The organism is Lysobacter enzymogenes (genome assembly GCF_023617245.1).
GTDB classification, from domain to species: Bacteria; Pseudomonadota; Gammaproteobacteria; order Xanthomonadales; family Xanthomonadaceae; genus Lysobacter; species Lysobacter yananisis.
Genome location: NZ_CP067396.1, coordinates 6,027,351 through 6,206,196, shown reverse-complemented (window position 1 = coordinate 6,206,196; position 178,846 = coordinate 6,027,351). Strand labels below are relative to the sequence as shown.

Sequence of the window (178,846 nt, the reverse complement as noted above, 5' to 3'; positions counted from 1 at the left end):
CTGTAGCGTGTCTTCTTTATGCGTGATGCGGTCGGCCGCGGCGGCGGATCGGCCGGCGACGGACGAAAGCGGCCCAACGCACGATGCGGACATCGCGACGCAGGAAGCCGGGGGGGCGGTCAGACTACCACCGCGACCGGGTTCGGAACAGGACTAATCCACAGGTTCATGCACAGCCCGTGCACAGGCTGTCCCCTGCCGCTTTGGCGGCGCGCGTCGCGGATCGGCAATGCCAAGCGGAACAAAGGCTTGACCCTGACTTGGTTGCGCCGCTAGAATCGGCGGTCCACTTTCGTCGTTACCTTTGCGAGCCTGTCATGGCCACCAAGCGCACCTACCAGCCCAGCAACCTCAAGCGCAAGCGCGACCACGGTTTCCGTGCCCGCATGGCGACCGCCGACGGCCGCAAGATCCTCGCCCGTCGTCGCGCCAAGGGCCGCAAGCGCCTGACCGCCTAAGCGTCGCCGGCCGCTGCGTCGCGATCGTTCCCGGCTCCGGCCCGGATGATCCCGCACCGCGCGGCCGCCCGCCTGCAATGAATTCGTCCCGCTTCCCGCGCACCGCGCGGGTACGCGCGCGTTCCGATTTCGACCGCATCTTCAAGCATGGACGGCGCGTGGCGCTGCCCGTGCTTGCGCTGCATTTCCAGGCCGATGCGGACGTCCCGGCGCGGCTGGGACTGGCGGTCTCGCGCAAGGTCGATCCCAACGCGGTCGGCCGCAACCGCATCAAGCGTGTTTTCCGCGACGCCTTTCGCCACCTGCGCGCCGAACTGGCGCCGGGCGACTATGTGCTGGTCGCGCGTCCCGGCGCGTCCAAGCTGTCCGGCGAGGAACTCCGCGCCGCGTTCCACAGTCTGCTCAAGCGCGCCGGCGCCCGGAGCGCGCTCGCATTGCCCGAGACTGCGGCCCCCGGCACAATGCCGGCCGCTTCCCCTTCTCACCCCACGCCGGACCCCGGTCCCGGCTGAGCCCGCCTGCTGCCCATGAACCAGACCCGTGCTTTCCTGATCCTCGCCTGGCTGATGGTGGCGACCTTGCTGTGGATGGAGTGGGGCAAGGAGAAGTCGGCGCCGCCGGTCGCGCCGCCGAGCGCGGTCGCGCCGGCCAGCAGCGTGCCCAGCGTCGCCGGCCTGAGCGCCACGCCGGGCGTGCCCGCCGCGCCGACCGCCGCTCCGTCCGCGCCCGCCGCTTCGCCCGGCGTCGCTGCGGCCGCGCCGAGCGACGCGCCGGTGGTGGTCAGCACCGACGTGTTCAAGGTGATCCTCAACGGCGGCGAGATCAGCGAGGCCGACCTGCTGCGCTACCCGGTCGGCACCGAGCCCAACAGCCCGCCGATGCGGCTGCTGGCCCACGACTCGACGCTGTACTTCGTCGCCCAGAGCGGCTGGGTCAACCAGGCCAAGATCGCCCCGACCCACGATGCCGGCTTCCGCTACGCCGGCGATTCGCGCGAGCTCAAGCTCGGCGACGGCGCCAAGGACATCGCGGTGCCGTTCGTGTGGACCGGCGCCGACGGCGTCACCATCACCCGCACCTACACCTTCCGCCGCGGCGACTACGTCATCAAGGTCCGCGACGAGGTCGCCAACGCCAGCGCCGCGCCGTGGCAGGGCTACATCTACCGCCAGCTCAGCCGCGTGCCGCGCGAACTGGCGCGCAAGGGGCCCTTCAGCCCCGAGCAGTACAGCTTCCAGGGCGCGGCGTGGTACAGCCCGACCGACAAGTACGAGAAGCGCAAGTACGACAAGTTCGCCGCCGACGGCAACCTCAACAAGCAGGTCACCGGCGGCTGGATCGCGATGCTGCAGCATCACTTCTTCGCCGCCTGGATTCCGGGCGACAAGGACCAGGGCCAGTTCCAACTCGACCAGCTCAACGCCGGCGGCGCGCCGCAGTACGTCATCCGCGACGTCGGCCCGGGCTTCACCGTGGCGCCCGGCCAGAAGGTCAGCACCGAAGCGCGTCTGTGGGTCGGCCCGAAGCTGGTCAAGGCGATCGAAGCGCAGGGCGTGCAGGGCCTGGACCGCGCGGTCGACTTCAGCAGCTACTCGATCTTCGCCACCCTCGCCAACGGCCTGTTCTGGCTGCTCGACAAGCTGCACGGCCTGTTCGGCAACTGGGGCTGGGCGATCATCGGCTTGGTGGTGCTGCTGAAGCTGGCGCTGTATCCGCTGTCGGCGGCGCAGTACAAGTCGCAGGCGAAGATGCGCAAGTTCCAGCCGCGCGTCGCCCAGCTCAAGGAGCGCTACGGCGACGACAAGCAGAAGTTCCAGATGGCGCTGATGGAGCTGTACAAGAAGGAGAAGATCAACCCGGTCGGCGGCTGTCTGCCGGTGTTGCCGAGCATCATCATCTTCATGACGCTGTACTGGATGCTGGCCGAATCGGTCGAGCTGCGCCACGCGCCGTGGACGCTGTGGATCCACGACCTGACTTCGCGCGATCCGTTCTTCGTGCTGCCGCTGTTCAACATCGCGATCATGTGGGCGACGCAGAAGCTGACCCCGATGACCGGCATGGACCCGACCCAGCAGAAGATGATGCAGTTCATGCCGCTGGTGTTCGGCGTGATCCTGGCGTTCCTGCCGGCCGGCCTGGTGCTGTACCAAGTCGCCAACGGCGGCCTGGGCCTGCTGCAGCAGTGGATCACCACCAAGCGCTACGCCGAGGAGAACGCGGCCGGCGGCGCTGGCGGCAAGGATAAGGACAAGTAACCGTTCGGCCTGGCCGGATCGGTTCCGCGAAGCCCGCCGCAAGGCGGGCTTTTGCGTTCTTGGGGATAAGTCGCGGGCTGCGCCGCAAGGACGGCCAGCCTCGTGTGGGAGGAACTTCAGCCGCGACGCCTTTGTTCCAGATCGCCGCGACCTGAGCCGAAGGCGTCGGGGCTGAAGCCCCTCCCACAACAGCCCGCGCCGATACCCGAGTTATCCCCAACCCGGGCCAGCCACTATCATTCGCCCATGACCGCCCCCGCCTTCGCCCGCGACACCATCGCCGCCATCGCCACCGCGCCCGGCGCCGGCGGCGTCGGCATCGTGCGCCTGTCCGGCGCGAACGCGCGCGCGATCGCCGAAACCATGAGCGGCCGCGCGCTGCAGCCGCGCCACGCGCACTACGTGCGCTTCACCGACGCCGCCGGCGACACCCTCGACGACGGCATCGCGCTCTACTTCGCCGCGCCGGCCAGCTACACCGGCGAGGACGTGGCCGAATTGCAGGCGCACGGCGGCCCCGCCTTGCTGGAAGAACTGCTCGCGCGCGCCTGCGCGCTCGGCGCGCGCCGCGCGCGGCCGGGCGAGTTCAGCGAACGCGCTTTTCTCGAAGGCCGGCTCGATCTCGCCCAGGCCGAGGCCGTCGCCGACCTGATCGCCGCCGCCGACGCGCGCGCCGCCCGCGCCGCGCGTCGCGCGCTCGACGGCGAATTCTCGCGCCGGGTCGAAGCGCTCGCCGGCGATCTGCTGGCGGTGCGCGTGCACGTGGAAGCGGCGATCGACTTCGCCGACGAACCCATCGACACGCTCGGCGGCGGCGCGCTGCGCCAGCGCTTGGACGCGGCCGCCACCGCGCTGGACGAATTGCTCGCCGCGGCCGAACGCGGCCGGCGCCTGCGCGACGGCCTGCATGCGGTGATCGTCGGCCCGCCGAATGCCGGCAAGAGCTCGCTGTTGAACGCGCTGGCCGGCAGCGAACGCGCGATCGTCACCGACATCGCCGGCACCACCCGCGACCTGCTGCACGAAACCATCAAGCTCGACGGCGTCGAACTGACCCTGGTCGACACCGCCGGCCTGCGCGACGGCGGCGACGCGATCGAGCGCGAAGGCATGCGCCGCGCGCGCGGCGAACTCGACCGCGCCGACCTCGCCATCGTCGTACTCGACGCGCGCGACCCGCACGGCGGCCTGGCCGCGGTCGCCGACGCGATCGCGCCGGTGCCGGCGCGCTTGTTCGTCTACAACAAGATCGACCTGCTCGAATCGGACTACGACTCGCCGGGCCCGGCCGACGTCGGCGGCGAGGACCGCGTGTTCGTATCGGCGCAGACCGGCGCGGGACTCGACGCGCTGCACGCGCGTTTGCGCGCGCTGGCGCAGGGCGACGCGGGCGAAGCGATGGAAGGCGCGTTCACGGCGCGGGCGCGGCATGTCGACGCGCTGATACGCGCCGGTGCGGAATTGGACGAGGCGCGCGTGCAGTTGGACCACGAGATGCTCGATCTTGCCGCGGAGTCTTTACGGCAGGCGCACGAGGCGCTGGGCGAGATTACCGGGCGGGTGCGGGCGGACGATTTGCTGGGGCATATTTTTTCGAGCTTCTGTATCGGGAAGTGAGGTGGGCCCGCGCGTTGTTCGATAGCGGGCGTTGTGAGCGACCTGGCCGTAGGAGCGCTGCTAGCGGTGAAGCTATCGTTGCAGTGGCATCGTAGGCGTGGTGTCGCGGTCGCGACTTGCGTCGCTCCTACAGTCGCTGCGTTGAAGTCGCGCAGGGTTGTGGATAAACGAGCGTTACGATCCGAATTGCACGGTCGCGATGGTCTTGGCGACCTACCTGTAGGAGCGGCGCGAGCCGCGACCGCGTTGTTGCAGTGGCATCGTAGGCGCGGTGTCTCGGTCGCGACTTGCGTCGCTCCTACAGTCGCTGCGTTGAAGTCGCGCAGAGTTGTGGATAAACGAGCGTTACGATCCGAATTGCACGTTCGCGATGGTCTTGGCGACCTACCTGTAGGAGCGGCGCGAGCCGCGACCGCGTTGTTGCAGTGGCATCGTAGGCGCGGTGTCGCGGTCGCGACTCGCGTCGCTCCTACAGTCGCTGCGTTGTGACTACGCCGCGCGCGGGTAGTCCGTGTAGCCTTCGGCCCCACCGCCGAAGTACCGCGAACGATCGCCTTCGCTCGACGGCACGTCGTGCTGCAACCGATACGGCAAATCCGGATTGGCGATGAACGGCCGGCCGAAGCCGATCAGGTCGGCCCAGCCGCGCGCCAATGCGTCCTCGGCGCGCGCCTTGGTGTATTTGCCCGAGTAGATCAGCGTGCCGCGATAGATCATGCGCAAGGCCTCGCGGAACGCGTCGGGCATGCCGGGGGCGTCGTCCCAGTCGGCTTCGGCGATGTGCAGGTAGGCGATGCCGATGTCGTCGAGGAGTTTGGCGGCGGCCAGGTAGGTCGCTTGCGGGGTGTCGTCGACCGCGCCTTGCAGCGTGGTCAGCGGGGCCAGGCGCACGCCGACGCGGTCGGCGCCGATGGCGTCGCTCACCGCCTGGGCGACTTCGCGCAGGAAGCGCAGGCGGTTGGGCAGCGATCCGCCGTATTCGTCGTCGCGCGCGTTGGCTTGCGAGTCGATGAACTGGTTGATCAGGTAGCCGTTGGCGCCGTGCAGTTCGATGCCGTCGAAGCCGGCGGCGATGGCGTTGCGCGCGGCTTGGGCGTAGTCGGCGACGATGCCGGGAATCTCGTCCAGGCGCAGCGCGCGCGGCGCGGAGTGCTGGACCATTTCGCCGACGCCCGCTTCGGGGCCGCGGCCTTCGGGGTCGACGAACACCTTGACGCCTTGCGCGATCAACGCCGACGACGACACCGGCGCGGCGCCGCCTTCCTGCAGGGCGACGTGGGAGACGCGGCCGACATGCCAGAGCTGGGCGAAGATGCGGCCGCCCGCGGCGTGCACGGTGTCGGCGACGCGGCGCCAGCCGGCGACTTGTTCGGGCGTGTGGATGCCGGGCGTCCAGGCGTAGCCCTGGCCCTGGCGGCTGATCTGGGTGCCTTCGCTGACGATCAGGCCGGCGCCGGCGCGCTGGGCGTAGTACTGCGCCATCAGTTCGGTGGCGACTTCGCCGCGGCCGGCGCGCGAGCGGGTCATCGGCGGCATGACGATGCGGTTGGGAACGTCGAGGGCGCCGATGCGGTGCGGGGTGAACAACATGGGGAATCTCGCGGGAGTTGGGGACGATGTGGGGCGCGGCGTGCGCGCGGGGTAGGCGTCGCGGCGCCGATGCTGTGTTGCGTGGGCGAGGTTGCGGGGCGAACGTGCGCGATGGCGGTCGCGACTTGCGTCGCTCCTACGGGGAGATCGCGTAGCGGCTGCGGCTCGCGCAGGAGCGACGCGAGTCGCGACCGCGAACACTCAACGACCGCGCAACTGCCTCAATCCCACGCCGGCGCCAACCCCGCCGGATCGGTCAACCGCTCGCCGCGATCCAGCGCCGCGATGCGGCGCAGGTCCTCATCGTCCAGGCGCAACGACATCGCCAGCAGGTTGCCGGCGAGGTTCTCGCGCTTGGTCGACGACGGAATCACCGCATAGCCCGACTGCATCGCCCAGGCCAGCGCCACCTGCGCCGGCGTGGCGCGATGCTTGCCGGCGATATCCACAAGCGCTGGATCGTTCAACACCTTGCCGTAGGCCAGGGTCATGTACGAGGTCAGCCCGATCCCCGCCTCGCGCGCGAACTGCGCGAGCTTGCGGTTCTGCAGGTACGGATGCAGCTCGACCTGGTTGGTGGCGATCTCATCGCTGCCGACCGCGGCGATCGCGCGCTGCATCAGGTCGATGTTGAAGTTGGACACGCCGATCGCGCGGGTCAGGCCTTCGCGCTTGGCCTGCAGCAGCGCGGCCATGAATTCGTCCACGGCCACCGCGTCGTTCGGCGAGGGCCAGTGGATCAGGGTCAGGTCGACGTAGTCGCTGCGCAGCTTGGCCAGACTCTCGCGCAGGCTGGGGATAAGCCGCTCGCGCGCGAGGTTGTCGATCCAGATCTTGGTGGTGAGGTACACCTCGCCACGCGCCACGCCGCTGTCGGCGAGCGCTTGGCCGACCTGCGCTTCGTTGCCGTAGATCTGCGCGGTGTCGATGGCGCGGTAGCCCAGTTCCAGGCCGGTGCGGACGGAATCGACGACGGTCTGGCCCTGGAGGCGGAAGGTGCCGAGGCCGAAAGCGGGAACGCTCATGTGGATATCTCCGGAAAGAAAGCGGGGGAAAGATTCAGTGCGCGGCGACGGCGAGCCCGTCGGCGCGGTCGGCGACGCCGTCGCGGCGGTCGAGGCGGCCGCTCAGCGCGGTCAGGCCGAACGCGGCGAACACCACCAGCGCGGCGATCCACGGGGTGTGGGCGAGGCCGAGGTGGGCGACGACCTGTCCACCGGCCCAGGCGCCGCCGGCGACGCCGAGGTTGAACGCGGCGATGTTGAAACCGGCGGCGGTGTCGACCGCTTGCGGCGCGTAGCGCTGCGCCTGCTTGACCACGTACACCTGCAGGCCGGGCACGTTGCCGAACGCGACCGCGCCCCAGGCCAGCGCCGTGAGCACCACCAGCCACGGGCTGTGCGCGGTGAAGGTCAGCGCCAACAGCACCGCGGCGAGCAGCGCGAAGATGGTCTTGAGCGCCTTGACCGGGCCGTGGCGGTCGGCGAGGCGGCCGCCCCAGACGTTGCCGACCGCGACCGACACGCCATAGGCCAACAGCACCGCGCCGACCAGGTTCGGGCCGAGTCCGGCGATGTCCTGCAGGATCGGGGCGAGGAAGGTGAAGGCGATCAGCGAGCCGCCGTAGCCGACCGCGGTCATCGCGTAGACCAGCAGCAGGCGCGGCTGCAGCAGCAGCGCGGCCTGCTGGCGCAGCGGCGCCGGCGCGGCGTGGGCGATCCGCCGCGGCACGAACAGCGCGCTGCCGGCCAGCGCGATCAGGCCGAAGCCGGCGACGGCGAGGAAGGTCGAACGCCAGCCGAAGTGCTGGCCGAGGAAGGTGCCCAGCGGGATGCCGGTGACGAAGGCCACGGTCATGCCGCTGAACATGGTGGCGATGGCGCTGGCGGCCTTCTCCTTCGGCACCAGGCTGGTGGCGATGATCGAGCCGACCGAGAAGAACACGCCGTGGGCCAGGCCGGTCAGCACGCGCGCGACGACCAGGGTGGCGTAGCCGGGCGCCAGCCAGGCGACCACGTTGCCGACGGTGAACAAGGCCATCAGCCCGACCAGCAGCGCCTTGCGCGGCACCCGCCCGGTCAGCGCGGTCAGCAGCGGCGCGCCGAGCGCGACGGCCAGCGCGTACAGGCTGACCAGCAGGCCGGCCGAGGGCAGATCGACGCGCAGGTCGGCGGCGAGGGTCGGAATCAGGCCGACGATGACGAACTCGGTGGTGCCGATGGCGAAGGCGCCGAGGGTCAGGGCCAACAGGGCGAGGGGCATGGCGGGCATCCAGGGGCCGAAGGATTCGGCGGTTCGGGATGCGCAGTGTCGGCGGACGGCCTTTGCGGAAAAATACGGGTTCTATCGAATTACATTTGACTGAAAATCAAATATCACAGCAGCGCGGGCTGTGGATAAGAGCGGTACAAGATCCGCACAACCTCCGGGAAAACCAGGCTGCGCAAGGCGATAGAGGCAATTCGGTTTATCCACAACAGGCTTATCCACAGCGGGTCTGTCCACAGCTGGCCCATCCACAGCTGGCCCATCCACAGCCCGCGATGCCACCGCCGCGAACACCGGCGCGGTCCCGAAGCTGTGGATAAACCCCGCCTGTGGATAACGCTCAGCGATTGGCGCCGAACACCGCCAGCAGGACCAGCAGCGCGATCGCCGCGGCCGCCACGGCAAAAGCGATCTTGATCCAGCTGTACGGCCGCTCGCCGGCCAGCGCGCCGGTGTAGCCGTTGGCCAGCACCTGATAGCTGCGCGAGCCGTAGGTGTAGCTGACCAGCCACACCGGCACCAGCACGTGCTTGAAGGTGCGCCGGCTCAGGGTCGCGTCGACTTGCAGGTTGCGCTGGGTGTCGCCCGGCACTTCCGCCGAACAGGCGTCGCGGGTGCGCGCGCGCATCTGCGCCTCGCCGCGCTGGGCGGCCTGGCGCAGGTCCACCTGGTAACGCTCCACGGTCCAGCCGCGCACGAACTCGGGCGAGTACGGCTTGAGGTCGCTGGCGGTGGGGAAGTCGCCGATCTTCTGCAGCAGGTCCGCGTGCACGCCGACCGTGCCCGGCACCAGTTCGTCGTTGAAGAACAGCTGCAACGCGCCCGAGGCCGGTTCCCAGCGGATCTTCTGCACCTCGCGGGTCTTGCGCTGGCCGTTCTCGGTGTAGCTCTCGGTGACGTAGTAGTAATGACCGGCCTCGGCGCTCCAGCGCGCGGACACGTCGGCGTCGAAGGTCCAGTACGGCAGGTACACGCCCTTGAGCGTGTCGGTCAGCGCCGCGGTCTTGAGTCGGTTCGGCGCGAACCAGCGGCTGCCGTACCACTTGCGGATCGCGTCGCGCACCTGGCCGTCGCTGACCTTGAACGGCAGCAGGCTTTCCGGGGTGATCGCATCGCCGAGCGACTCGTGGTCGATGATCGAGGGCGAGCCGCAGAACTCGCAGCGGTCGGCGACCTTGCCGTCGACGAACACCGAGATCGCGTGGCAGCTCTGGCACTGCACCTCGCGCCGCTGCGCGCCGTAGCCGCGCTGCTCGGGCGGGGTCGCGGCCATGCTGCGCAGCAGGTCGAGCGCGTGTCCGTTTTGCGAGCCCTTGAGTTCGACGCCGCCGCCGTCCGCGCCGCTGGCCTTGACGCTCCAACTGCTGGCGTTGGCCGGCGCGCCGCCGGGCGTGCGCGCCAGCCGCTCGATGGTGGCGTGGATCGCGGCGAGGTCCGGGTCCTGCGCGCCGGACCCGGTCGCGGCCGGCGCGTTCGCGCCCGGCGACTCGGGCGGCAGCCGCGCCAGCGCCTGTTCCAGATCGTGCTCGACGATCTGCGCGCTGCCGTCGCCGGCGCCCTGCGGCGCCGGCGCCAGCGGCACCACGGTGCCGCAGTACGGACAGGCCAGCGCCTGCTTGGCCGCATTCCATTGCAGATCCCCGCCGCACTCCGGGCAGGGATGTTTTCCGACGGTGGCCTTGTCCATCAGCCGCGCAGGAATTCTTCGAGCGCGCTCTTGGCGATGCGGGTGGCGTTGCCGATCTTGCGCGCCTTGAGGTCGCCGGCGGCGATCGCCGCCATCACGTCCTCGACCGACACGCCGAGCGCGGCGGCGGCCTGTTCGGGCGTCAGCACTTCGAGCCCGGCGGCGGCGGGGGCGGCGTCGGCGGGCGCCGCGGCCTGCGCCGGCGCCGCGCCCGGCGCGCCCTGCATGCCGCGCATCATTTCCTGGGCGATGCCAAAGCCGACCGCCATCTGCGCCGGCACCGCGGCCGAGGCGTCGCCGCCCTGGCCCATCGCGCTGCCCATCTGGAACTTGACGTAGTCGTTGAGGTTGCCGACCGCGCTCATGCTCGAGCGCGCGTCGATGGCCTTCTCCACCTCCGGCGGCACCGACACGTTCTCCAGCACGAACGAGGTGATCTCGATGCCGTACTTGGAGGTCATCGCCGGGTTGATCACCGGCAGCAGCGCGTCGCCGAGTTCGCTGTAGCGCGAGGCCACGTCCAGCGCCGGCACCTTGGCGGTGGCCAGGGCCTCGGTGAACACGCTGACGATGCGCGAACGCATGGTGTCGGCGAATTCGTCGAGGCGGAAATTCTGGTCGGTGCCGGCCACTTCCCGGAGGAACTTCGGCGGATCGACGATGCGGAAGTCGTAGGTGCCGAACGCGCGCAGGCGGACCACGCCGAAGTCGGCGTCGCGCATCATCACCGGGTTGGCGGTGCCCCACTTGTTGCCGGTGAACAACCGGGTGTTGAGGAAGTAGACGTCGCACTTGAACGGCGAATCGAAGCCGTACTTCCAGCCCAGGATGGTCGACAGGACCGGGATGTTCTCGGTCTTGAGGGTGTGCTTGCCGGGACCGAACAGGTCGGCGTACTGGCCGGCGGCGACGAACTGGACCTGCTGCGACTCGCGCACGATCAGCTGGGCGCCGTTCTTGATCTCCTTGTCGTCGTCCGGATAGCGGTAGGAGAGGGTGTCGCGCGAGTCATCGGTCCACTCGATGATCTCCAGCAGTTCGCCCTTGATGAAACCCAGAATGCTCATGGTGCCGCTCCCGCTTCCTGCCAGTGGTGCGGCCGATTCTAAGACAGCCGGTTCGCGCGCCGCATGCCGGCGCGCAGGCCGGCGTGGAACCGCGGGCGGCGCGACGGCGTCGGCGGCCGGCGGCCCGGCCCACAGGCGGCCGGCGCCGCGCCGAGAGCGCCCGGTTGCGCGGCCGGGCCGGGCTCGATGCAGCGTCGGAGCACATCGATTCCACGCCCGCGCGCCGACCTGCCGCGCTGCGTCCATCCGTAACCGCACGGGGCACCGCCGCGACGGTGCCGGCAAGCGCGAGAACTGTGGCGCCGGTCGCGTGCGCCGCCGCGAACCGACACACCCGGTATCGGTGCGCCCCGCGATGGATGGCACACTCGGCCCCTGACGCCCATCGCGGGGGCCGCGGCAACCTGAATGCTTGACAAACGCGGCTCGCTGGCGCGTTCTATCCGGCGTGCGCCCGGCCCCGTATCGGACGGGGACTCGCGTACTTCAGGGGAGCTTTTATCGATGATCGCCAATAACGACCGGCACTACAGCCGGCTGTCCGCTGTGAAGCAGGTGTCCGCCGTGTTCGCGCTCGGATGCGCGCTGGCGGCCTGCGGTAAGAAGGAAGACGCCGCCCCGGCCGCGCCGGAGCAGGCCGCGCCGAACGCCGCCGCACCGGCGGCGAGCGCGAACAACGCCGTCTCGGCCAAGGTCTCGGCCCTGTCGGTGGAGCAACTGCGCGAAGCCGCGCGCAAGGCGTACGCGGAGAACCGCCTGTACGCACCGGTCGAAGACAATGCGGTGGAGTACTACCTGGCCCTGCGCGAGAAGGCGCCGGCCGATGCGGTGGCCTCCAGCGCGCTGACCGACCTGCTGCCGATGACGGTGATCGCCACCGAGCAAAGCATCGGCCGCGAGGATTTCAGCGAAGCCCAGCGCCTGTCGGCGCTGATCGAACGCGCCGACCCGCAGCACCCGGCCCTGGCCCGGCTCAAGGCCTCCATCGGCGCCGCCCAGCAGGCGGTGACCAAGCGCGCCGAACAGGAAAAGCTCACCGCCGAGGAGCAGGCGCGCAAGCAGGCCGAGCTGGAGAAGCAGCGCCTGGCCCAGCAGCAGCAACAGCAGCAACAGGCCGCGCAGCAGCTGGCCACGCAGCAGGCGGCCGAACGCCAGGCCGCGACCCAGCGCGCGGCCGAACAACGCGCCGCCGAACAGCGTGCGGCCGAGCGCGCCGCCGCGCCGGCCGCCGCGCCGGAACGTCCGGCCCCGGCGCCGGCCGCGCCGAGCGCACCGGCCGCCGCGCCGAGCGAACTGCGCGCGGTTTCGACCCCGGCCCCGCGCTACCCGCCCGACGCGTTGCGCGCGGGCACTTCCGGCGAGGTCCAGGTCGAGTTCACCGTCGGCACCGACGGCTCGGTCACCGCCGCGCGCGTGGTCCGCGCCAACCCGCCGCGGGTGTTCGACCGCGAAGCGGTCAACGCGGTGCGCAAGTGGCGCTTCCAGCCGGTCGCCGCGCCGGTCACCACGCGCCGCACGATCGGGTTCAATCCGGGCGGTTGATCGCGGCGGACGCGACCGAAACGAAAAAGCCCGGCTCGCGCCGGGCTTTTTCTTTCTTGCGGGAAGGCCTGCAGTTTTGTGGGAGGGCCTTCAGGCCCGACGCTTTTGTTTCAGGTCGCGGCGATCGGATCGAAGAGCGTCGGGCCTGAAGGCCCTCCCACAGGAAGCCTGCAGAGCGGGCCTGAGCAGGCCTGCACGGCAGACCTGCACGGCAGGCGCGCGCCGGATCAGCCCGAAATCGCCAGCCGCTCGTTGTGATAGCGCCGCACCGCCGCGATCCACAGCAGCGCCGCCAGGCCGAAGCCGCAGGCCAGGTACATCGCCCAGGTCTGGCCGCTGATGGCTTCGCCGCGGATCACCTTGAGCAGCAGCTGGTTCTGCGCCAGGAACGGGACCGCGAACTGCCACAGCTGGGTCTTGAGCGGATTGACCATCAGCACGAAGGTCGGCAGCAGCGGCAGCAGCATCAGCCAGGTCACGTGGCTCTGCGCTTCCTTCAGGCTCTTGGCCGCGGCCGACAGATACGTCAGCAGCGCGGTGCCGATGAACGACATCGGCAGCAGGATCAGCAGCATCTTGCCGATCGAGTACAGGCTGACGTCGAGCATGCGCCCGATCCCGCTGCTCATCTGCGCGCTGAGCTTGAACGCCAGCAGGGTCAGCAGCAGCGAGAACAATCCCAGCACGCAGGCCGCGGCGATCTTGCCGCTGACGATCGCCGAGCGCGGCGCCGGCGTGGCCAGCAACGGTTCCAGCGATTGCCGCTCGCGCTCGCCGGCGGTGGCGTCGATGATCAGGAACGCGCCGCCGGCGAAGGAGGTCATGATCAGCAGGTACGGCAGCAGCGCCGACAGCACCAGGCCGCGCTTGGCCTCGGCGGTGGCGACGTCGCGGTCGGCGACGTTGACCGGCTGGACCACGTTGGCCGAGATCCCGCGCGCCAGCAGCCGCAGCGCGCCGACCTGGCGGCTGTAGCCCTCCAGTGCCGCGTGCAGGCGCCGCGCCGGGATGTCGGCGTCGCGGCGGGTGCTGTCCTGGACGATCTCCACCAGCGCCGGCTGCCCGGCCTTCCAGTCCTTGGCGAAATCGGCCGCGACGATCAGGCCGACGTCGTGGTCCTGGTTGCGCACCGCCGCGTCCAGGTCCTTGGGCGCGGGCACCGCGACGATGTTCTGGGTGGCCAGGAACTTGACCAGGTTCGGCGCGTGCTCGGCGCCGCGCACCGGTACCTTGAGCGCGCTGTCGAGCTGGGTCCGCGCGCGGTTCTCGGCCAGCGAGCCCATGCCGAGCATCAGCAGCGGATACAGCAGCGGACCCATCAGCAGGGTGATGGCGAGGGTGCGGCGGTCGCGCGAGATGTCGCGCAGTTCCTTGCGCACGACCGACCAGAAAGCGGCGAAGGCGTGGGTGTTCATGCGTGCAGGCCCTCGTCGCTGCCGATCGCCTTGACGAAGGCGTCTTCCAGATTGTCCTCGCCGGTCTGGGCGCGCAGTTCGTCGGCGGTGCCGGCGGCGACGACCTGGCCCTTGGCGATGATCACGATGCGGTCGCACAGCGCGGCGACCTCTTGCATGATGTGGCTGGAGAAGATCACGCAGCGTCCTTCTTCGCGCAGTCCGCGCAGGAATCCGCGCATCGCGCGGGTGGTCATCACGTCCAGGCCGTTGGTGGGTTCGTCCAGGATCACGTTGCGCGGGTCGTGCACCAGCGCGCGGGCGATCGCGGTCTTGGTGCGCTGGCCTTGCGAGAAGCCCTCGGTCTGGCGGTCGAGGATGTCGCCCATGTCCAGCGCCCTGGCCAACGCCAGCGTGCGCTGTTCGATCTGGGCGCGGCCCAGGCCGTGCAGTTCGCCGAAGTAGGCGATGTTCTCGCGCGCGGTCAGGCGCTTGTACACCCCGCGCGCGTCGGGCAGCACGCCGAGCGCGCGGCGCACCGCGGCCGGGTCCTGGGCCGCGTCGACGCCGTCCACGCGCACCTCGCCGCGGTCGGGCCGCATCAGCGTGTAGAGCATGCGCAAGGTGGTGGTCTTGCCGGCGCCGTTGGGCCCGAGCAAGCCGGTGATCTGGCCGTCGCGCGCTTCGAAGTCGACGCCTTGCACCGCGGCGACGGTGCCGGTCTTGGTCTTGAAGGATTTATGCAGGTCGTGGGCGATGATCATGTCTGTGTCCGGGAATCGAGAATGGGGACGCGCGGTCGGCGCGCGGTCGCGCCGCGGAACCGGGAGGGGGGACGGTCGATCCGATCCCGCGTCCGGCCGCCGGCGGTTACGGTTCCCACCCGTTGAACGAAACGAACGGCGGCACATAGCCCAGCGCGTCCAGGCAGCGCGCGTCGAGCTTCTTGGCGTCGGCGCTTTCCAGGAACTGGCCGAGCAGCTTGGGCGCGCAGCCGATGCGCAAGGTGCTGTGGCCCTGGCCGCGCAGGATCAGGTGGCGGCCGTTGGGCAAGTGCTTGAGCACCTGGTCGCCGTAGCGCGGCGGCGTCACCGGGTCGAGTTCGCCCGACAGCAGCAGCACCGGCACGTCCGAGCGCAGCGGTTCGTGGAAGTGCTTCGGCCGCGCGCCGGTCGGCCAGACCTTGCACTGGGCGGTCAGCGCGTCGGTCATCGCCGCGCCGAGCACGGTGTCCTTGTCGGCCGGGTCGGCGACGAACAGGTCGGCGTCCTCGGCGCAGGTCACCGACAGCTGCATGCCGTAGTTGATCTCCTCGCTGAGCTGGCCGCCGATCATCTTCGACAACGCCAGCAGCGGCGCGTAGCGGCCCTGGTCGGCCTCCGACAGCACCAGCGGCAGCAGCGAGGCGGCCTCGGGCTGGTAGGAGAACATGCGCGTGAGCATCGCCACGTGGCCGGCGGTGACGCGTTCGCGGCCGGGCTCGCCGGTGGACGGATCGCGGTAGTCGACCTCGACCGGATCGGCCTGCAGCCGCGCCATCAGCTGGCGCAGCTGCTCGCGCGGCGCGGCGCCGAAGCGGCTGCGGCAGGCCGGCGTCTGCTGGCACAGCTTGAACTGCTGGGCCAGCGCGGCGTCGAGGTTGCGCGCGTGCTCGGTGCCGAGCACCAGCTCGTTGGGGACTACGCCGTCGAGGACCACCGCGCGGGTGTGCTGGGGATAGCGCCCGGCGTACTGCTGGGCGACGCGGGTGCCGTAGGAGACGCCGACCAGATCGATCTTGGCCGCGCCGATCGCCGCGCGCACCGCGTCGAGGTCGGCGACGGCGTCGGTGGTGGTGAAGCGGCGGGCGTCGACCTTGAGGTTCTGCGCGCAGCGGCGCACCGCGGCGAGCGAGTCGGCCATGACCGCGGCCTCGTCGCGCTCGCCGGCGTCGTCGGGCACCGCGTCGGCGCAGGTCAGCGGCGAGGACTTGCCGGTGCCGCGCTGGTCGATCAGCACGATGCTGCGGCGCTTGCGCACGTCGCGGAAGGCCGCGTCGACCGCGGGCCAGCTCGCCACCGCGGCCTGGCCGGGGCCGCCGGCGAGGAAGAACACCGGGTCGTCGTCGACCGCCGCGTTGTCGGTCGGCGGCAGCCAGGCCAGGTTGAGTTCGATCGTCTTGCCCTTGGGCTCGGCGTGGTTCTCCGGCACCTTGAAGCGCGCGCACTGGGCGGCGATGGTGCCGCTGGCGAACGGCGAGGCCAGGGTGCAGGGTTCGAACGCGATCGCGCCGTAGCGGCGCTTGGGCGCGCTGCCGTCGCCGGCCTCGCCGCCGGCGGCGCGGTCGCAACCGGCCAGGACGCCGGCGGCCGCGAGCGCGGCGATCAACGCGAAGGCCGCGCGCAGCGGCCGGGGGTGCTTGCAAACGATGGGCATGTTCCGTGGTCTCGTCGCCAGGGCGGTGTGCGCCTGCAAGAATGACAGACCACGGTTGAGGGAAGAATGTGACCGCTCGGGGTGGTTTTTTTTCGGCGATGGTTTTCGCCGTGGGCAGGCGCGGCGGGCGGAGCCGAACGCATCGGGCCTGAAGGCCCTCCCACAAGCGCTTCGGACCTGCCTGGCCCGGGCTGTTGCGGGAGGGCCTTCAGGCCCGATGCGTTCCTCTCGGCCGGGACGCCCCGGCCGCAGCGATCACTTGGACGAGACGTACTTCTCCCGCCGGATCTGCGGCACCGGCAGCCCATAGCCCTTGAGCGCCTCGAAACAGGCGTCGACCATGTTCGGGTTGCCGCACAGGTAGGCGATGTCGCCGGCGCCGTCCGGCGCGAATTCGTCGATGAACTGCTGGACGTAGCCGTGGCGCACGTCCGGGTGCGGCTGCGCCGGCAGCTCGCGCGAGAAGCACGGCACGAAGCGGAATCCCGGCACCCGCTCGGCGAACGCGCGGAACTCGTCGCCGTACAGCAGCTCGGCCGGAGTGCGCGCGCCGAACAGCAGCACCGCCTCGATGCCGCGCTCGCGGATCTGCTGTTCCAGCTGCGGCAGCATCGCCCGGTACGGGGTCACGCCGGTGCCGGTGGCGATCAGCAGGTAGCGGCGGTTGGCGTCGGCCGGCATCAGGCAGAAGCGGCCGAACGGGCCGCTGGCCTGGACCGTGTCGCCGTCGGCCAGGCCTTCGAACAGCGCGGTCGCGGCGCCGCCGGGGACGTAGCTGACCGCGATCTCCACCGCCTCGCCGGGACCCAGCGCGTGGTCGTGGATGGTCGCCAGCGAATAGCTGCGCTTGGTCGTGGTGCCGTCGGCGTACTGGAAATGGATCTGGATGAACTGACCGGGGATGTAGTCCAGCGGCTCGCCGTCGTCGCGCTGGAACACATAGTGGCCGACGGTCGGCGCGAGCATGCGGCGCGAGACGAGCTTGAGCGGGAATTGCTTCATTGCGACGGGTTTCTCGATGGGCCCCCGGCCGGAGCCGGACGGGCGCGGAAAGGGGCCCGGCCGCGGCATCGCGCGCGCCAAGCGACCGTCTGCGCAAAATGCCGGCCGGACCGGCGCCTGGACGCCGCGCAAACCCGGGATTCGCAACAGTCTGTGGCCGCAGTGCGGCCACGCGGCCGCCTATACTAAGCCATTCGCCGCGAGGCCCGCGGCCAGCGACCGAGACCCTCCCGCAATGACCCAGCCAACGGCCCTCGCCACGGGCCCTCGTCCGGCCACGTCCGGCACCGCCACGGTCGGCACCCCCGCGCGCGCCGACGCCGTCCCCGCCCTGCGCGTGCGCGACCTGCGCAAGACCTACGACAACAAGGTCGAGGCGCTCAAGGGCGTGTCCCTGGACGTCGCCGAGGGCGATTTCTTCGCCCTGCTCGGCCCCAACGGCGCCGGCAAGTCCACCCTGATCGGCATCGTCAGTTCGCTGGTCAACCTCAGCGACGGCTCGGTGGAGATCTTCGGCACCGACCTGCAGCGCCGCCGCGACCAGGCCATGCGCCTGATCGGCCTGGTGCCGCAGGAGATCAACTTCAACATGTTCGAGAAGCCGCTCGACATCCTGGTCAACTACGCCGGCTTCTACGGCGTGCCGCGCGAGCAGGCGCTGGCGCGCGCCGAAGAGGAGCTCAAGCGCGCGCAGCTGTGGGACAAGGCCGACAAGATGAGCCGCACGCTGTCGGGCGGCATGAAGCGCCGGCTGATGATCGCGCGGGCGATGATGACCCGGCCGCGCCTGCTGATCCTCGACGAGCCCACCGCCGGCGTCGACATCGAGATCCGCCGCGGCATGTGGAAGACCCTGCGCGAGATCAACGCCGCCGGCACCACCATCATCCTCACCACCCATTACCTGGAAGAAGCCGAGAGCCTGTGCCGCAACCTGGCGATCATCGACCAGGGCCGGATCGTGCAGCAGGGCCCGATGAAGGCGCTGCTGGCGATGCTCGACGTGGAAGGCTTCCTGCTCGACATCGACGGCACGCTGCCGGCCGCGCTGCCGTACATCGAAGGCGCGGCCCTGGCCGCCGCCGACGACCACACCCTGGACCTGGAAATGCCGCGCGCGATGGACCTCAACCGGGTCTTCGCCGCGCTCGGCGAGGCCGGCATCCGCGTGCGTTCGATGCGCACCAAGTCCAACCGCCTGGAAGAGCTGTTCGTGCGCATGATCGCCCAGCCTTCCGCCGCCGGGAGCGCCGCATGAGCACCGACATCCAGCCGGCCGATCGCGCCGAGATTTCGCCCGCGCGCCGCAACCTGACCGCGCTGGGCACCATCGTGCGCCGCGAGGTGACCCGCATCCTGCGCATCTGGGGCCAGACCCTGGTGCCGCCGGCGATCACCATGACCCTGTACTTCCTGATCTTCGGCGGCCTGATCGGCTCGCGCATCGGCGACATGGGCGGCTACAGCTACATGGAGTTCATCGTCCCGGGCCTGGTGATGATGAGCGTGATCCAGAACAGCTACGGCAACATCTCCTCGAGCTTCTTCGGCGCCAAGTTCGGCCGCCACGTCGAGGAGCTGCTGGTCAGCCCGATGCCGAACTGGGTGATCCTGTGGGGCTACGTCGCCGGCGCGGTGCTGCGCGGGCTGATGGTCGGCGCGATCGTGCTGCTGATCGCGATGTGCTTCACCAAGGTGCGCATCCCGCACCCGCTGGTGACCTTCACCACGGTGCTGCTGGGCGCGACGATCTTCTCGCTGGCCGGCTTCATCAACGCGGTGTACGCGAAGAAGTTCGACGACGTGGCGATCGTGCCGACCTTCATCCTGACCCCGCTGACCTACCTGGGCGGCGTGTTCTATTCGGTCAAGCTGCTGCCGCCGTGGGCCGAGGCCGCGACCCACGCCAACCCGATTTTCTACATGGTCAACGCGTTCCGCTACGGCCTGCTGGGCAGCAGCGACGTACCGCCGTGGGTCGCGTACGCGCTGATGCTGGCGTTCGTGGCGGCGTTGTCGTCGCTGGGCCTGTGGCTGCTCAAGCGCGGGGTCGGCCTGCGCAGCTGAGGCCGGCGAGTGCGTTCGCGCCGTTGGGCGCGTGTCCGACTGTAGGAGCGGCGCAAGCCGCGACCGCGCCACCGCAAACACAATGAAAGTTTCGTCGTAGTTGCGTTGTCGCGGTCGCGGCTCGCGCCGCTCCTACAGTCGGATACGCAACCCCACAACCGTCATTCCGGCGAAAGCCGGAACCCATGTTGACGTTGCTGCTGTTTTCGCCGTTATCGATGTGTCGCGCGACGACAAGCCACCATCAAAAGCTTTCGTCCGCAAGCGGCCGAGCTACTTTCTTTTGTCAGCGCGACAAAAGAAAGTAGCGGCGGAGTCAATGTCCAAGTGCATCACCCTGCGCCCGCGGGTTTTTGAGTTCCTCGTAGAGCACCTCGACGGGCGAGCGCCTGCCCAGGCTACGACGGGGGCGGTTGTTCATTTCCCACGCCACCTCCTTGAGGCGCTGCGCAGAATGCACTGACAGATCGGTGCCCTTGGGAAAGTATTGCCGCAACAAGCCGTTGGTGTTTTCGCAGGTTCCGCGTTGCCACGGGCTATGGGGGTCGGCGAAGTAGATCGCTAAACCGGTGCGTTCGCTCAACTGCCGATGCGATGCCATTTCCTTGCCCTGGTCGTAGGTCAAGGTCTTCTTCAAACTTTCCGGCACGCCTTCGAACGCCGAGCTGAAGGCCTCCAGCACCGTGTGCGCGGTCGCGTCGGCGAGCTTGACCAGCTTGACGTACAAGGTGCGGCGGCAGACCAATACCCCAATCGCCGAGCGATTGTGCGCGCCCACGATCAGGTCGCCCTCCCAATGCCCCGGCATCAGGCGCTCATGCGCGGCCGGCGGCCGCAGGCGGATGTTGGGTAGATCCGGCAGATGGCCGCGGGCGTCGCTTCCCTGGCGCGTGCGGCGGCCGGACTTGCGCCCCTGCCGCAGCAGACGGGTCACCTGGCGGCGCAATTCGCCGCGCGGCATCGCATAAATCGCGGTATAGATCGTTTCGTGCGACACGCGCAGCCAGGGCCGGTCCGGGTACAGATCCCGCAGTTTGTCGGCAATCTGTTGCGGCGACCAGCACCGTTCCAGCCAATAGCGCACGCGTCGCCACAGCAAGGTGTCGCGTCGCAGCTTGCGGCGCACCCGCGCCCGTCGCCGCAGTCGCTGGGCCCGCCGGCCCGCCCGGGTCGCATCGTAGCCAGGATCGAAACGGGGGCGTCCGCGCAGCGGCGGCCCCGAATGGGACCGAAACCCATTACGGCGCAACTCGCGAGCGATGGTGCTTTGCGCCCGACCCAACGTCTGGGCGATTTGCCGTCCGCTCGCCCCTTGGGCGATCAAGACCATGATGGCCCCGCGCTCTTCTGCGCTCAGATGTGAATACTGCTGGCCCATTCACAGTGCCTCACTGAGGTGATGCACTTGAGGTTAGAGACCAGCAGCCAAAGAAAAACGCTTGTTTTAAGTCAAAAGCCACTAGGTCCAGCACCTTGCGCGGGGCCGCGCCATAAGGGACATCCTGTCCCATGGCGCGCGCGCGCATCCATGCGCGCGCCCTCCGGGGCTGCGGGACATGGGCTTTGCTTGGGGTTGCGTCCAAGCCAAGAGCAGCAACAGCAACAACACCAACAGCAACAGCAACAACCGCCGACGCTATCGCCCCGAAAGATTCCGCCCTATCGCTCCCTCACCGATCCAACGCCACAACGAAAACCCACACGCAACCTCCGCCGCGTCGCTACCGCGAACTGAACCGACCTCCCTCTCGTTGACCCCTCCTGCACCCGGCAGGCGTTACAACGAGCCCGCCCGCACCGGGCGTAATCGCCATACCCAAGGAGCCGCCATGCGCCTGATGCCCCTCGCCGCGATCGCTTCGATCGCCTTCCTCGCCGCGTGCACCGCGCCCGACCAGAACAAGGACGCCGCCGCGCCGCCGCCGGCCGAGGTCGCGCCGGCGGCCGGCGCCGATGCGGGCGCGCCGCCCGCGACCGGTCCGGCCGCGCCACCGTCGGCGAAGATCGGCGCCGACCAGGTCGGCAAGCTCAGCCCGGTGCCCGCGTTCAAGGGCTTCGGCGAGCACTGGAGCATCGATATCCAGTCCACCGGCGAGATGAACCACAAGGTCGATCTGACCTGGGGCAGCGGCGGCGAGAAGGCCAGCGGCACGGCGCGCTACAACGGCCAGCCGGCCGACGCGCCGAGCACGCTGATCGTGCTCAGCGGCGAATTGAACACCAAGGACGGCGCCAAGCCGATGACCATCGAGATCAGCCGCAAGGAATGCATCGACGACGGCGACAACAAGCACATGCAGTCGGTCGCCGTGCATGTCGATGGCATGGACAAGTTCGACGGCGGTTGCGGCGATCTGGCCGTGTACTGATCGCGCCGGCGCCCGCCGCGCAGACGCAACGGCCCGCATCCGCGGGCCGTTGCGTTTCTAGCGGTCGTCCGTCCGCGCCGCCGCGCCGAGCCGGCGCCGCACCAGCAGCCACGACAGCGCCGGCGCCAGCAGCAACACCACCAGCACCACGATCACCCGCGCCGGCAGGTTCCAATGTTCGCCGCCGAACATCGCCGGCAGCGAACCCAGCACGATCAACACCGGCGTCAGCAACGCCGATACCAACGCCGGCATCGTGCCGGCGCCGCGGCGCATCGGCGCGATCAGCGCGACCAGGCCGTGCACCGCGCCGACGCCGAGCGCGACCACGCTCATGCCCACGCGCTGTTCGCTGTCGCCGAGCGCGGTGAAGGCCGCGGCCAGGGTCTGCACCAACAAGGCCACGCCGGCGCCCAGGCACAGCGCGGTCAGCGCGCCGAGGACGCGGCGCTGGCGCGGGCTCCATTGCACCGGCGTCGCGCCGCGGCCGCCCAGGCGCCAGGCCAGCGGCAGCGCGACCAGCGCGACCAGCAGCGATTTCAGCGCGCCCAAGCCGTCGGTCCAGGCGAGCAGCGCGCGCGCGTCCGCGCGTCGCGACAGCGAGGCCAGCCACGGCATTTCCAGCATCGACCACGCCAGCCCGAGGCCGAACAGCAGCACCAGCGCGGCCAGCACGCAGGCCCACGGGCGCGCCGGCACGCCACGGCGATCGGTCAGCGCGCAGGCGACGACGACGACGAAGCCGACCGGCAGCCCGATCGAGCCGAGCCATTGCGCCGGATCGAAGCGCGCGCCGTGCAGCGCCGGCAGCGAACGCATCGCGATCGCGGTGAACGCGGCCGTCAGCGCCAGCATCAGGACGGCCAGGGCCAGCGGGACGAAGGCGGGCGAGCGGTTCTCGGCGAGGGCTGCGGACATGGACGTCGTCGGTGGTCGGAAAGGGGACGCGACAGGGTAGCCGCTTGCCCCGGGTCCGCGGTCGACGGCTGCCGCGGAACGAGGCGACGGCGAGCGCGCCGCTCGCGCCCGGTGGGCCGGCGGTCGACCGGATTGGCTCCAATAGAATCAGATAAGGAAGAATTCGTTGGTACCAATGCCTTGCCAGGTTTTGCGCAAATATCGACCGGGTTCGAGCAGGGGGCAACCCGTCGTCGCCATGGCCACGCGCGCGGCGAGCAGACCTCGGCCAACCTGTTCAACACCTACGACATCCTCGGCCGCCGCTACAACCTGTCGTTCGAGTGGAAGTTCTGAGCGGGCGCGACCGCGACAGCAGGTCCGCATAGAAAACCGGCGACATCGTGAGCCGGCCCGATCTCCGACGGGCCGGCTCTTTTTTGCCTGCGTCGCGGCTTCACGCCGGCAGCCGCTTCACGCCGGCCGCGGCGGCGCGTTGAGCATGACGACGGTGGCGCGTCGCTGCCGATACAGGAGTCGTCCATGCGTACTTTCTTCGCCGCGGCCTGCGCGCTGGTCCTGGCCGGGTACGGCGCCGCCGCGCACGCGCAGCAAACCACCTTTCCCGCGCCGAAGTTCCGCGGCGGCAACACCGACTGGCAGGTGGTGCTGAGCACGCGGCAGACGGACCTGTCGGTGGTCTACCGGCTGCGCGTGCCGCAAGCCGCCGATCCGCTGAGCAGCGGCCTGCGCCATGGCGGCGCCGCGGCCGGTGGGTACGAACTGACCGGCACGATCGGGGTGGAAAAGACTTCGGTGACGGTGAAGATCGCGCCGGTGCCGCTGGGCGGCGTATGCAAGATCGACAACGGCCTGATGGGCGACGCCTACGGCCGCTTCGCCTACTCGATCGACGTGATCCCGGAGAAATCCAAGCCGCTGTCGACCAAGGCCGACCACAAGCCCTGGCCGGCGAAGTGGTCCGGCTGCGGCAACTTCACCCTGGACTGAGCGCGCGCGTCGCGGTCAGCGCGGCGGCAGGCGGAAGAACGCGGTCGCCGTCGCGGTGCTGTGGGCGGCGGCGGTCGCAGCGTCCTCGCCGCGGTCGCGCGCCAGCTCCTCGACGATGTGGGCCAGGTACATCGGTTCGTTGCGCCGGTGCGACGGCGCCGGCTTGACCGTGCGCGGCAGCAGGTAAGGCGCGTCGGTCTCGATCATCAGCCGCTGCGCCGGAATGTGCTTGACCAGCTCGCGCAGGTGCAGGCCGCGGCGTTCGTCGCACAGCCAGCCGGTGATGCCGATGTACCAATCGCGGTCGAGGTAGGCGAACAGCTCCTCGCGCGTGCCGGTGAAGCAGTGCACCACCGCCGGGCCGATCTTGCCGTCGAAGTTCTTCATCATCGCGACGAAGTCCTCGTGCGCGTCGCGCTGGTGCAGGAACAGCGGCTTGCCGGTGTCGGCCGCGGTCTGCAGCTGCATCTCGAACGCGCGCCGCTGCGCCGGGCGCGGCGAGAAGTCGCGGAAGTAGTCCAGGCCGCATTCGCCGACCGCGACGACTTCGTCGTGGGCCAGCAGCGCGCGCATTTCCGCGTCGCATTCGGCGGTGTACTCGCTGGCATGGTGCGGATGCACGCCGGCGGTGGCGAACAGCTCGCCCGGATGCCGCCGCGCCAGTTCCAGCGCCTTCGGCGAATGCTCGCGGCTGGCGCCGGTGATCACCATGCGGCTCACGCCGGCCTCGCGCGCGCGCTGCAGCACCGCGTCGCGGTCGTGGTCGAAGCTGTCGTGGGTGAGGTTGGCGCCGATGTCGATCAGTTGCATGGGGCACAGCGGAAGCGGGGCAGCGCGCAGTGTAGAGGCTCGCCGCGGCCGGCCCAACCCGCGCGCGGCCGCGGGGTTCGGCCGGCGTGTCCGTTCCGCCCGGCCAGCGTTCGCGACGGGGGCGTCGGGGCGGGCGACGCCCACGCCATGCGCACGATCCGCGCGATCGTCGCGACATCGCTCGTCGTCGCGCGCCCGAGCCGATGGCGAAGACGAAAACGCCGACCGCACCCAACGCCGCGCGCCGCGGTCGGGGCCGGAAGCATGGCGCCCGCGGCGGCTACGGCAACCCCCGGTCCGCGCCGCGCCGCCGGCCGCGCCATTCCGGCCGCCGCCGCCGGTCCGTATCCTTGCGCGGGTGAACACGCCCGCCTTCCCCATCGATCCGCTGTTGCCGCAGATCCGCGCCAGCCTCGCCGCCCATCCGCGCCTGGTGCTGGAAGCGCCGCCCGGCGCCGGCAAGACCACCCAGGTGCCGCCGGCGCTGCTCGACGCGCCGTGGCTGGACGGGCGCCGGATCGTGATGCTGGAACCGCGCCGCGTGGCCGCGCGCGCCGCTGCCCACTTCATGGCGCGCCAGCGCGGCGAGGCCGCCGGCGACACCGTCGGCTATCGCATCCGCTTCGAGAACAAGGTCGGCCCGCGCACCCGCATCGAGGTGGTCACCGAAGGCATCCTGACCCGGATGATCCAGGACGACCCCACGCTGGAAGGCGTCGGCGCGCTGCTGTTCGACGAATTCCACGAACGCCACCTCGCCGCCGACCTCGGCCTGGCGCTGGCGCTGGACGTGCAGTCCTCGCTGCGCGAAGACCTGCGCATCGTGGTGATGTCGGCCACCCTCGACGGCGAGCGGCTGGCGCAGTTCCTCGACGCGCCGCGGCTGAGCAGCGCCGGGCGCAGCCATCCGGTGCAGATCGGGCACTACCCGGCGCGGCGCGAGGAGACGCTCGAACACCAGCTCAGGCGCGCGGTCGAGCACGCGCTGGCCACGCACCCCGGCGACGTGCTCGCGTTCCTGCCCGGCCAGCGCGAGATCGCCCGCGCCGACGCCGCGCTGGCCGCCAGCGCGGCCGCGCGCGGCGTCGACGTGCTGGCCCTGCACGGCGAACTGCCGGTGGAGCAACAGAGCCGCGTGCTGCAGCCCGACCCCGACGGCCGCCGCCGGGTGGTGCTGGCGACCAACGTCGCCGAATCCAGCGTGACCCTGCCCGGCGTGCGCGTGGTGATCGACTCGGGCCTGGCGCGCGAGCCGCGCTACGACCCCAACAGCGGCTTCGCCCGCCTCGACGTGGTCGCCATCGCCCAGGCCTCGGCCGACCAGCGCGCCGGCCGCGCCGGTCGCGTCGCCGACGGCTGGGCGTATCGGCTGTGGCCGCAATCGCAGCGGCTGGAGCCGCAGCGGCGGCCGGAGATGGCGCAGGTGGAACTGGCCGGCCTGGCGCTGGAACTGGCCGCCTGGGGCGACGCCGGTCTGCGCTTCCTCGACCCGCCGCCGCCCGGCGCGATGGGCGCGGCGCGCGAACTGCTGCTGCGCCTGGGCGCGCTGGAACCCGGCGCCGGCGCGCAACCGGCGATCACCGCGTTCGGCCGGCGCATGCTCGCGCTGGGCACGCATCCGCGGCTGGCGGCGATGCTGTTGGCGCCGCGCGACGCCGGCGAGCGCGCCCTGGCCTGCGACCTGGCCGCGTTGCTGGAGGCGCGCGACCCGCTGCGCAGCGGCGGCGACGCGCTGCACGCGCGCTGGCAGGCGTTGGCCGCGTTCCGCGCCGGCCGCGCGCCGGCCGAGGCTTCGCGCTCGGCGCTGGCCGCGCTCGACCAGGCCAGCAAGCAATGGCGCCGGCGCCTGCGCGTGGACGCGTCGCCGCCGGCCTCGGCGCCGGCGCATCGGCTCGGCGACCTGCTGTTGCACGCGTTTCCCGACCGCATTGCGCGCCAGCATCCCGCCGACCCCTACCGTTACCAACTCGCCAACGGCCGCAGCGCCAAGCTGTTCGACGACAGCGCCGTCTACGGCGAGCCGTGGCTGGCGATCAGCGAACTGCGCGACGACCCGCGCGACGCGCGCATCCTGCGCGCCGCGCCGCTCGACCCGGCGCGGCTGGAACGCGAATTCCCGCAGCGCTTCGTCAGCGAAGACCGGGTGGTGTGGGACGCCGGCGCGCGCGCGATCGCGGCGGTGCGCGAGCGCCGCTTCGACCGCATCGTGATCGACAGCCGCGCGCTGGCGCGGCCCGACCCGGCGCGCTACGCCGACGCCTTGGTCGACGCGGTGCGCCAGCTCGGCCTGGACGCGTTGCCGTGGACGCCGGGCCTGCGCCAGTGGCGCGCGCGCGTGCGCTGCCTGCGCGAGTGGATGCCCGAGCTCGCGCAGGGCGAGACGCCGCTGCCGGACTTGTCCGACGCGGCCTTGCTGGAACGCCTGGACGCATGGCTCAAGCCCGCGCTCAGCGGCAAGAGCCGGCTCGACGCGCTCGACGAAGCGGCCTTCGGCGACGCGCTGCGTTCGCTGTGCGATTGGTCGTGGCGGCAGAAACTCGACGCGCTCGCGCCGACCCGCATCGTGGTGCCCTCGGGCATGGAACGGGCGATCGAGTACGGCTACGACGACCACGCCGACGACGGCCGCGGCGCCGCGCAGGCGCCGGTGCTGGCGGTGAAACTGCAGGAGCTGTTCGGCCTCGCCGACACACCGCGCATCGGCGACGGCCGCGTGCCGCTGACCCTGCACCTGCTCTCGCCCGCCGGCCGGCCCTTGCAGGTGACCCAGGACCTGCGCGGCTTCTGGGAGCGCACCTACCCGGAAGTGAAGAAGGAAATGAAAGGCCGCTATCCCAAACACCCGTGGCCCGACGATCCGTGGACGGCGAAAGCCACGCACCGGGCCAAGCCGCGCGGCACCTGATGCGTGCCAAGCGGTTGGCATCAAGCGATCCGTGCCAGTGATTCGTACCAAGTGGTTCGCGCCAAGTAATCCGTACCCGGCCGTAGCCGCGCCGGCGCTCGCTGGCGGCGGCGCAAGCCGTCAGCGCGCCGAGCCCACCACGACGCCGTCGCGTCGTCGTATCCTCTACCCGCGTATTCAGCCCGCAGCCATGCCGTGTCGCCTGCGCTCACAGAATTTCAACGGTGGCGCACCGACACTGGAACCCGCTTTTCTTCCTGTTCCCTCTCATCCAGGACCGATACGATGAGCAAGTTCGATTCTCTGCCCGACCGCGCACTGGAACTGGTGCACGCGATCAGCGCCAACCTCAAGGAAGCCGCGCCCAAGGCGGGCCAATGGCTCGACACCGGCGCCAAGTTCGGCGTGGTCAAGGCCGGCGCGCGCACCGCCGGCGGCTTCATCCGCCGTAACCCCGTGGTCGCTGTGGCCGCAGTCGCCGGCGCCGGCCTGCTGTGGTACGCCGCGGCCCGCCGCAAGGCGCGCCAACAGGCCGAAGGCGAGCCGATCGAAGGCTCCGCGCGCCGCATCGATGCGCGTCGCGCGGCGCCGGGCGCAGGCCGTCGGCGCAGCACCCGCAACACCGCAGAGGACACCGCGGGCGAGTAAGCCGCGGTTGCTGTCGCAACGCGCAGCGCGCCGGGACACGGTGCGCTGAGTCGAAGAAGCCGGCGCGCGAGCGTCGGCTTTTTTGTTTCGGTGGGGCACGAGTGGTGGATGTGTTCTGGATCGTTGCGGGCACGGCGGTGGTTTGCGCCGTAGCCAAGTGTCGCGGTCGCGGCTCGCGCCGCTCCTACAGGGGCTTCGGCGGCTTGCGATGCAGTCCGCTCCTCTCGTCATTCCGGCGAAAGCCGGAATCCATGTTGCCGTTGCTGTTGTCTTTCGCTTGGACGCAACCCCAAGCAAAGCACACGTCCCGCAGCCCCGGAGGGCGTGCGCATGGATGCGCACGCGCGCCATGGGGCAGGATGCCCCTTATGGCGCGGCCCCGCGCCACTTTCGAGCCATAGTGGCTCTTGATCCGAAAAAACAAGGCCTTTTCTTTGGTTACTTTCTTTGTGGCTTCAGACAAAGAAAGTGACCCGGCCGCTTGCGGACGGAAGCTCTTGATCTTCGCTTGTCGTCACAAGTACGCACACGCAAAGACGAACCCTACCGCGGTACGCCCCCTGTAGGAGCGGCTCAAGCCGCGACCGCCCCATCGCGCCTGCAGCGAAAGTTTCGTCGTAGTTGCATTGTCGCGATCGCGGCTCGCGCCGCTCCTACAGTCGGGTACGCAACTCCAATGTCGTCATTCCGGCGAAAGCCGGAACCCATTTTGATTTTGCTGCTGCTTCCGCCGTTATCGATGTGTCGCGCGACGACAAGCCACCATCCAAAGCTTTCGTCCGCAAGCGGCCGAGCTACTTTCTTTTGTCAGCGCGACAAAAGAAAGTAGCGGCGGAGTCAAGTTCCAAGTGCATCACCCTGCACCTGTAGGGTTTTGAGCTCTTCATACAGCACCTCAACCGGTGAGCGCACACCCAGGCTGCGACGGGGGCGGTTGTTCATTTCCCACGCCACCTCCTTGAGCCGCTGCGCAGAATGCACCGACAAATCGGTTCCCTTGGGGAAGTATTGCCGCAACAAACCGTTGGTGTTTTCGCAAATGCCGCGTTGCCAAGGACTATGCGGGTCGGCGAAATAGATCGATAAACCGGTGCGTTCGCTCAACTGCCGATGCAACGCCATTTCCTTGCCCTGGTCGTAGGTCAAGGTCTGGCGCAGCTGCGGCGTCACGCCCTCGAACGCCGAGCCGAAGGCCTCCAGCACCGTGCGCGCGGTCGCGTCTTCGAGCTTGACCAGCTTGACGTACAAGGTGCGGCGGCAGACCAACACGCCGATCGCCGAGCGGTTGTGCGCGCCGACGATCAGATCGCCCTCCCAATGCCCCGGCATCAAGCGCTCATGCGCCGCCGGCGGCCGCAGGCGGATGTTGGGCAGATCCGGCAAATGCCCGCGGGCATCGCCTCCCTGACGCGTGCGGCGGCCGGATTTGCGCCCTTGCCGCAACAGCCGGGTCACCTGGCGGCGCAGTTCGCCGCGCGGCATCGCGTAGATCGCGGTATAGATCGTTTCGTGCGACACGTGCAGCCAGGGCCGGTCGGGATACAGATCTCGCAGTTTGTCGGCAATCTGTTGCGGCGACCAGCACCGCTCCAGCCAGTAGCGAACGCGCCGCCACAGCGGAGTATCGCGTTGCAGCTTGCGGCGCACCCGTGCTCGCCGACGCAATCGTTGCGCCCGTCGGCCCGCCCGGGTTGCGTCGTAGCCCGGTTCCAGGCGAGGGCGCCCTCTCAGCGGCGCCGCCAAATCGGACCGGTATCCGTTGCGGCGCAGTTCGCGAGCGATGGTGCTTTGCGCGCGGCCCAGCACCTGAGCGATCCGGCGGCCGCTCGCCCCTTGGGCGATCAGGACCATGATGGCGCCACGCTCTTCGGCGCTCAGATGTGAATATGCCTGGCCCATTCGCAGTGCCTCATTGGGGTGATGCACTTGAGGTTAGAGACCGCCAGCCAAAGAAAAACGCTTGTTTAAGGTCACAAGCCACTAGGTCCAGCACCCGGCGCGGGGATGCGCCGTAAGGGGCCTCCTGCCCCTACGGCGCACGCGCGCATCCATGCGCGCGCCCTCCGGGTCTGCGGGGCATCGGTCCTCGCGCGAGGTGCAGATAAAGCAACGACAAGAACAACGACTAAATGGATTCCGGTGTCGCCGGAATGTCGATCGCAGATGCGTGGCTTCGGATGGACGTAGGGCCTAATGCGCCGACGAAAATCCGCGCCCGTCCGATCAGGCTTCCGGCAACTCGATGATGAATCGCGAGCCGCCGTGCTTGCGTTCCTCGTACCACAGCTGCCCGCCGGCGTTGACCACGATCTGCTTGGCCAGCGACAGGCCCAGTCCGCTCGACAGGCCGTCGTCGATGTCGGCCTCGTGCAGGCGCACGAACGGTTTGAACAACTCGCGTTGGCGCGCCACCGGAATGCCCGGGCCGCGGTCGGCGACGATCAGTTGCCAGAACCCGGGCGCGCTGTTGCGCGCGGCCAGGGTCAGGTCGCTGCCGGGCGCGTATTTCATCGCGTTGGTGACCAGATTCTCGCTGACCTGGCGCAGCACCCGCGGGTCCATCGCGACCTGCGCCGCGCCGTTCGCCGGCGGCTGCACCTGCACGCGGATGCCGCGCGCGTCCAGTTGCATTTCGTAGCGACGCACCAGCCAGTCCAGGGTTTCGGCGAGGTCGGCGCGGATGCCTTCTTCCTGTTCGGCGCGCTCGCGGTGGCCGGCCTGGCTTTCCAGGTAGTGGCGGATGTAGCCCAGCGCGTCGTCGGCGCTCTCGTGGATCATCTGCAGGTAGCGCGGCACGCGCTCGGGCTTGCAGCCGTTGTTGATCAGCAGGTCGCTGGCGAACAGCACGCTGGTCAGCGGGTTCTTGAGGTCGTGCGCGACCAGGTTGACCAGTTCCTCGCGCTCGCGCGCGACCCGTTCCAGGCGGTCGCGGGTCAGCTTGAGGCCGACGTGGGCGTTGACCCGCGCCAGCAGCTCTTCGGGCAGGAACGGCTTGGTGACGTAGTCGACCACGCCGGCGTCGAAGGCGCGCAGCAGCAGGTCGCGGTCGTGGGCGGCGGTGACGAACACCACCGGCACGCGCAGCGGCGAGTCGGCGCGCAGCGCGGCCATGACTTCGAAGCCGTCCATGCCCGGCATCATCACGTCGAGCAGGATCAGGTCGGGCGGGGACTGCGCGTAGAGCTCCAGGGCTTCGTCGCCGGTCGAAGCGGCGACCACTTCGTAGCCCTGTCGGGACAGCAGGGCGGTCACCACGCGCAGATTGGCGGCCTGGTCGTCGACGACCAGGATGCGACCGGTGGATGTCGCGGGAGTGCTCACGTCCTGTAAATCTCCTGGAGCCGTGGGATCGCTATGCGATTCACACGAATTTCGCATAAGTGAATCGAATGGAAATCGTGTGGCAAGTTAACAGAAACCTTCACACAAAGGCGGAACCGGCGCCGGGATTGATGAATGATTCACGCCTATGCGGCGACTGGCCGCAGTCAGCAACGCGGCGTTGCGAATTCGGTTGCGATGGCGCCGTTTGTGGCGGCGCATCATGAACATCCGCGCATTAAGGAAATCGCAATGAACCTGCGTCCGCTCGGCCGTTCTTCCCTGTCCGTGGCTCCGTTGGCCTTCGGCGGCAACGTGTTCGGCTGGAGCGCCGACGAGGCCGCCAGTTTCGCGTTGCTGGACGCCTTCACCGAGGCCGGATTCGCGCTGGTGGATACCGCCGATGTGTATTCGGCCTGGGTGCCGGGAAACCAGGGCGGCGAATCCGAACGCATCATCGGCCGCTGGCTGGCCCAGGGCGGCGGCCGCCGCGAGCGCGTGGTCATCGCCACCAAGGTCGCCAAATGGGCGCCGCGGCGCGGTCTGGCGCCGGCCAACATCCAGGCCGCGGTGGAGGACTCGCTGCGCCGGCTCGGCACCGAGGTCGTGGATCTGTACCAGGCCCATGAAGACGATGCGTCGGTGCCGCTGGAAGACACCCTGGGCGCGTTCGCCCGCCTCATCGAACAGGGCAAGGTGCGCGCGATCGGCGCGTCCAACTATTCGGCCGCGCGCCTGGCGCAGGCGCTGGACCTGTCCGAACGGCTGGACCTGCCGCGCTACGAGACCCTGCAGCCGCAGTACAACCTGTACGACCGGGCAGGGTTCGAGGCCGAACTGGAACCGCTGGCGCGCGCGCGCGGCGTCGGCGTGATCGGTTACTACTCGCTGGCCAGCGGTTTCCTGACCGGCAAGTACCGCAGCCGCGCCGACCTGGGCAAGAGCCGGGCGCGCGCGGGCGCGGTGGAGAAGTACCTCGACGCGCGCGGGCTGCGGATCCTGGCCGCGCTCGACGAGGTGGCCGCGGGCCACGGCGCGACCCCGGCGCAGGTGGCGCTGGCGTGGCTGATCGCGCGGCCGTCGGTGACCGCGCCGATCGCCAGCGCGACCAGCGTGGCGCAGTTGCAGGAGCTGCTGGCGGCGGCGCGGCTGTCGTTGCGGGCGGACGAGATCGCGGCGCTGGACGCGGCCAGCGCCGGCGGCTGAGGCGGCGCCGCCGCGCGACCGACCTGCGCCCATCGCCTGCCGCCTTCGCCCCCACCACCGCCGAGCCCACCGTGTCCCACGCCACCGCTTCCGCCCGCCGCACCGGCGTCGCCCTCGCCGCCGCCGGCGCGGTGCTGTTCTCGGCCAAGGCCATCCTGGCCAAGCTGCAGTACCGCTTCGGCGTCGACTCGGTGCAGGTGCTGACCCTGCGCATGACCTTCTCGCTGCCGCTGTTCGCCGCGTTGGCGGTGCGCGAGCAGCGCCGCGCGCGCGCCCGCGACGCGCTGCCGACCCGGCGCGACTGGGGCCTGATCGTGGTCCTGGGCGTGCTCGGCTATTACCTGTCGAGCCTGCTCGACTTCTGGGGCCTGGAGTACGTGCCGGTCTCGCTGGAGCGGCTGATCCTGTTCCTCAACCCGACCATCGTGCTGCTGATCGGCCTGTTCGCGTTCGGGCGCCGGGTCGCCGCGCGCGAGTGGATCGCGCTGGCGGTCAGCTACGCCGGGGTGGTGTTGGTGATGGTCGAGAACCTGCGCGTGGAAGGCGAGCATGTCTTGCTCGGCAGCGCGCTGGTGCTCGGCGCGGCGGTCAGCTACGCGCTGTACCTGGCGTTGTCGGGCGAACTGGTCAAGCGCCTGGGATCGCTGCAGTTGGTGGCCTGGGCGATGATCGTGTCGACCGCCGCGGTGACGATCCACTACCTGATCGCGCGCGATCCGGCGGCCTTGTTCGGCCTGCCCTGGCAGGTCTACGCCCTGGCCGTCGCCAACGCGGTGCTGTGCACCTTCCTGCCGGTGACCTTCACCATGGCCGCGGTCGGGCGCCTGGGTGCCGGCACCGCGGCGCAGTTCTCGGTGATCGGGCCGGTGTCGCTGGTGTTCCTCGGCGCCTGGGTGCTCGGCGAGAAGATCACCGCGATCCAGCTGATCGGCACGGCGGTGGTGCTGGGCGGGGTGTTGCTGCTGAGCCGGCCGGGGGCGAACTCGGTGCCGGTGCAGGCGCCGCCGCAGAAGCCGCCGGCCTGAGCGCTGCGCCAGAACGCGAACAGGCGCCCGTGGGCGCCTGTTCGCATCGCGCCGCGGTGGCGATGGCTCAGTGGGTGGCCAGCAGCGGCGCGCGGATCGCTTCCTCGAACACCGCGCCGGACAGGCACAGGTTGTTCTGCAGCGCCGACAGGTCGGACTGGCGGCGCAGCAGGTCGCCGTAGGTGCGCGGCGTGCCGCTGACCGGATCGGGCATGGTGAAGTTGCTCGGCGCGGCGAGGGTGCCGTTGCCGACCAGGAACCGCGACAGCACCGCCTGCGCGCCGGAATTGCGCGTCGACACGTGCATGAAGCTGGTGTCCTGGGTCTCGCGGCCGTGGCAGGCGTCGCAGGTGTTGAGCGAGAATGTATTGCGCAGGTTGTTGCCCACGCCGGGCGCGTTCCAGGCCTGCTGCGGGCTGATGTTGCGCACCGAACCGGTCGCCATCGGCTGGCCCAGGTAGCTCAGCGGGATGTCGTAGGTGCCGGCGACGATCGCCGCGGCGTTGGCGTTGATGTAGTTGCCCAGCAGCGCGGTGTTGTTGAGCGAGTGGTGCGGGGTCAGCTTGGCCAGGGTCATCGCCAGCTGGCCGCCGCCGCGCGGCAGGCGGAACTCTTCCAGCATCCACGGGTTCTGCAGGAATTCGTTGCTGCGCACCTGGTTGATCGCGCTGCGGTTGGGCTTGGACGGCGCCGCGTTGGCGGCGGTGAAGCCGTCGGTGAGCGCCTGCAGCGCGCTGTTGTAGGCCGGCGAGCCAAGGCTCATCGAACCCAGCGCGCCCCAACGGCGGGCCAGCGAGCGCACCGCGGGACAGCCGCGCGCCTGCTGGGCGTATTCGGCGATCACCAGCCCCGGCAGGGTGGTGCAGGTGCCGTTGGCGTTGCGCCGGACCATGCCGAAGATGAAACGGCCCTCGCCGGCGTCGCCGCCGCCGTAGCCGCCGTTGCTGCGCAGGTCCATGCGGTTGACGATCGCGATCAGCCGGAACGGCGACTTGTTGAGGTCGAGTTCGCCGGTGCTGGCCACGGTCGGCCACAGCGCCAGGATCTGCGAGTTGATCTGCGGGCGCGCCGGCACCGGGAAGGTGTTGATGACGCCGCCGGCGCTCCAGTTGGTCAGCCAGTTCTTGACGAAGGTCGACGGCGAAATGCCGCTGACCGGCTGGTTGGCCATGTTGGTCATCAGGGTCTTGAAGGTCCACGCACCGTTGGGGTTGCCGGCGCCGGTGCACACGTCGAAGGTACGGGTCGGGTCCTCGACCACGCGCGGATCGGTGATCAGCAGCGAGCGCTCCGGCCGCACCGGCGCGGACGGGCCGAACACCACCGGGAAGGGGATGCGGATCGGCTGCAGGGTCGCGATCTGCTCGCGCAGCTTGGCCGGATCCAGGAACGCCACCGGCGCTTCGCCGAAGAACTCGCGGCCGGTGAAGGACGGCACGGTCAGCTGCTGCCCCGCCTGCCTCTGGCGTTCGGTCTGCTCATCGACGAAGCCGTCGAAGTCGAACGGGATCGCGGCGCGGTAGAGCTGCGGGTCCTTGTCGTCGCGCTGCAGGGTCACCGTTTTGTCGCCGACGTTGAACGGGATCTGCGCCGGCAGGTCTTGATCGCGGGCGTATTGCAGCTGCAACACGGCATCGCCGGCGGAGGACTGCGGGGTCGGGGTGATCACGATGTCCTCGACCACCGGCGGGGCCAGTTCGAACGGCGTCGGCGCTTCGGCCTTGGGGATCGCGCTGCCGGCCGCGGGCGGGTAGAGCAGGTAGACCGCGCCGGCGGCGAGGGCCAGGCCGGCGCCGAGGGTCAGGGAACGCAGGGTGGACATGGGTCGGGCTCCTCCGGTGAGCAGACCGCGAGTGGCGTAGCGCCAGGCGCGTAGCTGTCGCCGACGCTAAGGCCGCGCGCGCGGCCGGCGCCAGCGGCGCGACGGGATCAAACCGGGTCGGTTTCTCAGCGGCGCCGGCGAGATGCGAACGCGGTCGCGTCCGCGATGCGAGCGCTGCCGCATTCGACGGTGAGCGAAGGTGAACGATGCGGGCGGCGGCGGGAGGTGTCCGCCGCGGATGCGGTTGCTGCGACGCTGCGGTTGGCGGCGCGGTCGCCGGCGCGAGCCGGGCGGTCGGCATTGGCAACGGTCGCTGGAGACGGCGCCTCCGGGGTCGTCGCGAGGCCGGCCGTACCGGCCGCGCCGGCCGCATCGGCGCGATGCGGCGCCGGTGCGGTGGATTCGCGCCTCGGACCGGATATGACCTTCGAGTCTCGCCAGCGCGCGAGCGATCCGCGAAAATGCGCGCCCCCACTGCGCCCGGAATGCCGCGCATGCAACGACTCCTGCTGCTGATCGTCGTGGTCGCGGCCGCGGCCTTCGCCTATCTGCATTGGTTCGCCGCGCCGGCGCCGCGCTACAGCCTCGCCGCGATCGAGCAGCAGCCGGTGCCGCGCGCGGAGTTCTTCGCCCTGTGGCGCGAAGTGGCCGATGGCCTGTGCGCGCCCGGCAAGAGCGGCAGCGAGCGGGTCGGCGTGCAGGCCTGCCGCGAGCACGTGGAGCGCGCCCATGAGCGCTGCCTCGCTGCGGCCGGCGCGCCGGCGACGATCGCGGGCCGGGCCGAATCGCGGCGCTGGGCCCGTCCCTACCTGGACTGCGTGCTGCCGGCGCCGAGCGTGTGCGGCGGCGTGCAAGTGCGCAGCGACGAGGACGCGCGGCGCCACTGCCCGCCTTGAGCGCGGCGCCCGGCTAGAGCGCGCGCCACTGTCCCGGCGCGAGCCCGTCGAGCCGGTGCGGACCGATCGCGACCCGGATCAAGCGCAGCGTCGGCAGTCCGACCGCCGCGGTCATGCGCCGCACCTGGCGGTTGCGGCCTTCGCCGATGCTCAATTCCAGCCACGCATCGGGCACGGTCTTGCGGAAGCGTACCGGCGGATCGCGCGGCCACAGCCAATCCGGCGCCGCCACCGCGCGCGCCTGCGCCGGCAGGGTCGGCCCGTCGTTCAATTCCACCCCGTCGCGCAGACGCCGCAACTGCGCCTCGTCCGGCGCGCCCTCGACCTGGACCAGATAGGTCTTGGCCTGCTTGTGGCGCGGATCGGTGAGGCGATGGGCGAGCGCGCCGTCGTCGGTGAGCAGCAACAGCCCTTCGCTGTCGTGGTCCAGGCGTCCGGCCGCATAGACCCCGGCCGGCAGCCCGAACCCGGCCAGGGTCGGCTTGGGCGGCTGGCTGCGGTCGGTGAACTGCGAGAGCGCGCCGTAGGGTTTGTTGAGGGCGATGAGCATCGGAGTCGGGCGGACGGTGGGTGGTGCGCAGGCTATTTTGCGCTTGAGTGAGGTCTTGAGGGACAGGGCCTGGGTGGGGCGGTCTTCGATTGCGCAGGCGATGGTCTTGCCGGCAGCGCGAGCGCGGTGGCGATTGCTGTTGCTGTTGTCGTTGCTGCTTTGTCTCCACCTCGAACGAGGCCGATGTTTCGCAGACCCGGAGGGCGCGCGCATGGATGCGCGCGTGCGCCGTAGGGGCAGGATGCCCCTTACGGCGCATCCCCGCGCAAGGTGCTGGACTTAGTGGCTTGTGACCTAAAACAAGCGTTTTTCTTTGGCTACTTTCTTTTGTCGCGCTGACAAAAGAAAGTAGCTCGGCCGCTTGCGGACGAAAGCTTTGGATGGTGGCTTGTCGTCACGCGACACATCGGCAACGGCGAAAGCAGCAGTAAAGTCAAAATGGGTTCCGGCTTTCGCCGGAATGACGGTTGTGGGGTTGCGTATCCGACTGTAGGATCGGCGCGAGCTGCGACCGCGACAACGCAACTACGACGGAACTTCCGCAATCGCTGCGATGGCGCGGTCGCGGCTTGCGCCGCTCCTACAGGGGGCGTGCCGCGGTGGGGTTCGTCTTTGCGTGTGCGTACTTGTGACGACAAGCGAAGATCAACAGCTTCCGTCCGCAAGCGGCCGGGTCACTTTCTTTGTCTTAAGCCACAAAGAAAGTAACCAAAGAAAAGGCCTTGTTTTTTCGGATCAAGAGCCACTATGGCTCGCAGCGGCGCGGGGCCGCGCCATAAGGGGCATCCTGCCCCATGGCGCGCGCGCGCATCCATGCGCGCGCCCTCCGGGGCTGCGGAATATGGGCTTTACTTGGGGTTGCGTCCAAGCAAACCGCAACGGCAACGGCAAAATGGATTCCGGCTTTCGCCGGAATGACGGTAGGCGGGATTCGTTGTAGGCGGGTGCTGCGGTGGCAGCTCACGCAGCACCGGCCGCTGGATACGAAACAGGCCGAAGCCTTGTAGGAGCGACGCGAGTCGCGACCGCGCACTCGCAGCTACGGTGAAGGCCCAGCCACCTCATCGCTATGCGACATCGTGCGTACCACAGCCCGCCGATCAGCCGCCGACTGCCCATAAAAAAACCCGCGGCGGCCGCCAGGCCGCCGCGGGCTTGCGTGGCTCAGCGCGGCTTGCGGAAACGCAAGGTCATGCGGTCGCTCTCGCCGATCGCCTTGTACTTGGCGCCGTCCGCGGCCTCGTGCTGGTTGCTCGGCGGCAGGGTCCACACGCCGTTGGGGTAGTCCTTGGTGTCGCGCGGGTTGGCGTTGACCTCGCTCTTGCCCTCGAGCCGGAACCCGGCCGCCTCGGCGAGCGCGATCACCTGGGCCTGGCCGACGTAGCCGGACTTGTCCTCGGCCGGCACGTCGCCCTTGGCGCGGTGCTCGACCACGCCGAGGGTGCCGCCGGGCTTGAGCACGTCGTAGAAGCCCTTGAACATCACCTCGGCCTGGCCGGCCGAACGCCAGTTGTGGACGTTGCGGAAGGTCAGCACCACGTCGGCCGAGGCCGGCGCGCCGAAGGCCGGCTTGAACGGGTCGTAGGCGGCGATGACGGCGCCGCCGTACTGCGCCGGGGCGGCGGCGAACTTCTTCTCCAGGCCGCTCTTGGCCTTGGCGAAGTAGGCGCGCGAGCTGTCCTTGGTCTGGCTGTCGGGATCGACCACGGCGGCCACGTAGCGGCCCTTCTCGCGCAGGTACGGGGCCAGGATCTCCGAGTACCAGCCGCCGCCCGGGGTGATCTCGACCACGGTCTGGTCGGGGCGCACGCCGAAGAACTGCAGGGTCTCCAGCGGATGGCGGTAGCCGTCGCGGGCGACGTTGGCCGGATCGCGCCAGCTGCCGGCGACGACGTTCTTGAGCGGGCCGCCGGCGCCGGTGGCCGGCGCGGGCTTGCGCGCGGCCGGCTTGGCCGCGTCCTTGGCCGCTTCGGCGGGCTTGTCGGCGATGCGCTCGGCGGCGGCCTGCTCGGCCGGCGGTCGCGCGACTTTTTCCGCCGTCCTTTCCACCGTCGGCTTGGCGGCCGCCGGCGGTTCCGCCGGCGGCGCGGCGGCGGGCGTTTCGGTTCCCGTGGCCGGCACCGCCGGCGTTGCGGGGGCTGCAGGCGCAGCGGGCGTCGCCGCGACCGGCGCCTGCGCCGCGTTCTGCGCGGCCGGCTCTGCCGGGGTCTGCGCGGCCGGCGCCTGCGCGGCCTGCTCCACGGTCTTCGCGGTCGCCGCGTCGGTGGCGGCCTGGGTTTCCTGAGCATGCGCCGCTGCGCAGGCGCCGGCGGGCAACAGCGCGGCGAGCAACAGGCGGGCAAGGCGTTGACGTTCCATGCAACGGACTCCAGTGGCGTTCAGAAACCCGCAGCCTACCGCAAAGCGTTCGGCGGCCGCTGTAGCGCATCTGTGCGCCCGTCGCCGACCGACGCGCCGCGGCGCGTGCGCGGCCACGTTCGCGCGCTGCCTCGCGCGGCCGCTCAGCGCGGCTTCGCGCGCGGTTTTTTCGGTGGTCGCGCGGGCGCCGCGGACACCGCGGCGGGTTCGCGCGCGGCCAGGTCCGCATCCATCTGCTCGACGTACTGGCGCGCCTGTTCATGCAGCCAGCTGCGGAAGGATTCGAGCCCGGCGTGGTCGACCGAGCGTTGCGGATACACCAGGTAATGGCCCCAGTCGATCTTCAGCCGGCCCTGGCTCAGTGGCACCAGCTGGCCGTTGCGGATCAGCAGCCGGGTGCGCGCCAGCCGCCCCAGCGCCACGCCCAGGCCTTCGACCGCGGCGCGGTGCATGGTCTCGGAGTCGTCGAAGTGGGCGACGAAGCGCGCCGGCGGCTGGCCGCCGTAGCGGTCGAACCAGCCCTGCCAGTACGTGGACAGGTCGCCGAGCAAGGGCCAGCGGTGCAGGTCTTCCTGCGCCGGCAGGCCGCCCATGCGCGCGACCAGCTCCGGGCTGGCCACCGGCACCAGGGTCTCGTCGAACAGGTGTTCGATCACCAGCCCCGGCCAGCGGCCGTAGCCGCCGCGCATGGCCGCGTCGATGCCCGGTTCGCGGTCGAAATCGACCAGCGCCGAGGACGAGAACAGGTTGAGTTCGAGCTGTGGGTACTGGGCGACGAAGCTGCCCAGCCGCGGCACCAGCCAGGACGAGGCCATCGACGCCATCAGGCTCAGGGTCAGCACTTCGTCGCGGCGCGGGCTGTACGGGCGCAGGGCGTGGTCGAGCGCGTCCAGGTGCGGCGCCACCACCGACAGCAGGCGCTCGCCGTCGGCGGTCAGGCGCACCCCGCGCGGGCCGCGCTCGAACAGGCGCCGGCCCAGGCGCTCTTCCAGCGTGCGGATCTGGTGGCTCAGCGCGCTGACGGTGAGGTGCATCTGCTCGGCCGCGCGGGTGAGGTTGCTCAGGCGCGCGGCGGTGGCGAAACCCAGCAGGGCGTGCAACGGCGGACGGTTCATCGCGGCGGTCCCGGAAGACGGATCAGCGTTCGATCCAGCTCAAGTCTGGCTTGCAAACGTATCGCTTTTTGGGCTTCCGTGGCGAGCGTAATTTGAACCTCGCCCGCAGCGCGCCGGCGATTTCCCCGCCTCGGCCGCGCCGCCCCACTGGAGATCCGGCCATGAATATCTACAAGAACCTGATGTTCCTGCACGGCCATTTCGTCGATCCGCGCGATGCCGACGACGACGAGCATCCGGCCGCGCCGGCGCCGGCGCAGCGGCCGGCGGCCTACGTTCCCGCCTCGCGCCCGGCTCAAGCCGCACCGCGCGCCGACTGGCGCCGCTGGTGGCTGCGGCTGTGGCCGGCGCAGAGCGCGCGGGTCGAGGCCGGTTGCGACGGCGCGCGCTGCGCCTGAATCGCGATGGTGCCGGGTCGGCGCCGGGCCAACCCCCGGCCCCGGCCGCCGCTCACGGCAGCCGCCGCGCCGACGGATACGGCGCCACGTCGTTGATCCGCCCGGCCGCGAGCCCGGCCTGCACCTGCCGCCACCACTCGACCTGAAAGATCTCGCCGTGGGCGTGCATCAGCGCGCCGAGCAGCGGCGGCGACAGGCCGAGGAAGCGCGGGAACTGCTCAGGGAAGACGTCGTTGCCGTGGGCGTAGAACCACGCGCCCGATTCCATCTCTTCCTCGTGGTTGCGCGGCGCCGGCACCTCGCGGAAACGGCAGTCGCTGACCAGGCACAGTTCGTCGTAGTCGTAGAAGATCGCCCGGCCGTGGCGCGACACGCCGAAATTCTTCAGCAGCAGGTCGCCGGGGAAGATGTTGCTCAGGGCGAGGTCGCGGATCGCCTGGCCGTAGTCGATCGCCGCCGCGCGCGCGGCCTCGGGCGTCTGCTCGCGCAGGTACAGGTTGAGCGGGCGCAGGCGGCGTTCGACATAGCACAGGTGCAGGACCAGGTCGTCGCCGTCCTCGGTGATGCTGCCGGCGCAGGTCGTCATCAGCTCGTCGAGCAGGTCCGGGGCGAAGCGCGCGCGCGGGAAGCGCAGGAACCGGAACGGCTGCGCGTCGACCAGGCGGCCGACGCGGTCGTGGTGGAACACCAGCGAATACTTCGCCTCCACCTCTTCGCGCGCGACTTCCTTCGGGTACGCGAAACGGTCGCGTATCAGCTTGAACACCAGCGGATAGCTGGGCAGGGTGAATACCGCCATGACCATGCCGCGCTCGCCTTCGGCGCGGATCAAGCGCTCGCCCGGCTGCGCGGCGAACTGGCGGAAGAAGGTGCGGTAGCGCTCGGTCTTGCCCTGCTTGGCGCGGCCGAGCACGGTGTAGAGCTCGTCGATCGGCTTGCCCGGCAGCAGCGTGCGCAGGAACACCACCGCGTCGCCGACGGTCGGCAGGTCGGCGTGGAAATAGCTGCGCGAATAGCTGAAAAGCTGCACCACCTCGGCGCGCAGGGTCAGCACCGCATCGACCCGCAGCGCGCCGCCGTCGTTGACCAGGGCGATCACGCACGGCGAGAAACTGCGTTCGCCGAACACCCGCCCGACCAGGTAGGCGCGGCGCTCGCGGTAGAACACCGTGTCCAGCAGCTCGACCGCGCGCACCGGTTGCGGGCCCCAATGCTGCAAGTCCTCCTGCAGCCGCACCGCGATCCCGGCCGCGCAGCGGGTGCGGTGGGCGTAGGGCACGGCGAAGGGGTAGTCGTCGAGCACGCGCATGAAGGTCTCGACCAGGCGCTCGCCCGACACCGCATAGCTGTGCCGCGCCACCGGATGGGTGATCGCGTCGGTCGGTTCGATGTCCAGCGCCACGAATTCCAGCGCCGGGTCGACGCCGCGGGTCTTGAAGAAACGCCGCGTCAGGGTGTTGAAGAAGGTCTTGTACAACTCGCCGTCGAGCAGCGGCGCGACGATGCCGGCATAGGCCTCGCGCACGCTCGCCCACAGCGCGCGTTCGCGCGCTCGCTCGCCGAGCCGGGTTTCCAGCGCGCGTCCGGCCTCGCCCACGCACAGGTCGTACAGCGCGATGCGATCGACCGCGTCCTCGCGTGCGCCGCTCCAGTCGCAGCGTTCGAAGCGGCCTTGCGCGCGCCGGGTGATCGCGGCGAAGCGCGCGTGGTAGTCGGCGAACGCGTCGCGGATCTGGCTGGCGACGGCGACCGCTTCGGCGAGAGCGTCGGGGGCGGCGGACATGGCCGCAGTGTACGGCCGCGCGCGAGCGGCTGTGGCATGCTCGCGGCCCGACTTCGCTTACCGATGAAACCATCATGAAAACCCGGACATGGACGCCCGCGCTCGCGATCGCGTTCGCCGCCGCCGCGCTGCTGGCCGCGCCGGCGCCCGCCGCCGTCGCCGCCACCCAGGACGACGGCACCACCCTGACCCTGTACACCGGCCGCGTCGGCACGCGCGCGGTGACGATGTACCTGCAGGACGAGCCGGCGCCGTGCGGCGGCATCCTGCGCACGATCAGCGCGGTCTACCGCTACGACGGCGTGTCCAAGTGGCTGGCGCTGGACGCCAACAGCGACCGCAAGGGCCACCTGGCGCTGGTCGAATCCAGCCTCGGCAGCGGCATCAGCGGCGCGCTGATGCTGGTGCGCGACGGCGCCGGGCTCAAGGGCAAGTGGATCAGCCCCGACGGCGAGCGGGTGCTGCCGGTGCGGTTCGACCCGGCGCCGGCCTTGGCCCGCAAGCGCAAGGAAATGGCGGAGACCCTGGAGAAGGTGCACTACGAGAACGACGACTGCTGAGCCGGCGTCGCCTGCCGCGGCCCAGGGGCCACGCGGCGGCGACGCCCCGTTCGCGACCGTCATTCCTACTGTCATTACCGGCAAAATCCGATGCACTTCTCGAAAACATCGGAGTACCATCCGCCGCGACGGTGCAGGGATGCCTCTACGCGCCGATCGGACCGGCCCGCTGAGGGGGCTGTCCAGGCGGCGCCGCCGCCGGACCGCATCGCGCCGGAACCGCTCGCCGCTCGCGTCTTGCGCTCGAACCGGGGCCTGGGGCCCCGTGCCTTTCCTGACGAGAGCGACACATCCATGGTTCAAAAGATCATCATCGGCGTGCTGGCCGCGGCCTTGATCGCGGTCTGTTCGATCTGGGGCTACAGCACCTGGCAAAAGCAACAGGCCGCCGCGCCCGCGCCGGTCGCCGCGCCGGTCGCCGCCGTGGTCGAGCCGGCCAAGCCGGTCGACGCCGCGCTGCCGGCCGAAACCGCGCCGGTCGCCGCCGAAGCGGCGGCGACGGAGAAGGCCGACGGCACCCACTTCACCTATAAGTACGTCTCCCCGCGCAGTCCGCAGCTGCTGTCGATCTACAACATGGCCAGCGAGATCGACGTGCTGCGCAACCTGCCCGAGGTCAACCAGCTCGACGGCTGGCTGACCCTGCCGCGGCCGATCAACTTCATCACCGCCGAGTGCGGCACCATCAACGCCTTCTACGCCCGCGACAAGGGCGACGTGGTGCTGTGCTACGAGATGCTCGACATGCTGGTGCGGCAGGGCGCGGCGATCGCCCAGGCCAACGGCGGCAGCACCCGCGACCAGCTCAAGTACCTGATGGCGAACCTGCGCTTCCTGATGCTGCACGAGACCGGCCACGCCCTGGTCGACATGCTCGACCTGCCGCAGACCGGCCGCGAGGAAGACGCGGTCGACCAGCTCGCCACGACCTTGATGCTGTCCTTCGTCAGCGCCGACGAGTCCGAGGGCGACATCGCCCAGAACCTGCAGCTGGCCTCGAACTTCTTCCTGCTGACCGACAGCGGCAACCACGACATGGCGACCTACGCCGACGAGCACTCGGTCGGCGCGCAGCGCTTCTTCAACCTGCAGTGCATGATCTACGGCCACGACCCGGGCAAGTACCTGCGCATCGTCACCAGCGGCCGCCTGCCCGAAGCCCGCGCGCTGCGCTGCGAGGACGAGAGCAAGCAGATCACCCGCAACTGGATGCGCCTGATCGAGCCGAACATCGCGCCCAAGCACCGCATGACCCGCGAGGAAGAGCAGGCCAAGATCGACCAGATCAAGCAGAAGCAGGTCGAGAACGCGCCGGCGCCGTACGTGCGCTGATCGCCGCCGCGGTGGCAAAAAAGGGCGCCTCAGGGCGCCCTTTTTCGTATGCGGCCGCAGCCCCTGTAGGAGCGGCGCGAGCCGCGACCGCGAATCCGCAGCCACGAAGAAAGCGCCCTGCGAGCGAAACAACGCCCGACAAGCGGGCTGCGCCGTGGTTGCGGATTCGCGGTCGCGGCTTGCGCCGTTCCTACAGGCGGCGCGAGCCGCTACGGGCCTTCGTTGCCGTCCGGCATCAGCAGCACCAGCGGCTCGCAAGCTTTGTCGGTGCAGCCCCAGCGCCGCGCCGTGTCGCCGTCGATCCAGGTCGCGGTGGCGGCGGCGTTGATCTCGAAATCCCACTCGCGGCCCTGCGCGCGCAGGCGGCCCTTGATCGAGCACGGCAGCCAGTAGAACGCGTCGTGGGTGCCATCGGGGTACTCGCGGCTGGCGCGGAAGAACTTCGTCGCCTGCTTGGCATCGAGCGTCCACTTCGCGCAGGCCGCGCGCACGGCTTCGTCCTTGCCGGCCGGGTCGTACGCGGCCGGGTCGATGCGGGTCACCACGATCGCGTCGGCGGCCTCAGCGGCGCGGCGCGGCGGACTGCACGCCGCCATCGACAGCAGGAGCGTTGGCAGCAGCAGGCACGTACAGGTCCGCGCCCTCGCCCAGGGTCTTGTACGAGATCGCATCGTGCTTGTAGACGTCTTTGTCATCGAGTCCGTACTCCTTCTGCAGCGCGCCGACCAACTTGTTGATCGAGGCGGTCTGCGCGGCCGTGGGCGCGTCCCAGGTCTTGGTCTTGGCGTTGTAGCTGCCGACCACCTCGATGCCGACGCTGTCGTCGTTCATCGGGAAACGGTCGGGATAGGCCTTGGCCTTCTCGTGGTCGTGGACGGCCTTGGGATTCCAGCCGGTCTTGTCGAACCAGGCCTGTTCCTGCGCCGAGCAGTTGCCTTCCTCGACGCAGCGGCCCTTGATCTTGCCGACATGATAGGTCTTCTGGTTGAGGCTGGCGGTCTGGTAGATCGTGCCGTCCTTGTCGATCAGGAAGTGGGTGCCGGTGCCGCTCTTGAACGCGTCCAGCGCGCTCTTCGCGGTCGCCGATTCGGTGCGGTGCATGACGATGCCGTGGTGCGCGTCGATCGCGCCTTTTTCCAGCGCCGCGATCGGCTGGCGCTTGATCGCCGGGTCTTCGAGGTAGCCGTCCTTGTCGACCCGGCCGGCATGAACATAGCCGGCCAGCGTCTGCGCGGCATCGACCTCGCGCAGCGACAGCGGCACGCCGACGCGCTGCGCCGCCGGCGAGGACGGATCGCCGCGCAGCGCGAACAACGACGGCACCGTCGCATCGGCGCTGCCGGCGACCACGCGGTCGAAGCCGCCCATCTGCGGATGCTGCTTGAGTTCGGCGTACAGGCCGGCGGCGAGATTGCGCGCCTGCGCGTCGCTCCACGGACCGGCGGCCTTGACCGCGTCGTAGGTCCGCTGGAACTGCGCATGGTCCGGATGCGCGGCGTCGTAGGGAAAGCTTGGCGTGCCCATGGGAATCCTTCCTGTGGTCGGCCGATCGCGGGGATCGTGGCGCCTCACGCTGCCACGCGCGCGCGCGCCGGGCAAGCCGCGGGCGCGGGATTGCGTACGCCCGCGCAGCCGCGAAGGCGCAGGCGTTGGCGATTTCGCCGCGGGATGCGTCGATCCGATCGCGCCGCGACCCGTTCACGCGCCGGTCGCCGCGCGCGTCGCCGTTCGTCGGCGGCGCGCCGCGGTCAGCGCCGCGGCTTGGGGAAATCCTCGGCCTTGCGCTCGAACGCGTCGCGCGGCAAGCCGGCGTAGCAGACGAATGCGGCCACCGCCTGCTCGACGCCGTGGACCTCGAAGGCGAGGCCGGCGTCGCGGCCGGACAGGCGCGAGAGCAACGAGTCGCGGTGCAGGCGGTCGCTGCGGAACGCGAACTCGTCCTGGCCGCGCGGGTGGGCTTCGAGGAAATCGCGCCGGTCGCGGTACAGGCCGATGGCGTAGGCGCGGCGGGGGATCGCGGCCTGCGCCTGGGTCAACAATTCGCCCAGGCGTGCGGTCGGCACCGGGCCGAGTTCCTCGACGGCGCCATCGTCGTAGATGCGGTAGCCGCGCAGCTCGCTCGCCATGTCCGTCGTCCGCGGGGACCTGCCGCGATGCTAGCGCAACCGGCCGCGGCCGGTAGGCCGGCCGTCGTCCGCCGAGGGTTGCGCAATCGCAACAACGCCCGGTAGGCGCCGCGCACGCTGCGAGCGCGAAGCCGCGGGAACGGCGAATCGTTCGTTTGTCGCGGATCGGGATCGGCGAGCGACGCGGTGGAGTTCGGCGGGCGACGTCAGCGCGGTTTCGCGGTCGCGGCTTGCGCCGCTCCTACAGGGAGCGATCGCGGCATTCGCAAAAAAACACGGGGCGCCGAAGCGCCCGTGTTCATCAACGTGCAACCGCGTCGCGTCAGAGATGCTTGATGATCTCGTCGGCGAACTCCGAGCACTTGACCTCGGTCGCGCCGTCCATCAGGCGGGCGAAATCGTAGGTCACGCGCTTGGACGCGATGGCCTTGTCCATCGCCGCGATGATCGCGTCGGCGGCTTCGGTCCAGCCCAGGTAGCGCAGCATCATCTCGCCCGACAGGATCACCGAGCCCGGGTTGACCTTGTCGAGGTCGGCGTACTTCGGCGCGGTGCCGTGGGTCGCCTCGAACACGGCGTGGCCGGTCACGTAGTTGATGTTGGCGCCCGGCGCGATGCCGATGCCGCCGACCTGCGCGGCGAGCGCGTCGGAGAGGTAGTCGCCGTTGAGGTTCAGCGTCGCCGACACGTCGTATTCCTTCGGACGCAGCAGGATCTGCTGCAGGAAGGCGTCGGCGATCGCGTCCTTGATCACCAGGCCCGCGCCCGGCTTGCCTTCCGGAATCACGTGCCACGGGCCGCCGTCGAGCTCGACCGCGCCGAAGGCTTCGCGCGCGATCTGGTAACCCCAGTCGCGGAAGCCGCCTTCGGTGTACTTCATGATGTTGCCCTTGTGGACCAGGGTCACCGACTTACGCTTGTTCTCGATCGCGTATTCGATGGCCGCGTGGACCAGGCGGGTGGTGCCGAGGAAGGAGACGGGCTTGATGCCGATGCCCACGTCGACGCCGAGCTCGCGCTTGGGCGCGCCGACCGCGACCAGCTCGTCTTGCCAGGCGTCGATCTTGGCCTGGGTGCCGAAGCGGATCTTGTCGAAGGCCTGCGGGAACTCGGCCTGCAGGAAGTCGAGCACCTTCTTGGCGTCGGCGCTGCCGCCGGCCCATTCGATGCCGGCGTAGATGTCCTCGGTGTTCTCGCGGAAGATCACCATGTCGACGTCGCCCGGCTTCTTGACCGGCGAGGGCACGCCTTCGAACCAGCGCACCGGGCGCAGGCAGACGTACAGGTCGAGCATCTGGCGCAGGGCCACGTTGAGCGAACGGATGCCGCCGCCGACCGGCGTGGTCAGCGGGCCCTTGATGCTCACCAGGTAATCGCGGCAGGCCTGCACGGTGCCGTCGGGCAGCCAGGTGCCGTAGGTGTTGTTGGCCTTCTCGCCGGCATAGACCTCCAGCCACTCGATCTTCTTCTGGCCGCCGTAGGCCTTGGCGACCGCGGCATCGAGCACGCGCACCGAGGCGCGCCAGATGTCGGGGCCGGTGCCGTCGCCTTCGATGAACGGGATGATCGGGCGGTCCGGCACGTTCAGGCCGGTCGGGGTCTTGGTGATCTTGGCGCCGCCGGAGGGCGGCGTCGCTACGAACTCAGTCATTACGATCTCCAGTGGGGCCGCCCGTGCGCGTGCGCATGGACGGAGCAGGGTTCCTGCGGCCCGCGGGGTGGCGCGACGGGCCGGCCGGCCATTGTCGCGGTTCGGGGGAAGGGAGGCAAAGTGCGGGGCAAGTCGCTGTGTTGCAGGCAGGCGACGGTCGCAACCGGGACTTGCTATGGTGCCGCGTCCGGCTCGGTGCCGCCTGGCGCGGCCGGCGGCCCGCAGCGAGCCAAGGCAGGCGAGGCGGTGCGATGAACGTGGAAGCTTCCAGCAAGACCCCGATCGTGCGCGCCGGCATGGAGCGGATTTCGCGCGACTTCAGCGAAGGCTTGGCCGGGCTCGGCTATGCGCGCACCCGCAGCAAGTTCTGGACGCGTCGCTACGAACACCACCTGGAGTTCATCCACCTGTTCCGCTCGGGCAGCAGTTACGGCGCGCCGTACAACGCGTCGATCAGCTTGCGCGTGCACCTGGGCATCGCGGTGCTCGACGACGAGCGCGAGCCGACCTGGCTCAACGGCCCGAACAGCAGCGACCTGGCGCTGTTCCATGCCGACCGCTTCCATCTGCGTTTCAACGCCGCCTCCGGCAGCACCTACGAGCGCTGCCTGGAGGACTTGTTGCGCTTCGCCACGACCCGCGCCGAGCCCTGGTTCTCGACATGGCGCGAGCCGACCGCCCTGCTCGACGAAGAGCGGTCGCCATTGGACGGCGAAGCGCGCGCGGCGCTGGCCCGCGCCTTGCGCGGCGAGGCGTCGTCGGAGCGGGTCGCGCTTACGTTGAAGCGCTTCGGCGTGCCGGTTCCGGGCGCCCGAACCAAGCGGCCGCGCGCGGCCGAAGCGGCGTCATGACCCACGTGCGCGCGGAAGACGCGGCATGAGCGTGCAACGCATCGACGGCGACCGCTGGGATTGGGTCGAGCCGTTCTGGTTGTGCGTGCTGCCGTGGACCAGCCATGAGTTCGAGCGACACTGGGCGGTGGGGACGTTCGCCGAGTATCAGGACGACGGCCTGGGCGTGTGCCGCGCCGCGATGCTGCGGATCGGCGCGACCGCGTACCTGGCCCAGGCGCATCCGCACGGGCCCGCGGGCTGCGAGCGGGTGGTGCTGTCGGCGGCCGCGGACTCGGCGGACTCGCGGCGGGATCTCGACAATGCCTTGGCCCACCTGGGCCTGCGCGAAAGCGATCTGGGCGCGGTGCGGGCCGGGCTCGGGCCGGCGCGGTGGCGGTTGTCGCGGCTGGACGACAACGGCCGCGAGTACGAGCTGGCGCGCTGCCAGACGCGCAGTTGCGCCGATCACCTGTGCCGGACCTACACCGCCAAGGACCACACGCGGCTTTATCGCGTCCGCGGGCCGACCGACGAGACTGCGGCGGCCTCGGGCTAGGAGTGAAATCCGCCGCGGTCCGGACCGGGCGTCGACTCCGCCGCCCAATCGCCCGGCGTCAACGGCGCCATCCCATGCAGCGCCCGCGCCTTGTCGCACTGCGCGCTCGGCGCGCCGTCCTGCCACGCCGGCCTGACCTCGCGACAGGGCGAGGGCCGCAGCGGATAGATGCCGCAGTGGGCGTCGCGCGCGACCTGGCCGCGCAGTTGCCCGCAGCGCACCGGCGCGCCGCCGTAGGTGCCGCGCATGACCACGCGGTGCGGGTCGAGGGGTTCGGTCAGCGTCGCCGGGGTGAGCCCGCCGGGGTGCGCGTCGGTCTCGCTCCAGTGGAAGGCGACGCGGAAGCTGGCGCAGCAGGCGCCGCAGCGCAGGCACGGGTGGGTGGCGTCGGACATGGCCGGCGGGGCGTGTGGGGACGGCGCCGACGGGCGCCGAAGCGGCGCGATTGTCGCACCCGGGCGCGCGGCGCGACAGCGCCGTCCGGGCGGCGGCGGAGGCGGCGCTAGACGTTGAAGCCGGTCAGGCAGACGCACAGCGCGACCGCGACCAGCAAGGCCGCGACCAATCGGACAACGAGTAGCTGAAACCGAACTGCGATTCGCGCACGGCGCGCGTCCCCGAACGCGGCATCGCGATGCGGGATACGTCCGCGACGGCGCCGGTTCAGCGCCGCCGCGACACGGCGGGGCTCAGGCCCCGCAGCACTTCTTGTACTTCTTGCCGCTGCCGCAGGGGCAGGGTTCGTTGCGGTCCGGGGTCTCGGCGCGGCGCAGCGGTTCGCGCGGGGTCAGCGCCTCGACCCGGTGGTGCTGCAGGTCGGCGAGCATGCCGGGCAGGCCGGCGACGATCTCCAGGCGCTCGCGGTAGCTCAGCTGCGCCGGCGGCGCGGCCGGGTCCTCGCCGAGCACCTCGCCGCTGGCGAGGCGGTCGAACAGGACGAAGATCTCGTCGATCCAGTCGTTCTCGTCCAGCCACGTCTCCCAGGTCGCCTCGTGCAGCTCGACCCCGCGGAAGAAGCCCAGCGCCCAGTCGCGGCCGACGTCGAGCTCGTCGGGCTGCTCGGTGTCGGGTTCCTCGGGCAGCCACAGCAGCGGGGCGAGGTGGTCGGGCAGGTCGTCGTCGCCGTGGCGCACGCGCGCGGACACCATGTTCCAGTGGCCGATCAGCAGCGCCTGGACCTGGTCGGCCTCGGCCTGGTCGTTCCAGCGCGGCTCCTTGCCGCCCCAGACCGCCGGCTGCCAGTCGGCCGGGGCCGGCTGGCCGGGACCGACCGCCAGGGCCGAGAGGTAGCCGTCCAGCGCTTCGAGGTTGAAACCCTTGTACGGCACGGCGCGCTGGTCGAGCAGGTCGGCCAGGCGTTCGATCTGGTCGTCGTCGAGATAGGCGGGGGCTTTCATGGGCGGCGCTCGTGGGGCATGCGGGGCGTGCATGGTAGTCGCAAGCGCGTAGCCGCGGCGAAAATACCGGCATGACCGCCCGCCTCGCCCCGCCCGCCGCCTGCCCCTGCGACCCCTCGCGCCGCTACGCCGCCTGCTGCGGGCCGCTGCACGCCGGCCAGGCCGCGGCCACCGCCGCGGCGCTGATGCGCTCGCGCTACAGCGCTTATGTCCTGGGCGACCTGGAGTACCTGCGCGCGAGCTGGGCGGCGCGGACCTGCCCGGACGCGCTCGAGTTCGACCCGGCGGTGCGCTGGCTCGGGCTGGAACTGAAGCGCCAGCGCGAGGACGGCGACGCGGCGGTGGTGGAGTTCGTGGCGCGTTACCGCGTCGGCGGCGGCAGCGCGGTGCGGCTGCACGAAGTGAGCCGGTTCGAACGGGCCGAGGGGCGCTGGGTGTACGTGGACGGCGAATTCCCGCGCGGTTGATGCCGCGAAACCGCGTTGTAGGAGCGGCGCGAGCCGCGACCGCGATAGCGCGGCTACGGCGATATTCCGGATGCCTGCGTATCCGCACGTGTGGCCGCTCGGGATAGCCGCTAGCGTCGTCGTTGCGGGTTCGCGGTCGCGGCTTGCGCCGCTCCTACAGGAGGCGGCCGCGACATCGCGAGTGCGGCGAAATCCCTATGCATCCGTGTCCGCGCGTGTGTTTGCGCGGGGCGGTTGGTTGCGTCGTGGTTGCGAGGGCGCGGTCGCGGCTTGCGCCGCTCCTACAAGGGGCATCGTGGGGTTCGGGCAAAAAAAGGGCGCGGCCGTGAGGCCGCGCCCGGGCTTGCCCGCCCTTCAGGCGGAGAGGCTTACTTCTTGACCTCGAATTCCTTGCTCTGGACGACGTTGCCGTCCTGGGTGATCTCGACCTTGTACTTGCCTTCCGGGAAACCCTTCGGGCTGTTGATGCTGAACTCGGTCACGCCGCCGTTGGTGGCGTTGATCTCCGTGGGCTGGTCTTCCTTGACGGTCTGGCCGTCCTGGAAGGTCCACTTGGCGCCGATCTTGGTCGCCACGGTGGCGGACGGATCGGAGGTGTTGGTGGTGACCGAGGCGTGGACGGTGTCCTTCGGCTTGAACGTGGTCGCCGCGGCGGTGACCTTCTTGTCGGCGCCGACGGCGCTGCCGAGGTCGACGCTGGCGACCGTCGCGGTCGCGGCGACCGGCGCCGGAGCGGGTTCCGGAGCGGGCGCCGGAGCCGGGGTTTCGGCGGCCGGCGGCGGGGTCGGCGCGGGCTCTTCCTTCTTCTTGCAGCCCGCCAGCGCCAGCGAGGCGACCAGGGCGGCGGCGACGGCGTACGTAGTGCGATTGCGGATCAGCATGGTGGATCTCCTTGGAAAGACGTTGAAAGCGGAAAGCGTTGCGGCGCGCATTCGCGCCTCGTCGCGGACGGTGCAGGTCAGTCGTTGACGGCCGGAATCTTCAGGACCTGGCCGGGCTGGATCTTGTCGGGATCGTCGAGCTGATCGCGATTGGCCTCGAAGATCGCGTTCCACTTGCTCGCCTTGCCGTACAGCTCTTTGGCGATGTGCGACAGCGTGTCGCCCTTCTGGACCGTGTAGGTCTGCTGGCCACCGCCGGTGATCTCGTCGGTCGAGCTCACGCCGCTCTGGACGTCGCTGAAATCGGCTTTCTCTTTGATTTCGTCGGTGCTCGACACACCGCTTTGCACATCGGAAAAATCGGCTTTCTTGTCCGGGGTAGTCATGGGTAAAGGGCTCCTGCCGTGTTGGCGGAGGCACCATGACATGGCGCTTGTTAAAAAGACATAGCGCCCGCGTGAACTTTGATGATGAAACTGAATGGGGATATGACGCGGACGGCGTCCACCTCGCGCGGGCCTGCGCAGTCGTAATGCCCGCAGGCACCGGCCGTGTGCCGGGCCGGTGCCGGGAGCGTCAGCGCGGCCGTGCGACCGCTGCCCGAATCGCCGCGCCGACTGTCGCGCGGACTGTCGAGTAAATCACTGCCGCTCGTCGCGCCCCGCGGCCGGCGCCGCCAGGCCCGGGCTGCCGCGCCAGGGATTGATGTCCAGGCCGCCGCGGCGGGTGTAGCGCGCTTCCACCGACAGCCACTGCGGCTGGGCGATGCGGGTCAGGTCGGCGTGGATGCGCTCGACGCATTGCTCGTGGAACTCGGCGTGGTCGCGGAACGAGACCAGGTAACGCAGCAGACCGGCCCGGTCCAGGCGCGGGCCGCGATACGCGATGACCACGCGCGCCCAATCCGGCTGGCCGGTCACCGGGCAGTTCGACTTCAGCAGCGCCGAGTTCAGTGTTTCCTCGACGATTTCGCCGGCGTCGGCGGACAGATGCGCGGCATTCGGCGGACCGTAGTCGTCGATGGCCACGTCGAGGCCGTCGATGGATTCGGCCGTGCCGTCGCCGTCGATGGGCGGCAAGCCGAAGACCACGGCGACCGGCGCGCCGGCGGCCGCGCTCAAGTCGGCGGCGATGGTGTCGAGCACCGCCTGGGCGCTGTCGAAACGGCTGGAATTGAAGGAATTCAGGTAGAGCTTGAGCGACTTGGACTCGATCAGGTGCGGCGAGGTGGCCGGCACCGACACGGTCGCGGTGGCGACCCGCGGCTTGCCGCGGCCGTCCAGCCAGCTCAGTTCGTAGGCATGCCAGCGGTCGTGGCCGACGAACGGCGGGGCGGCGTCGTCGATGCCGATGTGCTCGCGGCCGAGCGCGCGGGCGATGGGGAACAGCAGCGAGGCGTCGTACGCGCGCGGGTAGTCGACGTGGCGGCCGAGGGGGAGTTCGTGGGCGGTCATGGCGGCATTTTAGCCGCTGGGGCGGGGTTCGCCCGGGTTCCGGGCTTGCCCCGGACGCCGATTGGCGCGGTCGCGGCTCGCGCCGCTCCTACAGGGAGCCCATGTAGGAGCGGCGCGAGCCGCGACCGCGAAAATTCAACTGCGCCGCAACAGCGACCGCGACCGCGCGACCGCGGCCCCGCGCCCCGTGCTCACCCCGCCTTCGGCGCGTTCAGATAATCCAGCGTCACCTGCAGCATCGCCCGCAGCCCCAGGTCCAGCGAGCTCTCGTCGAGCTTGAACTTCGGCGAGTGGTTGCTCGGCGCGGTCGCCGGGTCCACGCCCTTCTCGGTCGAACCGACGAAGAAGAACATCGCCGGCACCTGCTTGGCGTAGTAGGAGAAATCCTCCGCGCCCATCACCAGCGGCATCTCGACCACGTTGGCCTCGCCGGCCACCGCCTTCAGGCTCGGCAGCATGCGCGCGGTCAGCGCCGGATCGTTGTAGGTCACCGGGTTGCCGTCCTGGTCGGGCACCAGCGCTTCGGCGTGGGCGCCGTGCGCGGCGCTGACGTGTTCGGCGACGTTCTTGAGGTCGGCGAAGATCGCCTGGCGCATGCCGTCGTCGAAGGTGCGGATGGTGCCGATCATCTCCACGTCGTCGGGAATGATGTTGTAGCGGATGCCGCCCTTGATCGCGCCGAAGGTCACCACCGCCGGCAGCTTGGCGATGTTGGTGCGGCGGCTGACGATGGTCTGGGCGCTGCCGATGACGTCGGCGGCGGCGACGATGGGGTCCACGCCCATCCACGGCGTCGAGCCGTGGCTCTGGCGGCCCTTGATCTTGATGGTGAAGCGGTCCGACGCCGCCATCAGCGGGCCGCCGCGCACGCCGAGCTGGCCGGCGTTCAAGGTCGAGAACACGTGCAGGCCGAACACCGCCTCGGGCTGGAAGTCCTTGAACAGGCCTTCCTTGAGCATTAGCGAGGCGCCGCCTTCCTCGTTCGCCGGCGCGCCTTCCTCGGCCGGCTGGAACACCAGCATCACCTGGCCGGGCAGGTCTTTCTTCATCGCCACCAGCGCGTCGGCGATGCCGAGCAGGATGCCGGTGTGGGCGTCGTGGCCGCAGGCGTGCATGACCCCGACGGTCTCGCCGCGGAAGCTCGCGGTGGCCTTGGACGCGAACGGCAGGTCGACCTGCTCGGTCACCGGCAGCGCGTCCATGTCGGCGCGCAGGGCGATCTTCGGGCCGGGTTTGCCGCCTTCGACGATCGCGACCACGCCGTGCTTGGCGATGCCGGTGCGCGGCTTGAGCCCGAGCTTGCGCAAGTGCTCGGCGACCTTGGCCGCGGTGCGTTCCTCGCGGTTGGACAGCTCCGGGTTCTGGTGGAAGTCGCGGCGCCAGGCGATCACGTCGGCCTTGACCTTGGCCGCCGCGGCGGCGACCTCGGGACGCTGCGCCGCTTGCGAGGAGGCCGCCTGCGAAGAAGCCGCCTGCGAAGAAGCCGCTTGCGCGGACGCGGCCAGCGGCAAAGCGGCCAGCGCGGAACAGGTCAGGGCGCAGCTCAGCGCGACGGACAGCGGACGCTTCATCGACGGACTCCGGCGGGAAAGTCCCGATGCTAGCCGATGCGGCGGACCCGGGCTGCGCGACGTTGGTCGCGAGAACTCACCGCGCCGTCCTCACAATTCGATCAGGCCCGGCGCGGGATCCAGCGGCGAGCCGAATCCGAGCGCGGCATACGCCTGTTCGGTGTAGCGCTGGCGCCGCGTCGGCCGGCCCAGGCGCCAGCGCAGCTGCAAGGCCGCCACCGGCAGCCAGATCGCCGCGTCGATCAGCGCCACCAGCGCCGCGACGTCGGCGAGCGTTCGCTGCCACGGCGTCGCAGAGCCGATGGCGAAGGTGAAACCGGGGATCGCCGCGCACGCCAGCAACGACAGGCCGAGCGTCCACCACAGCGCCGCGCGCAGCATGCGCGGGGTGTAGCCGACCGGGGCGATGTCCAGCATCAGCCAGCGGAACGCGCTGTGACAGGCATACGCCGCGCCGCGATCATGGTTGCGCAGGGCCACCACCGCGCCGGCCTCGGCCTGCCGCGCGTCGTCGCGCGCATCGGGGCGGTAGCGCTGCGCGAGCAGCTCGACCCGGTCGCCCTCGGCCAGCGGCGGCCCCGCCGGCCCGTCCGGCGCCAGCGGCACGTACAGCGCCACGCGCCGGCGGTCGAGGTCGAAGCGATAGACCGCGAATTCGACCCGCGCGCCGTGGCGGCCGCCGCGGCTGAGAGTCTGCACCGTGCGTTGCAGTCGCCGCACCGCGCCGCTCAGGCGCAGCGCAGCGGCCGCGCCGCGGTCCTGGTCGGATGCGGGTTCGTCCACGCCTCAGGACCCGTGCAGGTAATCCAGCGCCACCTGCAGCATCGTCTTGGTGCCGACTTCCAGCGCGCCTTCGTCGAGCATGAAGTTCGGCGAGTGGTTGATCGGCGCCTTGGCCGCGTCGCTGCCCTGGGCGGTGGAGCCGACGAAGAAATAGAAGCCCGGCACGGTGTTGGCGAATTGGGAGAAGTCTTCGGCCACGGTCACCAGCCCGGATTCGCTCACGTTGGCCTCGCCGGCCGCGCGCCGCAGCGACGGCAAAACGCGGCGGGTCAGGGCGGCGTCGTTGATCGTGGCCGGGGCGTTGTTGACCACCGCCAGCTCGGCGCTGGCGCCGGCGGCATGGGCGTAGTCGTCGGCGGTGCGGCGCAGGCGCGCGATCACGTCTTCGCGCACGGCCGGGTCGAACGTGCGCAGGGTGCCGACCAACTTGGCTTCGTCGGGAATGATGTTGAAACGCACGCCGCTGTTGAACTGGCCGGCGGTCAGCACCACCGGGGTCGCGGCGATGTTGACCTGGCGCGCGATCATGCTCTGGCTGGCGAGCAGGATCTGCGCGCCGACGGTGATCGGATCGACGCCGTCCCACGGCCGCGAGCCGTGGGTCTGCTTGCCGCGCACGGTCAGGCTCCATTCGTCGGCGCTGGCCAGCATCGGGCCGCTGCGGTAGCCGACCTGGCCGACGTTGAGCCCGGCCCACACGTGCAGGCCGAACACCGCGTCGGGTTTGAAGTCCTTGAACACGCCCTCGGCGAGCATGAGCTTGGCGCCGAAGGGTTCGCCGGCGGTCGGCGGGCCTTCCTCGGCCGGCTGGAACACGAACATCACCTCGCCCGGCAGCCGTTCCTTCTGCGCCGCCAGCGCGGTGGCCACGCCGAGCAGGATCGCCACGTGCGCGTCGTGGCCGCAGGCGTGCATCACCCCGACCGGCTGGCCGCGGTAATCGGCGGTAACTTTGGAAGCGAACGCCAGGCCGGCCGGCTCGGTCACCGGCAGCGCGTCCATGTCGGCGCGGATGGCGATGCGCGGGCCGGGCAGGCCGCCCTTGAGCACGGCGACCACGCCGGTGTGGGCGATGCCGGTGCGCGGCTGCAGGCCGAGTTTGCGCAACTGGTCGGCGACCAGCTTGGCGGTGCGCACCTCGTGCTGGCCCAGTTCGGGATGCTGATGGATGTCGCGGCGCCAGGCCACGACCTGGGTCTGCACCGAACGCGCGGCCTGCGCGACCGCGGCGGGGGCGGCGGCTTGCTGGGCGAAGGCCGGGGCGGCGATCAGGCCGAGCGCCAGTGCGGCGAGCGCCGTCGGGCGGAAGCGAGGGGACATCGCGAAACTCCAGTGCGGTAGGAAGGCGGGCGGGCGGCGCGCCGCTGTGGTGGGAGGGCCTTCAGGCCCAATGCTGTCCGGTCCGGTCGCGGCGACCAGACACCAGAGCATCGGGCCTGAAGGCCCTCCCACCACAGCAAGCCGCCGCCGCGATAACGCCCGATGCTAAGGCCGAAGCCGCGGCCGGCGATACCCGCGCCGTTCGCGTGCGCGCGCTCGCCGCGCCGGACATCGGCCGGCCAGGGATTCGCCAACCGCCCCGTGATCGCAGTCACGGGCCGCGGCGACCCCCGCGCGCATGCTGTCGCTGGCCGTTCCGGCCCGCCGACCAAGGAGCAGGTTCGCATGCGTTCGATCCGACGCCACACCCTGATCTTCGCCGCCGCCTTCGCGCTCGCCGCCGGTTTCGCCGGAGGCGCCGCGGCCCAGCGCAATTGCAGCATCTGCACCGGCATCTACGACAACTGCATGGCCAAGCCCGACGCCAGCGAGTACGAGTGCGTGCTCGAACACAACCGCTGCGCCAAGTCGCTGGGCTGTCCGTTCAAGCCGCAGACCTGAGCAACGCCGGCGCGCGTGCGTCCCGCGTCCGGCGCGTCCGGCCGCGCGCGCATTCGCCGCCGGCATCCATGCGGCCGGCGCCGCCACGGCGCGCGGCCGCCCCGACCAAGGAGAAGGTTCGTATGCGTTCCATTCGCCGCACGACGTTGTTCCTCGCTTTGTCCGTATTCGCCGCCGGTTTCGCCGGCAGCGCGTTCGCGCAGCGCGATTGCAGTTGGTGCACCGCCATCTACGACGCCTGCATGGTCCAGCCCGATGCCGACCAGGGCCTCTGCGCGCGCGAGCACAACTATTGCGCCGAGCCGATCAACTGCCCGCTGATGCCGGAGTTCTGAAGCGCGCCGCCGACCGTCCGTTCCACGACCAAGGAGAAGGTCCGATGAGTCCAACCCATCGCACTACCCTGCTCGCCGCGTTCGTCGCGTTCGCGTTCGCCGCCGGTTTCGCCGGCAGCGTCGCGGCGGCCAAGCCCGACTGCAGCCCGTGCGTCGCGATCTACGACAGCTGCATGGCCCGGCCCGACGGCAACTGGGAGATCTGCGCGCGCGAGCACAACCTCTGCGCCGGGCCGCTCGGCTGCCGGTATCTGCCCGAGTAGCGCATCGCGCGCCGACGCGCGCCGCCGTCCGGCGGCGCGTTGTCGTGCAAGTGGAAGCGCCCGCTGCGCCGGGTTCGCGCTGCAGGCGCCGGCTTACACGTCGCGCGCGTGCGCGGGCAGCGGCGCCAGCGGCGAACCCAGGTCGAGCGCCGCGTAGACCCGTTCGGTCAGGCGCTCGCGGGCGTTGGCGCGGCCGCGGCGCCAGCGCCGGCGCGACCACGCGTACGGCAGCGCGATCGCCGCGATCATGGCGGCGAACACGGCCGCGAAGAACCCGGCCCGTTCGAGCGAACGGCCGGCTTCGTCCGGATCGAAACCGAACACGAAGTAGCACAGTGTCGTTGCGATCAGCGCGATCGCCGCGCCGCCCGCGCCGCGCAAGCGATAGCTGCGCGCGGTGAAGCCGGTCAGCGCGTGCTCGCCGGCGGGATCGCCGCCGGCGAGCAGGCGGAAGCCGCCGTGGGCGATGTAGATCCGCCCGTCTTCGAGATTGCGCAACGCGTACACCGAGTCGGCCTCGGCCCGCTCCTGCGCCGGCACCAGCACTTCGACCCGGTCGCCCATCGCCAGGAACGGCGTCGGGTAGCCGGGGCCGTGCAGCGCGCGCAGGCTGAGGTAGCGCCCGCACAGCGCGAACCGGTAGTCGTCCATCAGCAGCATGCCGCTGCCCTCGCCGTGCAGGCCCTGGCTCGACCACGGCATCGGCAGGCGGCCGTGCAGGCGCTGCAGCGCGACGGTGCAGGCGGCGTTGTCGCCGGCCAGGGTCTGCGTCCAATCGTCGCCTTGGGTCTGCGCGCGCGAGGCGTCGCGCGCGGCCCGGCGTAGCGCCGCGGTGCGCAGGCGCCGCGACCAGACGCGGTGTTGCTTGCGCATCGCGCCGATGGCGTGGACCAAGTGGTGCTCCGACGCGGCCATGATTGGCCGGCGCCGGCGGTTCTGCAGCCAGGTCCAGGCCTGGGTCGCGAGGGTCGCGGCGATTCCGGCGGTACCGCCCAGCGCGATCAACAGCAGCAACATCCAGCCCAGGCCCGCGTGCGCCTGGGGCAGCGCCACGCCGCTCCAGATCGACCACAGCGCCAGCACCGGCAGCCAGCGCATCGCCTGGGCCAGCGCGAGCTTGCGTTCCAACTCGGTCGGCATCGGAATCAGGCCGGCGCTGCCGGCGGCCACCGCCCAATGCGCTTCGCGGCGGCCGTCGGCGTACACCAGCACGCCGACCCGCGCCGGCAACGCGTTCAGCGCCATGCGTTGCAACGCCTGCCAGGCGAACGGCGCATTGAAGGCGTCGCGGGTGCGGCCGTGCACCTGCTGGCCCGCGATCCAGGCGACGAAGCGGCCGTCGGCCGCGGCGGTCAAACGCAGTCGTTCGATCGGTCCTTCGAGTTGTTCGATGGCGACCGGCGGGGGCTGGAACATGCGGGCGCTTCCTGCGCTGGCGGCCGCCGGCGCTGGCCGGCGGCGATTGGGAAATGCCGGGGTATGCCGCGGCGGCGAATGCTGTCGGCCGCGACCGTGGTTGCGGCGGCCGCGCCGTCCGGGCGAATCGTCATCAATGCCGGTGCGGGCGTCAATCGGGTCCGGTGGGTACCGATCCGGCGTACGGGCGTCGCACGGCCGGCACGGATTCGATGCGGGAGCCGTGGCGTGTCGCGCGACGAAGGGCGCCACGTCCACACGGATCCGATGCAAGGGTCGCGACGCGCGGCTGAAGGCGGCCGGCCCAGGCCGCCAGGCCGCACAGGCCGGCCGATGCGCCGGCACCGGGCGCTTCCCGGGCCGAGTCCGGCCGCGCCGGGCCGCGCCGGGCCCCGACCGCGGCGCCGCGCCGGCCCCGGCATTGCCGGCGCGCCTGCCCCCGCCTACAATTGAGAATCATTATTGTTTACGGCGGGCGGGCGCCAACCCTGGCGCGGCCGACCCGCTTGCGCTGTCGCGCCAAGGAACGGTCGGCGCCGCCCCCTCTTCTCCCGTCTTCAGGCCGCTATCGATGCCTTTCTCCCGTGCCGTCCCCACTCCTTGCCGCGCGCGTCTGCCGCGTGCGGTCCGCGCGGCCTTGCCGGGCCTGCCGCTGGCCTTGGCCGCCTTCGCCGCGGCCGCGCAACCGGCGCCCGCCGATCCCACGACCCTCGACAACGTCCAGGTCCAGGCGCCGATCGCCAAGCGCAGCCAGACCGTGACCAAGACCGACACCCCGTTGATCGAGGTGCCGCAGTCGGTGTCGGTGATCACCGCCCAGCAGATGCGCGAGCGCGGCATCCAGGGCGTCGAGGAAGCGGTGTGGTACACCGCCGGCGCCCAGGGCGGCGGCTACGGCCAGGACACCCGCAGCGACTGGCTGCTGGTGCGCGGCTTCAGCCCGGCGCGCTACATGGACGGGCTGACCCTGACCGACGGCGTGTGGACCGGCGGCACCCGCATCGAGCCCTACGGCCTGGAGCGGCTGGACGTGCTCAAGGGCCCGTCGTCGGTGGCCTACGGCGCGATGCCGCCGGGCGGCCTGGTCAACATGGTCAGCAAGCGGCCCACCGACGAGGCGCTGCGCGAAGTCGAAGTGACCCTCGGCAACTACGACCTGCGCCAGGCCGCGTTCGACTTCGGCGGCCCGCTCGGCGCCGGCGGCACGCTGAGCTACCGGCTCACCGGCCTGGCGCGCAACAGCGACAACGTCGTCGACTACGTCAAGGACGACCGCTATTTCTTCGCCCCCGCGCTGACCTGGAAGCCGAGCGAGGACACCGAACTGACCGTGCTGGCGCGCTGGCAGAAGGCCGACACCGCCCAGGGCGGCGGCTTCCTGCCCGCGGCCGGCACCCTGCTGCCGAACCCGCACGGCAAGATCCCGCGCGAGCGCTACACCGGCGAGCCGGGCTGGAACGACTACGTCAAGACCATGCGCTCGCTGGGCTACGAGTTCAGCCATCGCTTCAGCGACGCGGTGACCTTCCGCCAGAACCTGCGCTACGGCAAGGTCGATGTCGACCACGACGCCGGCGTCGGCGCGTTCGGCCTGCAAGCCGACCAACGCACGCTGACGCGCTATTACTTCCCGCTGGAAGAAACCTCCAAGTCGTTCGCGGTCGACAACAACGTCGAATGGAAGTTCGGCGGCGGCGCCTGGGACCACACCCTGCTCGCCGGCGTCGACTACCGCCGCCTGGAAAGCGACTACAGCTCGGCGTTCGCGTTCGGCGCGCCGTCGCTGGACATCTTCAATCCGGTCTACGGCGCGCCGATCGTCAAGCCGGCCTACACCTCGCGCACCGACAAGGTGCAGCAGCAGTTCGGCGTGTACGTGCAGGACCAGATCCGCATCGACCGCTGGGTGATCACCGCCGCCGGCCGCCAGGACCGGGTGCGCACGCGCACCGACAACTTGCTGGCCACGCCGGTTACGCGCGAGCGCCAGAACGACAGCAAGTTCTCCGGTCGTCTGGGCGTGAACTATCTGTTCGATTCGGGTTGGGCGCCGTATGTGGCCTGGTCGCAGTCGTTCGAACCGACCGTGGGCGCCGATTTCGCCGGCCGCTCGTTCGTGCCGACCACCGGCGAGCAGATCGAGGCCGGCCTGAAGTTCCAGCCCGCCCACGGCCGCGCGCTGCTGACCTTCGCCGCCTACGAGATCAGGCAGAAGAACACCCTCACCGTCGATCCCGTCCACACCCTGTTTTCGGTCCAGCAGGGCGAGACCCGGGTCCGCGGCGCCGAGCTGGAAGGGCGCTGGAACTTCGCCAACGGCCTGAGCGTGTACGGCGCCTACACCTACACCGATTCGGAAGTCACCAAGACCAACGACGCCGGCGCGCTGGGCAAGCAGATCGCGCTGCAGCCGCGCAACGTCGCCTCGCTCGGCGCGGACTACAGCATCGGCTACGGCGCGCTGTCGGGGCTGGGCTTCGGCGCGGGCGTGCGCTACACCGGCGATCACTACGGCGATACCTACAACCAGTGGAAGACGCCTTCGTACACCCTGTTCGACGCCTCGGTGCGCTACGACCTGGACGCGTGGCGGTTCCAGCTCAACGCCAGCAACCTGAGCGACAAGGAATACGTCGCGGTGTGCAACAGCGCGACGTGGTGCTACTACGGCTATCCGCGCACGGTGACGGCGTCGGTGCGGTATCGGTGGTGAACGCAGTGAAGCGTCGCCGCGGCGTCGTTCGATGGCCGCGTTCGTCGTAGATGAGGTGTCGCGGTCGCGACTCGCGTCGTTCCTACAGTCGCTGCGTTGCGGCATCGCGCCCTGTAGGAGCGACGCGAGTCGCGACCGCGCAGCGACCGGTCGCGCCGCAACCGCGACCCGCATAAAAAACGGGACGCGGCGTCGCCGCCGCGTCCCGTAAGCGCGGCTCAGCGACCGATCATCGCCATGCCCGCTTCGGTGTAGCGTTCGCCCGCGGCCGCGCCGGGGGCGAACACCGCGTCCAGGCGGGCCAGATCGTCGGCCGTCAGCGTCACCTCGACCGCGCCGAGGTTGTCGTCGAGGTACTTGCGCCGCTTGGTGCCGGGGATCGGCACGATGTGCTCGCCCTGCGCCAGCACCCAGGCCAGCGCCAGTTGCGCCGGCGTGCAGCCCTTGCTCGCCGCGAGGTCCTTGGCCTGCTGCGCCAGTTCGAGGTTGCGGGCGAAGTTGTCGCCCTGGAAGCGCGGCGTGCTCAGGCGGAAGTCGTCGCGGCTGAGGCTGCCGGTGTCGGTGATCGCCCCGGTCAGGAAGCCGCGGCCGAGCGGGCTGTAGGGGACGAAGCCCACGCCCAACCGTTCGCACGTGGCCAGCACGCCGTTGTTCTCCGGGTCGCGGGTCCACAGCGAGTATTCGCTCTGCACCGCCGCGATCGGATGCACCGCCTGGGCGCGTTCGAGGGTCTGCGCGGAGGGTTCCGACAGGCCGAGGTAACGCACCTTACCCTGCGCCACCAGCTCGGCCATCGCGCCGACGGTGTCCTCGATCGGCACGTTCGGATCGACCCGGTGCTGGTAATACAGGTCGATGCGGTCGGTGCGCAGGCGCGTAAGGCTGCCCTCGACCGCGCTGCGCACGTACTCGGGACGGCCGCTGACGGTGCGCGCGCCGGGGTTGGCCGGATCGGTCACGAAGCCGAACTTGGTCGCCAGGAACACCTGGTCGCGCCGGCCCTGCAGGAAGCCGCCGAGCAGCTCCTCGTTGGCGTGCGGGCCGTAGATGTCGGCGGTGTCTAGGAAGGTCATGCCGCGCTCCAGGGCGCGTTCCAGCGTGGCCAGCGATTCGTCCTGGTCGGCGGCGCCGTAGGCGAAGCTCATGCCCATGCAGCCCAGGCCGAGCGCGGACACGGTGGGGCCGTTGCGGCCGAGGCGGCGGGTCGGAAGCGTAGTCATTGCGGGAGTTCTCCGTGATCGGGGGGAGAGACGAAGCGCGGCGGGCGGGGGCGCCGCCGCGGCGCCCGGGGAGGGCGTGCGGGCACTGTAGGCCCCCGCGATTGCGCGAAAAACCGGCCTAGTCCTCATGCGTAATGAAGATTTTCTTCATAATCGCCGGCAGGTCCCGCCGGAGCCGCCGCAATCGCCGCCCATCCCTTGCCCGCCGTGCTCGGCTTCGCCCGGGTCGCCCACTTCGGCAGCTTCACCCGCGCCGCGGCCGAACTGGAGGTGTCGCCCTCGGCCCTGTCGCAGAGCGTGCGCGCGCTGGAAACCAAGCTCGGCGTGCGCCTGCTCAACCGCACCACGCGCCAGGTCGCGCTGACCGAGCACGGCGCGCGCTTCCTCGAGCGCATCCAGCCCGGGCTGGCGCAGATCCAGGCCGCGTTCGACGACCTCGACGAAGTCCGCCACCGTCCCACCGGCCGGCTGCGCATCAACGTCGGCCGCACCGCGCTGCGGATCATGATCGAGCCGAAGCTGCCGGCGTTCATGGCGCTGTATCCGGAACTGGAAGTGGAGCTGTTCGCCGACGACACCCTCGCCGACCTCGTCGGCGAAGGCTTCGACGCCGGCATCCGCCTCGGCGAGAGCCTGGCCCGCGACATGGTCGCGGTGCCGTTCGGCGGGCCGCAGCGGCAGGTGATCGTCGGCGCGCCGGCGTACTTCGAACGCCATCCGCGGCCGGCGACGCCGCAGGACCTGGCCGGGCACGACTGCATCCGCCTGCGCCTGCCCGGCGCGCGGCGCCTCTACCCGTACGAGTTCAGCCGCGACGGCCGCGACTTCGACGTGGATGTGCAGGGTCGGCTGATCCTCAACGAAGGCTCGCACATCCTTTCGGCCGCGCGCGCGGGGCTGGGGCTGGCGCAGGTATTCGAGCCGTCGGCGCGCGCCGACCTGCGCGAAGGCCGGCTGATCGAAGTGTTGTCGCCGTGGCAGTCGCCGTTTCCGGGGTTCCACATCTATTACCCGGCGCGCAAGCAGCTGCCGATGAAGCTGCGGGTGTTCGTGGATTTCCTGCGCGCGCAGACGTGGGAGTAGCGGTTGGCGCGAATTTTCGCCGCAGCCAATGCCGCAACGCAGCGACGGTAGGAGCTGCGCAAGCTGCGGCTGCGGGGCGGCCGGTTGCGACGCAAGCGCGGTGTCGCGGTCGCGGCTCGCGCCGCTCCTACAGGTAGATTGCGTGGCCTTTCGTTGGCGGGGAAGTCGCAACGCAGCGACGGTAGGAGCTGCGCAAGCTGCGACCGCGGGGTGGCCGGTTGCGACGTAAGCGCGGTGTCGCGGTCGCGGCTCGCGCCGCTCCTACAGGCAGATCGCGTGGTTGCCGGCGAGCGGGAACAAGGCTGCGACGCAGATCCCTCGCATTTCCCCGCGCCGCGTGCGAGGCTGCGGCGGATCGCTGGGGAGCCGTCATGAACGATGCCGTGTCCGCCGTAGCACCCGCCGCGTCGAAAGCGCTGCACGGCGACGCTGCGCTGGTGCGCGCGCTCGGCCCGTTCCAGCTCGGCGCGTCGATCGTCAACATCATCGTCGGCGCCGGCATCTTCATGCTGCCGGCGCTGTTGTACGGGCGGCTCGGCGCGGGCGCGCCGCTGGTGTTCGTGGCCGGGGCGATGGCGATCGTGCCGATCGCGCTGTGCTTCGCCGCGATCGGCAGCCGCGCGGCCGCCACCGGCGGGCCGTACACCTTCGTCGGCGCGGCGTTCGGGCCGTTCGCCGGGTTCCTCGCCGGCGCGCTGATGTGGGTGTGCAACGCGTCCTCCAGCGCCGGCGTCGCCGCGGCCCTGGCCGAGCAGGCCGGCAACGCCTGGGCGGCGCTGCGCGAGCCGTTGCCGCGCGCGGGGTTCATCGCCGCGGCGTACGCCGCGGTGTTCGCGCTCAATGCGTTCGGGGTGAAGCTGGGCGCGCGCGCGATCGTGCTGCTGGCCACGCTCAAGCTGGCGCCGCTGTTCCTGCTGGCCAGCGTCGGTTTGCTGTTCGTGGACTGGAACCAAATCGGTGTCGGCGCATGGCCGTCGTGGAGCTCGCTGTCTTGGAGCGCGCTGCCGTGGAGCGCATTGGGCTCGTCGATGGTGCTGGTGGTGTTCGCCTACTCGGGCATGGAGACCGCGCTGGTGCCGACCGGCGAGGTGCGCGATCCTGCCCGCCACGTGCCGCGCGCGACCTTGTCGGCGATCGTGCTGGTGGTGCTGCTGTACATCGGCATCCAGCTCGCCTGCCAGGGCTTGCTCGGCGCGCGCCTGGCCGGCAGCGGCGCGCCGGTGGCCGACGCCGCCGGCGCGTTGTGGGCGCCGGCGCACGGCGCGCTGCTGGCGACCGCCGCGGTGTCGATGGCCGGATTCCTGATGGGCAATCTGTTTTCGTCGTCGCGGCTGTTGTTCGCGCTGGGCCGCGACGGCTACCTGCCGGCCGCGTTCGGCCGCGTCGATGCGCGCCACCACGTCCCGCGCACCGCGCTGTTGGCCCACGCCGGCATCGCCCTGGCGCTGGCGCTGATCGGCAACTTCGAGACCCTGGCGCTGATTTCCGGCGGCGCGATCTGCCTGCTGTTCGCCGCGGTCGCGGTCGCCGCGTGGCGCGCGCAGGCGCGCGACCTGCGCGGCCCCGGCGAGCCGTTCCGCCTGCCCGGCGGCGCCTGGCCGATGCCGCTGCTGGCGGTAGCGGTGATGGCGGCGGTGTTGGCGACGATGAGCGCGGCGCAGTGGCTGGCGATCGCGGTGTCGCTGTTGGCGTTGGTGGCGGTGTACGCGGTGCTGGCGCTGCGGCGGCGCGGCGCGGCGCGGGGTTGAAGGAGCGGTGTGGGAGGGCCTTCAGGCCCGACACTTTCGGCTCGGATCCGCGCGACTTGGCACAAGAGCATCGGGGCTGAAGCCCTTCCCACAACAACCGCGGCTGCGGTTTCCGGTGCGATGAATCTTTGATCGCGAGCGTCAGCGGCGCTGGCAACGCAGGTCGCGCACGCGGCCCACGTCCATCGACACCCCGTCGATCGCGCCGGCCGCATCGCGCTGGAAGCGGAAGTTCAGCGAACCCTGCAGGAAGCGGTCGCGTTCCAGCGGCTGCAGCCGCGCCGGCCCGCTGCGCGCGTCGGCCCGATGCAGGGCGCCGTCGATCGCGCTGAAGCGATAGTCGCGGCCGAGTTCGTCGCAGCGGTAGTCGCCGGCGTAGGCGGCCAGCGCGGCGGCGTCGGGCTGGGCCACCTGCAGCTCGGGGAACTCGGTGCGCTTGCCGTCGGCCAGCTGCACCGCGACGCGCGGCCGGCCGCGGCCGGGATCGCGGAACGACAGCGCGGCCACCGGGGCGTCGTCGACCTCGAACTCGTCCTTGCCGACCGGCCGCATCGGATAGGTGTCGCCGAAGGCGTGCAGCGACAGCGCGCCCTCGTCCCATTCGATCCGGCGCAGGCTGCCGGTGGCGGGATTGCGGTACACCCCGGCCCAGCGCTGCATCGCGGCGGGCAGCATGTCCACGGTCGGGCGCGGGGCGCGTCGCGCCGCCGGTTCGGGCGGCAGGCCCAGCCACAGGTCGGCGACGCGCAGGGCGAGGCTCTCCGGGTCGGTCGAATCCAGGTTGCACAGCGTCGCCACCGACAGGTGCCGCTCCGGGAAACGCAGCAGCTGGGCGCGGTAGCCGCCCCAGGCGCCGTCGTGCGAAACCGTCTTGAGCCCGCGGTGGCTATCGACGAACAGGCCCAGCGCGTAATCCAGGCGCGTGCCGTCGGCGAGCCGGCCCGGCTGCTGCAGGCGGGCGAGGAAGTCGGCGTCGCCGACCACGGGGCGGTAGAAGTTCTCGTCCCAGCGCTGCAGGTCGGCCAGCGTGGTCAGCACCGCGCCGTCGCCGACCTGGTCCCAGTTCGGCATGTCGATGCGGAAGCGGGCGATGCCGTCCGCCGCCTCGCCGGCCGCGCCCCCGGCGCGCGTGTAGGCGCTGGCGCGGCCGCGTACCGGCAGGGTGTGGTCGTCGCGGAACAGGGTGTCGCGCATGCCCAGCGGCGCGAAGATGCGCTCATGCGCGAACTGCGCCAGCGGTTTGCCGGCGACCCGCTTCACGATCTCGGCGGCGAGGAAGTAGCCGGTGTTGCTGTAGACGAACTCGCTGCCCGGGGCGAAGTTCAGCGCCTTCTGCTTCGCCAGCAGGTCCAGGGTCTGGCGGTCGCTGCTGTAGTCGTCGTAGGCGACGCCGGCCAGCAACTGCACGTCGAGGTAGTCGCGCAGGCCGCTGGTGTGCTGCAGCAGCTGGCGCAGGGTGATGGTCTGGCCGTAGTCGGGCAGCTCGGGCACGTACTTGCGCACGTCGTCGTCGAGCGAGAGCTTGCCGTCGCGCTCCAGCAACAGCAGCGCGGCGGCGGTGAACTGCTTGGACGTCGAGCCGATGTCGAACACCGTGTCCGCGCCGATCGGCGCGCCCAGCTCCAGGTTGGCCTGGCCGTAGCCTTTCTGGAACGCGATCGCGCCGTCGCGGAACACCGCGACGCCGCAGCCGGGGCTGTCGCCGCGGTTCCAGCGCGCGAAGATCGCGTCGGTGCCGGCTTCCAGCGCTGCCGGCGCTGCCGGCGTCGCCGCTGCCGCCGGCGTCGCCGCTGCGATGGGCGAAGCGGGCGCGGCGACCGTCGCGAAGCTCGCCAGAGCCAGCGCGAGCGTGGCGGCGAGGGGACGCAGAGCGTGCATGGCGTGTCCTTACGGATGCGGAGCGGGGGCCGGCCACTATAGGCAGCGCGCGTGCCCGGCCTGCGTGGCGGAAGTCACGCAGGCGCGCGGGACCAACCCGCGGCCGCGCTCAGGCGCGCCGGGCGGCGAAGGTGTTCCTCACCCGTTCGGACATGGCCGCGTAGGCCATCCACGGGCCGTTCCAGAACAGCAGCCGGCCGATCAGCGCCGCCGCGGCGACGCCGGCAAAGCCGCCGCCGCTGGCCTGCGACAGCAAGCCGGTCGCGATCGATACCAGGACCAGATCGATGCCGAGCCAGGCGACGTAGACGCGCGGGAACCACGGCGACTTGATCGCGAACAGCACCAGGGCGACGAGGTTCAACGCGAACATCGCGGCGCTGACCGCGAGATAGAAGCGCAAGGCGCCCGCCTTGGCCCCGTCCATCGCCGAGGCCACCTCGGGCGATTCCAGCAGCGCGGCCATGCCGCCGGCGTTGGCCATGGCGAACAGCAGCGACCACACCATCATGATCGCCACGCCGATCAGCCAGCCGCCGCGGCCGACCGCGCCGCGGTTGCGTTCGCTGCGGTCGGTGCCGAACCGCAGCGGTTCGTCGCCGAGCCGCAGCGCGCCGCGCGCGGCGGGCGGCGCGGGTTCGCGGCGGTACGGATCTTCGTCGTGCATGGCGGGTCCCCTGTGCGCGGCGCGGACGGTTCCTCCCCGGAACCCGGCGGCGGCCGCGGCCGCCACGATAGCGCCATCGCGCGTCGCGGCGCATCCATGCGGCGGCTGTCAGCGGCGCGCGGCGAAGGTGTTGCGGACCCGTCGGGAGCGCAGGATGTAAACGATCCACGGGCCGTACCAGAGCAGCGCCCACAGCAACGGCGTCGCCAGGGCCATGACCAGGCTGACGTCGCCGGTCATGGCCATCATCCACGGGCGGACGCCCTTGCCGAACGCGGCCACCGCCGCCCAGGCGACGAACGTGTGCGGGAACCACCGCGACTTGCGCCAGAACAGCGTCAGCGCGGCGAGGGCGAGCGGCAGCAGTAGGGCATCGACCGCGACCCGCGCGCGCACGTAGCCCAGGTACTCGGGCGACAAGTCGCCGGACAAGCCGCCACCGAACACGGCCAAGCCCAGGCTGAGAATCGCGAACGCCGCCGACAGGCCCAGGATCGCGGCGACCGCGATCAGCCAGCCGCCGAGCCCCTCGGGGCCGCGTCCGTCGCGTTCGCCATAAGGGTTCGGCACCCGGTCCGCGACGGAGGTATGCCGATACGGATCGTCCTGGTCCATCGCGTCCTCGCTTCTCGCGCTTCTCGCGCTTGTCTGGCGCCGGCCGGCGCCGTGCCGCATGTGGCGCGGCTGCATGCATCGCAGCCGCAGGATAGCCGTCCCGCGCAGTCCGTCACATCCCCGCGACGCAGGAATCGCAACATACGCGGGCAGGGGAAAGCGACTCGAACGGACAGCCCAGCCGCCTCGCGCGCGCTTGATCGTTGACCGCCCGCTGTTGCCTACTCATCCATCGCAACGCCAACGCCAACGCCAACGCCAGCGGGAGCCGCGCGCCTGCACATGGCCAGCACCGCCGCCACCGCCTTGTCCTTGTCCGACTCTTCCGCTCCGGGCGCCGCCGCGCCGTCTTCGTCGCCTGCCGCGTCCGCGCGACCCGTGTCCGGGCCGCGGGCCGCGTCCGCGCGCGCGCCTGGGTCGTCCGCGCCGGCCGCGTCCGCGCCGATGGCGGCGAGCGCGCCCGCCACCGAGGCGCCTGCCGTCAATACGTCCGTCGCCAACACGTCCGCCGCCAACACGCCCAGCGCGCCCGCCACGCGCGCGCCGGCCGCGCCCGCCGCCGCGCCGCGCGCGCCTGGCTCGGACGCGGGCACCGGAGCTGCGCCGCCGCCATCGCCGCCACCGCCGGCCGGCCCGCCGGCCGCGCCGGCGCCGATGCCGCGCTGGCGCATGGCCGCGTTCGTGGCGATCTCGCTGCTGCTCGGGCTGACCCAAAGCCTGGGCATGAACCTGGTCGCGTCCAACCTGCCGCAGGTGCAGGGCGCGCTCGGCGCGACCACGGCCGAGGGCGCGTGGCTGCTGACCGCCTACTTCGCCACCAACATCCCGGCCAGCCTGCTGCTGACCAAATTCCGCCTGCACTACGGCCTGCGCCTGTTCGCCGACCTCGCCATCGGCCTGTTCGTGATCGCCGCGGTGGTGCACCTGGTCGCCAACGACCTCAGCTCGGCGATCGCCGCGCGCGCCGCGCTCGGCATCGCCGCCGCGCCGCTGAGCTCGCTGACCGTGCTGTACATGGCCGAGGTCTTCAGCGGCCCGAAGAAGGTCATCGGCCTGATGTTCGGCTTCGCCGCGTTGCAGACCGGCGCGCCGGTGTCGCGGATCATCGCCGAAGGGCTGTTCCTGCACGGCCAGTGGCACGGCGTGGTGATGTTCGAGCTGGGCCTGGCGCTGGCCTGCTTCGCCGCGATCAATCTGCTGCGGGTCACCCCGGTGCCGCGCCAGCCGATGTTCGACGGTCTCGACATCGTCAGTTTCCCGCTCTACGCCAGCGCCATCGCCCTGGTCACCGTGGTGCTGACCCAGGGCCGGCTGCGCTGGTGGCTGGACACGCCGTGGCTCGGCGAATGCCTGGTCGCCGCGGCGGTGTGCGCGGGTTTGTTCGTGATCGTCGAGATCAACCGTTCCAAGCCGATGGTCAACCTGCGCTGGCTGCTGCACGGCGGCTACATGGTGCGGCTGGGGCTGGCGATCACGCTGTCGCGCATGGTGCTGTCGGAGCAGTCGGTCGGCGCGGTCGGCCTGCTCAACGTGCTCGGCCTGCTCAACGAACAGATGCACACGCTGTTCTGGCTGGTGCTGCTGGGCACCGTCGCCGGGTTCGTGGTGACCCTGCTATTCCTGCCGAAACAACGCTTCGATCTGCTCGGATTGATCGCGGTGGCGATCGTCGGCGTGTGCGCCTACGTGGATTCGCACGCCACCAACCTGACCCGGCCGGAAAACTTCTACCTCACCCAGACCCTGATCGCGATGGCGGCCTCGATGTTCCTGGCCTCTTCGATCCTGCTGGCGCTGGTGCGCGTGGTCGCCGACGGGCTGCGCAATCTGGTCACCTTCATCGTCTTGTTCAGCACCACCAACGCGCTCGGCGGCCTGCTCGGCTCGGCGGTGCTGGGCACCTACCTGGCCCAGCGCCAGACCGCGCACTACCAGCACTTGATGCAGCAGGCCACGCTCGCCGACCCGCAGGTGGCGCTGCGCACCCAGCAGCTCGGCGGCGCGGTCGCGCGCGTGCTCGGCGACGCCGCGGCGCGCGGCAACCAGGGGCTGGCGTCGTTCAACCAACAGGTCGTGCGCGAATCGTGGGTGCTGGCCTACAACGACGTGTTCCTGGCGGTGGCGTGGCTGGCCGCGGCGGTGCTGGCCTGGGTGCTGCTGCTGAAGTGGCAGCTGTGGCGGCGCGGCCACACCGTGGTCAGCTTCGCCTCGCAGGTGCCCGGCCCGTTCGGCCCGCCCGCCGCCGCGCCCGCGCCGGCGCCCGGCCGCGACGCCGCGGCGACGCCGCCCGCGCTGCAATCGCCGCCGAACCCCGCCGCTTCCGCCGCCCCTTCCGCTCCCGCCCCCGCCCCCGCCCGCTCCTGACCCGAAGGACGCCCCATGCCCCTGAAGACGCCCTTCAAATCCAAGGCCACCATCCCGGCGCTGCTGATCGCGCTGCTGGCGGTGCTGGTGATCCTCTACGCCTGGCGGCTGTGGCCGTTCTCCAGCGCGCGCCAGACCACCGAGAACGCCTACGTGCGCGGCAGCGTCACCGTGATCGCGCCGAAGGTCGACGGCTACGTCGCCCAGGTGCGGGTGCAGGACTACATGCAGGTCAAGGCCGGGCAGGTGCTGGTCGAACTCGACGCGCGCAACTACCGCCAGCGCCTGGACCAGGCCCAGGCCAACCTCGCCGCGCAGCAAGCCAACCTGTCCAACTCGACCCAGGCCCAGCGCGTGCGCGAGGCCGCGGTGGCGAACGTGGACGCACAGCTCAAGGCGGCGCAGGCCAACCTCGCCCGCGCCCAGGCCGACATGCGCCGCGCCGAAGCGTTGGTCGGCGACGGCTCGCTGTCCAAGCGCGAGCGCGACCAGACCCTGGCCGCGTTGCGCCAGGCCGAGGCCTCGATGGGCCAGGCCCAGGCCGCGCGCCGTTCGGCCGACGAGGACGTGCGTTCGGTGATCGTCAACCGCGACGCGCTGACCGCGGCGGTGGCCAATGCGCGCGCCGCGCTCAAGCTGGCCGAAATCGACCTGGCCAACACCCGCATCCTGGCGCCGCAGGACGGCCAGCTCGGCGAGATCGGCGTGCGCCTGGGCCAGTACGTCACCCCCGGCACCCAGCTGATGCAGCTGGTGCCGCATCGGGTGTGGGTGGTGGCGAACTTCAAGGAATCGCAGACCGCCGGCATCCGCCCGGGGCAGGCGGCATGGTTCCGGGTCGACGCGCTCGACGGCAAGACCCTGCGCGGCCGGGTCGAGCGGCTCTCGCCGGCGACCGGTTCGGAATTCAGCGTGATCAAGACCGACAACGCCACCGGCAACTTCACCAAGGTCGCCCAGCGCCTGCCGGTGCGCATCGCGCTCGAACCCGGCCGCGACGAGGCCGAGCGCGCGCTGGTCGCGCGCCTGCGGCCGGGCATGTCGGTGGAGGCGACGGTCGATACTGCGAGCGCGATCGATGCCGACGCGGTGCATCGCGCCGAACAGGCCGCGGCCGCGGATGCGGCGCGCGACGCCTCGGTGCCGGCGTTGCAGGCCGACGACGGCGCGGCGTCGGCGGGCGCGGCGGCGAGTCCGACGTCGAGCGTCGGGCCTGCGGACGACGAGGCTTCGAGCGGCACGCTTTCGAATGGAGGGCCTGCGAACGACGCTTCGTCGCACAGCGCGCCTTCGCCGGCCGGCCCGCCCGATGCCGCCGCCGCGAAGCGCGATCCGGCCAACCACGGGACGCCATCGCGATGAGCCGGCTCCGCACGCTCGCGCGCACCGCCGCGCTCGCCGCGGCGACGGCGGCGCTCGCCGCCTGCGTCACCGTCGCCCCGCCGCCGGCGCTGGACGCGCCGCCCGCGGCCTGGCGCGACGCGCCCGGCGCCGGCATCGCGGTGCAACGCGACTGGTGGCGCGGCTACAACGATCCGGCGCTGTCGCAGTTGGTCGAGACCGCGCTCGAACACAACACCGACCTGCGCCTGGCCGCCGCGCGCGTGGCCGAGGCGCGCGCGCTGCTCGACGCGCAGGGCGCGCAGCAGTGGCCGACGCTCGATCTGGCCGGCAGCGCCACCCGCGCGCGCAGCGTCGGCGCGGCGACCGGACGGCCGAATCTGTCGACCGTCAGCCAGCCGCAGTTCCAGGCGGCATACGAAGTCGATCTGTGGGGCCGCCTGGGTTCGCTGACCGACGCGGCGCGCGCCAACCTGCTCGCCAGCCAGACCGGCGCCGACAGCGTGCGCCTGAGCGTCGCCGCGGCGGTGGCCTCCGGTTATCTGGGACTGCGCGCCAGCGACGCGCGCCTGGACGTGGCGCGGCGCACCCTGGCCTCGCGCGAGAACGCGCTCAAGCTGGCCCAGCGCCGCTACGACACCGGCTACACCTCGCGCCTGGAACTGGCCCAGGCCCAGGCCGAATACCGCGCCACCGCGCAGGTGGTGCCGCAGCTGGCGCTGGCGATCCGGCGCCAGGAAGACGCGCTGTCGGTCTTGCTCGGCCGCGCGCCGCAGCCGATCCAACGCGGCCGGCCGCTGGCCGAGATCGCCGCGCCCGCGCTGCCGGCGGCCGGCGTGCCCTCGCAACTGCTGCGGCGCCGTCCCGACATCGCCCAGGGCGAGGCGCAGATCGCCGCCAGCGACGCCAGCCTCGCCGCCGCGCGCGCGCAACTGCTGCCGTCGCTGCGCCTGACCGGTTCGATCGGCAGCCTGGAATCGAGCCTGCTGCACGGCGACCCGATCCGGGTGTGGAGCGTCGGCGGCAGCGTGCTGGCGCCGCTGTTCAACGCCGGCCGCCTGCGCGCCGGCGTCCACGCCAGCGCCGCGCGCCGCGACCAGGCGGTGCTGGGCTATCAGAAGACCGTGCTGACCGCGTTCGCCGAAGTCGAGGACGCGATGGCGGCGATCGCCCACCTGCGCGAACAGCGCGAGCAGGCCGTGCAGCAGCAACAGGCGCTGGCCGAAGCGCTGCGGATCGCGCACAACCGCTACAACGAGGGTTATGCCTCGTACCTGGAAGAACTCGACGCGCAGCGCAACCTGTTCAACGCGGAACTGACCGCGCTGCAGTTGCAGGGCGACGCGCTGACGGCGGAGGTGAACCTGTACAAGGCGCTGGGCGGCGGGTGGGAGGCGGCGGGGCGGTGAGGTGCGTCGCGAGCTGAGCGGACAGCGTCGGGCCTGAAGGCCCTCCCACAACAGCAAAGGCCCTCCCACAACAGCACTCGACGTCGGGCTCGCTTGGCCCGTGCTTGTGCTGTTGTGGGAGGGCCTTCAGGCCCGACGCTTTCCTGTCAGGTCGCGATCGCCCTCAAACCCGATCCAACTCGTTCAAGGCCTTGCCGATGATCGCGAACTCCTTGTCCGGCTGCTCGGCATCGCTGAGGAACCACGCCGCCGACAGGCCCTGGAATGCGACGATCCACTGCAGCATCCGTCGCCGCTCGATCCGCGCGTGTTCGCACACCACCACCAGCCGGCGCTCGAAATTCCCCGGCGCCAGCGCGGTCTCGCCGTCGGGATCGGTGAACAGGTTGGCGTAGTCGAATCCGCGCTCGCCCATCACCCGCTTGGGATCGATGGCGATCCAGCCGCGTTGCGGGCCGGCGTCGAGTACGTTCTCGTGGTGGATGTCGCCGTGCAGCGGCACCACTTCGCGCGGATCGTCGAGCAACTCCTGCGCGACTTCCCAGCAGCGCCGCAGCACGCCGCCGTGGCTGGCCGCGTACACCGGCAGGTCGGCGAACCATTCGCGCAAGCCCGCCAGTCCGTCCGGCGGCGGTTGCGGCCGCGGCGCGTGCAGCCGCGCGATCGCGCCGCACAGGACCCGCGTGGCTTCCTCGTCCTGGCCGTTGCGCGCCATCTGCACCAGCGAGCGCGGCCCGCAGGCGCGTTCGAGCAACAGCGCGCCCTCGCCGTCGTCGGCGTAGACGCGCGCGGCGCCGTCGCCGTCCCACCAGTTCATCAACAGGCCGCCGCGCTTCTCCTCGGCTTCGCGCGCGATCTTGAGCATCGCCGGGCGGCCTTCATGGCGCACCGGCAACAGATCGCTGCTGTGGGTATGGATGGGCGCTCCGTCGGCGCTGAGGTTCCACAGCGCGAGGTGTCGATCGTACGGCGTCGTCATGCGCGAACGGCGGTGGCGGCGGAACCCTGGATATCGGGACGAATCCGACGCGGGCAAGAGCCGCGCGCGTGCACAGATGTTTCTTTGTGTAGCCCGCGATGCGAATGTCGCGCCCGCTCCCTGTAGGAGCGGCGCAAGCCGCGACCGCGACACTGCAACTACGGCGACGGCGATCCCGCGACAGTAGCGGATACCGCGAGGTCGCTCAGGTAGGCGAGGCGCGTCGTTATCGCGCTGGCGCGGTCGCGACTTGCGTCGCTCCTACAGGTCGCTGCTACAAGAGAAATCGGGAACGCGCGCGAGACGTGGCGGGCGAAAAAGCCGATGAGGCAAAGTCGCTGCGGTCAGGGCGCATCGGTTTCCTGCGCCGCGTCCTCGCGCTCCTTGAGCACCTGCGCGGCTTCGGTATCCGCCGCGACCCGGTGGCGCAGCGACTTGCAACGCTCCACGCCCGCGTCGGTGAGGATCAGCACGCCGTCCTCGCCGGCCTCGGCCAACGCCGCCTCGACCAGGCGTTCGCTGAGGGCGCGCGAATGGTGGCCCGGCGCGTGGCCCTGATCGATGCGCTGCAAAACGTCCAGCAAGGCCAAGTCTTCCAGGCTGATCGGATCCACGACGGAGCTCCAAGGCGAATGCGCGCACTATGCCACGGCGGTCGCGCCGGAGATGCGGCGCGTGCGTGGCTTCATCGCATTCATTTTTTGGCGCGGGCCGGAGCGTGGTCGCTGGCCGAAAAGCATCGGGCCTGAAGGCCCTCCCACAACAGTCCTCGGCATCGGGTGGTCGCGGCCCGGGCCTTTGCATTTGTGGGAGGGCCTTCAGGCCCGACGCTCTTCGCTCCGATCGCCGCGCCGCGAAAACACGAACGCCGCCCGAAGGCGGCGTCCGGCGAAGCAGCCGATGCGGCGGGCCGAAGCGCGCCGCATCCGCAGGATCAGAGCGCGGCGTCCTTGAGCTTCTTGAGCGGGCGCACCTTCACCTTGACGGTGGCCGGCTTGGCGGCGAACCACTGCTCTTCCTTGGTGAACGGGTTGATGCCCTTGCGCTTCGGCTTGGCCGGGACGCTGACGGCGGTGATCTTCAGGATGCCCGGCAGGGTGAACGCGCCGGCGCCCTTCTTGTTGATCGAGGCGTGCACGGCGCCTTCCAGCGCGCCGAGGATCGAGCGCACGTCCTTGGCGACGACGCCGGTGGTTTCGGCCAGGTGCGCGACCAGACCCGACTTGCTCAGCACTTCCTTGATCGGCTTCGGAGCGGCGGTCTTGGCGGCGGCCTTCGGCGCGGCCTTCTTCTTTGCAGCGGTCTTTTTCGTAGCCATAGTGTTTTCCGGTAGTACGGCGTTGGATGGATGGGTTGCCTGGTTAACCCCTCGGCAAGGCGGAATGTAGGGCAAGCCCGCCGCGTCGCCAAGAGCTTTGGCGTAAAAAAATGCGGGTTTTTCAGCCGCGCGCGTCCTGTTGCGGCCGCGCGCACGGAAAAAACCCTGGCGCTTGCGGGGTTTGGCCTCGATCCGGGCGCGCGGGCGCGCCGTCGCCGCGCGCGAAAAACCCCTTGAAAACAGGGTTTTCGACGGTTCGTGCGGCGGCGCAGCGAAACTTTGCGCGCGCCGTGCGCGCGGCCGGCCCGCTCGCGCCGCGCCGGCGTCGGCGGCGCGGCGGCATTCAGTCGCGGGCGGGCTCGTGCGTGCGCGGGGCGTCGCGGTTGTGCACGGTTGCGCGAAATGCGCCGCGGCGCGGCGCGCTGGCGCGGCGAACGAGCGCGGGCACGCAACGCAAACCGGCGCGCGTAGCGGCGCAATCGCTGCACGCGGCCTTCACCGGCGACGGCGCGCGCGGTCGCGGCCCGGCAGGCAGCGACGGGCCGCGGCGGCTAGCCGCGGTGCTCGCGCGCCAGGTACTCGGCCGACTGCATCTCGATCAGGCGCGAGGCGGTGCGTTCGAACGCGCCGGTCAGGCGCTCGCCGCGGTACAGCCCGGTCGGCGCGTCGGCGGCGGTGCAGACCAGATTGACGTGGCGGTCGTAGAACTCGTCGATCAGGTTGACGAAGCGCCGCGCCGGATCGTCGTTGCGGCCGTCGAACAGCGGGATGCCGCCGAGCAGCACGGTGTGGTACTCGGTGGCGATCTCGATGTAGTCGCTGGCCGCGCGCGGGCCTTCGCACAGCGCGGCGAAGTCGAACCAGGCGTGGCCGTCGGCGCGCGCGCGCACCGCGATGTCGCGGTCGTCGATGCGCAGCGGCCCGGATTCGGGCGCGCAGCCGGCCGACAGCTCCTTCCAGCGTCCGGCCAGCCAGGCGTCAGATTCGGCGTCCAGCGGCGCGCGGTACACCGGCGAGCGGGTCAGCGCGCGCAGCCGGTAATCGCGCTGGCTGTCGAGCAGCAGCACCTGGCAATGGGACTGGATCTGCTCGATCGCCGGCTTGAAGCGGTCGCGCTGCAGGCCGTCGGCGTAGAGGTTGGGCGGGTCGATGTTGGAGGTGGTGACCAGGGTCACGCCCTCGGCGAACAGGCGCTCGAGCAGGCGCCCGAGCAGCATCGCATCGCCGATGTCGATGACGAAGAACTCGTCCAGCACCAGCACCCGCAGGCTGTCGCGCCACTCGCGCGCGATCTTGGCCAGCGGATCGCTCTGGCCGGCGTGCGCGCGCAGCTGGGCGTGGACCTCGCGCATGAAGCGGTGGAAGTGGGTGCGGCGTTTCTGCGCGATCGGCAACTGCTCGTAGAACAGATCGATCAGGAAGGTCTTGCCGCGGCCGACGCCGCCCCACAGGTACAGCCCGCGCACGCCTTCGCGCGGCTTGCCGCGCAGGCGGTCGAACAGGCCGGGTTCGGGCGCGCCGAGCAGTTGCGCCTGGATCCGGTCGAGTTCGCGCAAGGCCGGGTGCTGGGCCGGATCGTCGCTCCATTCGCCGCGCGCGACGCCGGCGGCGTAGGCCTGCGACGGCGTGCGCGCCGCCGCGCCGTCCTGCGGATGCGCGCTCACGGTTGCGCCAGCACGCGGCCGCCGACCGACATCGCCCGCACCGGCACCTGTTCCTGGTAGCCGTCGGCCCACGCGTCCACCGCCGCCGGCAGCTTGCCGGTCCAGGCCGGATCGGAGCTGTAGTAGCGCAGTTCGGCGTGGCCGCGCTTGTCTTCGCCGCGCACCGCCGCCCATTGCCGGCCGTCGTCGGCCTGGATCAGCAGCGCGCGCATGGTCACCGCCACCCCGCGCACGTAGCCGCTGGTGACCTGGGCCTTGAGTTCGGCGTCGGTGCGGGTGTCGGTGACGTCCATGCGCTCGACCAGCGCGTCGTAGTCCTCGCCGACCAGGGCGCGCAGGCGCGCGTCGTCCTCGGGCTTGAGCACCACGCCCAGGTCGAGCAGGGTCCAGTGGGTGGTCGCCACCGCCGCCGGCAGGCCGGGCAGGTAGCGGCCGCTGAAGAACACGCCCACGCCGACGCCGCAGTCGCTGCCGGTGTGCTGCTGCTCGATCTGGATCTGGCGGTGGAAGCGGTGGAAGGTCAGTTCGCAGCGGGCGTTGTCGCCCTGGCCCTTGAAGGTCATCTCGCTGTCGCCGGCCTTGCGCGCGCGGCCCGACAGCAGGCCGGTGTTGGCGCCGGAGCTGGCCTGCAGTTCGAGTTCGTAGCGGTCCTCGCCGACCGGCTTGAGCGAGAGCGTGGCGGTGCCGTCGCTGCGGGTCCACTCGCCGCTCCAGTCGAACTTGCCCGATACCGCGGCCGGCTTGAGTTCGGTCAGGCGGCCGACGTAGGCCATGCGCAGGCAGCGCACCTGGCCGTCGCAGCGGTCGCGCTCGCGCAGCCAGGCCTGCTGGTCTTTCTTGAGTTCGCCGCGGTAGTCGCTGGCCTTGCGCGCGGCGGCGTAGGCGGCGTCGAGTTCGCCGTCGCGCTGGCGCAGCAGCGGATCGGCGCAGATGGCTTGTTCGTTGCGGTTGGCGGCCTTGGCGCAGTCGATGCCGGCGGCGGCGGCCGGCGGCGCGACGGCGGCGAGCGCGGCGGCCAGCGGCAGCGCCAGGCGGGGGGAAAGGCGCATGGGGGAAGCGTCCTGGGTCAGGCGGGCGGCGCGGCGCCGTCGGCGTCGGCGTCGGTCTGGGGCGGCAGGTGCGGGCGCACCGAGTTCTTGATCGCGCCGCGCAGGTCGATCAGGCGGCGATGGAAGAAATGCGAGGTGTCGGGCATGCGCACCAGCTCGGGCGGCTGGCGCAGGCCGGCGATCCAGGCGTAGACCGCTTCGGGATCGACGATCTCGTCGGCCTCGCCCTGGATCACGATCCACGGATAGCCCGACGGCGGCGCGATCCGGTCGAAGTCCCAGCGTCCGGCCGGCGGCGCGATCGAGATCAGCAGCTTGGGCTGCAGTTCGTCGGCCATGCGCAGCGAGACGTAGGCGCCGAAGCTGAAACCGGCCAGCCACAGCTGCGCGTCGGGGCGCTGCGCGCGGACCCAGGCGGCGACCGCGCGCAGGTCGTCGCATTCGCCTTCGCCCTGGTCGAACTCGCCTTCGGAGTGGCCGACGCCGCGGAAGTTGAAGCGCACCGTGGCCGCGCCGCATTCGCGCAGCGAGCGCGCGGCCATGGTCACGACCTTGTTGTGCATGGTCCCGCCCTCGGTCGGCAGCGGGTGGCAGACGATGGCGACGATCGGGCGCGCCGGCGCCTCGGGCGCTTCCACGATGGCCTCGATCGCCCCGGCCGGGCCGGCCAGGGTCAGCGTGGCGCTCGCATCGCGGGGAAAGGCGGGGATGCTCATGCCGCGCATGATACGGGGCGGCGCGAGGCGGGTGTTACGGCGGCGTGTGCGCGGCGATGGTGGCCAGGGCGGGCAAATCGGCGCGTCGCGACGGCGGGGAGGCCGAGGTCGCAGGTCGTCGATCCTGGGCGATGTGTCGCATCGGATCGAAAGGCGTCGGGGCTGAAGCCCCTCCCACAACTGCATGAGCTCGGTGGGAGGGCCTTCAGGCCCGATGCTTTCGGCGCAGGTCGCGGTGTCGCGTCGGATCGAAGAGCGTCGGGGCTGAAGCCCCTCCCACAAGCAGTCGAATCCCGCTCAGCGCGGCAGCAGGTCAAAGCCGAGCAGCACCGGATCGTGGTCGGAGCTGCGCCACGGTCCCGCGCCGCCGTTGCGGTAGCCGGCGCTGTCGGGTTCGTCGGCGTTGACGTGCCACTCGGCCGCGCCGCGCAGGGTCGCGGCCAGCGCCGGTGAGAGCAGGGCGTGGTCGAGGCGGCCGAGTTCGCCGTCGTAGACGTAGCTGTAGGGCGAGGCGACCTTGGCCGCGGCGAACGCGTCCTGCCAGCCGGCCGCGTACAGCTCGCGCAGCGGTTGTTCCTGGGCATAGGCGTTGAGGTCGCCGACGATCATCGTCAGCGCGCCGCCGCTGCGGGTCGGGTCGGTCTTCAGCCACGCGTCCAGGCGCCGCGCCGAATCGCTGCGCAGCGCGTTCCAGCAGGCCGCGCCGTCGCCCTGGTCGCGGTCGGCGCCTTCGGCGTCGCGGCAGCCCTTGGACTTGAAGTGGTTGGCCGCGACCACGAACGCCGGGCCGCGCGCGCCGCCGGCGCCGAGCGCCTGGAACGCCTGCGCCAGCGGCACCCGCGAGTGCGGGCCGAACGGGCCCTGTTCCAGCGTCGCGGCCAGGCCGCGCGCGGCCACGCGCTGGCCGCGGTAGATCAGGCCGACCCGGATCGCGTTGTCGCCGGGGCCGCGCACCGCGAGCGCGCAAGGCTGCTTGCACGGCGCGGCGTAGCGCCAGTCCTGGGCGCCGCCGCTTGCGGCATCGGCGCGGTCGAGCGCGGCCACCAATTGCGCCAGGGTCGAATCGGGGCCGTAACCGTCGTTCTCCAGCTCCATCAACGCGGCCACGTCGGGGTTCATGGCGTGGATGGTCTCGACCAGCTTGGCCAGCTGGGCGTGGAATTCGGCCTCGGTCCGCGCGCCGCGCGGGGTCGGGAAACCGCCGCCGCGGCCGTCGCCGTTGAACAGGTTCTCCAGGTTGAACGCGGCGATGCGCACCTGGCCGTCGACCCGCGGCGGCTGTTGCGGGCGCGGCGCCGGCTGCAGCGCCGGCGCGCGTTCCAGGCGCAGGCCGGGGCCGTCGCCGCGCGGCAGGGCGATGCCTTCCACCGCGCTCACCGCGCTGCCGCTGCGGGCGCGGTAGGCCTCGTCGCCGAGCGCCTCGCCGCTGAGGGTCAGGCGCCGGCGCAGGTTGTCGGCGGCGACCGCGCGCGCGGCCTCGCTGCCCGGCATGGCGCGTTCGCCCGGTTGCCACAGCGGGCCGTCGAAGGCGACCGCGACGGTGCCGCGCTCGCGGTCGCGGTCGGCCAGGACCAGCGGCGCGTCGATGCGCACGCGCATGCCGGCGAGCGCGTTCCAGTCCGGCGCGGCGGTCAGCGCGAGCGGCGCGACCGGGCGCAGCCGCGCCCGCGCGCGCATCGGTTCGATCCGTTCGGCGTCGATCGCCAGCAGGCTGGCGGCGCGGCCCTTGCCGGCGGCCGGCAGCGCGGCGCGATGGACCCGGCCGGTCACCTGCACGTTCTGGCCCGGCGCCAGGCCCGCCGCGGCCGGGCCGAGCACCCAGATCGCATCGGAGGTGGCGGCGTCGCCGTCGCCGGCGTCCTGCAGCAGCCAGCCCGGCTGGCCGTCGGCGCCGGCCAGGGCGGCGGTGACGGTGCCGGCCACGCGCGCCTGGGCGGCGTCGCCGCCGGCCTGCAGGGAGCCGATCGGCGCCGCTTGCGCCTGCGCCGCCGCGTCGCGGTCGGCGCGCGGCGCGCTGGCGCAGGCGGCCAGCAGCAGGCAGGGCGCGAAGGCGAGGGCGGGGCGGATGCGCGTCATGGCGGGCTCGGCGGGACGGAGGGAGCGGCCATTATCCGCAGCCCGATTGCGCTCCGTCGTGTGCCGTGTGGCGGCAACGCGGGTGCCGCCGGGCCTGTCGGGCGCGTGCGGGACGACGGCCGCGGCCGGCGCCGGACCCGCGGGCGTCGGGCCGGAAACGAAAAACGCCGCCCGAGGGCGGCGTTTCCGGATCGGCGCGGGCGCGGCGGCACGCGGCGTCGGCTTAGGCGTCGGCTTACTTGATGTTGCCGAGCATCCAGTCGACCGTCGCGCTGACCTGTTCGTTGGTCAGGGCCGGGTTGCCGCCCTTGGCCGGCATGATGCCGGTCGAGCCGGTGAAGCCTTCGATGGCGTGCTTGTGCAGGGTGTCCTTGCCCTTGGGCAGGCGCGTCGCCCAGTGCGAGGCGTCCAGGGTCGGGGCGCCGCCGGCGCCGGACTTGTGGCAGCCCGCGCACAGGCTGTCGAAGATCACCTTGCCGTCGAGGGTGCCGCCGTAGGCCACCTGCGAGGCCGCCTTGGCCGCCGCCGCGGCGACCGCCGCCTGCTGCGCCGCCGCGCCGGTGGCGCCGGCGTAGACCGCGCCGGTCGGGGCGATGCGGTTCTCGGTGCGCTGCGCCGCGCGCGGGTCGACTTCCTGCGGCAGCTGCTTGTGGACGAAGTAGGCCGCGATCATCAGGCCGAGGGTCACCAGCATCAGGAAGCCGATCACCATCGAGAATTTCTTCAGGAATTCCAGGTCGTAATTGCGCACGGTCCACCTATTGCGTGCGCCCCGCCCGGGGGCGCATCGAGCCATCGACGTGGCCGCCACCGGGGTTCGGCGCGACCGCTGCACGGACCCGCCCCACGACGGACCCGCCGTCCGCCGCCTGGGCGGAACCGCGGGCCGGGAATGCCGGTCGGGTAGTTCCGCCGGACAGTTTAGCCCAAAGCTCGCTCTGCGCGGATCGGTCGCTTGCGGCCCGGTCCGGCCCGCGCGAACCCGCGCCGTTGCGGGCTTTGCGCCCCCCGCGGGCGGGCGCGCGGGCGACTTGTGCGCCTTGCGCCGGCCAGCGCCCGCCCCTATAACCTTTCCGATCCATGAGCACGGTCACGGACGATGATCGCGGCGGCGCCCGGGCGCCACCGCGCGCAGCGCCCCGCGATCCGGACGCTTCGCGCCGCGCTGCCCTGGCTCCTCACCCAAGGACACCCCCTCAAGGACCGCCCTATGTCCCGCTGGACCACGCAAGAACTGATCGCCCGCCTGCAAGCCACCTTCGGCGCCGAGAACGTCGAGGAAGTGCCGACCGCCGACGCGGCGATCCAGGTGACCCTGCCCGAGAGCGGCGACCTGGGCATCACCATCGCCCTGACCGACCGCGAGATCTTCGTCTCCACCCCGCTGGTCGAATCCGGCCAGGTCCGCGACGCGCACGGCTTCAACGAGGCCTGCCTGCGCCTGAACCCGATCAACCCGCTGTCCAACCTGGGCCTGACCACGATCAACGACCGCGACGTCTACATCGTGTTCGGCGAGATGGCGCCCGACTCCAGCGCCGAGCAGATCGAGCTGGAAATCCGCACCCTGGCCGACAACGCGATCGACGCGGTGGAAGCCCTCAAGTCCTACCTGGTGAGCGCATGAGCATCCTGCAGAAAATCCTGACCCTGTTCCGCGGCACCGCGCACGAGGCCGGCCAGGCCGTGGTCGACGCCAACGCGCTGAAGATCCTCGACCAGGAGATCCGCGACGCCGGCACCGAGCTGTCGCGGTCCAAGGAAGAGCTGACCAAGGTCATGGCCCAGCGCCAGCTGCAGGCCAACCGCAGCAAGGACCGCTTCGCCAAGAAGGCCGAGTACGAGACCTACATCGCCGGCGCCCTGCGCCAGGGCAACGAGCAGCTCGCGCGCGAAGTGGCCGAGCGGCTGGCGGCGGTCGAGAACGACCTGAAGAACGACGAGCAGGCGATCACCAGCTACGACAACAGCATCAGCCAGCTCAAGACCGCGATCGCCGCCACCGAGCGCAAGCTGGCGCGGGTCAAGCAGCAGGTCGACACGGTCAAGGCGACCGAAGCGGTGCAGCGCGCGCAGACCGCGGTGGCCTCGCGCCACTCCGGCGCCAACGGCAAGGTCACCACCGCGCTGGACTCGCTCGAGCGCATCCAGCAGCGCCAGGCCGAACGCGGCGCGCGCCTGGAAGCGGCGGCGCAGCTGGAATCGGAGGCCGGCGAGGGCGACCTGAACAAGCGCCTGCAAGCGGCGGGACTGCTGCCGGAGTCGACCAGCGTCGACAACATCCTGGAGCGTTTCCGCGAGAAGCCGGTCCAGCAGCTCAGCCACGAGCCGCTGTCGCTGCCGGCGGCGGAGATCAAGGAAACCGACAAGGTCGAGCGCAAGGACTGAAGCAAGCGCCGGCGGCGGCCGCGAGGTCGCCGTCGTGCGGGCGGGGCGGGTGTGGGGCGGCTGCGCTTTCGCTGCGGTGAGGCTGCGATGCGGCTCGCTATCGACGCAGGCGCGGTTGCGCGGTCGCGGCTTGCGCCGCTCCTACAAGGGGGCGGCCGTTTGCGACGCAACCCACCCACCCTCCGTCATTCCGGCGAAAGCCGGAATCCATTTTGCCGTTGCCGTTGCCGTTGCTGTTGGCTCCGACGCAACCCCACGCAAAGCCCATGCTTGCAGCCCCGGAGGGCGCGCGCATGGATGCGCGCGCGCGCCATGGGGCAGGATGCCCCTTATGGCGCGGCCCCGCGCCCGGTGCTGGACTTAGTGGCTTGTGACCTTAAACAAGCGTTTTTCTTTGGCTACTTTCTTTTGTCGCGCTGACAAAAGAAAGTAGCTCGGCCGCTTGCGGACGAAAGCTCTTGATGGTGGCTTGTCGTCGCGCGACACATCGGTAGCGGCGAAAGCAGCAGCAACGTCAACATGGGTTCCGGCTTTCGCCGGAATGACAGTGGCGGGGTTGCGTACCCGACTATAGGAGCGGCGCGAGCCGCGACCGCGACAACGCAACTACGCCGTAACTTTCACTGTGTTTGCGATGGCGCGGTCGCGGCTTGCGCCGCTCCTACAGGGGGCGTGCCGCGGCGGGTTCTGCTTTTGCGTGTGCCTGCGGGTGACGACAAGCGAACATCAAGGGCTTCCGTCCGCAAGCGGCCGGGTCACTTTCTTTGTCTTAAGCCACAAAGAAAGTAACCAAAGAAAAGGCCTTGTTTTTTCGGATCAAGAGCCACTATGGCTCAGCGTGGCGCGGGGCCGCGCCATAAGGGGCATCCTGCCCCATGGCGCGCGCGCGCATCCATGCGCGCGCCCTCCGGGGCTGCGGGGCATGGGCTTTGCTTGGGGATGCGTCCGAGCGAACAGCAACAACAACGGCAACAACAACCGCAACACCCGCCGCGTTTTCGCGCAGAATGTGGCCCATCCGACGAACGCCGGCATCCGACCGTTCGTCCAGCCCAGGACAACACGCCGCCGCACGACGCGTCGGAGCAAGGGGAAAGGGACGTTGAGACAGCGCACGCCGCCATCGCCATCCGGACCGGCGCCATGATCGTCCTGGGCAAGCTCTACCGCAGCCTGCGCGGCCACCTGCGCCGGATCGGCTGGGGCGTGGTCGCGCTCGCGCTGGCCGTGCACATGTCGGCGAGCTGGCTGCTGCTGGCCTGGGCCGGCGAAGCCAAGCTGCTGGGCTGGGATTCCTTCGTCTACTACTACGTCACCACGGCCAGCACCATCGGCTACGGCGATCTCTCGCCGGGCAGCGCCGCCGGGCGCTGGGTCGCGGCGTTGTTCGTGATGCCCGGCGCGATCGCGTTGTTCGCCTCGATCCTGGCCAAGACCAGCGCGGGCCTGCTCAATTTCTGGAGGCGCCATCAGGTGGGCAAGATGAGCTACGAAGACATGCGCGGCCACACCGTGCTGATCGGTTGGCACGGCCGCGAATCGCAGCGGCTGGTGCAGTTGCTGCTGGCCGACACCCATACCGACGACGAAGGCATCGTGCTGGTCGCCGAAGGCGTGGCCGAGAATCCGCTGCCGGACCAGATCCGCTTCGTCGCGGTCGACTCCTACGCCGACTGCGGCGAATACGAGCGCGCCGCGCTCGCCACCGCGGCGCGGGTGATCGTGCACGCGGTCGACGATGACCGCTCGCTGGCGGCGGTGTTCGCGGTCATGGCGCAAAAGCCGTCGGCGCACATCGTCGCCCATTTCGAATCGGCGGCGGTGGCGCAGCTGGTGCGCAGCCACTACCCGCACGTGGAGTGCACCCGGCCGCTGCACGTGGACGTGATCGCGCGCGCCGCCCAGGACGCCGGCAGCTCGCTGGTGGCCGGCGAATGGCTCGGCGCGGGCGGGCCGACCCAATTCAGCTTGCAGGTGCCGGCGGCGGCCGCGCCGGTGCGCGCGGGCGCGCTGGCGGCGGCGTTCCGCCAGGAAGCGGCGCTGTGGATCGGCTACCGCGACGGGCGCACGTCGGCGCCGGTACTGAATCCGCCCGATCATGTCGAGATCGCGCCGGGCACCTTGTTGTATTACCTTGCCGACGCGCGCATCGACGGCGCGCGCCTGCCGTGGGCGTCGCTCGCGGCGGACTGAACACACCGAAGACGAGGTCAACGCGATGGGTTGGTTGGACGGATTGTTCGGCGGCAAGAAGCGCGAGGCGGACAAGCCCGCGGCGCCGTTCGCGCACGAGCTGCCGCTGGGGCTGCGCATCAACGGCCGGGTCGCGTTCGACACGCTGACCTTCCGCGCCAACCCGCAGGCCTGGACCCTGCGCCTGCCCGAAGGCCACCAGGGCATTCCGTGCTACGGCCATATCGACCTCAAGGGCGGCCACGCCCTGCATCGCTTCTATCTCGACGAAGACGCCTACCTGCAGGTCAGCACCGCCAACGGCCAGGTCGAGGGCATCAAGGCCTTCGTCTTCCACGACACCGTGAATCCGGCCAACCAGGCCGCGTTCAAGCGCTTCATCCACGACAGCCCGCACCTGGGCGCGGCGTCGATCGAGTACGCCGGCCGCACCTGGCACCGCGAGTTCGGCGACGACGTTGCCGAACGGGTGCCGCCGGTGGTCTACGACGAAGTGCTGTACCGCCACGACCCGCCGCGCCGCGACGACGACCTGACCCACTACGCGATGCTGTACCGACGCGAGATTCCCGAGCTGGAACGCGACGAGTTCCTGCTGGTCACCGCCGAGGACTACGGCCCGAGCGAATTCGTGGTCACCTACGCGCTCGGCATCGACCTCAACACCGCCGACCTCGACATCACCTGACGCCGCCCCGCGCGCCGCCGCGCCGCATTCATCGCAAGGACCCACCATGGACGCACCGATCAACGCCCACAGCTTCCTCAATTTCCTCGCCTACGCCGGCACCGGCATCGGCGTGCTGATCCTGGCCGCGCTGGCGGTGTCGCTGATCACCCCGCACCGCGAGCTGAGCCTGATCCGCTCCGGCAACGCCGCCGCCGCGACCGGTTTCGCCGGCACCCTGGTCGGCCTGGCGCTGCCGCTGCATTCGGCGATCTCCAACTCGGTCAGCCTGGTCGACGCGGCGATCTGGGGCGCGGCGGCGGTGGTGGTGCAGGTGTTCGCCTACCTGATCGCGCGCCTGGTCGCGCCGAAGCTGTCGCAGCAGATCACCGACGGCCAGGTCGGCGCCGGCGTGTTCTACGCCGGCGTGTCGGTCAGCGTCGGCCTGATCAACGCCGCCGCGATGACGCCGTGAGCGATGCCATGACCACCAACGCCCACGATTCCGCGCCGCGCGGCAAGCGCTCGCGCAACCTCAAGCTGGTGCTGATGGCGGTGGCCGCGCCGGCGGTGCTGGCCGGCTGCGACGACGATCCCAGCGGCAAGATCCTGACCTCGCGCGAAGAATGCACGGTGCAGACCGAGATCTCGCGCGAGGAGTGCGAGAAGGCCTACGGCCAGGCCCTGGTCGAGCACGAAAAGGTCGCTCCGCGCTTCGAGAGCCAGCAGGAATGCAACCAGCAGTTCGGCGCCTGCACGCCGCTGCAGGGGCAGCAGGCGAACGCCAGCCAGCCCTACTACATCCCGCCGATGACCGGCTTCCTGCTCGGCTACGCGGCCTCGCAGCTGATGAGCGGCGGCAACCGCTACTACCACATCGGCGGCGTCTCGCCGCTGTATCGCGATTACCAGGGCGGCCGCTATCTCAAGCCCGACGGCAAGCAGATCAGCACCCACAGCGGCACCGTGTACGGCAGGAAGGCCGGCGATACCGCATTGCCGGCGCGCGCGGTCACCGTCTCGCGCGCGGGCTTCGGTTCCAGCGCCGCGGCGCGCGGCGGTTTCGGCCGCAGCAGCAGTTCCAGCAGCAGTAGCCGCAGCTTCGGCCGCGGCGGCTGATCCCCACCTCATCGAGCGCGCATGAAACGCATCGTCGTACCCGAACGCCCGGACTGGCGCGAACAGGCCGAGTCGCTCGGCTTCCGTTTCCACACCATCGACGGCGCGCCGTACTGGGACGAGCGCGCTTACTACGCGTTCGGCCTGCGCCAGATCGAGGACGAGATCGAGCAGCCGACCCAGGAACTGCACGACATGGCGATGGCCCTGGTCGACGAGGTCGTCGGCTCGGAGCGATTGCTGGAACGGCTGGCGATCCCGCGCGAGTATTGGGACTGGATCGCCGATTCCTGGCGCCGCGGCGAGCCGCACCTGTACGGCCGCATGGACCTGGCCTACGACGGCCGCGGCCCGGCCAAGCTCTACGAGCTCAACTACGACACCCCGACCTCGCTGTACGAAGCCGCCTACTTCCAGTGGCTGTGGCTGGAGCAGAGCATCGCCCGCGGCGCGCTCGGCGAGGGCAGCGACCAGTACAACCGCATCCAGGAACTGCTGATCGAGACCTTCGGCGCGCTCGCCCGCGACAAGCGCATCGCCACGCCGGTGCACTTCGCCGCGGTCGAGGATTCGCCCGAGGACCAGGGCACGGTGCGCTACCTGCGCGACTGCGCCGAGCAGGCCGGCGTGGACACGCTGGAGCTGAGCATCGAAGGCATCGGCCTGAGCCGCGAGGGCTATTTCACCGACGGCGACGACCGGGTCATCCGCACCTTGTTCAAGCTGTATCCGCTGGAGTGGATGTTCGTCGAGGAGTACGGCCCCAAGCTGGCCGGCTCGCGCGTGCAGCTGATCGAGCCGGCGTGGAAGGCGATTCTGAGCAACAAGGGCGTGCTGCCGCTGCTGTGGGAACGCCATGCCGGCCATCCGAACCTGCTGGAAGCGCATTTCGAGGACGCCGATGCCGGCGAACTGGCGCCGGGTTGGGTGCGCAAGCCGTTGTTCTCGCGCGAAGGCGCCAACATCGAGCTGGTCGGCCTGGACGGCGAGCGCCTGCGCAGCGACGGCCCGTACGAAGACGGCCCGACCATCCGCCAGGCCCTGCACCCGCTGCCGCGCTTCGACGGCGCCGACGGCGAGCCGAACTATCCCTTGATCGGCAGTTGGGTGGTCGCCGACCAGGCCGCCGGCATGGGCATCCGCGAGGACGAAGGCCCGATCACCCAGGACAGCTCGCGCTTCCTGCCGCACGCGATCGTCGAGGACTGAGGCGCGGTAGGCGGAAAAGCCTCGAAGCCCGATGCCGTGATTTGAGTGGTGGTAGGGCCTTCAGGCGCGATGCTCTTGTTTCAGATCGCCATGTCGCCGCGGATCGAAAAGCGTCGGGGCTGAAGCCCCTCCCACAACAGCGGCAGGCAGGCCGATCCTGCTCCTGTGGGAGGGCCTTCAGGCCCGATGCTTTTGTTTTAGGTTGCTATGTCGCTAAGGATCGAACAGCGTCGGGGCTGAAGCCCCTCCTACAACAGCCGCAAGCCGTCGCAGCTTTTGTGGGAGGGCCTTCAGGCCCGACGCTCTCGTTTCAGGTCGCCGCGCCGCACCGGATGCGCAAAGTTTCCGAAGCGGCCTTCACTCCAGCGCCTGGTACACCAACGTCGGAAACACCGACTGGATGTCGGTGCGGTTGGGCATCAGCTGGATCATCAGCACCATCACCAGCCGCGCCTGCGGATCGACGCGGTATAGCGTGCCGTAAGCGCCCGCCCAGCCGTACGCGCCCTCGCCGTCGAGCCCGTTCGCGCCGTAGCGTTCGGTGACTTCGAAGCCGTAGCCGAAGCCCTTGCCTTCGTCGGGATACAGCGCGCCGGACTGGTTGCTGCGCATCAGCCGCACGCTGCGCGGCGAGAGGATGCGCACGCCGTCGAGTTCGCCGCCGCGGTGCAGCGCTTCCAGGAAGCGCGCGTAGTCGCGCGCGGTCGACAGCAGTCCGGCGCCGCCGGCGAAGTTGCGGCGCGGGCCGTCGACGTAATGCCCCTGGCCGCGCGCGCCGTCGGGCGCGCGCGCGGCGCGGCCGTCGTCGCCGCTGGCGTACACCGCCGCCAGCCGCTCGCGCTGCGCCGGCGGCAGGAAGAAGCGGGTGTCGCGCAAGTCCAGCGGTTCGGCGATGCGGGTGCGGACGAATTCGTCCAGCGCCATGCCCGAGGCGCGTTCGACCACGCAGCCGAGGATGTCGGTGTTGTAGCCGTAGACCCAGCGCTCGCCGGGCTGGGCCACGAACGGCAGCGTCGCCAGCCGCTCCATCGTCGCGCAGGTGGCTTCGTCCTTGTCGGCGGTGTACCAGCCGTAGCCCGCGGCCGGGCCCAGGCCCTGGGCGCGGTAGGCCTCCTTGATCGCGGCATCGGTGCCGTAGGAAATGCCGGCGGTGTGGGTCAGCAGGTCGCGCACGGTGATGCGGCGCTTGGCCGCGACCGGTTCGCCGCCGGCGACGGCGACGGTGGTCTTGGCGAAAGCCGGGATCGTGCGGCCCACCGGTTCGTCCAGGCTGAGCTTGCCTTCCTCGGCCAGCATCAGGATCGCCGCGCTGGTCAGCGCCTTGGTCTGCGAGGCGATGCGGAAGACCGTGTCCTCGCGCATGCGCCGGCCGGCTTCCTTGTCGCTCCAGCCGAACGCGCGCTGGTACACCGGCTTGCCGTCCTGCAACACCAGCGCCACCGCGCCGGCGATGCGGCCGTCGTCGATGTAGCGCTGCAACGCGGCGTCGATGCGCGCGAGCCGTTGCGCGGCGATGCGGGTGCCGGCGGGCGTCGCGGCTTCGCGCGCGTCGGCGGCGGGTACCAGCAACGCGGCCAGGAGCAGGAGCGATTTCAGAGCAGGCAGGCGCATGGGCGGAGGCCGTCGGCAAAGCCGCGACCATACACCACGGCGCTTCATCGCAGGCCAAGCATGCGCAGCGTCGCGAGGCGCGCGATCGCATTGCACAGGCTTTGTGCCCATCGAATGCATCGCAGCCACGAGGCGCGACGGCGAAGCGAATTGGTTACCCGAGAAACCGCACGGTGCCTGCGTCGCAGTTTTACAACGCAGGCGAACGATGAACGATTTAGCGTCATATGACGAATGCGAAAACTGCGAAACGCTTCCGCAATTCGGCCTGCGTCCGGCGTTGAAGCATCGCAGCCGACGCGTTTGCGCCGACCCAAGATGATCGCGACGGCAGCCAACGCCGCCACGGTCCGCCGGCCGTACCGGCGCTTGCATCACTTGATGAGGGGAAACACGGATGACTTCGCACTTCAACGTACCCAAGCGCATCGCCCTGGTCCTGGCCATCGCCGCCGCGGTGCCGGCCGCGCACGCCGCGCCGCCGGCGGCGCGCGCGCTGGCGATGCAGCAGGCGCAGGGCCTGCTCTCGGCCAATCGCGCCGTACTGAAGGCCGACGCCGAGGATGTGTTCGAAGCGCGCGACGTGGCGGCCGACCGCGACGGCGTCGAACACGTCCGCTTCGAGCGCCGCTGGCGCGGCATGCCGGTGATCGGCGGCGACGTCGTCGCGACCAGCGCGCGCGGCCGCTTCGGCGCCGCGTCGCTGACCCTGCGCAGCGCGCTGCGCCCGACCGGCGAGGCGCGCCTGAGCAAGGACGACGCCGCGGTCGAAGCCGGCTCGCGCTTCCGCGGCCGCGTCGACAAGGTCTATTCCAACCAGGCGGTGGTGTACGCGCGCGGCGCGGCGCCGGTGCTGGCGTACGAGGTGATCCTGTCCGGCGCGCAGACCGATGCCCACTCGGGCCTGGTCAAGTATTACGTGGATGCCGCCAGCGGCAACGTGCTCGACGTGCAGGACCTGGTCCAGACCGCGGGCGCCGTCGGCACCGGCAAGTCGCTGTACTACGGCGACCTGAGCATCGCCACCGACCAGAAGAGCGCGACGAAGTTCGACCTGATCGACACCACCCGCGGCAACGGCGCGGTCCACGACGCGCAGGGCAAGACGGTGTCGGACTTGTTCAGCATTCTGTTCCTCAACGGCCCGGTGCTGACCGACGCCGACAACGTCTGGGGCAACACCACCACCAGCGACCGCAACAGCGTCGGCGTCGACATCCACTACGGCGTCGGCGCGACCTGGGACTACTACAAGAACGTGCACGGCCGCACCGGCCTGTCCGGCGACGGCAAGGGCATCAAGAGCTACGCCCACACCACGTTCAAGACCTCCACCGGCGCGATCACCGGCGCCAACGCGGCCTACGTGGCGCTGACCAACACCATGTTCTACGGCGATGGCGACGCCGCGCGCGGCTTCAAGCCGGTGGTGGGCATCGACGTGGCCGGCCACGAGATGACCCACGGCGTGACCGCCAAGACCGCCGCGCTGGCGTACTCGGGCGATGCGGGCGGGCTCAACGAATCGGCCTCGGACATCTTCGGCACCCTGGTCGAGTTCTACGCCAACAACGCCAACGACCCGGGCGACTACCGCATCGGCGAGATGGTGCGCACCGAGCCGGGCAAGGCCCTGCGCGACATGTACAACCAGGCCGCCGACGGCAAGTCGTTCAACTGCTACCCGGCCGGCGGCTTCGATCCGAACCTGGCGGCCGGCGGCATCCACGATCCGCACTACACCTCCGGCGTCGGCAACCGCTTCTTCTACCTGCTGGCCGAAGGCGCGGTGGTCCCGGCCGGTTCCGGGCTGACCCCGGCGCAGCTGGTGTGCAACGGCGACACCGCGATCGCCGGCATCGGCCGCGACAAGGCGGGCAAGATCTTCTACCGCGCGCTGACCACCAAGTTCACCAGCAACACCAGCTACCCGCAGGCGCGCACCCTGACCCTGCAGGCGGCGGCGGAGCTGTACGGCGCGGGCTCGCCCGAGCACACGGCGGTGGCGCGGGCGTGGAGCGGCGCCAACGTCAATTGATCCTCCCGCACCCTCGATGCAGCGAACGGCCCGCCCTGTGCGGGCCGTTCGTTTTTGGGTACGGCGTTGGGGATTTGCGCTAATTCGTCGCGCGCTGGGACGAAAGCGTCGGGGCTGAAGCCCCTCCCACAAAAGCCGCTGCGCGTCATGGCCTTTTGTGGGAAGGGCTTCAGCCCCGACGCCTTGCGGTCCGATGCGACGCAACGAACTGGAACCAGCGCAGCTAGCCCGACGACCCCCGCGCAATCGGCTTATGCGATCCTGACCGCCCGTTCCCGCCCGTTCCCGCCCTTCGCGCTCATGACCGCCGACGCGCCGGCCACCGCCGATTCCGCATCGCCCGATCCCGGGCAGGCGTTCTTGCGCGAAGCCGGCGACATCGAGATCGAGGCGTTCGGCCGCCGTTTCGCCGGCCACGCCTGCCGTTTCGACCTGGGCGCGTATCGCGACGGCCTGTTCGCGCGCTACGGCATCGAACTGCCGGCGCAGCTCGACCGCGCCGTGCCCAAGCGCCGCAGCGAGTTCCTGGCCGGGCGCCTGTGCGCGCGCCGCGCGCTGGACCGGCTCGGCGCGGCGCCGGCGACGGTCGCGATCGGCCGCGACCGCGAGCCGCTGTGGCCGCCCGGCACGATCGCGTCGATCACCCACGCCGGCGACCGCGCGCTGTGCCTGGCCGCGAGCGACGCCGACACCCTCGGCCTGGGCGTGGACATCGAACGCCCGCTCGATGCCGCGCGCGCGGCGGAGATCCGCGGCCTGGTCGTCGACGCCGACGAGCAGGCGCGGATCGCGGCCGGCTTCGCCGATCCGGCCGCCGGACTGGCGGCGACGTTCTCGGCCAAGGAAAGCCTGTACAAGGCGCTGTTCCCGCAGGTGCGGCGCTTGTTCGGGTTCGAGGCGATGCGGCTGGTCCGGGTCGGGCCGCAACGCCTGGACTTCGCCTGCGCCGAGGACCTCGCCCCCGGCGTGCGCCGCGGCCAGGGCTTCGCCGCGCACTACCGCTTCGACGCCGACGGCGGCGTGCTGAGCCTGGTCTGGCTGCCGCGCGCGGCCTGAGCGGCCGCGCCGGCGCGGTGCGCGCGCACGGATTCGAACCCGAGCGCCGGCTGCGATCCCGCGGTTTCGCGCGGGCCGGCACCGGCACGGCGTTGCGCGCGCCGTGGTTCGTCCAGGCCGCGCCGCCGCGTCAGCGCGGCTTTGTACGACAATAGGCCGATCATGCGTTGCCTGTTGATCGACAACTACGACTCCTTCACCTGGAACCTCGCCGACCTGATCGGCCGCGCGTTCGGCCAGGCGCCGACCGTGCTGCGCAACGACGCGGCGGATTGGGACGGGCTGCGCGCCGACGCGCGCTACGACTGCATCGTGGTTTCGCCCGGCCCCGGCAGCGCCGCCCACGCCGCCGACCTGGGCCTGTCGCGCCCGGCGATCGAACGCACGGCCCTGCCGTTGCTCGGGGTGTGCCTGGGATTCCAGGCCATCGCCCACGCCAACGGCGGCCGCATCGCCCACGCGCCCGAGCCGGTGCACGGCCGGCCCGCGCGCCTGCGCCACGACGGCCGCGGCCTGTTCGCCGGCCTGCCGCAGGATCTGGTCGCGATCCGCTACCACTCGCTGATCGCCGCCGCGCCGCTGCCGCCGGAGCTGGAAGCCAGCGCGCACAGCCACGACGGCGTGATCATGGCGCTGCGCCATCGCCGGCGGCCGCAATGGGGCGTGCAGTTCCATCCCGAGTCGGTGCTGAGCGAGCACGGCCTGGCGATGATCGGCAACTTCCGCGAACTCGCGCACCGCCATCGCGGCGGCGTCGCGCTCGGCTGGCGCGAAAGCGCCGCGGCGGTCGTCGCTGCGCGCGCATCGGTGGCGGCGGTCGAGTCGGTCGGACCCGCAGAACCCTCAGAACCCGCCGCACCGGCCGAGCGGATCGAACCCGTCGCGGCGACGCCGCCGGCCGCGCTGCGCGCCTGGGCGCGCGCGCTGGAGCCCGCGCCCGAAGCCGAAAGCGCGTTCGCGCAGTGCTATGCGCAGTCGCCGCACGCGTTCTGGCTCGACAGCCAGGTCGCCGGCGACGCGGCGTGTTCGTTCATGGGCGACGCCGACCCGGCGCAGGTGCTGGCCTACCGCATCGGCGACGACGACGCGGCGCTGTCGGGCGGGCACGCCTTGCTGGCGCAATTGCGCGCCGAACTGGCGCAGGCGGTCGCCGGCCCCGCCGACGCGTTGCCGTTCGAATTCCGCGGCGGCTACGTCGGCTACTTCGGCTACGAAGCCCAGGCCCTGTTCGACGGCGAACGCGGCCACCGCACCGACGCGCCCGATGCATTGTGGATGCGGGCGCGCCGCTTCCTCGCCTTCGACCATGCCAGCGGCCGCGCCTGGGCGGTCGCGGTCGCCGACGCCGACGGCGCCGACGATGCGCAGCGCTGGCTCGAACGCACCGCCGAGCGCTTGCGCTCGCTGCCGCCGGCGCCGGCGCCGTGCGCGCCGCCCGCATTGGCCGGGCTGGACGTGGCGATGGACCTCGGCCACGACGACTACCTCGCCGCGATCGGCGAATGCCGGCGCGCGATCTTCGAAGGCGAGTCCTACCAGGTCTGCCTGACCAACCGCCTGCGCGTGCGCGCGCCGCTCGACCCGCTGGCGCTGTACCGGCACCTGCGCCGCGGCAACGCCGCGCCGTTCGGCGCGTTCCTGCGCAGCGGCGCGCACTGCGTGCTGAGCACCTCGCCGGAGCGCTTCCTGCGCGTGGACGGCGCCGGCCGCATCCAGGCCAAGCCGATCAAGGGCACCATCCGCCGCTCGTCCGATCCGGCGCTGGACGCGCAGTACGCGCAGCGCCTGGCCGACTCGGACAAGGACCGCGCCGAGAACCTGATGATCGTCGACCTGATGCGCAACGACCTCAACCGCGTCGCCGAACGCGGCTCGGTCGAAGTGCCGGCATTGGCGGCGATCGAGAGCTACCGCACCGTGCACCAGCTGGTCAGCACGGTCGAAGCGCGGCTGCGGCCGCAGTGCGACCTGATCGACCTGCTGCGCGCGAGCTTCCCCGGCGGCTCGATCAGCGGCGCGCCCAAGCGCCGCACGCTGGCGATCATCGACCGGCTCGAGCGCAGCGCGCGCGGCGTGTACTGCGGCTCGATCGGCTACCTGGGCTACGGCCGCGTCGCCGACCTCAACATCGGCATCCGCACCCTCGCCTTCGACGGCGAGGAACTGTCGTTCGGCGCCGGCGGCGCGATCACCTGGCTGTCGGACGCGGAATCGGAATTCCAGGAGATGCTGCTGAAGGCCGAAGCGGTGTTGCGGCCGTTGTGGGATTACCTGGGCGGCGGCGCGCCGTTCGCGTGCGAAGTACGCGCGGATCGGTTGGCGGTGGAGCCGAACGGATAGTCCGCGGCGGCGGTTGTGTCGAAGTATTTGCGTTGCTCGCTGCGATAGACGCGGCGCCGGGCGCGGCAACGTCGATCCGCTCGCATCGCGATCCGCCGTCGAGAAGGAACGCCCGCCATTCGCGGCATGCAATCCCTCATTCCAGCGACGCGGTAATCCATTTCGATGGTCGACGGTGCGATCAGTCGCGTATGCGCGATGGCCGATGCCGATTGCGCTACGAGGGTCCCGCTCTCGGAAAGACCGTCATCGGCGTAGACGCAGTCTCCGAGACGACTGCGCCGGAAGATCGGAGACAGCTCTGCTTTCGCTGAGATTCGTGACGTCAATCGTTTTTGCGTTCAGGTATGCGAGGACGTTTGATTGGAAATCTGCACACGCGCTGTGCCAGCCGGCTCAGGTTGATGAAAAACGCGGTTTCCTCACGCAATTCAGCTTGGAAACGGTCGGAGCCGTTGCTATGTTCTGGGCCATCCGCCGGCTGCAACCGCTCATGGAGCTTACGCGCGCGGAGCACACTCAAACGCGTCTCCACGGAAAGGAGAGGTCATGACTGTCAAGTCGTCCAAGCCCGAAGGATCGCTCGCGGATCGTCCCGGCTCATCCGCGACCACTGCGTTGTCGTCCGAGTTGAACGACATGATCCACAGCGATGGCCGCACTGCGCTGGCGAAGAATCTGGACTCGCTGGTCCACGCCGAAGTCGCGCCGCCAACCGATCTGGGCGGCATCGCCCTGCAGGCCGCCGATGCGATCGATCCGAAGATCGGCCAGGCCGTGTCCGGGGCCGCGACCGCCGCGGGCGCGGTGCAGGCGCTTGCGCGAGGCGGTGCGGCCAATGCGGTCGGATTGGCCGAAGGCGCTTTGCAGGCCGGTGCGGCGCTTTCGCCGCAGATCGCCCAGGCGGCCAAGTTCGCGCCGTTGGCCAAGTCCGCGCTCGGCGCGCTGGGCCTGGTCGACAACGCGCCGCGCGGGGTGGACGGACTGGACGATGCGCTCAAAGCCGGCAGTGCGATTCTGCCGGCCGATGCGTCCGCGCCGATGCAGAACTTCGCGCCCAGCCGCGCCGATCGCGGCGGCGCCGATGCAGGGCAGGCCGGCTCCGCCGCACTCGGCTACGACGAAAGCCGGCGTCTGCTGCGGCTGTACTCGCCGCTGGGCAGCGACAAGAAGCTGCTGGTGCGCTCGATCGAGGGCGAAGAGGCGCTGTCGCGCGTCGGCGGCTACGCGCTGGAACTCGCATCGCAGAACCCGGCCATCGACCACAAGGACGTGCTGAGCAAGAACCTCACCGTGGCGGTGCGTCAGGACGACGGCAGCGAGCATCCGATCAACGGCTATGTCAGCCGTTTCGGCTATGCCAGCGCGGATGGGGCGCTGAGCGTGTACACGGCCGAGCTGGTGCCGTGGCTGTGGTTCCTGGGCAAGCGGGTGAATTCGCGCATCTACCAGAACCTGGGGCCGGCCGAGGTGTTGCAGAAAGTGTTCGCCGATTATGGCGCGCTGGCCGACTTCGAGTTCCGGATCTACGACCCGCCGGCCGCGGAGACCTACCTCACCCAGTACAACGAAAGCGATCTGCATTTCGTCAGCCGGGTGATGGAACGCTACGGCTTGTTCTACTACTTCGAACATCGCGCCGACGGCCATACCCTGATCGTGTGCGACGATTCGACCCACCCGCAGGGGTGTCCGCCGCAGCAGCGTCATGCCGTAGTGCCCTGGCGCGCGCAGACCCTCAACGACAGCGAGCAGGCGATGACCCGGCTGTCGTCGATGCGCGAGCTGCAGCCCAGCTCGATCGCGCTCAATACGTACCGCTTCAAGGAACCTGGCGGCTCGCAGTACCTGGAGTTGCCGTCGATCGCCGACCAGGGCGACGTGCCGGCGCTGCAGGTTTACGACGGCAATCCGGCCTACGCTTACGCCAATCGCGACGAGGGCGAAAAGCAGGCGCAGCGGCGGCTGGAAAGCTACGAATGGCAGGCCAAGCGGTTCACCGCCCAGACCGACTGCCGCGCGATCACTGCCGGGCGCACCCTGCGCGTGGCCGAGCATCCCCTGCTCGGCGAGGACGCCGAGAACTGCAGTTTCCTGGTGGTCGGTCGCCAACTGAGCGCGCGCAACAACTACGGCCGCACCGAGGATCGCTCGGAAGACTACCGCAACACCCTGAGCCTGATCCGCAGCAAGATTCCGTACCGGCCGGTGCGCGAGCACGCCAAGCCGGTCATGGCCGGCGCCCAGACCGCGACGGTGGTCGGTCCGTCCGGCAAGGAAATCCACACCGACGAATTCGGCCGGATCAAGGTGCAGTTCCCGTGGGACCGTTACGGCGGCAACGACGATTCCAGCTCGTGCTGGATCCGCGTCTCGCAGCCCTGGGCCGGTCGCGGCTGGGGCACCGTCGCGATTCCGCGGGTCAACCAGGAGGTGATCGTCAGCTACCTGGAAGGCGATCCGGATCGGCCGGTGATCCTCGGCCGCCTGTTCAACGCCGAGCAGCTACCGCCGCGCAGCCTGCCCGACGCTGCCGACGTGATGGGCTTCGTCAGCCGTTCCACGCCGGGCGGCGGAGGCTTCTGCGAGATGACCATCTGCGACCGCAAAGGCCAGGAGCTGATCAACCTGCATTCGCAGAAGGACATGGCGATCACCGTGCAGGACAGCGAGGCGCACGTGGTGGTCAAGGGCAATCGCCAGATCGCGCTCAACACCGGCGACGAGAGCAAGAACATCGCCCAGGGCAGCCTGTCGGAAACCATCGCCAAGAAGCGCTCGACCCAGGCCAATACCGTACAGGTCACCGCCAAGGGCGGGGCCGCCGGGCCGGGCACCCAGCTGTACGAGGCCACCGACCAGGTCACTCATCGCGTCGGCGACGGCTCGGTCACCATGACCAAGACCAACATCGTGATCAAGTTCGGTCCCTCCAGCATCACCCTGAGCGCGAACGGCATCTTCATCGACGGGCCGGTGATCCACCTCAACAAGGACAAGGGTTGACGCAGCATGTTCACGATGAACGAAGGATCGTTGGCTATTCCCGCCTCGTGGAAGGACGAGACCATCAACCTGCTCACCACCGTGCGCGGCGGCGGCTCGGGACTGAGCTTCACCATCTCCCGCGACAGCCTGCCCTGGGGCATGGGGTTCGACAGCTTCGCCAGGAAAGAGATCGACGCCATCGCGTCGAGCCTGAAGGAGTACGAGCAACTCGCGCGCGAACCGATGCAGGTGGACGGCGAGGAGGCGGTGCTGTCCGAGTTCCGCTGGAGTTCGGCGCAGGGGCCGATCCATCAGTGCATGGTGCTGACCGCGCGCGGCCAGCGCGCATTGATCTTCACCGCGAGCATGCAGGGGCTGTTGTCGGCGGAGCAGAAGCAGCAGGTGCTGGAACTGATCGGGACGTTTCGCTTCAAGCAGGAACAGGCGCAGGCGGAAGCCGAGTAAGCGCTACGGCGTCCTCCACCCATCGCGGCCCGGAATAAGGAGATTCCCATGACTGTGTCGGCTTCGGTCGCGCTTGGCGCCGCACGCAGCGGCACCCGCACGGCTGCGATGGAGGTGGTGCGCGAGCCCGCTTCGCAGGGCTACCAGATACCCAACCCCGATGTCAGCGGCGCCGACCGGCTCAACAACGGCGCGCTCGACTTCCTGGAAAGCGAAGGCTTCAACAACATCGTCATGGTCGCGCAGACCGGCTTCGGCATGTACACCGCGGGCGCGGCCAGCGCGGCCACGGTGACCGCGGCCGGCGGCACCCTGGGCGCCGCCGCGACCGCTGCCGCGGTGTCGGCGGCTTCGGTGCTCGGCATCACCGCGGTCGGCATCGGCAGTTTCATGCTCGGCAATTACCTCGGCGACAAGGCCGCGGACGCGGTGTTCGGCGACCTGCTGGGGATGAAGAAGATCGCCACCGAAGGCGACATGCCCGCACGCATGGGCGATCCCATCGCCCACGTCAACAAGAATCTCGGCCTGCTGGGCGCGCTGGTCGGCGCGGCGCTGGTGATCGCGGTCGGCGTGGCGACCTGCGGCGCCGGCCTGGTGGTGATGGCCGCGGCGGTCGCCGTCGCCGGCGTGGCCGGCGGCGCCATCGCTGGTTTCGCGTCCAAGGCCGGGCAGTACGGCGCCAACAAGGGCGCGATCATGCTGGGCTCGCTCAATGTCTTCTTCGAGGGACGTCCGGTGGCGCGGGTGGGCGATCCGGTGATGTGCTCCGACCATCCCGGGCCGATGGTGCTGGCCGAGGGCGCGCGCACCGTTTACGCCAACAACCGCAACATCGTCCGCATCGGCCACCGCACCACCTGCGATGCCAACGTCAACGACGGCTGCAAGACCATCGTGGAGACGATGGAAACCGCGCAGGTGTTCGAGATCAAGGACAGCCGCTCGCCGTATTTGCGTTGGGCCAACGTCATCACCAACTTGCTGCCGCTGCCGCGCAAGGGCCGGCGCGGCGCGCCGGAGCACGGGCCGGGCCGGCCGCCGCACGCCGAACCGGCGACCAAATCCGGCGAGGGCAGCGGTTGTTCGCCCTCGCAATGCACCAAGCCCGGCGAGCCGGTCGACGTGGGCAGCGGCGACTTCATCCAGGAATGGCCGGTGCTGGACCTGCCGGGTACGATCCCGCTGCGACTCGAGCGCCTGTACCGCTCCACCGCCGCGTTCGCCGGCGGCTTCGGCGACAAGTGGGCCGACACCTGGTCGCAGCGGCTGGAGTTGGGCGAGCAGACCGTCACCTACCACACCGAGTTCGGTACCACCCTGGTGTTCCACACGCCCGACGACGAAGTCGAGGCGATGAACCTGCGCCAGGCGCGTTACCTGCTGTTCGGGCGCCGCTCGCAGGCTCTGCGCCTGTACGACCGCCAGACCCGGTTGGTCTACAGCTTCGAAGCGGCCGATGGCCGGCTGCGCCGCCTCAGCGACATCGAGGACCGCAACGGCAACCGTATCGGTTTCCTCTACCAGGACGGCGGACTGCGCGCGATCGAGCACAGCGACGGCTACCGGCTGGACGTGCGCCAGGAACAGGGACGGCTGCGTTCGGTGCGGTTCGCCGGCGGCGAGTTCGACGGCCTGGAACTGCTGCGCTGCGACTACGCCGATTCGGGCCAGGTCGGCGACTGCGCCAGCTACCAATTCGGGCGGCTGTTCCACGAGTACGACCGCGCCGGCCGCATGATCCATTGGCGCGATACCCGCGCCACCCAGGCCTGGATCGACTACGACGAGTTCGGCCGCGCCGTCGCCACCCGCACCGCGGGCGGGCATTACGACGATCGCTTCGAATACCTCGATGCCGAGGCGTGCACGGTCTACCGCGATGCCGAGGGCGGCGTCACCCGCTACTACTACAACCGCGACGGCCTGGTCGAGCGCATGGTCGACCCGCTCGGGCACGAATGGCTGACCGAGTGGGACGAGTGGACCCACAAGCAGTCCGAGACCGATCCGCTGGGACGCACATTGCGTTACCACTACAACGATTTCGACGAAGTGATCCAGGTCGACCTGCCCGACGGACGCAGCCAGCGCTATGAATACGCCGGCGACGGTTCGCTGCATGCGGCGCAGGCCGAGGACGGCGGTCGCTGGGAGTTCCAGTACGATGGGCGCGGCAACCTGATCGGCGCGATCGATCCGCTCGGCCGGCGCACCGGATACCGAATCGGCGCGAACGGCGAAGTGCTGCGCCAGGACAATCCCGACGGCACCCAGCTGCGCTACGGTTACGATCGCCACCTGCGTCTGGACGAGGCGGTACGCGCCGACGGCACCCGGCTGCGTCTGCGCCACGACGCCTTCGGCCGGGTCACCGAGGCCATCGACGCGCTCGGCCACATCACCCGCTACGAATACGCCGCCGACCACGCCCACCCGCGCGGTTCGCTGAGCCGCGCGGTGCTCGACGACGGCAGCGCGCAGGAGATCGGCTACGACAGCGAACTGCTGGCCGTGCGTTACCGCGACGGCGAAGGCCGGCAGACCCACCGCCGCTACGGGCCGTTCGACCTGCTGGAGGAGATCGCCTTCCCCGCAGGCAACGCCATTCGCCTGGAGTACGACAAGCTGACCCGCCTGACCGCTGTGGTCAATGGCGTCGGCGAGCGCTACCGCTACGAGTACGATGCGCTCGGGCGGCTGGTCGGGGAGACCGACTACAGTGGCATCGTCACCCGTTACGCCTACAACGCGGTCGGCTGGCTGGTCGAAACCCGCCGCCACGACGGCTCGCGCGTGGCTTACGAGAACGACCCGCGCAGCGGCCGGTTGTTGGCTATACGCCGGCACGCCGCCGATGCGACCGATGCGGACAGCGACGACACCGAGATCGGCTACGACGAACAGGGGCGGCTGACCAGCGTGCGCAATCGCGACTGCTTGGTCGAATACGAGCGCGACGCGCACGGGCGGGTGATCGCCGAGCGCATCGACGGACGCGAAGTGCGGCTGAGCTACGACGCCGATACCGGCGCGCTGGCGGCGATGGCCGCTGGCCCGCGCAGCCTGCAGTGGCAATACGACCTCAACGGCGCGCTGGCCGCGCTCGGCACGGACGGGCACGCGCCGTTGCGGATCGCACGCGATGCGCTCGGGCGCGACGTGCGCTGGCATAGCGAAGCCGGCTTCGAACTGCGGCAGCAATTCAACGCGCTGAACCTGCTGACCGGCCAGATCGCCGGTCGCGCCGAGTCGGTTCCCGACCCGCGCGCGCCGGCTTCATCGGCGCCATCGTTGCCGCCCCAGGTGCAACGCGGCTACCGCTACGACCGCGCCTTCAATCCGATACACATCGACGACCGGCGCTGGGGCGCGAGCCGCTATCGCTACGACGCCAACGGCCAGGTGACCGGCGGCCGTTTCGACGCCAGCCGCTGGGCGCCGGCGCTGGACGAGGGTTTCGACTACGACGGCGCGTTCAACCTGATCAACCGCACCCTGTCCAACCTGCCCGGCGTGGAACGGCAGAGCCTGCGCCAGGACGGCGGCCGGGTGGTGCGGCGCGGCCGCAGCGAATACCGCTACGACGCGCTCGGCCGCTTGGTCGAAAAGACCGAACACCGCGACGGCTTCCGACCGCAACATTGGCGTTATCGCTGGGACCACGACAGCCGCCTGGTCGAACTGACCACACCGCAGGGCGAGCGCTGGCGCTACGCCTACGACGGCTTGGGCCGGCGCATCCGCAAGTTCAAGTCGCTGCCGGGCGGCCGTATCGCCGGCGCCGTGGCGACCCATGCAGCAGGTGGCGCACCGAGCGGTCCGTCGTCGTCTGCCGCGGCCACGGCGAACGGCGCAGGCCAACGCGGCGGCGACGACCGCCACGCGCCCCAGATCGTCGGCGAGCAATACCAATGGAGCTTCGACCAGCTGATCGAGGCCGCACCGATCTACGCCGACGGCACCGTCGCCTACGACCGCGCCGTGCAATGGGACTACGCGCCCGGCGCCGTCGTGCCGATGGCCCAGCTCCGCGGCGGCAAACGCTGGTACGTGGTGTCCGACCACATCGGCACCCCGCGCGAACTGCTCGACGAAACCGGCGAAGTCGTCTGGTCCAACCAACCTGAGGTATGGGGCCGGCAGCGGCTATGGCAGCGCAACGCCGCAAACGACGATGCCGTGGACTGCCCGATCCGGTTTCCGGGGCAGTACTTCGATGCGGAGAGCGGGCTGCATTACAACCGGCATCGGTACTACGATCCGGACACGGGGCAGTATTTGAGTCCGGATCCGTTGGGGTTGGAGGGCGGTCACCGCCCGCAGGCTTATGTCGGAAATCCCAATGGCTGGATCGATCCACTCGGTCTGGCGGCCTGTCCGGTACGCGTCGTCAACGATACGAAGATACACGGCACAGGGCAGGTGGATCGCACGCCTGGACATAACCAGTTTTCGGAGGTCATAGCGAACAAGCTGGCGATGTCGGGAAAGTTCACCGATATCTACTTGAACAGGGCGTACAACACCCATACCGGAGGTGGCGTATCCAGAAGGCGGCCGGACATCATGGCCGTCGATCACAATGGCAAGATTCATGCGATAGAGATCGCGTCTAGGACGGATATGAGATCCAATACCTTCTGGAACTTCCTGACATCGCGCAATCGAACTGCGATGTCGAATCTGCCCGTTGGTCAAAGAGGTGACATCATCTCGATCCGACATCCTTACAAGGCAACTCGGATAAAATCCGATCTGGACAATTGGCTGAACGGATTGTGATGGCGAACTCGAAAGGCAGCGCAACCGGCATGGCGTTCTACGGATTGCCGGACCAAGTCGATGCGCAGCGATTGTTGGAGATCGCGCAGACGTTCTTCGTGGATCTTGGGCTCAAGCCGAACACCGTCTCCTATTCGGTGAAGCTCCCGCAAAACGCTCGTGGCGAGGATATCGGATGGAAAAAGGCCGATATCTCCACTCTTCGCGAGGCGTTGGCGACGGAGGGGGCGCATGATTTCTATCTGGAGTGCGTGCCCCCGAAGTCGTCGCAGTGGATCTGTTCGGCCTCTTTCCTCACTACATGGTTCTTGGCGGATAAAGAGGAGTACGACAATGCCGGCCGGTTGGTCTGTACCTACTATTGCGCCGATTCTGCGCAGCTCAACCGGATATTCATGCGCTTGGCGCGGGAAATGGATGATTTGACCCGGACGCCGTACGCAATCGCCTACGAAATCGACGGAGACCTCGCCGATGTTTCGAGCTATGCAAACGCGGACGGATTTTTGACGATCTTCAAGAATGAGGACGCGCGGGCCTGGAAGACACAACTCCCGCTTGGATCGAGGAACGTGCCCAAGCAGTACGTCGAGCGGATGCGTATGGTCTATCCCTGCAATCTGCTCGGGCCTGCCCATCTCGCCCATACGATCGAAGGCGGGAGCCTGTACGACTGGATACACGCTGCCAGCGACCGGGGGGCGCTGGAGGCCTTAGCCAGTGGCGGGGCCGTCTGGACGGTAGCGCCGGAACATCTGGAGCGGATCAACTCGATCCTGGGCGAAGCGGGTCTGCTTATCGGTTGGAAGCCCAAGCCGTCCGCACTTTCATCCAGACGGTTGCCGGGGTAATTGCTGTCGCTCGTTCCGCCGCGCCGGACCGCTCCATCGCCATGCCAGCCACCCCAGCGCCGGCAAGGCCGCCAACAGCCCGGCATCGAACCACAGCGGAAACTCGCCGCCCAGATTGGTCACCGCCCACAGCGCGAGCGCGGTCAACGCCGCCCATGCCGCACCGGCCTGCCAGCGCGCCGCCACCGGCGCCCAGCGCGCGACGATCCACAGTGCCAGCGCGGCCGCGGCGACGGTCCAGGCCAGGTCCCAGCTCAGCCGCGCCGCGCCGCCCGGCGGCAGGCGCAAACGCGCGGCTAATTCGCCGCCGCTCCAATTGAGCGCGAGGAACGCGATAGCGGCGAGGATCAACGCCAGCAGCGAAGTCAGGAAGAGGCGCAGCGTGCGCAGTGCCGTCATCGCTTCGCCCCCCGTCGATAGGGGGCGCGGCGTCGGTCGCACGTGAGCACGCCGCAGCCTCACGCGTGCGGCTCCGGCGTGGCGGCGGCATTCACCGCATCGTCCACGCTCCAATACTCCAGCGCCGATGCCGTCTGCCCCGGCAACTGCACGCGTTCGAGCAGGGTGCGCACGCCGTCCTTGAGCCGGGCCAGGGTCAGCGCCACGCCACGCGCGCGCAGCCAGGCGTCGAAGTCGCTGAGCGCTTCCAGGGCGGTGCTGTCGAGGTCCGGCGAGATCTCCAGGCTCAGCACCAGCCGGCGCGCGTCGGGGTGGGTTTCCACTTGTTGCCGCGCCAGCGCCAGGATCGGTTCGGCGTTGGCGAAGAACAGCGGTTGTTCGGGCCGCAGCACCAGCACGCCGGGCACCGGCGCGGCCTGCGGATGCAGGGCGGTGTCGACGAAGTCGTGGCTGTCCGGCAGCCGTCCGAGCACGCTCAGGCGTGGGCGCGAGAGTCGGCGCAGCAGCATCAGCAGGCTGAAGGCGATGGCCGCGAGCAGGCCGTCGAGGATGCCCAGCGTCAGCACCGTGGCGACCGCGGCGAAGGCGACCAGGCGGTCGCGGTGCCAGCGCAGGTAGGGCGCGAACGTCGCCGGTCGCAGCGACCTGCTCACCGCGTGGATCACGATCGCCGCCAGCACCGGTTGCGGGATGCGTTCGATCCAGGCCAGGGCGAAGCCGACCAACATCAGCACCGTCAGCGCCGCGACCAGCCCGGCCAGGCGCGAGCGCGCGCCAGCGGCTTCGTTGGCCGAGGTCGCCGAATAGCCGGCGCCGACCGGCAGGCCGTGCAGCAGGCCGGAGACGACGTTGGCCACGCCCAGCGCCAGCAGGTCGCGATTGGCTTCGACCGGGTCGCCGTGCTTGAGCGCGTAGGCGCGGATCGCGGTGTAGGACTCGGCGTACAGCACCAGGGTCAGCGCCAGCGCCAGTTCCAGGCAGGTCAGCCATTGCCCGTTAGTGGGCGAGCCCGGCGCGGCGAACTGCGGGCTCAACGCGATGGCGCCGGTCAGGGCGACGCCGCGCGCGGCCAGCCACGACGATGCGGCCATGCCCAGCGCGATCGCGATCAGGCTCGCCGGGATTCGCGGAAAGCGTTCGCCGAACTTCAACGCCAGCAGCGCCAGCGCGCCGGCGGCGAAGCTGGCCGGCTGCCATTCGCGCCAGCGCTGCGGCAGTTCCAGCAACAGCGGCAGGAATTCGGAGGCGCGCGCATGCACGCCGAGCAGCGCCGGCAACTGCTTGAGCACGATCACGCAGGCCAGGCCGAAGGTGAAGCCGCGTAGCACCGGCCGCGCGATCATCTGCGACAGCCCGCCCAGGCGCGCGGCCGCGGCGGCGAGGAAGCAGGCGCCGGTGGCCAGGGTCAGGAAGCCGGCGATGGCCGCGCGCGCCAGCGGGTCCGGGCCGGCCGCGGCCAGGGTCGCCGCGGCCAGCACCGCGGCCGAGGACGAGGTCGCCGAGACGATGGCGTAGCGGCTGCGCCCGATCAGCCCGTAGCACAGCAAGCCGGCAAACAAAGCGAACACGCCGGTCTGCGCCGGCAGCCCGGCGAGGCTGGAATAGGCCACCGCCTCGGGCAGCAGCAGGCCGGCGATGGCGAGCCCGGCGACGATGTCGGCGCGGCGGCCGCCGGCGGCGACGGAGGCGGGCGCGTTCATCCTGTCGGCCCGTGCAGGCCCGGCGGGCCGCCGGGCGCGCGCCGGCCGACCCGCGCGCGGGCATCGACGGCCGTCGCCCTGCGTCGCCGCTCGCCGGCTCCGGCATCGGCGCGGTCGCCGCAGCGCCGACGTGCAACCAGGATCAGGACCACGGAGCGCAAACCGTGCTGGGACATGAGGATTCCGCGGTCGCGCGCCAGCGCGCGACGATGCGGGCATTGAAGGAGAACCCGCCCCGGCTTGGCAAGCCCGCGCCGGCGTTGCGCGCGCGCAACCGGCGCGTGACGCGCGTGGCTCGCCGCAGCGGCGAGGCGCTATGCTCAGCCCACCCCTCCGGGCGCCGCCCCCGCCATGACCGCCGCCGATCCGCCGCCCGACCTCGGCCCGTCCGACATCACCCACCTGTTGCAGGATTGGCGCGAGGGCGACCGGCAGGCCGAAGCGCAGTTGCTGGAGCGCATCTACCCGGTGCTGCGGCGGTTGGCACGGCAGCGGCTGGCGCGCAGCGGCCAGGTGACCCTGCGCGCGACCGAGCTCGCCAACGACGCCTATTTCGAACTGGCCCGGCAGCGCGAGGTCGCGTTCCAGAACCGCGCCCACTTCTACGCCATCGCCGCGCACGCGATCCGGCGCCTGCTGGTCGACCACCTGCGCGAGCGTTCCGCGCTCAAGCGCGGCGGCGACCTGCTGCGGGTGACCCTGCAGGCCGGCGAGGAACTGGTCGCGCCGGCCGCCGACCTGGTCGACGCGCTCGACCTGGATCGCCTGCTGGAGCGGCTGCAGCGCATCAACGCCCGCGCCGCGCGCGGGGTCGAGCTGCGCTACTTCGGCGGGCTCACCATCGAGGAAACCGCGCAGACCATCGGCGTGTCGCTGCCGACCGCCAAGCGCGACTGGCAATTCGCGCGCGCCTGGCTGCACGACCAACTGTCCGCAGCGCCGGGCTGAGGCGCCCGCCGTGGCCACTTCGACCGCGCTGTGGGCGCAGGCCGCCGAGGCGTTCTCGCGCGCGCTGGAACTGCCGGCGCCGGCGCGCGCGGCGTGGCTGGAACAGGTCTGCGCCGCGCATCCCGACCCGGTCGCGCTGCGCGCCGCGGTCGCGCGCCTGCTGGCCGCGCACGAGGCGATGGAAGCCGAGGACGCCGCCGCCGCCGGCGATGCGCTGCCGTGGCGCGGCGGCGTGCAGCTGCTGAGCGGGCAACCGCCGGACGACGCGCGGCTGTGGAACGACGACGACCACGGCCGGCTCGCGCCGGGCGAGCGCGCCGGGCCGTTCGCGATCGAGCGCGAACTCGGCGCCGGCGGCATGGGCCGGGTGTACCTGGCGCGGCGCGCGGTCGAAGGGCTGGAGCAGCGCGTCGCGCTCAAGCTCGCCGCCTCGCCGCTGTGGGCGCCGCAGGTGCAGCGGCGGCTGCGGCGCGAGCGCGAACTGCTGGCGAGCCTGGAGCATCCCAACATCGCGCGCCTGATCGACGTCGGCGAACTGCCGTCGGGGCAGCCGTACTTCGCGATGGAATACGTCGACGGCGAACCGATCCTGGCCTGGTGCGACCGCCGCCGGCTGCCGCTGCGCGCGCGCATCGAGCTGGCGCTGCAGGCGCTGGCGGCGGTCGACTACGCCCACCGCCGGCTGGTGCTGCACCGCGACCTCAAGTCCGGCAACGTGCTGGTCGACGGCGAGGGCCGCGCGCGCCTGCTCGACTTCGGCATCGCCAAGGCGCTGGCGCCCGGCGCCGACGGCGCGGCGACGGTGGACGCGCAGGCGTTCTTCTCGCCGGCCAGCGCCGCGCCCGAGCAGGCGTTGGGCGCGCCGACCAGCGTCGCCACCGACGTCTACGCGCTCGGCGTGCTGCTGTACGAATTGCTGTGCGGCCAGTTGCCGATCGCCACCGACGGCCGCGGCGTCGCCGAACTGGCCCAGGCGATCGCGCACGAACTGCCGATGCTGCCGAGCCGGCGCCTGGCCGCGCTGGAGCAGCGCGACCCGGCGCGCGCGCGCGCCGTCGCCCAGGCGCGCGGCGCGGCGTCGGTGCGGGCGTTGCGACGGCAGTTGCAGGGCGATCTCGACGCGATCCTCGCGCGCTGCCTGCGCAAGGAACCCGAGCAGCGCTACGCCAGCGTCGAACGCCTGGCCGAGGACCTGCGCGCGGCGCTGCGGTCGCGGCCGGTGGCCGCGCGCGGCGGCGAGCGCTGGTACCGGCTGGGCAGGTTCGCGCGTCGCGAGCGCGTGCCGCTGGCGCTGGCCGCGCTGGCGGTCGCGCTGGCGCTGGGCTTCTTGATCCACACCGTGCTGCAGTCGCGCGAACTGGCGCAGGCGCGCGACCGCGCCGAGGCGCGCCGGCACCAGGCCGAGCGCGTCACCGCGTTCATGGTCGACCTGTTCCGCGCCTCCGACCCGCTGCAGGCGCGCGGCCGCGACCCCGGCGCGCGCGAACTGCTGCAGCGCGCGGCGCAGCGGCTGCAGCAGATCCGCGATTCCGACACCCGCGCCGCGCTGGCCGCGGCGATCGCCGAGGTCGAATTCAACCTCGGCGAGGTCGACGCCGCCCGACGCCACGCCGCCGAAGCGCTGGAACTGCGCCTGCGCGCGCAGCAACCCGACCCGATGCTGCTGCGCCAGAGCTATCGCCAGAACGCGCAGGTGGCGCTGGCGCGCGCCGATTACGCCGCGGCCGGGCGCTTGCTCGACCAGGCCGAGCGGCGGCTGCCGGCGCAGGCGCAGGACGAAGCGCTGACCCTGCTGCGGTTGCGCGCGCAGCTGTCGCAGGCGCAGGGGCGGCTGGAGCAGGCGCTGGCGCAATGGCAGCGCGCCGACGCCGCGCACCGCCGCCGCTACGGCGCCGACGATCCGCGCAGCGCCCAGGTCCGGCGCGGCTGGGCCAGCGCGCTGCTCGCCGCCGGCCAGGAGCGGCGCGCGGCGCAATTGCTGGCGGAACTGCCGGCGCCGCGCAGCGACGGCGGCGACGACGATCCGGCGCTGGCCAAGGCGCTGGTCTCGCAAGCGCGCCAGCGTCGCGACGCCGGCGATTTCGTCCAGGCCGAGCGGCTGTCGCGGCAGGCGCTGGCGATCGCGCTCAAGGTCTACGGCGAGCGCCACGAGCAGACCGCCTCGGTGTTCAACCAGCTCGGCACCATCGCCCAGGCGCGCGGCGACCCGGCCGCGGCGATGGCCTGGTTCCAGCGCGCGCTGACGGTGCGGCGCGACCTGCTCGGCCCGGCCCACCCGACCGTGGCCAGTTCCGAATTCAACCTGGGCACGATGCGCCATCTGTTCATGGCCGACGCGCGCGGCGCCGAACCGCACCTGCGCCGCGCCGTGGAAATCGCCGCGGTGGCCACGCCGGAACACCTGAACCTGGCCATGTACCGGCTCGGCTGGGCCATGGACCTGCACGACCTGGGCCGCGTGGACGACGCGCGCGCGACGCTGGCGCCGGCGCTGACGCGCTTCGCCGAACTGCCGGGTCAGGACCTGAACCTGGCGCTGGCGCGGGCCGAGCTGGCGTGCATGGCGGCGGCGCCGTGGAGCGCGGCGCAGCGGCAGACGTTCGCGCGCTCGCTGCAGGCGGTGCGCGCCGAACTCGAGCCCGATCATCCCAAGCGCCGCCGGCTGGAAGACTGCGCCTTGCAGCGCGCGGTCCAGGCGCAGGCGGCGGCGCCCGCGCCCGCGTCGGGCTAGCGTCCGGCGCTCGCGGCCGACTGCGTCGGCGGCGGCGTGGACGGGGCCGGGTTGAGGACGCCGTGCGACAGCGTCGGCCACTGCATCTGCAGGCCCTGGCCGTCGCCGAGCGCGGTGCCGCGCAGCAGGCCGTTGCGCAGCCGCGCCGGTTGCCACTGCGCGTCGGGCAGTTCGAAGCTGAGCCATTCGCGCACCGGTTCGCCGACGCCGACGCGGACCCAGGCGCCGTCGTGCAGCAGGGTCAGCCGCTGGGCCGAGAAACGGCCGGTGTCGTAAAGCTTGGCGACGCGGCTGGCGAGGACGCCGGGCGTCGCCGCCGGCGGCGCGTTCGGCGCGGTGTAGTAGGACCAGTCGGCGCCCGGCGTGGCCAGCCAGTCGGCGCGCAGGAACGCGCCGCGTCGATCCACGCTCACGGTCAGGGCCAGCACGCGCGCGCCCGCCGGGCTCTGCTTCGGCGCGTCGGCCGCGGCCGCGAACGACCATTCCAGGAACGTGGCTTCGCTCGCGGCCGGCAGGTCGATCACCGCCGCCGCCGCGGCCCGCGCGCGCGCCGCGCCGATGCCCGGCGTCGGCAGGTCGATGCGTTGCAGCAGCAACGGCAGCAGCGGCCATTCGTCGGCGGTCTGGAGCGCGGCGCGGATCGCCGCGGTGTAGGGCAGGTCGCGGATGCGCGCGTAGCCCGGCGCGGTCGAACCGGGAACCTGCGGACTCACCATCATGCTGACCTCGCAGGAACTGGCCGAGACCTCGCCGGGGTCCAGCGCCTGCGCGGGCGCCGCGCCGCCGCCGGGCGCGCCCGCGCCCTCGGTGTACAGCGGCGGCTTGCCGCAGCTGTCGCAGAAGTCGCTGCCGGAGAACACCGGCTGCGGCGAAGAGGACTTGGCCGGGCTCACATTGGTCTGCTGCGCGGCGACCAGCGCCGGCGCGGTGGCGATCAGCAGGCCCAGGGCGAGGGGAGACAGTGCGCGCATGGGTGAAGCTCCTTGGTTGCAGCGCGCCCGGCGCGGGCGCGTTCCTGTTCGGGTACTCGCGAAAACCGCGCCGGAAGGATCATCGCCGGCGCGGTCGCGCGCGCGCCGCGCCCCCTATCGCGCCGCTCATCGCGCCGAGGCCGGCAGGCGCGGCGCGCGCTCGAACCGCGCCAGTTCCCGCTCCAGCCGCCATTGCGCGCGCGCCTTGTCGCTGCCGCGCAGGAATGCGGCGCAGGCCGGCGCGGGCGGCTGCGCCGCGTCGTCGCGCGATGCCGCATCGGCCGCGGCGCAGGCCGCCACGCGCGCGCCGCCGGCCTCGCCTTGCCACAGGCTGGCGCCGGGCAGGAACGCGTACTGCAGGCTGTCGCGGGCGATGCGCTTGAGCGCGCGGTAGTCCAGGCCCTGGTCGAGCGCCGCGCGCAGGTATTCGCCGCTGAGATCGCTGCGCAGCACGCCTTGATCGTCGGTGGACAGCACCACCGGCACGCCGGCGGCGCGGTACAGCGCCAGCGGATGCGCGGCGCCGGCGACGCCGAGGATGGCGGCGTTGCTGGACAGGTTGATCTCGACCGCGATGCGCTGCCGCGCCATCCGCCGCAACAGCGCATCCGCGCCGTCTTCGCCGGCGATCGCGACGCCGTGGCCGATGCGCTCGGCGCCGGCCACCGCCACCGCCTGGCCGATGTGGTCGCGCAGCTCGCGCGGCGGCGCCAGTTCCGCACTGAGCTCGCCGGCGTGCAGCGACAGCTTTGTGCGCGGATGGCGCTGCTTGAAGAACGCCAGCATGCGCATGTGCAGGGCGTAGTCGCGCAGCGCCCGCGGATGGTGTTCGGGGCCGAGCAGGTTGACGCCGACGAAGCGCGGATCGGCCTCGGCCAGGGCGAAGGCGAAGGCCATCGTCGCGAACGTGCGCGCCGGCGCATGGGTGCGGGTGGCCGGCGCCTGATAGCGCAGTTCGATCGTGCAGCCGGCGGCCGGCGCCGCGCCGGCACAGCCCAGCAGCGCGGCGGCGCGCGCTTCGTCGGCGTCGAGTTCGGCCCGCGCCCGCGCCACCGCCGGCGCCAGCCGCGGTTCCAGCGCCGCGGCCATCGCGGCGAAGTCGTCGCTGTCGTCCGCCAGTTCGAGGCCGTCGAGCACGTCGCGCGCGGCCGACGGCAGGTGCATGATCTCCAGATATTGAGTGTTCTCGCCGGCGGCGATCGCGCGCACCGCGGCGAGCATGTCGGCGACGCGCCGGCGCGAGACCGGGCGGAAGCGGTCGAACGCGGAGAAGAAACGCTGGTGCACCGGCAGCAGCGGGTCGCCGCCGCCGCGCTCGTAGCCGCGCACCGACATCGCGTCGATGGCGCGTCCGTACAGCGGCAGATCGCTGCGCGCCGCCTCGGCCACGGTCGGCCGCGCGGGCGCGGCGCACGGCGGTTCGGCCAGGTGCGCGTTCTCGCGCAGCAGGCACAGGCCGTCTTCGCCGGCCCAGCGCAGGTAGTCCTCGGCGTAGACCGCGCCGCTGAGGTGGCTGTGCAGGTCGCCGCCCTTGGGCATGGCCTGCAGCAACGCGCGCAACTGCGGCGGCTGCGCGCGGATGCGTTCGAAGTACGCCGCAGTGGCGGCTTCGGCGTCGCGGTCGGAGCGTGCGCGCTGCGCCGCGCCGCCGTCATCGGCTGCGCGCTCGCGCGCGCCCGCGCCCGCCGCGGCGATGGCGATGGCGATGGCGAGGACCAGCGCGAGCCCGGCGCGTGCGGCGTTCATTGCGCCTCCGGCATGGCGTCGGCGTAGCGGTCCCAGTTCGCCTGCAACTCGCGCAGCACCCGGCTGCCGACGCGATACGCGGCCTCGTACGCGGGCAGGCCGCGGCCGGCATGCGGGCGCTGCGCCGATTCGAACGCGTCCATGCCCGGCGGCGGCCGGGTGTAGTTGGAGGCCGCGCGCAGCACCAGCAGCCGGCGCGGATCGACCTGGCCGGTGCGGCCCAGGCGCGCGAACGCCGCGGCGATGGCGGCGTCTTCCATGTCGCTGACGGCGAACCGCGCGCGGCCGTCGGTGTGCAGCCGGGTCCAATCGCGCGCCCAGCGCGTGTCGGCGATGCCGTGCCAGTAACGATTCGACGATACGCTCGCGCCGCGCCGCACCCGCGGGCGTTCCTGGGTGGCCGGGAGTTCGCGCCACCGCCGGGCGAGCGCGCGGGTGTCGTCGCTGGCGTCCAACTCGGTGTCGCGGGTCAACGCGAACGCCCAGCCGGTCAGCCCGGGATCGAGCGGATAGACCTGGGCGTAGCGCGCGAACGGCCCGTACTGCATCGGCTGCGCCGGCAATTTGTCCGGACCGTCGGCGCGGAACGCGTAGACGCCGTACGGCCAGCCGGCCGGCGCTTCGCGCGGATCGAGCGAGCGGGCCATGTCGTTGAGCGCGTAGTCGACCCACACCGCGTCGCCGACCGCGCCGACCTGCGGATCGATGCCGGCCACGCCGGCCACCAGCCAGTAAGCGCGCTTGAAATCGAAACGCGGGTCCATCGCCAGCGCCATGGTCGAGGCGGCGGCGTTGGCCAGGCCCATGCCCGTGGTCATCGCCAGCACCGAGCGGTCGGCGTTGGCGCGCAGCGCGCGCACGCCGCCGGGAAAATCAAGGCGGCGGTCCAGGCCTTCGCGCTCGACCCACAATTGCAGCTCGCCCGGCGCGTCGCCGCTGTCTTCGCCGTTCTCGTACGCGGTCACGATCACCACCTTGACCGGCCACGGTCCGGTCTCATCGGCGGGCGCGGCCGTCGCCGCGAGCGATGTCGCCGACGCCCAGATCGCCAGCGCCCAGCCGGCGATGCGGCGTCGCGCGGATGCGGCCGCGTGCGCGCCGGCCGAGTTCGGAGCTGCGCGCCCCATGCCTGCGGTTGCCATCGTGTTGTCCCTCTTCTGCGATCCGTTCGCGACCGTCGCGCCGCACCGCCGCCGATCTTAGGCCAGACCGATGACCGCGTCGGCGCGGCCGCGGCGACGATGCGCGCCGCTGACGCAAACTCACCGCGCAACCGCGCAACCGCGATCGCTGCGCGGTTGGCTTTGCCGCGATGGGCGCGGCGGCGTCGCGGAACGCCGCGTCGTCGGCGCGCAAGGCGGACTGGATCATGGAGTGCGGCCCAGGGTGGAGAGCCGGCGCGATGCGGCGCGTCGAACAGCCCGTCGTTGCGCGACCGGAGTCAGGGGTTCGCGTGCATGGTTCCTCCTGCGCGCATCCTACACGCGCGGTCGCGGCGGCCCTATCATTCGCCGATGCCGTCGACTTCATCGCAGAGCGTATCGCCCGAGCCGGAATCGCTGTGGATCGCCGGCGAAGGCGGCCGCCTGTTCGCGCAGCGCTGGCCGCGGCGCGACGCGGCGGCCGCGCCGATCGTGCTGTTGCACGATTCGCTCGGCTGCGTCGCGCTGTGGCGCGATTTCCCCGCGCGCCTGGCCGCGGCCAGCGGTCGCGAGGTGATCGCTTACGACCGTCTCGGCTTCGGCCGTTCCGATCCGCATCCCGGTGCGCTCGCCGCCGACTTCGTGACCAGCGAAGCCGCCGGCGGCTTGCGCGCGGTGTGCGACGCGCTGCGGTTGCAGCGGTTCGTCCTGTTCGGCCACAGCGTCGGCGGCGGCATGGCGGTGGCCGGCGCGGCGCTGCATCGCTCGCGCTGCACCGGCCTGATCGCCGAATCGGCGCAGGCCTTCGTCGAAGACCGCACCCGCGCCGGCATCCTCGCCGCGCGCGCCGCGTTCGCCCGGCCGGAGCAGATGGAACGGCTGCGCAAGCACCACGGCGACAAGGCGCCGTGGGTGCTGCGCGCGTGGATCGACACCTGGCTCGACGACGGCTTCGCCGGCTGGAACCTGGATGCGCCACTGGCCCAGGTGGCGTGCCCGACCCTGGTCGTGCACGGCGACGGCGACGAATTCGGCAGCGCGCGCCATCCCGAGCGCATCGCCGCGGGCGTGGCCGGCGCGGCGACGCTGCGCCTGCTCGCCGATTGCGGCCACGTGCCGCATCGCGAACGCAGCGACGAGGTGCTGGGCATCGTCGCGGCGTGGCTCGAATCGAGCGGGGCTTGATCGCGCGGCATCGGGCATCGCGGCGTCGCGCACCGCGCCGGCAGTGTATTTTTTTACAGGCGCGACGTCGATTTGCGACGGCGATTGGCAATTGCCCGGCTTTTGCGCCGCAACAGCGGTGCTAGCCTGCGCCGTGCCCGGTCCTGGGCCTCTATGGAGAGAGAAATGATCCGCAAGACCAAGTTGATGGCGCTGTGCGCGTTCGCGTTCGGCCTGAGCTTCGCCGCCTCGTCCGCGATCGCCGCGTGCAACGTGAGCTGCTTCAACACTTGCAAGACCAACGCGATCAACCGCTGCATCGCCAACGGCGGCACGCAGGAGGATTGCAACATGGACACCACGTACTACCAGTGCTATCGCAACTGCGGCTGCATCATTCCCTGATCGCAGCGCATGGCAACGGCGCCCCGTCCGCGAGGACGGGGCGTTCTTTTTTTGCGCGCGTCGCCGTCGGCCGGCGAGGCCCGCGTACGGTGAGGAAGACTTGTCCGCGGACCCGCCCCGCGGCAACGACACCGGTCCCCGACCGGCGAGGCTGCGTCGCGCGCTCCGCGCCGTCCCGGCCGGCGCGCGCGGGTGACAAAGCACCGCGGATCGTCGGAGTATGGAGGCCACGCACCGTCGAGACCGCCCGATGAACGCCGAACGTCCCGCCGCCGCCCGCGCCGCCGTGCGCCCGCGCGCGCCGCTCCTGTTCGCCGCCGCGCTGGCCCTGGCCGCCGGCGCCTGTGCGCAGAACGCGCCGCGCCCGGACCTGGCCGGCAAGGGCCGCTGCAACGCCGACGGGCTCGGCTGGGCGGTCGGCCAGACCCTCGACGAAGCCACCGGCCGGCGCCTGTTCAAGGACAGCGGCGCCGGGCTGTGGCGCGTGGTCGCGCCGGACAACACCTTCGGCCGCGACCGCCGCGAGGACCGTCTCAACGTCCGCGTCGACCAGGCCCAGCGCATCGTCGCCGTCGATTGCGGCTGAACCGGCGGCCGCCGGCCGGGTAGGGAGGCTTGGCGGCGGCGCGTTGTTACTTAGACCAGGGTCGCCCACGTGCGGCCCGACGACCGGGCCGGCCGCCGCAGGGGGCGACGGCGGCGCACCGGGCCCGCGGCGCCGCGCGCGCCGCGAACGAACGCTAGGAGTCCGACGACGCATGACCATGCTGTGCCGGGGAAAGCAGTGGGCCGTGAAGGCGTGGGCGGTGGCGATGCTGTGCGGCGGCCTGGCCGCGCCGGCGCAGGCCGAGGTGACCATCGCCGGCACCCGCGTGATCTATCCCGCGCAGCAGCGCGAAGTCGCGGTCAAGCTCAACAACGTCGGCGCACGGCCGGCGCTGGTGCAGGTGTGGGTGGACGATGGCGACCCCAAGCAGTCGCCGGATGCGAGCAAGGCGCCGTTCCTGGTGTCGCCGCCGGTGGTGCGGATCGAGCCGGGCAAGGGCCAGGCGCTGCGCCTGGTGTACGGCCCGACCCCGAACGGCGCGGCCGCGGCGCCGGGGCGCGAGTCGGTGTACTGGCTCAACGTGCTGGAGATTCCGCCCAGCGTGGCCCCGGCCGAGCTCGACCAGAACCACCTGCAGGTCGCCTTCCGCACCCGCATCAAGGTGTTCCTGCGCCCGCAGGGGCTGCCCGGCGATCCCGAGGCGGCGGCGCGCGCGCTGCGCTGGCGCGTGGTTCGCGCCGGCGATAGCGGCTGGGCGCTGGAGTGCAGCAATCCCGGCGCCTTCCACGTCTCCTTCGGCCGCGTCGCGGTCAGCCTGGGCGGGCGCGAATACCGCTTCGACAACGCCGGCATGCTCGCGCCGGGCGCCAGCCTGCGGCTGGATCTGGCGCAGCTGGCGTCGGCGCCGGCGGCCGGCGCCGCGGTCGCCTATTCGATCATCAACGACTACGGCGGACGCACCGAACTACAGGGGCAGACCGCGGAGTAGCCGCGCCATGGCGCGCATCGTGTCCCCGCCCTCCGCCGCGGCCCCGGCCGCGCCCAAGACCCCGAGCGCGCGCGCGTGGCGCGGCGGGCTGTGCCTGGGCATCGCCTTCGCCGGCGCCGTGCAGGCCGCGCAGCCGCAGCCCGGGCCGCAGGCGTCGGCTGCGTCGGCGCCGTCGCAGCCGGCGTCGTTGCCCGCGCCGCCGGCGCCCGCGTCATCGCAGCCGTCGCCCGCGCAGCCAGCGCAAGCGGCGCCGGCCCAAGCAGGGCCTGCGCAAACGGGGCCGGCCCAAGCAGCGGCGCAAACCGAATCGCAAGCCGCCGCTCAGCCCGATTCCGGGTTCGACCTGCGTTACCTGTCCGGCAGCGCGCGCCAGGCCGACCTGTCGCGCTTCGCCCGCGCCGGCGAAGTGGCGCCGGGCCGTTACCGCCTGGACGTGCGGGTCAACGGCGCGTTCGCGGTGCGCGAGGAGATCGAGTTCCGCAGCGCGCAGCCCGACGCGCCCGCGCAGCCCTGCCTGGGCGGGGCGCTGCTGCGCCGGCTCGGCGTCGATCTGCCGGCGGCGGCGGACGAACCCGAATGCATCGACCTGGCCGGGCGCATCCCGCACGCCGCGGTCCAGGTCGACTTCGCCGAACTGGCGCTGGACCTGAGCGTGCCGCAGGCCGCGCTGCGCCGCAGCGCGCGCGGCGCGGTCGCGCCGGAGCTGTGGCAGAGCGGCGAGAACGCGCTGGTGCTGGGCTACAGCTACAGCGCCAGCCGCCTGCGCGGCGACGACGGCGACTACGAGAGCAATTACCTCGGCGTGGAGCTGGGCGCCAACCTCGGCCGCTGGCAATACCACCAGCGCGGCTCGCTGAGCTGGGCCGACGGCGAATCGCGGCGCTGGGACACCCAGGCGGCCTATGTCGAACGCGCGCTGCCGGCGTGGTCGGGGCGGCTGCAGCTGGGACGGGCGACCGCGGGGGATCCGACCTTGGGCGTGTACGGCTTCCGCGGCGCGCGCCTGGTCAAGGACGAGCGCATGGTGCCCGACTCGCTGCGCGGCTACGCGCCGGTGGTGCGCGGCACCGCCTACAGCAACGCGGTGGTCGAGATCCGCCAGCGCGGCAGCCTGCTGTACCGCGCCAACGTCGCGCCCGGGCCGTTCGAGATCGACGACCTGTACGCGGCCAGCAACGGCGGCGACCTGGAAGTCGCGGTGATCGAAGCCGACGGCCGCGTCGCCCAGTTCCGCGTCGCCAACGCCTCCAACCCGCAGCTGCGCCGCGCCGGCAGCCTGGGCTACGAATTCGTGCTCGGCCAGGTCGACGAGACCGCGTTGTCGGAGCGCCCCGGCGTGGCCCAGGCCAGCGCCCAGTACGGTTTCTCCAACGTCTTCACCGGCTATGCCGGCGGTTTGGTCAGCCGCGGCTATCGCTCGGCCGTGCTCGGCGCGGCCTGGAATACCGACTGGGGCGCGTTCTCGCTCGACGCCAACCCGGTGCGCATCGACGGCCTGGGCTCGGCGCTGCGCTGGCGCGGCGGCTACAACCGTCGCTTCGATTTCGGCTTGGTGGTGGCGGCGACCGCCTCGGTCTACGCCGACGGCACCCACCTGGACCTGTACGGCGCGCTGCGCCGGCGCGAACAGCCGGGCCCGGGCGCGGCCCCGCGCAGCCTGCGCGACAGCGGCCAGCTGTCGCTGAGCTGGCCGCTGGGCGCGCGCACCTCGCTGTACCTGAGCGGCTCGCGCCTGAGCTACCGCGACGGCGCCAGCAGCGGCAACTACCAGGCCGGCGTGCGCGGGCAATGGCGCAACCTCGGCATCGTCTTCACCGCCGCGCGCGTGGACGACGCCGGCGGCCGCCGCGACGACCAGTACTTCCTCGGCCTGACCCTGCCGCTGGGCCGCGCCGCCACCGCCGCGGCCTCGCTGGAACGCAGCGAGCGCGGCACCGACACCCGCCTGGGCATCAGCGGCAGCCTCGGCCAGGAAGACGTGTTCGGTTACGGCGTCAGCGTCGCCGACGGCGCCGGCGGCGACCGCACCGGCGCGGCCAACGCGCTGTACCGCGCGCCGCAGGCGACGGTGAACGCGTCCTACGGCTGGGGCCGCGGCTATCGCCAGTACGGCTGGGGCGTGGACGGCGTGGCGGTGCTGCACGGCGACGGCCTGACCCTGGGGCCGCAGTACGGCGAGACCCTGGCTCTGGTCGAGGCCGACGGCGCCCAGGGCGCGCGCCTGCTGAACCAGGGCGGCGCGCGGGTCGACCGGCGCGGCTACGCGCTGGCGCCGTACCTGATCCCGTACGCGCGCAACACGGTCGAGATCGACCCGCTCAGCGCGCGCGCCCAGGTCGAGATCGCCGGCACCGCGCAGACCGTGGTGCCACTGGCGGGCGCGGTGGTACGGGTGGAATATCCGACCCAGAGCGGCCGCGGCGCGATCCTCAGCGTGCGCGACGAAACCGGCGCGGCGCTGCCGTTCGCCGCCGAGGTGCTCGACGAATCCGGCCGCAGCGTCGGCGCGGTGGCGCAAGCCAGCCGCATCTACGCCACCGGCCTGGCCGAACGCGGCCGCCTGTACGTGCGTTGGGGCGCGCAGGGCGGGCGCCGCTGCGCGATCGACTATGTCCTGCCCGCGCCCACCCGCCAAAGCGAGAACGCCTATGCGCTGGTCGAAGCCGTCTGCCACCGCGACGATGCGCGCTGAACGCGCCGGCCGTCGCTTCCCCGACGCCGCGGCCGCGGCCGTCGCCGCCTGCGCGCTGCTCGCCGCCGGCGCCGCCGGCGCCCAGTGCGCGGCGCCGGCCGAACGCGCCATCGCCATCGACGCCTCGATCGCGGTGCCGCGCGACCGCCCCGCGGGCAGCGTGCTGTACGCGGCCGACTACCCGCTGCCCGCGCCGGCGCCGGGCTGCGCCGAGGCGGCCCAGGACGGCGGCTGGCGCTACGCGCAGACGCCGCATCCGAGCCAGGCCGAGGACATCTACCGCACCGGCGTGGCCGCGATCGGCGTGCGCCTGTCGATCGACGGCCGGCCGTTGCCGGCGGCCGAGTTCGCGGCGGTGGCGATGAGCCCGTCCACGCGCGGCACGCTGCGCCTGGAACTGGTCAAGCTCGACGCCGGCAGCGGCAGCGGCGGCGGCGCGATCCGCGGCGCCGACCTGCCGACCCTGGTGTACCGCGGCGGCGTCGGCGCCGAAGTCGGCGCGGGCGACGCGATCGCCGCGCGGGTGAACTTCACCGGCGCGATCGCGGTGCGCGCGGCCACCTGCAACGCGCCGAGCCTGCGCATCGCGCTGGCGCCGATCGCGCCGCAGGCGCTGGCCCAGCCCGGCGCCAGCGCCGGCGCCAAGGACTTCGACCTGCGCCTGGACGACTGCCCGGCGGGCCTGTCGCGGATCAGCTACCGGCTCGACCCGCTCGCCGGCGCCGATGCCGCGACCTCGGCGCTGGCGCTGGATCCCGGCGCCAGCGCGCGCGGCGTGGCGGTGCAGATCCGCGACCGCGACGGCCGCCCGGTCGCCTTCGGCAGCAGCCACGAACTGCAGGCCGGACACCTCGGCGACGGCGGCAGCTTCCGCATCCCGCTGCAGGCCGCGTACTACCGCGGCGACGCGCAATCGCCGCAGCCCGGCACGGTTTCGGCTTCGCTGACGTTCACGCTCAGCTACGAGTGAGGTTCGCGGGGGCTGGGTTTGGGAGCGCCGTGAGTCGCGGCTGCGGGATTGCGGCTGCGATGAAGCTTGCGGCGTAAGCGTATTGGCGCGGTCGCGACTCGCGTCGCTCCTACAGGGGACTTCGGACGGTTCGTGCGCGAGTGTAGGAGCGACGCGAGTCGCGACCGCGGGGTTGCAGATGCGAACGAAGCGTCCGGCGTAGCTGTATTGGCGCGGTCGCGGCTTGCGCCGCTCCTACAAGGGCTTTGGATGGTTCGTTCGCGGCTGTAGGAGCGACGCGAGTCGCGACCGCGAAACCGCAGCAACGACGCAGCTTTCGCCGTTGCCGCGATGGCGGCGTCCGGCGCGGCGTACTGGATACGCCGCAGCATCGATGATCTGAATTCGAATCTACCTCTCAATTCCACACTTTGTGTGTGGGGTAATACAGGTAGGGCGCGTTTCATGTGATAGCGAGCGAATCCAGGCAGCCCGTGCCGAGCTCCTCCGATCCTCGGGCTGCACGAACGGTTCGCCGCCGCGATGGCCGCTTGCGGGTTCGCCGGGATCCTCGCCGAGGCTCTCTCCGCACAGCGCGCCGCGCGCACCTGGCCATGCGATGTCCGCACGTTCGTCGCATTCGATTCCTGCATTAGGGGACGTCATGAAGACCGCTTCCACCGCCGTACTCGCCCTCGCGCTCGCCCTGCCCGCGTCCGCGTTGGCTGCCGACGGCACGCTCCGCTTCGAAGGTTCGGTGATCGCGCCGACCTGCACGCTCACCAACGGGCCCACGCCGGCCGATATCCGGGTCAAGCTGCCGACCGTCGCGGTGTCCGCGCTGTCGGCCGCCGGCCAGACCGCCGGCCGCACCCCGTTCTTCATCCGCGTCGCCGATTGCGACGCCGCCACCGCCCAGGTCCAGACCTACTTCGAGCCGGGCCCGACCATCAACACCAGCAGCAACAACCTGACCCTGCAGGGCGGCACCGGCAACGCCGGCAACATCGAGCTGCAACTGCTCAACGCCGACCACAGCCAGGTCCTGCTCGGCAATCCGCTGGGGCTGCAGAACACCCAGTCGGTCGCGGTGGAAAGCGGCGGCGCCGCGCTGCGCTACTACGCGCAGTACGTGGCCACCGGCGCGGCCACGGCCGGCGCGGCCAACAGCAGCGTCACCTTCACCATGATCTATCAGTAAGCCCTTTCCCCACGTACGTACCGCCCGCGGCGGCCGGAGCCCGCGCTCCGGCCGCAATGGGCGCGGCATGTCCGACGAACGCGAGTTCGCCCCAACCAAGGAGTCGGCGGTATGCGACAGCATCTGAGCAAGAGGACGGTACTGAGCCTGGCCGTCGCGGCCATGGCCTGCGGCGGCGCCGCGCACGCGCAGCAGGGCGACCCGCTGTACCGCTACCAGTGGCATCTGATGAACTACGGCCAGAGCGTGCTCGGCGACACCAAGCCGGCGGTCGGCATCGACCTGGGCATCGACGACCTGCACGACTACAACATCCGCGGCCGCAACGTCGTGGTCGGCGTGGTCGACGAAGGCATGCAGATCGCCCATCCCGACCTCGCCGCGAACGTGGTGCCCGACGGTTCGCGCAACTTCAACACCGGCGGCCCGATCCACGATCCCAGCCCGACCCAGGCCGGCGAAGGCCACGGCACCGCGGTCGGCGGCATCATCGGCGCGGTCGGCTGGAACGGCATCGGCGTGCGCGGCGTGGCGCCGGCGGCCAGGCTCAAGGGCTTCAACTTCCTGTCGCCGCGCGCCGGCGGCAGCCAGGCCGACAACATCGTCTACTCGTGGTGGGACGGCGCCGAAGCCAAGGACGTGGCGGTCTCCAACAACAGCTGGGGCGCCGCGCCGCTGCTGCCGCCGGCGTTCTCCGAGAACGAAGTGGGCGCGTTCGAGAAGCCGATGGCGGCGACCCGCGGCGGCCTCGGCGCGATCTACGTCAAGGCCGCCGGCAACCACTACAACCAGCATCCGGTGTTCTTCGGCCTGATCAACGCCTGCACCGCCGAGACCCGCGCGGCCAACGTCGGCTGCACCCAGGCCGGCTTCGATCCGCGCAACAACCTGTTCAACGTGATGACCATCGCCGCGGTCAACGCCGCCGGCGTGCGTTCGAACTACTCCAGCCCGGGCTCGGCGCTGTGGGTCGCGGGGCTGGGCGGCGAATACGGCCACCAGAAGCCGTACTCGACCCAGACCAATCCGCTGAACTTCGATCCGGCCATCGTCACCACCGACGTCAGCGGCTGCGTCAACGGCTACAACAGCGACGCCGCCGCCGCGCGCCTCAACGCGCTCGATTCCAGCCAGTCGACGATCGACAACACCTGCAACTACACCGGCCGCATGAACGGCACCTCGGCGGCGACGCCGACCGTGGCCGGCGTCAGCGCGCTGGTGCTGCAGGCGAATCCGAAGCTGGGCTACCGCGACGTGCGCTACATCCTGGCCGCGACCGCGCGCCAGATCGATCCGGCCCAGCCGGTCGTCAAGCACGCCAACGGCACGGTGATCGCGCCGGGCTGGACCGCCAACGCCGCCGGCCACCGTTTCAGCAACTGGTACGGCTACGGCCTGGTCGACGCCACCGCCGCGGTCGAGCGGGCGATGGCGTTCAAGCCGCTGCCGGCGCTGCTCGACAGCGGCTGGACCCGCGCCACGGTGGCCGCGCCGGTCGCGATCGGCGGCGCGGGCGCGCCGGCCAAGCTGCAGATCCGCATCGACCGCGCCATCGCCAAGGTCGAAGGCGTGCAGTTGGGCCTGGAGACGACCTACCCGATCACCGCCGGCTTCCTGTCGACCGCACCCTCGCCGCTGCTGGTGACCCTGACCTCGCCCAGCGGCACCAAGAGCTACGTGGTGCCGGCGATGACCGGCGTCGGCGCGACCAGCGCCTTCACCATTCCCTTCATCGCCAGCAACGCCTTCCTCGACGAGAAGGGCGAGGGCACCTGGACCGTGGAAGTGGCCGACGTGCCGCTGGCCGCGGACGCGGCCTCGAAGGGCAATCTCACTGGATTCAAGATCCGCGTGCTGGGGCACTGATATGAAGACCATTCCTGTGTTGTGCGTTTCCCTGCTCGGCATGGTCCTGGCGACCGGCGCGCAGGCCCAGTCCGGCGCCGCCGAATCGTTGCGCCAGGCCGCCAACGGCGCCGCGTTCAAGGTCGGCGACACCCAGTTCCGGCTGGCGCCGTCGGCGACAGTGACCGCCGCCGACGCCTCGGCCGATCCGGGCCAGGCGGTGGTCGCGGGCAAGTACGCGCTGGCCCTGGGCGCGGCGCCGGCCGCGGCCAAGCGCGGCCTCGCCGCCGCGCCGGCCAAGCTGGCCGCGGCGGTGTCGCAAAGCGGCGAACCGGTGGTGGTGACCTCCTCGGTCAACGTCTACTTCGACCAGCCCGCGGTGCTGGCCGAAGCGGTGCGCAGCAGCGGCGGCCGGCTGACCTACGCCTCCGCCGTCGGCGGCAAGGGCACGATCGAGTTCGATTCGGTCCAGCAGGCGCTCGACGCGGCGGCGAAGCTGCAGGGCGTGGCCGGGGTCAAGGAAGCCAGCCCGAAGATCGAGCAGTTGGAAAACATGCTGCTGTGATCCGCCGCCGGCCGCGCGCACGACCGCGCGCGGCCGGCGACGGCGATTGCAACAAGGCGCGGCCTCGATCGACGAGCGCGGCCCGCGATACGCACGACCCTCGGGCCGGCGGCGCCGCGATGCGCCGCGCGGCCTTCCTCTATCCCGGTGGAGTGGCAGACATGCGGCAAACGATCTTGAGAACGAGCGCGCTCGCGGTGGCGTTGCTGGGCGCGACCGCCGCCCAGGCGCAGAACGACCCGCTGTATCGCTACCAGTGGCATCTGATGAACTACGGCCAGGCGGTGCTCGGCGACACCCGCCCCGCGTTCGGCATCGACATGGGCATCGACGACCTGCACGACTACAACATCCGCGGCCGCGGCGTGGTGGTGTCGGTGGTCGACCAGGGCGTGGAGATCGCCCATCCGGACCTGGTCGCCAACGTGGTGCCGAACGGTTCGTGGAACTTCAACGACGGTTCGCACGATCCCACCCCGGTCAGCGGCGGCTCCTCGCACGGCACCATGGTCGCCGGCATCGTCGCGGCGGTCGGTTGGAACGGCATCGGCGGGCGCGGCGTGGCGCCGGCGGCGCGGCTGAAGAGCTTCAACTACCTCGACGCCGCCAGCACCACCGCGCAGCTGCAGTACGCCTGGTGGGACGGCGCCGAGTCCAAGGACGTGTCGGTGGTCAACAACAGCTTCGGTTCCACCGCCGTGACCATCCCGGCGTTCTCGGAAAACGAAGTGCAGGCTTACGAAGGGCCGATGTCGGCCACCCGCAACGGCCTCGGCGCGGTCTACGTCAAGTCCGCCGGCAACGACTTCATCTCCGACTGCCCCAAGGCCGTGGTCGACGCCAACGTCGGCTGCAAGCAGACCGGCCTGGACCGCCGCAACAACATGTTCAACGTGATGACCATCGCCGCGGTCAACGCGGCCGGCAAGCGTTCGAGCTATTCCTCGGCGGGCGCGGCGCTGTGGGTGTCGGGCCTGGGCGGCGAGTACGGACGCCAGGTCGCCTATTCGCCCGGCTACGCGGCGGTGTCGTACAACCCGGCCATCGTCACCACCGACCTGTCGGGCTGCGCGCGCGGCAGCAACGTCAACGGCAACGTGCGCAACGCGCTGTCCACCGACGCCTCGACCATCGACAACACCTGCAACTACGTCGGCACCATGAACGGCACCTCGGCCGCGGCGCCGACCGTGGCCGGCGTCGCCGCGCTGATGCTGCAGGCCAATCCGAAACTGAGCTTCCGCGACGTGCGCTACATCCTGGCCACCACCGCGCGCCAGCTCGACCCGACCCAGCCGGCGGCGACCCACGCCAACGGCACGGTGCTGGTCCCGGGCTGGACCCGCAACGCGGCCGGCCGCAGCTTCAGCAACTGGTACGGCTACGGCCTGGTCGATGCCGCGCTCGCGGTCGAAGTCGCCGGAAAGGCCAAGCCGCTGCCGCGCCTGGTCGACAGCGGCTGGCAGCGGATCGCGCCGACCGACGCGGTCGCCATCGGCGGAGCCGGCGCGCCGGCCAAGCTGCAGATCGCCATCGGCAACGACATCCGCAAGGTCGAGAGCGTGCAGCTGGGCTTCGCCAGCAACTACGCCCACGCCAGCAGCAGCGTGCCGTTCCCGGTGCAGGTCACCCTGGTCTCGCCCAGCGGCACCCGCAGCACCGTGTTCCCGGCGATGACGCGGCTCAACACCGCCGCGTTCAAGGCCGACTTCCTCGCCAGCAACGCCTTCCTCGACGAAACCGGGCAGGGCACCTGGACGCTGGAAGTCGCCGACGTGCCGCTGGCCGACGGCGCCGCCTCCAAGGGCGCCCTGGCCTCCTTCAAAATCCGCGTCCTGGGGCACTGAGCATGAAAATCGCGATCCTTGTTGGTCCGCTCCTCCTCGCCGCCGCAGCCGGCGCGCACGCGCAGGCGCCCGACGCCGCGCGCGAAGCGCTGCGCCAGGCCGCCACCGGCGATGCCTTCCGCATCGGCTACACCCAGTTCCGCCTCGCGCCCGACGGGCTGGTGAGCACGGCGGCCCAGTCGGCCGGCAGCCAGGCCGTGCGCGTCGGCGACTACGCCGTGCAAGTGCGGCCGGCCGCCGCGCGCAGCGCCCGCGCCGTCGCCGCCAAGCCGCGCCTGGTCGCGGCGGTCGGCGACGACGGCAAGGCGGTGGTGGTGACCTCCACCCTCAACGTCTACCACCGCGATCCGGCCGCGTTGCAGGCGGCGGCGCGCGCCAGCGGCGGCACGCTGGTGTATTCCTCCGTCGCCGGCGGCAACGGCCGCATCGAATTCGATTCGGTCGACGCGGCGATGAAGGCGATGGCGAAGATCCAGGCCATCGCCGGGATCAAGGAAGTCGCGCCGGAGATCATCGAGGGCGACGACGCGCCGACCTGAGCCCGGTCCGATTCGCCACTTCGCATCACCTCGCCGACCCGGCCGGAGCCTCGTGCGCCGGCCGGGTCGTTGCGTTTCCGGCAGGCGGTTGTGCGAACGCACATCGCCGAACGTACGTGCTTTGCGTACGTGCTTAGCGCGCACCGACGCCATGCCGCGCGAAAACGATGCAAACGGGTAACAGTGCCGCGTACCGAGCCGTCGAATACGATGGACGGTGTAGGGGGGATGTGGAGAAATTACGTTGTAGTTAATGAGGGATGGTGAGCGAACTGCCAATTTCATCGCAGTTCGTGAACAGTTCATCGCTAAGGTCGGCGGGCTCGGATCTGCGGTTCGGATCCAGCGGGGACGTATCCAACGGGGATGTAGTCCAAACGGACGCGATCCACGGGAGCGGATCCAGGTGCCGCGTCACGCCGGTGCACATCGCAACGCGACATCAGATCTAGGGGACGAAATGAAGACCGCTTCGATCGCCGTACTCGCTCTCGCTCTTGCTGCGCCCGTTTCCGCCTATGCCGTCGACGGCACCATCCACATCGAAGGCTCGGTGATCGCGCCGACCTGCGTGCTCACCAACGGGCCGTCGCCGGCCGACATCCGCGTGCGCCTGCCGGCGGTCGCGGTGTCCGCGCTGTCGGCCGCCGGCGAAGTCGCCGGCCGCACGCCCTTCATCATCCGCGTCGCCGATTGCGACGCCAGCACCACGCTGGTCCAGACCTTCTTCGAGCCGGGTCCGACCATCAACACCAGCAACAACAACCTGACCCTGGAAGGCGGCACCGGCACCGCCGCCAACGTCGAGCTGCAGGTGCTCAACGCCGACTTCTCGCAGGTGCTGCTGGGCAACCCGCTGGCGCTGCAGAACAGCCAGCAGGTCGCGGTCGACACCGGCGGCGCCGCGCTGCGCTACTACGCGCAGTACTACGCCACCGGCGCCGCCAGCGCAGGCTCGGCGAACAGCAGCGTCACCTTCACCATGATCTACCAGTAAGCCCACCCCATCCCCGTACATGCGGCCCGCACCCGCCCGCGCGCCAGCGCCGCGGCGGCGCTGCGGGCGGCTTGTCCGACGACCCTCCAAGGAGTTGGCGGCATGCGACAGCTTTCCGGCAAAAGGACGATCCTCAGCGTAGCGACCCTTCTCGCCCTGTCCGCGGGCGCGGCGCAGGCGCAGCAAGGCGATCCGCTGTATCGCTATCAGTGGCACCTGATGAACTACGGCCAGGCGGTGATCGGCGACACCCGCCCGGTCTCCGGCGTCGACATCGGCATCGACGACCTGCACGACTACAACATCCGCGGCAAGGGCGTGGTGGTCGGCGTGCTCGACCAGGGCGCGGAAATCGCCCATCCCGACCTTGCCGCGAACGTCGTGCCCAACGGTTCGTGGAACTTCAACAACAACAGCCACGATCCGACCCCGTCGGCGTCGCAGGGCGGCAACGCCCACGGCACCGCGGTGACCGGCATCATCGGCGCGGTCGGCTGGAACGGCATCGGCGTGCGCGGCGTGGCGCCGAGCGCGCGGCTGAAGAGCTTCAACTTCCTCGACGCCGGCGGCACCACCGCGCAGATCCGCTACGCGTGGTGGGACGGTCCGGAGTCCAAGGACGTGGCCGTGTCCAACAACAGCTGGGGCGACACCACCCCGCTGTTCCTGACCAACGTCTCCGAGAACGAACTGGCGGCGTGGGAAAACCCGATGTCGGCCACCCGCGGCGGACTCGGCACGGTCTACGTCAAGGCCGCCGGCAACGGCTTCAACAGCGTCAGCACCTACTGCCCGGCCTCCAGCGGCCGCGTCGGCTGCAGCCAGTCGGTGTTCGTCGAAGAGTCCAACTACTTCAACGTCATCACCGTCGCCGCGGTCAACGCCACCGGCAAGCGTTCGAGCTATTCCACCCCCGGCGCCTCGCTGTGGGTCTCGGGCCTGGGCGGCGAGTACGGCTGGGAGCGCGCGACCCTGGCGACCCAGGCGACCGCGGCGCAGCTGGCGACCCAGCCGGCGGTGCGCTTCGATCCGGCGATCATGACCACCGACCTGTCGGGCTGCGCGCGCGGCTACAACACCAACCGGGTGGCCCCGGTGCAGTTCTGGTCCGACTTCGACCTCAACCGCCTGGAGTCGAACCAGTCCGCCATCGACAACACCTGCAACTACGCCGCGACCATGAACGGCACTTCGGCGGCCTCGCCGACGGTGACCGGCGTGGTCGCGCTGCTGCTGCAGGCCAACCCGAAGCTGAGCTTCCGCGACGTCAAGTACATCCTCGCCACCACCGCGCGCAAGGTCGATCCGACCCAGGCCGCGGTGACCGACGCCAACGGCACCGTGCTGTCGGCGGGCTGGACCACCAACGCCGCCGGCCGTCCTTACAGCAACTGGTACGGCTACGGCCTGGTCGACGCGACCGCCGCGGTGACCCGCGCGACCGGCTTCAAGTCGCTCGGCGCCCTGGTCGACAGCGGCTGGCAGCGCGTGGACCTGGAAACCCCGCAGGCGATCGGCAACGCTTCGGCGCCGGCGCGCGCCAGCGTCAACCTCGCCGCCGGCGCGGGCCGCATCGAAGCGGTGCAGATCGGCCTGGCCTCGGACTACCCGGTCGGCAACACCCTGCCGCTGAAGTCCACCCCGCTGGTCGTCACCCTGGTCTCGCCGAGCGGCACCCGCGCGATCGTGGTGCCCGCCGGCTCGGTGCCGGTCGGCGCGACGATGACCTTCGACCTGGCCGCGGTCAACGCCTTCCTCGACGAGTCCGGCACCGGCAATTGGACGGTCGAAGTGGCCGACACCAGCCTCGCGGCCGGTACCGACGCCAAGGGCAAACTCTCCTCGTTCAAGATCCGCGTCCTGGGGCACTGAGCATGAAAAATCATTCCCTTTCGATCTGCGCGGGCGTGCTGGCCATGGCGATGGCGCCGGCGGCACTGGCCCAGGTCTCCGCGTCCAAGGCCGAACTGGCCCAGGCCGCGGTCGGCGAAAGCTTCACCATCGGCCACACCGAGTACCGCATCGCGCCGTCGGCGGTGGTCACCAAGCCGGCCGAAGCCAGCACCGAGGCCGGTCGCGAACTCGTGCCCGGCGACTACGTGGTCGCGGTACCGGCGGCGGCCGTGGCGAGCGCGCGCAGCGCCCGCTCGCTCAGCGTCGGCGGCGAGAACCTCGGCGCCGCGGTGTCCGGGTCCGGCGACACGGTGATCGTCGCGCCCGAGCTCAACGTCTACTTCAGCCACCCGGGCGTGGTCGACCAGTTGGTCAAGCAGACCGGCGGCACCCTGCTGTACTCCTCGGCGGTCGGCGGCAACGCCACCATCGGCTACGCCTCGGTGAGCCAGGCGATGCAGGCGCGCCAGCTGATCCAGGGCCAGGCCGGCGTGAAGGAAGTCAATCCGCGCCTGGTCGAGCAGCGTCGGGTTCCGTGGTGATCGCGTCGCGGCGCCGGGCTCGCCCGGCGCCGCGGTTTCGCAGGTAGACGCGTGTGCATAGGCGGGGCCGCTGCCGGCCCCGCGGTTCGCCGCCCGCGGCGGCCGCAGTACGCCAGCCAGGCTGGCGCAGACGCGAAGACGCCCGCCGGCTTCGCAGGGATCGACACGATCGCGGACGACCCGCAGCGTGCGCCGGCAACGCGCCGGCGCCGAGGGCGGCGCGCGCCCCGGCGTCGCCTTCGCGGCCCGATGTCGGTAGGCGCGGCGACGTGCGCGACGACGCGCGCGGCGCGGGCGCGAGAACGACAAGGATTCGGAAAAGGCGCAAGAGATCGAGAACCGGGGATTCGGAGCAGGAGCAGTACCATGGAGCACGACCCGACGCCGCGCGACGACGCGGCCACGGCGGCGGCGAACGCGCAGCGCCGTGCCATCGCGCTGGACGACGGCGAGTGGGAGGCGTTCAAGCGCGCGCTCGGCGAACCGGCGCTGGTGCGCGCCGGCAGCGAGCGTGACGACCGTCGCTTCGTCGACGCCGCGCTGTCGGTGATGACCGGCCATTGCTACTGGACCGACCTGCCGGCGCAGGACTATGGCAACTGGGTGTCCAACTACCGCCGCAACCGCCGCTGGATGGCGCGCGGCGTGTGGCTGCGGGCGCTGCGCAGCGGCGCCCTGCCGCAGGCCTGGGCGCAACGCATCGCCCAGTACGCGCAGCGCCAGGACCAGGAGCGGGCGCGTCGCGGCGCGCGCAAACGCGAGCGCCTGCTCCGGCAGGAATGAACGCACAGGAGTGAACGCGCGCGCCGGCGACCGCGAGGCCGCGGCGCGACGCGCAGCCAGGAGGGAAGCATGCAAACCGAAATCAGGCGGGACCGGATCGGCCATGGACGCGAAGATGCGCGCGGACGCGCCCGCTTCGTGCAACTCAGCGACAGCGAATGGCCGTTGCTGGAACAGGTGGTGCGCCAGGTCATCGCCCTGGAGGATTCGCGCCGGCCCGATACGCGCCGCTTCGTCGATGCGGCGCTGTCGGTGATGGTCGGCCAATGCGCCTGGACCCAGTTGCCCGAGGACCAGTTCGGCGATTGGCGGGTCTGCTACAACCGCAACGAACGCTGGATCGAGCGCGGCGTATGGACGGTGCTGGCCAACAGCGGGGTCATGCTCGAAGCGTGGTCCGCGCGCGTGGTCGCCTACGCCGAACGGCGCGTGCGCGAGAAGCGTTTCCGCGCCAAGCGCCAGCGCCGCGTCGATTAGCGTCCGGCGGGCCGCACGACGCGGCCGTTCGCGCCGCGCCAGGACCCAGCCGGTGGGACCGGGCGGCCCCGCGACGGCGCGGCTTCGCGCCGGTCGGCGCGGCCGTTCGCCGCCAGCGCGCGAAACGCCGCGGCAGGACCCATGGGATAGTATCGGCCCGACCCAGGACGATGATCGCGCCGGCGCGCATCGTCGCTGCGCGGCAAGGACGGACCATGGCGATACTCGGCGGCGATTCCTACCAGTGGTACCTGTACCAGGCCAGGCAGGCCTGCGCGTTGGCCAACGCGCGCGGCCAGTCCGGCGTGCTGGTCAAGGGCGCCGCCTTCGGCGTGCGCGCCGCGACCTCGGACAAGAGCGCGTGCCGCCTGATCCTCAAGGAACTGGGGTCGAGAACGGTGTTCTCCCTGCCGCGCGCCCAGGTCGATGCGTTGCTGAAGAAAAGCCAGCGCCTGGACGACGCAGCGCTGCGGCCGGACCCGAAGGCCAAGCGTCTGGCCGCGCGGCTGGCGCGCGCCGAGCCGAAGGATTTTTGGTCCGTCGTCGCCGCTTTGGACTGGCCCAAATCCAGCCTCGACCCCGCGTACCCGGCGATCGCGCGCGCGGCCCTGCGCGAACGGCTGCGCGCGGCGGAACTGGTGCGGATCGCAAAGGCCGCGGCCCGATACCGGCGCGAACTGCAAAAAGCGGTGGAGCGCCTGGAAAAACAGGCCGGCGACCAGCTGTTCCTCGGCGGCGACGACAGTTTCTACGACGCCCTGGCGCACGCCGTCTCCAGCGGGCAGCGCGCGTTCGAAGCGTTCGTGCGCAAGCCGGAGTCGTTCGTGAAGAAGTACAACCGCGCGCCGGTCGAGAGCGAGAACTTCGAATCGTGCTTCATCTGAAGCGCAGCGGCTGAATAGGTGTCGCTGCACGCGTCGCCGATCGCGGCGCAGTGCCGATGCGTTGCCGAAGTCGCTGGCGCGCACGAAACACTCGGCCGGTTTTGCATTTCGAAAATGGGATCGACACAGGTTCGATCGTCGCGCGCCACGGTGCGGGTTCGACCCGCCGCATGGAGCATGAAACGAACAAGCGTCGTTTCCAAGCGGTCTGGCGGCTACGGGTACGTGAAGCCGGCGCAAAGCCGCATCTCGGAAGAGTGAGCGCGCTCGGCGCAAGCGACGCCGCTGCGAACGGCCCGACTCGCGCCGCGCGGCGGTCGTCGCGTAGCAGTGGCGTGCGGCGTTCGCTACGCTATGAGCGTGCGCTCGCTGCGCAGGACACGACGGGAGATCCAGAATGATCGCAATCGCGCTCATCGCATCGATGCTGGCCGGTGGCGACGGCCAAGACACGCCGGCGGGCGCGGGCGCCGCGCGTCCGCCGATCGCCTACAAGATCCTGACCCGGTCGGAGCGGCACACGCTCGACGCGAGCGGACGATTCGAAGGTTCGGCCAAGGACCTGGAAGACGGCTTCGTCCACCTCTCCACCGAAAGCCAGCTGACCCGCACCGCCGACCTGCATTTCGCCGGCAACGACGACCTGTTCGTCGCGGCGGTGGATCTGCGCGCCGCCGGCGAACAGCTCAAATGGGAACTCTCGCCGCGCAGCGGGCTGCTGTTTCCCCACCTGTACGCCGCGTTGGACAAAGCGCTGGTGACAGGCATCGCTCCGCTGCGCCGCGACGACGGCGGACGCGTCGTCTTGCCTGCGCAACTCAAGGCGCCCGCTGCCGCGGCATCGCCATCCGACGGCCGCGATCCGGGTTGAACTGCGGTCGCTGTGTTCGACGTGTCGCGGGGTCTCGGCTTGCGCGGCGCGGCGGGCATCGGGCGGATCATCGACCCAGCCAAGCCTCGGCGTAATGCGGCGATTGCGGCCGTAGCCATGGCGCTATCCGCTTCGATAGATCTTCGTTTTGAGCAGCTCGTTTCGCCGGCATCGCGACCCGAAGCGGGTTTCGTGTCCGCGATCATGAATTTCGCCGCATTCAGCGATAACCCGCGTTTCACGATGATGCGATGCGGCGTGCGCACGCGTTGCCGGGTGCGCATGTTGTAGTTCCGGCATCCGGCCGGACACAAGGAGAAACCCGAGATGCGCGCGAAGACCCTGTTGCTTGCACTGACCTTGGCGGGCGTGACCAGCATCGCATGGGCGGCGGGAGGGAAACTGCCGCCTCCCGGTTGGGCCTACACCTACTATCAGGACGGACAAATCGTCGGCCACGCCGTGCACAACCAGTGCACCGGGCAAATCACCGTCACCGGCACCGTGACCAGCGTCTACACCGGCGGACAGACCGTCAGCTGCTGACGCTGGCGCCGCACCAGACATCGTCCGCGGCGGCAGCGGCCTCGCCGCCGCCGCGGCTCGGCGTATACGAGCCTTGGAGACAGCCGCATCGCGCGCGCGATGCGCGCAGCGCGCTCGTCGATCCGCCGCGCATCGAGCCGCGGCGAGCCGAATATCGCGCATTGTCATAAAAACACGCGCACCCCGTCAGTGGGATCGCCGAACCCTCGTGCGCCATCGTCGCAGCGCTCATGCGGGCATAGCGCGCGTCGATTGCCTGCGCCGAACCGGCGCGAGCGACACGAACTGCGCGCGCGCTGACGAAAAATCAGCCACGACAACGCAACGCAGCCAGCCTCCCCCATGCCCGCAGCGTTCGGTTTGCTGACCGGCCGAACCCGTCGCGCGGATAGGGGTTCGTCGATCGCCACGCGTTCTAGATAGGACCGATCAGTCCACCCACCCCGTGCATGCGGCCCGCATCGGCCGGAGCGAGCGCTCCGGCTGCGACGGGCGCGGCATGCCCGGCGAAAACCAAGGAGTCGGCGGCATGCGACAGCTATTCGGCAAGAGAACGATCCTCGGCGTAGCGACCCTGGCGGCCCTGTCGGCCGGGGCCGCGCAGGCGCAGCAAGGCGATCCGCTGTATCGCTATCAATGGCATCTGATGAACTACGGCCAGGCCGTGCTCGGCGACACCAAGCCGACGGTCGCGGTCGACCTGGGCATCGACGACCTGCACGACTACAACATCCGCGGCAAGGGCGTCGTCGTCGGCGTGCTCGACCAGGGCGTGGACATCCACCATGCCGACCTCGTCGCCAACGTGGTGCCCAACGGTTCCAAGAACTTCGATCCGGGCCGCCCCGAACACGATCCGACGCCGACGACGCCCAGCTACGGCCACGGCACCTCGGTCGCCGGCATCATCGGCGCGGTGGGCTGGAACGGCATCGGCGTGCGCGGCGTCGCACCGGGCGCGCGGCTCAAGAGCTTCAACGGCTTCGGCGACGTCTCCACTTCGCTGAGCGAGGACAAGATCTTCTACGCGTGGTGGAACGGCGCCGAAGCGCAGGACGTCGATGTCTCCAACAACAGCTGGGGCGTGGGCAGCGGGTCGCCGCAGACGTTCTCCGAGAACCAGGTCGACGCTTACGAGAAGCCGATGGCGGCCGCGCGCAACGGGCGCGGACGCGTCTTCGTCAAGGCAGCCGGCAACAACTACCTGCAGCGCGACGTCGGCGGCTCGCGGCCGAAGTGCGCGCAGGTCATCATCGACGCCAACGTGGGGTGCGTGCAGACGGGTCTGGACCCGCGCAACAACCTGTTCGGCGTCATGACCATCGCGTCGGTGGATGCGAGCGGCCGACGCGCGGTGTACTCCTCGGCCGGTTCCGCACTGTGGGTGTCGGGCTTGGGCGGCGAGTTCGGCGCCGAGCGCGACGTTCTGAGCGACGCGACGCAAACGCTGTATCGCGGGTATTTCGGCGACGCGATCTACAGCCCCGCGATCGTGACGACGGACCCCTCCGGCTGCGCGATGGGCTACAACCGCGAAGACGCCGAAGCGTTCAACCGGCTCGACCACGCGACTTCGGCCATCGATGCGAGCTGCGACTACAACGGCACCATGAGCGGCACCTCGGCGGCGGCGCCGACGGTGTCCGGCGTGGCTGCGCTGGTGTTGCAGGCCAATCCAAAGCTCGGCGTGCGCGAGGTCAAGTACATCCTGGCCACGACCGCGCGCCAGGTGGACAAGGACCAGCCGGACGTCAAGCACGCCAACGGAACCTTGCTGGTTCCGGGCTGGCGCAAGAACGCCGCGGGCCGCCTCTTCAGCAACTGGTACGGCTTCGGCCTGGTGGACGCGACCGCCGCGGTCGAACTCGCCGGCCGCTTCAAGCCGCTGCCGGCGCTGGTCGACAGCGGCTGGCAGCGCGTCGCGCCGGCGCAGGCGGTCGCCATCGGCGGCGCCGGCGCGCCGGCCAAGCTGCAGATCGCGATCGACCGCGACATCGCCAAGATCGAAGGCGTGCAGTTGGGCCTGGCGACCGACTATTCGAGCGCCTCGAACACGCCGTTCCCGCTGCAGGTCGTGCTGATCTCGCCCAAGGGCACGCGCAGCACCATCGTGCCGGCGATGACCAGCGTGAGCAGCTCCGCGTTCAAGCTCGACTTCGTCTCGTCCAACGCGTTCCTCGACGAGCCGGCCAAGGGCACCTGGACCCTGGAAATCGCCGACGTGCCGCTGGCCGCGAACGCCGCCGCCAAGGGCAAGCTCAACTCCTTCAAGATCCGCGTCCTGGGGCACTGACCATGAAAACCCAAGCACTCCTCGTTCCGATCCTGCTGGCGGCGGCGGGCATCGCCAGCGCGCAAACCGGCGACAACGCCCGCCGCGAACTGCAGCAGGCCGCGACCGGCGACAGCTTCAGCATCGGCGACACCCGCTTCACCCTCGCGCCGCAGGCCCAGGTCAGTGCGCTCAAGACCGCGCAGGCCGCCGATGCCCAGCAGGTGCAGGTCGGCAAGTACCAGATCAAGCTGCAGCCGGGCGGCGCCAAGTCCGCGAGCAAGACCGTCGCGCCCGCCAAGCAGAAGATGGCGGCGGCGATCGCCGACACCGGCAAGCCGGTGGTGGTGACCTCCACCTTGAACGTCTACGTCGCCGACGCCTCGGCGCTCGACGCCGCCGTGCGCGCGAGCGGCGGCAAGCTGACGTACTCCTCGAAGGTCGGCGGCAACGGCCGGATCGAATTCGGCTCGGTGCAGGACGCGATGAGCGCGATGCGCAAGATCCAGGCGCTGGCCGGGGTGAAGGAAGCCAGCCCGGCGATCATCGAAGAGGAAAACGTCCTCTACTGATCTTCGGTCGTCGGGTAAGCACGAGCCGTCGGCCGGAATCCGTTCCGGCCGGCGGTTTAGCGTGTCGCGCTTGCTATCGTTCGCATGGCGCAGGCGATGGCCGGCAGCGGCATCGAAGCGCGGCCAGCCCGTGCGCGCCGCGGCGGCGATACTCGCCTCACTCGCTCAACGCGGGACCTCGAACCGCGCCCGCGCCCGGCGTGTGCGTCCTGGCCCGAGCGTTGAGCGCCCAGTCGCGCAGCCGCAGAAACGGCTGTTCCACCCCGTAGTGCAGCACCGCGGCGGCGGCCAATGCGGCGGTGCCGTAGGTGGCGAAGGCGACGAGGCTGTGGCCCGCCAGCAGCTTGCCGACGGATTCGTCCACCACGTGGAACACGCCCTTGTGCACCAAGTACAGGCTGTAGGACGTGGCCGCCAACCAGCCCACGCCCGGGATCGACCAGCGTCCGATCCAACTGGCGCGCGTAGTGCCGGCGAAGACCAGCAAGGCGAAGCCGACCGACAACACCGGCCAGCCGATCGCGTTGGCGAGCAAGCCGGTGCGCTCGCGGAACAGCCACATGGCCGCGGCCACCACGCCCAATCCCGCGAGCAGGGCGACGTTGGCGTAGGCCTGGGCGCGTCGCCACCACTGCGCGCGGAAGGTCTTCAGGCTGGCCAACACCACGCCGGCCAACAAGCCGTCGAGCCGGTTCCAGGTCGGGAAATAGATGTCCTCGGCGAACCAGCTGCGCGCCGATTCGCCGACCGGTCCCTCGGTTTCGAAGTCGTGCAACCAAACGCCCGCGCGCAAGGCGATGCCGCCCAGCACCACGCTCGCGCAGATCGCGACGAACGCCGCGGTCGAGGCGCGACGCATCAGCCACCATGCCAGCAGCGGGAACACCAGATAGAAATGTTCCTCCACGCACAGCGACCACGCGTGCGAGAACGCCTGGTTCTGGCGGTAATCGATCAGCAGATTGAGGGTGAAGCTCAGGAACTTCCACGCCGACTCCAGCCCCGGCGACTCGCGGAATCCCGGCACCAGCAGATACACCGCCAGCACCGCCAGGAACGCCGGCAGGATGCGGAACGCGCGGCGCAGATAGAACCCGCCGAACGACAGACGCTCGCCGCGCGCGAGCGGCGTCAACACCTGCGAGCCGATCAGGTAGCCGCTGAGCACGAAGAACAGATCGACGCCCATCCAGCCGTAATGGCACAGCCACACCAGGCCTTCGTCGGGTCCTTCGTTGAGGAAGGAGTGGAACAGCATCACCCACGCCACGGCGATCGCCCGCAATACATCGAGTCCGGGCAATCGGTGGGCCTGCGCGGCCGGTGTCGGGGTTTGCAAGCGTGCTGCGCCGACGGGCATGTCTGCCACGGAGCGTCCTCGCGATGAATCGGATTCGCATTGTATTCACAGATGCAACGCGATGAACGGTCGGCAGGTGTCGTGCGTCGCATCTTCGGCGAAAGCGACGAACGTTCGGAAGAGAGCGGGAGTGCGTGGATGATCGGGTCCGTTGCTCGCATCGCGTGGGCGACGCGATGTTCGAATCGGGAATGCGGGCCGATATGGGATGCCGCGCTGGTACGGCTTGGGATCGAATCCGAGCGGAATGAATCGGCCGCGGAAACCGGCTTTTCGCGTAGTAGTGCGATGAAACAACCCGGCGGTACAGCCGCCCACATCCGCTCATCACAAAGGACTGTCATATGTACATGAAAGCGATCGCGACCTCGGTTCTGGCCGCCGCTGCGCTGCTCGGAACCGTATCCGCCCACGCGGGCGTATCGGGCGTCTATCAAGGCTATGTAAAGAGCCTGATCGCAGGGGTGTCCACGAACAAAGCCGTGGTTTTCATCGTCCTGGAAGGCGGAGCCTTCGCGCCCGGCCAAACCAGCGCCTGCCCCTACAACGGCAACGCGATGGTCTACGCCATGTTCCGCGGCGACAACCCGACGTTCGCCGAGCAGGACATGATTTCCCTGGCGCTGGCGGCCAAGAACACGGGCAAGCAGATTCTCGTTTACGGCAACGGCACGTGCAGCTCGAACGTCCCCTTCGGCGCGCCGAACCGGACCGAGGGCGTGAAGTACATCGAGCTCAAGGATTGAACGCAGTGCAGCGGCTGGATGCGCGCGCAGGGCTGGCCGGGTTGAACGCAGAAGCCCGCCACTCGCAACCGTCGCAGTAAGGCGAGCGCAGGTCCGCGCCTGGCGGCGTTCTCTTCTTTGCGACAGCGAAAGTCCTGCATACGCCATCACAAGCGTCGTCGCCGACGTAGCGCTCACTGCCTGCGATGGCGATGCCGCTCATAGAGTCGGTGCTAGGTTGGCGGTCACGGCCGAGCTCGGCGTAACAAGCGTGGGCAACGCCAATACAACGGTCACGAAGGGCGCCCCACGACGCCCTTCGTGATCTGTCTCATGGACGCGTCGGCCGGCGATCAGTTGTATCCATCATTGTAGAACGCGGTCGCCTGCGCGCTCTTGCTCTCGCCGGTATCGAGATCGGTGATGGTTACGCGAAGCGTAGCCTCCCCGTCGTTACGGGTTTCAGTGGCGATCGATTTACGACACAAGCTTTGGTTGCCGCAATTGGCGGGCACGGTGTTGGTTTCCACATCGAGCCAGGCATAGGAATAGTTTCCCTGGCCCAAGCCAGCGACCTGGAAGTACGCGCTGGTCGGATTCGTCGCCTTGCCCGGCTTCCATGTCGAGAAACAGGTGAACGCCTCGGGCACGTCCACGGCGAAGGTGTCGACGTAACAGGTCACCACCGCGTTGCTCATGTCGCCCGCATAGGCTGGAGCGCTGTGTCCTACCGTCAAAGCCGAAATCAACGCGCCTACCGCCCACATCTTGTTGGTACGCATACACCCTCCAATGGTCTGCGTGACGCGAGCCGCGATCGGCTCGCGGTTAGAGGATCTCCGGTGTTGGCAGCCTCGATAGCGAGTCTAGCCAGCCCCGGTGATCACGAATGCGTACCCGTGTATTCATTTCTACTGGGATTGTGATGGATTCAGCATTTTCTGGCCGCTTGCGATATGGAATTCAACCATCTATTTGGCGCAGCAGATATCGCGATGCTTGGAGGGAAATTCAATTTATTGCTGCCGGCGGGAGCGCCGACCCGGATCGATGTCCGGACAAGTGGAGAAGTTTTTGCCCGGTCTCCGCACAGCGTTCAGGTCGCGTGGTTAACGCTGGACAACATCAGCTATTGCACAGAGTCATAAAGCAAAAGGGAGGGCGATAAACCCCCTCCCTTGCCTTGTATCTGGATTGAACGATTGTTCAGATATTCACAATTTTAATGTGCGCCGGGCAACAGAATTGCTCCGGACACGCGCTGACTGTCGCCGGTCTCTTTATCTGGCTTATAACTCCAGAACACAACAGTGTCGCATTTCCCAACTACTTGCGCCGTGTTTGAATATCGATCGGAGAGCTTGATCGACTGTTTGATGTGCTGCCCGGGATGGATTGTCGTACTGCCCAGCTTCCCATCATCAATGAAGATTATTTCTTTCAGCCTCGGGCAGTCGCCCCGAGTGCTCGATCCAATGTCGAGGAAGCGCTCGGCCAGTATCCATATTGCAGTATCCTGTGTGCCCGGTACCGAGCTAGCTCTGATTCTTACTGGTTGCTGGCCGTTATACGACAGATCGAAATGTAGGGTCGCATCGCCTGCCTTGGCGCCCACTTCTTGTGCAACAGTAATTTCGAATTCAGGCCTCTCGGTTCCTCCCGCGGGCATCGAGAGGGCAAGGGCGGTCAACAGTGCTGTCCATTTCATGTGATGGCTCATTTGAAGTTACAGTCCTTTGGGTCTTCCTCACATTGCATCCCAGGTCCAGATGGCGATGTTGCGGCTGGGATCGACGACCGCTCGTCGCATACCCAGATGATCCGGCTGTACATACCACGACGTCTGCGTGCCGCCGCTGCCGACCACGAAGCTGACCGGCGGATTGCCGAGCCACGCGATTTGCTGCTTGGCTGCTCCGGTACTGTCGTAATCGCTGATCCAGTTGCCGGTTTCAGCGATTAGGTGTCAATGGCGGCTAAAAAGGCCCCGTTGTCGGGGCCTTGGACTATCACCGTAAGTACCATGAGGCCTGGCCGAAACGAAGCTACTCGGCTGTTATGACGACCGCTCCAGCAAGTCGCTCGGTATGTTCGCCTGATTCGAGTTCTGGCTTGTAGGTCCAGAACAAGACTAGATCGCATTTTCCTACGATCTCATTGGCATTAAAATACAAATCTGAAAGTTTCATTTTCTGCTGAAACGACTGTCCCGGCTTAATTGTGGTGGTGCCGAGGAGTCCGTCGTTGATCTCAATTTTTTCCTTTGGTTTTGGGCAAGGACGATATTTTTCCCCATAATTTGGGAAATATTCCGCGCTTGTCCATATGGCATTCTTTTGGACGCCTGGAATCGAACTCCTAGCCACAGCGACAGGGTTGGGGCCGGATAAAGTGAGATTGAACGTCAACTCCGCGTCACCTGCTTTTCGATCAATATTCGAATCCACGGCCATCGTGAATTTTGGGCTGGCCGTGACTTCAGATGTCAAAAGACAGAGCGGGAGAAGGAGCGCTATTGGCTTCATAGGATCGCCTCATTTGAATACGCATTTTTTTCATCTGACTCACAGGCATTGCGATTTTGTTGGATCTTTTTAATGCGTTCGTTTATTACTTTTCTGCAAGTGTAATCTTCTTTTTTTGCTTTTTATTCAGGCAGTCCAGCTCGGCCTGAGTTCCTGTAAGTTCCAAGGCCTGTTTCTGCTTCCAGTCGATATAGATGGATTTGTTCGCGTTGCCAGGGGTCGAGCAGAATTCCACGATATTCTTATCTTCGCTCATTTCCTTCGCGTGGCATTCTTCGTGTCTAATGAGACACTCCTTCAGCCCGCAGTACTCTGATTGGCCGCTATCGACTTTTACGACTAGTTTGCCATCTGTTCCGCAAACTACGGTGTTGGCCGGCTGCAGACCAAAGGGATCGCTATTGATAAGTGGGCTGCTCCAGCTATAGCCATACAGAAGAATTCCACCCGTGAGACCGATCGGATCAGATTGAACATAACGGCCGACAGATGAGTCGTAATCGCGATGGTAGTTGTAAAATAATCCGCTTACGACATCGAGTCGCTGCCCCGGGAACCGCATATCGAACACGAATGCGGTGCCGTCCTGATCTGGGTCTTGGTTCGGCGGGCTATTGCCGAATGCCTCGCTCTTGGCATCCCAGGTCCAGACTGCAACATTGCGGCTGGGATCGATGACTGCGCGCGGCGTACCCAGATGGTCCGGCTGTACATGGTGCAGCGCCTGCGCGCCACCACTGCCAACCACCACGCCGACTGGTGCATCGTCGAACCACACGGCCTGCTGCCTGGCCGCGCCGGTGCTGTCGTAATCGCCGATCCAGTGGCCGGCTTCGTCATATAGCGTGTAGGTATGGACGACGCCGATTGTGCCGCCAGTGGTTGCAACGCGCTCACCGATGGCGTTGTAACGATAACTTGCCTTGATCACGCCGGCATGCTTGAACTGGTTCAGTCGGTCGTTGGCGTTCTAGACGAATTCCTTGGCGTTACCTCCCACGCTGGTGGTGTTGCCGGCCGCGTCGTAACCGCGCGCCACACCGGCCACGCTGCTCAGTCGGTGGTTGGTCAAGGGGTAAGCGTAGGTATCGGTAATGTCGCCATGAGCCAGGCTCGTGCGATTTCCGATCTTGTCGTACCCATAGGTGTCCAGCGCGTTAGAGGCGCCGTCACGGGTAACCGTCAACCGGCCGAGCGTATCGTAGTCGTACTTGGCCTGGAGGTTGCTCTGCAGACCGTCCTTAAGCTCGGTCAATTCGCCGGCGGAATTGTAGCCGTAACCCAGCGACAAGCCGCCGCTGGCGGCATCGAAGACGGTCTTGGGCCGGTAGTCCAGATCGTATGTGCGGCTCAGGACGCGACCGTTGCCATAGGTCCAGCCGGTCACCGGACCGAACGGGTCGTAGGTCGTATTGTTCAACAGCACCGTGCGGGCGCCACCAGTCGGCTGGACTCCGATCTCCTGGATACGGGCTTGTGCGTCCCGGACGTAATCGACCATGGCGCCATCGGGGTAGGTGACCGCGCTCAGTTTGCCGCCCGGCGTGTAGGCGTACTGCAGCGTGAAGCTCTTGCCCGCGACGATCTGCACCTTGCGCACGACGTGTCCGAAGCGGTCGTAGCAGTACTTCAACTCGTTGCCTTCGGTCCGGCTCGCGGTCAGGCGACCCTGGGCGAAGGTCTGCCCGGCGATGCATTCGGTGTTGACAGTGTCGTAGTCGTACTCGACATCGGCCGGACCCGCCGCGGTGTAGAAGATCGCCTTCGGTCGACCCAGCGCGTCGTAGGTGTAGCGGTTCGCGGCCGCGTCGTTGGCGTCTTTCTTGGTCGCCAACTGGCCGGCGGTATCGTAGGTGTAGTCGGTGGTCCCGGTGTCGGGACTCTCCAACTGGATCTGGTCGCCGAAACCGTTGTAACGATAGTGGGTCGCCAGTCGGTTGGGATCGGTGACCTGGACGATCTGATCCCGCGCGTTGTAACGAACATCCGTTTGGACTTCCAAACCGCCCACATCCTGCAAGGTGCGCACCAAGCGTCCGAGCGGATCGTAATCCTGATCGGTGATCCGGCCCAGCGCATCGGTAGTCCGGTCCGGATTGCCCAGGGCGTCGTATGTGAAGCCAGTGGCGTTCTGCGAGGCGTCCTTGATCGCGCTCAGTTCGTTGTAGAGCCTGCGAACAGCGGCGATCACTTCTGTAGCTACAGCACAAAAAGAAAGGTCCCGTTGCCGAGGCCTTTTTTTAGAGATGGATCTATCGTTAACAGCTCCCGCAGGGGCATAGTTTATTTTGAATATTTATGAGCGATTCGCGGGTTGTATTATCTGATGCCCCGGAGAGGACTATGAAAATAGTCCTGCCATCTTCAAGGCGATAAGTGGACAGGTTGAACTCCCTCTCTCCCGGTCCCGAGGGGAAAGTATATCTGCCCGAGTCTATGTGGGTAATTCCAGGCTTGGCATTCTCGTGTGATTTAACTTTTTCGCGCAGTGGGTAGTATGGATGCGCATCAATGACGATTTCGGCCTTGTCGCGACCGATCCAGATATCGCCTTTTGTTGCGTCGATGCCATTTTTGAGTGATGTTGAAATAATTTCCTCGTTTGGTGCGCAGAGGGAAAATCGGTCACTGATAACAAATTCGTCGCGTTTCTCATCCTTGCATCCCGATGCGATGAGGATAAGCGCAATAGCTAGACTATTTTTCGCAACCACAGACGCGCCTGTTTGCATCGCTCTCAAGTAGTTCCTCGAGGTCATTGATAGTTGGCTCCGGCTCTGTTGCATAAATATCCATCAGGCTTCGGGTCGGGTTATGATCAATTCCCATTAAATGGCCTGCTTCATGAGCGTAGTCTCGGTCATCTGAATGGTAAGGGGTTTGTGACCATTTTCCAAAAAAGGTCTTGACCCCTTCATCAAGCACCCATGAGTCTTGCTGTCCTGGAATTATCTTGACGAAGTTGGCTGACGTCGTGGGCTTGCTCTGGATTAGTACCTTTAACTTTACGTTATACCAGGGTCCAAAGCTCTTCGACCACGCCTTTTCGATCGCGCCAGCTATACGCTGGTAGTCAGCGGCTTTTCCCCCTGTGAAGTAGATGGGCAATGCAATTCCTATGTTTTTGCCTTTCTGACAGAGATAGGAAAGCAAGCCATACGGATCAATCCTAGAAAGCGGATTGCTTTCCGCATACCCATATGTGCTGGCTCCGCCCTGCAATCCTATCGGATCGCTTTGTATATACCGCCCGGTGCTCGGATCGTAATCTCGGAAATAGTTGTAGACCAATCCGCTTGCTGCATCAAAACGCTGCCCCGGGAACCGCATGTTGTACACGAACGCGGTGCCGTCCTGATCCGGGTCTTGGTTCGGCGGGCTGTTGCCGAACGCCTCGCTCTTGGCGTCCCAATTCCAGATGACGACGTTGCGGCTCGGGTCGATGACCGCGCGCGGTGTGCCCAGATGATCCGGCTGCACATAGTGCAAGGTCTGCGTGCTGCCGCTGCCGATGACCAGGCCGACCGGCGCGCTGCCGAACCACACGGCCTGCTGCTTGGCCGCACCGGTGCTGTCGTAATCGCCGATCCAGTTGCCGTCCTCGTCGTACAGCGTGTATGTATCGATCGTCGTCGTCGTGGCGCCCGTGGTCGCGACCCGCTCGCCCGCTGTGTTGTAGCGGTAGCTGGCCTTGATGGCGCCGGCCTGCTTGAACTGGCTCAGCCGGTCGTTGGCGTTGTAGACGAATTCCCTGGCGGTACCGCCGATGCTGGTGGTGTTGCCGGCCGCGTCGTAACCGCGTGCCACGCCGGCCACGTTGCTCAGCCGGTGGCTGGGCAGGGGATAGGCGTAGGCATCGGTAATGCCGCCGTGGGTCAGACTCGTGCGATTGCCGGTCTTGTCGTACCCGTAGGTGTCTAGCGCGTTGGATGTGCCGTCACGGGTAACCGTCAGCCGGCCGAGCGTGTCGTAGTCGTACTTGGCTTGGACCGCGCTTTGGAGGCCATCCTTGAGTTCGGCCAGTTCGCCGACTGTGTTGTAGCCGTAGCCCAACGACAAGCCACCGCTGGCGCTATCCAGGATGGTCTTGGGACGATAATCCTGATCGTAGGTACGGCTCAGGACGCGGCCGTTACCGTAGGTCCAGCCGCTCACCGGCCCGAACGGTTCGTAGGTGGCATTGCTTAAGAGCGTCGTGCGGATGCCACCACTCGGCCGGACCCCGATTTCCTTGATACGGGCTTGTGCGTCCCGGACGTAATCGACCATGGCGCCATCGGGGTAGGTGACCGCGCTCAGTTTGCCGCCTGGCGTGTAAGCGTACTGCAGCGTGAAGCTCTTGCCCGCGACGATCTGCACCTTGCGCACGACCTGTCCGAAGCGGTCGTAGCAGTACTTCAGCTCGTTGCCTTCGGTCCGACTCCCGGTCAAGCGACCCTGGGCGAAGGTTTGCCCAGCGGTGCACTCGCTATTGACGGTGTCATAGTCGTACTCGACATCGGCCGGGCCGGTCGCGGTGTAGAAGATCGCCTTCGGTCGACCCAGCGCGTCGTAGGTGTAGCGGTTCGCGGCCGCGTCGTTGGCGTCTTTCTTGGTCGCCAATTGGCCGGCGGCGTCGTAGGTGTAGTCGGTGATCCCGGTGTCGGGACTTTCCAACTGGATATGGTCGCCGAAACCGTTGTAGCGGTAGTGGGTCGCCAAACGGTTCGGGTCGGTCACCTGGATGATCTGATCCCGCGCGTTGTAGCGGACATCCGTCTGGGCTTCCAGTCCTCCGGTGTCTTGAAGACTGCGCACCAGCCGCCCGAGCGGATCGTAATCCTGGTCGGTGACCCGGCCCAGCGCATCGGTAGTCCGGTCCGGATTGCCCAGGGCGTCGTACGTGAAGCCGGTCGCGTTCTGCGAAGCGTCCTTGATCGCGCTCAGTTCGTTGTAGAGATTGTAGACGCGCGACATGGTGTGCTTTAGCGTGCCAGATGCGGTTTTGACGTCTTCCTGCTTTCGGTTTCCGGTCGCGTCGAGGGTGTAATGCAGCGTGTTGCCCGCCTGGTCGAACACGTCGGTCAGGCGATGCGCGTCGTCATACGCATAACGCAGGTAGTCGCCATCGGGCAGGGTGATCCGCTCGACCAGACCGGTAGGGCTGTAGTCGATGCGGGTGATCCGATCGTCGGTCTCGGCGCTGTCGTCGGAGCCACGCACCTTGACCGCAATCGGCCATCCGCGCGCTTGGTACTCGTAATCCGTGACCACGCCGTTAGAGTTCATGGACGATAGCAACTGGCCTGCGCCGTTGTAACGCAGCGCTTCCAGGGTTACCTGACCTAGCGCGTTAGTGGTTTTCCACAGGTCGCCCTTGCGATGGCCGCAGTTGCTGGGCGTGGAGGCACGGCCGCTGTCGTCCGACGCGTAGTAGCGGTAGCTTAACGTATCGACGACTGCGCGGCGGTGGGCGGGGCGCACCTACGGATATACCTCCGTTTTCGCGCGTAGGTAAAGGTCGGGATGCACCGTCACGACCATCACCACCGTCACAGCATCGCGAAAGCGCTTGAGCTCCCGCCGACCTGACCCCATCGTGTTCGCTGGTCAACTACGAGCACGAAGCAACATTGAAGAACATGGAGCGCAATCAACCGCGACGAGCGGTCTGGACGCTCAAGGTGACCGTCCTACGCGACAGCCTCGAGGCGAAGCTACTGAAACTCTGCGCCGACATCGGCTGGATCTGCGGCTAGCGGGAGGAGCGACTTGAGCCGGCGCCGTCAGCACGCCGGTCGTCGCGTAAGCGCGTCATGCTCGGCCACGCGTTGATGGCTGATGCCAAGACTCGGGAGGCGGAGGCTTTCCGTCCCGTCGATGTGGCGCTCGTGTCGAGCGTACGCACCGCCCACATCCAGTCGGAGTCCGCAATCGAAGTGCGTGGCTTGGCCGACATCACCTATGACCTGCAGGATGAACTGGCGAGGCTTGGGCGCATGGACTCAGCGCTAGCGCCGTCGTCGGAGCGCTCGGGGATGCGAGGTCGCGTTCCTTCGGCCGACAACGACAGGAGCAGCTGCGATCGGTGGTGTCGCCTTGGCCCAAAAAAGCCCCGTTGCCGGGGCCTTTCTTATGCGCATCACTTACCTGATTTTAGTCAAGAGGCATGCGCTAAAAATAGTTGGAAGTTCTTTCCACTTTCAAGCTTTCCTTTGATACCCAAATTTCTCCGCCACCGCCGGAGAAATTTTTGTTGCGCACTAAGAAAATGAATACAAAATGCTTTGAATTCTGACTTATACCTACGTCGTAGCTATTTATGTCTCGCATGTAATCGCCATCTCTGCCAGGCGCTGTGTGCCTTTCAGAGATATTTTTGGAATATGACGATATGGCGATCTCGGCGGCTTTTATCAAGCGGGCGGGCGGCTCGCTCGCTCCGACTCGCATTGGGGTGAAAGACGCGAGAATCAGTGCCGTGATCGCTGCATTCATGGCGATTTTCATTGTCAGCTCTCAGTTAATGCCTAGGAATTCCATTATTTTTTCGGTAATGCTCTTTTCTCTGGGCGCGTTGCAATCGCATGCATCTTGATTGTTCGGCGAAGGTCTGGGCAGTGGCACAGCATCTCCTCTACCCATGCTGCTGTATCTAAGTATTTTCCCGGAAGGGGTGCCTATCCATGCGAGTTGACCATAAGGTATCTGTATGTCGCCTCCAGAAAGAGTTTCCCGAACTGGCTTTGCAGGATAGGGCTCCCGAGCGTGAGTATGCCATTTTCCAAGTGATACGACGCCCGGAGGCGGGTCTCCCGAGTTTACATACTCATCGTCATAGCTAGTTCGAGGTTCCATGTATGAATAGTAGCCATTTTTTGTTCTATATATCCAGCTGCCATACTCCCAGTTATTTTTTTGAGACAATGGGAGTGATTCGACAATCGCGTTTGCAGCTGCGATATCAGGGCTGCGATAGCAATCGCCAGGCCTCAATCCAAATGGGTCGGATAGCTCAAGAGGGCTGGAGTATGCGTAAGTGTAGCTGCTAATGCCTCCAGACAATCCGATTGGGTCACTCTGAATGTAGCGCCCTATGGCTGGGTCATAGTCGCGGAAATAGTTATATACCAGTCCGGTGTTCGATTCATAACGCTGCCCTGGGAACCGCATGTTGAACACGAACGCGGTGCCGTCCAGATCCGGGTCCTGATTCGGCGGGCTGTTGCCGAACGCCTCGCTCTTGGCGTGCCAGGTCTAGATGGCGACATTGCGACTCGGGTCGATGACCGCGCGCGGCGTGCCCAAATGGTCCGGCTGCACGTAATGCAGGGTCTGAGTGCTACCGCCGCCGACCACCAAACCGACCGGCGCGTTGCCGAACCACACGGCCTGCTGCTTGGCCGCGCCGGTGCTGTCGTAATCGCCGATCCAGTGGCCGTCCTCGTCGTACAACGTGTACGTGTCGATCATGGTCGTCGTCGCACCCGTGGTCGCGATCCGTTCGCCATTCGCGTTGTAGCGGTAGCTGGCCTTGGTGACGCCGGCCTGTTTGAACTGGCTCAACCGATCGTTAGCGTTGTAGACGAACTCCTTGGCAGCGCCGATGCTGGTGGTGTTGCCGGACGTGTCGTAACCACGCGCCACGCCGGCCACGCTGCTCAGCCGGTGGCTGGTGGTAGGGTAAACGTAGGCATCGGTGATGCCGCCGTGTAACAGTCAACTGTGGGAACAGCGCAGGTCAATACTGCAGGAGCGAGTAAAAAGAAAGGCCCCGTTGCCGGGGCCTCGAATATATAAAAATAATCATCCATCAGCTACTTCTTACAGAACTCTCGAATTGGTCGACGACAAATCGAAAGAGATCTACTGAGATCGTTGCGCTCTGAAGTCCTGTCGGATAGTTCGGATACTGAAAGAAAGGGTCGTCATGCAAAATCCAGATGATTCGAATGAGCTTGTCATCTAGAAATCCGATGAGCGAGAAATCATCGAAAGACTCGCCTAGTCCGAGCCGATATCTATCGCCATCCTCCATCGTTCCATCCATAACAGCATTATAAAATGCTTCGTTCGACTTTAAGAAAGCGCCGTCAGTGTCGATGTTAAGATCAAGGAGCCGTTTCATTCTTGAAAGAAAAGTTAAAATCGGAACTTGGTCCTCATAGGCGCCAACATAATTGCCGCTCAGCCATATTCGTACGTTGCCGAAGGGCGGTCCGTCCCTCTTGTCAATGCTCGCCTCGATGGCAAACGTCGACTTATCTCCAGCGAAGATAGCCATCACCACCTCTGAACTGAACTGGGTACGTCATTGATTCTAATCGCACGTGGCGCGCCGTTCGCAGTCTTGCCCGATGTCGAACCGTTCCAGTGCCAGTTACCGTTTCCGTCATTCTGAAAGCGGTGGTACTCGGCGTTTTTTCCATTACCGACTTTGGTCCATCGATTCCCATCTGGTCCCGCTCTGCTCTGCCGCCACAAATCCTCGTGGTCAGTAGGGAGTTTACTCTTAGTGCTATTGTAGGGGTTCCTTCCGCGATTTGACGGGTCATGGGTCCCAGGATTTTCATATTTGTCGATCGGGCAGCTATCATCGCAATCGCATTGCTCTTCTCGGACTAAACCTAAAAGTGCTGGCGTAGTAACACACGCTTTCATGGTCAGTCCGGCCGCCGCGCACTTTTGCTGACACCATGCCAGTCCCGTCGGCTGGCATCCTGCCTGAAGGCCGAGCGGATCGACGTAAGCCAATGGGGCGGCACCAACGTAGATATAGGTACTTGTCCCACCAATCAAACCAATCGGGTCACTTTGGACATATCGGCCAGTACCTGGATCATAGTCGCGGAAATAGTTGTAGACGAGTCCGCTAGCGGGGTCGAACCGCTGCCCCGGGAACCGCATGTTGAACATAAATGCGGTGCCGTCTAGATCGGGATCTTGATTGGGCGGGCTGTTACCGAATGCCTCGCTCTTAGCATCCCACGTCCAGATCGCAACGTTGCGGGCCGGATCAATCACCGCGCGTGGCGTGCCCAAATGATCGGGCTGCACATACTGTAGGGACTGCGTGCTGCCGCTGCCGATGACCAGGCCGACCGGTACGCTATCGAACCACACGGCTTGCTGCTTGGCCGCACCGGCACTGTTGTAATCGCCGATCCAGCTACCGTCTTCGTCGTACAAGGTGTACGTATCGATCGCGGCCGTCGTCGCGCCCGTGGTCGCGACCCGCTCGCCCGCCGCGTTGTAGCTGTAGCTGGCCTTGATGGCGCCGCCTTGCTTGAACTGGCTCAGACGGTCGTTGGCGTTGTAGACGAACTCCTTGGCGGTACTGCCGATGCTGACGGTATTGCCTGCCGCATCGTAACCGCGCGGCACGCCGGACACGCTGGTCAGTCGGTGGCTGGTGACCGGATAGACGTAGGCGTCGGTAATGCCTCCATGCAGCAGGCTTTTGCGATTGCCGGTTTTGTCGTACCCGTAGGTGTCCAGTGCGTTGGACGCGCTGTCTCGGGTAACCGTCAATCGGCCCAAGGTATCGTATTCATACTTTGCCTGAAGGGTGCTTTGCAGACCGTCCTTGAGTTCGGTCAATTCCCCGGCGGAGTTGTAGCCGTAACCCAGCGACAAGCCGCCGCTGGCGCTGTCCAGGATGGTTTTCGGACGGTAATCTTGATCGTAAGTGCGGTTGAGAGTACGGCCGTTGCCGTAGGTCCAGCCGCTCACCGGCCCGAACGGTTCGTAGGTGGCATTGCTTAAGAGCGTCGTGCGGATGCCACCACTCGGCCGGACCCCGATTTCCTTGATGCGGGACTGGGCATCGCGAACGTAATCCACGACGACGCCGTCCGGATAAGTGATGGCGCTCAGGCTGCCGCCCAGGGTGTAGGCGTATTGCAGGGTGAAGCTCCTGCCGGCGACGATCTGGACCTTGCGCACGATCCGGCCGAAGCGGTCGTAGCAGTATTTCAGCTCGTTGCCTTCGGTCCGGCTCGCAGTCAGGCGACCCAGGGCAAAGGTCTGCCCGGCGGTGCATTCAGTGTTGACCGTGTCGTAGTCGTACTCGACATCGGCCGGGCCGGTCGCGGTGTAGAAGATCGCCTTCGGTCGACCCAGCGCGTCGTAGGTGTAGCGGTTCGCGGCCGCGTCGTTGGCGTCTTTCTTGGTCGCCAATTGGCCGGCGGCGTCGTAGGTGTAGTCGGTGATCCCGGTGTCGGGACTTTCCAACTGGATATGGTCGCCGAAACCGTTGTAGCGGTAGTGGGTCGCCAACCGGTTCGGGTCGGTCACCTGGATGATCTGATCCCGCGCGTTGTAACGAACATCCGTTTGGACTTCCAAACCGCCCACGTCCTGCAAGGTGCGCACCAAGCGTCCGAGCGGATCGTAATCCTGATCGGTAATCCGGCCCAGCGCATCGGTAGTCCGGTCTGGATTGCCCAGGGCGTCGTACGTGAAGCCGGTCGCGTTCTGCGAGGCGTCCTTGATCGCGCTCAGTTCGTTGTAGAGATTGTAGACGCGCGACATGGTGCGCTTCAGCGTGCCGGACACGGTTTTGACGTCCTCCTGCTTTCGGTTTCCGGTCGCGTCTAAGGTGTAATGCACCGTATTGCCCGCCTGGTCGAACACGTCGGTCAGGCGATGCGCGTCGTCATACGCATAACGCAGGTAGTCGCCATCGGGCAGGGTGATCCGCTCGACCAGACCGGTAGGGCGATATTCGATGCGGGTGATCCGATCGTCGGTTTCGACGCTGTCGTCGGAGCCACGCACCTTGACCGCAGTCGGCCATCCGCGCGCGTGGTACTCGTAATCCGTGACCACGTCGTTGGAGTTCTTGGACGATAGCAACTGGCCCGCGCCGTTGTAACGCAGCGCTTCGAGAACTACGTGTCCTAGTGCGTTGGTGGCCTTCCACACGTCGCCCTTGCGGTGGTCGCAACTGCTGGGCCCCGTGGCGCAGCCGCTGTCGTCGGACGCGTAATAGCTGTAGCTCAACGTATCGGCGACATCCGTTCGTGGTCCGTCGACCAGCGTAGGCAGGCCGATAACCGGGCAGCGACCGGCATCGACGTCCGCCTGTTCGCAGTAGGTGGTCGTAATCGTTCTGGCCGGGGCGGTTCCGGATACGTCTAGCTGACTGTGTGTCAACGCCTGACCGCGGGCGTTGTAGGTCCAGGTCTCGTTGATCGCCAGTGCATTGCTCGCATCGTAGACGCGGCGCGCTGTCGGCACGCGGAAATCCGCATGCCAGTCGGTTTGGGTGGTGCGACGGAGCCCGGAGATGTCGCTCGCGGCTTCCACCTGTTTCAGCAAGCGGCCGCGCGCGTCGTAGTCGTAGTCGGTTACAACGCCGTTGTCGTTGATCACATCGTAGTGGCCGTTGAGATCGTAGGTGTAACTGACCGTGCGCGGCGTACATCCGGAACACTCGGTGACGATCTTCGTCGGTACTATTCGTCCGTTGACGCTGGCGAGATTGAGCTTCCTGGATGCGCCCGACGGTAACCCGATCTGGGCGTACGTCATGAAGGTGCCGTTGTCCGAGCTGGTGTAGCTCGAGGTGTACTGGTCCAACGAGCCGGCCAGCTCGGTGCCTTTCGCGCGATCTGCCGAGTAGCGCGTGGAGGAATAGCGAGCGCCCGATTCGTCTTCCACGCCGGTGAGCGCGCCGGTCACGTACATGCTTGAGCCAATGTATCCAACTTCGTCGTACAGGTACTTGACCTTCGTGCCGTCCTGATACTCGACGACAGTGAGGCGCTTTTCCGGTGTGTAGGCAAGCTTGATCGTTCGTCCGTCGGGCAGGTCCAGTTGTGAAATCAGATTGGCCGCGTTGTACTGGAAGCCGAGCTGACGCCCTAGCGGGTCGGTCACGGTTTGCAGACGGCCTGCAGAGTCGTAGGTCAGCAGTTGGCGATATCCATCCGGGCTACGGATTTGCGTCAACAAGCCGGCGCTGTCGAAGACTTCGATGTGCCCGTCTTCGTCCTCGTATTCCCAGCCGGTAGGGGTTTCGAGCAGGCGGGTGGTCACGCTTGCATAGGGAACCCATTCATTGCCGGAAGCGGGTTTCTTGAACGCGGCGACCTTCCCGTCCGGGCGGGAGATGAAAACCCTGGCTGCTCCGGTGGGTAAGGCCCAGCGTGTGGCACGGCTGCCATAGTTGAAGGTGCGATTCCCCCCTAGTACGTACGCATTCGGGGGCAGGGTGTCCCAAAGCAGCAGATAGTTGTAGGTCCAGGAAAACTCCAGCGGGAACGGGCCGTCGCCGCGATACTCGACCTTGGATTCGAACTTGTTGGCGTTGCCGGCGTTGATCGGGTCGCCGAAGCATTGCCCCGGGCAATCTGGGGCGCCCATGTTCTTTTCGGGCCGGGCGTTTTGCGGGTCGGCGCTGTATTTGACGAAGTACCAATTTCCCCCGCCTATGTTCAGCCAGCCTGCGGATGGCGTGTACGTGCAATGCTCCGGATGCCCCAGGGCTTGAACGGTTGCTTTGCAAGCCGCCATCGCTTCTGCGTGCGTTTTGCAGGTGCCTTCCAGAATGCGATGCGATGGGTAGACCGAGTATCTATAGGTCTCTTCGCAGGCTGAAGCCGACCAAGAAGCGCAAGCCAGCAGTGCCAACGAGGCCGCTCGTAGGATGGCGGTTCTCCAAGAGGTGCGTGGGGATGGGCGCCGCTTGCTTATCGCATCGGGGCCCGGTTGCGTTCCGTTCGCGGGTGTTATCACGGTGTATGCCTTTTGAAGAATGCAGGCGCGAAGCTCGCCAATGCGAGCCAGGGTGCGGGAGAAGGCCGGGCTGCGAGAAGCAACCTTGGAAGGACGTTCGAAGCCGCGTGGGCTGAGCGCAGGGCGGGACGTTTCCATGTCGATATGAGGACGATCCATGCGTCGATGCGAAACCGGACCACGGGTTCCGTGTGGCGGTTGCGCGCATCATTCTCCAGCGAAGTGTGGCTTGCAAGCCTCTCGCGCTGCGAGACCGTTGATCGGTCTGTTAACGGCACAACCACGATTTCATTCGGCATGTTTTGTTTGTAGCGATCTGTACGTTTGAAAGTGCCGTACGGGCACATGACTCGTAGCAACGTCGGCAGCCCTCGATACCAACAGAACCGCCACGCTTGCGCCCCAGCGGCAGTTGCCGCGTCGTCGCGGCTGGCAAACGGCACCGGCGATCGTGAGCCGTCCACGGCAACGCTCCAATGCGTCCCCAGGCGGATGGCGCGAAGTAGATATGAGTTGACGTCTCTCCCTCAATCCATTGGGTTCTGTCGCATTGCGCGCACCAGCGTTCGGCCTCAGCACCAGCCGACCGGAGAAAAGTGGGAGGGAGAGAGGAAACAGCCATTTCGGCGCGGAGCAGAAACCCCCAAAACCAAACGCCCCTCGCAAACACCCGCCAGTAACGGGGCTTGCAGAGGGGCGTGCGGACGGCGGAGAAACTTTCCCGCCGGGAATATGGCGCGCCAGTTCGCGCTATGTCCAACTTGGTTTGACATGCGCATGAGCTGTCCCCGTAACAAGCATGGTCGCAGCCAAGAGGGGGCGGAACCTCCTCTCTCATCAGGCGTAACTAAATTGGAAACTTAGGTAAGTCATCAAGAATGGACTGTGCAGTAGCCCTGGGTGAAACTGCATGGTAAAGCTGGTCGACCGCTTTCTGTCCCATCCCACCGCGAATAAGTGAGGTAAGCAAGCCAGACTTATAAGCCTTAATGACATTTGCTCCATCATACGAACCTAGGTGGGCATAGAAGCGAAATGCTGCCCCCCGGAGCACATACTCAATAAGAAACTTGAGAACAGTGGCTTCGTATAGCGGTTGGTATAGCCGGTCACTCCGAGTGGTTCGTTTGACCGCGATCGCGAGCAGGAAGGCGCTGCTGTCCAGCTGGCCTTCCAGGCAGCGATAGGCGTCTTCCAGGCCGATGGCGTTCTGAGCATTGAGATTGGGGAGATCAACGAGGAACTTGGCGAGCCCTGGAGGCAGTGGATGCGGCAACCGCACGCCCACTATGTCGGGCGAAGACAACCCCAATGTCATGTCCGCCAATTGCATCGCATGCTCAAACGCTCTAATAGTCGCCTGAACCTCCGGTTTGAACAGGCGAATTGTGTCGTATCCCCTGGGAAGCTTAACGATTGCGATCTTCCGCGCCGGAGTCGCAATGGATGCGACAGGCTGCGTGAATGATTGCGAGGCCCAGAGGCCGCTATCCATGAAGCGATTCCATGCGGCCGCTGCGTTCCAAAGCGCGGCGGCTTCAAGCAGTTCAAACACGTCGCCCTCGACCTTGGCGACCGCGCTTATCGCTAGCTTGAATCCTGCGCCATATTTCTGGGTGCCGGCGCCGTTGGAATTGACGCGCATCTGTCCGATGTATTCGTCGAACGCACGACCAGACATTGGATCTGAGTCGCACCCGGGTACAAAGGAGTCGAAGGTACAACCCAGGATCGTCGCCTGCTTCAGGCGGAACTCAGTATTTCTATTCGCCACCCGGTTAACGCGGCGGTCCTCGATGCACTCTCCATATGGGCAGTTGGCGCAGTTGATTGCCGGATCAGCTACAAATGGCATCAGCTCTTTCCTCCGGCGGACGCACACTCACGGGCCGTTGCAAACAGCACATCCAGATCCACCCCAAGAGCGTCCGCCAGCCTCTGCATCACTTGCAGTGTCGGATTTCTGACGCCGCGCTCTACGCCACTGATGTAAGTGCGATCAAGCCCCGAGCGATCAGCCAAGTCTTCTTGGCTGAGCCGGAGAAGTTCCCGATGTCGTCGCACGGCGGAGCCGAAGCTGGCAGCAAGATCCATGAAGCCAGCGTATTTATCTGTAGATCAAGAGACTACGGACTATGAGTCACAACTGATCATCTTGTGCTCAAATGGGCTTTGAGCAACTAGAAGTTGAAGAATCGAGCTAGCACAGGTAGGCTACTGCGAAGTTTGAAAGTCACATGTAGACGCCGGTGGAGCCGCCCATGAAGAAGACGACCATGCCGACCGCCCTGTCCTTGTTCTCAGGTTGCGGCGGGTTCTGCGAAGGTATTAAGACGGCAGGATTTGACATCCGTGCTGCTGTCGAAATGGATCGCTTCGCCTGCGAGACGTATCGCCACAATTTTCCGGCGACCCCACTGATCGAAGGGGATGTGCACGATTTTTTGAAGCCGCGTTCGGCAGATGCTAAGAAGTATCGCTTGAACGATCTGGACCTAGTGTTCGGAGGTCCACCCTGTCAGGGGTACAGCCAGATCGGCACTCGACGGCTCGATGATGAACGCAATGAACTGTATCTCCAGTACACGCGGATCGTAGAAAAGCAGCGCCCACGCGTTTTCCTCATGGAGAACGTCCCGAACATGGTGTTGCTGAATAAGGGGCATTTTCGCAAGCTTATTCTCAACAAGTTCGCCTCTATTGGGTACAGCAACACAGTCGTTTTGCGCTTGTCTGCGGCTGACTACGGTGTTCCTCAGCTTCGGCAACGGGTAATTTTTGTCGGTACGAGGGATGAGGATCAGTTCGCATTCGATCTTCAGGGTTTTTGCGAAGCTGTTCTGGACAAGCTTAAAGTGCGGAAGCACGTCACTGTCCGTGAAGCTATTGATGACCTTCCGGAGGATGTGGTTCATAGCGGCGAGACCATGACGTATCCAGAAGCTTCAAATTTGTCCAGGTTTCAGAAGATGATGAGGCTGGATCATGGGGTGGCGCAGTACACAAAAATGGTCAAGCGCCAGCGAGGACTCGGCCAAGAAGAAGCCATCCTTCACAACCACCACACTAAAGAAATTCAAGCTCGCCGCGCCAAGCTAATCGCGCTGCTGGAACCTGGCAAGAAAGCAGATAGCCTGCCTAAGGCGATATGGGACGGTAAGCGCCCTGAAAAATGGAGGCGCTTACATCCAGAGGAGCCGTCATACACGATTTTGGCCCATATGCATCGGGACTTAAGCGAGTGGGTGCATCCCTACCTTAATCGCTGGATCACGGTGCGGGAGGCGGCTCGCCTGCAGTCATTCCATGACGGTTTTGTTTTTCGTGGCAGTGAGTGGCAGCAGCTTAAGCAGATTGGCAATGCGGTGCCGCCCTTGCTTGGGCATGCATTGGGCCTTCTGGCGCAAGAGGTGCTAAAGGCTCTAGACGAGGGGAAGGATTACGATGGGCTCGCTTCTGAGATGATGCAGTTGGTTGCTGCGTAACTAGTTCTTCTTCTTTGCTGGGTGGCCGGCGATCAATTTATAGAGCGAGGCCAGCGCATCCTCGCCCAATTGACACGCCCACAGGACAACAACCTGCCAGTTCTTCTCTTTTAGCTTGCGAACAGTTTCGGCATCCCGGTCGCGGTTCCGCTGTAGTTTTGCCTGCCAATATTCTGTTCGGCTTTGCGGCATCTTCCAGGAAGGACAGCCCTCGTGTCCATGCCAGAAGCATCCGTGCACGAAAACCACAATCTTGCGAGATCTGAATACGATGTCGGGTTTTCCCGGAAGACGCGAGTCGTGGAGGCTATAGCGTAGGCCACGGCCGTGGAGGTATTTTCGCACGACCATTTCGGGCTTTGTGTTGCGCCCTCGGATGTGAGACATGACGCGGCTTCGGGTTTCTGGACTCATGAAATCCATGAAAGCGGACCTTCAGGTGTGTGTTTAAGAAATGCTGGCATGCCGAGCGTTTGCTCGGTGTGTCAGATCGTTAACGTGGCTATGCCACGCTAGCGGTGGATTGATGGCGAGGTCGTTAAGGAAAATGCCGTTCGGCAATGCATCATCCAAGATGACCTCAACAATCTCCGGCGCCAGCGTCGTCAAGTTCAGCACCCGCGCGACGTAGCTGACGTCCGTGCCTTCGCGCCGGGCGATGTCGCTCAAGCTCGCGGCCTCGCCTTCCTCCAGCATCGCCAGCCAGCGGTGCGCCCGCATCAGCGCGACCTGCAACGGCGTCTTCTGCTTGTCCCAGGGCCGGCTGTTCTCGGGCGCAGCCTGCATCTGCACCAGGCGCCGGCCACTCCGGCGCTTCAGCCGGATGGGCGCGACGACGATCACGCTGCCGTCGCTGATGTCCAGACGCTCGGCCTGGCCGGTGATCTCCAAGCTCGGGCGGTTCATGCCGCCGCCTCAGTCGGCGCCTGCATCTCTTCGGCGGTCGCCCGAAGGCCGCCGACCCGGAAATGCACCTCCAGCGACTCGTTCCCGACCGTGACCTTGTTGACCAACTGGCGTAGCAGCCGGGCTTGCTCGGCCGGTCCCAGCAGATCCCACAGCTTGTCGACCTGCGCCATCGCGACCGTCACCTCGGCCTCGTCCAGCCTCGGGTTGCGCGCGACCTCGGCTTTGATCAGGTCCGCCAGCAACGCCGGCATCTTCATGACATAGCGCAGTTGCTGGACAACGGCGGCCTCCAACTCGGCGGCGGGGATGCGCAGCGCGTCCTTGCCCTTGGCGCCTTCGTGCAGCGCGCGGGTACTCAGGTAGTAGCGGTAGGTCCGACCGTTCTTCTTGGTCGTGTGCCACGGCGTCAACGCGCGGCCGTCTTGGGCGACCAAGAGGCCGCGCAGGGGGAAGGGCACCTTGCCGTCCTCGACCCGCACACGCGCCGGCACCGGCACCGGCGCCGACAATCGGGCTTGCGCCCGTTCCCACAGGTCGCCGGTCACGATGGCGGGGTGGGCGTTCGGAAACCATTGCTCGTGGTGCCGCAGCTCGCCGAGGTAGGTCCGGTTCGCCAGCATCTTGTAGAGCAGCGACTTGTCGATGGGCTTGCCGGTGATCCGGCGGCCGGAGCGGGTGGTCCAGACCTTCGAGGTTTCCCCACGTGCCCGCAGTTCGCGCAGCAGGGCCATGGCGGAGCCATGCTCGGCGAAGTGTTCGAAGATGACGCGGACCAGCGCGGCCTCGGTATCGTTGACCACAAGCCGGCGCTTCTTCAGATCGTAGCCCAGCGGCGGCACGCCATGCATCCACAAGCCCTTCTTCTTGCTCGCGATCATCTTGTCGCGTGCGCGGTCAGCATCGAGTTCGCGGTCGAACTGGCCGAACGACAGCAGCACGTTCAGCATCAGCCGGCCGATGGAGTCGGTCGTATTGAACTGCTGGGTTACCGAGACGAACTCGACGTTGTGCTCGGCCAACACGTCCCACAGCTTGTGAAAATCGCGCAGGCTGCGCGACAACCGGTCGATCTTGTAGGTCACGATGATGTCGATCTTGCCGGCGCGCACGTCGGCCATCAGGCGCTGGAGCGCGGGCCGGTTCAAGGTTGCCGCCGAGTAGCCGGGGTCGTCGTAGTCGTCGGCGACCGGAATCCAACCTTCACCTCGTCGGCTGGCGATAAAGGCTTGGCCGGCGTCGCGCTGGGCGTCGATGCTGTTGTACTCGCGCTCCAACCCTTCCTCGGTGGATTTGCGGGTGTAGACCGCGCAGCGCAGGCGGCGCGGGGTCGTGGTCGTGCTGCTCACTTCGACTCCTTCTTATTTGTGGTGCGCAGGCCGAAGAACGCCGGACCGGACCAGCGGGTACCGGTGATGGCGCGAGCGACGGCCGACAGGCTGGTGTACTGCCGGCCCAGGTACTCGGCGACGCCGGCTTGTCCAACCGTGACGCAGTGAAGCGCGCCGTTAAATTCGCGCGACAGCACGGTGCCCGGCATCGGCGCGGTGTTGCGTGCGCGCGGTGGAATCTCGCCGGACTCGACCAGCGCGCGGATGCGCCGCTGGTTCCGGTCCAAGCGAGCGCGGTCGTGTTGGCGGTACTCGATCTCCTGCAGTCGCGTCGCGATGCGGCGTTCGACAAAGCGGCGATGCTTCACCGCCGGCTCGGCGTGGTAGAGACGTTGATGCTCGGCTTTCAGCTCGGCCCACGACATCTCGGGCAGGCGCGCTAACTGCGCCAGCAGCGAGGCGGACGGTTGGAACGTGGTCGTGATCTTCGACATGCGGTTGGACTCGCGTGGACGGGTTGACATGTACGCTCGGGTCGGCCCGAAAGCCAACCCAACCGCGTCCAGTTATCGGCGGAAAGACGCGCGGGCGGCGGTGATGACCACCCGCGCGCTGGCATCACGCGCGCATCTCGGCGTCGAGTCGCGCTCGCGCGGCTTCGATAGCAGCCTGCGGGATGTCGATCTGATGCGTGTCCTCATAGCGGCCGTAGCCCGCGCGCCGCTGCGCCACGGTGTGGCGTGCAATCACGTCGATGAAATCCGGAAGCTGTGCTTCCAGTTCCGTTTCGGCGACAAACGCTTGGCTGCAACAGATGCCGTGTTCCGCTTCGCGCACCAAGCCCGGAAGGTCCTTGAGTTCGGCCTCGATCGCGGCGATTCGCTCATGCACCTGGTTCTGTGCGGCGACGACGACCTCGTACTCGGATTGCCGGCTCGGAAGGCTAATAACGTGGTCGTCGCCTTCGCTTTCGATCAGCGCTTGCGTGGCGGCGGCGCGTTCGGCTTCGACTTCGGCCTTGAGACGGTCGGCCCTGCGCTGCATTTGATCAGCACGGGCACGCGCTTTCGCCAGTTCGGCTTGCAGCGTCGCCTTTTGCTCGGTGAGACGCTGCAGTTCGGTCTTTCGGGCCTTCAACGAGGACGGTGCCTCGACTCGCCAGCGCAAGCCCCGATGTTTCACGCTGAGCGTGCTAAGGGCGCTCTCGCAACTGCGCAGGTGGGCGAGGGCGCGATTAGATTCGGCGAACAGGGCCTGTTCTTGCGTGGACCAGGTGGTGGAATTCGATCGCTGCTCCAGTTCATGATAGGCGCGGGCCTTCTCGCTGTAATCGGACTTGGCCTGAGCCAGCGATTGTTCGGCGCCTCGCAATTGCGCATCGACCTCGTTGAACTCCGCGCACAGTTCGTCGTAGCGGGACGGGTTGGCGTTCTTCTGCTTCTTGGTAAACGGATTGAGTTTCATCGGTTCTCCAGGTAGTTGCGCTACTTCGGGTCAAGCAGCCAGGGGTTGGCGGCGTAGAGGCGCGCGGGCAGCACGTAGGCGAGGTAGGCCAAGGTCTCGTAGGGCGACGGCGCGTCTGTGCGCCGATCGGGTTCGGCGTGGCGTAGCTCTGGGGCGTAGTCGATGACTTGCGCCCCCGGGTTGGCGGGCGGGACGCTGGGCGGATCGGTAGGCGATGTCACGGTGACGTTCCTTTGCGGGTGCGGGAGGGGCGGCGCGCCGCCGCTTCGGCGGCGTCCAGTTCTTCTCGGGTGGTGTCGGCTGGCGCCCACACCGGGTATTCGTGCTCGGCCTGTCCGCCGGGGAGTCGGGTGATCCGCCATTCGGCGCCGCGGCGGGTGTGCCCCCGGCTTTCCAGGTCGATGCCCTTCATGCGGTAGGCGGCGGCGATGCGCCGAAGTTCGTTGCTGAACCCCTTGGGCGAGCGCGGCCAGAGCGATCGGTCCGAGTCGCATAGCGGGCCGAGCAATTTGTGCAGCGTGCCCGCCGTTCCAATCCAGGGCAGCGTTTCGCGGTGCAGGAACTTGTCCAGCGCGGAGGCGACCGGATTGTCGTCAAGCGCGCGGTCGATGCCGGAACGCACCAGATCGGCATAGCGGGCCTGGAAGGTGCCCTGCGGTTGCCGCAGCGCGAGCGCGACCGCTTCGCCCAGCCGCTCGAAGTCGGCCATGCGCTGCTTGATCGGAAGCGCGACCGCCGGGACCATCTGGAACACCAGCGCGAACAGGTCGAGCAGGCCGGTGAAGACGGCGGCCCGGTCGGATTCCCAAGCGGTCCGGGCGACCGCGTCGTCCTTGCGGCGAGACGCCGGAATCGGCGGCACATTCAGGTGGACTACGCGGTCGATCAGATCCGGCCGGGTGGCGATGACCGAGATGCCGTTCAGGATGACCGGCCGCTTGGTTTGCAGGACGTGCTCCTCGCCGTTGGTGAACAACTGGCGGGCGGCGAAGCCGCCGCCGGTCGCGAGCGTGCACAGCGCGTCCTGCTGCTCGGCGGTCAGGCTCGACAGGTTCTCGTAGGACACCAGCCAGTTGTTGGCGGCGGCGACGAAGATGTCCTCGACGGTCTTCGGCCGACCGCGCAGCGGCACCTTGTTCGGATCGACCAGGTCGCGCAGCACCGACTGCGTCGTCGACTTCGCCGAGCCTTGCTCGCCGACCAACTCCAAGGCCGGGAACGGTGTTTCTGGCCGCAGGCAGTCGAGCAGCCACGCCAGGACCAACAGCCGGTCCTCGGTGCGGACATTGATATGGTCCCAGAGGCGGTCCAGATCCCGGCCGTCCCAGAGGTGCGGGTTCGGAACCGGCAGCGCGCGCATCGCCGGGGTGCGGATGAACAGCACGGGCGAGGTCTCCAGCAGCTGCCAACCGGCGTCGCCGATGTGCACCACACGCCAGAGCGGATCGCCCAGGTCGAGGTAGTAGCCGTCGTCGGTGCGGGCGGCGCGCAGATGCACCTGCACGGACTCGCCCTCGTGAATGCCAGCGGCGGCGAGGGTCGCCAGCGCGGCCTTAAGTAAGGTGTCCTGCAAGCCGGCCCGGCGCTCCGTCCACCACAGCGAACGCAGCCAATCGGCGAAGCCGCTGGACTGCACGCGCCATACCTGCCGGTGGTCGTCCATCGGGATGACCGCGATGGCCTGGCGGTCTGCATCGTGGAACAACTCGCAGCGCGATCGCGCCAGCGCGACCAGCGTATCCAGGGTCGAACCGCCGCCATCGTCTTCGGCGTCGGCACGCTGGATCGCGCGGTCGAGTTCCGCCAAGGAAAGATCGGCGTTCGCCTTCTTCGCTTGTTTGCGCAGGCGGGCAAACGCGCCGGCATCGAGATGACGCAGTTCCGCCCAGGCCGCGATGATCGAGGGCGCCAGAGCGGCGCCGACATCCTCGGCGGAGGACGCGATGGCCGTTTCGATCTGCTGCTGCAGGTGCGTCGCCACGTCGGCGGCGGCCGAGTCGGAGTGCAGCGACATCTCAGCGGATGCCCTCGTCGGAGGGCGTGACGCGCTCGCCATGGCGGGCCAGCCACGCCAGCACGTCGGCCTTGCGGTAGCGCACGCGGCGGCCGATGCGGGTGTAGCTCGGGCCTTCGCCGCGGCCGGCGACGGCTTCCAGCCAAGCCACGGTGTAGCCCAGGCCGGCGGCGGCCGTGCGGCGGTCGAGCAGGGCCGCGTCGGGCGCGGCCCAGAACAGGCGACTGAGTTCGGTTTGCCGCTGTAGGGCGCAGCGGCGGGTCGTGCGGGCGGTCATCGGGCTCCATCGAGGTCTGCCGGGGGAAGCGGCAGGATGGAGGCCGGCGGCCTGCGAAAGATGCAAATGCAGGAATCATTCCTGCACTGCATTTTTAGCGACGGCTGGCTGGGGTCTCTTGCTCCAGCAGCTTCAGCGCCAGTGCGACCCTGCGCTCGAAGGTGTTGAAGCCGACGACGTCGGGGCCGAACAGTTCCTTCGCGGTGGCCAAGACCGCGACACCGATTTGCTTGGCGTTCGGCCTGCCGTCGGGGCCGATTCGATACGCCGGCTGCGTCTTCGCCAGTACCAAGGCCATCATGCCGACTCCCTTGAGATGGCTGACTTCCGCGGCGTCGCTGCCATCCGGCAGGTCGATCTGCCGAGCCTCGTCGAACAGGAACGGCGGTCGCTCGGTCGCGCTGACCTGCTCGAACCAACGGCGCAGGCTGGCCTTTTTGATGACCAGGCGGTCCTTCTCGATCAACTCATCGACCGGCTGGTCGTAGTACGTCTTGCCGTTGGGCGCGCTGACGCCGAGGTCTTCGTACTCCAGTCGGCCATCGCGCAAGGCGTGAACCAGGGCGGAGCGCTTGGCGCGCATGCAGGTCGTGACGCCGTGAATCTGCTGTAGCTGGTCGGGCTGGAAGCCGCACCACAGCGCGACCGCGTCATCGAGGCGGATGTTGTCGCTAAGGTCCCAGTAGCGCAGGCAAGCGTGCAGGTCGGACGGGGAGGAGGTCATCGGTGGCGTCGTCGAGGGGGGAAAGCCCGTGACGGTAGTGACGATACATTCGCCGCGCAACCTCGCGGAACGTCACGAGCCATTGGACTTCGGTTTGATAGTCGTTTTGGGGTACCCGTGGAAACCATCAAACCGAGAACCACAGGCCGCGCGTGGTCGGGGGAGGCTCTGACATCGCCGTGACGGTGGTGACGGACGTGACGATGATTCTCCTATGTTTGCTTCTGAGGAAAGGGGTATCGGCGAGCGGCATATTCCTTCCGGCCAGACTGAACATAGAAGGCGAACCGTCACCACGATCACCATCGTCACACCTTCGCCTACTTGGTGACGGTGGTGATCGTGGTGACGGTTGCTCTTCTATGTTCGTTCCTGGGAAAGGGGGGAATAGTCCGCCGTCACCATGCTCGCGGTCCGACCCGCCACAGTGGCGCGTTTGCGTTCGGGCTAAACGCGAGCGTAATCCGACGAACTATTCCTGGCTGGGTTCAGCTACCGGTTAATTCTGCAAATTTTCACAATGAGATGCCGCCGCCGGCGAGCCGGCGAACCGGCGGCGCGGGTGGCAGGTCAGAGGCCGAGCAGGTAGGCGTCGCGCTGGCTGAGGGCGACGTCGGCTTGCGCGTTGGTCAAGCCGGCGGCGACGAAGGCAGCGCGCAGTCCGGCGTCGTCGTCGGCTTCGTTGTTGCTGAGCTGGTCCTCGACGAAGGCGAGCAGCACGGATGGCAGGTCGGCGAGGAGTTGGTCGATGGGCATGGCAGCGGTCCGTGGTCGGGATCGCATGAACGCTTCCTTCCTTAGATGAAGCAAGCGAAGTGCTTGGCGCATTGCTGCGCCACGCACTCGTGGACAGGTGTCGGACAGCGAGCCGGGCGATGCCCGGCTCGCAATCGGCTTACTCGGCGGCGGCGTTGCCGTCGGCGCCGGGCTGCTCGGCCTCCGTCTGGATGCGGTACACCCGCTCCTCCTTTCCTTCCTTATTAGATGTCAGCGGGTAGCCCTTCTTGCGGACGGTGCCGGCGAAGAATCCGCGCACCGAGTGCGCCTGCCAGTTCGTCGCCGCCATGATCTGCGGGATGGTCGCGCCTTCGGGGCGGCTGAGCAGGCCGACGACCAAGTCCAGCCGGTTCTGCTTGGGCGGGTCGGCAGGCGCGGTGGCGGCGTAACTGACGTGGCCGCCGTTGTCGCCGCCGGCCTCGTTGGCCTCGGGCACCGCCGGCTCCGGCGGCTCGCAACCTGCGGTCACCCAGCCCGCGCCCGTCAGGCGGTAGCCGGCGTCGTGCGGCTCGACCAAGCCGTTGCGCAGCAGGGCGCGCACGACGCTGGTGCGGGCGCCACCCAGCAGGCCGGTGGGATAGTCCTCGACGTAACCGCTGGTGTTGACGGCCATTTCGAGGACGTGGCGCTGGTTGTCGGACAGTTCGATGGTGGTCATGATCAAGTTCCTTCTTGGAAGCGGGAGTGCAGTTGGCGCGCGCGGCTTGGGCCAACCCATTCGCCTTCGGGGTCGAGGCCCCGGCGGATGAGTTCCTCGCGAGCGAGGTAGTTGAGGTCGAGGGTTCCGTTGGCGGCGGCGACCAGCACTGAGCTGGCCACCGCGCGCAGGAACCAAAGGTCGGCGTCACTCGCCGAGGACACGGGCGACCGTCCAACTCTGGTAGGTGCTGCCGTTGAGCAGGCCGACTACGCTCTCAAGGGGCAGCTGCTGCAGCGCGAGTGCGGCGCGGCGCCGCAGTTCCTCGTGCGCCAGCGCACTGACGTTCGCTCCGGTGAGCGGGGTGAGATCAGCGAGTACCGTCTCCGGGATGCTGCGCAGGCACTCTTTAAACATGTCGCTCGGTTGCATCGTGTTGGCCTCCGTGGCCGTCGTTGGGTGACGGCATGAACGCTTCCTTCGGCGGTGAATCCAAGTCGAATTCGCGAAGAAGAACGGACGTTCTCGAAGGCGGACAGGTGTCCGACAGGTTCGTCGTGAGCAACTGCGCTAAATAGGCCAATTGGCCGATTAACGGGCGGCGGCCTCGTGAAGCGATGCATACCCACGATGCCTAAAAAGTGCGAATTCGGACCTTTTCCAACCGTCTGTCTGGCGGAGCGAAGCGCTGGACGGAAGTGCGACCTGCCCTTGCATGGGCGAGCGACCGGCGAGATAGGATGGCTCCAGGCCGATTGGATACTCTTGTATGTCGCTTTCAATCCGTCGGGCAAAGGCGCATGCCGAAGCGCTGCAGCAGGCCTTGGAAGTCGGTGACACCTGGGATGTCACGGATGCCGAGCGTGCCTTCAACTTCAAGAAGCGTTGGGACGAACTGATTGTCCGCGCGCCGAGAGGAACGCGGCGGCACTACGAACTGCCGGGCGCGCGCATTGCCGAAGAGTCGCCGACGTTCAAGCGCTTGGTCGTGCCGATGCGGGAAACCGGCAAATTTGCCGGTTTGTGAGCGAGAGCATTGCAGCGCAATGCTTCCGGAGGAAAAAGGCGTGCGACCTTCCTGCTGTTGGATGGCAGCCAGAGTTGCAAATTTGCAACTTTGCTAGAGCCTTGCTACGCAAGGTATTGCGGAGAAAAAGGACCAAAAGGTCGCCGAGCCTGGTTGCGGAAAAGATGCAAATTTGCACCTTTTTTCCGGAGTCCGTTGAAGCGCGTGGCTTTCCGCTGAAATCGATTCGCGACCTATCCGCGCGGGTGCAAACCGAGTTGACGAGTGCGAACCTCTTAAGTGCAAACCTGATCTGCGACTCTGACGCTAGCGAGGTTTTGCGGCGTCGCCCCCCGATGTACCTAAGCTGAAGGAAGGACCCGCAGATGTTGCCGTTCGTCGGATGACGAGCGGCGGCGTGAGCGGCGTGTACCTGGAAGGTGGCGCTGCAGTCGCCACTTCACTTGGTCGCGCTCACGCGGCAACAAGCCGCGCTGTGTAGCCCTTAGCGCTTAAGGCGCTTCTTCCGTTCCATGCGATTGATCTGGACGATAGACCGCAGGCCGCTTTCCGCCTTCACCAGCGCCATGACGATGAGCGCGTGCTCTTTCGCGCCGGTACGAACCATCTCCTTGGAGATGTCGCCCCAATGCCGAATGCGCCGCTCCCGGCACCAATCCTCGAAGCGCTCCCAGGCAAGCTGTACTAGTTCTTTCATTTTTTACTCCAGGTATGCAAAGCGCCGAGTGACGCCTCTGCGTAGCCGGCATTCCGACAGAATCGGCGGCGGCTGTCTTTCAAACTAGTTTGAAAAAAGACGCCGGTGGGATTGACGCGCGCAAGTGAAAGACGAGCGGCACTGCCGCTCGCCCCATCGATCGTTACGATTCGATCCTGGTCACGTGGGCATGGAAGACCAGAACGATCTCGCGCTTGGCGGACTCGACGTCGCGGACCACCGGGTGGCAGAGGTGGCGCTTTCCGCCGGCCTCTTGGATGTAGACGCTCCGGCCTTGCTTCGAGACAGAGAAGTGGCGGACGCCGTCGGGGCCGTCCGCGTGTGCGTGGAACCAGTGTTTCTCTTGGGATCTAGCCAAAGCGAGTCTCCAGGTGGTGGGGAGACGTAATCCTAAAGCCGGGCTAACTTAGCTCCTGCGACTTCGACATGTATAACCCGCTTACACACAAAGTCCTGCCCAACTGGGCGACCGTGGCCCGACTCGGGAGGAGTAGGAGGAGGCCCGGGGCGGGGCGGCATATGCGAGAAGAGGAGGGCACCTTCGTTTTCGCGTGTAGTGCCAGGTCGAAATACAACGTCACAACCGTCACGACCGTCACAGCGCCAGGACTCCGTGATGGTCGTGACGTTCGTGACGGACACGTCTCTATGTTCCGCCTCGGAGAGAAGAGCATGCCCTGCCGGGCATATACCCCTTTCCGCGTAGCAAACATAGAAGGGCAACCGTCACCAACGTCACAACCGTCACGGCATCGCGAAAGCGCTTGAGCTCCCGCCGGCCTGGCCGCATCGTGTTCGCAGGTCAACTACGAGTACGAAGCGGCATGAAGAAAGCGAACCGCAATCAACCTCGGCGCGTTGCGCGGACGCCCAGGCAGGCGGCCGGACCGCATGACGGCCTTGAGGCGAAGCTGCTGAAACTCTGCGCCGACATCGGCTGGATCTGCGGATGGCGGGAGGAGCGGCTCGAACGGGTGCCGTCAGCACGCCGTTCGTCGCGCAAGCGCGTCATGCTCGGCCGCGCGCTGGCGGCGGAGGCCAGGATGCAGGAGGTCGAGGCATTCCGACCCGTCGAGGTTGCGTTCGTATCGAGCAGGCGAACCGCCTACTTGCAGGCCGAGCCGGCGGCCGAAGCGAGCGGCTTCGCCGATATCGTAATCGACCTTCAAGACGAACTGGCGAGGCTGGAGCGGGCGGGGTGGGCAACCCACTCCCTTAGCGAGGCCGCGAGCCGATATCTCGACCAAGTTCCACGGATCGCCGCGCGTCCGCTAGTTGGCCTTCGGATTCCGCAGATCTAACTCGACACTTTCGGAAAAGACGCTCTCGAACCCGGCGTAGGGTAGGGGATCAGAGCTGGTCGCCAAGCGCTCGATGCGCGCCCTCGTGTTCGCGTCCAAGGTACAGCTAGAAGGTAACTCAATCCTCATTAGTCGCCCTCCGCGCTCTTGGTGGAGTCGGACCCGACAGTTCACTCCGTGAGGCAATACTTGCGGATAAAGCATCTGCATGAGTGCATCTCGGAGAGCCATCATGTAGCGCTCGAGAAGGTCGCTATCCCGAGGAACTGCCGCCCCTTGGGCCGATAGGTCGCGGAGTTGTTGCTGTCGTTCTAGCTGCAGGGGAGACAACGACTCGGCTGAGGCCGCGCCACCAACCTCGCCTAAGACGAGCTGGGTCTCTGCGGGCGGATTCTGCGCAGTGACGCCCGTGCCGTCCGTGGTCTCAGCGGTCGGGCCGGGCGCAGCAGTCGGAACTGGCAGTTCCATAGATTCTGAAGCGGCCGGAGCAGATGTTGTCAGCGGCTGTGGGTTCGGGCTAGCCGGTTCGTCGTTTCGATGGTGCTCTTCCGGAGCTGACTGCGACCCTGCGGGATGCGAGGTGTCGATGTTCACTATGAGGGCCAACGTGGTGGAGCCCTGTATTCGTGAATCTGGTGCTGAAGGTGGAGAAAACTGCTGCGCGACATAGAGCAAGACGAAGAGGCAGGCATGTAGCAACAAAGTAAAGACGAAGGCGCGAAGCTCGTCGCTTCTGCCTTCGTCTACGCCAGAAGGTCTTGCTTGCTTGGGCGGGGTCAACGAGTCCAAAGATTCTGTGGAGGCGGATCGGCGACAATGAAACTTCGAGATCGAAGTGGTTTAATCAATAAAAACTTCACCATCCCTGCTTGAAATGGTTTCCCGGATAAATTTCCCATTAACCATCTCTGAGGAAAGAAGATTTCAATACATTGGACTATGCAAAGCGCTCCAGTCGTAGCTGTTGGCGGCCAGCTATTTATGGATGAAGGTGAATGGCTCTGAGTAGAACCAGCATCCCTTCATTGTGCGTAAGCCTAGCCGGTATCTACGATCATTTTCGCTGCTGGTCAGCGAGTAGAAGGTGAGCGACTGGCCTGGCGCGACCTGCGCCGTGCCATTAGCTGGAAAGTAGTCTTCGAGGGTGTCGTGTTTATTCCACCATTTGCCCTCACTGTCCTCCCGTTGCAGCACGGCAGCTCCGGGATGAAGCTCGGGCAGGTCTCCTTTATAGATCGGCACCGTGATCTTCAGGGTGGAGTTGTTGCGAAGGACAAACTTCCCAGCCTGCTCCCCTTTGTTTTGGCGACCAGCGTCTGATTCGATGAAGGAAATCGTTACTGATTTCGCGGCATCGTCTTCCTTTCGACATGACTTTGCTGTGCCGGCGGACGGAAAGCAGAGTGCGCTCAGCGTGATCGCGAAGAGAATCGTTCTCATGGCGCATGCCTCGTTACTTTGTAAATGTGTGCTTGCCGGAAAGATCCCATTTTTTTGCCGAATTGACCGCGGTCTGCCACGCGCCAAAATTAAGATAGTCGAGCATCTTCATCTTGTTGGCCGATTGGCACTCAACAAGTGACGCGTAAGAAGTGCCTTTCAGTTGACTTTCCATTTCCTGCGCATCGCCCTTGGCAGTCGCGAACCAAGTCTGAAAGTCCTTAACGTGTTGCTTCTCAGCCTTCATGTTGTCGTAAAGGATCGAATTACTTGAATAGCTGGGGCGTAAATAAATGATGGGTTCCATCGTAATCGAAAATTCCTGCAGCGAGAATAGACCCGACGCGCATTCGCAGTCCGCTCGTAGCTTCCAGTCGATAGCCGTACGTGCGGACGTCTGCGGCTTGAAGTAGTTCTGTCCATCGGTAGGAAACGTCTTCATGGGGCCGCCATCCGTAATGGTGTTCGAAATCCGTATGGGCAATTCGGTCCATTGGAGCAGCCCTGTGGGGTCGGACCAGATGAGTGGAGAGCTTGAGACGTAGCTATAGGTGTTGAATCCAGCAAGCAGCCCAATAGGGTCGCTCTGGAGATAGCGCCCAGTACTAGGGTCGTAGTCCCGATGCAAATTGTAGTGCGTACCGCTGACCACATCGAACTGTTGCCCAGGGAACCGCATGTTGAACACGAGCGCTGTGCCATCCTGATCTGGGTCCTGATTCGGCGGACTGTTGCCGAAGGATTCCCCCTCCACGTCCCACTTCCATACCGCAACGTTGCGGTTGGGGGCGATCACCACACGGGGCGTGCCGAGCGCATCGGCCTCGATATAGTGCAGCGCGGTATTCGCTGCATCGGTCTGCAACAGCGCGACCGGCAGACTGCCCAGCCAGATGACCTGTTGCTTCGGCTTGCCCGTCGCATCGTACTCACCGATCCACTGGCCGGACTCGCCGTAGATCGCAAAGCTGCTGGTGCTGGCGCCAAGGTAACGGCGCACTTGCTGCCCCTTACCGTCATAGGCGTACTGCATCAACGGCGTACTCAGCGACTTGACCCCAACCATGCGCCCGGTCTCGTCGTAGTCGAACTCCTTCTGCAGCCCACCGATGGACGTGGTGTTGCCGAGCGTGTCGTAGCTGCGGGCCACTGTGCCGACCTTGGTCAAGCGGTGACTAGTATCCTCATAGGTGTAGTCGGTCTTGCGACCGCCGGTCGTGATCGAGTCGCGGTTCCCCGTCAGGTCGTAGGTGTACGACTGCAGGATGCTGTTCGTGCTGCCGTCCTTGGTTGTCAACAGGCGGGACAACTGGTCGTACTCGTACCGTCGGACCGGCGGGTCAGCCTGATCGCCCTTGCGGACGGCCTTCAGATTGCCCACCTCATCGAACTCATAACCGATGGACAGGCCGCCCGGCGCGGCGTCCTGAACGATGCCGGGTTGGTAGTTCTGGTTGTAGGTCCGCACCAAACTGCGGCCGTTGCCGTATGTCCAGCCCGCAAGAGGGCCGAAGGGGTAGTAGGTCGCGTTCTGAAGCACGATCTCGCGCGCACGGCCCGGCACGGTGACACCCACCGTGGTCAGCTTGCCGACAGCGCTGTACCCGTAGTCAACGACGGTGCCGTCTGGATAGGTCATCGTTCCCAGTTGGCCGGCCGCCGTGTACCCGTATCGCAAAGTGAACGCGGTGCCGCTGATCGTTTGCTGTTTGCGGGTGACCCGGCCAAAGCGATCGTAGCAATAGCGTGTGCTGCCGCTGGCATCCACCATTTCCGACAGGCGACCCCGGCTGGCGCGTTCGTCCGCACCGCAGATCGTCGGGGTGACGTCGTAGGTCAGGGTGACATCCAACGTCCGGTTGTCGCCGTACTGGGTGCTGACCATCCGGCCCAAGGCGTCGGTACCGTAACGCCTCACCACGCCTTTGGCGTCGGTGGCGGTTTTGAGGTTGCCGGCAGCGTCGTAAGTGCTCGTGCTGGCGCCGGTGTCCGGACTCGTCAGCTGCAGCAGATCACCCAGCGCGTTGCGGGTATAGACGGTGTCCAAACCCTTCGGATCCGTCACTTTCGTGAGCTGGCCCAGCGCGTCATATTCGTACAACGTATCGACAGGCAAGTTGAACTGGCCCGAGAATTCGCGTTCTTGCTTCAGTTGTCCCAAGCCGTCATACGTATAAAGTTTGCCTCGCCTCCAGTACGTGGCGTTGGCATTCCACAATGCATCCCTGTACTGATGCAGCTTGCCGTTAGCCATGCCATACCGGGTGATTCGCCCATAGGCATCCGTCACCGACTGCAATTGTCCGAGGCGGTCATACACGGCGCTGGACTTCGCCAGCACCGTGCCGTCTGCGCGGAGGATCTCTTGCTTCTCGCGATCGCCGAACTTGTTCAGGGTGTACCGGATGCGGTTGCCGTCCTGATCGATGATGTCGGTCAGAAGATGCTGGGCGCCGTACTTGTACTCGCCGAAGCTACCGTCGGGCAGGCGCACCTTCTTGACCGCGCCGGTCGCTTCGTACTCCAGGCGGGTGATTAGATCATCCGTTTCCCGGCTGTCGTCTGGGCCGCGGACCTTGACCGCGGCCGGCCAACCCTGCGGGTGGTACTCCAGGTCCGTGATCAGACCATTGGTGTCGCGTGTCCGGGCAACGCGGCCCGCGCCGTCGTAGCGGACCACTTCATTGGTGTTGCCGGCGGCGTCGATGACCCGGCGCAGGTCACCTTTGCGGTACTCGCAGGTGATTGGGGCGGTGGCGCAGGTGGCGGCATCGCTGGCGTAGTACTCGAACCGGGTGACGTCGCTGACATCGGTGCGGGGACCGTCCACCGACAACACCAAGCCGACCTTGGGGCAGGTGCCCGCATCCACCTGTGGTTGTTCGCAATACGTGGTGGCCGATGATCGAACTTCATTGCGGATCGGATCACGTGCGGATTCGAGGGTTACCTGGCCCCGCACGTTCACGTCCCATCGCTCCTCTAGCACCATGGTGCCCTGGGCGTCGTACGTACGCCGCGCCGATAACTGCTCATAGTTGGGATACCAATCGGTCTCTACTGTCTTGAGCGCTGTAGGCGAAATGACATTGGCGTCGAGGTAGGTCGTCTTAGTGACGCGTCCTTTCGGGTCGCGCTCGAAGACTGTTCTGCTGCCGTCGAATCCCCCAATCTGCTTAACCGTGCCATCTGGATGGTAAGACAAGGACTTCAGGTTTAAGGTGTTCTTGCACATCGCCGAGCTATAGCTCGTTGGGCGGTCCTCACCGTTGACGGTAGTGCGTTCGATCAACGCTACACGGACGTTGTCTTCAAACACCTCCATAAACGAGGGGTTCGTCGGATATGTGACCTTGCGCTCGACCCCGCCAGCGGTTTGCGTGGTTTCCGCTTGACCCCGGCTGTCGTAACTGAATCGTGCTTTCTCCTGGCCGTTCGCATCAAGAGTCTTGGTCAAGAGACGGTTGGTGTAAATGTAGTAATGGCCAAAGCCGCCGCCGCCGGACACGGAATAGAGCAACTTATCGTCGGGCGCCGTACTTGCGTCGACGTAGCTGTACGTGACTCGGTTCCCATCGGCCTGGGCGACTACATCGAGATAGCCATCGCTACGATACTCAAGCGTGATGGCTCGACCCTGCTCGTCTGTGACGCGGCTTAGTTTCGATCCGTTGTACTGGAAGGTCAGAGTGCCGACTGAAAACTCACGTTGGACGAGGCGGCCCGCAGCATTAAAGGTGTCCGTATACCCCTCCGGCGAGACATGCTTGAAGCGCCTGCCGTCAGGACCGGAGAAACTGGTAACAGACCCGCCATCGGGCGCCACGACCACGACCGTGCCGTCAGGCCGCAGTGTCAGGTAGTGGATCCTCCCGTCGTCCAGGGCAAGCTCGTACAAGCCGTCGCCCTTGTCGAAAATCCGGCTGCTGAACGAATGGGACCAACCACGCCCCAAGCTGACCCGTTTGGCCTCCCAGCCGCTGTTGTAGTAGCGATTGAACTCGAGAAGACCATTGCTGCCGGCGGCATCGAGATCGCGGACCTCCTCGAACTTGTTGCCATTGAAGGCATTGATCGGGTTGCCAAGACCAACCTGACACGAAGGTTTGCCCAAGGTATTGGGGCCAGTGTCTTTGCGGTAGTAGTACCGATTCCAGGCGCCGCCGTAGGGCTGGAAGGGGCTGGGGTCGATGTAGTCAGGGCCGGAGTAGACGGTCCAGCCCCATGCCATCTCGATGGCACCAAACCGAACGATCTGGGTACTGCTACCGGAGCCATAGGTGGTCTGTACTTCGACGCCTGGCACTACATGGCATGGCTTCTCACTATCGGGAGTGACGCGGGTTTCACGCTCCGGAGTAGTGGCTGGTAAATCAAGCCGGTTCGCATACTCTTTCTCGCACTTCTGCATCGCGTACGAGTACGTGGCGTAATCAGAAGTGTTCAGCGACTCATGCTGCGCAAGAGCCTGAGGTCCATGTGCCAACCCAATGACCAGAGCCGTGGTAGTCCATGTCTTTTTCATGTGATGTCCTTATCAGACGCAAATGGGCGACAGGCCGGAGCGTTCTGTTTGGGGCGCGGTAGGGAGAAGAGTCGAGACGGTTCCATGTCAAAGCAACGTAGGGCCACGAGATCCGTATGGCAGTAAGGCGCATCATTCTTCAACCGAGTTTCGCTGGCAAGCATCTCGCACTGCGAGACCATTGATCGGGTCGTCAGCGGTGCGAATGTGACTTCGTTCAGCGTGTTGTGGTTGTAGCAATCTGTGCGCGCAATCGTGCCGTCCGGGGCGGCGACTCGGACTTGAGTCGGTAGGCCACGATAGAGGTAGAACTGCCGGGCTTGGGCTCGCGCGGCAGCGGTGGCCCCGTCTCGACTGGCGAAGGGAACAGGCTGCGGTGTGCCGTCTACCTGGACCCGCCAATGCGCCGAGTCCAGACGAACGACATCGAAGGAAATCACAGGCGAATCTTGTGCATCTTGCATCGTGGACTCTTCGTTAGAGCGAGGGGGACACGCTAGCAGAGCCATCCAGGGCGGTGATGTAGGAAACTTCTGATTTTGTTTGCGCGGTTGCCGAGGCGTTTTCAGCGTTCGTCCATCTATATTCTGCGCTGCGCCCAGATTCGACTCGGCGAAAAGCAAATTTGAAATGATTGAGTTGATGGTGTCGCGGTCGTATTGGTTAAGTCCGTCCCGGAAGCGTGAGGCCGAGGACGAAAATGATCCGTGTGTTCTTGATCGACGATCATCCGCTGGTGCGTATCGGGATGACCTGGGTGCTGGAGACGCAGAAGGACCTGCGTGTCGTGGGTGAGGCCGACAACGGCGTTAGCGCGCTGGCCGGTGTCGCGCGCCATCGTCCCGATGTGGTGATCTGCGATTACCACCTGCCGAACTGGGACGGCTTGGAGGTCACCCGTCGACTGCTGGAAGAACAGCCGGACCTGAAGATTCTGATCGTCTCGGTGGTTGACGGCGGTCCGGTACCGCGCCGTCTGCTGGCGGCCGGCGCGATGGGATACGTATCGAAGGCCCGCGACGGCAGCGCGGTCGTGCGCGCGGTGCGCGAGGTCGCCGCTGGCCGGCGCTATCTGGACGACGCGCTGGGCGCGCGGATGCTGTTCGAGACGACGCCGTTCGACCAGCTCAGCTCGCGTCAGCTGGAGGTCGCGCTGCTCATGGTGCAGGGCAAGCGCAACGCCGAGATCGCGCTGGAGCTGGGCCTGACCGAGTCCACTATCCGCACCGTGCGGGCGAAGGTGATGGCCAAGCTTGGCGTTCAGACCGACATCGCGCTGGCGCGGTTGGCGATGGACTGCGGGCTGATTCCGCCCGCCGGAGACGGCGGCGGGTTCCGTTCGAATCGCTCCGGGTAACCAAAACCCCGATCCAACCGCGAAAACACCCCCTCTCAAATCCACCTTGTTTTTGGCACTTTGCGCACACGAGCGTTTGGTCTCAGGACCAACCGACCGGAGAAAAGAGGGCAGGAGAGAGAGGAAAACGGGCCAATTCGGCGCCGCGCGGGAAACCCCAAAACCAAACGCCCCTCGCAAAGGCCCGCCAGTAACGGGGCTTGCAGAGGGGCGTGCGGACGGCGGAGAAACTTTCCCGCCGGGAATATGGCGCGCCTGGAGGGATTCGAACCCCCGACCAACGGCTTCGGAAGCCGCTACTCTATCCGGCTGAGCTACAGGCGCTTTGAGATCGCGCACGGCCGGGTCGCGGCGTGCGGCCGTGCATCATAACGGAATCCGGCGATTTGGGTGAGGCCGCGGGTCCGCGACGTCCGGCCTGGGCCGCCGCGCTCGCGACGGCGCGCCTGCCGCGCGACAGTCCGGTCGGGCCGGCCGCCTCATTGGGCAAGGACGCCCCGGCGGGCCGGGGTCGGGCCTGCGAGCCCGGCGCGTTACTCTATGGGCCTATGCAACGCGCCCATTCCCACCTGCCCGCGCCGGACTGGCGGCGGCGCCTGTCCCTGTATTGGAAGCTGACCCGCGGCGACCGGCCGATCGGCTGGCTGTTGTTGCTGTGGCCGACCTGGTGGGGGCTGTGGATCGCGGCCGGCGGGATGCCGTCGCTGTGGGTGCTGTTCGTGTTCTCGGCCGGGGTCTGGCTGACCCGGGCGGCGGGGTGCGTGATCAACGATTACGCC

Annotated in this window: 157 protein-coding genes, 1 tRNA gene and 8 pseudogenes (1 of these 166 running past the window's edge); 79 read left to right on the top strand and 87 right to left on the bottom strand. The window is 68.6% G+C overall.

The annotated features are described in order from the left end of the window. Positions 1-317 precede the first annotated feature (317 nt). The 3 genes from rpmH (at position 318) to yidC (ending at position 2,716) form a co-directional block, all read left to right on the top strand. The gene (gene rpmH, locus JHW41_RS25915) at positions 318-458 is read left to right on the top strand and encodes a 50S ribosomal protein L34 (RefSeq protein ID WP_027083663.1); all 141 of its coding nucleotides are present in this window, start codon (positions 318-320) and stop codon (positions 456-458) included. Between the two features lie 77 nt (positions 459-535). Continuing rightward, positions 536-970 carry a ribonuclease P protein component gene (gene rnpA, locus JHW41_RS25910; RefSeq protein WP_057949734.1) on the top strand — a complete coding sequence of 145 codons (435 nt, stop codon included), beginning with the start codon at positions 536-538 and terminating at the stop codon, positions 968-970. Positions 971-985: 15 nt separating this feature from the next. Beyond that, entirely contained in the window at positions 986-2,716 is a 1,731-nt protein-coding gene (gene yidC / locus JHW41_RS25905) for a membrane protein insertase YidC (protein WP_250448507.1), read from the top strand. Here yidC and JHW41_RS27785 read toward each other — a convergent pair. Beyond that, positions 2,649-2,903 carry a DUF6053 domain-containing protein gene (locus JHW41_RS27785; RefSeq protein ID WP_428995435.1) on the bottom strand — a complete coding sequence of 85 codons (255 nt, stop codon included), beginning with the start codon at positions 2,901-2,903 and terminating at the stop codon, positions 2,649-2,651. The genes yidC and JHW41_RS27785 overlap by 68 nt on opposite strands. Positions 2,904-2,962: 59 nt before the next feature. On the opposite strand from JHW41_RS27785, the gene mnmE reads away from it, so the two are divergent. After that, a complete protein-coding gene (gene mnmE, locus JHW41_RS25900) occupies positions 2,963-4,333 on the top strand; it encodes a tRNA uridine-5-carboxymethylaminomethyl(34) synthesis GTPase MnmE (protein WP_250448505.1) in 1,371 nt (456 codons plus the stop codon). 489 nt (positions 4,334-4,822) lie between these two features. Here mnmE and JHW41_RS25895 read toward each other — a convergent pair whose 3' ends face one another. From JHW41_RS25895 to JHW41_RS25875, 5 genes are all read right to left on the bottom strand, one after another. Then, positions 4,823-5,923 carry an alkene reductase gene (locus JHW41_RS25895; protein WP_250448503.1) on the bottom strand — a complete coding sequence of 367 codons (1,101 nt, stop codon included), beginning with the start codon at positions 5,921-5,923 and terminating at the stop codon, positions 4,823-4,825. Positions 5,924-6,144: 221 nt separating this feature from the next. Continuing rightward, positions 6,145-6,948: a 2,5-didehydrogluconate reductase DkgB gene (dkgB, locus tag JHW41_RS25890; RefSeq protein WP_250448501.1), complete on the bottom strand. Its 804-nt coding sequence runs from the start codon at positions 6,946-6,948 to the stop codon at positions 6,145-6,147. Positions 6,949-6,982: 34 nt separating this feature from the next. Continuing rightward, on the bottom strand, positions 6,983-8,185 hold the full coding sequence (locus tag JHW41_RS25885; RefSeq protein WP_250448499.1) for an MFS transporter: 1,203 nt from the start codon (positions 8,183-8,185) through the stop codon (positions 6,983-6,985). A gap of 346 nt (positions 8,186-8,531) precedes the next feature. Then, positions 8,532-9,878, bottom strand: a complete 1,347-nt coding sequence (locus tag JHW41_RS25880; protein WP_250448497.1) for a zinc ribbon domain-containing protein — start codon at positions 9,876-9,878, stop codon at positions 8,532-8,534. Continuing rightward, positions 9,878-10,945, bottom strand: coding sequence for an SPFH and helix-turn-helix domain-containing protein (locus tag JHW41_RS25875; protein WP_250448495.1), 1,068 nt, complete (start codon positions 10,943-10,945; stop codon positions 9,878-9,880). The genes JHW41_RS25880 and JHW41_RS25875 overlap by 1 nt, the downstream gene beginning before the upstream one ends. A gap of 504 nt (positions 10,946-11,449) precedes the next feature. On the opposite strand from JHW41_RS25875, the gene JHW41_RS25870 reads away from it, so the two are divergent. Together JHW41_RS25870 and JHW41_RS27780 are read left to right on the top strand one after the other, a co-directional pair. Next, positions 11,450-12,487, top strand: coding sequence for an energy transducer TonB (locus tag JHW41_RS25870; protein ID WP_250448493.1), 1,038 nt, complete (start codon positions 11,450-11,452; stop codon positions 12,485-12,487). 78 nt (positions 12,488-12,565) lie between these two features. Beyond that, positions 12,566-12,613: pseudogene (locus JHW41_RS27780) on the top strand (DUF6053 domain-containing protein); the annotation flags it as partial. On the opposite strand, the gene JHW41_RS27775 reads toward JHW41_RS27780, so the two are convergent. The 5 genes from JHW41_RS27775 to JHW41_RS25850 all read right to left on the bottom strand — a co-directional run bounded on the left by JHW41_RS27775 (position 12,598) and on the right by JHW41_RS25850 (position 17,298). Then, positions 12,598-12,648, bottom strand: a complete 51-nt coding sequence (locus JHW41_RS27775) for a DUF6053 domain-containing protein (protein ID WP_428995603.1) — start codon at positions 12,646-12,648, stop codon at positions 12,598-12,600. The pseudogene JHW41_RS27780 and the gene JHW41_RS27775 sit on opposite strands and share 16 nt — an antisense overlap. Before the next feature lie 66 nt (positions 12,649-12,714). Further along, entirely contained in the window at positions 12,715-13,902 is a 1,188-nt protein-coding gene (locus JHW41_RS25865) for an ABC transporter permease (RefSeq protein ID WP_057949743.1), read from the bottom strand. Continuing rightward, a complete protein-coding gene (locus JHW41_RS25860) occupies positions 13,899-14,645 on the bottom strand; it encodes an ATP-binding cassette domain-containing protein (protein WP_250448492.1) in 747 nt (248 codons plus the stop codon). Before JHW41_RS25860 ends, JHW41_RS25865 begins: the two co-directional genes overlap by 4 nt. A 106-nt stretch (positions 14,646-14,751) precedes the next feature. After that, a complete protein-coding gene (locus JHW41_RS25855) occupies positions 14,752-16,296 on the bottom strand; it encodes an alpha/beta hydrolase (protein WP_250448490.1) in 1,545 nt (514 codons plus the stop codon). A 255-nt stretch (positions 16,297-16,551) separates the two neighbouring features. Further along, complete coding sequence (locus JHW41_RS25850; protein ID WP_123646054.1) at positions 16,552-17,298, bottom strand: ferredoxin--NADP reductase; 747 nt, start codon at positions 17,296-17,298, stop codon at positions 16,552-16,554. Between the two features lie 235 nt (positions 17,299-17,533). Between JHW41_RS25850 and JHW41_RS25845 the strand changes: the two genes are divergently transcribed. Next, positions 17,534-18,556, top strand: a complete 1,023-nt coding sequence (locus JHW41_RS25845) for an ABC transporter ATP-binding protein (RefSeq protein ID WP_250448488.1) — start codon at positions 17,534-17,536, stop codon at positions 18,554-18,556. Then, a complete protein-coding gene (locus JHW41_RS25840; RefSeq protein ID WP_078996119.1) occupies positions 18,553-19,365 on the top strand; it encodes an ABC transporter permease in 813 nt (270 codons plus the stop codon). The genes JHW41_RS25845 and JHW41_RS25840 overlap by 4 nt, the downstream gene beginning before the upstream one ends. Positions 19,366-19,681: 316 nt before the next feature. On the opposite strand, the gene JHW41_RS25835 is transcribed toward JHW41_RS25840, so the two are convergent. Further along, positions 19,682-20,743, bottom strand: coding sequence for an IS30 family transposase (locus tag JHW41_RS25835; RefSeq protein WP_250448486.1), 1,062 nt, complete (start codon positions 20,741-20,743; stop codon positions 19,682-19,684). Positions 20,744-21,194: 451 nt separating this feature from the next. On the opposite strand from JHW41_RS25835, the gene JHW41_RS25830 reads away from it, so the two are divergent. Continuing rightward, positions 21,195-21,734 carry a hypothetical protein gene (locus JHW41_RS25830; protein ID WP_250448484.1) on the top strand — a complete coding sequence of 180 codons (540 nt, stop codon included), beginning with the start codon at positions 21,195-21,197 and terminating at the stop codon, positions 21,732-21,734. Between the two features lie 57 nt (positions 21,735-21,791). On the opposite strand, the gene JHW41_RS25825 is transcribed toward JHW41_RS25830, so the two are convergent. After that, positions 21,792-22,652: a hypothetical protein gene (locus JHW41_RS25825; RefSeq protein ID WP_250448482.1), complete on the bottom strand. Its 861-nt coding sequence runs from the start codon at positions 22,650-22,652 to the stop codon at positions 21,792-21,794. Between the two features lie 180 nt (positions 22,653-22,832). Here JHW41_RS25825 and JHW41_RS25820 point away from each other — a divergent pair, with 180 nt between their 5' ends. Both JHW41_RS25820 and JHW41_RS25815 read left to right on the top strand, forming a co-directional pair. Next, complete coding sequence (locus tag JHW41_RS25820) at positions 22,833-22,988, top strand: hypothetical protein (protein WP_250448481.1); 156 nt, start codon at positions 22,833-22,835, stop codon at positions 22,986-22,988. A gap of 186 nt (positions 22,989-23,174) precedes the next feature. Then, complete coding sequence (locus tag JHW41_RS25815) at positions 23,175-23,642, top strand: hypothetical protein (RefSeq protein WP_250448479.1); 468 nt, start codon at positions 23,175-23,177, stop codon at positions 23,640-23,642. Between the two features lie 15 nt (positions 23,643-23,657). On the opposite strand, the gene JHW41_RS25810 is transcribed toward JHW41_RS25815, so the two are convergent. Further along, positions 23,658-24,452, bottom strand: a complete 795-nt coding sequence (locus JHW41_RS25810) for a TatD family hydrolase (RefSeq protein WP_057949750.1) — start codon at positions 24,450-24,452, stop codon at positions 23,658-23,660. Positions 24,453-24,810: 358 nt separating this feature from the next. On the opposite strand from JHW41_RS25810, the gene hrpB reads away from it, so the two are divergent. Next, on the top strand, positions 24,811-27,357 hold the full coding sequence (gene hrpB, locus JHW41_RS25805; protein ID WP_250448477.1) for an ATP-dependent helicase HrpB: 2,547 nt from the start codon (positions 24,811-24,813) through the stop codon (positions 27,355-27,357). A 285-nt stretch (positions 27,358-27,642) separates the two neighbouring features. After that, entirely contained in the window at positions 27,643-28,005 is a 363-nt protein-coding gene (locus tag JHW41_RS25800) for a hypothetical protein (RefSeq protein ID WP_057949752.1), read from the top strand. 837 nt (positions 28,006-28,842) lie between these two features. Here JHW41_RS25800 and JHW41_RS25795 read toward each other — a convergent pair. Together JHW41_RS25795 and JHW41_RS25790 are read right to left on the bottom strand one after the other, a co-directional pair. Continuing rightward, a complete protein-coding gene (locus JHW41_RS25795; protein WP_250448475.1) occupies positions 28,843-29,904 on the bottom strand; it encodes an IS30 family transposase in 1,062 nt (353 codons plus the stop codon). Between the two features lie 324 nt (positions 29,905-30,228). Next, positions 30,229-31,326, bottom strand: a complete 1,098-nt coding sequence (locus tag JHW41_RS25790) for a hybrid sensor histidine kinase/response regulator (RefSeq protein ID WP_057949753.1) — start codon at positions 31,324-31,326, stop codon at positions 30,229-30,231. Between the two features lie 252 nt (positions 31,327-31,578). Here JHW41_RS25790 and JHW41_RS25785 point away from each other — a divergent pair, with 252 nt between their 5' ends. Together JHW41_RS25785 and JHW41_RS25780 are read left to right on the top strand one after the other, a co-directional pair. Next, on the top strand, positions 31,579-32,532 hold the full coding sequence (locus tag JHW41_RS25785; protein WP_250448473.1) for an aldo/keto reductase: 954 nt from the start codon (positions 31,579-31,581) through the stop codon (positions 32,530-32,532). 71 nt (positions 32,533-32,603) lie between these two features. After that, a complete protein-coding gene (locus JHW41_RS25780) occupies positions 32,604-33,557 on the top strand; it encodes a DMT family transporter (protein WP_057949755.1) in 954 nt (317 codons plus the stop codon). A gap of 67 nt (positions 33,558-33,624) precedes the next feature. Here the strand turns inward: JHW41_RS25780 and JHW41_RS25775 are convergent, their stop codons facing one another. Continuing rightward, positions 33,625-35,379: a hypothetical protein gene (locus tag JHW41_RS25775; RefSeq protein WP_250448472.1), complete on the bottom strand. Its 1,755-nt coding sequence runs from the start codon at positions 35,377-35,379 to the stop codon at positions 33,625-33,627. Positions 35,380-35,873: 494 nt separating this feature from the next. Here JHW41_RS25775 and JHW41_RS25770 point away from each other — a divergent pair, with 494 nt between their 5' ends. Beyond that, positions 35,874-36,275 (top strand): hypothetical protein, encoded by a 402-nt coding sequence (locus JHW41_RS25770; protein WP_250448470.1) that lies wholly within the window; start codon positions 35,874-35,876, stop codon positions 36,273-36,275. A 13-nt stretch (positions 36,276-36,288) separates the two neighbouring features. On the opposite strand, the gene JHW41_RS25765 is transcribed toward JHW41_RS25770, so the two are convergent. The 3 genes from JHW41_RS25765 to JHW41_RS25755 all read right to left on the bottom strand — a co-directional run bounded on the left by JHW41_RS25765 (position 36,289) and on the right by JHW41_RS25755 (position 40,298). After that, positions 36,289-36,825 carry a pseudouridine synthase gene (locus JHW41_RS25765; RefSeq protein WP_250448467.1) on the bottom strand — a complete coding sequence of 179 codons (537 nt, stop codon included), beginning with the start codon at positions 36,823-36,825 and terminating at the stop codon, positions 36,289-36,291. 1,164 nt (positions 36,826-37,989) lie between these two features. Continuing rightward, complete coding sequence (locus JHW41_RS25760) at positions 37,990-38,814, bottom strand: class I SAM-dependent methyltransferase (RefSeq protein ID WP_425606439.1); 825 nt, start codon at positions 38,812-38,814, stop codon at positions 37,990-37,992. Positions 38,815-39,326: 512 nt separating this feature from the next. Then, on the bottom strand, positions 39,327-40,298 hold the full coding sequence (locus JHW41_RS25755) for a LysR substrate-binding domain-containing protein (RefSeq protein WP_250448465.1): 972 nt from the start codon (positions 40,296-40,298) through the stop codon (positions 39,327-39,329). Between the two features lie 161 nt (positions 40,299-40,459). On the opposite strand from JHW41_RS25755, the gene JHW41_RS25750 reads away from it, so the two are divergent. Further along, positions 40,460-40,696, top strand: coding sequence for a hypothetical protein (locus JHW41_RS25750; RefSeq protein ID WP_250448463.1), 237 nt, complete (start codon positions 40,460-40,462; stop codon positions 40,694-40,696). A gap of 52 nt (positions 40,697-40,748) precedes the next feature. Here the strand turns inward: JHW41_RS25750 and aceK are convergent, their stop codons facing one another. Continuing rightward, a complete protein-coding gene (gene aceK, locus JHW41_RS25745) occupies positions 40,749-42,479 on the bottom strand; it encodes a bifunctional isocitrate dehydrogenase kinase/phosphatase (protein ID WP_250448461.1) in 1,731 nt (576 codons plus the stop codon). Positions 42,480-42,553: 74 nt separating this feature from the next. Between aceK and JHW41_RS25740 the strand changes: the two genes are divergently transcribed. Together JHW41_RS25740 and JHW41_RS25735 are read left to right on the top strand one after the other, a co-directional pair. Then, on the top strand, positions 42,554-43,039 hold the full coding sequence (locus JHW41_RS25740; protein WP_250448459.1) for a hypothetical protein: 486 nt from the start codon (positions 42,554-42,556) through the stop codon (positions 43,037-43,039). A gap of 294 nt (positions 43,040-43,333) precedes the next feature. Then, on the top strand, positions 43,334-44,371 hold the full coding sequence (locus JHW41_RS25735) for a DUF4344 domain-containing metallopeptidase (RefSeq protein ID WP_250448457.1): 1,038 nt from the start codon (positions 43,334-43,336) through the stop codon (positions 44,369-44,371). 209 nt (positions 44,372-44,580) lie between these two features. Here the strand turns inward: JHW41_RS25735 and JHW41_RS25730 are convergent, their stop codons facing one another. The 4 genes from JHW41_RS25730 to icd form a co-directional block, all read right to left on the bottom strand. Then, entirely contained in the window at positions 44,581-44,913 is a 333-nt protein-coding gene (locus JHW41_RS25730; RefSeq protein WP_250448455.1) for a hypothetical protein, read from the bottom strand. Between the two features lie 19 nt (positions 44,914-44,932). Beyond that, positions 44,933-45,895: a peptidoglycan recognition family protein gene (locus JHW41_RS25725; protein ID WP_250448454.1), complete on the bottom strand. Its 963-nt coding sequence runs from the start codon at positions 45,893-45,895 to the stop codon at positions 44,933-44,935. Positions 45,896-46,119: 224 nt separating this feature from the next. Continuing rightward, positions 46,120-46,497: a hypothetical protein gene (locus JHW41_RS25720; protein ID WP_078996145.1), complete on the bottom strand. Its 378-nt coding sequence runs from the start codon at positions 46,495-46,497 to the stop codon at positions 46,120-46,122. Positions 46,498-46,819: 322 nt separating this feature from the next. After that, complete coding sequence (gene icd, locus JHW41_RS25715) at positions 46,820-48,148, bottom strand: isocitrate dehydrogenase (NADP(+)) (protein ID WP_057949768.1); 1,329 nt, start codon at positions 48,146-48,148, stop codon at positions 46,820-46,822. Positions 48,149-48,399: 251 nt separating this feature from the next. Between icd and JHW41_RS25710 the strand changes: the two genes are divergently transcribed. Both JHW41_RS25710 and JHW41_RS25705 read left to right on the top strand, forming a co-directional pair. Further along, entirely contained in the window at positions 48,400-48,999 is a 600-nt protein-coding gene (locus tag JHW41_RS25710; RefSeq protein WP_250448452.1) for a hypothetical protein, read from the top strand. Positions 49,000-49,024: 25 nt separating this feature from the next. Then, positions 49,025-49,537 carry a hypothetical protein gene (locus JHW41_RS25705; RefSeq protein ID WP_250448450.1) on the top strand — a complete coding sequence of 171 codons (513 nt, stop codon included), beginning with the start codon at positions 49,025-49,027 and terminating at the stop codon, positions 49,535-49,537. Here JHW41_RS25705 and JHW41_RS25700 read toward each other — a convergent pair. Further along, on the bottom strand, positions 49,534-49,932 hold the full coding sequence (locus JHW41_RS25700) for a YkgJ family cysteine cluster protein (RefSeq protein WP_250448448.1): 399 nt from the start codon (positions 49,930-49,932) through the stop codon (positions 49,534-49,536). The genes JHW41_RS25705 and JHW41_RS25700 overlap by 4 nt on opposite strands. Before the next feature lie 294 nt (positions 49,933-50,226). After that, complete coding sequence (locus JHW41_RS25695; RefSeq protein ID WP_057949773.1) at positions 50,227-50,934, bottom strand: UPF0149 family protein; 708 nt, start codon at positions 50,932-50,934, stop codon at positions 50,227-50,229. A 71-nt stretch (positions 50,935-51,005) separates the two neighbouring features. Here JHW41_RS25695 and JHW41_RS25690 point away from each other — a divergent pair, with 71 nt between their 5' ends. Beyond that, positions 51,006-51,401, top strand: coding sequence for a YchJ family protein (locus JHW41_RS25690; protein ID WP_250448446.1), 396 nt, complete (start codon positions 51,006-51,008; stop codon positions 51,399-51,401). 368 nt (positions 51,402-51,769) lie between these two features. Here JHW41_RS25690 and JHW41_RS25685 read toward each other — a convergent pair whose 3' ends face one another. The 6 genes from JHW41_RS25685 to JHW41_RS25660 all read right to left on the bottom strand — a co-directional run bounded on the left by JHW41_RS25685 (position 51,770) and on the right by JHW41_RS25660 (position 57,410). After that, positions 51,770-52,282 carry a hypothetical protein gene (locus tag JHW41_RS25685; RefSeq protein WP_057949775.1) on the bottom strand — a complete coding sequence of 171 codons (513 nt, stop codon included), beginning with the start codon at positions 52,280-52,282 and terminating at the stop codon, positions 51,770-51,772. A gap of 77 nt (positions 52,283-52,359) precedes the next feature. Continuing rightward, on the bottom strand, positions 52,360-52,668 hold the full coding sequence (locus JHW41_RS25680; RefSeq protein WP_057949776.1) for a LysM peptidoglycan-binding domain-containing protein: 309 nt from the start codon (positions 52,666-52,668) through the stop codon (positions 52,360-52,362). Positions 52,669-52,923: 255 nt separating this feature from the next. Then, positions 52,924-53,736 carry an NADPH-dependent 7-cyano-7-deazaguanine reductase QueF gene (gene queF / locus JHW41_RS25675; RefSeq protein WP_250448444.1) on the bottom strand — a complete coding sequence of 271 codons (813 nt, stop codon included), beginning with the start codon at positions 53,734-53,736 and terminating at the stop codon, positions 52,924-52,926. Between the two features lie 191 nt (positions 53,737-53,927). Further along, entirely contained in the window at positions 53,928-55,307 is a 1,380-nt protein-coding gene (locus JHW41_RS25670) for a M20 family metallopeptidase (RefSeq protein WP_250448442.1), read from the bottom strand. A 90-nt stretch (positions 55,308-55,397) separates the two neighbouring features. Beyond that, positions 55,398-56,090: a hypothetical protein gene (locus tag JHW41_RS25665; protein WP_250448440.1), complete on the bottom strand. Its 693-nt coding sequence runs from the start codon at positions 56,088-56,090 to the stop codon at positions 55,398-55,400. Between the two features lie 3 nt (positions 56,091-56,093). Beyond that, a complete protein-coding gene (locus tag JHW41_RS25660; protein WP_250448438.1) occupies positions 56,094-57,410 on the bottom strand; it encodes an amidohydrolase in 1,317 nt (438 codons plus the stop codon). A 94-nt stretch (positions 57,411-57,504) separates the two neighbouring features. Between JHW41_RS25660 and JHW41_RS27770 the strand changes: the two are divergent. From JHW41_RS27770 to JHW41_RS25645, 4 genes and pseudogenes are all read left to right on the top strand, one after another. Continuing rightward, positions 57,505-57,579: pseudogene (locus tag JHW41_RS27770) on the top strand (DUF6053 domain-containing protein); the annotation flags it as partial. A 176-nt stretch (positions 57,580-57,755) separates the two neighbouring features. Next, positions 57,756-57,971 carry a hypothetical protein gene (locus JHW41_RS25655; protein ID WP_057949780.1) on the top strand — a complete coding sequence of 72 codons (216 nt, stop codon included), beginning with the start codon at positions 57,756-57,758 and terminating at the stop codon, positions 57,969-57,971. A 122-nt stretch (positions 57,972-58,093) separates the two neighbouring features. Next, positions 58,094-58,306: a hypothetical protein gene (locus tag JHW41_RS25650; protein ID WP_250448436.1), complete on the top strand. Its 213-nt coding sequence runs from the start codon at positions 58,094-58,096 to the stop codon at positions 58,304-58,306. A gap of 44 nt (positions 58,307-58,350) precedes the next feature. Further along, the gene (locus tag JHW41_RS25645) at positions 58,351-58,569 is read left to right on the top strand and encodes a hypothetical protein (RefSeq protein WP_078996155.1); all 219 of its coding nucleotides are present in this window, start codon (positions 58,351-58,353) and stop codon (positions 58,567-58,569) included. A gap of 93 nt (positions 58,570-58,662) precedes the next feature. Here JHW41_RS25645 and JHW41_RS25640 read toward each other — a convergent pair whose 3' ends face one another. After that, positions 58,663-59,985 (bottom strand): hypothetical protein, encoded by a 1,323-nt coding sequence (locus tag JHW41_RS25640; RefSeq protein ID WP_250448434.1) that lies wholly within the window; start codon positions 59,983-59,985, stop codon positions 58,663-58,665. A gap of 571 nt (positions 59,986-60,556) precedes the next feature. Between JHW41_RS25640 and JHW41_RS25635 the strand changes: the two genes are divergently transcribed. Continuing rightward, the gene (locus JHW41_RS25635; protein WP_250448432.1) at positions 60,557-62,698 is read left to right on the top strand and encodes a TonB-dependent siderophore receptor; all 2,142 of its coding nucleotides are present in this window, start codon (positions 60,557-60,559) and stop codon (positions 62,696-62,698) included. 218 nt (positions 62,699-62,916) lie between these two features. On the opposite strand, the gene JHW41_RS25630 is transcribed toward JHW41_RS25635, so the two are convergent. Next, entirely contained in the window at positions 62,917-63,918 is a 1,002-nt protein-coding gene (locus JHW41_RS25630) for an aldo/keto reductase (RefSeq protein ID WP_250448430.1), read from the bottom strand. A gap of 207 nt (positions 63,919-64,125) precedes the next feature. Here JHW41_RS25630 and JHW41_RS25625 point away from each other — a divergent pair, with 207 nt between their 5' ends. The 3 genes and pseudogenes from JHW41_RS25625 to JHW41_RS27765 form a co-directional block, all read left to right on the top strand. Then, the gene (locus JHW41_RS25625) at positions 64,126-65,001 is read left to right on the top strand and encodes a LysR family transcriptional regulator (RefSeq protein ID WP_428995602.1); all 876 of its coding nucleotides are present in this window, start codon (positions 64,126-64,128) and stop codon (positions 64,999-65,001) included. A 383-nt stretch (positions 65,002-65,384) separates the two neighbouring features. Beyond that, positions 65,385-66,749, top strand: coding sequence for an APC family permease (locus JHW41_RS25620; protein WP_250448426.1), 1,365 nt, complete (start codon positions 65,385-65,387; stop codon positions 66,747-66,749). A gap of 9 nt (positions 66,750-66,758) precedes the next feature. Next, a pseudogene (locus JHW41_RS27765) lies at positions 66,759-66,812 on the top strand (DUF6053 domain-containing protein); the annotation flags it as partial. On the opposite strand, the pseudogene JHW41_RS27760 reads toward JHW41_RS27765, so the two are convergent. The 5 genes and pseudogenes from JHW41_RS27760 to JHW41_RS25600 all read right to left on the bottom strand — a co-directional run. Next, positions 66,797-66,964: pseudogene (locus tag JHW41_RS27760) on the bottom strand (hypothetical protein); the annotation flags it as partial. The pseudogenes JHW41_RS27765 and JHW41_RS27760 sit on opposite strands and share 16 nt — an antisense overlap. Further along, positions 66,891-68,627 carry a serine hydrolase domain-containing protein gene (locus tag JHW41_RS25615; RefSeq protein WP_250448424.1) on the bottom strand — a complete coding sequence of 579 codons (1,737 nt, stop codon included), beginning with the start codon at positions 68,625-68,627 and terminating at the stop codon, positions 66,891-66,893. The pseudogene JHW41_RS27760 and the gene JHW41_RS25615, both read right to left, overlap by 74 nt. A 109-nt stretch (positions 68,628-68,736) precedes the next feature. Further along, positions 68,737-69,294, bottom strand: coding sequence for a DUF2569 family protein (locus tag JHW41_RS25610; RefSeq protein ID WP_250448422.1), 558 nt, complete (start codon positions 69,292-69,294; stop codon positions 68,737-68,739). Positions 69,295-69,402: 108 nt separating this feature from the next. Then, positions 69,403-69,909, bottom strand: a complete 507-nt coding sequence (locus tag JHW41_RS25605) for a DUF2569 family protein (RefSeq protein WP_250448420.1) — start codon at positions 69,907-69,909, stop codon at positions 69,403-69,405. A gap of 221 nt (positions 69,910-70,130) precedes the next feature. Then, a complete protein-coding gene (locus JHW41_RS25600; protein ID WP_250448418.1) occupies positions 70,131-70,580 on the bottom strand; it encodes a hypothetical protein in 450 nt (149 codons plus the stop codon). On the opposite strand from JHW41_RS25600, the gene JHW41_RS25595 reads away from it, so the two are divergent. Genes JHW41_RS25595 through JHW41_RS25585 form a run of 3 tightly spaced genes read left to right on the top strand, consistent with a single transcriptional unit; the run spans position 70,579 to position 75,023 of the window. Continuing rightward, positions 70,579-72,273, top strand: coding sequence for an MFS transporter (locus JHW41_RS25595; protein WP_250448417.1), 1,695 nt, complete (start codon positions 70,579-70,581; stop codon positions 72,271-72,273). The genes JHW41_RS25600 and JHW41_RS25595 overlap by 2 nt on opposite strands. 15 nt (positions 72,274-72,288) lie before the next feature. Then, positions 72,289-73,635: an HlyD family secretion protein gene (locus JHW41_RS25590; protein ID WP_250448415.1), complete on the top strand. Its 1,347-nt coding sequence runs from the start codon at positions 72,289-72,291 to the stop codon at positions 73,633-73,635. Further along, positions 73,632-75,023: an efflux transporter outer membrane subunit gene (locus JHW41_RS25585; protein WP_250448413.1), complete on the top strand. Its 1,392-nt coding sequence runs from the start codon at positions 73,632-73,634 to the stop codon at positions 75,021-75,023. Before JHW41_RS25590 ends, JHW41_RS25585 begins: the two co-directional genes overlap by 4 nt. 163 nt (positions 75,024-75,186) lie before the next feature. On the opposite strand, the gene JHW41_RS25580 is transcribed toward JHW41_RS25585, so the two are convergent. From JHW41_RS25580 to JHW41_RS25550, 7 genes are all read right to left on the bottom strand, one after another. Then, positions 75,187-76,002: an aminoglycoside phosphotransferase family protein gene (locus JHW41_RS25580; RefSeq protein WP_250448411.1), complete on the bottom strand. Its 816-nt coding sequence runs from the start codon at positions 76,000-76,002 to the stop codon at positions 75,187-75,189. A gap of 344 nt (positions 76,003-76,346) precedes the next feature. Then, positions 76,347-76,616, bottom strand: a complete 270-nt coding sequence (locus JHW41_RS25575) for a hypothetical protein (RefSeq protein ID WP_057949796.1) — start codon at positions 76,614-76,616, stop codon at positions 76,347-76,349. 80 nt (positions 76,617-76,696) lie between these two features. Beyond that, positions 76,697-76,846, bottom strand: a complete 150-nt coding sequence (locus JHW41_RS27755) for a DUF6053 domain-containing protein (protein WP_428995601.1) — start codon at positions 76,844-76,846, stop codon at positions 76,697-76,699. Between the two features lie 90 nt (positions 76,847-76,936). Next, on the bottom strand, positions 76,937-77,320 hold the full coding sequence (locus JHW41_RS25570) for an HU family DNA-binding protein (RefSeq protein WP_057949797.1): 384 nt from the start codon (positions 77,318-77,320) through the stop codon (positions 76,937-76,939). A 551-nt stretch (positions 77,321-77,871) separates the two neighbouring features. Then, the gene (gene zapE / locus JHW41_RS25565; RefSeq protein ID WP_250448409.1) at positions 77,872-78,984 is read right to left on the bottom strand and encodes a cell division protein ZapE; all 1,113 of its coding nucleotides are present in this window, start codon (positions 78,982-78,984) and stop codon (positions 77,872-77,874) included. Then, positions 78,981-80,033, bottom strand: a complete 1,053-nt coding sequence (locus JHW41_RS25560) for a lysozyme inhibitor LprI family protein (RefSeq protein ID WP_284499523.1) — start codon at positions 80,031-80,033, stop codon at positions 78,981-78,983. Before JHW41_RS25560 ends, zapE begins: the two co-directional genes overlap by 4 nt. Positions 80,034-80,050: 17 nt before the next feature. After that, positions 80,051-80,749 carry an alpha/beta hydrolase gene (locus tag JHW41_RS25550; protein ID WP_250448407.1) on the bottom strand — a complete coding sequence of 233 codons (699 nt, stop codon included), beginning with the start codon at positions 80,747-80,749 and terminating at the stop codon, positions 80,051-80,053. 184 nt (positions 80,750-80,933) lie between these two features. Here JHW41_RS25550 and JHW41_RS27750 point away from each other — a divergent pair, with 184 nt between their 5' ends. Further along, the gene (locus JHW41_RS27750; protein ID WP_425606441.1) at positions 80,934-81,017 is read left to right on the top strand and encodes a DUF6053 domain-containing protein; all 84 of its coding nucleotides are present in this window, start codon (positions 80,934-80,936) and stop codon (positions 81,015-81,017) included. A 29-nt stretch (positions 81,018-81,046) separates the two neighbouring features. On the opposite strand, the gene JHW41_RS25545 is transcribed toward JHW41_RS27750, so the two are convergent. Further along, positions 81,047-82,825 (bottom strand): ExeM/NucH family extracellular endonuclease, encoded by a 1,779-nt coding sequence (locus JHW41_RS25545; protein WP_250448405.1) that lies wholly within the window; start codon positions 82,823-82,825, stop codon positions 81,047-81,049. Positions 82,826-83,060: 235 nt separating this feature from the next. Beyond that, positions 83,061-83,576, bottom strand: coding sequence for a c-type cytochrome (locus JHW41_RS25540; RefSeq protein ID WP_057949800.1), 516 nt, complete (start codon positions 83,574-83,576; stop codon positions 83,061-83,063). Between the two features lie 459 nt (positions 83,577-84,035). On the opposite strand from JHW41_RS25540, the gene JHW41_RS25535 reads away from it, so the two are divergent. The 7 genes from JHW41_RS25535 (at position 84,036) to JHW41_RS25505 (ending at position 90,401) form a co-directional block, all read left to right on the top strand. Further along, positions 84,036-84,452 (top strand): YjfI family protein, encoded by a 417-nt coding sequence (locus JHW41_RS25535; RefSeq protein WP_057949801.1) that lies wholly within the window; start codon positions 84,036-84,038, stop codon positions 84,450-84,452. Next, the gene (locus JHW41_RS25530; RefSeq protein ID WP_057949802.1) at positions 84,449-85,213 is read left to right on the top strand and encodes a PspA/IM30 family protein; all 765 of its coding nucleotides are present in this window, start codon (positions 84,449-84,451) and stop codon (positions 85,211-85,213) included. Before JHW41_RS25535 ends, JHW41_RS25530 begins: the two co-directional genes overlap by 4 nt. 1,143 nt (positions 85,214-86,356) lie before the next feature. After that, positions 86,357-87,406, top strand: a complete 1,050-nt coding sequence (locus JHW41_RS25525; RefSeq protein WP_309152831.1) for a potassium channel family protein — start codon at positions 86,357-86,359, stop codon at positions 87,404-87,406. A gap of 25 nt (positions 87,407-87,431) precedes the next feature. Next, positions 87,432-88,094, top strand: coding sequence for a DUF2491 family protein (locus JHW41_RS25520; RefSeq protein WP_057949804.1), 663 nt, complete (start codon positions 87,432-87,434; stop codon positions 88,092-88,094). A gap of 46 nt (positions 88,095-88,140) precedes the next feature. After that, a complete protein-coding gene (locus JHW41_RS25515; protein WP_123645995.1) occupies positions 88,141-88,548 on the top strand; it encodes a DUF350 domain-containing protein in 408 nt (135 codons plus the stop codon). A gap of 8 nt (positions 88,549-88,556) precedes the next feature. Further along, positions 88,557-89,192 (top strand): DUF1190 domain-containing protein, encoded by a 636-nt coding sequence (locus JHW41_RS25510; protein ID WP_250448403.1) that lies wholly within the window; start codon positions 88,557-88,559, stop codon positions 89,190-89,192. Between the two features lie 21 nt (positions 89,193-89,213). Next, on the top strand, positions 89,214-90,401 hold the full coding sequence (locus JHW41_RS25505; RefSeq protein ID WP_250448401.1) for a glutathionylspermidine synthase family protein: 1,188 nt from the start codon (positions 89,214-89,216) through the stop codon (positions 90,399-90,401). A gap of 205 nt (positions 90,402-90,606) precedes the next feature. Here the strand turns inward: JHW41_RS25505 and JHW41_RS27745 are convergent. Both JHW41_RS27745 and JHW41_RS25500 read right to left on the bottom strand, forming a co-directional pair. After that, positions 90,607-90,711 (bottom strand): annotated as a pseudogene (locus JHW41_RS27745) (DUF6053 domain-containing protein); the annotation flags it as partial. Between the two features lie 47 nt (positions 90,712-90,758). After that, entirely contained in the window at positions 90,759-92,012 is a 1,254-nt protein-coding gene (locus JHW41_RS25500; RefSeq protein WP_250448399.1) for a serine hydrolase domain-containing protein, read from the bottom strand. 397 nt (positions 92,013-92,409) lie between these two features. Between JHW41_RS25500 and JHW41_RS25495 the strand changes: the two genes are divergently transcribed. From JHW41_RS25495 to JHW41_RS25465, 8 genes and pseudogenes are all read left to right on the top strand, one after another. After that, the gene (locus JHW41_RS25495) at positions 92,410-94,050 is read left to right on the top strand and encodes a M4 family metallopeptidase (protein WP_250448397.1); all 1,641 of its coding nucleotides are present in this window, start codon (positions 92,410-92,412) and stop codon (positions 94,048-94,050) included. 113 nt (positions 94,051-94,163) lie between these two features. Further along, positions 94,164-94,277: pseudogene (locus JHW41_RS27740) on the top strand (hypothetical protein); the annotation flags it as partial. Between the two features lie 73 nt (positions 94,278-94,350). Beyond that, positions 94,351-95,106 carry a 4'-phosphopantetheinyl transferase family protein gene (locus JHW41_RS25490; protein WP_250448395.1) on the top strand — a complete coding sequence of 252 codons (756 nt, stop codon included), beginning with the start codon at positions 94,351-94,353 and terminating at the stop codon, positions 95,104-95,106. A gap of 162 nt (positions 95,107-95,268) precedes the next feature. Next, positions 95,269-97,446 (top strand): aminodeoxychorismate synthase component I, encoded by a 2,178-nt coding sequence (gene pabB, locus JHW41_RS25485; RefSeq protein ID WP_250448393.1) that lies wholly within the window; start codon positions 95,269-95,271, stop codon positions 97,444-97,446. Between the two features lie 639 nt (positions 97,447-98,085). Further along, positions 98,086-100,452: a type VI secretion system Vgr family protein gene (locus JHW41_RS25480; protein ID WP_250448391.1), complete on the top strand. Its 2,367-nt coding sequence runs from the start codon at positions 98,086-98,088 to the stop codon at positions 100,450-100,452. A 30-nt stretch (positions 100,453-100,482) separates the two neighbouring features. Continuing rightward, positions 100,483-100,899: a DcrB-related protein gene (locus JHW41_RS25475; protein WP_250448389.1), complete on the top strand. Its 417-nt coding sequence runs from the start codon at positions 100,483-100,485 to the stop codon at positions 100,897-100,899. Positions 100,900-100,947: 48 nt separating this feature from the next. Further along, on the top strand, positions 100,948-105,684 hold the full coding sequence (locus JHW41_RS25470; protein ID WP_250448387.1) for an RHS repeat-associated core domain-containing protein: 4,737 nt from the start codon (positions 100,948-100,950) through the stop codon (positions 105,682-105,684). Beyond that, on the top strand, positions 105,684-106,535 hold the full coding sequence (locus JHW41_RS25465) for a hypothetical protein (RefSeq protein WP_078996182.1): 852 nt from the start codon (positions 105,684-105,686) through the stop codon (positions 106,533-106,535). Before JHW41_RS25470 ends, JHW41_RS25465 begins: the two co-directional genes overlap by 1 nt. Here JHW41_RS25465 and JHW41_RS25460 read toward each other — a convergent pair. Further along, entirely contained in the window at positions 106,512-106,934 is a 423-nt protein-coding gene (locus JHW41_RS25460) for a hypothetical protein (protein ID WP_078996183.1), read from the bottom strand. The two genes, JHW41_RS25465 and JHW41_RS25460, sit on opposite strands and share 24 nt — an antisense overlap. Positions 106,935-106,993: 59 nt before the next feature. Next, positions 106,994-108,634, bottom strand: coding sequence for a SulP family inorganic anion transporter (locus tag JHW41_RS25455; RefSeq protein WP_250448385.1), 1,641 nt, complete (start codon positions 108,632-108,634; stop codon positions 106,994-106,996). A 351-nt stretch (positions 108,635-108,985) separates the two neighbouring features. Between JHW41_RS25455 and JHW41_RS25450 the strand changes: the two genes are divergently transcribed. Together JHW41_RS25450 and JHW41_RS25445 are read left to right on the top strand one after the other, a co-directional pair. Beyond that, a complete protein-coding gene (locus tag JHW41_RS25450) occupies positions 108,986-109,582 on the top strand; it encodes an ECF-type sigma factor (RefSeq protein ID WP_250448383.1) in 597 nt (198 codons plus the stop codon). 10 nt (positions 109,583-109,592) lie between these two features. Next, on the top strand, positions 109,593-112,313 hold the full coding sequence (locus tag JHW41_RS25445) for a serine/threonine-protein kinase (RefSeq protein ID WP_250448381.1): 2,721 nt from the start codon (positions 109,593-109,595) through the stop codon (positions 112,311-112,313). On the opposite strand, the gene JHW41_RS25440 is transcribed toward JHW41_RS25445, so the two are convergent. The 4 genes from JHW41_RS25440 to JHW41_RS25425 form a co-directional block, all read right to left on the bottom strand. After that, the gene (locus JHW41_RS25440; protein ID WP_250448379.1) at positions 112,310-113,284 is read right to left on the bottom strand and encodes a hypothetical protein; all 975 of its coding nucleotides are present in this window, start codon (positions 113,282-113,284) and stop codon (positions 112,310-112,312) included. The genes JHW41_RS25445 and JHW41_RS25440 overlap by 4 nt on opposite strands. A 126-nt stretch (positions 113,285-113,410) precedes the next feature. Next, positions 113,411-115,030, bottom strand: coding sequence for an adenosine deaminase (locus JHW41_RS25435; RefSeq protein WP_250448377.1), 1,620 nt, complete (start codon positions 115,028-115,030; stop codon positions 113,411-113,413). Next, positions 115,027-116,001 carry a purine-nucleoside phosphorylase gene (locus JHW41_RS25430; RefSeq protein ID WP_284499552.1) on the bottom strand — a complete coding sequence of 325 codons (975 nt, stop codon included), beginning with the start codon at positions 115,999-116,001 and terminating at the stop codon, positions 115,027-115,029. Before JHW41_RS25430 ends, JHW41_RS25435 begins: the two co-directional genes overlap by 4 nt. 25 nt (positions 116,002-116,026) lie before the next feature. Continuing rightward, on the bottom strand, positions 116,027-116,401 hold the full coding sequence (locus JHW41_RS25425) for a hypothetical protein (protein WP_250448373.1): 375 nt from the start codon (positions 116,399-116,401) through the stop codon (positions 116,027-116,029). Between the two features lie 143 nt (positions 116,402-116,544). Here JHW41_RS25425 and JHW41_RS25420 point away from each other — a divergent pair, with 143 nt between their 5' ends. The 22 genes from JHW41_RS25420 to JHW41_RS25310 all read left to right on the top strand — a co-directional run bounded on the left by JHW41_RS25420 (position 116,545) and on the right by JHW41_RS25310 (position 138,754). Next, entirely contained in the window at positions 116,545-117,357 is an 813-nt protein-coding gene (locus JHW41_RS25420) for an alpha/beta fold hydrolase (RefSeq protein ID WP_250448371.1), read from the top strand. A 165-nt stretch (positions 117,358-117,522) separates the two neighbouring features. Further along, positions 117,523-117,741 (top strand): hypothetical protein, encoded by a 219-nt coding sequence (locus JHW41_RS25415; protein ID WP_057949819.1) that lies wholly within the window; start codon positions 117,523-117,525, stop codon positions 117,739-117,741. Between the two features lie 250 nt (positions 117,742-117,991). Continuing rightward, positions 117,992-118,327, top strand: a complete 336-nt coding sequence (locus JHW41_RS25410) for an I78 family peptidase inhibitor (RefSeq protein WP_250448370.1) — start codon at positions 117,992-117,994, stop codon at positions 118,325-118,327. A 172-nt stretch (positions 118,328-118,499) separates the two neighbouring features. Then, complete coding sequence (locus JHW41_RS25405; protein ID WP_082644769.1) at positions 118,500-119,276, top strand: fimbrial biogenesis chaperone; 777 nt, start codon at positions 118,500-118,502, stop codon at positions 119,274-119,276. 19 nt (positions 119,277-119,295) lie between these two features. Then, positions 119,296-121,968 (top strand): fimbria/pilus outer membrane usher protein, encoded by a 2,673-nt coding sequence (locus JHW41_RS25400; RefSeq protein WP_250448368.1) that lies wholly within the window; start codon positions 119,296-119,298, stop codon positions 121,966-121,968. After that, entirely contained in the window at positions 121,958-122,938 is a 981-nt protein-coding gene (locus JHW41_RS25395; protein ID WP_250448366.1) for a fimbrial protein, read from the top strand. The genes JHW41_RS25400 and JHW41_RS25395 overlap by 11 nt, the downstream gene beginning before the upstream one ends. A 643-nt stretch (positions 122,939-123,581) precedes the next feature. Beyond that, the gene (locus JHW41_RS25390) at positions 123,582-124,118 is read left to right on the top strand and encodes a fimbrial protein (RefSeq protein ID WP_078996194.1); all 537 of its coding nucleotides are present in this window, start codon (positions 123,582-123,584) and stop codon (positions 124,116-124,118) included. 111 nt (positions 124,119-124,229) lie between these two features. Beyond that, positions 124,230-125,987, top strand: a complete 1,758-nt coding sequence (locus JHW41_RS26060) for a S8 family serine peptidase (RefSeq protein ID WP_057949824.1) — start codon at positions 124,230-124,232, stop codon at positions 125,985-125,987. A 1-nt stretch (position 125,988) separates the two neighbouring features. Next, a complete protein-coding gene (locus tag JHW41_RS25375) occupies positions 125,989-126,531 on the top strand; it encodes a hypothetical protein (RefSeq protein ID WP_057949825.1) in 543 nt (180 codons plus the stop codon). 161 nt (positions 126,532-126,692) lie between these two features. Continuing rightward, a complete protein-coding gene (locus JHW41_RS25370; RefSeq protein WP_250448363.1) occupies positions 126,693-128,378 on the top strand; it encodes a S8 family serine peptidase in 1,686 nt (561 codons plus the stop codon). 2 nt (positions 128,379-128,380) lie between these two features. Beyond that, positions 128,381-128,917: a hypothetical protein gene (locus JHW41_RS25365; RefSeq protein WP_057949827.1), complete on the top strand. Its 537-nt coding sequence runs from the start codon at positions 128,381-128,383 to the stop codon at positions 128,915-128,917. Positions 128,918-129,377: 460 nt separating this feature from the next. Continuing rightward, positions 129,378-129,914: a fimbrial protein gene (locus tag JHW41_RS25360; protein ID WP_057949828.1), complete on the top strand. Its 537-nt coding sequence runs from the start codon at positions 129,378-129,380 to the stop codon at positions 129,912-129,914. Between the two features lie 102 nt (positions 129,915-130,016). Then, positions 130,017-131,786, top strand: coding sequence for a S8 family serine peptidase (locus tag JHW41_RS25355; protein ID WP_078996198.1), 1,770 nt, complete (start codon positions 130,017-130,019; stop codon positions 131,784-131,786). Positions 131,787-131,788: 2 nt separating this feature from the next. Next, positions 131,789-132,349 carry a hypothetical protein gene (locus tag JHW41_RS25350; RefSeq protein WP_250448361.1) on the top strand — a complete coding sequence of 187 codons (561 nt, stop codon included), beginning with the start codon at positions 131,789-131,791 and terminating at the stop codon, positions 132,347-132,349. A gap of 366 nt (positions 132,350-132,715) precedes the next feature. Next, a complete protein-coding gene (locus tag JHW41_RS25345) occupies positions 132,716-133,132 on the top strand; it encodes a transposase (protein ID WP_057949830.1) in 417 nt (138 codons plus the stop codon). Between the two features lie 69 nt (positions 133,133-133,201). After that, positions 133,202-133,609 (top strand): transposase, encoded by a 408-nt coding sequence (locus JHW41_RS25340; protein WP_057949831.1) that lies wholly within the window; start codon positions 133,202-133,204, stop codon positions 133,607-133,609. A gap of 215 nt (positions 133,610-133,824) precedes the next feature. Next, complete coding sequence (locus JHW41_RS25335) at positions 133,825-134,493, top strand: DUF4240 domain-containing protein (protein ID WP_138884478.1); 669 nt, start codon at positions 133,825-133,827, stop codon at positions 134,491-134,493. Between the two features lie 397 nt (positions 134,494-134,890). Next, complete coding sequence (locus JHW41_RS25330; RefSeq protein WP_250448359.1) at positions 134,891-135,364, top strand: DUF952 domain-containing protein; 474 nt, start codon at positions 134,891-134,893, stop codon at positions 135,362-135,364. Between the two features lie 12 nt (positions 135,365-135,376). Then, the gene (locus JHW41_RS25325) at positions 135,377-135,655 is read left to right on the top strand and encodes a hypothetical protein (protein WP_250448357.1); all 279 of its coding nucleotides are present in this window, start codon (positions 135,377-135,379) and stop codon (positions 135,653-135,655) included. Positions 135,656-135,691: 36 nt separating this feature from the next. Then, positions 135,692-135,910: a hypothetical protein gene (locus tag JHW41_RS25320; RefSeq protein ID WP_250448355.1), complete on the top strand. Its 219-nt coding sequence runs from the start codon at positions 135,692-135,694 to the stop codon at positions 135,908-135,910. A gap of 529 nt (positions 135,911-136,439) precedes the next feature. Further along, the gene (locus tag JHW41_RS25315) at positions 136,440-138,203 is read left to right on the top strand and encodes a S8 family serine peptidase (protein WP_057949834.1); all 1,764 of its coding nucleotides are present in this window, start codon (positions 136,440-136,442) and stop codon (positions 138,201-138,203) included. Between the two features lie 2 nt (positions 138,204-138,205). Continuing rightward, positions 138,206-138,754: a hypothetical protein gene (locus JHW41_RS25310; protein ID WP_250448353.1), complete on the top strand. Its 549-nt coding sequence runs from the start codon at positions 138,206-138,208 to the stop codon at positions 138,752-138,754. A gap of 157 nt (positions 138,755-138,911) precedes the next feature. Here JHW41_RS25310 and JHW41_RS25305 read toward each other — a convergent pair whose 3' ends face one another. After that, a complete protein-coding gene (locus JHW41_RS25305) occupies positions 138,912-140,114 on the bottom strand; it encodes an acyltransferase family protein (protein WP_428995600.1) in 1,203 nt (400 codons plus the stop codon). 350 nt (positions 140,115-140,464) lie between these two features. On the opposite strand from JHW41_RS25305, the gene JHW41_RS25300 reads away from it, so the two are divergent. Further along, a complete protein-coding gene (locus tag JHW41_RS25300; RefSeq protein WP_139381793.1) occupies positions 140,465-140,860 on the top strand; it encodes a hypothetical protein in 396 nt (131 codons plus the stop codon). Positions 140,861-141,192: 332 nt separating this feature from the next. Here JHW41_RS25300 and JHW41_RS25295 read toward each other — a convergent pair whose 3' ends face one another. The 14 genes and pseudogenes from JHW41_RS25295 to JHW41_RS25230 form a co-directional block, all read right to left on the bottom strand. After that, positions 141,193-141,621 (bottom strand): hypothetical protein, encoded by a 429-nt coding sequence (locus tag JHW41_RS25295; RefSeq protein WP_250448351.1) that lies wholly within the window; start codon positions 141,619-141,621, stop codon positions 141,193-141,195. 440 nt (positions 141,622-142,061) lie between these two features. Further along, positions 142,062-142,547, bottom strand: a complete 486-nt coding sequence (locus JHW41_RS25290; protein WP_250448350.1) for a hypothetical protein — start codon at positions 142,545-142,547, stop codon at positions 142,062-142,064. A 337-nt stretch (positions 142,548-142,884) separates the two neighbouring features. After that, positions 142,885-143,364 carry a hypothetical protein gene (locus JHW41_RS25285; RefSeq protein ID WP_250448348.1) on the bottom strand — a complete coding sequence of 160 codons (480 nt, stop codon included), beginning with the start codon at positions 143,362-143,364 and terminating at the stop codon, positions 142,885-142,887. A gap of 85 nt (positions 143,365-143,449) precedes the next feature. Continuing rightward, entirely contained in the window at positions 143,450-144,295 is an 846-nt protein-coding gene (locus tag JHW41_RS25280; RefSeq protein ID WP_250448346.1) for an RHS repeat domain-containing protein, read from the bottom strand. 39 nt (positions 144,296-144,334) lie between these two features. Continuing rightward, a complete protein-coding gene (locus JHW41_RS25275) occupies positions 144,335-145,555 on the bottom strand; it encodes a hypothetical protein (protein WP_250448344.1) in 1,221 nt (406 codons plus the stop codon). 67 nt (positions 145,556-145,622) lie between these two features. Continuing rightward, entirely contained in the window at positions 145,623-146,105 is a 483-nt protein-coding gene (locus tag JHW41_RS25270; RefSeq protein ID WP_250448342.1) for a hypothetical protein, read from the bottom strand. Next, positions 146,062-148,827, bottom strand: a complete 2,766-nt coding sequence (locus tag JHW41_RS26055; protein WP_284499521.1) for an RHS repeat-associated core domain-containing protein — start codon at positions 148,825-148,827, stop codon at positions 146,062-146,064. The genes JHW41_RS25270 and JHW41_RS26055 overlap by 44 nt, the downstream gene beginning before the upstream one ends. 690 nt (positions 148,828-149,517) lie before the next feature. After that, complete coding sequence (locus JHW41_RS25255; protein ID WP_138884483.1) at positions 149,518-149,853, bottom strand: hypothetical protein; 336 nt, start codon at positions 149,851-149,853, stop codon at positions 149,518-149,520. 9 nt (positions 149,854-149,862) lie between these two features. Next, positions 149,863-150,264: pseudogene (locus JHW41_RS27735) on the bottom strand (DUF4329 domain-containing protein); the annotation flags it as partial. Between the two features lie 72 nt (positions 150,265-150,336). Beyond that, a pseudogene (locus JHW41_RS25250) lies at positions 150,337-151,053 on the bottom strand (RHS repeat-associated core domain-containing protein); the annotation flags it as partial. Between the two features lie 103 nt (positions 151,054-151,156). Next, on the bottom strand, positions 151,157-151,627 hold the full coding sequence (locus JHW41_RS25245) for a hypothetical protein (protein ID WP_139381796.1): 471 nt from the start codon (positions 151,625-151,627) through the stop codon (positions 151,157-151,159). Then, a complete protein-coding gene (locus JHW41_RS25240; protein ID WP_250448340.1) occupies positions 151,627-155,979 on the bottom strand; it encodes an RHS repeat-associated core domain-containing protein in 4,353 nt (1,450 codons plus the stop codon). The genes JHW41_RS25245 and JHW41_RS25240 overlap by 1 nt, the downstream gene beginning before the upstream one ends. Before the next feature lie 952 nt (positions 155,980-156,931). Further along, a complete protein-coding gene (locus JHW41_RS25235) occupies positions 156,932-157,939 on the bottom strand; it encodes a Cfr10I/Bse634I family restriction endonuclease (RefSeq protein WP_250448338.1) in 1,008 nt (335 codons plus the stop codon). Continuing rightward, positions 157,939-158,178 (bottom strand): helix-turn-helix domain-containing protein, encoded by a 240-nt coding sequence (locus JHW41_RS25230; RefSeq protein WP_250448336.1) that lies wholly within the window; start codon positions 158,176-158,178, stop codon positions 157,939-157,941. The genes JHW41_RS25235 and JHW41_RS25230 overlap by 1 nt, the downstream gene beginning before the upstream one ends. Before the next feature lie 167 nt (positions 158,179-158,345). Here JHW41_RS25230 and JHW41_RS25225 point away from each other — a divergent pair, with 167 nt between their 5' ends. Then, positions 158,346-159,569, top strand: coding sequence for a DNA cytosine methyltransferase (locus tag JHW41_RS25225; RefSeq protein ID WP_250448334.1), 1,224 nt, complete (start codon positions 158,346-158,348; stop codon positions 159,567-159,569). Here JHW41_RS25225 and JHW41_RS25220 read toward each other — a convergent pair whose 3' ends face one another. The 11 genes from JHW41_RS25220 to JHW41_RS25170 all read right to left on the bottom strand — a co-directional run bounded on the left by JHW41_RS25220 (position 159,570) and on the right by JHW41_RS25170 (position 168,131). Then, a complete protein-coding gene (locus JHW41_RS25220) occupies positions 159,570-159,992 on the bottom strand; it encodes a very short patch repair endonuclease (protein ID WP_250448332.1) in 423 nt (140 codons plus the stop codon). A 24-nt stretch (positions 159,993-160,016) separates the two neighbouring features. Next, entirely contained in the window at positions 160,017-160,475 is a 459-nt protein-coding gene (locus JHW41_RS25215) for a LacI family transcriptional regulator (protein ID WP_250448330.1), read from the bottom strand. Next, entirely contained in the window at positions 160,472-161,824 is a 1,353-nt protein-coding gene (locus tag JHW41_RS25210) for a recombinase family protein (RefSeq protein WP_250448328.1), read from the bottom strand. The genes JHW41_RS25215 and JHW41_RS25210 overlap by 4 nt, the downstream gene beginning before the upstream one ends. Continuing rightward, positions 161,821-162,300 (bottom strand): DUF2924 domain-containing protein, encoded by a 480-nt coding sequence (locus JHW41_RS25205; protein ID WP_250448326.1) that lies wholly within the window; start codon positions 162,298-162,300, stop codon positions 161,821-161,823. Before JHW41_RS25205 ends, JHW41_RS25210 begins: the two co-directional genes overlap by 4 nt. Positions 162,301-162,424: 124 nt before the next feature. Next, positions 162,425-163,270 (bottom strand): hypothetical protein, encoded by an 846-nt coding sequence (locus tag JHW41_RS25200; RefSeq protein WP_250448324.1) that lies wholly within the window; start codon positions 163,268-163,270, stop codon positions 162,425-162,427. A 217-nt stretch (positions 163,271-163,487) separates the two neighbouring features. Then, positions 163,488-165,284, bottom strand: coding sequence for a hypothetical protein (locus JHW41_RS25195; protein WP_250448322.1), 1,797 nt, complete (start codon positions 165,282-165,284; stop codon positions 163,488-163,490). A gap of 1 nt (position 165,285) precedes the next feature. Further along, positions 165,286-165,561, bottom strand: a complete 276-nt coding sequence (locus JHW41_RS25190; protein WP_250448320.1) for a helix-turn-helix transcriptional regulator — start codon at positions 165,559-165,561, stop codon at positions 165,286-165,288. 94 nt (positions 165,562-165,655) lie between these two features. Next, positions 165,656-166,285, bottom strand: coding sequence for a hypothetical protein (locus JHW41_RS25185; RefSeq protein ID WP_250448318.1), 630 nt, complete (start codon positions 166,283-166,285; stop codon positions 165,656-165,658). Between the two features lie 570 nt (positions 166,286-166,855). After that, positions 166,856-167,041, bottom strand: coding sequence for a hypothetical protein (locus tag JHW41_RS25180; RefSeq protein WP_250448316.1), 186 nt, complete (start codon positions 167,039-167,041; stop codon positions 166,856-166,858). Positions 167,042-167,180: 139 nt separating this feature from the next. Then, complete coding sequence (locus tag JHW41_RS25175) at positions 167,181-167,720, bottom strand: DUF3489 domain-containing protein (protein WP_250448314.1); 540 nt, start codon at positions 167,718-167,720, stop codon at positions 167,181-167,183. Between the two features lie 186 nt (positions 167,721-167,906). Next, positions 167,907-168,131 carry a hypothetical protein gene (locus JHW41_RS25170; RefSeq protein ID WP_250448312.1) on the bottom strand — a complete coding sequence of 75 codons (225 nt, stop codon included), beginning with the start codon at positions 168,129-168,131 and terminating at the stop codon, positions 167,907-167,909. A 337-nt stretch (positions 168,132-168,468) separates the two neighbouring features. Between JHW41_RS25170 and JHW41_RS25165 the strand changes: the two genes are divergently transcribed. Further along, complete coding sequence (locus tag JHW41_RS25165) at positions 168,469-168,726, top strand: hypothetical protein (RefSeq protein WP_250448310.1); 258 nt, start codon at positions 168,469-168,471, stop codon at positions 168,724-168,726. A 484-nt stretch (positions 168,727-169,210) separates the two neighbouring features. Here JHW41_RS25165 and JHW41_RS25160 read toward each other — a convergent pair whose 3' ends face one another. Further along, positions 169,211-169,423 carry a hypothetical protein gene (locus JHW41_RS25160; RefSeq protein WP_250448308.1) on the bottom strand — a complete coding sequence of 71 codons (213 nt, stop codon included), beginning with the start codon at positions 169,421-169,423 and terminating at the stop codon, positions 169,211-169,213. 845 nt (positions 169,424-170,268) lie between these two features. Between JHW41_RS25160 and JHW41_RS25155 the strand changes: the two genes are divergently transcribed. Beyond that, positions 170,269-170,745 carry a hypothetical protein gene (locus tag JHW41_RS25155; RefSeq protein WP_250448306.1) on the top strand — a complete coding sequence of 159 codons (477 nt, stop codon included), beginning with the start codon at positions 170,269-170,271 and terminating at the stop codon, positions 170,743-170,745. A 975-nt stretch (positions 170,746-171,720) separates the two neighbouring features. Here JHW41_RS25155 and JHW41_RS25150 read toward each other — a convergent pair. Then, positions 171,721-172,185: a hypothetical protein gene (locus JHW41_RS25150; protein ID WP_250448304.1), complete on the bottom strand. Its 465-nt coding sequence runs from the start codon at positions 172,183-172,185 to the stop codon at positions 171,721-171,723. A 13-nt stretch (positions 172,186-172,198) separates the two neighbouring features. After that, the gene (locus JHW41_RS25145) at positions 172,199-176,710 is read right to left on the bottom strand and encodes an RHS repeat-associated core domain-containing protein (protein WP_250448302.1); all 4,512 of its coding nucleotides are present in this window, start codon (positions 176,708-176,710) and stop codon (positions 172,199-172,201) included. A gap of 700 nt (positions 176,711-177,410) precedes the next feature. On the opposite strand from JHW41_RS25145, the gene JHW41_RS25140 reads away from it, so the two are divergent. Then, positions 177,411-178,067: a response regulator gene (locus tag JHW41_RS25140; RefSeq protein ID WP_250448300.1), complete on the top strand. Its 657-nt coding sequence runs from the start codon at positions 177,411-177,413 to the stop codon at positions 178,065-178,067. 247 nt (positions 178,068-178,314) lie between these two features. On the opposite strand, the gene JHW41_RS25135 is transcribed toward JHW41_RS25140, so the two are convergent. Then, positions 178,315-178,391 (bottom strand) — tRNA-Arg (locus tag JHW41_RS25135). Between the two features lie 224 nt (positions 178,392-178,615). Here JHW41_RS25135 and ubiA point away from each other — a divergent pair. Further along, positions 178,616-178,846, top strand: partial view of a 4-hydroxybenzoate octaprenyltransferase gene (gene ubiA / locus JHW41_RS25130; RefSeq protein WP_250448299.1) — the beginning only. 681 nt of this gene lie beyond the right edge of the window; 231 of the gene's 912 nt are visible here — the first part of the coding sequence; the start codon lies at positions 178,616-178,618; its stop codon lies beyond the right edge, outside the window.

What these genes read in the sequence shown, in the direction of transcription:
- rnpA (WP_057949734.1), top strand. Translation starts at nt 536, where the DNA reads ATGAATTCGTCCCGCTTCCCGCGCACCGCGCGGGTACGCGCGCGTTCC.
- JHW41_RS25765 (WP_250448467.1), bottom strand. Translation starts at nt 36,825, where the DNA reads ATGCTCATCGCCCTCAACAAACCCTACGGCGCGCTCTCGCAGTTCACC.
- JHW41_RS25190 (WP_250448320.1), bottom strand. Translation starts at nt 165,561, where the DNA reads ATGACCGCCCGCACGACCCGCCGCTGCGCCCTACAGCGGCAAACCGAA.
- JHW41_RS25180 (WP_250448316.1), bottom strand. Translation starts at nt 167,041, where the DNA reads ATGCCCATCGACCAACTCCTCGCCGACCTGCCATCCGTGCTGCTCGCC.
- JHW41_RS25225 (WP_250448334.1), top strand. Translation starts at nt 158,346, where the DNA reads ATGAAGAAGACGACCATGCCGACCGCCCTGTCCTTGTTCTCAGGTTGC.
- JHW41_RS25205 (WP_250448326.1), bottom strand. Translation starts at nt 162,300, where the DNA reads ATGTCGAAGATCACGACCACGTTCCAACCGTCCGCCTCGCTGCTGGCG.
- JHW41_RS25160 (WP_250448308.1), bottom strand. Translation starts at nt 169,423, where the DNA reads ATGAAAGAACTAGTACAGCTTGCCTGGGAGCGCTTCGAGGATTGGTGC.
- queF (WP_250448444.1), bottom strand. Translation starts at nt 53,736, where the DNA reads ATGACCGCCCACGAACTCCCCCTCGGCCGCCACGTCGACTACCCGCGC.
- JHW41_RS25650 (WP_250448436.1), top strand. Translation starts at nt 58,094, where the DNA reads ATGCGTTCCATTCGCCGCACGACGTTGTTCCTCGCTTTGTCCGTATTC.
- JHW41_RS25415 (WP_057949819.1), top strand. Translation starts at nt 117,523, where the DNA reads ATGATCCGCAAGACCAAGTTGATGGCGCTGTGCGCGTTCGCGTTCGGC.
- JHW41_RS25215 (WP_250448330.1), bottom strand. Translation starts at nt 160,475, where the DNA reads ATGAACCGCCCGAGCTTGGAGATCACCGGCCAGGCCGAGCGTCTGGAC.
- JHW41_RS25870 (WP_250448493.1), top strand. Translation starts at nt 11,450, where the DNA reads ATGATCGCCAATAACGACCGGCACTACAGCCGGCTGTCCGCTGTGAAG.
- JHW41_RS25310 (WP_250448353.1), top strand. Translation starts at nt 138,206, where the DNA reads ATGAAAACCCAAGCACTCCTCGTTCCGATCCTGCTGGCGGCGGCGGGC.
- dkgB (WP_250448501.1), bottom strand. Translation starts at nt 6,948, where the DNA reads ATGAGCGTTCCCGCTTTCGGCCTCGGCACCTTCCGCCTCCAGGGCCAG.
- JHW41_RS25705 (WP_250448450.1), top strand. Translation starts at nt 49,025, where the DNA reads ATGAGCGTGCAACGCATCGACGGCGACCGCTGGGATTGGGTCGAGCCG.
- JHW41_RS25165 (WP_250448310.1), top strand. Translation starts at nt 168,469, where the DNA reads ATGTCGCTTTCAATCCGTCGGGCAAAGGCGCATGCCGAAGCGCTGCAG.
- JHW41_RS25145 (WP_250448302.1), bottom strand. Translation starts at nt 176,710, where the DNA reads ATGAAAAAGACATGGACTACCACGGCTCTGGTCATTGGGTTGGCACAT.
- JHW41_RS25530 (WP_057949802.1), top strand. Translation starts at nt 84,449, where the DNA reads ATGAGCATCCTGCAGAAAATCCTGACCCTGTTCCGCGGCACCGCGCAC.
- JHW41_RS25510 (WP_250448403.1), top strand. Translation starts at nt 88,557, where the DNA reads ATGACCACCAACGCCCACGATTCCGCGCCGCGCGGCAAGCGCTCGCGC.
- JHW41_RS25655 (WP_057949780.1), top strand. Translation starts at nt 57,756, where the DNA reads ATGCGTTCGATCCGACGCCACACCCTGATCTTCGCCGCCGCCTTCGCG.
- JHW41_RS25595 (WP_250448417.1), top strand. Translation starts at nt 70,579, where the DNA reads ATGGCCGCGTTCGTGGCGATCTCGCTGCTGCTCGGGCTGACCCAAAGC.
- JHW41_RS25290 (WP_250448350.1), bottom strand. Translation starts at nt 142,547, where the DNA reads ATGAAATGGACAGCACTGTTGACCGCCCTTGCCCTCTCGATGCCCGCG.
- JHW41_RS25185 (WP_250448318.1), bottom strand. Translation starts at nt 166,285, where the DNA reads ATGACCTCCTCCCCGTCCGACCTGCACGCTTGCCTGCGCTACTGGGAC.
- JHW41_RS25635 (WP_250448432.1), top strand. Translation starts at nt 60,557, where the DNA reads ATGCCTTTCTCCCGTGCCGTCCCCACTCCTTGCCGCGCGCGTCTGCCG.
- JHW41_RS25340 (WP_057949831.1), top strand. Translation starts at nt 133,202, where the DNA reads ATGCAAACCGAAATCAGGCGGGACCGGATCGGCCATGGACGCGAAGAT.
- JHW41_RS25755 (WP_250448465.1), bottom strand. Translation starts at nt 40,298, where the DNA reads ATGAACCGTCCGCCGTTGCACGCCCTGCTGGGTTTCGCCACCGCCGCG.
- JHW41_RS25495 (WP_250448397.1), top strand. Translation starts at nt 92,410, where the DNA reads ATGACTTCGCACTTCAACGTACCCAAGCGCATCGCCCTGGTCCTGGCC.
- JHW41_RS25305 (WP_428995600.1), bottom strand. Translation starts at nt 140,114, where the DNA reads ATGCCCGTCGGCGCAGCACGCTTGCAAACCCCGACACCGGCCGCGCAG.
- JHW41_RS25480 (WP_250448391.1), top strand. Translation starts at nt 98,086, where the DNA reads ATGATCCACAGCGATGGCCGCACTGCGCTGGCGAAGAATCTGGACTCG.
- JHW41_RS25435 (WP_250448377.1), bottom strand. Translation starts at nt 115,030, where the DNA reads ATGAACGCCGCACGCGCCGGGCTCGCGCTGGTCCTCGCCATCGCCATC.
- JHW41_RS25175 (WP_250448314.1), bottom strand. Translation starts at nt 167,720, where the DNA reads ATGACCACCATCGAACTGTCCGACAACCAGCGCCACGTCCTCGAAATG.
- JHW41_RS25775 (WP_250448472.1), bottom strand. Translation starts at nt 35,379, where the DNA reads ATGTCCACCCTGCGTTCCCTGACCCTCGGCGCCGGCCTGGCCCTCGCC.
- JHW41_RS25600 (WP_250448418.1), bottom strand. Translation starts at nt 70,580, where the DNA reads ATGCGCCAGCGCGGCATCGGCGCCGGCGCGGCCGGCGGGCCGGCCGGC.
- JHW41_RS25515 (WP_123645995.1), top strand. Translation starts at nt 88,141, where the DNA reads ATGGACGCACCGATCAACGCCCACAGCTTCCTCAATTTCCTCGCCTAC.
- JHW41_RS25365 (WP_057949827.1), top strand. Translation starts at nt 128,381, where the DNA reads ATGAAAATCGCGATCCTTGTTGGTCCGCTCCTCCTCGCCGCCGCAGCC.
- JHW41_RS25360 (WP_057949828.1), top strand. Translation starts at nt 129,378, where the DNA reads ATGAAGACCGCTTCGATCGCCGTACTCGCTCTCGCTCTTGCTGCGCCC.
- JHW41_RS25605 (WP_250448420.1), bottom strand. Translation starts at nt 69,909, where the DNA reads ATGGACCAGGACGATCCGTATCGGCATACCTCCGTCGCGGACCGGGTG.
- JHW41_RS25670 (WP_250448442.1), bottom strand. Translation starts at nt 55,307, where the DNA reads ATGAAGCGTCCGCTGTCCGTCGCGCTGAGCTGCGCCCTGACCTGTTCC.
- JHW41_RS25285 (WP_250448348.1), bottom strand. Translation starts at nt 143,364, where the DNA reads ATGAAGCCAATAGCGCTCCTTCTCCCGCTCTGTCTTTTGACATCTGAA.
- JHW41_RS25455 (WP_250448385.1), bottom strand. Translation starts at nt 108,634, where the DNA reads ATGAACGCGCCCGCCTCCGTCGCCGCCGGCGGCCGCCGCGCCGACATC.
- JHW41_RS25505 (WP_250448401.1), top strand. Translation starts at nt 89,214, where the DNA reads ATGAAACGCATCGTCGTACCCGAACGCCCGGACTGGCGCGAACAGGCC.
- JHW41_RS25855 (WP_250448490.1), bottom strand. Translation starts at nt 16,296, where the DNA reads ATGCCCATCGTTTGCAAGCACCCCCGGCCGCTGCGCGCGGCCTTCGCG.
- JHW41_RS25330 (WP_250448359.1), top strand. Translation starts at nt 134,891, where the DNA reads ATGATCGCAATCGCGCTCATCGCATCGATGCTGGCCGGTGGCGACGGC.
- JHW41_RS25850 (WP_123646054.1), bottom strand. Translation starts at nt 17,298, where the DNA reads ATGAAGCAATTCCCGCTCAAGCTCGTCTCGCGCCGCATGCTCGCGCCG.
- JHW41_RS25220 (WP_250448332.1), bottom strand. Translation starts at nt 159,992, where the DNA reads ATGGATTTCATGAGTCCAGAAACCCGAAGCCGCGTCATGTCTCACATC.
- JHW41_RS25680 (WP_057949776.1), bottom strand. Translation starts at nt 52,668, where the DNA reads ATGACTACCCCGGACAAGAAAGCCGATTTTTCCGATGTGCAAAGCGGT.
- JHW41_RS25230 (WP_250448336.1), bottom strand. Translation starts at nt 158,178, where the DNA reads ATGGATCTTGCTGCCAGCTTCGGCTCCGCCGTGCGACGACATCGGGAA.
- JHW41_RS25830 (WP_250448484.1), top strand. Translation starts at nt 21,195, where the DNA reads ATGCGCCTGATGCCCCTCGCCGCGATCGCTTCGATCGCCTTCCTCGCC.
- JHW41_RS25785 (WP_250448473.1), top strand. Translation starts at nt 31,579, where the DNA reads ATGAACCTGCGTCCGCTCGGCCGTTCTTCCCTGTCCGTGGCTCCGTTG.
- JHW41_RS25695 (WP_057949773.1), bottom strand. Translation starts at nt 50,934, where the DNA reads ATGAAAGCCCCCGCCTATCTCGACGACGACCAGATCGAACGCCTGGCC.
- JHW41_RS25750 (WP_250448463.1), top strand. Translation starts at nt 40,460, where the DNA reads ATGAATATCTACAAGAACCTGATGTTCCTGCACGGCCATTTCGTCGAT.
- JHW41_RS25150 (WP_250448304.1), bottom strand. Translation starts at nt 172,185, where the DNA reads ATGAGAACGATTCTCTTCGCGATCACGCTGAGCGCACTCTGCTTTCCG.
- JHW41_RS25770 (WP_250448470.1), top strand. Translation starts at nt 35,874, where the DNA reads ATGCAACGACTCCTGCTGCTGATCGTCGTGGTCGCGGCCGCGGCCTTC.
- JHW41_RS25795 (WP_250448475.1), bottom strand. Translation starts at nt 29,904, where the DNA reads ATGGGCCAGGCATATTCACATCTGAGCGCCGAAGAGCGTGGCGCCATC.
- JHW41_RS25590 (WP_250448415.1), top strand. Translation starts at nt 72,289, where the DNA reads ATGCCCCTGAAGACGCCCTTCAAATCCAAGGCCACCATCCCGGCGCTG.
- JHW41_RS25610 (WP_250448422.1), bottom strand. Translation starts at nt 69,294, where the DNA reads ATGCACGACGAAGATCCGTACCGCCGCGAACCCGCGCCGCCCGCCGCG.
- JHW41_RS25460 (WP_078996183.1), bottom strand. Translation starts at nt 106,934, where the DNA reads ATGACGGCACTGCGCACGCTGCGCCTCTTCCTGACTTCGCTGCTGGCG.
- JHW41_RS25395 (WP_250448366.1), top strand. Translation starts at nt 121,958, where the DNA reads ATGCGCGCTGAACGCGCCGGCCGTCGCTTCCCCGACGCCGCGGCCGCG.
- JHW41_RS25200 (WP_250448324.1), bottom strand. Translation starts at nt 163,270, where the DNA reads ATGAAACTCAATCCGTTTACCAAGAAGCAGAAGAACGCCAACCCGTCC.
- JHW41_RS25470 (WP_250448387.1), top strand. Translation starts at nt 100,948, where the DNA reads ATGACTGTGTCGGCTTCGGTCGCGCTTGGCGCCGCACGCAGCGGCACC.
- JHW41_RS25645 (WP_078996155.1), top strand. Translation starts at nt 58,351, where the DNA reads ATGAGTCCAACCCATCGCACTACCCTGCTCGCCGCGTTCGTCGCGTTC.
- JHW41_RS25350 (WP_250448361.1), top strand. Translation starts at nt 131,789, where the DNA reads ATGAAAAATCATTCCCTTTCGATCTGCGCGGGCGTGCTGGCCATGGCG.
- JHW41_RS25735 (WP_250448457.1), top strand. Translation starts at nt 43,334, where the DNA reads ATGGTTCAAAAGATCATCATCGGCGTGCTGGCCGCGGCCTTGATCGCG.
- JHW41_RS25700 (WP_250448448.1), bottom strand. Translation starts at nt 49,932, where the DNA reads ATGTCCGACGCCACCCACCCGTGCCTGCGCTGCGGCGCCTGCTGCGCC.
- JHW41_RS25255 (WP_138884483.1), bottom strand. Translation starts at nt 149,853, where the DNA reads ATGAAAATCGCCATGAATGCAGCGATCACGGCACTGATTCTCGCGTCT.
- JHW41_RS25875 (WP_250448495.1), bottom strand. Translation starts at nt 10,945, where the DNA reads ATGAGCATTCTGGGTTTCATCAAGGGCGAACTGCTGGAGATCATCGAG.
- icd (WP_057949768.1), bottom strand. Translation starts at nt 48,148, where the DNA reads ATGACTGAGTTCGTAGCGACGCCGCCCTCCGGCGGCGCCAAGATCACC.
- JHW41_RS25355 (WP_078996198.1), top strand. Translation starts at nt 130,017, where the DNA reads ATGCGACAGCTTTCCGGCAAAAGGACGATCCTCAGCGTAGCGACCCTT.
- JHW41_RS25685 (WP_057949775.1), bottom strand. Translation starts at nt 52,282, where the DNA reads ATGCTGATCCGCAATCGCACTACGTACGCCGTCGCCGCCGCCCTGGTC.
- JHW41_RS25800 (WP_057949752.1), top strand. Translation starts at nt 27,643, where the DNA reads ATGAGCAAGTTCGATTCTCTGCCCGACCGCGCACTGGAACTGGTGCAC.
- JHW41_RS25885 (WP_250448499.1), bottom strand. Translation starts at nt 8,185, where the DNA reads ATGCCCCTCGCCCTGTTGGCCCTGACCCTCGGCGCCTTCGCCATCGGC.
- JHW41_RS25370 (WP_250448363.1), top strand. Translation starts at nt 126,693, where the DNA reads ATGCGGCAAACGATCTTGAGAACGAGCGCGCTCGCGGTGGCGTTGCTG.
- JHW41_RS25825 (WP_250448482.1), bottom strand. Translation starts at nt 22,652, where the DNA reads ATGTCCGCAGCCCTCGCCGAGAACCGCTCGCCCGCCTTCGTCCCGCTG.
- JHW41_RS25450 (WP_250448383.1), top strand. Translation starts at nt 108,986, where the DNA reads ATGACCGCCGCCGATCCGCCGCCCGACCTCGGCCCGTCCGACATCACC.
- JHW41_RS25845 (WP_250448488.1), top strand. Translation starts at nt 17,534, where the DNA reads ATGACCCAGCCAACGGCCCTCGCCACGGGCCCTCGTCCGGCCACGTCC.
- JHW41_RS25570 (WP_057949797.1), bottom strand. Translation starts at nt 77,320, where the DNA reads ATGGCTACGAAAAAGACCGCTGCAAAGAAGAAGGCCGCGCCGAAGGCC.
- JHW41_RS25170 (WP_250448312.1), bottom strand. Translation starts at nt 168,131, where the DNA reads ATGCAACCGAGCGACATGTTTAAAGAGTGCCTGCGCAGCATCCCGGAG.
- JHW41_RS25155 (WP_250448306.1), top strand. Translation starts at nt 170,269, where the DNA reads ATGAAGAAAGCGAACCGCAATCAACCTCGGCGCGTTGCGCGGACGCCC.
- JHW41_RS25690 (WP_250448446.1), top strand. Translation starts at nt 51,006, where the DNA reads ATGACCGCCCGCCTCGCCCCGCCCGCCGCCTGCCCCTGCGACCCCTCG.
- pabB (WP_250448393.1), top strand. Translation starts at nt 95,269, where the DNA reads ATGCGTTGCCTGTTGATCGACAACTACGACTCCTTCACCTGGAACCTC.
- JHW41_RS25560 (WP_284499523.1), bottom strand. Translation starts at nt 80,033, where the DNA reads ATGCGCCTTTCCCCCCGCCTGGCGCTGCCGCTGGCCGCCGCGCTCGCC.
- JHW41_RS25490 (WP_250448395.1), top strand. Translation starts at nt 94,351, where the DNA reads ATGACCGCCGACGCGCCGGCCACCGCCGATTCCGCATCGCCCGATCCC.
- JHW41_RS25630 (WP_250448430.1), bottom strand. Translation starts at nt 63,918, where the DNA reads ATGACTACGCTTCCGACCCGCCGCCTCGGCCGCAACGGCCCCACCGTG.
- JHW41_RS25245 (WP_139381796.1), bottom strand. Translation starts at nt 151,627, where the DNA reads ATGGCTATCTTCGCTGGAGATAAGTCGACGTTTGCCATCGAGGCGAGC.
- JHW41_RS25710 (WP_250448452.1), top strand. Translation starts at nt 48,400, where the DNA reads ATGAACGTGGAAGCTTCCAGCAAGACCCCGATCGTGCGCGCCGGCATG.
- JHW41_RS25580 (WP_250448411.1), bottom strand. Translation starts at nt 76,002, where the DNA reads ATGACGACGCCGTACGATCGACACCTCGCGCTGTGGAACCTCAGCGCC.
- JHW41_RS25865 (WP_057949743.1), bottom strand. Translation starts at nt 13,902, where the DNA reads ATGAACACCCACGCCTTCGCCGCTTTCTGGTCGGTCGTGCGCAAGGAA.
- yidC (WP_250448507.1), top strand. Translation starts at nt 986, where the DNA reads ATGAACCAGACCCGTGCTTTCCTGATCCTCGCCTGGCTGATGGTGGCG.
- JHW41_RS25235 (WP_250448338.1), bottom strand. Translation starts at nt 157,939, where the DNA reads ATGCCATTTGTAGCTGATCCGGCAATCAACTGCGCCAACTGCCCATAT.
- JHW41_RS25300 (WP_139381793.1), top strand. Translation starts at nt 140,465, where the DNA reads ATGAAAGCGATCGCGACCTCGGTTCTGGCCGCCGCTGCGCTGCTCGGA.
- JHW41_RS26060 (WP_057949824.1), top strand. Translation starts at nt 124,230, where the DNA reads ATGCGACAGCATCTGAGCAAGAGGACGGTACTGAGCCTGGCCGTCGCG.
- JHW41_RS25520 (WP_057949804.1), top strand. Translation starts at nt 87,432, where the DNA reads ATGGGTTGGTTGGACGGATTGTTCGGCGGCAAGAAGCGCGAGGCGGAC.
- JHW41_RS25640 (WP_250448434.1), bottom strand. Translation starts at nt 59,985, where the DNA reads ATGTTCCAGCCCCCGCCGGTCGCCATCGAACAACTCGAAGGACCGATC.
- JHW41_RS25410 (WP_250448370.1), top strand. Translation starts at nt 117,992, where the DNA reads ATGAACGCCGAACGTCCCGCCGCCGCCCGCGCCGCCGTGCGCCCGCGC.
- JHW41_RS25725 (WP_250448454.1), bottom strand. Translation starts at nt 45,895, where the DNA reads ATGGGCACGCCAAGCTTTCCCTACGACGCCGCGCATCCGGACCATGCG.
- rpmH (WP_027083663.1), top strand. Translation starts at nt 318, where the DNA reads ATGGCCACCAAGCGCACCTACCAGCCCAGCAACCTCAAGCGCAAGCGC.
- JHW41_RS25860 (WP_250448492.1), bottom strand. Translation starts at nt 14,645, where the DNA reads ATGATCATCGCCCACGACCTGCATAAATCCTTCAAGACCAAGACCGGC.
- JHW41_RS25405 (WP_082644769.1), top strand. Translation starts at nt 118,500, where the DNA reads ATGACCATGCTGTGCCGGGGAAAGCAGTGGGCCGTGAAGGCGTGGGCG.
- JHW41_RS25425 (WP_250448373.1), bottom strand. Translation starts at nt 116,401, where the DNA reads ATGATCCAGTCCGCCTTGCGCGCCGACGACGCGGCGTTCCGCGACGCC.
- JHW41_RS25585 (WP_250448413.1), top strand. Translation starts at nt 73,632, where the DNA reads ATGAGCCGGCTCCGCACGCTCGCGCGCACCGCCGCGCTCGCCGCGGCG.
- JHW41_RS25615 (WP_250448424.1), bottom strand. Translation starts at nt 68,627, where the DNA reads ATGCACGCTCTGCGTCCCCTCGCCGCCACGCTCGCGCTGGCTCTGGCG.
- JHW41_RS25500 (WP_250448399.1), bottom strand. Translation starts at nt 92,012, where the DNA reads ATGCGCCTGCCTGCTCTGAAATCGCTCCTGCTCCTGGCCGCGTTGCTG.
- JHW41_RS25295 (WP_250448351.1), bottom strand. Translation starts at nt 141,621, where the DNA reads ATGCGTACCAACAAGATGTGGGCGGTAGGCGCGTTGATTTCGGCTTTG.
- JHW41_RS25895 (WP_250448503.1), bottom strand. Translation starts at nt 5,923, where the DNA reads ATGTTGTTCACCCCGCACCGCATCGGCGCCCTCGACGTTCCCAACCGC.
- JHW41_RS25815 (WP_250448479.1), top strand. Translation starts at nt 23,175, where the DNA reads ATGCGTACTTTCTTCGCCGCGGCCTGCGCGCTGGTCCTGGCCGGGTAC.
- JHW41_RS25440 (WP_250448379.1), bottom strand. Translation starts at nt 113,284, where the DNA reads ATGCGCGCACTGTCTCCCCTCGCCCTGGGCCTGCTGATCGCCACCGCG.
- JHW41_RS25880 (WP_250448497.1), bottom strand. Translation starts at nt 9,878, where the DNA reads ATGGACAAGGCCACCGTCGGAAAACATCCCTGCCCGGAGTGCGGCGGG.
- JHW41_RS25195 (WP_250448322.1), bottom strand. Translation starts at nt 165,284, where the DNA reads ATGTCGCTGCACTCCGACTCGGCCGCCGCCGACGTGGCGACGCACCTG.
- JHW41_RS25810 (WP_057949750.1), bottom strand. Translation starts at nt 24,452, where the DNA reads ATGCAACTGATCGACATCGGCGCCAACCTCACCCACGACAGCTTCGAC.
- JHW41_RS25465 (WP_078996182.1), top strand. Translation starts at nt 105,684, where the DNA reads ATGGCGAACTCGAAAGGCAGCGCAACCGGCATGGCGTTCTACGGATTG.
- JHW41_RS25140 (WP_250448300.1), top strand. Translation starts at nt 177,411, where the DNA reads ATGATCCGTGTGTTCTTGATCGACGATCATCCGCTGGTGCGTATCGGG.
- JHW41_RS25525 (WP_309152831.1), top strand. Translation starts at nt 86,357, where the DNA reads ATGATCGTCCTGGGCAAGCTCTACCGCAGCCTGCGCGGCCACCTGCGC.
- aceK (WP_250448461.1), bottom strand. Translation starts at nt 42,479, where the DNA reads ATGTCCGCCGCCCCCGACGCTCTCGCCGAAGCGGTCGCCGTCGCCAGC.
- JHW41_RS25740 (WP_250448459.1), top strand. Translation starts at nt 42,554, where the DNA reads ATGAAAACCCGGACATGGACGCCCGCGCTCGCGATCGCGTTCGCCGCC.
- JHW41_RS25545 (WP_250448405.1), bottom strand. Translation starts at nt 82,825, where the DNA reads ATGACGCGCATCCGCCCCGCCCTCGCCTTCGCGCCCTGCCTGCTGCTG.
- JHW41_RS25840 (WP_078996119.1), top strand. Translation starts at nt 18,553, where the DNA reads ATGAGCACCGACATCCAGCCGGCCGATCGCGCCGAGATTTCGCCCGCG.
- JHW41_RS25835 (WP_250448486.1), bottom strand. Translation starts at nt 20,743, where the DNA reads ATGGGCCAGCAGTATTCACATCTGAGCGCAGAAGAGCGCGGGGCCATC.
- JHW41_RS25390 (WP_078996194.1), top strand. Translation starts at nt 123,582, where the DNA reads ATGAAGACCGCTTCCACCGCCGTACTCGCCCTCGCGCTCGCCCTGCCC.
- JHW41_RS25375 (WP_057949825.1), top strand. Translation starts at nt 125,989, where the DNA reads ATGAAGACCATTCCTGTGTTGTGCGTTTCCCTGCTCGGCATGGTCCTG.
- JHW41_RS25420 (WP_250448371.1), top strand. Translation starts at nt 116,545, where the DNA reads ATGCCGTCGACTTCATCGCAGAGCGTATCGCCCGAGCCGGAATCGCTG.
- JHW41_RS27750 (WP_425606441.1), top strand. Translation starts at nt 80,934, where the DNA reads ATGAGCTCGGTGGGAGGGCCTTCAGGCCCGATGCTTTCGGCGCAGGTC.
- JHW41_RS25720 (WP_078996145.1), bottom strand. Translation starts at nt 46,497, where the DNA reads ATGGCGAGCGAGCTGCGCGGCTACCGCATCTACGACGATGGCGCCGTC.
- JHW41_RS25660 (WP_250448438.1), bottom strand. Translation starts at nt 57,410, where the DNA reads ATGTCCCCTCGCTTCCGCCCGACGGCGCTCGCCGCACTGGCGCTCGGC.
- JHW41_RS25535 (WP_057949801.1), top strand. Translation starts at nt 84,036, where the DNA reads ATGTCCCGCTGGACCACGCAAGAACTGATCGCCCGCCTGCAAGCCACC.
- JHW41_RS25315 (WP_057949834.1), top strand. Translation starts at nt 136,440, where the DNA reads ATGCGACAGCTATTCGGCAAGAGAACGATCCTCGGCGTAGCGACCCTG.
- mnmE (WP_250448505.1), top strand. Translation starts at nt 2,963, where the DNA reads ATGACCGCCCCCGCCTTCGCCCGCGACACCATCGCCGCCATCGCCACC.
- JHW41_RS25320 (WP_250448355.1), top strand. Translation starts at nt 135,692, where the DNA reads ATGCGCGCGAAGACCCTGTTGCTTGCACTGACCTTGGCGGGCGTGACC.
- JHW41_RS25345 (WP_057949830.1), top strand. Translation starts at nt 132,716, where the DNA reads ATGGAGCACGACCCGACGCCGCGCGACGACGCGGCCACGGCGGCGGCG.
- JHW41_RS25550 (WP_250448407.1), bottom strand. Translation starts at nt 80,749, where the DNA reads ATGAGCATCCCCGCCTTTCCCCGCGATGCGAGCGCCACGCTGACCCTG.
- JHW41_RS25335 (WP_138884478.1), top strand. Translation starts at nt 133,825, where the DNA reads ATGGCGATACTCGGCGGCGATTCCTACCAGTGGTACCTGTACCAGGCC.